This is a genomic window from Limnospira indica PCC 8005, assembly GCF_000973065.1.
In the GTDB taxonomy this organism is placed as follows: domain Bacteria; phylum Cyanobacteriota; class Cyanobacteriia; order Cyanobacteriales; family Microcoleaceae; genus Limnospira; species Limnospira fusiformis.
The window spans coordinates 3,485,403-3,716,088 of the sequence record NZ_FO818640.1; the positions used below are offsets into that span (position 1 = coordinate 3,485,403).

The window sequence follows — 230,686 nt, forward strand, 5'->3', positions numbered from 1 at the left end:
CGCGAGGAAGTACCGCACTCTGTGGCGATCGCTATTGATAAAGTAGAGGAAGATGTTAAGATTACCCGCATTTTAGCCACCATTCATGTCGAACGTCTTTCCCAAAAAGGCATTTTAATTGGGAAGGGCGGACAAATGCTCAAAACTATTGGTAGCGCCGCCCGCCAACAAATTCAAAAGTTAGTAGATGGAAAGGTTTATCTCGAGTTGTTTGTGCGCGTTAAACCTAAGTGGCGACAGTCGCGAAATCAGTTGGCTGAGTTGGGTTATCGGGTCGAAGAATAGGGGGGGAATATGAGCGATATCGGCACTATATTTGGTTTTTTGGGCGGCACTGTTGTGGCTATTCAAGGAGGATATAAAGTCCTGCAATATCCGAAGCCAGATCGCGTATTTAAAAGACTGTCAGACGCGAAATGGTTTTTAACTCTCCGCTGGTGTGAACAGTTTACTACTCCGGCTGGGGTTCTGAATTTAGAGGGTCAGCTTTCTTTTTGTAATGCCGCAGTTATGGCTATGGGAGAGGATAAATTTTTACCCCCAGAACACCGACAGCCTATATTTGATTGCTGTTTATCTTTACCTCTCGGAGAAACCACTATTTATGCTAATCCGGCAATTCCCGAAATTGAGATCATGGCTATAGAAATTGATCAGCGTTTTGGACGAGTCGCCTTAGTCCGTTATTACTAATTTTACCAGACCTTCAATATAGCGATCGCGTTCCATGGGCATAATTTCTTCACCGTGCATAATTTCCTGGATGAGTAAGTAGTGTAATAATGCTCCCATAATTACCCTAGCAGTTACTTCCGCATCAGCTAACCTGAGTTGTGGGTAAGATTCTAAACTCTTAGTCAGCCTATTAATTCCGACTTTGACAACGTTACGAATAAAGGCTTGGGCTAGTTCTGGAAACCTTCCTGATTCCCCAATAATTAAGCGCAAAAAACACAGCAATTCTGGGTCATTTAAGATTTGATTAAAAATTGCAGTTGCCCATGTTTTTAAAAATATAGCCGGGTCTTCTGGTTCCTCAATTACAAAGTCCAAAATTCGTTTTTCCCCTAAATATTCAGTTAAGGCACTAAACAAACTTTCCTTATCCCCAAAGTGATTATATAGGGTGGCTTTTGATACTCCAGCCGTTTTAGCTACCCGATCCATGCTGGTAGCTGCAAAGCCGTGGGCCAGAAATTCCTCGATCGCCCCCTGAAGAATTTGTTCTGCTTTGGGGGCCATCCCTGTCTCTGGGTGAGATTGTCTCTTGGCCATCTAATTCTCTCCTCGTGCCGTGGCAGTCCTTGTGAATTTTTGTGATCTACTTGTCATTATACCAAACCGTTTAGTATACTTGAAAAATAAACTAAACAGTCTAGTTTAATTATGGGGAGAGATATGTTATGTTACAGTCCCACAGCACCAGAGATTTCACCTCAACTGGTTTCCTAGGCCATAGGATCACCACCTGGGCGATGGTTGCCACTGTAGGGTTAGGAAGTGTTGCTGGCTATATGTTTTGGCAGTCTACCCAGGAAAGCCAGGAAATGCCCTTAGCGGTAGCTAGTCTACCCGTATCAATCAAGGTAACTGCTTTGGGGCGATTGGAACCTGAAGGAGAGGTGGTCTCAATTTCTGCTTCCGGTGGGATGGAAAATAACCTAATTCAGCAGTTGCTGGTCCAGGAGGGGGACTGGGTGCAGGAGGGAGATGTGATAGCAATTTTAGATAGTCGCGATCGCCTTCTAGCGGCCCTAGAAAAGGCCCAGGAACAGGTAGGTTTAGCAACAGCCAAACTCGAGCAAATTAAGGCGGGGGCGAAAATTGGGGAACTCGAAGCGGCTAGGGCTACTATCGCCCGCCTAGAGACCGAAAGGCTAACGAATATGCAGGCGGGACAGGCGATGATTGCCCGTTTAGAGACCGAACGCAGCACCGATATTGTAGCGACAGAAGCCAAAATCGCCCGTTTACAGGCTCAAAAGCAGGGGGAATGGCAGGCTGCCCAGGCAACAATTAACCGCATTGAGGCTGAATATAACAATGCTGTAAATGATGAACGTCGCTATCAGGAATTGCATCAACAGGGGGCAATTTCTGAGGAGTTATGGAATTTAAAACGGTTGCACAGGATAACGACAGAAGAACAGTTACAGGAGGCACGGTTTAATTTAATTCGCATTGAAAATACTTATAACCAGCAAATTCAAGAAACCCAGGCTCAATTAACCCAAATTCGGTTAGCTAAACAACAGCAGATTGAGGAAGCTAAGGCTAATTTAGATGGTATGGACCGGGGGGGAACACAACAAATTCGGGAAGCCATGGCTACCCTTAATCGTATTGCAGAAGTGCGACCTGTGGATATAGCGGTAGCAGAAGCGGAGGTAAGATCAGCCCAAGCTGCCCTAAGACAAGCCCAGGCAGATTTGGCTTTAGCTGAAATTATTGCCCCCAGAAATGGGCAAGTTTTAAAAATTCATGCTCACCCTGGAGAAAAAATTGATAATTTGGGAATTTTGGAACTGGGAGAAACTCGGCAAATGGTGGCGATCGCTGAAGTTTATGAAAGTGACATTCACCAGGTTAAAATTGGACAATCTGCCCGGATTACTAGCGCGGCTTTAGAGGGGGAATTATCGGGAATTGTGGATCGGGTAGGTTTACAAATTCAACGGCAAGATGTGATTAATGCTGACCCTTCTGCCAATATTGATAGCCGGGTTGTGGAAGTGCGGGTGCGTTTAGATGAAACTTCCAGTCAGAGAGTGGCTGGGTTAACTAATTTACAAGTAGTAGTGGTCATTGAACAATGATTAAATTGATAAAGCCTTTACAACAATTAGCTAGACGGACTCCTTTAGGATGGTTACAGTTAACCCATGATAAAGGTAGGATGTTAGTCGCGATCGCCGGTATTGCTTTTGCTGATATTTTGATGTTTATGCAGTTAGGATTTCAGACAGCATTATATAATAGTAATACTCGTCTCCATCGAGCCTTAGAAGCTGATTTAGTGTTAGTTAGTCCCCAGGCTTTGAACTTAACCCGTATGTCTACTTTTACCCGTCGCCGACTTTATCAGGCAATGAATGTGCCGGGGGTGGAGTCGGTGGAACCTGTTTATGTCGCTCTCAAAACTTGGAAAAATCCCCAAACCCAGAAAGAAACCGCGATTTTGCTGCTGGGATTTAATCCAGATAAACCTGCTTTTGATTTTATCAAAAATCATCCCAATTTACCAGATATTAAGTTACCAGATCGGGTTTTATTTGACCGGGAAGCTAGGGGAGATTATCAACAAGCGATCACATCTATAGACCGGGGAGAAAGGGTGACAACGGAAATCGAACGGCGCACTATTACTATTTCTGGTTTATTTGAACTGGGGGCATCTTTTGCCGCTGATGGTAGTTTAATGACCAGTGATCAAAACTTTTTGCGCCTGATGCCCAAACAAGAATCAAAGAGTATTAATATCGGCTTGATTAAAATAGAAGCAGGGGCGGATATTTTGCAAACTCAAGCCCTGTTAAAAGCCTATCTACCCTCTGATGATGTTCGGGTTTTAACTAAGGCTGAATTTATCCAATTTGAAAAGAATTATTGGACGGCTAATACTCCTGTGGGTTTTGTGTTTAATTTGGGAGTAGCAATGGGTTTTGTCGTGGGAACTATTATTGTTTATCAGGTATTGTCAACTGATGTCGCTTCTCATTTGGCTGAATACGCCACTTTTAAAGCTATGGGTTATCGGACTATTTATTTATTGTCAATTGTGTGGGAGGAGGCTTTGATTTTATCCCTATTAGGTTTTGTGCCAGGTTTGGGGATTTCTATTGGCTTATATGCCATAACTAGAAATGCTACCAATTTACCTGTTTATATTACTTTATTTAGGGCGGTTCAAGTATTGATTTTAACAATTATTATGTGTGCAATATCGGGGGGTATAGCTACCCGGAAACTTCAGGGGGCTGACCCGGCTGATATTTTTTAGATTGAGATCAGGGGTTGTCAATTAGGGGGTTAACACCAGGGAAGATGATTATGAATTCGGCGAATATTATCAATGCAGGTATTTCAGAACCGGGCAAAAATTCGGTGATTGTAATTACCAGTCTGAATCATGACTTTGGTCATGGAAATTTAAAAAAGCAGGTTTTGTTTGATATTAATTTGGATATTAAATCGGGAGAAATTGTGATTATGACTGGGCCTTCAGGGTCAGGAAAAACTACCCTTTTGACCTTGGTAGGGGCTTTGCGATCGCCTCAATTCGGCAGTTTAAAAATATTAAATCAAGAACTTTGTGGGGCTAAGGATAATCAGTTAGTAATGATTCGCCGAAAAATCGGCTATATTTTCCAAGCCCATAACCTTCACCGTAGTTTAACAGCTTTACAAAATGTGAGGATGGGTTTAGAAATGCACGGCACTTTTTCCCCAGAGGAAATGCACCACCATGCTGCTGAAATATTAACAGAAGTTGGACTAGGCGATCGCCTTAATTATTACCCAGAAGACCTATCTGGGGGACAAAAACAACGGGTAGCTATTGCTAGGGCTTTAGTTAGCCATCCCCCTCTTGTTTTAGCCGATGAACCCACCGCCGCCCTCGATAGTAAATCGGGACGGGAGGTAGTTAATCTCATGCAAAAACTAGCTAAAGAACAGGGTTGTACTATCTTATTAGTTACCCATGATAACCGAATTTTAGATATCGCCGATCGCATTGTTACCATGGAAGACGGAAAGCTAACCTCTAGTCTCCGTTAACTGTTATTCCCCGTCATAATTAGTTTCTAAAGCTAATAATTCTGACCGCCGCTGACTCAGTTGAAATTCCAAAGATTCAATTTCCGCTAATAACTGTTGACGGCGTTTTTCTACCGACTGGGTTTGACTATTAAAATAGGCTTCTATTGGCGGCCATAATTCAATCGCCCAGTCGCGGCTGGCGGTTTTCATTTCATGAATTACTTTCACCGTCCCGTCAGGTTCCAACACAAAGAGGGTATATAAGCGATCGCAATTTCCCCGTTTTCGCCTTCCTTTTTGACAATAAAGATATAATCCCGGAACCTGTAAAGCTGATTGGTCAATTTGACTGACAAAAGGTCCCTCAATCGAATAACCATCAGTCTGACTGCGGTCTATTCCTTCTACTAATTTACACCAATTACCTAATTTAGGATTAAGGCAACTTTCCCAAAATCCTGGGGCGGTTAAAAATGCCTCTCTTAAATTAACTAAAATTGACGAACCCATATAATTATATCACTCGCAAATATTGACATCTAACTATAATCAACCCTACCGGAATTGAGCCTATTTAACTGGGACACAAGTTTGATAAAATTCTTCTAATCCCTCAATACATTTTAAATCATTATACAGACGAAATCGACGGTTTTTGATTTTCTGTTTAATGGCGGTTCTGGTTTCATGGTCTAACCCTAATTTTACCGCAATTTCTATATATTCGCTTTCGGAATAGGCGATGGTTTCGGTAACTCCTAAGCGCCGTAAAATCCCCGCTGACTGGCGACTTCTCATGATTGTACCCTCATGAGTGACTAGGGGTAAATTAGCAGCGATCGCATCTAAGGTAGTCGCAAATCCGGTAAACTGAAACGTATCTAAACCCACATCAGCCAAACTCTGTAATTGCAGATATTCGGCATAATTTAAACGGGGCAAAAATAGACAGTAATCTTCCCCCGACAAACCCAATTTGTCAAAAGCAGCATACAGACGCTTTTGGAATTTGGCGGTAACTTCCTGATACCAATGGGAGATAAATACAAATTTAGATTGATGTACCCGTTGGGCAATTTTACCATAAATATCATCATATTGGGGTAAATATTTAAACAGAGACTGACAGGATAAATAGATGATATCATGGGCGGATATCTGCCAATCTGACCGAGATTTTTCTAAGGGGGGAAATGATGGCTGGTCTAGGTAAATCCCTAAATTAGGTAAACAAATTAAATGTTCGTTGTAGTAAGTTTCGGCGTGAGCAGGTTCCAGCAATTCAGCGGAGATAAAATAATCGATAGTTGGTAATCCTGTAGTGGCTGGATGTCCCCAGGTAGCACAATAAATAGGGGCGAGTTTTAGTCCGGCTATTTGTAGGGTTTGCGGACACATTCCCAACTCTAAAAATACCAGAATATCCAGGCGATCGCTATAAATTTGTTGGCTGACTTGTTCAATGTTATTATAGATATGATAAAATCCCTCCGAATATTGTTGATATAAATCCGTAATCTGATCCGCTTCCTGTCCGGTATAATAACAGTAGACCTGAAACTTTTGGCGATCGCTATTTTTCACCCATCCTAAAAATAGATTACCCACCGTGTGCCATTGTAAAAACGAACAGATATAACCAACTCGAATTTTATCAGATTTTGCCCTGCGTCTAGGGGGCGGTGCTTCTCGCCATTGGGGATAGTGGGCGACCATTACCCGATGTAAAAAATTCCCATATTGGCGCTGTAAGTTTTTTTCAGACAAACCACCTTTAAATAACTGTTCATCTCCCTGATATTGCAGATAAAAATTTGTCCCTTCTCCCACAGCCTGGAGGGTAGCATTATCAAAAATAGAGGTTTCCTCAATAATGGCGTTGAGGTCTTTAGCAAACCCTTGTCGAGAGGCGAAAATTTCCGCAGTAGTATTGTAAATAATCGGCAATAATCGCAATTTGGCAAACTTGAGATAAATCTGATCAGGAAAATTATTAACAGCCACAGTCGCCATAGTTATAGCTTCCGCAATTTCGCCGATTTCTGACAATGATAAAATCAAGTTAACATAAAGTTCCACAACTTGAGGGAATTCATCAATTAAACCGCGATAGATAGCCGCTGCATAATTATATTGATTTAGCCGTTGATAACAGTTAGCCAGGTTTACCTTAACTTCCAGATTAATAGATGATTCGTACTCTTGACAATTTGCCAAATACTGATTATAGTAATTAATAGCTGTTTGATAGTCACAACTATAAGAGGCTGACCATCCTAGATAATAATAGCCTTGGGGTTCATTTCCTAGGGCTAACCAAGCCAACCCTAGGGCTGAAAGAATTTCCGGGGTGCTGGTGTATTGAAGGGCTTTTTCATAGGTGTTTATAGCCTGTTGTGGTTGATTTTGCAACAACAATAAAGCACCATAGCCCAAGTAAGCATTAGTCAGACCTGGACAAATAGCGATCGCTTTTTGATATTCAGACTCCGCCGCCGCCAACCGTCCCGACTCCAGGAATTGCGACCCTAACTGACAATGAAAAGTCGCCAACTCAACATCAGGAGAAATTATTTGATCCGTCATGATTGGTCTCAGTGATGAAGCCCCCCTGGAGGGGGGGGACAGATAACCCACAGTAGAATTGCTAGATCTGCTGGTTAGGGGGATAGGCGGAGCCCCCCCCAGGAGACCGACGGAGACTGGAATTAGGACGGATAGGCTGAGAACCTCTAGGGGAAGGACTCGGACTGGTGTTAGGGCGGATAGGCTGAGAACCGACCGGAAAGGGACGATTAGCCTCAACCCTTCGATTGGTGGTCTTTTCCGGGGATTTAGCCACATTCTGATGCAGTTGGCGATCGCTATTTTCCAGGGCGGCGGTCATAGCTGGAATCAGGGCTGATTCAATCTTACCGAGGGCGAAAGCCGCTTTGGTGCGAACTTGCATATCTGCGTCCGTAAGTGCCTTAGTGAGGGCAGGAACTGCCGGAGAACCGATGCGCCGCAGGGCGATAGCCGCGCTAATCCTCACCTCCTCATCACTATCCTTGAGGGCAGCAATTAACTGAGGGACCGCCGGGGCTGCTTCTTTTCCCAGAGTTCCCAAGGCAAAAGTTGCCCCTTCCCTGACCGCCTTATCTTCATGGTTGAGGGCTTCGATAAAATCAGCGATCGCCGTTTTTTGGATCTGATCAGAAGCAGGCCCCAATTGCTGAAGCGCAACAGCCACATCCATTCTCACCGCCGGGTCTGGGTCTTTTAGGTGAGATAGCAAAGCGGCGATCGCGTGGGAGTCCTGTAAACCCATTACCCCCAAACCATAGGCCGCGCTGCGACGGATAGCCGGGTCTGGGTCTTCTAAGGCTTCCACCAAAACCGGAACCACAGTAGACCCCATTTGTTTTAACACTTTCACCGCCGCTAGTCGATGTTGTCGGTTATCGCTACCGAGTTCCTGAATTTTAGTAATTACCTCTGCTGTAGCTGTCGCCTGGGTGGCGGTTGTTCCCATTAATAACAGCATCGCCGAAAAACAAAACCGGACTATTTTGGGGGATGTAAAAACGCTGGGCTTGGCATGGTTATCCATATAAAACACCTGGTTTGAGGACTTTGGGGGTTGACTCTCATCAATTCACGAGACTTCCCAAGTTAGATGCCATTTTAACCCATTTTAGATGAAAATAAAATCGATATCCAACAGCAACCGTCGCGGCAGGTTGCCATCGTTAATCAGAACCCCCAGAAAATCTCCGTTTTCCAGCTCAAGAATAATGTCATTTAAGCCGTTACCATTGACATCATTTTGGCTGGGGCGCAAATCGGGGCGATCGCGTTCTAAACTCAATTCATCAATGCGAGTTCCCACCGGGACAGCAATTTTATCACCAAAAAACGGATTATTGACCACATTAAAACCGCGAATTTCATCAACATCTCGCAGTTGTGAACTCCTATGTATGGGGTCTAAGAAATAGGTATCATCACCCTCACCACCGATCAGGGTATTGCGACCCGCGCCTCCGTAGAGAAAATCATTACCCAAATCTCCAAATAAGAGATTATCGCCATCATTTCCCCGGATCGTGTCATTTCCCTGACCGCCATAAATGGTATCATTTCCCGGACCACCCTCTAATAAATCATCCCCTAAATTTCCAAATAAGAGATCATTACCGGGTCCACCATACAAGAAATCATCTCCTTGCCCCCCGAACAGTGTATCATTATTGCTTCCCCCACTAATGGTATCATTGCCTTGGTTGCCATTGACCAGTAAGGGATCCGTGATGTGACCTGCTTGGAGGCTATCATTTCCTGCTAGTAATAAAATCCCATCAGGAAACGGTAAAGACTGACCTGGAGTTGCAAAAATTATATCATCTCCAGGGGAACCCAATAAAGCATTAACTCCGAATATACCTAAGTTAGCGCTAGGGGTGAGAAAGCTGGTCATAATTGGGGACTCCTTTTCAAAACCATATCTGCTTAAACTTTACCAAGTTTATTGACAAAATCTTGATAGATTTGTTTCCCGTGAGGTGAGAGGGACTGAAGATTGATGTAACTGGTCAGGTTTAATGTAGTTTTTGCCTGATGTTTAAGGGCAAAAAATCATAGTCTGGGTGAGAGGAAACCTTGGCAAAAAAGTTAATATCTGTATCTGTCCCTTCCCGGATATTTTGATATGTTTTTTGATGCTGATGTAGCCGAAAATAAGATAAAGTTTCATCAATAAAACCCACCTGATATTCTGCCATAATTCGCCACCATAAATCTAAATCAACTAATTGGTTTAAATGGGGGTCAAATCCTCCTAAGCGATCGCATACTTCCCGACGGAGTAAAACCGTAGTGGGTTCGCCAATTTTATTAATGGGATGTTCAAATAATCGCGGGTCTGACAATAAATCTCTACCCCATTGCACAGGTTTTAATTGAGACCAACCCGCCGCCAAATCCTGGAAATCCTGATAAACCATGATTAGATATGGGTCACTTTCTGCCCCTTGGTTAAAAAACATTTCTCGCCGGGAAAATACTAAGGATATTTCCGGGTAAGTTTCAGCCAAGCCAACCATTTTTTCTAGGCATTCTGGAGCCAACAAATCATCTTGAAATAGGAACTTAATATATTTACCCTGAGCCTGAGTAATACAATGATTACAATTCCCCGCAATTCCCCGCTGATTCTGATTAGTAATTACTCGAATTTCCAGAGATGAATTTTCCCGAAAAAAATTAGCGATAGCCACAGTTTCATCTGTCGAACCATCATCAGAAATAATCAACTCAATTCCGGGATAAGTTTGATATAAAACAGTAGAAATAGCCTCAGCCACAAACCTCTCCCCATTGTAGGTGGGAATACACACACTAACTAAGGGAGTGTCTATGGTGACTTCCCGGCTATCATACATGACCAAATCCTAACAATTAATTACCATATATTTCCCAACCAGGAGAACCATCAACCCCCTCTCATCTAGGCGAAGGAATAGCAGCAGCTATCATCCAACAGAGAGGCAGTTAAAGTTACAGCGTTTAATTATGGTTAAATATCCCCATAATAAGCCGTCACAAAATCGCGTCATCTCTGCTGAAAATAGCCAGTTTTTTTAAGTCAATATCATCTATAAACGAGCCCGAGTAGCATAAGGTCCTCGGCGGAGTGCTTTAGCCAACTCATCATTATTTTCCCGGAGTCCTTCATAAAAGAATAAAACCTCCCCTTTCACGCCGCGATGTCGGTTGTAGTCAATAGACTTTAAAAGTTCATCGGCACTAATTCGGTAGGACCCCACTTTAATCAAAACTCCTGGGGACAATTTAGGCAATTGCCAATCTCGGAATTGAACATCAACCAACTGATCAACCAACCCCTTATAACTCCAAAAATTGCGGCGGTAAAGTTGCGGGTGAATCATATCTACCAAATCGCGGTCAATCCAAGCAATATAATCCTGGAGGTATTCATTTAATCCCCAACTATAAACACTAGGAGACATAGAAACAATCAAATTGGGTTTAATAGCCTTAACCTCTCGTTTAATCCGCGCCAGAAAATCGGTGAGAATATTAGCGCGCCACTGTAGCCATTGAGAGTCCTTATGATGTAGGGGAGGTTGACGGCCAAACTCTTTGACATAACGCTGCACCGTTTGCTGATCATATCCCCCTTCCGAAGGTAAGGCGGGGAGTCTATCATCGCCTTGAATGCCATCAATATTATATTTACGGACGACCTCCAAAATCAGACTCATAATAAAGTCCTGAACTTCGCTATCAAAGGCATTCATCCACTCAAAGCCATTTTTCACCACCATACCCCCCTGCGAATTAATCGCCGACCAGTTAGGTTTTTGGTTAAGGATGCGGCCCCCATTCTGTTGATAGGAACTAGCAAACCCATACTCAAACCAGGGTATCACCTTGAGTCCGACGCGATGGGCTTCCTCAATCACTTCGGCGAGAGGGTCACGTCCGCGAACATAAAAATCAATCTCAACGCCAAATTTTTGGCTCATCACCTGAGATTTATAGAGAGTAACCCCTTTATTCCAAACCACTGGAAACACGACATTAAAGCCTGTGTCGGCTAAAAAGTCCATTGCTTCAGCAATAGTCGCCCTAGAGTAGAGAACCCTGCTATCGGTAGTAGTTAGCCAAATCCCACGAACTTCCATAGTCCCTCCGGTTGCCAGTAACTTGGTTTTCATATTGAGGATTTTCGGGGAATGAACCCGCCAATCCGTAGACTATTCCCCATTTCTCAAATTGATTTGAGGGCAGTCTTGCTCAGTATATCCCTCAGCTATTATCTTTAGTTAAGGGGGAATTTTAACAATGTATAGCAGCAAACAGGAAATAGGGAACAGGGAATAGGGGTTCAAAAGAGTCCACCTCCCAGGTTTCAGGACAGTGGATGTCCTAAATGTTCTGGCTGCTGCTGCATCAAAGTTAATAGCATAAATCGACTAATTCCCCAGATGGGTGCTCCTGTCTTAGGTTAAATCAGAGTTTGACCTGGGTATTGGGGTAAGGAATACACACTTTATGGGAGTTGCAAGGGATCCGTCCGCTGTAGGTTGGCGATGGGTTAAGGGTTTTCCCAATCATCAGCCAAATGTGTTGTTAGCTAAAATCATCAAATCCTGGATTATTGAGGCGATCGCCTATCCCCATAACCACCACGATGGGGATCAGTTTTGGCGAGTATATCTTCTCCTGTCATCTAAGACTTCCGAACCCTGGCACCTTGATTTAGTCCTAGTATCTTTAGCTTCCCAGGAACATTATGGGATGGTGGCTGGTGATACAAGCTGAATGGGGGCAATTAGCTAAAGCCTTCTGAGGCGGTCAGCAGGTAGCCTGTGGGTATCGACTCCGGGGCGAGTAGATCTTTTTGTTGTTAACCATCAGTTCACCCGCATATTCTATGAGCTTTTTCGGTTGGAGTTCATGGAAAATATCCCTTTTCAATTTCTATTCCAATAGAGTTAGTCAATTATTCCTTTTGTATGAGCAAGCCTAAAACGGTTACTGTTAATAAACTTTTAACTCGATATGCCCAAGGGGAGCGAAACTTTAGCGATATCTCCCTAGTGGCAGCAATTTTCAATGAAGTTACCCTAAATCGGATCAACTTGAGCGGGGCGAATTTGTCAGAAGCCCTGATGGTTCATACCCGCTTGATTGGTGCGAACCTGAGTAGATCTCAGTTGAGTTATGCGGATCTATCAATGGCGGTTTTGATTGATGCGAATTTGACCGGGGCTACTATGACGGAAACAGTTTTGCATCAAGCTGACCTGAGTGGGGCGAGTTTGAGCGGGGCGATTTTGTCTCAGGTTAATTTAACAGGGGTTAACCTCACGGGAGCAAGTTTGATTGGAACTTGTCTGCTGAATGGTTCTCAACTGACTGATGCTATTTTGGTTGGGGCGACCCTGACTCGATCTGTTCTCAGTGGGGCGCACATGACGGGAGCTAATTTAAACCGCTCTATTCTTAGTGAGATAGATTTGAGTGGGGCGAATTTAACGGGGGCTACTCTGATCCGGGTTCACTTAAATCAAGGAAATTTGAGTGGGGCGAATTTGACGGGGGCTGATTTGAGTGAGTCAGTTATACAAAATAGTAATTTCTGTATTGCCAATTTGACGGGGGCGAATTTGACGGGGGCGAATTTGACGGGGGCTAACCTCAATGGCGCGAATTTGACGGGGGCGAATTTGACGGGGGCGAATTTGACGGGGGCTAACCTCAATGGCTTAACGTTACAATCCGCTGATCTACGGTTGGCTAATCTCAGTAAAGCTGATTTACGGGGGGCGAATTTAACGGGGGCGAATTTGGCGGGGGCTAACTTGTTAGAAGCTGATCTGCGCTTGGCTAACCTGACTGATGCTAATCTTTGTGGTGCTGGACTGCTACTGACTTCACTACGGGGGGCGAATTTGGCGGGGGCTAACCTGAATCAGGCGAATCTGATTGGGGCGAGTTTGAGTGTGGCTAATTTGGATCATACTACTATGGAAGGAACTATTCTTCCTAATGGGGCTACCCACCAATAGCTCGATCGCCTTCTCCTAGAGGAGAGGTCCGGGGGCGGCTTCGGGGAACTGCCCAGGCGCGCCCCTAGGCGATCGCCGTATCTCAGAGTTAAGAGGGATTAAGAGGGAACGACAGGATTTTGTAATGGTGCGATCGCAATTTAACTGATGTGATAGACTGAAAAAGTTTGAGACCATTTAAGGGTGGAGGTAAAACCGCGCAGCATGAAACAATTGGGAACCCATCTGGTCATTGACGCTTGGCATTGTCCTGCATATCTTTTAAATGACCCTGAACGTATCCGCACTGCTATACTCGATGCAGTCACCGCAGGAGAAGCGACCCTGATTGACTTTTGTGTGCATCAATTTAGCCCCCACGGAGTGACGGCAACAGCTACCTTGGCTGAATCACACATTGCTATTCACACCTGGCCTGAGTATGGCTATTTTGCGGCTGATCTGTTTTTCTGTGGCCGTGGTAATCCTCGCAAAGCTGCTGAACATTTGGAAACTGCACTACAAGCGGGTGAGGTCAATAGACGTGAGTTTGAGCGCGGTTTTGAACCTTCAGTCAGTCTTGATACTTCCTCGGTTAGTGTTTCTGAAACCTCACCAGCCACTAATTTGACGGCTTTCCCAGAAACCAGTTTTGCTGGTCGTTAGACGATCGCCACCTAGAAAATTCCACGATCTTTAGTCATCTGCGATCGTGGAATTTTGGTCTGATTTGGCTCTGATTGTCCGGTTCATCAACGATTAGCGCCCTTGTTGCTGCAACAGGGGACGAACTACCCAATAGCCCATACCAAAGGCGGCTACTACAATTAGGGCGATGGAAACAATTAGCCAGACCCCACTTAATTCGGCCCTATCGGGTCTTGATGCGGGTCGCAGTCGTCCTTCTGGTTCCTCGGTAAATTGGGGCGGCGGGATGTCTGGCCCGTCGCTGGTTGGGGGAAAGACTAGATCTGGTTGGGGAGTCTCGGTTGTCGGCTGTTCATAAAAGTTCGGTGGCGGCGAGACGGGATTAACACTAAAGCTAGGATTGACAGGGGGAACTCCCATCGATGGGATCTGGTTTTTCCCTTGGACTGATTCAACGGCTAGATAGAATTGATTGGCCGCCTGAACTACATGATTAAGTTCTTGGCGCAAATTTTGATTTTCTTCGAGAAGTTGTTGATTTTGGGTTCTCAGGGAATTGATTAGGTTTTGAGACCCCTGTAATTCCGCTGTCACCTCTCGATATAGGGATATGGGGACTGAGGGTGAATAACTACTATTTCCGCCTTCGGGTGGGGTGGGGTTGGAGGCTGTAGAATTTTGTATAGGATTTGACATGGCTGTTATGGATAAACTTTGGGGTATGATCAACGGGATTAGTTAAATGGCGATCGCCTTGATGATATTGCTATTAGACCAACCACGGGTCATTTAGTCAAGGAAATGGGCGATCGCAATTGGTTGTTCATTGTTGATGCGAATATGAGTAACTCCCAGGTAAAATCCTCTGAGACTGAATCGGTTACTAATACAGAACTTAAATATGGTGAGAGACAGATTACTGAGGGACAGTTAATCACCTTCCCCAATCCCCGACCCGGACGCAGCTATCAAATTAACATAGTGTTACCGGAGTTTACCTGTAAGTGTCCGTTTTCTGGATATCCAGATTTTGCCACCATTGATTTAACCTATGTGCCTGATCAGTCGGTGGTAGAGTTAAAGTCCATCAAGCTCTATATTAACAGTTATCGCGATCGCTACATATCCCATGAGGAATCAGTTAACCAGATCCTTGATGACTTTGTAGCCGCCTGTGACCCCCTGTCAGTTCACATCAAAGGCGACTTTAACCCCAGAGGTAATGTTCACACCGTCGTTGAGGTGCATCATCATAAACAACATCCGGAAAGTTAATCAATTTTCCTTCTCATGAATCCCAGCAAATGCTATAATTATAGCTTGTGTCGAATTCCAGCCATTTCATGCCCAAACTCAAAACTCGTAAATCAGCCGCTAGGCGCTTTAAGGTAACGGGAAGCGGCAAACTCGCACGCCGCAAGGCTTTTAAGAGTCACCTGCTGCAACACAAAAGTGCAACTCGCAAGCGCCGTTTGTCAAAAACGGCTATTGTCGATGAGCGCGATGCTGAAAACGTGCGTCTGATGATGCCGTATTTGTAACGTTATAGTTCGATCAACTCAATTTTAAGGAAAAACAACAATGACACGAGTTAAACGTGGTAATGTTGCCCGTAAACGTCGCAAAAAAATTCTGAAACTTGCCAAAGGATTTCGCGGCTCTCAATCCAAAAATTTCCGAATTGCTAATCAGCGGGTTATGCAGGCGCTGCGTAACGCCTATCGGGATAGAAAGAAACGCAAGCGCGACTTCCGCCGCCTGTGGATTACCCGGATTAATGCCGCTGCTAGAGTTCACGGCATCAGTTATAGTCAACTGATGGGAAATTTGAAAAAAGCTGACATTGAAATCAATCGCAAGATGCTGGCGGAAATGGCAGTTCTTGACCCAGATACCTTTGAAAAAGTGGTCGCTAAAGCTGCTCAAGCTCAATCCTAGGGGATTTTCACTTGGTAAACTTTGAACGAAGGATGGAGATAATTCTATCCTTCTTCAAGGTAGGAGAAAATTGGTAATTTAAGATTAAAAATGGATAGTAATCTCGCAGTTGTTTATCTGGTATTACTGCTGGTTTTTTTGTCGGGTTCTGGCTTTTTTATTGTGCGTCAGATTTTCAGAACTCGCGAAGTTGAGAGTAAGATGTCGCAATTGCAACAGGAGCTTTCTCAGGGTAAAGGAACAGCTCAGGAATATTACCAATTAGGCTGTATTTATAATGATAAAAATTTGTATTCTCAGGCGATCGCTGTTTTCCAAAAAGCTCTCAAAGTAGTAGAGGAAGAGGAGTCGCCGGAGAACATAGCCATGATTTATAATGCCTTGGGTTATGCTCACTTTGCTAAGGAAGAATACGATATCGCGATTCGTAATTATAAGGAAGCATTAAAGCTAACTCCTGAATATGCGACGGCTTGCAATAATCTAGGTTATGCTTACGAACGCAAAAAGCTGACTTCTCAGGCTTTAGAAGCCTACGAAAAGTCTCTGAGTTTAGAACCTAATAATCAAATTGCTAAACGTCGCGCTGAGTCTTTACGGAAACGATTAGGTATTCCCACTTCGGAAACTGCTCAATAACATTCCCCGACCCTCCCCTGGGTGAAGAGGAGGGTTGATGAAAGCTAAGTCATTAGCTAACGGGTACACTTTTCTAAGGCGGCTTGTGTGGTGACGACATAGGCGGAGTCGCGACCATAGAGACTTTGGAGAATTTCCAGGGTTTCCTCAACTAAAATCAATGAGTTGATGGTATTTAACCAGGCGATGTCTCCTTCGGGTACGATCATGCCGTAGAACTCACAGGTTAGCGGTTGTTGGGGGATTATGGCATAGTCTTGAGGGTTAATATCTGCTTGGCGCAACACTTCCCCAATTAGCAATAAACCATCACTGGCGAAGGCGTTGATTTCCCGATTAAGAACATCGCGCACGGCATCGGCGCGGCCTGATGTGCCATGATATTGCACGATTTGAGCTAGGGAATAACGACTGCTGATAAATCGCTGGGTAAGGGTGTTAGGAAGTACACCAATAATGATGTTTTCCATGGCACCATCTGGGTTGATTAAGGTTTGATTATCTGCGGCAACTAATAGGTGATTTCCTGTGGCGATAAAGCGATCGGAATAGACTATCCCAGGTGGAGGGGTGCGGGTGACAGTGTTGGGGCCACATTCTAGGTGGACGGTTCCATCAGCGACGATAGACTCCCGATTTTCGAGGGTGGACTGTAGCAGTTGGACTTGGACGGGTTGATTAAGTTGTAGTTGTTGGGTGAGGCGACTAGCTAGAAGTTCCATGAGTTGGATACAGTACCCTTCCCATTCTCCGGTTTCTGGAGACAGATAACCCAAGGGAGCGGCATCTTGTCTAACTCCGGCTTTGAGAATACCTGTTCTTCTGATGTCTTCGAGGACGGTTCCGGCGATCGCATTTAGGGGAAATAGGCTACACAGAGTTAGGGTCAGCAAAACCCGGATGATATTTCTCATAAAATCAATGTAGTGGACATTTGTTAACAGAAGTTCACTCAGAAATATAGCTTACCCTGTGTTCAACCAGGAATTATTAGAGGGGAGAGTGGGGATTTTGAACTGTCATCAGGGGATGTTAGGGTCGATCATAGTTATGGCACAAACTGAATTAATCTCACCCTATAGATTTTATCAGCTCTGCCAGGAGTTTTGTCTAAAAACGGGTACCAATAAGTTATACTTTGGGGAACCGATCGCCTCTTATTTAGACCCGGATAGAGGCTTGGGGGTATCGGAAATTAGGGCGTTTCTGGATGGCTTGGCAATTTATGTCCGGCTGATTAACACCACTAATTTTACTGTTAATTTTTGGATAAATTGTCTTGATAAAGAATCGGAAAAATCGATAAATATCACTGCGAAAATTATCGGTTGTGGGATGGTGGGTAGAGTGGCAAAAATCACCATAAATGGGGCGGAACCGATAGCATTTAAAGCATTTTTTGACCCCGATTTTATATGGGTTCATGGTCCCTGGGGTGAAATTCCGGTGGGGATTCGTTTAAAATATTGTGGGGTAACAAAAGATATGGCTGAGTTTTTATTTGCGAGTAAAAATTGGGTGGTGAGTGAGTGGATTGATGATGAGAAATCGAGGTTATGTAATCGCGAAGGTTTAACATATCAAGAATTTGCGGAGAAAGAAGGGTTGACTAAACTCAACCCCTTAAACTTAAATAACTATAGCCTTGAGGGTATCCGACTTGATCCGGGTGGCATTCAAAAAGAGTATCGCGGTCGGCGTTTGGTCGATTTGTATCGAGGGACTTGGTTTTATTTACGCAAAATCCGCCGAGATGAATGGAGGGGAATTTATGCGATCGCCAATCAGTTGTTGATGGGGATAATACAACACAGTCGCAGAATCCCCAATTCCTAACTATTGTGCATCAGGAGATTGCATAATTCGGAGAATTTCCGCTTGAATGCGCTCTCGGAATCGGCTATCAGATTGTTGATGGCGGGTGATTTCATTAAAGCGACTAACAGTTAATCCTTTGCTTTCAATAATGCGTTTGGCTTGGTCACAGTAGCTAACCGCAATTTGGGGAGCATTTCCAGGTAGCATATTAATGCTAGTCGGCTCGTCACAGACAATGCGCGGCACTTGTCCGACAATTCTTTTAATTTCCTCAACCGCCTGATGCCGTCTGGATTCTAGCGCGATCGCTGCTTGAGCGTAGCTGGTAATCTCCTGATTAGTAAAGGTAGGATTTCCGGCTCTAGCGGTGGTGCTAAAACTCGCGGTTAGGGATGGAGCCGTTAAATTAGGAACCCACCCCGTCACCAGTCCGACACTAGATAAAATAGTGATGGCAGTGGACTGAATTAGTAGCCGATGTAAATGCCCTGGATGTAGTAGTTTCATAGTAGTTGTTTACTCCGTAAGGTAATAAATAACACAAATTCCCCTAAAATGCTTAGGGGAGTAATATAGAATTAGTTGCCGTTACTACGCTGTTGACGAAGTAACTCTGCCTGAATTTGCCGTTGCAGTTGTGGGTTATCTTGTTGTAATCGAGTAATCTCGTTAAATCGATTAATGGTTAGATTGTGCTGTTCAATAAAATCTTTAGCCAGATTGCAATAATTAACGGCGATCGCCCTTAAATCTCGATTCAAGCTATTAATACCACGGCGATCGCTACAGATCACCTCTGGAACCGTACCCCCTGCAATTCCCCTAATCTCATCATAGGCCTGTTTGCGCCTAGGTTCAATCAATAAAACGGCACGGGCATAATTGCGAATTTCATCATCAGTAATATTAGGGCTTTGCTGTGCGTGAGCGAAAGTCCCTGACCGACCTGTAGGGGATAACAAGTCCGGGACCACTCCGCTAAGGACTCCAAACACCGCGAAAATACCGACCAAAAGTGTTTGTAACCCTTTTCGGCTCATGGGATTATAGACAGAAGCCAGCCAAGAATTCATATATCCGCGTCTCCAAGTAGCAACAAGCATTAATCACCCCTCACTCAGGGGAAATTGTATTTAGACATAGCCAACACCTGCCCCATAATTCTAAGAATCCGAACAGGATCAGGCTATAACACAGCATAATTATTTTGAATTATTTTGTAGATCAGAAGTTCCTCAAATATGCAGAAACTAAATGGTGTCGTCGCAGCCGGCCATCAAGAAACCGCACTGGCTGGGTTAGCAATGTTCCCCCTGGGGGGTAATGCTTTTGATGCAGCCGTCGCGTCCATGCTGGCTGCTTGTGTGGCTGAACCGGGGTTAACTTCCCTAGGTGGGGGAGGTTTCCTGTTGGCTCACACCCACACCAATCAGAATATTTTATTTGATTTCTTTACACAAACACCAAGCATTAAACAATCAAAAAGTCAAGTAGATTTTTACCCGGTTGATGTCAATTTTGGTGGCAGTGTTCAGGAATTTCATATTGGTTTGGGTTCTATGGCGGTTCCGGGTGTGGCGGCTGGGGTGTTTAAGGTTCACCAGACCCTAGGAAAACTGCCTTTAAAGGTAGTGGCTGAACCCGCGATTAATTTGGCTAGAAATGGTTTAGAAATTAATACTTTCCAAGCCTATACTTTTAACCCGATTCTCTCGTCCATTTTATTGAGTTCCCCGGAAGGTCGGGAAATTTATGCTCCGCAAGGCTCGATTCTCCAAGCTGGTGAACGAATAGTTATGAAAAATCTAGCGAATACTCTGGAATATCTGGTGCAACAGGGATTTGAGGAGTTTTATCAGGGGGAAATTGCTCGGCAATTGGTGGCTGATTGTCAGCAGGGGGGTGGCTATTTAACTGAGGAGGATTTGAGACGGTATCGGGTGATTGAACGCCAACCGTTAAGAATTGGTTATCGGGGAAAACAGATTTTGACTAATCCGCCTCCGAGTTCCGGGGGAACGCTCATTGGCTTGGGGTTGGAACTGCTGTCGGGAATTGAAGTTGCTAATCTGGAGTTTGGTAGTTGTCGGCATCTCCGTATGTTAGCGGATGTAATGAGATTAACTAATACTGTTAGAAAACAGGGGTTTGACGATCGCCTTCATGAACAGAATATGGCTGCTGAGTTCCTGTCCCCAGAACATCTACAACCCTATCTACAAGAATTACAGGAGACCGTGAATAAGTGGGGGAGTACCACTCATATTAGTGTTGTGGATAGTGAGGGGAATGCGGCTAGTGTTACTACTTCTAACGGGGAGGGGTCGGGTTATATGATTCCGGGGACCGGGATTATGATTAATAATATGTTGGGTGAGGAAGATTTGAACCCCCACGGCTTCCACGAGTGGCGGGAAAATGTGCGACTATCCTCGATGATGGCTCCTACTTTGATTTTAGATGGCGATCGTTTAGAGATGGTGATCGGGTCTGGCGGGTCTAATCGTATTCGCACCGCCATTTTGCAAGTAATCTCCAATTATCTCGATTTTGGGATGTCCTTAGCCGCCGCCGTTAATCGTCCCCGTGTCCATTGGGAGAATTATCGTTTTGATATCGAACCCGGTTTTAATCAAACCGAGATTAATCATCTGCAACTTGCGGACCATAGCGAAATTGTCCAATGGGGGGAACGGAATATGTTTTTTGGTGGAGTTAATGGAGTCGCCACTAATGCTGATGGGACTATTTTAGGAACTGGGGATATCCGACGCAGTGGCGTGAGTTTAGGGATTTAGGGCAATTTATAAGCAAAAGTTATGGGTATCATCAGTTTTATCAGATTAAATATATAACTAAATAGTCATAAAACGCTTGACATATATGAGTTAAGTGTGAGATATTACAGACACGGTAGAAAAACAACTACCGGATATGTACCTCGAAAACTCAATAACGCAATCATATTTGATATGACCACTACCTTACAGCAACGGGAAAATCTCAATGTTTGGGAACAGTTTTGCACTTGGGTAACATCTACCAATAACCGCCTTTATGTAGGTTGGTTTGGTATTGTGATGATCCCTACCTTGCTAACTGCCACCATCTGTTTTGTGTTAGCTTTTGTAGCTGCACCTCCTGTGGATATTGACGGCATCCGCGAACCCGTTTCCGGTTCTCTGTTGTACGGCAATAACATCATCACCGCCGCTGTTGTACCCAGTTCTAATGCGATTGGGTTGCACTTTTATCCCATCTGGGAAGCGGCAAATATTGATGAATGGCTTTATAACGGCGGCCCCTACCAGTTGATTGTTTTCCACTTCCTAATCGGCATTTTTTGCTATATGGGTCGTGAGTGGGAACTGTCTTATCGGTTAGGAATGCGTCCTTGGATTGCTGTTGCTTATAGCGCTCCTGTAGCTGCTGCGACGGCGGTACTGTTAGTTTATTCTATCGGTCAAGGTTCTTTTTCTGATGGTTTACCGCTGGGGATTTCTGGCACATTTAACTTTATGTTAGTGCTGCAAGCAGAGCATAATGTTTTAATGCACCCCTTCCATATGCTGGGAGTAGCTGGTGTCTTTGGTGGCGCTCTTTTCTCAGCTATGCACGGTTCTCTGGTGACATCTTCTTTAGTACGTGAAACCACTGAAATTGAAAGCCAAAACCGGGGTTATCGCTTTGGACAAGAAGAAGAAACTTATAACATTGTAGCTGCTCACGGTTACTTTGGTCGTTTGATTTTCCAGTATGCTTCTTTTAACAACAGTCGCGCTTTACACTTTTTCTTAGGTGCATGGCCTGTTGTTGGCATCTGGTTTGCATCTTTAGCAGTAGCTTGTTTTGCTTTCAACCTGAATGGGTTTAATTTTAACCACTCGGTTTTAGATTCCCAGGGTAAAGTCCTGAATACTTGGGCTGATGTGATTAATCGCGCTAATTTAGGCATTGAAGCTATGCACGAACGTAACGTTCACAACTTCCCGTTAGATTTGGCTTCTACTGAGTCTAAACCGGTCAATTTAGTTGCTCCTAACATCGGCTAATTTGTAGCTAATTTGTATGTAAAAAAAAGCGTCTCCCGAATTGGGGGGCGCTTTTTTGTGTGCAAATTAACTGAAATGAAAATGACTAGAGTGTCATGCTTTCTAGTAATACCCACTGGCGATGGTTGATAATCATTTCGCTGACCAATTCAAACATTTGGCGACAGTGATTATCGGGTTGTAGGGGTAATTCTTCATTTTTTAAAACCACAGTCATTTTGATTTCTGTGTCTGTGGAGGTGGCTGTATCAAATACTACCTCTAAGGTGACTAATTGAGATATGGAAACTTGACCGATCGCCTCCCTAGCAATAAGTGAACTGGGGGTTTGATAAATCAGATCAAGGTTGCAAGATTCCATAATATCTATTAATATTTCTCTGGCATCTTGAATATTGATAGCAATCACAAAAAAAGCCGTATAACGAGCCATCGAAAAACTCCCGATAATTTCCAAGTTTAATTAATACCAATAAGCAGGTTACAGCCTGTTCAGAAATCATCTGATCACCTCTCAAAGTCCCTCTCCCTCTCTGGGATCCAGATTTAGGGTGAGGGCAATCGACTGGTGAACAAGCTGTAGTGCTATATTGACTAACTGTTTTTATGGTTCCCTGATAGAGATACTGGCATTTCTGGTACACAACCCTAGAGATGGGTCATTAAGCCGGGATTATTATAGCGCTTCGGGTGTGGCTTAGTAAAAACTCCCCACCAGATTTGCTCAAATTTTCGGATTTTGATTAACGAAACTGCCATAATATGCGATGACTGAATCAGATCTAGGGAGGTTCTAAATACAAAAATGGCGGGAAAACTAATTGTATTTGAAGGTATAGAAGGATGCGGTAAAACTACGCAAATACAGCAAATTCAGCCGTGGTTAGCCGATCGCTTGTCGTTAAACCATTCTTCCGGGGGGAAACTCCACCAACGGGGGGTTCAAGTGACGCGGGAACCGGGGGGAACCCAGTTAGGTCAGCATTTGCGGGATTTACTACTTCACCATGATATCAGGGAACCTCTGAGCGATCGCAGTGAGTTATTATTATATGCGGCGGACCGCGCACAACATATCGAAACTCTGATTAAACCGCTGTTAGACCAGGGGACGATTATTTTATGCGATCGCTTTACCGACTCTACCCTAGCTTATCAGGGATATGGTCGGGGACTAGATTTGCAGCAAATTCATCAAATTAACCAGATCGCGACTGGGGGTGTTGTACCGGACTTGACTCTGTGGTTAAATGTTCCTGTAGAAGCAGGACTGACCCGGATTAAGGCTAGAAAAAAAGTCGATCGCATTGAACAGGCTGATCTAGAATTTCACTATCGGGTTGCTGAGGGATTTGCGACTCTAGCCAAAATGTATCCCCAGCGGATTGTCCCTATTGATGGAAATGGCGATCGCGATCGTGTTACCCAACAAATCCAAAATATACTCAACCAAAAACTCCTAGAATGGGGGTTAATCTCAAATAATTATGGATGCGTTTAGCGATTTAATTGGACAACCTCAAGCGATCGAACTTCTGAGCCGAGTTATTGCCCAAAATCGGATCGCTCCCGCTTATTTATTCGTCGGGATACCCGGAGTAGGTCGTAGTTTAGCCGCTCAATATTTTATTGAATTATTATTGCAGAAAGGTCGCAAAAATCTGCTAAATTCATCCGAGGAAGACGCACACAAACAATCTATTAAACATCGAGTTAAGATGAGAAATCATCCCGATTTACTTTGGGTAGAACCCACCTATTTACACCAAGGAAAATTGCTGTCAGCAGCCGAAGCCGCCGCCTCTGGTCTCAAACGTCGCGCACCGCCACAAATTCGCCTTGATCAAGTCCGAGAAATTAGTCAGTTTGTCAGCCGTCCAGCTTTGGAGTCTCTGCGGTCTGTGGTGGTTTTAGAGGCGGCGGAAACTATGGCTGAGGGAGCGGCTAATGGTTTATTAAAAACCCTAGAGGAACCGGGTAAATCCGTGTTAATTTTAATTGCTCCCAGTGTGGATTCATTGTTATCTACCTTGGTTTCTCGCTGTGCCAAAATCCCCTTTTTTAGACTGTCAAATACTGATATAATTCAGATATTAACTCAAAAGGGTTATGGTGAAATTTGCCGTCATGCTGAGATCATGGCAATGGCGCAGGGTAGTCCCGGACAAGCGATCGCCTGTTGGGAACAATTACAAACTATTCCACCGGAACTATTAACCAAAGTCAAAAAACTCCCCCAAAGTTTACGAGAATCTCTCGAATTAGCCGCAGAAATTAGCCGTTCTCTTGACACTCAGGCTCAGTTATGGTTAGTGGATTATCTGCAACATTCCTATTGGGAACAATACCATAATCCGGGGGTTAACGGTAACAATAGTCTACCAGCAATTCCCGGATTACTTCACCAGTTAGAACAGGCGAGAAAACATCTGCTGGCTTACGTTCAACCTCGCTTAGTCTGGGAGTGTACCCTAATGGCGATCGCCAATATTTAACCATGATTTCACCCAGTCATCAGCAGCAGTTATCAATAATTACAAAATCCCTCCTAAAATACTTTTGAGGTCATCAAAAATACCGATCGCCGCATTTAAACCGGTGCTAGTAGTATCTGCTGCATCAACCATAGTATCTTTAGTCGTCACCACCGTATCACTGGTTTGGTCGATGATATTACTAATTTGTTCCATCATATCCTTTAAACGGTTAGCAGCATCCAACAACTCCTCAATTCTACCCTGTTGAGATTCCGTAATTTCCTCAATTGTATCTTCAGCCGTTTTTTCCGCCACTTCCTGTAAGTTTTGTACCTTGTCTGTTACCCCCTCAACAATTTCATTAACCTGTTGCGTAAATTCGCTCAACACATCTTTCAGTTCAGGAATAGTTGTCCCGATAAAAGTTTCAAAATCGCCACTCCGTTCCTCAATTTCTGACTGGTGAGTTTCGATATCACTTTTCACCTCTTCAGCTATAAACTCTTGAGTTTCCGATAAGTTTTGTTCCTGTTCTGTACTCAGTTCCCCCGCCTTTTGCGTCAGAGCATTAAACGATTCTCCTACCTGGTTAATCACCTCAACCAACTCTGGCGTAACCGCTTCAACTCGGTTATAAAAATCAGATAAAGCAGCTTGAGTCTCTTCTAATTCTTGATTAACTTCTTCCTGTGCTGCTTCAATTTTTGACCGTAATTCCCCAAGTTCATTACTAACCGCTTCCCGTTCCGCCGCCAACTCTTCCCTCCCGGTCGCTATTTTTTCTAACAGTTCCTCAGCGCGTTCTTGTAGGCTTGACCAGTCAGTTTCCACTTCTTCCGTTATCGTTTCTAACTGTTGGCGAGAATTATCAATGCGGTCCTCTTCCAAGTCAATTTTTTCTAAAAATTGAGTCATCTTTAAAACCACTTCATTGGCTGCTTGTTCTAAAGTCATTTCTAACTCCTAATTTCCGTAATATCAAATTCTGCTGATTCCCATAGATTTAGGGTGATTTAACCAAAAGAAACCCCAACTTTACTCGCCAAATTTCGCACCGAGTCTACTAAAAGTTCCATAGGTTGAATAAAGTCCTCTAACTGTTCGATTAGCGGACTAATTACTTGTCTATGACTAGCCGCATCATCTTTCGCACCCCTGAGTTTATCCATTATGTTGTCAAGGGTTTCTCTCACCTCAGACACCGCAGAATCAGTCAATTCTTTTAACTCCGTTTCGATTTTCTCCTGTAACTCATCCAGTAATTCATCAATTTTTGACTCAATAATGTCACTGGTAATTTCACCGATTTTAGTTTCAAATTCTCCCTGAATTTCCGTAAAACTATTACCCATTTCTTCCAGGCGATCGCTCACTTCCTCCTCAGCCTCATTCACCTGATCATTTAACTCTTCTACCTGTTCCTGAGCGCTATTTTTTGCCTCCTCAATTTTATCTCGCAAAACTTGAATAGCATCACTCAGGTTTTCTTGAGCATCCAGAAGTCGCTGTTGACCCTCCTGCAACTTTGCCTGTAATTCAGTCAGGCTATTTTGTGCTTCTTCTCCCGCATTATTAATCTCATCATTACCCGACTCCAACTCCTCTTTCAGAGCGATTAATTTTTCCTGAGCCGTCTGCATTTCCGAGCTTAATTGTTGTTGAGCATCACTGATAATTTCTTGCCAACTTTCCGCAATATTATTAGTTTCCTCAACCTCACTTTCTATTTCCGTTTGTTGTTCCCCAACCTCCTGCTGAAATTCATTCAAAGCATCAGCTATTTGCTCCATCAAAGCCTCAATTAAACCCTGTTTTTCTTCAACATTAGACTCGAGGACACGCACCGCATCTTTAATTTCTGTAGCTCCCCCAATTAAACTATTTAATTTATCCGGTGCTACCGAAGACATTTGAGCCAAAGAATTATAAACTTCTTCCATTGTCACTTTTCCTTAATATTTGAATAAGCACAAGCAGCATTCAACCGTCAAACTCAAGATAAAATGCCTCCCAAACTCAAAACTTGTTTGATAGTTCCGGTGGCGACCTTAGCTGCTACAATTTGCGGTAAAATCGGAGTTAGTGATGAAGTAACGGTCGCTCCCACTTTCATCATAACCATATTTTCTCCTACCTCTTGAATCATATCCGAGACCACATCATCAATAGCATCTTTAAAGGAATCCTCTAAATTGTCCTTGAGCGAGTCCTCAGCATAATCTTTGACATTCTCAAAAATTGCGCTTCCCCTTTCTTGAAGATTATCGGCTACTGCCGCCGCTTGACTACCAAGGGTGTTATATACATCCGTCAAAACCCCCTTAAAATTACTAAAATCATCAGTAATTTCTGATAATTTATCTTGAGCCAAAAATTGGCTAAAGTTTCCCAACAATGATTCTAACGAGTCCCTATGATTATCGGAAATTTCCGTAACTAAACCCTCAAAATTACCTTCTGTTTCTTCCTGATTGGTTGTCACTCGTTCCTCAAGATCCGATATCGCATCACCCAAGGTTTCAAACACCCCGATAGTGGTTTCCATGGCTTGATTTATCGCTTCTGTTAGTTGCTCGAAGCTGTCTTTGAGTTCCTCAAATGTGGATTTGGTTTCATCCATATCCCCATCCATTTCCGCGATATCATTATCTAACTCAGATTCAAATGTGCTGTAATTTTCTTCGATATTGGCTGAGGTTTCATCTAGGCTACCTTCAGCATCAGAAATACTTTGTAGTAGTTCTTCTAAGGCCGAAATCAACTCCTCTTGAGCCGAGGTAACATTAGACTCTTCAGTTTCTAGGGTTTCCACCAAATTAGAAAATGAGGTTTCGACAATTTCTGGGGTTTCTTCCAGGTCGTCACTCTCCCCTTCCAATTGTTCACAGAGTTGATCAAGTTGATCATAGGCTTGATCTAAGACATTTAACAAGTTGGTTAAATTCTCAGCCGATTCTTCTAATGATTGACCAAAATCTTCAGCGATCGCCATGGTCTTAACTCCCTAAAATTAACCTAATAAATCTCTAACTCTTGACAACACATCTAAAACCGGTCGCACCGCGTCCACCACATTATTAATATTATCGATAATATCCCCCAATTGTCCGTCTAACATTTCCTCGGATTTCTCTCCAGCTTCTCCTAAAGCACTGAGAGCCTCACTCAGAGATTCTGCACTTCCTAAAAGCTGACTTTTCGCCTCATCCACAAATTTATTAGTTATCGTATTGATAGCGTCTTCCGAAGCCGTGTCTAAGGCATTTTCCATCTCGGATTTTTGGTTATTGCTTTCCGATCGCAATGTCTCAAAATCCGAGGCAATTTGTTCAATTTTAGCCTCAATTTCACCTTGTAAAGCCTCGAATTGCTCAAAAAGGCTGTTTTTTTGACTATTAAAACCCTCCTGCAATTGTTCTATTTTATTGCGAAATTCCTCCACATTAGCTTTAGCAGTTTCACTTTGGGTCTGGGTTTCCGCCTCTGATGTTTCCACCTGTTGGGAAAGTTCCAATAACCCCGAATTAGTTGACTCAGCCTCCGACTCTAAATCTGATAATATCTCGGCTGCGTGGCTTTTTAACTCATCTAACTTAGCTTTAATCTCCGCTAAAGTAGATTCTACTTTTTCATCAACTTGGCTAATTTTTTCCTGGAGACTGCTGAGGTTTTCTTTCGCCGTTTCTAGTTCACTCTCTATGGCTTCGTCCGTGCTGTTGAGAGCAGCGAGCATCGTTTCAAATTGAGCCTTAGCGGTGTCGCCAGCGACGGTTAAGTTATTATCGATCGCTGTCAGAAACTGCTCAACCAGAGTGACACTGATCATAGCTCGATCTACTTCTTCAGATAAGGCTTGGGTTCTCGCCTCATTCTGTTCGATTAAATCTTCAATGGTTGCAATATCTGCCATACTAACGTCCTCCCAATTTAATGATGGGGATGGGTTGAGAAAATTGCCGTGCTTTTATTATATGCTAACTCACACTGAGATGCCCACAATTACGTTACAATTTTTTATATAAATCAGGGCGGGTTTGTTTCATTACCATATTTATCGAGTTTTGGTCGGAAAATTTAGGTTTTTTTTAGAATTGACGAGGGAGGCAAAATCGATCATAATATATTCAGATAACTTAACTTAATCAGGGAGCGGACACCCTATATTGTGCATAACCCCCCCAAACATAACCCCCCAAAAATTATTATAATAGTTGATTGGATTAGTCGATATGTCTGAATCTAACCTAAACAAATGTGCTGTCATTAAATTGTGTATTCCCGGTAATAAAAAACCAGATCATCCTGTGTTTCAGTATGATTTATCTGCGGCTAAAGAAGTTATTTTGGGTCGTGGTAAAGATGCTCATATTGTAGTTGATTCTCTTCAATATACAATGGTATCGCGGTATCACGCCAAAATTAAGCCAGTATTAGAAGGTTCTGTAGAACTGTGGGAAATTGAGGATCTTAATAGTGTCAATGGCACTTTTATTAATGGTGTGCGTATGGCGGTAAATCATCCCCTCCAAGCAGGCGATCGCATTAAACTTAGTGAGGATGGACCCGAATTTGTATTTGAATATCAAACCAAGCCTCAGCCGCCAACTTCTGATAATTCTCTCCCACCCATTGCGGAACCGATAATTGAGTCGGAACCCGAACCGATAATTGAGTCAGAACCCGAACCCATAATTGAGTCAGAACCCGAACCGATAATTGAGTCAGAACCCGAACCCATAATTGAGTCAGAACCCGAACCGATAATTGAGTCAGAACCCGAACCCATAATTGAGTCAGAACCCGAACCCATAATTGAGTCAGAACCCGAACCGATAATTGAGTCAGAACCCGAACCCATAATTGAGTCAGAACCCGAACCTGTAGCGGAGTCGGAACCCGAACCTGTAGCGGAGTCAGAACCCGAACCTGTAGCGGAGTCAGAACCCGAACCTGTAGCGGAGTCAGAACCCGAACCTGTAGCGGAGTCAGAAGGGGAAGACGAAAAGAGTCAGAGTAAGATTTTCGGGATACAAGCAGGGGAAATATCAGCACCGGGTCGAAGTTTGTGGACTCTGAACCCAGAAGCGGATATCCGAACTTTAGGGGGACATTCTAACTCTGTGCGATCGGTTGCTTTCAGTGGAGATGGTAAAATGTTAGCCAGTGCGAGTGCTGACAAAACCGTTAAACTTTGGAACCTGAGTAATGGAGAAGAGATCCGCACATTTGAGGGACACAGATCAGGAGTTAATGCGGTTGCTTTCAGTCCCGACGGTCAAATTATAGCTAGTGGTAGCCAAGATAAAACCATCAAACTTTGGGATATTAATACAGGAGAAGAAATCCAATCCTTAGCGGGTCATAAAATGGCAGTTAATGCTATTGCTTTTGCGCCGAATGGTGAAATTATCGCCAGTGGCGGTGGTGATAAAACCGTGAAATTATGGAGCCGCGAAACTGGTTTAGAAACGCTCAATATATCAGGACACAGATTAGCTATAACTGCCTTATCCATCAGTCCTAATAGTGAAATTATCGCCAGTGGTAGTGGAGATAAAACCATTAAACTATGGCAGGTAAAAACAGGGGAGGAAATTTTGACTATTGAGGGTGGTAAAACGGCGATTAATGCTCTGATGTTTAGTCCAGATGGCAAAATTTTAATTGCTGGAATTGATGATAAAACGGTGAAAGTTTGGCAATGGGAAACGCAGACAGAAATCCGCACTATTTCCGGTTATAGTTGGCAAGTAGGAGCGATCGCCATTAGTCCCGATGGACAAAATATAGCTAGTGGTAGTGAAGACAATCAGATCAAAATTTGGTGTATCTAAGATTTACAAAATGTTAAAAGATTAACCCAATCCAGGGAATATCTACTAAAATGGAGTAGAGAGTTTCCAGTATAATAGCAGGCGGCAGATTCATGGCTGAACTAACCTTAGAGTGGGCAGAAGAGGGAAGGTTGAATAGCGCCAGTATTCGAGCCAACCAACCCAGCAAACATCCGGGAGTTTTCCGTATAGGTAGAGATGGGAGTCGCTGTGATTTAGTGTGCGTGGATCAGACGGTATCCGGTCTACATATCGAAATTTTTTTTAGTCCAGAGAATCACCAATTTTATCTACGATCGCTACGGGAAAGTAACCCGCCAATTGTAGATGGTAAATTGCTACCTGTGGGTGAGGAACCCCTAAATAATGGCAGCCATATTCAGTTAGGAAATATAGATTTTAAAGTCACAGCGATCGCCGCTGGAACCCAGCCAGTGTCGGGAGGGTTAGAACTACCGCCACCACCACCGGAACCGCCACCACCGCCGCCAGTTTCTCCGGTTAAGAAAGCATTACCCTGGTTGGGTGGAGTGGTATTAATGATCGGCTTGGGATGGGGAGGATTTTGGGTGTATAAATGGCAGGCTGCTGCACCGATCAGAAATGCGATCGCGGAGGCGGAACAAGCACTAGACCAGGGAGCTAGTTATCATCAACAGGGTAATATGGTAGCATCCCAGGAGTCTTATGAGACTTGTAAAACGGCATTAACCATAGAACCGACAACTACCGGGATGACACCTGTATTAAAATCCGAGTTAACAAGACTGTTAAAAAGTTGTGAGGATGGTCATGCGGCGGTGTTAATGAAACAGGCGAATAGTTTAGCGGAAGCGGGTTCTTGGCGGGGTGCGATCGATATGGCTTTACAGGTTCCCGAAAATACTTCTTCCTACTCAGAAGCGCAAAATTTCTTTAAGCAAGCATCTCAACGGATGGAGGAATTAGCGCAGGAACAATATCGCCAAGGTAATTATCAGCAGGCGGTAAAAATTGCTGAAGCTATCCCCGAAACGAGTCCCAACGCCGCCAGAGTTAAGCAAGAACTTTCCCAATGGGAGCAGGAGTGGAATCGGAATGAGAATTACCTAGAAAATGCGAGACAGGCGTTGAACCGAGAGGCTTGGAGGGAGGCGATCGCAGAAACGGAAAGGGTAGCATTATTGGGGGAATCACCGCGACAAGATAGCGAATATTGGAAACAAAAAGTGCAACCAATTATCGATCGCGCTAATGATCAGAAACGGGAGGAAGAAAGACGCATTGCGGAACAACAGCGCCAAGAAAGGCTGAATGCGGAAGCAGCAGAAGCGAGGAGACTAGCGGAAGCCGCCAAGCGAGAAGCAGAAGCCGCCAAGCGAGAAGCAGAAGCCGCCAAGCAAGAAGCGCAACGACAAACCAATCAGCCACAGCCACAGCCAGAGCCACAGCCACAGCCACAGCCGCAGCCACAGCCACAGCCGCAGCCACAGCCACAGCCAGAACAAACCAATCAGCCACAGCCAGAACAAACCAATCAGCCACCCGCAACCACGGGAGATGTTCCACCACCTCCAGCAACACCATCAGCAATTCCTGAGCAGGTAGAAGGTCCTCTGCTGTGGTAATAGGCTAAATTAAAGTTAAGTTTTGGGGATTCGATTATGTCTTTAAAAACTGATAAAATCGCGACTAGAATACAGGAAATTCACAGATTTTTGGGGTTGAGAAGTGACCGAGACCCGGCTTATCTGGAAATTGCCCAAACCCTGGAACAGCTAGAGTCTGAGTTAAACAGCGGAAAACTGAGAGGTAAAATTGTTAGTAGTTCCCCGGAGATAGGCGAGAGTTTTGACAATCTATTAAGCGATCGCCCTAATTTGTTAGAATCCTATGAATGGGAAACTCAGGTAATCAGCCAAACCCAACCCCAGTTATCTCCAGAATTAATTATTGTTGATGGATTAAGCGGGTCAGAAATCCAGCGTTATCCTCTTTCGGAACATGAGATTATCCAAGTGGGTCGCCATCGTAGTTGTCGGGTAAAAATTCCCAATGAGTATCATTTAATTAGTAACAAACACGCGGAAATTAAACCCATTGTTAACGGTAATATTCGCGGCTGGGAAATTAACGATCTGAACAGTACCAATGGCAGTTTTATTAATAATACGCCGCTAGACAATCATCATTTATTAACTGCTGATGAGTCGATTTTTTTGGGTTCTGCAATACCAATTACAGGCTGTATTGCTTTACATCTACAAGCATCACAGCCAGTTAATTCATCAATCAGCAATGGAGCCAGCGCCAAGGCGTTAACTGATGCGGATATACTATATATAATCATTGATGAGGAACAGCATATAGAGAGTCATAAGTCGGCAATTCAGCAAGCAATTAAAAACCAAATAGAGCATATATTTGTAATTTTAGACTGTCAAAAATTTGAGGATATATATAACAGTTTAAATACCGAATATCCTGGCGTTGAGGTAATCGATTTGCCAGGAGATTTGGCAGCATATAATCCCGGAGATATTGAAGCAGAAGTGAAGCAGAAACTAGATAAACATTATGATTTTTTAGAAAAACTGGCAGCCAATCAGGGAGAAAAATTATTATTAAAACGCTTCAGCCAAAATATTCTTGAAAAACTAGAGGCGATCGAACAGGTTTTAGAACGAGAAATTGAGGCAGTTAAACAGAGCTGTCAACAAATGGAAGCACAGCTTAGTCTTTTACAGGCTAATGATTTAAAAGATGATATGAAAAAGGCTTTAAAAAAAGCTGGAGATGAGAAAGATAAGTTTTTCCGAATGCTTAAAAATGACCTAAATCAATCAAAAAATAATTTATTAGATGAGTTTCGGAAAAGTAGTTTATTCTATAAAATTCAGCAGTTTACTGATGATTTAAAATCCAGCGGAGTCCAGCGGGGCGCATATTTATATGTCCGACTACAAGCAGGAGATAATCCTAATGCTACGGGTCACTATCTGCACTTAAAAGCCATTCATGTTTGTCAAACAGAGTTGATCAAATGGTCTTCTGAAGAATGGCAAAGAATTGGTAATTTTTATGGCGGTGATGGTTTAAATGGGCTGCTAAAACGTATCTATGATATCCTGAACTTTGTGCCTAATTTATCATGGTCGGAATCCCTATTTCACCCCCCAGAAGATATAGATTTTAGAAGCATATTACAGGCTTCTGTGATTGAACCAACTTTTGAGAGTCGATATAAACAACCGAGTTTGTTCGGTTATTTATTTAAAAATCTGAAAGGTCAGGTAATATCTGGCGTGGGAACTATTATGCTGATGGGTAGTTTATTTATTCCAGCGGGTGGGGATGTCAAAGGTAGGATAGTGGCGATCTTGTTACCTATTTTTATGGTGACTACGCTGATATCTTATCATCAAGATAAAACCGCGAAAATTCAAGATAATACTGAAAAACTCAAGAAAGATATGAATAGCTATTATCAATCTTTCATTAAAAATATCAGCAATAATATTGTCCAAAATATGGGCTATGCTTTAGAACAGGAGGAAAGAAGAATTAGAGATGATTTAGAGGCGGTTAATGAGTGCTATAATGCTTATTTACTAAATAGCGAAAAACATCAGTTAGAGTTGCGGATGCAAAAAGACCAATATCAATCTAGCCAACGGAATTTGGAAAAAGATTTCGCGGAAGTGCAAAAATTCAAGAGACTTTAGTTATTAATCAGGGGATATTTTGACACCTAAGCGAGTTAAGTCTAACGCATAACCCCCAGTAACTAAATAAACGGAATCAGCATGAGTCCCCAGCAGTCGGACTAAACCCCCTAGCCGATCGCGAAAAAGGCGGCCCAAGGGATAAGGGGGAACCAACCCCCAACCGACTTCCTCAGCCACTAAAATCACGGGTCCAGTGACGGTTAATAAAACCTGTAATAACTCCGTAACCGCCTGTTCCCATTGTGATTCTTCCCAGTCCAATAAATTAGCCAACCAAGTCCCCAGAGAATCTACTAAAATACAATTATCCGCCGTTGCCACAGATGCTAAAGTAGTTGATAATGTGATGGGAACCTCTAAAGTTGTCCAATCGGAAGGGCGACGATCGCGATGTTTTTGAATGCGATCGCACCATTCGCGATCGTCATCATCAAAACCAGATGTGGCTATATAAATCACCGACTTGCGGTAATTTCTAGCGTAATTTTCCGCCCAATTTTCCGCCCACTCACTTTTACCCGATCGCACCGGACCAGTTACTAAAATTAATCTTCCTGTATCAGTCATCCCAATTTTTTGCTAATTGTCAACAGTTACCAAAACCACAGGTCAGCCACCCATGTCTAAATGGAAACTAACAACCGAATTTACATTCGATAGCGCCCACTATATCAAAGATTACAACGGCCCCTGTGGTCGCCTCCACGGACACACCTATAAAGTCCGAGTAGAAGCCACATCAAACCAACTGCACGGATCCGAATTTTGTCCCCACCCGGTGATGGTTGCCGATTTCCGCAGCCTGCGATGGGCCAAGAAAGATGTCAGCAAAGGCGGACTTGATCACGGTCTTCTCAATGAAATATTACCCCCCAACTACGAAACCACCGCCGAAATGATTGCCAAATTTATCTATGATGAAACCAAAAAGCGAGTCCCAGAGGGAGTACAGCTAAAAGTCATGGTTTCCGAAACAGCCAATTCCTGGGTTGAGTATGAAGACGAAACCTGATTTATAATAGGGACAGACCTTGGTTTGAGCAAATGAAAGTTCAATTTAATATTATCCGGCAAACTGCTTCAAGCGCGCCGCAAGTGCAAAGTTATCAGCTAGATGTTGATCCAGCTACTACTATTTTAGATAGTCTAAATCGGATCAAATGGGAACTTGACGGCACTTTAGCCTTTCGCAAAAACTGCCGAAATACCATCTGCGGTAGTTGTTCAATGAGGATTAATGGTCGCGCCGCCCTAGCTTGTAAAGAAAATGTGGCCAGTGAAGTCAAACGCCTACAAGACATTGCTGCTGCTAATTCAAGTTATACAGGCGGCGATGAGATTCCTGTATTAACCATTGCGCCCATGGGTAATATGCCTGTAATCAAAGACCTAGTGGTGGATATGACCCAATTCTGGGATAACCTGGAAGCGGTGGAACCTTATGTTAGTACACAGGCGCGTAAAATTCCTGAGCGGGAGTTTCTCCAGACTCCCGAAGAAAGGGAAAGTTTGAATCAAAATGGCAATTGTATCCTCTGTGGCGCTTGTTATTCTGAATGCAATGCCAAAGAGGTTAACCCGGCTTTTGTCGGTCCTCACGCCCTGGCTAAGGCTCAGAGAATGGTTGCTGATTCTCGTGACGCACGCACTGAGGAACGTTTAGAACAGTATAACCAGGATATTCAGGGAGTTTGGGGCTGTACCCGTTGCTACAACTGCAATACAGTTTGTCCGATGGAGGTGGCTCCTATGGACCAAATTGGTAAGATTAAGCATGAAATATTAGAACGTAAGCAGCCATCTGATAGTCGTCCTGTGCGCCACCGTAAGGTTATGGTTGAACTGGTGAAGCAAGGGGGATGGGTTGATGAGCGTAAATTTGGCTTAATGGTTGTGGGTAACTACTTACGAGATGTCCGGGGTATTCTCAGTATTGGTCCTTTGGGTGTTCGGATGCTTTTACGGGGTAAGTTTCCGTTTAGTTTTGAACCTTCTGAGGGAACTAAAACAGTGCGATCGCTCATTGAGTCTGTCCAAAGTTTGGAGAAGGAAAAGCCATAATTTCCCTGAACAATTAGCAGATTAAGTTAGCAGATTAAGCTACTAGGGTGGGTTGAGCAGTCTCGCATAACCCGCCCTTACTGTTTCTAGAAAATATTGAGTAATTAACTATGAGTGCATTAGTTTATCAAGGTGATTGCCTTAATATCATCAGCACTTGGGAGAAAGATAGCATTGATTTAATCTATCTTGACCCGCCATTTTTTTCGCAAAAAACCCATAAATTAACAACTAGAGATAGCCGCAAAGAGTTTTCTTTTCAAGATTTGTGGTCTTCTCATCAAGAATATGGGAATTTTATCTATCAACGTTTGCAAGAAATGTGGCGAATTTTGTCGCCATCTGGGTCTATTTTTGTTCATTGCGATCGCCATGCTTCACACCTGATTAGATTGTTGTTGGATGATGTTTTTAGTCCGCAAATGTTTCGCTCTGAAATTATTTGGCACTATAAACGCTGGTCTAATTCCCAGAAAGCCTTGCTACCAGCACATCAAACTATTTTTTACTATACCAAATCTGATGATTATACATTTAATTTTATTTATGGCGAATATTCGGAAACTACCAACGTAGATCAAATTCTCCAGCGCCGAAAACGAGATGAATATGGCAAGTCTATTTATGACAAAGATCTAGATGGTAATATTATCCCTAGTGGCGGTAAGAAAGGGGTTCCTCTTAGTGATGTTTGGGAAATACCCTATTTGAATCCTAAAGCTAAAGAAAGGGTCGGTTATCCTACCCAAAAACCGCTGCTTTTACTGGAACAAATTATTAAGATAGCTACCAATGAAGGTGATTTGATTTTAGATCCTTTCTGTGGTAGCGGTACCACTTTGGTGGCGGCTAGTTTACTCGGACGAAATTCTGTGGGAATTGATATATCTACTGATGCTGTCGAATTAACTAAAAAACGTTTGAGTGACCCGATTAAAACTAATTCTAATCTACTCACTAAAGGTCGCGATTCTTACAAAAATGTTGATGAAAGTGTGTTAGGACTACTATGGGGATTAGATTTTGCTGTGGTTCACAGAAATAAAGGAATTGATGCAATTCTTAGGTCTGATGTTAATGGTTGTCCTATTCCGGTTAGGGTTCAACGTAATCATGAGACTATAGTTGAGGCGGCTAACTATCTCTATAACGCCTCAAAAAATAAGAATGCTTTAGTTATGTTTTTGATTGCGATAAATGAAGGGGGCTATTTTTCGGATTTGGTCAGTTTACCCCCAGGTGTTAGGGTTATTAATGCGCCTGGATTATCCATCCTCAATTCATTAAGCCAATTAGATGATTGACCATCCATCTAGTTACCCAACCACCTCCCCGGTTAATTAACCCCAAAAATGGGTTAAATCTCTAGGGTTATTTGACTCAAAAATTAACTATTTTCTGTGGCTTTAGCTAGACGGTTAGCTAAATCGATGATATCCTCTCGACGCGCGATCGCCTTGACCCACTCGGAAGGTATTTGTTCAAAACCATAATAAATCCCTGCTAGACCTCCTGTAACCGCGCCAGTCGTATCGGTATCAGAACCTAAATTAACTGCTGTTAGGACAGCTTCAGCATAGGAAGAAGTCTTTAATAGACACCACAGAGATGCTTCTAAGGTATGAACTACATAACCATCAGAGGCGATCGCATTTTCCGGTAAACTTTCAATTTCACCAGTCCACACTCGTTTAAACTCTGGTAATTCCGACTTAAAGGGTGGTTTAGTATAAATAGCTTCAACCGCTTTAAGTCCTTCAATATAGGCGGTTTTGATATCCATACCCTGTAATAAACCCACAGCAATACTAATGTAAATACCACAAGCCATTTGCGATCGCGGATGACCATGGGTAAGGCGAGAACAGTCGTGAACCCGTTTAATTAATTCGGGAAATTCCAGGGACTTATAACCATAAGCTAAAGGTAAAATTCGCATTAACGAGCCATTCCCATTATCACGAATATCTGTTCCTCCTGCTGCTATAGGTTCCACCCCTTCACGCAATCTACTAATCGCCCTGTAAGTAGTCCCACCAATATCAAACGCATTACCATAAGGTGTCCAGTAACCCTCATAAATCCACTTACAAAAAGCCTTAGCTATCTCATGCAAATTATAGCCATTACAGAGACTTTCAGCCAAACAAAAAGTCAGAGAACTATCATCAGACCAAGTTCCTGCGGGTTGATGGTAAGTACCATAGCCGACCATAGTTGTTATCGGTTTTTCTTGACAATCACTGCGGCTATTAAATTCTACCGGAACTCCCAGAGCATCGCCTACACAGACTCCCATTAAACCAGACAAAAATGGAGAATATTGCATTATTTGACCTCAATTGACTTGCTAACTTTTTGCCTCAAATTTGCCAATTCTTCGGAAATTTCAAGGCTCGGGAAAATCGGATGATCAAACCTACGACATTCTGGGGGAAGACTGGCAACCGAGGCGGCGGTGCGTTCAGCAATGGCGGCTAAAGGCTCTGGCTGATTGACCAGTTTTCCGTCTTTCATGACCAATTGCAATAAGCCGATAGATGATGGATGAATACTCTCGCTTTCGTCCATTAAACAGAGGCGATCGCCTTTCATTTTACCCCCTTCCATGAGCCGATAAATTTGCTTACGTCCCGGATAAGTCACCTTACTACTAGACTCTTTCATCACCGGAATACCATCAATTTCTACCAGCTTATAAACTCCATTAACCGGAGTTCCACTCACCAGTTTAGTCCCAATTCCGTAGCCATTAATAGGAGCCTCAGCCCCTTTTAAACGAGCAATTTCTACCTCGTCAATATCCCCACTAGCAAAAATTTCCACCTCTGGTAATAGCGATCGCACTTGTTTAGATAATTCTACCATATCTCCAGAGTCTAATCTTACCCCCTGCACCTGAATTTTTCCAGCTTTGACCTGTTCAGCTAACCGTTGTGCTGCTTTCACCGTGTCATAGGTATCAATTAACAAAGGTGCGCCGGGGAAATAATGGTGAAAAGCCTCAAAAGCCGCATCTTCATTTTCATCAATAGCAGCGATCGCCATTACCAAAGCATGAGCCATTGTTCCCCTTGGTTTTCTACCTAATTTCAAAGCCGCCAACACATTAGAAGTACCATCAAAACCCGCCCCCAAAGCCGCCCGCGCCGCCCACAAAGATGCTTGGGGACTAAAAGCCCGCCGAGTTCCAAACTCCAATAATTTCGCATCAGGTCCCGCTGCATCGCGCATTCTGGCTGCTTTGGTAGCAATTAAAGTTTGATAATTTATGGTATTTAAAAGGTAAGTTTCTACAATTTGAGCTTGCCATAAAGGAGCCTCAATTCGCAAGATTGGTTCATTCGCAAATACCGCCGTACCTTCCGGGACAGCCCACACATTCCCGCTAAATTTGGCTTCGGCTAACACCGACCAAAAGCGATTATTAACATGGCTGAAAATTCCCAATGATTGCAGTTGTTCAATTTGAGATGAGTTAAACTTGAGGTTTGCCAAATAGTCTAATGCCTGGGTTAAACCCATAGCTATTAAGTAACCAAAGTGATCCGGTAACTTTCTGGTGAACAGTTCAAAACTGGCGGGTTTATTCTCAATTCCTTCCCCCACATAACAGGCTGTCATTGTTAATTGATACAGATCTGTTAGTAAGCTATACTCATCAGGACTTAAAGACATAGCACGGTCTTCTGATGCAAAGTCCATGGGTTAGATACCTTGATATATATACTGTCTTTTCTAATTATATAGCCATTGGCGATGTACATCTAAACTTCCCTCGCCCTATCTGACTATTTGAGACAGAGGTTGGGGTGAAGGCGACGGATATCATGTAGGCGCGGGTTCTGCCCCCCTCTCCGACGGGGTTGTTAATTACATATACAACCCATAAGATTAGTCAATTCCTTATCTGGGATCAAGGAAATTTACGGTACATATAATCAATGCCATAACTAGCCCATATAAGGTTAAACATTAATTAAGATATGGTTAATTTTGGCTAAATTCCTGGTCAGAGCATTAAACCATGATAGACTGATAAATGGAGACTAGCATCTACAGAAGGTTAACCGCAAAACATCGTACAATGAGTTAGGTTGAAAAAATTAGTCATGAACGTTTGTATTGAAGATTGCACCCCTCGGTCTGCATCGGTGTTTTCACGTAGCAATTTGCGCTTAGAGTCTACCCTACAAGAATTGTCTCTGTATGACTTTCAAGTAGATCTAGATCAAGTGGGAATGGTGTTGGCGAAAATGTTTGAAACTAACCCCACTATCCCCGGAGTTATTTTAAACCATGATAGCCAGTTTATTGGCATGATTTCCCGGCGGCGTTTTTTGGAGCATCTCAGTCGTCCTTATGGTCGGGAACTGTTTTTACCTAGGTCTATTCGAGCCCTCTATAAATTGTCTCAGGTGGAGTTATTAATACTTCCCGGAGATACTCTGATAGTTGATGCAGCACGGCTGGCTATTATGCGATCGCCTGAACAAATTTATGAGCCAATTATTGTGCAAATTTCCGAGACTGATTATCGGCTATTAGATACCCAACAACTATTGATTTTTCAGTCTTTTATTCATCAACTAGCCACCGAATTATTACAAGAACAAACCCAGTCCCAATTAATGCAAACTGAAAAGTTAGCAAGTCTAGGTCAAATGGTCGCGGGAGTGGCTCACGAAATCCGTAATCCTGTAGGCTGCATTGTCGGAAATACTCACTGTTTAACTCAGTATTATGAAGATATTATGCAGTTAATTAACGCCTACGAACAGGAATTAATTACTCCCCGACCAAGTATTGAAGAGTTAAAAGAAGATATTGATTGGGAATTCCTCAAAAATGATGGCTTGCAAATGCTCAAAAGTATTCAAGTTTCTTCTGAACAGTTGAAGCACCTAGTCAACAGTTTACGCACCTTTTCCCACATGGAGAATAAACAAAGGCGGGAGACAGATATTCATGAATGTTTAGACAGTACCCTAATTATTCTAAAAAACCGCCTAAAAGTTGGGATTGATGTCATTAAAAGCTATGGGAATTTACCCAAGTTTTTGGGTTATTCTGGGCTGCTTAGTCAAGTATTTATGAATCTGTTGGCTAATGCGATCGATGCTTTAGAAGAAACCGCCAATCATAGCCCTAATACTGCCAAAATCTGGATTTCCACCCATGTAGCGGATAGTTGTCCTTCCCAATTGCGATCGCTCATAATTCCCCCAAAAAATAACCCAGAATATCCCCAAAATACAGAATCATCAGAAGACCCATTAACACCGAATAGCCAATATATTGTGATTCGGATTACCGACAATGGCCCTGGTATCCCCAAAGAAATCCAAAACCGGATTTTCGATAACTTTTTCACTACCAAGTCCGCCGAAAAAGGTACAGGTTTAGGACTAGCAATTAGTCATCAAATTATTTACGAGAAACATGGTGGTTGTTTGCATCTCCTTTCCACCCCCGGTATCGGCACCGAATTTGAGATAGTCTTACCTTTGATTTAGGAGTATGATATAATCCGGTAAGTACCCCACCCACATACATCGGCAGCCCAGACTAGGCCAACTCCCAGAATAGCCTAATTAGCCAAACTTGCGGTTGATTTTCCCACAACCGGGAAAACTTAACTTAAAATAGCAGTGTGGGAAATTAATCAGCCGATAGATAGGAAGCCGTCAATATGCGAAGACGACAATTTTTAACTTTTGGCGCTCAATTGTGCGCCGCCACGATCGCCACATTAGGAAGCTACGGTTGGATCGCCAGAAGTGCCGCCACCACCCCTAACCCCAAAAGGTTAATCGTCCTATTTTTGCGGGGAGGAATTGACGGATTAAATGTAGTTGTCCCCTATGGCGACAGTGACTATTATCAGGCTAGACCAGCGATCGCCATTCCCCGACCCCAACAGGAGGGAGGCGCAATTAAGCTAGACCAACACTTTGGCTTACACCCCAGCCTAAACTCCCTGCTTCCGCTATGGAACCAAGGAAGTTTAGCTTTTGTTCACGCCTGCGGTTCTCCTGACCCCACCCGGTCTCACTTTGAGGCTCAACACTATATGGAAGTGGGTACACCAGGAAATAAAAGAACCCCCGACGGTTGGATGAACCGCCTACTGGGCTTGTTACCAGGACAAAACCCCGTAGATGCGGTGAGTGTCGGTCAGTCGATATCTGCCATTCTATCAGGTTCTCAGCCAGTTAGCAATATCTCCCTAGGTCGCAATGCCTCCCGCCAAATGCCCATAGATCGCGATCAGGTGCGAGCCACCTTTGACCGACTCTATGCCAATAATGACCCCCTCAGCGTGGCTTATCAGGAAGGTAGAAGCGCCCGCGATCAACTCATTAGGGAATTAGAGGCGGAAATGGTCGCCGCTAATAATGGCGCGCCTCTACCTGCTGGTTTAGCTGGGAATGCTCAACAATTAGCGACTTTGGTCGTGCGTGACCCACAGATTAGATTAGCATTTCTCGATGTTGGGGGATGGGATACCCATGTTAACCAGGGTTCAAGTCGGGGGTTAATGGCGAACCGTCTGGAAAGGTTAGGGGAGGGCTTGGTGGCGCTAGTGGATAGGCTGGGTTCCGTTTATAGCAATACCACTATTGTGGTGATGTCAGAATTTGGTCGCACAGTGCGAGAAAATGGCAATGGCGGCACTGATCACGGACGTGGTAATGTTTTATGGGTTTTGGGTGGTTCCGTGCGTGGTGGTCGCGTTTATGGGAGTTGGCCAGGTTTGTCTGACTCCGAGTTATACGAGGGACGGGATCTGGCTGTGACGACGGATTTTCGAGATGTGATTAGCCCGATTTTAACTTCTCAGTTTGGGTTAACTGCTTCTCAGTTAGGGCAGGTATTTCCAGGATACCGCCCCACTGGCAACTTTTCGGAGATTGTTTAATTGATGGAGGTTGTCCGGTTTGGGGTGTTCCCGGTCAGCCAACTTATTAACTATCCATCATCAATTGATTAATTGGGCATAATATCTCATGGGATTAACAGCAGAAAATCATGGTAAAATCAAACGAGTTGCCATTGTGGGTGGCACTCATGGCAATGAATGGACGGGAGTTTATTTGATTAAGAAATTTGAGCGATCGCCTGAATTATTGCGGCGTTCTAATTTTGAGACTTTCACACTATTAGCTAATCCCCGCGCCTGGGAAATTAATCGTCGCTATGTTGATCGTGATTTAAACCGCTGTTTTCGGCGGGAAGATTTAGAACATCCCAATTCTGATATTTATGAAATTCAGCGATCGCAATGGATAGCCAGCCAGTGGGGACCCCAAAGCCCATCTCCTGTTGATACCATCATTGATTTACACAGCAGCACCGCCCACATGGGATTAACCTTAATTTGGGTAAAAAATAATGCTTTTAATCGCCAAGTTACCGCCTATTTAAAAAGCATTTTTCCCGAAATAAATATCTACAGTTGGATCGAATCTGAATCGGAACCGGCAAACCCCTCCCTCAAATCTTTGTCTAATTACGGATTTTCCATCGAAGTCGGACCCATTGCGCCAGGGATGTTAGATGCGGCATTATTTCTGAAAGCGGAAAAGGTGATTTATGCGATTTTAGACTACATAGAAAAGTATAATCGGGGGGAGATTATCCACAGCGATCGCACTCTCACCATATACCAGTTTATCAAACAGATAGACTATCCCCGCACGGCGACGGGGGAACTCGCCGCCATGATTCACCCACAACTACAGGGGAGGGATTATCAACAGCTAAACCCGGGCGATCCGATGTTTTTACAGTTTGACGGAACCACCATTTATTACCAGGGAGAAACCCCCGTCTGGCCGATTTTTATCAATGAGGCAGCCTACTACGAAAAAGCGATCGCCATGATTTTCACCGAACCCCAAACCTTAATAATTAATAATTAATAATTAATAATTAATAATTGTCGGGGTGGGTTCCGCTGTCAATTTTCTGCCCATGAGAAACCCGGTTTCTTTGAGAAACCGGGTTTCTTGACCACGGCGATAATTAATAATTGTCGGGGTGGGTTCCGCTGTCAATTTTCTGCCCATGAGAAACCCGGTTTCTTTGAGAAACCGGGTTTCTTGACCACGGCGATAATTAATAATTGTCGGGGTGGGTTCCGCTGTCAATTTTCTGCCCATGAGAAACCCGGTTTCTTTGAGAAACCGGGTTTCTTGACCACGGCGATAATTAATAATTGTCGGGGTGGGTTCCGCTGTCAATTTTCTGCCCATGAGAAACCCGGTTTCTTTGAGAAACCGGGTTTCTTGACCACGGCGATAATTATTCATTGTCGGGGCGCGCCTCCCACCCTTTATCATGAGAAACCCGGTTTCTTTGAGAAACCGGGTTTCTTGACCACGGCGATAATTAATAATTGTCGGGGTGGGTTCCGCTGTCAATTTTCTGCCCATGAGAAACCCGGTTTCTTTGAGAAACCGGGTTTCTTGACCACGGCGATAATTAATAATTGTCGGGGTGGGTTCCGCTGTCAATTTTCTGCCCATGAGAAACCCGGTTTCTTTGAGAAACCGGGTTTCTTGACCACGGCGATAATTATTCATTGTCGGGGTGGGTTCCGCCGTCAATTTTCTGCCCATGAGAAACCCGGTTTATTTGAGAAACCGGGTTTCTTGACCACGGCGATAATTATTCATTGTCGGGGCGCGCCTCCCACCCTTTATCATGAGAAACCCGGTTTATTTGAGAAACCGGGTTTCTTGACCACGGCGATAATTATTCATTGTCGGGGTGGGTTCCGCCGTCAATTTTCTGCCCATGAGAAACCCGGTTTATTTGAGAAACCGGGTTTCTTGACCACGGCGATAATTATTCATTGTCGGGGCGCGCCTCCCACCCTTTACCATGAGAAACCCGGTTTCTTTGAGAAACCGGGTTTCTTGACCTCTGTGCCGTTCACCCGATAGGTGATCCCTCTGACTCACCCTACGAGGATGATAATTATTAATTATTAATTATTAATTATTAATTGTCGGGGTCGATTCGCATCAGGGGTTGTCCATATTCCACAGGTGCGCCATTAGCTACCAAAATTTCCATAACTTGACCAGAAACCTCAGCCTCAATTTCATTCATCAGCTTCATGGCTTCGATGATACAGACAGTTTGACCGTTAGTGACTCGATCGCCATTATCCACAAATGGCGGCTCATCAGGAGCCGGAGAACGGTAAAAAGTTCCCACCATGGGGGATGTTACCTCTACCCATTTAGCGTCAACCGGACTAGAGACCTTTCCTGTGGCGGCAGTAGTCTGGGTGCTGGTGGCGGTTGATTCTGATAAGCGATCGCCAGTAGAAACCGTCCCTGGAGGCGACACCAACTCCGCACTAGGAAACCCACCACTGAGGGCGACATCAACAGAAGATAGAGGGCGATCGATAGAACTGCCACCTTTGCGTACCATCAACTCAAAATCACTACTTTTGAGCGTCAGTTCGGAAATATTAGTTTTATCGATGTCAGCCAGCAGTTCTCGAAGCTGGTTGAGATCTAGTTGCACAGTTGGTATATCTCCCTAAAAATAACATTGTCGAAAATTATGGGCGATCGCCCATATCATGTTACCCAGAAATTTGGTTAACACTGGAAGCATTAATCGCGACCCTGATAACTATCGTTGCGGGTATCGATGCGAATACGCTCACCCACAGAAATAAACAGAGGAACCATCACAGTTGCGCCTGTTTGTAGGGTAGCTGGTTTCGTGCCACCCGTCGCGGTATCGCCTTTAACTCCTGGATCTGTTTCCGTCACTTCTAGGCTAACGGAGTTGGGAAGTTCCACCTCTAGCACTTGGTCATTCCAGTAGAGTACATTAACTTCCATACCTTCGATCAGGTATTTAACCCCATTACCAATCTGATCAGGAGTTAGGTGAGCTTCCTCGAAGGTGTCCATGTCCATGAACACATAATCATCACCATCTTTATAGGTATGTTGCATGGTCTTTTTCTCCAGGTTCGCCTGGGGAACTGTCTCCCCAGCCCGGAATGTCCGTTCCATGACGTTACCCGTCTGTGCGTTTTTTAGTTTGGTGCGGACAAAGGCGGAACCCTTTCCTGGCTTAACGTGGAGGAATTCTACCACCCGCCACACAGTTCCGTCTAATTCAATACTGACACCTGTGCGAAAGTCGTTACTCGAAATCATGGGAGCATCTTCACCTGGGCTGAACAATCGGCATTCATTTTACCCTAATCGGTGCTTTACGATGGGATTCGGTGAGAGTTCTTAACAATTCTGCTAAAATCGGGGAAATTTCCCGCAAGTCCTGAAAACTCCCCCTAGCTATGCCAGATTTTGTCCTTGATGTCAAAAACCTACAGGTTCAGTTTAAATCTGACCAGAGAATCACCCGCGCGGTCGATCAGATCTCCTTTCAGGTCAAACCCGGACAGACCCTAGGAATTGTTGGGGAGTCCGGGTCGGGAAAATCTGTCACATCTTTAGCAATTATGGGGTTGCTGTCCCCGGCTACATCTCAAGTGGGGGGAGAAATCTGGTTTCGGCCAGGAAACCCCCAGGCGGATGAAGCTGATCACAACAATGATAGCACAGAAGGAGCGATCGATTTACTACAACTGCCAGAATCTCAAAAGCAGCAATTTCGCGGCGGTGAAATCTCTATGATATTTCAGGAACCGATGAGTTCCCTCAACCCGGTTTATACGATTGGTTTTCAACTGATAGAAGCTATCCGACAGCATCAGGATATTACCCCCCGTGAAGGATTATGGAAAGCGACGAGTTTATTGCAGGAAGTCAAACTGTTACCTAGTGATGAGCAAATCCTCAAGCAACTACAGTTAGAAACTCCCCCGAATAATGATGATATTAATAACCCACCCTCACAGCGGGAGTGGCAAACTCGGATAAATGACCAAAAACGAGCATTTCTCGATCGCTATCCTCACGAACTCTCTGGGGGGCAACTGCAACGGGTAATGATTGCGATGGCTATTTCCTGCAATCCCACATTATTGATTGCTGATGAACCGACGACGGCTTTGGATGTGACAGTACAAGCGACTATTTTAGACCTGCTGCGAGAATTACGCGATCGCCGAGGAATGTCGATAATTTTCATTACCCACGATTTCGGAGTTATTGCCGAAATTGCCGATACAGTCGCGGTGATGTATCAGGGTAAAATCGTGGAATTAAACCCGATTAACCAACTGTTTAATAACCCCCAACATCCCTACACCAAGGGATTGCTGGCTTGTCGTCCCACATTGGAAACCCGACGGGGTGAAAAACTTGCCACGATTGCGGATTTTATGGAAGTTGTCACCACGGAAACAGGCACAGAACTTAGTGCCATTGAATCTCAAAAAAACATCCCCAATGAGACGCGGGAGACAGCCGAGAAGGTTCCCAGCAACCCGGATAATTCGCCGTTGTTATCGGTGCAAAATTTGCGAGTAGGATTTAAAATTCCTGGGGTGTTAGGAGGTACTCAAAGACTATTTATGGCAGTTGATGATGTGTCTTTTGATGTATTCCCCGGAGAAACATTAGGATTGGTGGGAGAGTCTGGCTGCGGGAAAAGTACCCTATCTAGGGCGATTTTACAACTGATTCTCCCCCATAGCGGTCGGGTGATTTTTGCTGGGGAAGATATTACAAATTATCAGCCTTCTGGTCCTTGGATTAATCGTTTAAAAGACTATCGCCAACGCCGGGAATTTCAGCAAAAAATGAAGTGGGTGCGGCGGGAGATGCAAATTGTGTTCCAAGACCCGTTTAGTTCCCTTGACCCCCGTTTAACCATTGGGGATGCGGTGATGGAACCCCTGTTAATTCACTCGGTCGGGAACTATAAACAAAGGCGCGATCGCACTGCTTATTTATTAGAAAGAGTCGGACTGAACCCGGATTTTATGAGACGCTATCCCCACGAGTTTTCGGGAGGACAAAGACAACGGATTTGTATTGCTAGGTCTCTGGCTTTAAACCCCAAATTTATCATCTGTGACGAGTCGGTGTCAGCTTTGGATGTTTCTGTACAAGCCCAGGTGTTAAACCTGCTGAGGGAGCTACAAAGGGAGTTTGAGCTAACATATATCTTTATCTCCCATGATTTGAGTGTGGTTAAATTTATGAGCGATCGCATTGTAGTCATGAACCAAGGCAAAATCGAGGAAATCGGAGACTCAGAGGAGATTTATCGCCATCCTCAACAGGAATATACCCGCCGACTAATCGCCTCTATTCCCACCGGAGATATCCAACGAGTTGCCAGTTAACTATCATCTTCGATAACTAACCCCAATAAATAGATTGAACCCGGAACTTTAGTCCTCAATGAAACTCATACTTTATAGTAAACCTGGCTGTCATTTGTGCGAAAACCTCCAGGAGAAACTGGAAGAAATTCAAGCAGATAGCAATAGTCCCTGTCAGTTTGACCTGGAAGTTAGGGACATCACCACCCGACCCGACTGGTATGCACTCTATCAATACGAAGTCCCAGTCCTGTATAAATGTGGCGATCGCAGCCTGACCGAAGAACCCATCCCCAGACCATCTCCCCGTATTTCCGCCTACCAGTTGGAACAAATCCTACAAAAATATTGGTAAAACATTAGATTAACAATAATCATCAAATTGGCAGGAGTTTGACCCGTGAAACTCAAAGATTTACTCAACCCCAACTTACTACCCCCAGAGTATCACCCCGCCTTAGACATGGAAATCACAGGCTTGGCGACTAACTCCCACGCCTGTAAGCCAGGGGATCTGTTTTTAGGAATGCCGGGAACAAGAGTTGATGGAGGGGATTTTTGGCCAAGTGCGATCGCCTCCGGTGCGGTAGCCGCCATAGTTTCCCAGTCCGCAGCCAGCAATACCCCACCAGAGACAGACTCTGATACCATTCCCTGTGTCATTCCCGCCGCCGACATGACCACAGCCTGCGCTGAGATAGCCACAGCATTTTATAACCATCCCGCCCAAACCCTCAAATTAGTGGGGGTGACCGGAACCAATGGCAAAACCACCACCACTCACCTGATCGAATTTCTCCTCAGCAACCTTGACCAACCTACAGCCTTACTGGGAACCCTTTACACCCGTTGGCCGGGGTTTCAAGAAGTCGCTGTTCATACTACCCCCTTTGCGGTGGAACTTCAACACCAATTAGCTGACGCAGTAGGTGCAGGCTGCCAATTTGGGGTCATGGAAGTTAGCTCCCATGCTTTACACCAGGGCCGGGTTTTGGGGTGTCCGTTTCGGGTGGCAGTATTTACTAATTTGACTCAGGACCACCTAGACTATCATCCCACCATGGATGATTACTTTGAGGCGAAAGCGTTGCTATTTAGTGATGATTATCTCCAGGGTAAGGCGATTATTAATGCTGATGATGACTATGGTAAAAAGTTGATGGCACGGTTGGGGAGCGATCGCTTTTGGAGTTATAGCGTCAGTGACCCCAGCGCCGATATATGGGCAGATAGCCTCGTTTATCAACCCACAGGTATTAAGGGAGTTCTCCATACCCCCATGGGATCGGCTTCATTTTCCCTACCCTTAGTCGGTCAATATAACCTCTCTAACCTATTGGCAGCCCTGGGGGCGGGTTTAGCCCTCGGTTTGGATTTGTCGGCTATGGTGGACTCTCTACCAGCCTTTGGCGGCGTTCCTGGTCGCATGGAAAGGGTCCAGCTTTCCCCAGAGCAGGATATTACCGTCATTGTTGATTATGCCCATACTCCTGATAGTTTGGAAAATCTACTGAAAGCCTCCCGTCCGTTTATTCCCGGTCGGATGATTTGCGTGTTTGGGTGTGGGGGCGATCGCGATCGCACTAAACGCCCGAAAATGGGTAAAATTGCGGCGGATTTATCCGATTTAGCCGTAGTCACATCCGATAATCCCCGCACCGAAGATCCTGACCGCATTTTGCAAGATATTCTCGCGGGAATTCCGGCTGATGTTAAACCTATAGTAATTGGCGATCGGGCTAAAGCTATTCGCACCGCTATCGACGAGGCTCAACCCGGCGATGGTGTCTTAATTGCTGGGAAAGGTCACGAAGATTATCAAATTATTGGCACGGAAAAAGTGCATTTTGATGACCGCGAACAAGCGCGAGATGCCTTAACAAATAAGTATTCTTAACTTGATTTCTGGTGCGTCAGTCTTCCCCCCTCATATATTCATGATGATTCAGGATTTCTGACACACCCTACAAATTTCTGGTGCGTCAGTCTTCCCCCCTCATATATTCATGATGATTCAGGATTTCTGACACACCCTACAAATTTCTGGTGCGTCAGTCTTCCCCCCTCATATATTCATGATGATTCAGGATTTCTGACACACCCTACAAATTTCTGGTGCGTCAGTCTTCCCCCCTCATATATTCATGATGATTCAGGATTTCTGACGCTACCCTTTTCTGGTGGGTCAATTGCCATTAAAAACCAAACTTTTCAATCTGTTGTATGGCATAGTTTTCCGGTTCACTGGGGTCGAAAGTATCAAATTTTAAGGATTCATAGCGGAGGGTGATGGTAGGGGGTTGCTGACCTAACTGTTTAGCCATTTGGCGTGCGAGTCCAGTTAGAAAAATATTGGCGGCGATCGCTTCATGATTAAGGCTTCCCATGGGAGCATATCCCCAGCGTTCAAATTGTGAAGTAATCCAGTAGGAAAAACTTTTCCACGGGTAAGGGTCAAAATCAATGCGATCGGGAATATTCAGAGATTCACCTAAGCGGTTAACAAACTGTCCGGTCATTACCTGTCGCAGCACATCTTCCGACGCATCCAGATATTGTAACTGTGCTAGTCGCCGCGCTACGTCTGTGCGGTTCTGACTTTGGCTGGCATAATAGGAACCCTCAATGATTGCTTTATTTATAGCACGGAAGGTGTTAGGATAACGGTCGATCCATTCCTGAGAAGTAGTGAAAGAACAGCAGGGATGACCCGGCCACAGGTCTCTAGTTAAAAGATGAATAAAACCCAGACCTTGATTAATTGCTATTTGGTTAAAAGGTTCAGGAGCCACCATAGCATCAATTTCGCCACTTCTTAACCTGTTCAGCATATTGGGCGGCGGTGTAACCACTAATTCTACATCCCGATCTGGGTGAACTTTGCTATTAGCCAGATAATACCTGAGTAGGAGATTGTGCATTGAGTGATTGAAAGGAATAGCAATCCTAAATCCTTTAAAATCTTCGGCGGTTTTGACTTTTTCTCGATGTTTGATGGCTACCGTAATCGCACTACCATTGATGTTTTCAATACTAGCAAGTCTGATGGGAAATCGACGAGATTCTAACCCTAAACTAATGGCGATCGGCATGGGGGAGAGCATATGATAAGCGTCAAGTTCTCCGGCGATCGCACTCTCTCGGATTTGCTCCCAGCTATTCATTTTCACCAGTTGTACATCTAAACCATATTTTTCATAGAGGTTTAAAGATTCACAAATCAGAATAGGCGTAGCACAGGCGATCGGCAAAAAACCAATTCTTAGCTGAGTTTTTTCCAGCATAACACCCGACGAATTACCTTGAGAGTTGGGGTCTGGAGATGCCGCACAATTGCTGAGAACTCCCAAAGCTGATGTCCCTGCTAGTCCTAACAAAAACTGTCGCCGTCTGATGGAGTTTTTAGACAACATTCGGGGATGATTTAATCCCTTAGTTACCGCGTCGCTGAGATTGACCGATAAATCCTGACTGTCCGAATTTACATCATGAAATCGACCACATTTATAGCACATTTGCGGGATTCTGTCAAGGTATTTGCTGAATTTATTAGGAGTTTTCATGATAGATTTACCCTAAATTTTACCGTAAATTAATCAGAGATTCATTGAGTCGTTGAGTATTGGTTCTTAACAAGGCAATACTCTCCGCATTTTCACGAGCAACCTGATTAAGACTATTCATGGCTTCGCTGACCTGCTGTAGAGCCAGTAATTGCTGTTCTGCGGTTCTCGCAATAGTTTGATTATTGAGATACACCTGATGAAATGCTTGGGATACACCCGCAAAAGAACTAGACATATTGTGAGCAGATTTCACACTTTCACTAACGCTTAATTTGCCTGATTCGGTGACTTTTACCGTGGTGTTAATAGCATTTTGAATATCCAAAACCAGGGTATTAATTTCTGCGGCTGACTGTTTACTGCGATCGGCTAATTTACGGATTTCCACCGCCACCACCCCAAAACCCAACCCCTGTTGTCCCGCGCGCACCGCTTCCACAGAAGCATTTAAGGCTAGTAAATTGGTTTGATAAGCTAGGTTACTCACTGACTGAGCAATATTATTAATCTGTAGGGATTTCTCACTTAATTCTAGGCTACGATTAGCGATCGCTTCTACTGTTTGTCGCAGTGTTTCCATTCTATCCAAAGTTTGTTGAACCGCCGCACTACCTTTTTCCGACAAAAGCAAAGCGCGATGAGCTTCATCAGTAGCAATTTTCGCCTGTTCTGTAGAGTTCTGGACTGCCGCATTTAACTCATCAATAGTCGTCGTAGTTTCATTAACTGAAGTCGCCTGAACTCCTAAGCTGCGTTCCTGTTCCTCCAAGGCGCTAGTAATTTCCTTAGAAGAGTTAGAAATTTGCGCCGTTTCGCGGTCAATAGTAGCCGAAATTCCCAAGCCAATAGTTAGGATAACTACCGCACCAATGGCTGTACTGCCAAATATTAAAATTGTCAGCCATCTTAATAGGTTAATTTGCCGATTTTGTTGGTCATTAAGTTGCTGTCGCTTGGTCGCCTCAAAACCTCTCACCAATTGTTCTAACTGTTCTGTAATGGCTTGATTTTCGGCTTGTTGTAAGACCTCAGTCACTTTTTCTGGTCTTCCTAATTGGACGTAGGAAATCAAACGGCGATCGAACTCATTAACCTGATCACCAATATTAATGATCCGATTTAATGTTTGGCGCTGTTCCGTTTCTTGAATTCTACTACGCAAATTTTCCGATTGTTCATAAAAGAGGGTATCCCATTCTTCGTACTCCTCCAACTCTCTCAAGTCTCTACCTAAAATATAGCCCCTAGCCGCCCGCTGCATTGCTACAATGCTAAATGCTAGATTATTAACCTCTTCAATTTCCCCATAAATTTTGTCCACATTTTTGATTTGTTGTTGGACAGGCTGAACACCGATAAAATAGACCAAGCCAGCAACTATTAAAAATAGGACTAAGGGAATCAGATAACCCCTAAAAATTCTTTGGCGCAGGCTACCTTGTTGGAAAGAAAATAGACTCCAAAGGCTTTTCAGCATGACTTAATTACCCCATTAATAAATAGATGAAATGCTTGGGGAGGGCTTCAGATGCCTTACTGTTAAGTTGATTAGTTATAGCTATTAACTAGGTTTAGTTGGTTTCAGTAGTAGTGATGCGACTAAAGCCGCCGTCCCTCCTATTAGTCCTAAAATTAACCAAACACCGAGGCGACGACCTTTTTGGAAGGCGATCGCCGCCGCTACCCCTCCAATCAAACAGTGGCCACTCAGCAACAAATAAAGATTGGGGTCAATGGGAAAATCTGACATAGAACTTGCCAATTACAAAGCCACCAGGGATATTTCGATTAAACTGGTCGCTATTATATAACACCTGTTGATATTTGGTGGATATGTCTTAATAAATCTAGGGTGATATAACCGCTATTCAAGGCTGTAGAGGCGATCGCTTCACAGGAAAGATCCGGTTCCCCCAAATGATTGATCACCAAGGCAGCACCCTCAAAATCTTCGTTTTTTGTATAATTATTTACAGTAATAATCGTGGTTAACCCCACTCCTCGCGCCGCCAGTAACCCCTGTCGGGAGTCTTCGATCGCCAGACAATCCGATGCAGTCAAACCCAATTTTTCTAATGCATAATTATAGATATCTGGGGCGGGTTTTTTGTGGGGGACAATATCTCCAGCCGCAATTACTTCAAACCAATGGGGGTTTAAGGTTTCTTCCAAAAGTGCGATCGCATTAGGAAAGGCGCTGGTAGTAGCGATCGCCAATCTGACCCCCTCCCCCAGAGCCTCCGTGATTAATCGCTTCACCCCAGGACGCAGGGGAATATCTCCCTTGGCTAATAACTCCCGATAGTGGCGAGTTTTAGCTTGGTGAAGTTTCGCTATCCACTCATCCAAATTATTGGGGGGTTGACCATTAGGATGGTAGCGTTTGATATAATAATCTATACGCTCCTTACCCCCCGAAACCGTCAACAATTCCCCATATAATTCAATAGACCAATCCCAATCTAAACCCGCTTCAGCAAATGTTTGATTAAAGGCTAATCTGTGACCATCCCTTTCCGTTTCAGCGAGGGTCCCATCCACATCAAAAATGATTGCTTTTAGATGACTCATCAGTGCTAAAGTTGCGGTTTGACAATTTTTTCAGGAATTTCTGGACAGCGATCGCTCACTTTCAGATCATAGCCCTGGTGTTTAAGTTCATCCACAAAATGAGTCGGATCAGCCTCCACTTCTCGACTGTTTTGGGTGTCCGCAGTCGGATTAGTCTGTTGTTGCTTTCGCAGATGTTTAAGTTTAGCTTTTCTGCCCATTTTTACTGAGTATCTATGTTAACTATGATTGGTCACTTTTCGATCCGGTAATTTTTTCGCGATCGCCTTCAAAAAACCTATCCAAATCAATCGCCTCATCCCCTTTATCTTCCCAAAGATTCAGCATTGATCCCAACTGTAGCCAAATCAATAAAGCCGTAGGAAAAACCACAATAGCCCCCCCCAAAGTAGCCAACCAGTAAATCGGAATAAACACCAGCAAACTGGAAGACACAGCCACAAACACACAAACCGACATAGCTACATAAGCCACCTTAGCGTTAGGAGTTTTATAGTTAATCCTATTTTTCCGGTCATCCTGTCGCCAAACTGCCACCTGATATTCTAGCATATCCTTAAAAATCAGACCCAAGATAATCGAGAATATCGTAGACGCAATCACCACAATATAAATAGGTTCAACCACCAAATTTTCCGAGTTCATAGTCTTATGCCAATTTCCCAAACAACAGCCAGACTGTAGTATAATATAAAACCCAACTTTTAGCAATTTAGCTTTTATTCAGGAGCGATCGCCGTTGAGGTTTCCGGTTGTGGTTGAGACACGAAAATATTACCCTGAGCATCAATTTCCAAAGGAGTATCAGGAAAATCACTTTTAGTTAAACGTCGCATTAACCCCACAGTCCGCAAAGAATTATCCAGAGACGGAATCCCTTGGCCATCAAGATGAACCGGAATAATTCTACCCTCGACAAAATTACCCATGACATCAAGTTGAGTTTCCAAAACTAGAGAATATCCCAATTCCGCGCGAGTTGATAAAGTGCGATATCCCAAAAAATTACCCAAAGAATAAGCAATTAACTTACCATTATATAATTCCAAAGCCCTCGGCACATGGGGGCCATGTCCTAACACCAAATCCGCCCCAGCATCAATCATTGTGCGTGCAAATAATACCTTATTACCGCGATTTTCCCCATAAAAATATTCGGTTCTATTCTGAATGCGTAAAGCCCTAGTACCTTCCGCCCCCGCGTGTACAGAAACCACCACAATATCAGCATTTTCCGCCGCTTCCTTAATCAAGGCTTGCGACGCTTCCAAATCATTCATATTATTATGATAATTAAAATAACTAAAGCCGATAAATGCCACATTTACACCCCTCACCTCATGATAGACAATCTGACCTTTTTTGCCGACCGCCTTCATTCCCGCTTTTTCAATATTAGCGATCGTATCTTTAAAGCCAGTTTCAAAAAAATCAAACGAGTGATTATTCGCCACACTCAAAATATCAAATCCTGCCTCCCTTAAAAGTGCCGCATATTCCGGCGGTGTCCGAAACGCAAACACCATACCACGACCCACATTTTTAGCGCTATTAGGATAGTTAGTTAGGGTACTTTCAAAATTACCAAAGACTATATCAGCATCTTGTAAAGCTGGTTTAACCCCCGCAAATAATACCTGCTTGTTGGGATGTAATTTATTGTAAGGATAATTGCTTCCCGGAATAATATCACCCACCGATTTAATCGTAATCCGCATATCAGGGTCAATGGGATTCCGTAGTGATGAAATAGTCAACTCAGATATATTTCGGATCTGTTCAATAGTTGCCTTAGTCAGCAATGGATCAACTTCCATAGTGGGATTTTCAGAATTAGATCCAAATGAGAAATTAGGTAATTGGGGGAGTTGTTCCAGCACCGCTTGAGAAGCCGTAGCCAAAGTCGGTGGGATAGTCGCCAAAGATGCCGAAACTCTATCCCATTTAGCACCGACAATTAACCCAGACAAAGGCAAAATCGCCAGAGTCATATAACCCACTAAAGACAAAGATTTGAGCCGTCCAACTTTAACTCTCTGGGTTTTAGTAGTTGCCGAACTTGCCGAATTAGGCGCAATTTCCGAAGTGGCCATCTGAGATACTACTGGGGAAGCCGTCGCCACTTTTTTGGTTTTCTTCTTGGTTTTAGGTGGCGCAGAAGTCTGAGTTTTTTTCTGATTCTTAGGTGAAGGCGATCGCTTAGTTTTTTGAGGAGGTTTAGGGTCAGAAACCGGAGCATTTTTAGGGCTAACCTGGTTAACCACCACAGGCGGCGACTTTAGTACCAGAGTCTCAATCCAAGCTGGGTGCTGATCATCGCCTAATTGTGCCGCGATCGTAACACACCAGATAGATGGAGGCTCAAGACGCATTAATCCCTTGTGAATGACACGGACAGATGCAGCTTGGTCGGGAATTGTGGGGGACTCTAGGCTAATATAGAGATGATTATATTCCAGAGTGAGATGTGCTTGCACCTGTTTAGGTTTCAAGGCTTGGTTGAGTAAAATAGCGATCGCTTTTGGATCTCCCTGATAGGCAGACCTAAGAATTTCTTGCTGACTCACTGACAGATCTCCTCTCCTGACACCACTTACTTGTCAAACTCCCAGGCTGAATGGGAACTTTTAGGATATCTTATATCTTAATTGACACTCCCTCGTTAAATCAAAGATTATAACCGGGGATTCTTAATTCACCGACTTTTAACTAGAGCCAACAAAGTTAATTGTTGAACCCCCGCCAGATCGTCTCCACAAGCATTTTGAATCACGGACCATCTATGCTGGAGACATGGGGTAGGGTTGAAGTTTATATAATTGTGGCGATCGTCACCCTAGCTTTCAACCATCTAATCTGGTTTGAGTATTTCACTGTCTTATGACTCGCGCTTTGGCCTTTTCCGTCCTGAGCAAGCCTGATCGACCGTGATCACAATGGCAGTAAAAACATGAAAGCGGTTGGGATATCAACGGCGCACCGGGAAGGCGACGTGAGACGGGTTAAGCCTGCGGTTGCTGTTTTACCGGAGAATCCCCCCTTTTCTAAACAGGGGAGTATGTCAAGATATGATGGCAACAAATTGATAGGGGAGGGGGACGAAATTATGATTAATTTGACTCGGGTTTTGGCAATGGGGCTGATAGCAGGGTTAGTTTTACCGGGACTAACCGCCTCCGCATCGGAAATCCTATCTATTCGGTTACCAAGGTTGGTGGCTCAGGAGAACCCACAGGACCAGGCCAACCAATTATTTCAAGAAGCTATTTTCCTGACCAAACAGGGAACACCATCCGCATTGCGGGAGGCGATCGCTAAATTTAAAGAGGTGATGCCCTTATTAGACCAAATCGGGGATTCTTTTGCGATCGCTGCCACTATGACCGCTATAGGTTCCGCTTACTCGGAATTAGGAGAAAATCAACCCGCCCTGGATTATTTAAATCAAGCCCTGTCAATGTGGGATATAATCGATTCGCCAGAGGAACAAAGGCTACCCCCTGGGTTTGGTAAAGCTAACACTTTGCAAAGTATTGGTCAGGTTCACCTAAGCATGGAGGAAACTACCACAGCCTTAGATTATTACCAGCAAGCCCTATCTATCTTTGACGAAATAGGGGAACCTTATCGGAAAGTTAATATACTTAATGAGATCGGTGAGGTTTATGTAAACCTAGGGGAAATCTCTGGTGGTTTGGAGTATTACCAGCGGGCTTTATCGATTTCTCAATCCGTGGGATATCTATCAGGGGAAGCGCAAACCCTCAATAATATTGGTCTAGCCCACTTAGCTTTAGGGGACAGACAACAGGCCCTAGATTATTTAAATCAGGCCTTTTCCCTGTGGCAGTCTATGGGCGATCGCCAAAGAGAAGCCGAGACCCAGGAAAACATCGATAAATCAACAGGCATTGAATAACCGAGTAATAAGATATATTGGCCAGCTTTGGTTAACCACTAGGTTCAAGATACAATAGTTGCCATCAATCAAAATATACTTAGTGATCAGTTAGCGCCAGTCCAGAAGACTGTTTGGAGGAAAACACTTTGGCAGTTCAATATAGCTACGATAGTAGTGAAAATTTGTATCCTCGTCGGGTTCTAGTCACTGGGGGGGCGGGGTTCATTGGTTCAAATTTTGTCCACCACTGGTGCAATGCTTACCCAGAAGATCGCATCGTCGTTTTAGATGCCCTCACCTACGCCGGAAACCGCCAGAACCTAGCCACCTTAGAAGACCGGGAACAGTTTAAGTTTGTCGAAGGTAATATCTGCGATCGCACTTTAATTGACAAATTACTAGAAGAAGAGGCGATCGACACCATTGCCCACTTTGCCGCCGAGTCCCATGTCGATCGCTCAATTCTCGGTCCCGATGCCTTCATTCAAACCAACGTTGTCGGAACCCTAACCCTATTAGAAGCCTTTAGACACTATTGGAACCAGCACCAACAGCCTGATCATTACCGTTTTCTGCACGTCTCCACAGACGAAGTATATGGCAGTCTCGGCCCCGAAGATCCTCCCTTTACCGAAACCACCCCCTACACCCCCAACAGTCCCTATTCTGCCTCAAAAGCTGGTAGCGATCATCTAGTGCGCGCCTACTATCACACCTACAACCTACCCACCATCATCACCAATTGTTCCAATAATTACGGCCCCTATCACTATCCAGAAAAACTCATCCCCCTGATGTGTATTAATATCCTGTTGGGTAAACCCCTCCCCATATATGGAGATGGGCAAAATGTGCGAGACTGGCTATATGTACTAGACCACTGTCGCGCCCTCGATGTAGTCATTCACCGAGGTAAACCCGGAGAAACCTATAATATTGGCGGGAATAACGAGGTAACCAATTTAGACCTGGTGAAGATGCTGTGTCGGTTCATGGACGAACTAGCCTCCCACCACCTACCCGTCAAACCCTCCATGGATCTGATCACCTTTGTTAAAGATAGACCCGGCCACGATCGCCGTTATGCGATAAATTCCAGCAAGCTAAAAACCCAGTTAGGATGGGCTCCCCTAGTCACCGTAGAAGAAGGGTTACGGCAGACCGTTGGCTGGTATCTTACCCATCGCCATTGGTGGGAACCATTACTATCCGAAGAATACCAAGCCTACTATCGACAGGTTTACGCCTAGTCCCACCATTGTTAACCCCCATCTATCTTCAACAAAAAACAGTTGATCAGTTTTCTGGAGTTGGCAGACTCCGGTAAAATAAAACCCGTTGACATTTAACTGTCTGTTTAACCTAAAGAAGAGGAGAACGATTTTGAAAAAGCTGCTGTCAGTTATTTTACTCTGTGTGGCTCTGTTGACCTTTGCACTGCCACGTCCCGCTTTGGCTGCAGATGCTGCCGCTGGCGCTTCTGTTTTTTCTGCTAACTGTGCAGCCTGCCACATGGGCGGACGCAATGTGATTGTTGCCAACAAAACCCTCAGCAAGTCTGATTTGGCTAAATATCTGAAAGGATTTGATGAGGATGCAGTGGCTTCCGTGGCTTACCAAGTCACTAATGGTAAAAACGCCATGCCTGCATTTAATGGCCGACTCTCTCCCAAGCAGATCGAAGACGTTGCTGCTTATGTTGTAGACCAAGCTGAAAAAGGCTGGTAAGTCCCTAGGTTAATCAGAAACCAACAGTTTAGACTACCTTTCCCCTAGGGGTGAGGCTTTCGGGCAAAGGGTCAGGTGTTCAACTCTTGACTTGTAGCCGGAAAGTTTCGCCCCTCTGTTTTCTATTCCCTAGCGATTTATCATAAAGTGTGTCAAGGTATGTGCAGAGCTTGAATCTTAACAATTGTTCGGTAACTGAATTTTAGTGCAATGTTTGTTCAATCCAAGTTAACCGCACGACAACAACAAATTCTCTGGGCAACTGTTCGCCACTATATCGCGACAGCAGAACCTGTTGGCTCAAAATCCTTAGCCCAAGAGTATAATCTCAATGTCAGTCCCGCTACTATCCGCAATGGTATGGGAGCCTTGGAAAAAGCCGGACTACTCTATCAACCTTATACTTCCGCCGGACGAGTACCTTCTGATTCTGGCTATCGGATTTATGTCGATCGCCTGATGACTCCCTCTGATACTCTCGCTAAGGAAGTCGCTAGACTCCTACGGGAACAGCTAAATTTTGATAGTTGTAGTTTGGAGGCTGTGCTACGAGGTGCAGCCCAAATTCTTTCTACCCTCAGTGGCTATATTTCCCTGATTACTATGCCCCAAACCAAGACCGAAAGGCTCCAACATTTGCAACTGGTTCCTATGGGGTCAGGAAAAATTATGGTAGTTGTGGTGACTCATACCTATCAAACCCAGTCCATTTTGATGGAAATTGCCCCGGGAGTTGAGGATATCGGCGACGATACCGAAATATTAGAACAGGAATTACAGATTCTCTCTAATTTTCTCAATCACCAACTTAGGGGACTAGCTTTGGCTGAATTGTCAACTTTAGACTGGACTGAGATAGATCAAGGCTTTCAGCAATATAGTAATTTTATCGAACAGTTGCTCAAGAGTTTAGGCGATCGCCACCAAACTCCAGAATATACTAGGATTCAGGTTAGCGGTGTTTCCGAAGTCCTACGACTGCCCGAATTTTCAGAACTTCAGCAAGTCCAAACTATTCTACATCTCCTCGAAGATGAACAGGAGCAACTCTGGCCCCTGATTTTTGTGACCCCAGAACCCTCCCAACAGGTAAACATCCGCATTGGTTCGGAAAATCCCCTCGAACCCATCCGCAGTTGTACCCTCATCTCGGCTCAATACCGCCAAAATTCCCAGCCTATTGGTAGTGTGGGTATATTGGGACCTACTCGCATGGTCTACGAAAATGCGATCGCTCTTGTGGAAGCGACCGCTAATTACCTGTCCGAAGCCCTTAGTTAAAACTCCTGTGCCGCTACATCCACCACTGATGCTTGAACATCAGTTGCTTCCCCAACTTCTGAGGTACTTTCATCAGCCTTGCGTTTCTTGATTTTTTCCAGAACCAAGGCCGAAACTTCTGTCACCAGCATCGTGGCAATAATACCATCATCTATCCATCCAATCACCGGAATAAAATCAGGCGCAATATCAATCGGCGATATCAGATAAATCAGAGTCCCACCAATTAGCAGCCAGCGATATTTCGCATGGCGCAAGGTTTGCCGATACCAGAGATAAAAGGACTGCACAATATTTTTCATGTCTGGGCCACACCATATCGAATCTGTTTATGATTCTAGCTTGACAAATTATCCCGCCCCATGAAAGTGTAGATTTGCCACCCCTAATGTAGGGGAGTTACCACCATTCAATTTCGGGAATTTTGGTGAATTCCGGTGAGCCGTTAGATTTGGGGGGATGAGCTAGGGAATGGGGCCACAGGCTATAGGTGTGGATTGTTTATTTTTATTACTTATGATTGCAAAAAGTTATTTTTTGTTAAATCTTCTTTACTAAAGACACGGATAGATTTTACAATGCCAGCACCTGTGGTGAGATTTTTTAAGTTCCAGCATCCCCCAAAATGGGGCTGTAATTAGGGAACATCAAACGCTAGAATTAAGATGAGGGACTAAGTTGCCCGGGCAATTTTAGCATGAGGCAGCGGGTTAGTTCCATTTGATAAACAAGGTATTTAACTATGGTGGTTAACTCTTCTGGTTCAAATAGGAGGAACACAAGTAGACGAACCCGTAGCAATACAAGAAAGGATACAGATAATCAGCCTCAAAATCAAGTGACTCCAGCCGATGAAGTTGAAACTCAAGCGGCTGACGCTGACAATGTACCTGAATCAGATACTCTCAAGGAGAAATTAGACGTGGCTAGTAAATCAAGTTCGACAGAAGGTAATTCAGCACCAACTCAAATTCAAGTATCGCCAGAACCCTCGGCGATCGTTAATCATCGTCCGGTGGGACAAAACCAATTTGAAATAGCGGGAATGTTAACCGCCAAACGCCCTATTGGGAAGGCTGTTCATGCAGCTTCAGTAACTTTTATTCAATCGGAAAATCCTACTGGTTCTATGGCTAACCGTCCGGTTTCAGCCACTGAACTACAAATTTCTTCGATGGTGATGAACCGTCCCATTGCTTCTAATGACATTGATGATCCTGATCTATTGATGGGATATTTAGACTAATCAATTGTTGGTTTTAAATGTCAACTAACAAACTGATTGATAATTAAGATCCCACCTAACAGTAGTCAGGTGGGTATCTTAATTTTAATGATTGACTATCTAGCCAATTAGCTATAATATAGCCAAACTGTGCCACCAATTGTCTAGGCGGCGATCGATGGTTAAATCCGTTGTCTAACCCCCACGAATAGTAGCACAGACTATCTGTAATAATCTAAATACCCCCATATAGATGATGAGGAGAAAAAACCGTGAAAATATTAGTAACTGGTGCGGCGGGATTTATTGGATTTCATCTGTGTCAACATTTATTGAAAAGGGGGGATACAGTCATTGGCATTGATAATCTCAATGATTATTATGCAGTATCTTTAAAAGAAGACCGGATAGCCCAACTGAAACCCTTAGAAAAATTTACCTTTTATAAACTAGATTTATGCGATAAATTCGGCATCAAAAACCTGTTTTCCGAACATCAATTTGAGGCGGTAGCCCACCTCGCCGCCCAAGCTGGAGTCCGTTACTCACTGCAAAATCCCTACGCTTATATTGATAGTAATTTGGTGGGGTTTATCAATGTTTTAGAAGGCTGTCGTCATCATCAAATCCCACACTTGGTTTTTGCTTCTTCTAGTTCGGTTTATGGTTCCAATAAAACTGTACCTTTTTCGGTAGGGGATTATGTAGATTATCCAGTTAGTCTGTATGCAGCCACTAAGAAAGCTAATGAATTAATGGCTCATAGCTACAGTCACCTGTATAATATTCCCACGACGGGATTACGATTTTTTACGGTTTATGGTCCTTGGTATCGTCCTGATATGGCGATGTTTATTTTTACGAAAGCCATCTTAGCCGACCAAGCGATTCCGGTATTTAACTATGGTAATATGCAGCGAGATTTTACCTATGTTGATGATGTGGTGGAAGGGGTAATTAGGGTAATTGATAAGATTCCACAACCGGGAAGCAATCAAGCGGAAATTCAGGGAGTTAAAACTACGGCACCCTATCAAATTTATAATATCGGTAATAATAAGCCGGTGAATTTACTGTATTTGATTGAAGTCCTGGAAAATGTCTTAGGCAAAAAAGCCCAGAAAAATCTGCTTCCCATGCAGCCGGGAGATGTGCCGATTACCTATGCTAATGTAGATTCATTGATAGCAGATGTAGGATTTAAACCAAGTACACCCATAGAGGTGGGAGTAGAAAAATTTGTGGCTTGGTATAAATCCTATTATGGTGTTTAACCGGATGGGAGACAGGACTCGCCGTCACAGATATGGGGACGATATTATGATCGCATCTACCAACCACCTCGCCCCCCAAGGCTCAATTATCGATGATTAAGGCAAGCGCCCTAGCAGGTCAGGAAAAATCTGCCGGAGTATTTTCGGGTACAATCTGGCGATCGCGTAAAGTTTGAACACGGGTAAACTGGGAGAGGAAATATTGAGTTACCAGAGTAGGTTGTTCCGCCTGCATCAAAGATCGAACCACAGCCACCCTAGTCGCCCCAGCCATCAAAACATCATCAAAATTGTTCATATTAATGCCGCCGATCGCAAACCAGGGAACCGAAGCATGACGAGTCGCATGGCGTACATATTCCAAACCCGCCGCCTGCTTATCAGGCTTAGTGGGAGTAGCATAAACCGGACCGACCCCAATATAATCGGCCCCCTCAGCGATCGCCAATTTCATCTCTTCGGGATTAGTAGTTGATTTACCGACAATTTTTTGAGGACCCAAAAGCTGTTTAGCCACAGCAATAGGTAAATCCTGCTGTCCCAAATGTACCCCATCAGCATTAACAGCGATCGCAATATCCACCCGGTCATTAACCAAAAACAGGGCATTATAACGGTGGCAAAGCTGACAAAGCTGGCGGGCATTTTTCCAACGCTGATGATCATCAGTATCCTTATCGCGATACTGAACCACCTTTAATCCCCCTTGTAAAGCCGCCTCTACCACTGACATCAACCTTTCCGAGGGAGAAGTCACCAAATACAAATTCGCCCTTTGTAGCGTCTGATGTCGTCCGTAGGCGAGTAAATTACTTTCCAGCGTATAGACCCGGTAGCGCATCTGCTTAACCGCCGCCCCCATATTGGGATGGTAAACCTTACCATATTCCTCCAGGACTCGCAAAGCCTCCTCTACCCGGCAAAAATTGACCTGTATCACCTGTTCGAGACTTTCTCGGTTTTCCTCCGAGGGATGACTCAACTGAGTACCCACATCCGTGGTAGTATCCCGGGACATCCGCAACTCATTACTGTGCCACTGTGCCAGTTGCTGTCGCAAATTCTTGCACTCCGCAGCCATTTCCGAATTATCCAAGCCAAACCTAAACCATTCCTCAATAGTTCGGATACCCTCCCGCGCCCGGTCTAAGTTGGCATCTAAAATCCGATAAAGTGCTGGTTGTCCCAGTTTAGTCTTATGATTCAAATCGCCCATCGAAATCTCCTCACCAACTCCATCAAGCCAAATAATCAAGCCCAATCATGATCAACCACGGCGCAGGTTAATATATCAGATTTTCTTTAGCCGTGGGCGGAACCACCATTACGAAAATTAATCATATAAAAAAACCAGGTGTTGCCATAATAGGGGATACTGGACCAAAATAGATTAATTTTCCCAATTAATATTACAGTTTGTCGGAGTTTTGCCGTGAGTTCTAAATCCCCCCGCAACTGTCAATATCCTAAAAAGCAAACCTCACCCGAGGCTTTTTCATTGACAGACACCCAGCCCAACAGTTCCCTGAACTCACCCTCGTCAGCCTATGATGGGAACTTAACTAGCAGCGATCTGAAGCTGCTATCCCGCCCTCTCTTCCCCCTAGGTTCACCTAAGCCTACAACAGCTTGGTTATCTCTAAAGCTGATTTTAATGATTATAGTCTCCAGTGTGGGATTAGTGGGAATCGCATCAGCCGCATTCGCTACCCCCTGTAGAGACGGGTGCAGAGAGCAACTATCGGAGACACCAGCCAACTATATACACCCGCCCCTACTACTGGCTCAAGCACCTTCCGCCGATCCCAATTCAGTCAATGTAATTTATGTGAGTTCATCTACGGGAAACGACTCTGGGGAAGGTACACAGGCTTCACCGCTGAGAAGCATAACCCAAGCCTTGAGAGTCGCCCCACCGAATACGGCTATTTTATTAGCACCAGGAACCTATAGCGTCGAGACGGGAGAGGCGTTCCCCTTAATACTTAAACCTAATATTACAATTCAGGGTAATACCGAGAATAAGGGTCGGGATGTGGTTATTTATGGCGGGGGAGTGTTTAGCAGTCGGGTTTTTGCTAACCAGAATGTAGCTATTGTGGGAGCGAATGCAGCCCGGTTAAGTGGGGTAACTGTGACTAATCCTCACCCGCGCGGTTATGGTTTATGGATTGAATCTAGCTCGATGGTTGTATCTAATAATACCTTTACGGGCAATATTCATGATGGTATTTCTGTGGTGGGAACCAGTGCGCCTTTAGTTCAACAAAACAGTTTTGCTAATAATGGAGCGAATGGCATTACTGTCTATGGTTCATCTAAGCCGGAAATCCGCGATAATGATTTTGAAAACACTGGTTTTGGTATTAATATCGCCCAACAGTCAGAGCCGTTTGTCGTGGGTAATCGAATTGCCTATAATCGTGATGGCATAGTGATTCAATCGAGCGCTCGTCCGGTACTACGCAATAACTATATCGAACAAAATGAGCGTGATGGTATTGTGGTTATTGCTCAATCTTTGCCGGATTTGGGAACGCCAACGGAACCGGGAGAGAATGTGATCCGCAATAATGGCCGCTATGATGTGAACAATGGTACTAAGGGTTTAACGATTCTTGCCTACGGTAATGAGTTGGCTATGACTAAAAATGCTGGCTCTGTAGAGTTGGCGGGTAGTTACCAGAGTGGGGCTGGGCCTTCTGCGATCGCTAATCGCATTATGGGAAGTTCTACTGAGGAGGGTGGTCAAAATCATTCTTCGTCAATTTCCCCCATTAATCAAGCGGCTTCGTTACCTATTTATCTACCTGAGTCTAATGTGACTCCACTTTCAAACACCGCACCGCCTCCCATTCCTGTGGATGACTCGGAGGCGATTGTAATTCCGGTACCGCCGCCAGAACGTCCTCAGCCTGTGATGTCTGCCCCTGTAGCAGCGGGTTCCCCACCTCCACCAGTGAGGCTCCAGACGGCGGCGGAAAACCCGTCTACCGGCTCGCTGTTGCTGTCTCTGGTGAGACGGGCTGTGACCAGTGCCTCTAATCCTGAAGAAAACTCCCAAACAGTTTATATCCCGGTACCACCACCCCAAAGACAATCTACGATTACATCCCCACCACCAGCACCCTCGTCTGATATTCTCCGGGTTCCTGGTGGTAATATTCCTATTGGTACTGGGGGAGGACAACTACCAAGCCAAGTAACGGCAGGTCTTGCGCCTGCAACTACGGCGGGTATATTGGGGTTGCGATATAGGGTGGTGGTGAATGATACTAGCAGTCAAATTCTGCAAAGAGTGCGATCGCTGGTTCCCCAAGCCTTTACGACGGTGATTAATGGGCGATCGCTTATCCAAGCTGGAGCCTTCCGCAGCCAACACGAGGCGAATAGGTTATTACAACAATTGCGCCAACGGGGTGTTACTGCGACTATCGAACCGTTTAATTAACACGGATCGCCGGAATTCCCCACCGTCTTTTACTGTGGGGATGGATCGGTGATCACACGGGAGTTTGGTGGCTCTGTCTCTTTAGGGTGGAGGTGCGCCCAACTAATTCAATGGTTCCCACCTCAAGAAGTAGGCGGGGGCTATTGAAAATTTCACTTTTCACTGGTGGCAATATTCTTCAACGGCGGAATCAACTGTAGGGATAAACCCTCGCGGGCGATCAAACTATTAGGAAAGGCATCAGCCACGTTTTCACCTATTTGATCCATGAAATCATCGTTGTGTAGTGGGTCATGGTGAAAAATCACCAATTTTTGAACTCCCGCAGCCTGAGCGACCTTCACCGCTTCCTGCCAGGTAGAATGTCCCCAACCTACCTTACTAGACTTAGGCGAGTAATACTCCTCATCGGTATAGGTGGCATCATAAATCAGTACATTAGCATTGCGGGCTAACTTGAGTACATTTTCATCAAGACGATCTGGAAAATGCTCCGTATCGGTTACATAGGCGGTGGTGTAGCCTTTCCAACTGACGCGATATCCCACGGCTTCCCCCGGATGATTGAGTAAAGCCGTTTCAATGACTAGATCATCTTCGAGGTAAATTGACTCGCCTATAGTGATATCAATAAAGTTAAGTTTAGCTCCCATTACCTGTAAAGGAACTGGGAAGTTAGGGTGAAGCATCTGGTCGTTGAGGCGCTGCTCAATTGTGGAACCATTAGGTGCGATCGCTCCATAAATGTTAAACGTATTGATGGGAACAAAGGCCGGAGCAAAAAAGGGGAAGCCTTGGATATGGTCCCAGTGAGAATGGGTAAAGAACATATGAGCGGTTACTGGCATTTCTGCTAATAATGCTTGTCCCAGGACCCGTAAGCCTGTCCCACCGTCAAAAATCAATCGTTGCGACCCCACCCGCATCTCAACACAGGGGGTGTTCCCACCATATCGAACTGTTGTCGTTCCCGGACAGGAAATACTTCCTCGAACGCCCCAAAAGTGAACCGTAAATTGGTGTTTTGTGCTGGACATGGGTTTTTTTGGAAGATTCAGCTAGGCGGTTTATGGCTTCTTTTGACTCAGCCTTGGTTGTGTAATCCGATTTTTGTGGCTAAGTTATCAAACCAAGCCAAGTACGCCAGGTCAGGAATTGCTAATGGTTTCCCACCCAACTGCCATCATCTTAGCAAAATTTGTAGCACCTTTTGCGATAGTTGCTCAGATTCCCCATAGTGCGATCGCCCCATATACCCAAAACCAGTTAAAATTCAACCTTGAGGTGATCCACAATTAACTGTGCATCAAAAGTGTAGAAGGTAATTTTAGATATATTCTTCGCCGTTACGGTTAATTCGGCGTTCGGTAATACAGACCCAATCGAATCACTAGGTTTATTAACCTTGATCTCATCTGTGGCCAGTAATCGGCCATTTTCATCAAAGGCTGACATCACCGTATGTCGAGAACTTGTCACCCTAGCCCAAACTTGGCGCACCGCGTGGGAAAATGTCACTTCTAGTGCGCCGCCCTTGGGTGCGCCCATGAGAACTGTTACCCCAGGTTCAATGCCAAATCGCGGATTAGAGGGTTGAAGGGCGATCGCATTATGAAATTTAATACCCCAATGCTGGAATTGCTCCTCTACTTTCTCAAATCCCTGTAATTTTTCCAATGCTAACCGAATGCGAGTCGAGGGCGACAACTGTGGCAATTTTTCATAGTCAGCAGACCCGGAAGATTTAGCCCTGTCCCTAGAACCCGGTGAGTCTGTACCCACGGGATGAACTACCAGTTCCGATGTTTTTTCTTTTCGCTTGCTAGAGTCTAATTTTCCGATGTGATTCTGCATTCGAGTCACTTCCTGAGCCACCATTGGGCTAAAATCCTCTACCATAGAAATGCTCATAACTAAATTCCTCGACAGCATTGAAATTGAGGGTTTTGTTACTGCTATAGCCGACAACCGGGAACTGTTCTATCTGTGTTGGTTAGATGCTAAATAAATACCCTTAGCCATGCTTTCAGGAACGACAAGCCCCAATCAGGAGATTTTGGAAAAAACATCATGGAATTGGGCCCATTGATTACCCGGTCACTGGACAGTTAAAGACAGTACACTGAGGGCTAAGAGCCGTGAGGGGTGTTACCCATCACTGAATTATAACAGTCAAAAGTCACTCTGGGATGAGGTAAAGTGCCAATTTACCCATTATCGCGATTTTATCCACTGTTATATAACCGGAATTTTCAGCAAACGGAATAGTCCAATTAAGGCAATTTAATGGGCATAATATATTCGCAAAAAACTAAAATTAAAGGAGTTTTAAAAATGTTTTATTCCCTTGGATTTGCGCCAGATTCGATAGTTACGTCTCTAGGTAGAATGGTGTATTATACGGCTACCACAAGCCCCTGGATAAGCTCGGAAGACAAGGAAGCCGAAAAAAAGCAGTCTTTATTGTTTTTGCATGGTTTTGGGGGCGGTTCTTCTGCTTATGAATGGTCTAAAGTCTATCCAGCCTTTGCAGCCGATTATAAAATTCTGGCGCCAGATCTGATAGGTTGGGGACGTTCGGAACACCCGGCGCGTGATTATACCCCAGAGGATTATATAACTACGATCGCCGAATTCATAGAAGCCACCTGCGAGGAACCGATTATGGCGATCGCCTCCTCAGTAACCGCCGCCCTAACCGTGCGAGTAGCGATCGAAAAACCGGAATTATTCAAAGGGCTAATTCTCACAACCCCCTCCGGCTTATCGGACTTTGGGCAAAATTATATTAACAGTTTATTTGCTCAAATTGTCAAAACCCCAATTTTAGACCAAATTCTGTACGCCACCGCCGTAGCCAACCCCATCGGAATTCGCAGTTTTTTAGAGCAGCGTCAATTTGCGCGTCCCTCTCGAATTTATAACGAAATCGTCGAAGCCTATCTCGAATCCGCCCTAGAGCCTAACGCCGAATATGCAGCTTTATCATTTGTGCGAGGGGATTTATGCTTTGATTTATCGTTATATATACCCCAATTAACCACTCCCACCGCCATGATTTGGGGTGAAAAAAGCCAATTTACCAGTCCAGAGATGGGAGAAAGATTAGCCAATCTGAATCCCGTGGCCGTGCGAATTTTCCAAAAACTCGAGGACGTAGGACTAACGCCGCAGTTAGAATTACCCGGCGTAACCATTGGCGTAATTAGGAGTTTGCTCAAAGCCCTAGAAGTCGCATAAGCTAAAAAATTAGGTAACAGTTGCCAGAACTTGCTATGTCCAATTCCGACTACATCAACAATTTAAAGTGGCAGCCAGAAGCCACAGCCAAACTCAAGAATATTCCCTACTTCGTCCGAGGTCAAGCCAGACAGAGGATTGAGCAACTAGCCAGGGAAGCCGACCAGGAAGAGGTGACAGTGGAATTGGTAGAACAAGCACGCCTTGAGTTTGGTCAGTAGTAAAACCGCTGGTAGTATTTGCTCAAAATGACCCCACTAGCCTTTAAACTAGGGGTTGGCTTTTGATTGTTTTTTGAGGTTTATTGGTCCAAAAGTGAGAAAAATCATTATTGCCGGAAACTGGAAAATGTATAAAACCCAAGCAGAAGCCCAGGAGTTTCTGAAAGGGTTTGTGATGGAATTGGAGGACACCCCAGAAGATCGGGAAGTGGTTTTGTGTGTCCCCTTCACTGATTTGGGTGTGATGTCCAAAAGTTTGCATGGTTCACGGGTACGCCTAGGGGCGCAAAATGTTCACTGGGAAGATTCCGGGGCTTATACTGGAGAAATCTCACCCCCGATGCTAGTGGAAATTGGTGTGCGGTTTGTGGTCATAGGTCACAGTGAACGTCGCCAATATTTTGGCGAAACCAACGAAACAGTTAACCTGCGCCTGAAAGCGGCTCAAAACCACGGTCTAACTCCGATTTTGTGCGTGGGAGAAACTAAGGAACAGCGGGATGCGGGAGAGACGGAATCTCATATTTTTTCCCAATTAGAACAGGGTCTGGTAGATGTAGATCAGAATAACCTGGTAATCGCATACGAACCGATTTGGGCGATTGGAACCGGGGACACCTGCGAATCTGAGGAGGCTAATCGGGTAATTGGTCTCATCCGTAGCAAATTGAGTAATCCTAACGTGACGATTCAATATGGCGGTTCTGTGAAGCCGGATAATATTGATGAAATTATGGCACAGTCGGAAATTGACGGTGCTTTGGTCGGGGGGGCTAGTTTGCAGCCGGATAGTTTTAGCCGCATTGTCAATTATCGTTGATAGGTTGGCGATGATTAAACCAATCACGATTCGGGGTCATTCCTTTGATTGGGGAAGCCGTACTTATTTGATGGGGATTTTGAATGTAACGCCGGATAGCTTTAGTGATGGCGGGGCGTTCGATTCCCTAGATGCTGCCCTGGTCCGGGCGGGTGATATGGTTCGGGCGGGGGCGGATATTATTGATGTGGGAGGGGTGTCTACCCGTCCTGGGGCTGAGGTGGTGTCTCTGGAAACGGAACTTGAACGGGTGCTTCCAGTGGTGGCGGGTTTGCGACAACTGGGGGATATGGTGATATCTGTGGATACGACCCGGGCGGCGGTTGCTGAGGCAGCAGTGGGCTGTGGGGCAGATATTATTAATGATATCTCTGGGGGGATATATGACCCGGATATGCTATCAGTGGTGGCTGATTTGGGGGTTCCAGTGGTGTTAATGCACCTACGGGGTACTCCCCAAACTATGCAAACTTTGACGGATTATGGGGATTTGATGGGGGAAATTAAAGGGTTTTTGGCGGAACGTCTGGCCGCGGGAATGGCGGCGGGAATTCCAGCAGAGTACATGATTGTTGACCCTGGGATTGGTTTTGCCAAAACATTAGAGCAAAATTTGCAGATTCTGCGAGAATTGCCCCTATTGAAGGATCTCGATTGTCCGCTATTGGTGGGACCCTCCCGTAAGAGTTTTATTGGTAAGATTCTTGACAAGCCTCATCCTCAAGGGCGTGTCTGGGGGACGGCGGCGGCTTGTGTGGCTGCGATCGCTAATTCTGCTGATATTCTCAGAATACATGATGTGCCACAACTGGTAGATGTGGCGCGGGTGGCAGATGCGATTTATCGTCGAGCCTAAAATGGGAAGGCGCGATCGCGCCATTTGATGGTTTCGGGTTTCCTGGGCGCGCCCCGTACTCGATGACCGAGGCAAACTTATCGAATTTTACGATCATGACCAGTGTGGCATCAATTTGGCAGTCTATTACTTTGCGGAATCTGAGGCTCTACCAGTGGCGGGGAGGAAGTCTACTCTATCGCATTAGTGGGAGTTTGCGATCGTGGCGACAGGGAAGCTGGTTCATGGAATGGGGAGAATTAATTGGAGCCCTGTTGGTGGCTGCGGTGTTTGGGTTAGCGCCTTTTGTTAATACCGCTTTGATTGGAGTTTTGCTGATCGCCTGTGGTGGCTTTTGGGTTCTGCTGACCCTTAGTGATGAACCCTCACAAGTGGCATTTACCCCTATTCACCTGTTGGTATTGTTGTATTGGGGAATTGCCACGATCGCTACATCCCTATCTCCCGTCAAACAGGCCGCCTTTAATGGTTGGGTGCGCTTGACTCTTTACTTAGTCCTATTTTTCCTGATGGCGCGGGTTTTCCGATCGCCTCGTTTGCGATCGCTTTTTATCGGCTTCTATCTGCATATTACCCTGATTGTCGGGGTTTATGGGATGCGGCAATGGTTTTTTGGTACTAAGGCTTTAGCTACTTGGGTGGACCCTACATCAGCCCAAGCTAATATCACCAGAATTTACAGTTACTTGGGTAATCCTAATTTACTCGCTGGCTATCTCATCCCAGCCGTCGGATTGAGTCTCGGGGCGATTTTGGTTTGGCGCGGCGTGATGCCGAAATTGTTGGCAATTACTATGGCTGTCGTCAATTCTGTGTGTTTGGTCTTAACCTTTAGCCGTGGGGGATGGCTGGGGTTTGTGGCGTTATTGTTTACTTTTGCCGTTTTGCTGCTGTACTGGATTAGCCAATATTTCCCACCTTTTTGGCAAAAATGGGCTGTTCCTATTGGTGTCGGTGGCTTGGCGGCGTTGCTGGTGTTAGCCATAGTCATTGTGCCACCAGTGCGCGATCGCGTCGCCACTATCTTTGCGGGACGTGGTGATAGTAGTAATAATTTCCGCATTAATGTTTGGGCGGCGGTCATAGAGATGATCCGCGATCGCCCTATATTGGGAATTGGACCTGGTAATAATGCTTTTAATCAGGTTTATCCGTTATATATGCGCCCCCGATACTCCGCTTTGAGTGCCTATTCTGTCATCTTAGAGGTTATCGTAGAAACTGGGTTTGTAGGGTTAACCGCCTTCTTGTGGTTGCTGACGGTGACTTTTAACCAAGGATGGCTACAACTTAAAAGGCTACGAGAGTGGGAAGATCCTAATGGTTTCTGGTTAATAGCTGCGATCGCCACTTTAGCCGGAATGTTAGCCCATGGTCTGTTTGATACAGTGTTGTATCGTCCCCAAGTTAATACTCTCTGGTGGTTAATGGTGGCACTGATTGCTAGTTACTATTTACCTAATAGCCAGGGTATTAATTCAGATAGCAGCAGCAACTGATGATTTAGCCGGCGCTGGTGGGGGTTGACTTATATTCAGCCATTGGCGATAGTTTTGTGAATGGGTAATACCCTGAGACAGGGCTACCCATTCATCTTCTGTCAGTGATGTTTCAAGGCGATCGGTCAATTCCAACCAAGCCCAGAGTACACAGTTATCTAAATCAGAAAACGATTTTTGATGCAGGTAATATCTACCCTGACGGCAAAGTTCAATCCGATATTCCTGAAAAACTCGATAAATTCTCAGTTGGTATTCCCACAAATGGAATGTTTCCATCAGTTCTAACATCGGTTAGTGATCCTGATACATTTACGCGACATTTATCCGGCTATTGCCGGACAATGCGACGATAGCACTATTACCCGTTAAGGTAACAGAGGCGGTATCCCGCAAAGCTTTTAGAAAGATTCCAAAAGCACCGTTCCAGTCCCGTGGTAGAGTGAACCCGCACTCCGGACATCGGAACACTTTTGAGCCACCTAGCTGGGAATGCACATGACCACAGTGAGTACAGGTTTTGCTGGTGTATTCTTCCGTCACATCTACAACTGTGGTTCCAGTTATTTCCCCTTGATGTCTCAGGGTTAGTTTGAATCGATAATGCGCCCATGTCAGCATGGTGCGGGCAGTCTTGGATTTGATTAGACGCTTCACCTTGGCAACCATGTTGGAAGTCTCGAAGGTCGGCAGAAAAATTATACTGTAGTTATGAGTCAAGTAGTGAGCAATTTGTTTGTGGGCCTCATCCACTAGATTGCGGATTTTGGTTCTCATTCGTTGAGCCGCTTGCCTCATCCGTCGCCTTCTTGAACGACAGGGTTCCTTGGCGATTCGGCTCATCAAATCATCCAAATGTTGACATAGCCTAGTAATGCCTCCAATATCCCCGGAGCCCAATTCCAGAAACCGAGAGCCATCAAACCCAGTTATGAAAGTTCGCACACCCGGGTCTAATGCAATCACGCCAGTAGCGTCAGTTGGGGTAACGGCAACTGGTTCAGGGAAAATCGCCAACCATCGACCTTTGGTAAACACCAACTGAGTCCCTTGCCCGCAAGTTTTAGGGATAGCTTCGGAAACCATGAAAGTTCATCCTTTCGTGAGTCTTGGATACCAACTCCCTGAAGAGAAATTAGCATCGTTAAACTTAATCGCTTGAGAACTATCCCGACAGCTCCTAAACCTTGCGCCAGGACTGGCTGAAAAGGCGAGATAGGCATCAAAGATAGCATTCTGCCGAATATGGCCGGGTGTTTCTTTGACCCATGCAGGCAAGTCGCTCTGCATCACTTCGTTGCGTAATTTCAGTTTGCTTAGTCGTTTACCACTCCTAGATAATGCAATTGCTTGGTTGTAGCAATACCGACAAGCGGCCAACCATTTGCGCCAGACTTGATTTAGCTCGGGGCTGGGGTAAATCCGGATCTTCTTTGACCTGAGTTTTGTATTTACGCACTCCGTATAATCGGGAACTGAAGCAGTGGAGGATGGCGAGGATGTCCTCAACCATTTCTCGTTCTGGACTGAGACTTGTCTCGTTGAGAACCATGAGTGAGCACCTGTTTTGCTCACAGAGCCATCGAAACAAGTCAAATCCCCATATTGCCAATCAGTCTTTGTGGGCAACGACAACCATGCCGACATCTCCTGACAAATGATGTCCCAGTAAGGCCAGCATTTTCTTTCCCTTGAAGTTGAGCCCGCCTCGGATTTCTGAGACGACTTCTGCTTCGGGGTAGAGGTTGGACAGTGCGGCCACCTGTCGGTTGAGGTCGAACTGCTGGGCGCGGCTACTAACTCTGGCATAGATAACGACTTTGCGTTTGTCACTGCCTGATTCGGCAGCAGTATATCACTCAACGTTGTATCGTCGTTGCCCAGCGGGGGTTCTGATGGTCTCGATTGAGCCATTGTCGTCCCATCTGCGGAGTGTTCTTTCATGGACTCCAAGGATTTGGGTGGCTTCCTTGGGTTTGACATATTTGGCAATAGGTTTATCCTCAACTCTTCTCGCTTCTTATACCGTATTGCCCTAAAATATTAACCTAATTTGAGATTAAATCATGCTCTCGACTGCCTCTAGTTATTGTTCCTCACGTAAAACTCCTGGGAGGGTTGGAAGCTCCGTGATTTATCACGGAGAGGAAAACCGACTCAAGTGGCTTTAGCCGCCAGCACCCCCTTGCGGGGTGGAGGGGTATGGTTGCCCCTCCATGGAGCTATGGTTGGCTCCGACTCCCTTGCGGGGTAATGTTTGCGCTTGCGCTAACGCGCACGCTGCGCGAACGCCAATGTTCAGAGTCGGTACTATCCAAATCGCACGTCCTTAACCCCTTAGAGATGTTTAACGATTCGGTTCATGAGCCTGGAACTAGCACGCATTCCAGGGTAGGAACTTTAACTCTTGCTCGCTCACGGAGCCAGTTAAGGCTATAGCTGGTCAGCTACCTGAAAGGGGGGCACGAAGCCCCCGTGCTTCAGCCGGGGGTGCTGACAGTGACACTTCTTTAGCTGGACTCTGATCTAATTCTAGCAATTTATAAAATAATTGTTACGCCTCAACCAGCCTCAATCCGCCTCCAATCAACCAATATAGGAATTTATCAACACCCGAAACCTCAGACAGGAAAACCACTAACACCCCCAGACCAGTCGTGATTACCGAAATTACCCACAATTAAATCGGTTAGCCCGTGAAAGATATAATTAAGCAAAATACAAAACCACTCAATCCCTCTAGGGGAATTGAGATTTAATTGGGATTCTCCAGAACTATGCTAGATGCCACCATTATCATTTTATTTATCATAGCAGGAGCCGGAACCGGCTTTTACGGGATAGAACTGCTTCCCAGCAGTGTCCTAGAACAGGTAACTAATATTGAGGGATTACGGTCTGTCACCGCCGCTTTTACTGGCCTAATTGGTATGGTAATCGGTTTAGTCGTACAAACCACTTATCACCGGGTCGAGGAACAAATCCGCCAAATGCCTCTTGAGGTATTACTCACCCGTTCTATTGGTATGGTAATCGGTTTACTGATTGCTAACCTCATGCTCGCTCCCCTCTTTTTGTTACCCATTCCTAAAGAGGTTGGCTTTATCAAACCCCTGGGGGCTGTGTTATGTAGTGTTCTATTTGGCTACACTGGGGTTAACCTGGCTGATACCCATGGACGGGCTTTTCTACAGCTAATCAACCCCAATAGTTTGGAAACTACACTACTGGCTGAGGGAACTCTCAAATCTGCTCATACCAAAGTTCTTGATACCAGTTGCATCATTGATGGTCGCATTGAACCTCTACTAGAAACTGGATTTCTGGAAGGTAAAATTCTCGTGCCTCAGTTTATTCTGCAAGAATTGCAATTGGTAGCTGATGCTGCTAATGATCAAAAACGGGCGCGGGGACGACGGGGACTTGATATCCTTAACCGTATCCGGGAAGAATACCCAGAACGAATTCAAATTCACTCGGCGGACTATGAGGATATTGCCACTGTAGACGCGAAATTAGTGCGGTTTGCTCAAGAAATTAATGGGTTTCTGCTGACTAATGATTACAATTTGTCTAAAGTGGCAACCGTCCAACAGGTTCCCGTGCTGAATATTAATGATCTCACCCAGGCGGTGCGTCCGTCCTATTTACCTGGGGATATTCTGGAATTGAAAATCCGCAAGGAGGGTAAAGAACCTTCCCAAGGAATTGGGTATCTTGAGGATGGCACGATGGTTGTGGTAGAATCGGGTAGCGAATACCTCGGCGACCAACTGCGGGTAGTTGTCACCAGTTCTCTGCAAACTTCGGCCGGCCGCATGATTTTCGCCCGTCCAGAACATTCTGTGATGGCTTAGTCTAACAGTAGGGTACTAAGACTTAGTACCCTATCTGTCAAATAACCCGATAATTTTTAAGCTCAGGCACTGGTTTTATAATTAAAGGCATTAGCTCTAATTTGCTCAATACCTGATTCTGTATTCAGACTATCTCCTGAGTTTTGGGAGTTATCTAATTTTAAATCTAATTTTGACATGGCTTTCCCTAATGCTTTGGCTAATAAAGGGGGAACAGCATTGCCAATTTGTCGCCACTGTTGGGTAACGGTTCCGTAAAAGATGAAATTGGGGGGGAAAGACTGAATGGCTGCGGCTTCCCTGGGGGTCAGATAACGGTTTTCTGTGGGGTGATAGTAAGTGGTGCGACTGGTGTTGATGGTGGGAGAATAACTATCTCGCGCTAGGCGTTTAAGTTTGGTTTCCCTAAATCGGGATTCTCGCAGCTTTTCCCAATCTATATCATACCATAATTCGGGGGGTAAATAAGCCTGTTGGTCTGGTTGATAACGAACGCCTTTACCTTCGGGAATATGCTGGATTCTTTGACGTTCTAAATGATTGGGAATTTGGGCGGTGCTGAGGTCGTGGTTGTACGTTTTTCCCTGGTATTCTAACCAATTTTCCCAAGCAAATCCTACGGTTTTAGCAGCAGGAAGAAAGTCTAAATCCGGTTCATTATCTTGAAATTGTGGGGATGGATATAAATTGGGTACGCCGAAACGATTACCTAAAAAAATGGTGCGCCTGCGTTTTTCGGGGACTCCGTAATGATGAGCAGATAGGACCCGGACATCAACAGTATATCCGATATTCTGTAGACAAGTTAAAATTGATGTGAGGGTGTTTTCGTTTTTTCGGGATAATAAACCCGTGACGTTTTCAATGATGATATAGTCGGGTTGAAGTTGTTCAACAAACCGTAGAAATTCTAAAAATAAAAAATTGCGTTTATCCAGATTATTGTTACTCCCAATGGTGGAAAAACCTTGACAGGGGGGACCTCCACAAATTAAGTTAATATGGCGATCGCCAATTAATTCCCTAATTTGCTCGGTAGAAATCTCCCGCAGGTCGCCACAAATTGTTTCCGCTTGAGGGTGATTATTTTGAAAGGTTTGGATCGCAGATTTATCGAAATCGACACCTAACAAACATTCAAAACCTGCCATTTCCAAGCCACAGGACATCCCTCCGGCTCCGGAAAATAGGTCGATAAAGGTTGTTTTAGCGGTTGAGGTGGTCATGGGTCTTAGCCAGGTGTTTGGTCAACATCGGTGTTAGATGATTATACCATCAGTGGGGAGAAATGTTTATAACCAATTACCGACTAAAATATAGGAACTCCAATAAAATGGATGGCGGAAAAAGGAATTATTTAAGAGTTTTAATTGCGCTTCCCTGAGTGCTTCGGACTTGTTGAATTGCTTTTGGTTTAAAAATCTGTAGAATTGACTCATTAACTCACTGCTGGCTTGGTCATTCACTGACCAGAGAGTGCCAACTGTACTACGCGCTCCGGCTTTAACTGCCATTCCGGCTAGTCCTAAAGTGGCACGATTATCACCAGAGGCGGTTTGACAGGCGCTGAGAATTAGTAATTCTATGGGAGTACGACCTGTGAGGGTTTTTTCAGTCAATAAACTATCCAATTCCAGAATATTAATACGACTATCCCAAGCTAAAATAAATGTCTCATCTAGCTGAGAACTAAATTGATCGTGGGTAGCAAAATGAACGATTGGGTAGTTAGTTAATTCTAGCTTTTGGCGGATTAATTGATTGGTGAAATCTTGATTAAGTAGGACTTTGCTGGCTGTTTCTGATTGAATAGTGGCGATTTCGTCGGCTACATAAATCAGAGGACTAAAGCCATATCTTTCCTCAGTTAATCCTCCGGCTAGAACTTTTAAATCTAGCTGTTTGATGGATTTATCGGATAGTAATTTTAATCCGGGAGTAATGGCAATACTATAGGTCTCTATGAGATATTTTTCGCCATCATAAAGGGTTGCCATGGGGATATTACGGAAGGAACCATCAGGGACAAAAACAAGGGTTTTAATTTGTTCGGGATTAATTTCCTCAGCGATGGGTCGAATTACCCAATTATAGAGTTTTTGTCCTGGTTCATAAAAATCGCGGCGGCTGCGAATAACTAATGCTTCAGAGAGTTGTTTAATGGTGGCTTCTACTTCGGTTTGGCTGACATTAATTTGATGATGAACTAGGGGTTGATTGGGTTTACTGACAATCACATGAAGATTATCTTTTAAGATGATGGGATAGATAACGGCGGCGCTGGGGTCTATTTCATCTATTTTTCTAGTGACAATATCTACACAATCAGCCCTAAAAAACTTATCTAATTCGGCAACTTTTAAAGACTCGATTACATTAATAGCTTGGGATAAGTTATTCTGACTGATAGAATTACCCGGCGGTGTGGTTTCTAATAGTAAGGATACTAATTCTCGATATACGGGTTCAATACTATTTTGAAAAGAAAACTGAAACTCTCGACCGACGGATGCGATATCTTGACTTAGGGAGCCAATGAGGTTGACGGCTTCCAAGTAGGAATATATGGCTTTTTCTGGTTTTCCTTGTGCCTGTTGAATGCGACCTAATTGCCATAACCATAAGTAGGAAATATCTGGGGCTTTAATTTGTTGACTCAAGATTAAGGCATTTTGGGTGATATTTTGGGCAATTTGCCATTGTTGGGTTTGTTCATAAACACTGGCTATATAACCTAACCCAAAGGCTTGTGCGCGTTGGTCTCCTAGGTCGATCGCCTCTTGAGTTGCTTGGGTATACAGTTCCAGAATATCCTGCCAAGATGATTGGGGATTTTGTGCTTGTTGAAAGGCTGACCAATGCTTTCCTAGGTTCAGACGATAATAGATAGTTGTCTGGTTTGATGGTAACTGATTTAGGTGATATTTGGTGCGGGGTAATAGTTGACTAAAGGCTGGCTATTGTTGATTTTCAGCAAATAAACTTAATTTAGCGAGTTCTATAACCGCCTGCTGTTGAGGAGAAGGAGATATATTTAGGGCTTGTTGATAATAGTCTAAGGCTGTGGTATAATTTTTACGGTTTTTGGCGACATTTCCCAAACCAATGAGGGCGGTAACTTGTTCGGAGTTTAGGTTTAAATTGGTGGCTATAGTTAAACCCTCTTGTAGGATTGATTGGGCTTCATTAAAACGGCTGAGGGTACTAAGTAGGTTGCCGAGTCGAATGAGGACGATCGCTTTTTCGGGGGAGGTTTCTTGCTGCTGGAGATTGTTGTTAATATCGGCTAACAGTAAAGAAGCGCGGCGATATAATCCCAGTTGCTGTAGGGCTGTGGCTTGATTAATTCTGGCTTTAAACACTCCCATTTCCTGCCGATCGCGATGATATAACTCTTCGGCGGTTTCCCAAGCACTAAAGGCGGCTTCTGGGTTTCCTGTCGCCAGATATAATTGACCTTGGGTATTCATGGCTTGGGCGAAAACAGATAAGCCAGAGAGTCCGGCATTCTCTAATAACGCGATACTGCGCGCGATCGCTTCGGTGGCTAGTTGCCATTTTCCCAGGTGTTGATAAGCCAGAGATAGGTTACTAAGAACCCGCGCTTGGGCTATGAAATATCCTTCGTTTCCGTAGGTTTGCGCGACGGACTCCCAAATAGCGATCGCCTCCTGAAAATCCCCCTGTCGATAGCGATCGCGTCCCCGTTGTTCCTCCTGTAACCCCTGGGAGGCTTGGCTAATTATGGGAGTCTGTTTAGTGGGTACAATTTCGGTTAAACCCGGTTTCCAGATCGTATCTGCTAACAGCAGGCTAATCAATAAACCCAAGAAAATCAGCAGGGTAAAAGTCAAACGCCTAGGATATTTCATAGAATTGGCACAACACGATTAGGGAATTACAGTAGGACGACATTGAGGGTTCAGCCAGGGAATAGAAGGCGAGGAAGAATGAGGACTACGCGCAATTAAACTAACTCGACCATCAGAATGCACCACTAACCCTTGAGCCTCAACTAGGCTAGAATTGCCTACTGTGGGAAAATCTTGGTAAATTGTAGCACTACGTTGTAGATTTGATGATTCTAAAGTTATATTACCCAAATCTTCTAGGGGAGTTTCTCCGGTGTGTATGGTGGTGGGGTTGGGTGGTAAACCGCCGCGTCCGGTGACAATAAATTGATTATTATCCGACCCCGGTAAACAACTAAGAATGACTAACCGAGACGCATCAATGGGTCTGGTGGGTAGTTCAAACAGTCCTTGACTGGGGTCAGCGTCGGGATTATTAATTGTCACTACCCCATCAACCCCAAAGGCGGAACTAACGGTAATATCACTCAAGGGAGTTAATTCTGGGCGAAACTCAATGCCAAAAATCCCCCTAGCTGTGATGGTAATATTACCCCCAGTTCCGAAAAAAGCATTGGCGGTTATATCGCTATTTTCCAGGGGGATAGCAAACAGATACTTGGTGATTATATCGATGTTTCCGCCATCACCTTGACCGCTATTTATACCTGCGGTGGCTGATATGCTACTTTGGCGGCGCAGGGTGATGGTATCGGCGATCGCCAAACTGATATTACCCCCATTATTAGATGCTGTTTCCGTGGTAATAGTCCCGCCATTGTCTAGTCGCACATTCGGCGCGCTGAGGTGAATATTTCCCCCTTCTCCTTCGCTGCGACTTTCGGCAAATAAGCCGCTACGGAAAAAGCCATCCGGTGAAGTTCCGGTAAATTCTACCCCTTGGGAAGCGATAATATTCAGGCTTCCTCCTAACCCTTGATTTTGACTAGATGCGGAAATGCGAGCGCCGTCTAAAATTTGTAATTGTCCAGTTCTTACTTGGATATTTCCGGCGGGTGCGGTTCCTTGACCAAACCGGTCTGGGGTTCCGGTAGAAGTAAATAAGCCGCTGGGATTTTCCCTAGTGGGGGAAGTTCCGACTAACTGGATAGACTCAGCCAAAAGGTCAATATTTCCGCCTAGTCCGTCACCGAGAGTAGTGGCAACTATTTGAGCGCCATTATTAACTTGTAGTTGTCGGGTTTGAATGCTAATATTCCCCGCTTGACCGCTACCTTGTGTAGCACTGAAAATAGTCGCCCCATCACCGGAAATAGTTAATTGATTAGTATTGATAGTGATATCACCAGCTTGACCTGTAGAATCCAGTTCGCCGGTCGTAGATGACCGGCAAAGAGTTCGAGCCCCCGCACCGGAAACCACGGGGTTGAAGCCGGTGTTGCTTGGGTTAGAGGCGATCGCGGCTGATGTCGGTAGAGGGAGTGGGGGCGATCGCCTAAAATTTAACTAGCCTATCTCTACATCGGAGAAGTCAAAATGGTACAGACCCCTCAAACATCGGAAACCGATACCCTATTGCTGGCATACCCCAAAACCCTGAAACTTCACGTCACCCAAGAACAATTTGCCGCCCTAGCCGCCAGTAATCGAGAATTACAACTGGAGAGAACCGCCACAGGAGAGTTAATTGTGAATCCACCAACGGGTTGGGAAACCGGAGAACGTAATTTTAGTATCATTGGGCAATTGTATTGTTGGTACGAAAATTATCAACAAGGGAAAGCATTCGACTGTAACACGGGGTTTATTTTACCCAATGGGGCAAATCGTTCTCCCGATGCCTGTTGGGTGAGTCAAGACCGTTGGGATGCACTAAGCCAGGAACAAAAGAAAACTTTTCCAGAGATTTGTCCGGATTTTGTCGTAGAGTTACGTTCTGATTCGGATACTCTAAAATCGCTGCCAGAAAAAATGCAAGAGTATCTAGAAAATGGCGCAAAATTGGGGTGGTTAATCGACCCGCAACGTCGAATAGTAGAAGTTTATCGAGCCGATTCGGACGTAGAAATGCTATCCAATCCAACTGAGTTATCCGGAGAGAACCTGTTACCTGGTTTTGTATTAGATTTGCGTCGAGTTTGGGGTAAGTCGTAGTAGGAGGGAGGGCATTGCCTACCCGTTTGACAATTCCAGTTGTCCTAGAAAAGTGTCAGGATGGGCGATCGCCACTTGGGTATTGTCCAACAAACGACCGGAACCCGCTAGTTTTTGTCCGAGCGCCATTTCCACAAAGCGATTTCGGCTCAAGGCTTCCTGAGCAACCGTGCCGGATATGGGACTCTGGGATTTTCGGCGGGTGGTGACTAATTTGGAATGCTGCGATCAACATCCTCAAGGAAGCCTTGTGTACGCTAGGGCAAGCGCGAAGGGTCGTAGACCCGTTCGTGAAACGTTGCGTAGCAAACGTGCGACTGAGATTCGACCATTACTCTGGCTTTTGCAATCCTGTCAAAGCCAGTTGGGTCTATGAATCAAGAATCCCCTCCCCTTTAGGCAGGGAGGGGAGTGTCAACTAAGTTCTCTACTGATACATTTACGCGACATTTTTTCGGTTCCGGATAATGCAACGATAGCACCATTACCTGTTTTCGTTTCATGATTGATACAGCGTCCTATTTAACAGGTCTTCCAAGGCTGTGACCGGCAAAGGTTTGGAGAAAAAATACCCTTGTCCGTATTCGCAATTTAGGTTTTTCAAAGTCTGGACATTACCTTCGGTTTCTATACCTTCCGCGACGATATCCATATTTAAGTTATGCCCTAACATAATAATAGTTTTGACAATCTCTGTATTTTGCTGGCTGTCATCCATCCGACGCACAAAGGATTGATCAACTTTGAGAGTATCTATGGGAAAGCGATGCAAATAACTGAGGGATGAATAACCAGTGCCGAAATCATCCATACTCAGTTTAATACCTAGGGCTTTTAATCTTTCTAATAGTGCGATCGCCTCATCGACATGACCGAAATTGGACTTACTGGGCAACCAGAAAAGGACAAGCAATTGACACGCCTAACAGGGTAGCCAAATTACTCAATACGCAAAAAGGCAAGTGTAACTGGTGCGGGCAATACTTTACCCCATCAGATTTAGTTGAGGTAGACCACATTATACCTCGAAGCCAAGGCGGAAAGGATGAATACAAGAATCTCCCTAATCGGTGCGTTAAATCCCGCCATTTCCGAACAAACTTATACTGCCTTACCAACAGGAGTTAGCTGGCTGCAATGTTTACTGAAACAACAGGCAATTGATCAAACTGACATCAGTTTAAACTTAGCTCATCACTTAGCCTTTAGTCAGTATATCCGCTATCTCCCCCAGTGGTTTGAGCAGTTTCCCAGAGAACAGATTCTCGTCCTTCCCAGCGAAGACTTATTTCAAAATTCCCCCGCCACTATGCAACAGATTTACAACTTTTTAGGTCTGGAACATCACCCCTTACCGGAATATCGCAATCTTAATCCTCGAAAATACAACGCCATTAGCCGACAGTTACATCAACAGCTTACAAAATATTTTCGACCGTATAACCAACAGCTTGAAGATTATCTCAGACAAAAATTTAACTGGTAGAGTGGGCATTTCCCACCGAATTGCCCACCCTACGGTTTATCTGCTCTAGTTTCTACTATTCGCCGATCAGAACAAAAGGCTCTTTCTGGGGAATTTTGATCGTAATTTCCAGAGTTCCCCCTAATGCACTGACCACCTCGTGAAGTGTATGTAAGTCCAGACATTCCCGACTTTCCAGTTTTGCTTTTCCGAGATCCGATTCAGTAAAATATTGCTCCAACTCGTCTTCAGACAATCCTAACTTCTCTTGCAGATACTTGAAAGTCAATTCTTCAAGATAAATTTGATCCGCTCTAGCTTTAATCCGTTCCTGTCGTTCTGGAGAAAGTTTGGCTAACTCTGATGATAAGGTTGTATAGTCTTTCATTGTTCTTCCTGCTTCAGTTGTTCAAGATAGTGTTCATAACGTCGCTCTGCTATAGGAATATTTTCCTTGTACCATCGCTTGTTACCCGTTTTGTTGCCACCAACCAGTAAAATAGCTTGTCGTTCGGTATCGAACGCAAATAAAATCCGCCAAGGTTCTCCTTTATATTGAATGCGAAGCTCTTTCATATTCTTAATTGAAGAGCCTTTAAGAGTATCAACTCTCGGTCTGCCCAAAGACGGGCCGAATTCCATCAACAGAATTAAAACCGAAAAGACTTCATCTTGAAGTTCTTGTTCCTGTTGATAAAACCAGAGCTTAAAATCGGGATCGAATATAACATTCCATTTCATAAACTATAACAAAGTCGTTGCCTTGAAAGCATCTAACCGATCCAAAATCTCTAACCCCCGCGCCACATCACCCGGCATTGCCAAGGCTTGAAAGCGTGTCTGAGCATCAAACTCAGCTAGTGCAAGCGCCGAGAGTTCTTCCATTAATTTATTCACAATGATGCCACGAGATTGAGCCAGTGCTTTCAGGCGAGAATGTTTTTCATCGGGTAAACGAATCGTTAAAGTTGCCATATTGTACTGACTCCCTAATCAATGCTTCAGGGGAAATAATAGAAAGCTGGGGAAAGATGAGTTCGCGCTGCTGAAACTCTTTAACATTCTGGGTGACAATTGCCTCGCCATTGCCGGCGATCGCTAACTCAATCAAATGATAGCATATATGCCATCATTCGAGGGGGTGGTATGGCGATCGCCAATTAATGGATATATTGGGTTGGGATGTGAAGATCACCAATTTGGATACCATATTTGGCAATCAAAACCAGACTCCAAAAGCTAGAGGGGGTGCAGATGCTTTAATGCGTTTACCTTCTGCGGCTAACGGAAATCTGGTTAATAACCGCTTCCGCTGGTGGATGAATTTCAATGGAGAAGGTGATTTAACTGCCAATAACCATCAGGGTGACAAGGTGAGTGTACCGGAACCTAATAGCGCGATCGGCTTCTTAGTTTTTGGGATATTGGGTTTTGGTCTGTTCCGCAAGCGTCATTCTTAAATTATGGTTAAGTTCATGATTGATACAGCGTCCTATTTAACAGGTCTTCCAAGGCTGTGACCGGCAAAGGTTTGGAGAAAAAATACCCTTGTCCGTATTCGCAATTTAGGTTTTTCAAAGTCTGGACATTACCTTCGGTTTCTATACCTTCGGCGACGATATCCATATTTAAGTTATGCCCTAACATAATAATAGTTTTGACAATCTCTGTATTTTGCTGGCTGTCATCCATCCGACGCACAAAGGATTGATCAACTTTGAGAGTATCTATGGGAAAGCGATGCAAATAACTGAGGGATGAATAACCAGTGCCGAAATCATCCATACTCAGTTTAATACCTAGGGCTTTTAATCTTTCTAATAGTGCGATCGCCTCATCGACATCATCCATAATTGCACTCTCGGTAATTTCTAATTTAATACAACTGCGGTCAACCCCAGTCTGAGTCAAAATCTGATCGACACATTCAATCAAGTTAACTTGGGAAAATTGACGGGTTGACAGATTTATGCTTAACATAAAAGGGGGATTTTGGCAATATTTTTGATTCCAGATTGCCAACTGACGACAGCCTTCTAATAAAATCCACTCCCCCAAGGGAATAATTAAACCACTCTCTTCAGAAACTGGGATAAATTCCCCAGGAGACACAAACCCCCGCTGGGGAGATATCCAACGCACTAAGGCTTCAAAACCAGCGATCTGATTAGTTTTTAAATTCATAATCGGCTGATAATACAGTTGAAATTCTTGATTTTTAATGGCTTCTCTCAGGTCGGCTTCTAGTTGTAACTGCTGCAAAGCATGAGATTTCATGGTGGAGATATACACCTGATAACGACTGTTTCCCAAAGCCTTGGCGCGATACATGGCTGTATGGGCATCTCTTAATAAATCATTGGCAATTAAATCTTGATTTTGGTTACTATACGCAATGCCAATACTGATGGTGGTATATACCTGTTGACCGTTGAGATAAAAGGGCGCGGCGAGAGCTTTTTGCAGTTTATTTGCCATGGCGATCGCCTGGTCAATATTCTGGATATTCGGCATCATTACCGCAAATTCATCCCCGCCAACTCGCGCCAAAATTGTCTGAGAATATAAACACTTTTTCATGCGTTGGGTAGTGGAAATTAGCAGTTGATCACCGATGGCATGACCAAAACCTTCATTGATGAGACGAAAGCGGTCTAAATCTAAAAACAACAGGGCGATTTGGGTATATTTAGACTGATTACTAAGGCGCTGAATTTTTTGATTGAGTAGGATCCGGGTAGGTAAATCGGTAAGAATATCATAGGATAAACCATAAATAACTTTATAAGCCAAGACAATTGCACCAGTAAATAATAAGCCTAAAGCTGGGGGAATTAGGGGAATCCATCCCTTTTGACAAAATACTATAAAACAGATAGTCCATAGAGCGATCGTGCTGATACTAATTAGTAATCCCAAAGACAAGGGGCGATGAAATTTGACTACCAAAATCCCCCCAAAAAATGACCAAAGCCACAACCATAAAACCTCCCCCCACATGGGCAAGAACCAAAATAAAGATTCTCCTTCTAAAATCACTTTCAGAATTTGGCTAATCATGTAACCATGAATCATTACTCCTGGCATTAAATGATGAGTAGTTTTAGCCGCACTAAAAGGGGTGGGATGCAGGTCTCTTGAACTGGTGGCTGTTGTGCCTATTAACACCACTTTATCCTTGACCAAATTCCCGTCAATTTCTCCCTGTAATAGCTCGGTAATGGTGATAGTTTTAGCTATTTCTTTGGTGTGATAATCCATCAATATTTGTCTACCCCCAACTTCCGATGCGGGTAGTTGATAGCCACCAGAATTAGATCTGATAGCCGGAAAAATAGTTTCGTCTATTTGCAGTAAGCCGGGTTGTGCATCAAGGATAATTGGGTGATTTTTGAGAGATTCTAAGTATTTTTGGCTAACTTTTACGCCAAAAGAATAAAATTCTTCCCCATCATAGCGAACATACATTAAGTTGCGGCGAATAGTATTATCTAAATCAGCAACTAAATCGTTAAAACCTACTTGATTAATTGATATATAAGGCGGTGGCTCAACTCTTCCAATTTGTTGAATCGCAATAATATTATCTGCTTGGAATTGTTCAAAAATTTGTAAATTTCCAGGGGGTTGCGGAACATCTCTATAAATATCAAAACCAATGACTCTAGGTTGGTATTCTTGCAGTTTGGCTAAGGCTTGGGCTAAAATTTCATCGGAAAACGGCCATTTTTGGTTGGCTTGAATATCTGCTTCTGTAATCTCTACAATTAATAGGCGAGGGTCAGGAATATTATCACTATTTAAGCGCATGATTCTATCAAAGGATTCTAATTCTAGGGGTTGTAAAATTCCCCAATACCTAATCCCCGATATTAACCCTATGGTTAATAAACTGGCTAATAGAATAGTAATTAGCTGTTTTAGTGATGGCAAATGCGCTTTTATCGGTCTATACTGATTTAAGCATTTGAAGATACGACGACAAAAGCCATTGAGTTTAGGCTGCCAATGGTGGAAATACATGGTAATCATGATGACTTACTTGTTTTTATTTATCCTCAAAATAGTTGATCATCCTGACGATTGAGTTAACTATGGCGCTTAATATATTTAACTGACCATGGTTAAGGATCAGTAATTTGACTGATGGCTGTCTGTTAATGACCTTGCTATAATCATAATGTTCGGAATCAGGAAATAATCGGGATATAACTATGAAACTTAAACTTTTTGCGGGTCCGATAGGGGTTATCCTCGGTACGGTGTCTCTGTTAGCGGTTTCTATGACACCACCTTTAATAGAATCTGTGCTAGGTGATGATGATCAGCCCCCAGGTCGCTTGGTGGGAGGAGGGACTAGGAGTGGCAACCCTAATTGTAGATTTGATCAAACTCCCTTGATGGCGATCGCCCCCTCTCGATCGATAGGGTTAACAGCTCAAGCCTCTCCTAGGTTATATTTTTACTTACCTGCTATGGAAACTGTCCAAACGGCAGAGTTTGTGCTGATTGATAACACCAATGACACAGTGATTTATGAAGAGACCCTGAAAATCGGAGGTAAAGCTGGAATTATGGGTGTGACTATACCATCACACAGCACTCAAAACATTAAAACCAACAATAATTACAAGTGGTACTTTTCGATCGTTTGTAATCCTGATGACCGTTCGGAGGATATCATAGTCGAAGGTGGCATCCGGTGGGCAGAAATAGACCCAGCATTGGCTAGTCAAATTAACCAAACCAGTCCACTGGAGAAGGTGGATCTATATTTGAAGGCTGGGCTGTGGTTTGATGCTATGTCAACTTTGGCTGAGTTGCGGTCTCATGGTAATCCTGATCCGGCAGTCTCAGAGGCTTGGAGTAAACTATTGGAATCGGCGGATCTGGGCGTTTTGGTTCAAGAACCTGTCATTACCGAATAATTTACTCCATATTTTCAGCAGCGATCGCTATTGACTCGGACTCTGATTCTGACGCTGGCGGAATATCTCATAAAGTGCCATACCAGTGGCTACTGAGACATTCAGACTAGGGATTGTTCCTTGTAGGGGAATAGAAAGCAGTACATCGCAGTTTTCGGCGATCGCATGACTCAATCCTTCCCCTTCACTACCAACCACCAGAACGATCGCTCCGGTTAAATTGGCATTATACAGGGGTTGAAATTCCCCGGCTACTGTCCCATAAATCCAAAATCCGGCTGATTTGAGTTCAGTTAGACTACGGTTAAGATTGATCACCCGCGCTACGGGGAAAGTCTCTAAGGCTCCGGCCGCTACTTTCATGACTGTAGCATTAATACCAACAGCCCGCCGCTGGGGTAGAATCAAGCCTTGGGCTCCGATCGCTTCAGCGGTGCGAACGATCGCGCCTAAGTTGTGGGGGTCAGTGATACCATCAACGGCCACTAGGACAGGCTGGCTATTGGCAGATTTAGCCTGGGTAATTAGGGTGGTTAAATCCCAATATTTATACGGTGTAACCTGTGCGACAATTCCCTGATGGTTAGCGCCTCTGGTAATTTGGTCTAGGCGCTGATAGCTGGCTCCGTCTACAATAGCACCTTTGGCTTTCGCCTCTTGTAATAGAGGTTGAAACCGGGTATCCGATCGCAATTGGGAAATTACCCAAACTCGGTTAAGCGATCGGCCGTTTTCTAAGGCTGCTAAGACTGTGTGGCGGCCATAAATTAGATCTTCCTCTGGCGGTTCTGTCTCTGCTGAAGCCACAGGGCGATCGCGACGACGGGGATGGATAGCTGGTTTATCTTCCCGAGGAGAATGCGGTGGCTTAGAAGAAGGCTTAACCTTTCCTCGGTTCGGGCCAGATTTGCGATGGGGAGATGAAGGAGGTCTCATTAAAAAACCCTCGAAGATTAGGCAATTTTTAATCAACAAATAGTAGGACCGACAGAGAAACCCCCTATCGGTCTACTGGAAATAGGCAGACTCCTAGCAGTCACTCAACTTTTTTTGACCGCCGCCACAGCATCCTCAACGGTTTGCTGTAGAGATAGAAACTTTTCTAAACGAACCAGTTTCACGGTTTGGGTGACGCGAGGATTAGAAACAATTTGTAAAGTTCCTCCGTTAGTCTGAGCCTTCTTGACGAGTTGTACCAAAGCGCCCAAACCGGAACTGTCTACGAAGTCTATCTGGGAAAGATCCAACACAATGTGTTTTGGTCCATTATCGATACACTTGGACATAATTTTCCGAAACGTACCTTCTGAGAAGGCATCGAGTAATCCGGTCAGACGAAATATTTGATAGTTATCTTTAACGTCGCGAGTCCCTCTGAGGCTAACGGTCAGGTGTAGTTGCTCAGGAATAGCCCCCTCCTAACTGGATAGCACATATACTGCCTTATTAGTATATTCCATTTTTGCCATAATTGTCTATGGTATCTGATTCGGTTGGATCAAATTTGAGATTAGCAAGAGACAGGGGGACGAGCGATCGGCTTGTCCCCCAATAACCTGGCTAGGTAATTACTTGCCTTTTTCCATTTCCTTAACGAACTGCTCAAACAGATAATCAGCGTCGTGGGGACCGGGACTGGCTTCTGGGTGATACTGCACTGAAAATAGCGGTAGGGTTTTGTGCTTGAGACCAGCAACAGTGCGATCGTTCAGGTTCAGATGGGTTATTTCTACATCCTCCGCTAGGCTATCAGGATCGAGAGCAAAGCCGTGATTTTGGCTGGTAATTTCCACCTGACGCTTTTCTAAACCAGCAGGTTGGTTTAATCCCCGATGTCCGAATTTTAGCTTAAAGGTTTTCGCGCCCAGGGATAAACCGAGGATTTGATGTCCCATACAGATCCCAAATACTGGTTTGTTACTTTTCAGTAACTCCTGGGTTGTGGAAATACCCTCGGAAACGGCGGCGGGGTCTCCTGGACCGTTAGAGAGGAAAATGCCATCGGGATTATATTTGAGGATCTCGGCGGCGGGAGTGCTGGCGGGAACTACGATCACCCGACAACCATAACTGGCTAGGCGACGTAGAATATTACGCTTTACTCCAAAGTCAATGGCAACTACTGTATAACGGGGTGGGGGTGTTGGGCTGTCTTTTGATTCCAAGCTGGGGCTAAATTCCCAAACTGTATCGGTGGACTCAGACCACTCGTAGCTCTCTGGTGTAGTTACTTCTTTAACTAGGTTCAACCCATCCATATTGGGAGCCTGTTGGACTAAGGATAATAATTCTGCGGGGTCGAGAATTTCGGTGGATATGCCACCATTCATGGCCCCGACAGTTCGCAGTTGGCGGGTTAAGGCACGGGTATCTATGCCATAAATGCCGGGAATATTATGTTCTTTGAGATAGTCCGGTAAGGATTGGGTAGAACGCCAGTTACTGGGACGGGTGCAAATATTACGGGCGATCGCGCCTCGGACTTGGGGTCTTTGGGATTCTTCGTCTTCTGGGTTAACTCCTGTGTTCCCTAATTCAGGATAGGTAAAGGTGACAATCTGACCACAATAACTGGGATCAGTCAAAACTTCCTGATAACCTGTCATTCCGGTGTTAAACACCACTTCACCTAAAACTGTACCTGGAGCGCCAAAGGACCAACCTCGATAGCTGGTGCCGTCAATCAGAACCAGTAAAGCTGGTTTAGCAGAGATAAGGGACATAAAAGCCAATTTGCATCTAAACTTAATACCTCCCTATTCTGCCAGATATCTGACAAACCGCTGATCGTTGAGTTTTGATTGCATGACAATTCAGCGGTGGACAGCTATCAATTAACTGGTTTCCCAAATATGCGGGTGGCGTTGAGAATGGCTAATAATGCTACTCCTACATCGGCGAATACTGCTGACCAGATGCTGGCTAGTCCGAAAATTCCTAAGATGATAAAAAAGCCTTTAATTCCCATGGCTAAACCGATGTTTTGCCAGACAATGCGGCGGGTTTTTCGTCCGATGGCGATCGCACGACTGACATAAGAGGGAGAATCGGTCATAATTACTACATCGGCAGTTTCAATGGCTGCGTCTGAACCCATACCTCCCATGGCTATACCTACGTCAGCCCTAGCAATGGCTGGCGCATCATTGATTCCATCTCCGACAAAGGCAACTTTACGATGATCTGGACTTAGTAGTTTTTCCAGTTGCTTGACTTTATCTTCGGGCATTAATTCGGCATAATATTCATCAATATTTAAGGTTTTGGCTAGGCGATCGGCTACGGTTTGATTATCTCCGGTTAGCATGACTATTTTCTGCACTCCTTGTTTTTTGAGGGCTTCAATAGCAGCCACAGAATCGGGTCGAACTTTATCGGAAATTAGGATATATCCGGCATAGCGATAGTCTACGGCTAGATGAATTACTGTGCCGCCTACATCACAGAGAGGATGGTCGATTTTTTCTAAGTGTAACAGGCGATCGCCTCCCGCAATTACTGTCCGATTTTGCAGTTTGCCTTTCACTCCACAGCCGGGGATTTCTTGATAATCTTCGATTAAGGTTTCGGTAGGTGAATCTCCATAGTATTCACGAATTGCTTGGGCGAGAGGATGGTTAGATAGGGATTCTATTTTGGCGGCAATCTCGATTAATTCTGCTTCGGTAAAGTGATGATGAGGGACGATTTTTGTCACCTCAAATACGCCAGCGGTCAGGGTTCCTGTTTTGTCAAATATCACGGTTTTAACGGCAGCTAAATCGTCTAAAAATGTCGATCCTTTCACTAAGATTCCCTGCTGGGCTGCTCCTCCGACTCCCCCAAAGTAGCCTAGAGGAATGCTAATTACTAAACCGCAGGGACAGGAAATTACTAGGAGAATTAATGCCCGCGAAAACCATTCTTGAAAACTGCCCAAATTGACTAGGGGAGGAATTAAGGCGATCGCTATGGCTAAACTTACCACAATTGGGGTATAATAACGGGCGAAGGTGGTGATAAATTTTTCGGTTTTGGCTTTCCGACTTTGGGCGCTTTCTACTAATTCTAAAATTTTGCTAATCGAAGATTCGTTAAATGGTTTGGTTACTTTAATGGTTAGTAGTCCGGTTTGATTGATGGTTCCCGCTAGGACTATTTCTCCGGGTTTAACGGCACGAGGTAAGGATTCTCCGGTGAGGGGTGAAGTGTCAATTTGGGAGGTTCCAGATATTATTTCTCCGTCTAAAGGGATTTTTTCTCCGGCTTTGACGACAATACTACTGCCGACATTTACTAACTGCGGAGACATGGTTTTGATTTCGCCATTTATTAGCAGGTTTGCAGTGTCTGGACGTACTGCTAATAATGATTTAATTGAACGCCGAGAACGCTGCACAGAAAACTCTTGGAAACCTTCCCCAATTCGATAAAATAGCATGACAGCCACGGCTTCGGGAACTTCATTAATAGCAATGGCGCACAGGGTGGCTAAACTCATTAAAAAGGTTTCATCAAATATCTGACCTCGCCAGATATTCTTTCCGGCGCTGACTAAGATTTCCCAGCCTGTGAGTAAATATAGAGGAATTAATACTACATATTCCCCCCAACCCCAAACCGCGAGTTTAAGCCAATTGTTGAAGATTAAGGCTAGGATATAAATGGCGGTGATTATTGCCAGGGGTATCACTTCGGAGACCAGATTATCAGAATGGCGATCGTCTCCATTGCATGAACAGCAGGAACTCTGTTGATTATCAGTCATTGTGTGGGAGCCAAATCTTTCTATACTATCATTTTTTGGGGTGATTTTTAGGGACTTATCTTAAATCATTATTAATATTATACCAGCCATGAAAGTCGATGCTCAACTCTAACTAGAGATTAGATTAAGAAAAATTAAATTTTTGAGAGTCGCTTCCGAAAGACGGCTAGGATTAAAGTAATTGTAGCATCATGGCCAGCGGGAGTTGGGATCAATGGTTTATTGGTTGATCAAATCTGAGGAAAAAACTTATAGTATTGACCAAATGCAGTCGGATACAACTTGTATTTGGGATGGTGTTCGTAACTACATGGCTAGGAATTTCTTGCGGAAAATGCAAGTTAATGATTTGTGTTTTTTTTATCATTCTAATACCAAAATTCCGGGGATTGTCGGCTTGGTGCGAGTCATTGAATCTGATATAGTTGATCCTACTCAATTTGATGAAAATAGCCCCTATTATGACCCGAAAGCTACGGCTAACCATCCTCGTTGGTATACGGTCAGAGTAGAGTTTATTGATAAATTTCCCCAGATGATTTCTCTTGGCGACCTCAAACAGCAATTTGATCCTGATGACTTGTTACTGGTGCGGCGGGGTAATCGTTTGTCTGTCATGCCGATTCGAGTGGATATTGGCGATCGCATTCTACAATTGAAAATTAGCCGATCTGTATCTTAGATAGGATATAATTAAGCTGTTTATTTTAGGTAAAATTAACCCATGACCGTCAACACACCCCCCTGATGGCTGCAATCCGAAACATCTAATATTGTAGCTGAAATTGCTCTGATAATTCGTCAGTCACTCCAGCTTGACGAGTTATGAGAATGTGGCTCGGATGAATTGTGCTCAAAATTGAACTCTCATGCTGTTAGATTATTGTCAGGGATGATTAGAAATTAGTGGCCAGCATGAACAAGCGATTTGACTGCGATCGGGTGATGATCCTCAAGTAGAAATTATAGATACCATTGATTTAGGATTTCCTGTGGGTTTGGAACCAGATATTAGTCAATTTGTCCATAAAATTACGGTTAGACTAAATCCCCAAGATGTGCTAATATTATTTACAGATGGGATTACTGAGGCGGAAAATAGCTATGGCCAACATTATGGCATTGACCGCTTGTGTGAAGTGGCACTATGTCATCATGAACAGACATCTGAAGACAGAAAAAATGCCATTTTTTCTGATGTTTTTGAGCATATTGGTCGTCAGCGAATATTTAATAATATTACCTTGATTATTTTAAAGCAAAAATAATCCCCTTAATCACCCCAATATTAACATCAAACTATGAGTATTTTAGTTTTTGGCAGCATCAATATGGATCTAGTGGTGCAAACTCCTCGACTCCCTCAACCTGGGGAAACTTTAACCGGATATAATTTTTTATCGGTAGCAGGTGGAAAGGGTGCAAATCAAGCCGTAGCAGCATCGCGGTTAGGGGCAAAAACTGAGATGGTAGGAAGAGTTGGCGGGGATGCTTTTGCTCAAGAACTTCTGGAGGGATTAAAAGCTAATCGCGTCGGTTGTGAAGGGGTTTTGCGCGATAATTGTACCCATTCTGGTTTAGCGACTATTGCAGTAGATAATAACGGCGAAAATCAGATTATTATTATTCCGGGTGCTAATGGTTGTGTGGGTCCTGAAGATGTGCAGAGACTGGAACCTTTATGGGGGGAAGCAACATCTTTATTATTGCAATTAGAAATTCCCCTAAAAGCAGTGGAAGCGGCTATTCATGCGGCTAAAAATGCGGGAGTGAGAGTAATTCTTGATCCGGCTCCAGCCCCTGATGTTTTCCCTCAACAATTATATCCGTTGGTGGATATTATTACCCCCAACGAAACGGAGGCGAGTCAACTGGTGGGCTTTCGGGTCAATAATGTAGAAACTGCCCAAAAAGCTGCGGATACTATGTTGGATTTTGGGGTAAAAACTGCTGTAATTAAGTTGGGGTCTAAGGGAGTATTTTGGGCGACTAAATCTGAATCTTTTTGGGTTCCGGCTTTTGCGGTTAATGCGGTGGATACTGTGGCGGCGGGAGATGCTTTTAATGGGGGAATGGCGGCGGCTTTAGACGAAGGGCGATCGCTAAAGGAGGCGATTCTCTGGGGGGCGGCAACGGGGGCTTTATCGACTACCCAGGTAGGGGCGCAGTCTTCTCTACCCGATCGCCAAGCCTTAGATGATGTATTGATGCCGCCTATGTCAACTTTCGCGATTAATTGATTCCCAATTAGAGAGGCGATCGCGAACAATTCCCCGCCATATTTGAATTAAAGGTTCAGCTTCTATGGAGCCTTGATCACGTCTTTCTGGGAAGAGTTGATAGAATTGAGTATCGGCTAAATTAAACAGTTCAGCCGTGCTAAGATTAAGGCGGTTGGCTGTACTAATCCAACTATTTAGATCGGCTTGGGTATAGGTTCCTAAACCTTGTCGAGATTCATAACTGAGGGTTTCTAACTCATTTAAGACTTCATGGGCGATTTGATCCCAACGTTTTCGCCAAACGAAATCAACAGGATCATTAGTTAATAGTCGCCCTTGTTGTTGGGGGTAGCGAAAATAAAACTCTTCATTGACTAAAGTCATAAAAAAGTTATAATTAACACCTAAATGGCGACGGCGATCGCGTAATATTTCTATCCTTTCAAGTTCGGACATTTTACCAAATTCATCTTTGGCTGTTTCCATAACAAAAAAGCGATCGGCCCAAACATTACCCACCCACCAGCCAAAACTACCCATTACCACCATTGACAACAGGACTAAACTCGCCATTTTCAACCTAGGAGAAAACTCGAATTTGGTTATTTGTTGAACAGTAGGAGGACTAAAATTAGCCACAGGGGGCTGGTTTTTTGGGGGCGGTAATATGTCAGGGGTGACTGACTCTGGTGGCGGTTGAGTGGGAATAGGTTGAGGAGATATTGAGATCTGGTTAAGATCCTGTAAAATTTGACGCGCGGAAATATAGCGATCGCTAGGTTGACGTGCTAACATTTTATGAAAAATCCGATATAACTCAGGATTTAAAGTTAGATATGGTTCCCATTTCCAAGTAGAATTATAACTATCAATAAGTTGTTGAGGTTCTTTACCAGTTAGCAACACTAACAAAGTCGCCGCTAAAGAATATAAATCGCTATGGGGATAAACAATACCCATCTGCATTTGTTCATCTGGCGCATAGCCGAACTTTCCTAATCGAGTGGCGGGGCTGGGGTGTAAACTCTGAGAAGACCACTCGGAATTGATGTGCGCTTTCATCAGTTTTACACCTCCAAAATCAATCAAAATTGGCAACCCATCAGAGTCTCTGCAGATGATATTATCGGGGGAAATATCACGGTGAATAACTCCTAATGAGTGGATATAATCCAACACTGGCAGCAATTTTAACAGAATTTCGGTGATTTCAGCTTGGCTAAAAAATTCACCTTTTTGCAGTCGCTCTTTGAGTAATTCTCGGCAAGTGAAACCCTGGACATAATCCTGAACTACAAACATATAAATTTGACCGCATATTTGTTCCTCAAATATTTCTTGAAATCTGGGAATTTGCGGATGTTTAAGTTGGTAGAGAGTTTGCGCCTCCCGTTGAAATAACTCTCGGGATTTTTTTAACTCATAATTACCTTTGAGTTGGGGTGCGAATTCTTTTAACACGCACAACTCATCAAAGCGGTGTTGGTCTTTAGCTAAATAGGTGCGTCCAAAGCCACCATGACCTAATTCACGAATGATCAGATAGTGGTGGCGGAGAATTTGACCTGACAGCAGCGCAGTATTAATCATTTTGGGAAGTTCAAGGGATTAACTCAGCATTCAATTTGACGGTCAGCCTTGACTAATGTTACCAGAAAATTGGGAAATGTTAACAATCATCAGCACCTATTTGACTAGAACAGCCACTTATGGGTAAAATTATCATACTGTCAACGAGTGTAATTAATTATGCGATCGCTTATTGTTAATCCCCACAATTTAAACCATCTACCATCACAAATAACTACTATTACCCCAACTCAACCAGTAGCCCGTTGTTTAAAAGTCCCTTATAAATCTTTAGACAAGCTGGCTATCAAAACTATAAATAATCATGAAATTACCATAGCGCCAGTGTTAACTATGGATCGAACTTGGCGGCGCATTGTGGCTGAGAATATCAACAGTAATGACCCTGATGGTATCGCGAAAATGTTAATACCCTCCCGCCAAAAACTCTTAAAATCTGGAGTAGACTTAAACTTATTAACTCATCATAATTCTCGGAGAATTAGGGATTTAGCCCAAGTGACTAATCGCTATAAACAAAAATTACAAAAGCAGGGCTATATTGACCAGGATCAATTATTTTGGGAAGCCATTAATTATCAAACCCAAGCACCAACTCCAGCACAAACTTTATTAATTTATGGTTATTTTCAACCTCAACTTGATCAGGTAAAATTTATTAACCTAGTAGCAGGGGAAGGTAGCATCTGGGTTTTACCGACAGGAACAGAGGAAATTTTTGCCAAAAATCGAGAGGCGATCGCCTATTTAGAGAGGGAAGGATGGCAGGTAAATTGTCAGGAAAATGATCATAACTTTAGCTTAGGAGAAAAACTGCAAAAATGCTTTTTGGGTAAAGGGGAACTTCCCCATAATGTTCAATGCCATATTTACCCAAATTTAGAGGCAGAAATTAGAGGGGTTCTTTCCCAGGTTAAACAGTTAATAATAAATGGAGTCTCAGCCAGTAAAATTGTCCTAGTAACCCAGGATGAAAAAACCTATGCGCCTTTATTATTAGATATTGCTTGGGAATATCAGTTACCACTGCGATTATTTTATAAAATTCCCTTGCGGAATATTCGCCTGGGGTCTTGGATCGCATTATTGATAGAAGTCATCGAAAATAATTTTCCCTTTGAGTCTACCGCTAAACTTTTGCATCATCCTTTAGCCCGATATTTAACATATCAACAATGGTTAGAAGCGCGACAAAAGCGACCAAATAACCTAGCTGAATGGGAAGAATTAGGGTTAAATTTATCATTATTAAAATTCCCCCAAAGCGATACCCGCCCCAATTTGGTAGACCGGATCAAACAAGTTTTAAAATTCTTTGATATCCGCAAAAATAGCAGCCAATGGTCTCGGGAGATAGTCGCCTTTAATCAACTAGAAACAGCTTGGCTGGAATTATCAAAACTTGATGGCGATCGCCTTAATCGACAAGAGTTTTTTCAAGATATTTTAGAGATAATCACCAAGCTAAAAGTCCCCATGCAACCAGGAAAAGGAGGGATAGAAGTTCACACCCCCTTATCTCTACAGGGTGCGAGTTATCCCCATGTTTTTTTAATCGGTTTTCAGGAAGGTATCCTACCCGCAGCCATTGAAAATGATCCAGTTTTAGACTTTTACGAATCCCGGCGACTATCTCAATTCAACATTACCCTAGAAACGGCTATAGATATCGCCCAACGGAATGAATTATGTTTTTATGAACTATTAAGAATACCCACAAAATCTTTGACTTTTTCTTGTGCCGAACAGCATCACAAAAAACCGCTGTTACCTAGTCCTTATTCTACCCGTTTAGGAATAGAAAAAACTCCCCCACCCCTGTTAAATTTAGCCAGTATTGAGGAAGCTAGACGCTATTATTTACAGCAGCCAGACCAGTTATCTGATGATGTTCTAGTTAATGATATCATCAAAAATTGGCAAGTTGAACAGCGTCGAGAAAGTGGCGAATCTCCTGATGAATATGATGGGGTTATTGGCATAGGAGTTGATTATCAAAATAGGATGTTTAGTGCATCGCAATTAACGGCATTAGGTCAATGTCCGTTTAAGTGGTTTTCCACCTATTTACTATGCTTAAAAGAACCATCGGAAGCGGAATCCGAAATCACTGGCAGTCTCCGAGGTCGGTTATATCATCGCTGCTTAGAAATTTTGTTAGCGGACATCAAAAATCAAACGGATTTAAGGCGGTTAGACAGAAAAGATATTAACCAAGCATTATCTCAAGCAGAAGCGGCGTTAAAAGCTGAAGAAAATGTGGATTTTGACAAGTTTATGGGTTGGGAAGCCCGCCGATTAGAAGGTTTAAATATGTTAGAATTAAATTTACAAGCTGAAGATTTTTTGCAGTCAAATGCCGAAATTATTAGTCGTGAAAATTACTTTGATGCTGAATGGTATGGGTTAAAGGTAATTGCTAGGGTCGATCGCATTGATCGCACCCCCACGGGTCTATTAGTGTTAGACTATAAAACTACCAGTAGCTTACCCTTGGGAATTAAAGATGATTCTGGAAAAGCCAAAATCAATATTCAAATGCCATTATATCAACAGGCGATCGCCCAAAACTTTAACGAAGTCCCAGAGGTAGATGTCAAGTTGTATTCTCTTAACAAACAGCGTTATTTAAAGGCGAAAGTCACCGACTCCGGCATTTTAGAAGCCTTTGCAGAGGAGGTTAAACAACGCCTACAACAGGGTAATTATCCAGTAGCGCCAGACCAGAAACAGCAAGTCTGCCAATATTGTGAATTTGACTCTGTTTGTCGTAAGGGTAACCGTCTAAGTCGCCAAAAATCATCAAAATAATTCCAGATTTTTCGTCAATTTGTAAGGATTAATTAACCATGAGTTTAACCAATGCACAACAAGCCGCTGCTACCAGTCCTCAAAGTATTATCGTCACAGCCGGGGCGGGGACTGGCAAAACTTATATGTTAGTAGAAAGGTATTTATATTATTTAGTAGAAAAGGGACTTTCTCCCTTAGAAATAGTGGCGGTTACATTTACTGAAAAAGCCGCCCAGGAATTGCGATCGCGTATTCGTTCACAGGTAAGGCAACAACTTCCTAACCGTCCCGATATCCTAGCCGAATTAGAAGCCGCCCCCATTAGTACAATTCACGCTTTAGCTAGTCGTATTTGTCGCGAACATCCCCAGGCGGCTAACGTTGCTGCTGACTTCCAAGTTTTAGAAGATTTAGAAGGCAAAATCTGGCTTTATGAAGGGTTAGAAACTGCTTTATCTAAATTGCCTATTCAGGTTTTTGAAACCATACCTTATTCTTTATTATCGCGAATTTTGGCAACCTTATTAGATGACCCCTTGATGGCAGAAAGGTCATTAAATCAACAAATAGACTGGTCAGAGTTAGCCCAAAAATTACGCGATCGCGCCTTAGAAGACCTCGTAAATCATCCCCAATGGCGGGAATTAAAAGACATTTTAACGTCAAATATTGGCAAACCAGAAGACAAACTCGAAGCCATCCGACAAGGGACAGTTAGCGCCATATTATCCCTAGAAAACGGTGATAATATCTCCGAAAATCTGCAAGTTTTATATAAAATAGATATCAGATATGGTAGCAAAAAAAACTGGGGGGAAAATATACAAACTGTTAAAGATGCCTTAAAAGCCTTACGAGAAGAATTAGTTAAACCTTCTCTCAACGAAAATTTAATCAATGCAGAAGTTGGGGAAGCCGACCACAAACTAGCCGAAATGTTAGCCGCCTTAAAAGAAGCCTACCGAGAAGTTAAAGACCATTTACAAAAGTTAAAATGGCAAGGGCGAGTTTTGACATTTGCAGATTTAGAAATTGGCGCATTGACCGCATTACAAAATAATCCCACGATTCAACTCTATTATCAACAACGCTGGCGCAGCTTTTTAGTTGATGAATTTCAAGACACCAACCCTATTCAAGGGGAAATTTTAGAACTTTTAACCCAGACAGGAGATTTAACTATAGTGGGTGATAAAAAACAGTCAATTTATGGGTTTAGGCGGGCAGATATTGGGGTTTTTAATAAATTTAGAAAACGCATTATTGATAATCAGGGAGATGAGATAATTCTTAATCAAAGTTTCCGGACTCATCAGAAATTAATCAATCAAATTAATCAGGTATTTTCTCCGTTATTAGGAGATTTAAGACAAGACTTGGAAGCTGTCCGCATTGACCCGCCATCCCCTAGGGAAACATTGCAAGTATTTGTGATACCTAAAACCGCCGAAACTGATATTAATCAAAGACGGATAGCAGAAGGAAACTTGATTGCTAAAACCTTAAAAGAAATGTTAGATAATCAAATTCCAGTATTTGATAAACAAACTCAACAATTAAGACCTATTCAACCAGGCGATATCGCTATTTTAACCCGCACTTGGGAACCCTTAGACAGTTATGGAGAAGCCCTAGCCGCCGCCCAAATACCCTTAGCGCCTTCAGGAGGTGGAAACCTATTAGAAACCCAAGAAGCTAAAGATGCTTGGTCACTGCTAAAATTCTTAGCCGACCCTGGAGATGATATCGCATTAGTAGCCCTGTTAAGAAGTCCCTTTTTTGCCATTAGCGATCGCCTTTTATTCACTATTAGTAGACAATCTCAATTGTCTCACAAATCTACATCAGAAAATATCAGTTGGTGGCAAATTTTAACCAGTGCATCACCCGCAGAATTAAAAAAAGCGATCGATACTTTAAAAACACTGCTCAAACAACGCCAGATTGAGCCACCATCTCGCCTCTTACAAATAGCAGATCAATTAACAGGATATACAGCCATAATTGCCAATTTACCAGCCTCTAATCGTCGCCTAGCCGACTTTAGTGGATTTCGAGAATTAGTGCAAATTTTAGAACAAGGAACCGATGATTTATTCGGAGTAGTTCGCCGTCTCAAGCGCCTAAAAGATAAAGCCGTAACCGTAGAACGTCCCCCCATTAATACCAGCAATGCAGTATCATTAATGACCATTTTTGCCGCCAAAGGATTAGAATGGCCGATGGTAGTTGTAGCCGACCTCAGCCGCCCAAGTCCCAACTCATCAGTACCCGTTTATTTTGACCCAGAATATGGTGTCGCTATCCGCTGCAAAGACGACGACAAAGACCTGAAAGATCCAGTTCTTTACAACTGGTTAAAATATCGAAGTCAACAGCGAGAAGAAGCCGAAGCCTTGCGAATACTTTATGTAGCATTAACTCGCAGTCGGGATTATATCTTATTAACCGCCCCCCAGGAAAAAGGTAATTATTTAGATAAATTATACTTAGGGTTACAAGCCGCCAATATTCCCATAACCACCCTAGAAATTAATAGTGATGATATCATCCCGCCAGTCCCCCCAAGTCCCCCACCTCCAGCCATTAACCCTCCCCTACTGACCAACGCGATGACTTCTGGTTTATTTGAACTTCCTGTAACCTCTTTAAGTGAATATAAACGTTGTCCAACCAGGTTTCAATTCATGTATATTCTCGGACATCCAGGCTTATCAGAAGAAGCCAATCAAGGCATGATAATTGGTCAGTTAGTTCACAACGCTTTAGAATATGATATCAGAGACATTGATCAACTCCGCAAATTCGCCAACAATGGCAGTAATGAACAATCACTCAGGGAGGCGATTTACCTCGCCCAAGAGTTTGATAATACTGAAGAATTTAAAAGATTCATAGACCCCAAAAATCAGCGAGAAGTTGAGTTAAAATTAGATATATTAGGGGTTACCTTTAATGGCGTAGCCGATTTAATTGGGGATAATTGGGTGCTAGACTATAAAACCGATAAAGTCATGCGCCCAGAACACCATAATCTACAACTATGGGCTTATGCTAAAGCCTTAAACTGTTCCGAGGCACATATTGCCTATTTACGCCATAAAAAATGCTACTCTTTTTCACCGGAAATATTAGCCAAAACTGCCCACGAGGCAGAAAGCATAGTTCGAGATATAGTAGAGGGATACTATCCCCCCAAACCATCACGAGAAAACTGCCAAACCTGTCGCTATGGTGAAATTTGCGAACATAGGTATGAGTCTATATAAATGATGGATGGTGCGTCAAGGTTGAAAGCGTTTCTATTTATCCTAAATTATCTCAATCTGACGCATCTTACTCGCTTAAAAAACGCCATATTATTTTCAACTCCCCTGCAACAAATTATTACAATCTGTTTCCGTCGATTGTCCTTTAAGCAACTCTTCAAATATTTGATTCAGTGACTTTTCTCTGCTCACCTGATTCAACTTTATCGGGTCATCTGCAAACCTAGTAATCACTTGTTCAGCCAAATTATACTCCTGGGAACTGGGTTGACAAAAACTTCTATCAAATTCCCTAAAACCTAACAAATACGAGAGAGATAAAAACACATTTTGCTTATATTGAATATTCAAAGAACTGGGGTTTTGTTGCCGTAAATACTCTAAAATTTTCCCAAAATGATTGCGATAATTTAAGATATGACCCGAATCTTGGAAATTAAAATACCATAGCAAAATTCGACCATAACCCCACATATATCCTTCATTAGTGAATCGCTCCGAATTATCCAATAAATTAAAATATCGTTGTTGTCGGGATTCATTTATAGCAGTTCTCGCCAAATAAAGGAAATATTCATAGTTAATGCTTGTTCTTGTATCGTCTATAATTTGCGATTCTTGGGATTGATTAAAATAAAAATCTGACCAAATAAACGCAGAAAATTTATAGAGCTTTCCTACCCATATTAAACAAATTTTAACACAATTTATTTTTTCCTTAAAATCAGTGGGGTAAATATTAAGAATATTAGTCATTTTGTGCCATCGAGAATCTCCGAGAATTTGTGTTAATTCTGTCAATTCTTCTGGATTAATATATTGAAGAACATCGAGATTATAACTATTTTTGGGCAAAATACTGGTAATTTGAGATAGTAATTGGGTTAATTCTTCGTATTTTCTGCGTGTCACTGGTCTGTTGTTTTGGAAAATTATGTCCAATTTAGTGATAACTTTTTGTAAATAGTCTTGTAAATTTTGCCAGCGATCGCTATTATATCTAAATAACTCTATTTGCGTTTGCGACTTTTCCGCACGGGTTTGACTCAACTTCAGATAGGGAATATAACCATAGTATCTGACCGTAACAATTCGATTAGTTAACTCCGCTTTGATGTTATACTTATTGTTAATATCTTCAACTTCCAGCAGGGGAGACGACCCCGGTTTGAGGGTGAATTTTATCCTCACCTCTACATCTTCCGTTACTTCATTTTCCACCACAGAAATGCTATAATCTTGGGGAACATCGTTTTTAGAAAAATCTGCGCCATTAACCCGAATTGGCAGAGTCGGATTTAAGTTATCTTGGGGGATTCTAAAAGTATCTTTATTATCAAGTTCCGGGATTTTGCCAATCAACTCGCGAGATTCCCCTTCATAGGAAATAATATCGCCTTCCGTCAGTTGAATCCACCTCTCTTGACCCTCAATAGCAATCTTAAACTCGATTTTATCTAGGTAAATTCCAAACAGAGGAAATCTTGACCCATGATTCTGCTTGTATTGCCAAATGCGGTCAAATTCTCGAAGCTGGCTAGAAACAAAAATCACTCCGGGAAGCAAAGATTGGACTTGAGATTCGATGAATGGATGATATTGAGAAACTAAAACAAATTGATATTGGGGATAAGTTTGGATGAGGTTTTGAATCTGAGTTAAATCGATTCGGTTTAAAATAATTTCTCTGATTGTCTGGCGAGATACCGTCACCTTTTTATAAAAAATGCGATCTTGATGCCAGATTTCACCAACAAAGATGATATTTTGTTGATTGATAATATGTTGCTGAAAAAATGCGACTTTTTGCAAGTAATTCGCCAGATGTTTAATGGTCTGTGATTGATTCGCTAACATCCGAAAATTATTTTGCAAAATTGCTGATGCCAAATCTTTACATATTGACTGATAAGTGTCGAGGGGATTCAAATTAAATTGATGTTTAATCGGAGTTTGATGCTTCAAAATGGGGATATTATTATTCATTTCAATCGTAATCATTTCCCGACTAACCCAGTTATCTAAATTCAAGAACAACAGAGGTCTAGTTATTCGGCTTTTTTGGCAAAGAGAATAATTATTCCAGTAATGATAAGCACTACTATATAAATAGGCTTCTTGGGAGGCTAAAAAATGACTGGTACTAAGAGTTAATAAGTCGATAGTATCGGGAATAATAAACAGTCGTGGAGTCTCCCCAGCGGATAACGGGGTTCCCATCCAAGTCGCTGCTGTTGTTTGAAGGGTCAACCTTGACGGATAATTTTCTGTAAAAATGGGTTGATTCAAATAGTGAGAATTGCCATAATCTTTAATCAAGTTTTTATAGCCTCTCGGTAAATCTCCAGGGGAGGGAGTTAAGCTGTCTATGGATTTGTTAAATTGGTTGGCATATTGACAGCAGTCAACGTAAGATTCCAAATTAAATAATCGCGTTGTCATGATCATTAATTTTCCTGATTGGTTAAAGAATTGAAAATTTGCTTAATCTCTTGTAATTCGGTCGTTTTATACATTAAATCGTGCAAATAAAAGCTACGTCTAGAAAAGTTAAAATTGACACCTCCGATATAGGCAACTTTATCGTGAAGTAGGGTTATTTTAGCATGGCAATAATCGATAATTCTGATGTTAAAATCAGCATCTTGGCTATTCATTTGGCTATCAATAACAACTTGCGTTTGTGATAACTTTAAAAGTTCTCTTAATTCGGGCGTAGGTCGAAAGCTGCGACTGATGATAACGATATTTCCCCGAAACTCGCGGAGTTCGTTGAGTAAATCTTGATAGTATTGGCGGGGATTTAAAAGCTGAGGATTAGAAATAATTTGGGATTGAGAGGGACGGGGAATGGAACGCAAGGTCAACACATTACCAGAAACGATGATATCATCTTGGGTGTGGTTATCCCAAAAGTGACCGAATGTTTGAATCAGTTGGGAATGTAAGGGGGTATTTCTCCAAATCATCCCTGATTCTAAATTTCGCTTTAAACTTCCGGCGGTCAAATTGCAGGAACCCAGATAAGCATATTGTTCAGAAATACAGGTTTTTAAGTGAAATTTTCCGCTTCTAATTTGTAGCTTATGGGTATTGGTTCCCAACAATTTCCGCAGACACCTTACCTTGTTTTGGTCGGACCTTTGGTAACTGATTGGTAATTGTTGTCTGGACTCCACTTGACTGTCAATTCTATCAATTACTTCGTCTCTTAAATCGGTGAGAATCCACACCCCTTGAGAGAGTTGTTCAGATTTTTGACAAATCATTTCAACGACATCTTCCGCCTCAATGATATAGCTAGATATTAGCAAAAATTCTGCGGATTTATTAATAATTTGGGTGATGTAATTATGATATTGTCTTTTAATAACAAACTTTTGGGCGGGTGAAAAACTGGGTTGGGGTTGAAGATGGTTGGGAAAATGACTGATTTTGATTTGTCGATCGCATCTATATTTTTCCACCAAATCGGCGATATCTTCGGGTGGTTTATCTTCCCGTTTTTGCAGGAATTGAATCGCTTGCTGTAGAGAGGAGGAAAGTTCCGCCAATTCAACCGTCAGCGATAATTGAGGCGAAAAAGTGACCCTAGCTGCGCCGGATATGGAGGTCAAAAAATAATCTATTTTGGCGGAATCTTCCAAGTTTTCCCAAGTCTCGATCGCCTCTTTCCAGATCTTCTCAGACAGTTGGGGAGATAAATTTGGATGGCGATCGCTATTTAAAATTAACGTATAAATTCCCTCCTGTTGGGACTCTTGATAAGGAAAAATGGGAATTTGGCGATCGTCCGGTTGTAGCGAAAATTGTGCTTCTTCCCCGTAACTGACAAATTTATACTCGTAAAATTGGGGAGGGGGAAGATTCCGGGAAACCTGGGGATTTAAAAGTTGCAACCCCGACAATTGATATAATTCATTGTCATTAGTCACTTGATGCAACTGTTTTAATAATTCAATTAATACAGAATTAGGCACAAAATCCAAACCAAAAGATTCTCGCAAAAGCCGAGGAGTCCGCCTCTGGGTTTGAGTAGCAACAGCTTCAACCTCCCGCAACAATTCAGCCATAGAGATGCTACTCCCCAACGGCGTGGGAGATTGACGATAAAATATTCCTTTAAATTGACATTCAACTTTCATGATAAAATTACCGTCCTTTCTGTGCTTTTTAATCGAGTAACTGCTAATTTTTGCAACGGCGAATTAGGTCGCCATCGCTCAAAGTCTCCCACCATAATCAAATAATCTTTGGCGCGAGTTAAGGCAATTTTTGTTTGTTCCCACTTCACATTTTGAGGTTCTCCACTACAGCAAAAAACCACAATTTTTCTCTCTTTCCCTCTCCAATTATCAATCGTGTCGATAAAATATTGCGGATATTCCTGAATTAACCGTTCTCGTTCTCCTTCCGACGTGGCAATGATGCCGATATCTTCTCGATTGTCAGGTAAATTTTTTAAGCAGTTTGAGATGTTTTGAATTTCGGTTGTTTGGGGAACATCTTGCCAAACTAAGCGATGATTTAAGGACGGTAAATTATAGTATATAGGTTCCGTGTAAGTTTGAATCCAGTCATTAGAAATTAGCGAATAGACAGGAACCGCAATTTCTGGATGCAAGCGAAACTGTTGAGTTAGTTTATAGGAATAAGCTGGTAGTAAATGGTGAGAGAGAAAGGAAAAGGCATCAACGCGGGTTAAGGTGTTGGCATTGCGTTGACTTATATAAGTATGGGTTTCGTCGCCAAACAAGACTAATTTTTGAGTTAAACCTGCCAATAAAATCAATTCATCCCAGCTTAAATATTGAGATTCTTCCACAATTACCAAGTCAAACTTACTTTCCCATAGGGATTGATTTGCTACATCAAAAAACTCTCTAGCCGTTGCCAAGATGGGAATTTGGGGACTATTTGCCAACTGTTTCGCTAATTGTTCGATTTCCGTTTCTGGGAGACTTCCGAACAGTTGACTGAGGCTGAGTTGTTGTTTGAGTAAGGGAGTCAGCCGTTGCAGTTGAATGGCGACGATATCCCGCCTAGCTGGGGTTAAATCGGGAAATTCCCGTTGGAGAAGCTGGGAAATTTCCGCGTGAGATTTATTTTCAATTCGCGGCAACCAGGTTTCCAGTTTGGCGGGAGTTCGCAGTTTTGCCAATTCCAAATCTGGCAGATAGTAGGCGGGTAAATAGTCCATCTTTGGCTGATATAAGTGATGATTTCGCAGTTGTTCAGCGATGGAGTTTTGATGACTTTCAGATTGATTCAGCCGCAATGGATAGCCGGGTAATTTTTCATAAGCATCGAGAACAGTGGGATAATAACTCAGGATTAAAATTCGCTTTTCGTGGTTTATAGCCGCATCAGCTAAACTGGCAGCAATGCGGGTTTTTCCGGTGGCGGGAGGGCCAGAAATTAAGGCGATCGCACTATTTGAAAGACCCATTTCTAAAGCGATTTCCTGATGACCAGTCAGCGAATATACCGGAGTAATACTGGGAAAATTTAGACCTGATTCTGGTCGCAAATAGACCCCACCAGCACCAACTGTTTCTACAATTAACTTTAGCGGTAATGTCGGTTGATTTCGTAGCTGCGATAACCGTTGCTGTATCGCCTGTATCATTGACCGCGATACCTGTTTAGAATTTAGTAATCTGTCTAAATGCGACCAAAACTGTTGTTCATTCATTATCCGTTAATTGATTAATTAAACCTTTAATAAAGCCAGACATCATATTAACCGTCTGCGTCAAACCGTCCTCCGCGAGAAAATTAGGAGTTTGCATCAGCCAAACTTTTCTGGGGTTCTCAAAATTCCATGAATTGGGTATCTCCGACAAAAATTTATGGGGAGAAATCTGCAAGTAAAAAATCAGTGCGGTTTTAATCTCTGGTTGCTGTTGTTGTTGGCTTTTCAGATAGTTAATACCTTCCAAAATCATCTCATTACTGGGACCATACCAAAACACCCAAATCGGGATTTTAATTGTCCGAGTGGTCAGACTCGCTGACCTCAAATCATGAATTTCTAGGTTTAACAGCCAATCTCCCAAGCTAATATTATCCGGTTTTTCCACCCTAAAATTATAAACTTTGTCTTTTAAGAAAACTTGAATTTTCAGATTTTCTTCATTTTTTTGGCTGAAATAACGTCCTTTTTCGGGAACCGTTTGCCGCCATAATTCGGCGGTGGGATCTACATAAAAATTTGCTAATTTGGTCAATGCCATCAACAAACAGATACCGATAACGTCAGCGAATAACTGATTCCGAAAACCCCAGATTTTTTGCTTTTCCTTTCTTTTGGCAAGATAATCCAGATAGGCGCGATAGAAGCTATTATAAATTGGATGTTGAAGCAAAACATAATTGGGTTTTAGCAGTTGAAATTGTCTCAACTTTCTGAGAATTTCCCGGACGTGGGTTTGATTTTTAAATACCTTAATTGATTTGCTAAAACTGCGGTTATCTGTGGCATATTCTGAACTTAAGCGCGTAGACTCTAAATATAATATTTTACCCACAAAATAAATCAGCAATTTATTTTCCGGTGTGTTATAATCTTGATAGCGTCTAATCGCCATTAACTGTTGACGGGAACCCCCTTTTTCCGCAGCATTTCTGCCAGGACGGCGCGTATAATCTCGCAAGCAATAAGCGTCCATTTCTTGAATGCGTCCGATGGGGGTTAATTCCGCTCTACGTCGCAGTTGTTGCCGCATTTTGGGAGTAATGGTTTGTAGCTTTTGGTTTAATTCATAGCGATTTTGCAACGTGATAATTAAAGGTTTTTGTGCATCTTGAATTTTAGCATCTTGGTTTGGTAAATCTAGGAGGCGAACTCTGGCTTGGTTTCCCAATTTTTCCGACACCAAGTTTTCCCACAAACCCGTCAAAACTGGTAAGCATCTGGAGACGGTATCATCAAAGCGATCGCCTAATTTTTCCTCCCAGATTTTCGATTGGCTTTCGTCCTCACAATTATCGCGATCGCACACCTCATCAGCCACCTTAATTATCACCGAAGTCGGCTCCAAAGTCAACTCGTATAGCAATCTATTATTCTGATGTTCCAGGTCAGAGATTTCCAAATAAGGAAAAGCAATTTCATACAATCCCCCACCGAGAGCGATCGCTTCTTTACCGGTCAAATTTTCGGCTTCATTTGCCAAAATAATGGGGCGATCGCGCACCTGTAAAACCTGATTATTAGCCACAGGATTAGCGCCATTCAGATACGCGAATAAACTCCGATAAATTTGCATTGTTCCCTACTCCTCTGGATAAATCAAACCTTTCCACTCAAATTGACCCGTCGAACTATTCCTAGACTTTTCAAAAGCCTTAGTCAAAGGTTCATCCCCCAATTGCTCAATCAATTGTTTCATCTCCTCCAATTCTTCGTGATAATCATCAATCATCAACCCCCGCAATTTCGGCAATAACTTCTGTCCAAATTGGTCAGCCAAAGCATAGCGAAACTCAGCCGAGTTAACCTCAGAAACTCCCGGATAATTAACCACATATTGAGTGATAGCTTGATAAACACGATGAGCAAAAGGATGTCCAATTTTCTCCATCACATTATTGGCTCTATCCAAATATTCTTTAACTTTGCGAACCACAGGAGAATTAACTTGTGGTCTTCTTCTCCAAGCCTTAAACTTTTCATAATCCAAATAACCTTGAGGTCTATTAACCCCAGGACTGTTGTTACCGTCTTCCCGTAGCTTCAAATTTTCTGGCTTACCAAAAGTTAAAACATTCGCTCTATCTAGCACCTTATCCGATAAAGTTTGGGTCGTTTCATCCTCATTCATCGTCCCCACAAACAAAAACTCTTCTGGAATTTTCAGGCGACGTTCTTCCTCCCTCAGCGGCAAACTTCCCAAATCAATCTCTAAATAAGTGTCCCCGGAACGACGGCTTTCTAACTTAGAAAGAAAATCACTGAAATAATATTCAACCCGAGCCAAATTCATCTCATCTAGCAACACGATAACTATGCGATTTTGCATCTGATTGTCATGATTGTATTGATACAGACCCCGCATCAAATCCGTCGGTTTAAATTTCTTTTCGATATAATTGTAGAACCCTTGCAAATCTTGCGGAGAATCCCAACGGGGTTGCACCGCCAAAGTCAAACACTGTGCGCCAATAAAATCAGCATACCTTTGGGGAAGTTCACTTTTTCCAGTCCCACTAATCCCCGCCAAAACCACTAAAGCCGAGATATCCTGCACTTTTAAAGAAGTGTGAAAAGCATTGACTACCCGCCGAGTAAATGTCAATCCTTGTAAGTTCAGGAATGCTGTAAAACTTTGTAAAAATTGCTTTTCTATATCTCCGCTATTGCCGATATTCCATGGTGGTGTCGGCAAATGATTCCACAACTTATCCTTGAGCGCCTTCATCGCCACTTCAGTGCTATTACTGAGATTTTCTAATTCTCCTTTCAAACCATCAATCTCTTCTTGATGTCTCTGTTTTTCCTCTTGTAATTGAGCGTTTTTAACTCGCAAGCCATTCATAGTTATATTAGCCGTATTTATGTTATGCTCTATATCTTGTAAATCCAGCATTTTTCTGCGAATTTCAGCATTCAGATTTCTGATTTGCCTTCTTAAATTTTCAATTTCTTGATAATCTTGTTGGTGTTGCTGAATCACCTGTAAAATTCGTTGCTTTTCACCTTCCAAACGCTGAATTTCTGGACGTAGCTGCTCGATTCTGGTTTGCAAGTGTTGCTGTTCAGCAGATAAAGCATCATAACTTGCTCTGATAACTTCCAACTCCCCTTGTCGAGTCTGAAGGGTTTGCAGTGCCTCTGTCCTAGCTTGAATTTGCTCTGTTAGTTCCTGCAATTGAGCCTTTTTAGCGTGATATTGCACTTCAATTTGGGCGAGGGAATTTCGTTGATTCGCTAACTCTTGTAACTGGGAATTTAGAGCAGCAATTTCACCTTCTAATCCGCTTTTATTTTGGCTCAATTCTCCGATTTGAGCTGCCATTTGTTCTAACGTCTCTAATTGGGGATTGCTGATTCTGAGTCTCTCTAGGCGAACTTTTAAATCCTGTTCTTGCTGTTCAATTTCCTGAACTCTGTTTTGCAGATTATTTAAATCATGCCTTTTATTAGTTAGCTGACCTTGTGCGCGACTCAATTGTTGGGTCAATTTATTGTGTCTATCTTGGATTTCTTGGACTTTTGCTAATAGCTGTTGATGTTCTTGTTTTAAATCCTGGATTTGCTGTTGAGTTTTGATGACTTCTTTGCTAGATTTTTTGATGCTTTCAATAGTAACTGTTGCACCCCCTAATCCCCCCAATGTACTTCCGAAGATGGTACTCCAAGCGTCTCGGGATGGGGAAATAAAGAATACAGCCGCACCTCCCAACAGACAAGAACCACCGACGATCGCCAAATTTTTGATCATCCCAGATACCCTGAACTCTTCTATCTCTACTATCCTATCGGCGCAGTATCGAGAAATTACGCAAATTCAGGCACAAGTTATGTAAATTTTTGTGAACATCCCCAATTACAGTCCAGGGTAGAAGTCCAGAAAATTTAGAATCTCCTCTGGGGAATTTCACCAACCCTTCAACCTGACACCCTCATTATAATAGTGTTCATCAACTCTCCCCCCAACTGCCTCAAGCTATAGAAGCAGTAATCATCAGCCACTGACTTCTATAATTGGCTATTATCGATTTTGTGATCGTTGATTTACCCCCCAATCTTCAGCTTCTTGGCTAGATTTTTCAGCTTGAGTTGAACTCGTTTGATTAGTGGTTTTTGGGTATCAATATCATGGCGAATAGCCTGGGGTTTATCCATTAACATACTCGACAATAAACCAAAAGATGAGCGGGATGCAAATAGTAACTCATCACAAGCAGCCAGCAAATCTAAATCTACCAGAGCCTCAATGCCATTTTGAATTAAGTCCTCGCATTCTTCGGGATTTTGATGCAGTCGTTTTCCCGAAGCAGAAAACCACTTATTAGTTGAGATAATAACCGGAAATTTCTGTTTAAATGAAGACAGCACCTCTTGAGAATCGGTGGCTACAAATATCTTATAGTTAGGGTGTTTTGACTTAACCGACCTGATGATTGATGCCAGAGATGATTCTACCTCTGATAAAGGCACTTTCATATCGGAGTAACGAATATGCACCCCAATCATATAATCGGCAAAATATTCTCGTTTAAATTCCTCAACCTGTAACCGAATGTCCTCTTTTAAGCTGAGGTTAGACTGCAAAACCAACTGGAGAATTTCCAGATTATTCATTGAGGCAAAACGACTAGCTGACCCAGTAAATAAAAGGCGCATAAAACCAATTTTATGGGTATAAGCGGACAACACTATAATAGTTTCGGTATAATCCAAACGAGACACATCAAAGGACAAGTCTTTATAGCAACTAAGACCCGACTCATTGATTACAGAACCCAAAGACCGATTAAGTTTATTTTGCCAATGGGTAGGATAAATCGAATCGGTGGCGGGTAACACTTCTACGGACTGTGCTACGGGACAGTCGAAATACCGGAAAAATAAGTTAGTTCCACTATTAGAATAACTCCCATCTCGCCAATCAACTACTAACTGACGACCACTCAACTGAGCATATAAAATCCCGGTAGCTACTGCAAAAACACGATTACCAATGCCTGATGTTCCCTTGACAACAATATAGTTAGTCATAGTTATAATGATTATTGGTAAAGTTATGATGATTAATTTAGCACGATTTTACTATTTTGGGAGTCGATCGCCACTTCTGACAGGGAAGCCTAGCACGGGGATTTATAGTATCTCAGAGTCAATTATGGGGGAGGTTGATGATCAGACAGAATTGGGTATTGATTAGCCAGTAAAGCCACCTGAGTGCGATCGCGTAAATTCAGACTGCTTAAAATACTAGAAACATGATTTTTCACAGTTCTCTCGCTAATAAATAACTCCTGGGCAATTTCTCGGTTGCTGTAACCCTTACCAATTAACCGCAAAACCTCCAATTCCCTAGGAGTTAAATCTTGTAAATTATCTGGTAAAGGTTCATCCCTAGAAGCCTTAGACCTAGCAGCCATCACCTTCTCAAATAAACCCGGTCCTAACTGTGTATATCCTTTATACACTGCCCGAATAGCTTGCGCTAGTTCATCGGAAGGTGTATCCTTTAATAGGTATCCTTTAGCGCCGGATTCCATAGCTTGGGTGACATATTCATCATCATCAAAAGTCGTTAATACCAAAACCTTAATTTCCGGCTGTTGTTCAGCAAGCGATCGCATCGCCGCCACCCCATCCATAATTGGCATTCGCACATCCATTAACACCACATCCGGCTTTAATTTTAAGGCTAATTCCACCGCCAATTTCCCATTCTCAGCCTCTCCCACTATTTCCAAGTCTGGTTTCGCCTCTAATAAACTCCGTAACCCTTCCCGAATAATCCCCTGATCATCAACCAACAGAACTCGAATCATGATGCTGATTTTTCCAGATTTTTACTTCAATTTTACACCCTTCACCGGGAGAACTGTTTAAGTCGAAATGACCCCCCACAGCCATCACCCTTTCCCCCATACCTTGCAAGCCAAATCCCGTTGTGTTTTGGGCAGGATTAAAACCACAGCCATCATCCTCAATGGTCAATGTAAATTCTCGGCTATTTTCCGATAAAAATAACTCTACTTTTGTGGCTTGGGCGTGCTTAGATATATTGGTAAAAGCCTCCTGAATGACCCTATATAAAACGATAGAAATATCAAGGGGTAATGTATCCGTGATTTGTAAATTAGATGCTACCGGGACTGATGTAGTCGCCTCAAACTCGGAAATTAGCTGTGATAGTGCCTGCAAAAAAGACTGTTTTAGAGGATGCGATCGCCAAGATTTCACCGATGCCCGCACCTCTTTTAAGGCTTCCTTCCCCAACTCCCTAGCCTGTTGAAGATGTCGGGCAGCCCGTTGTTTATCCTCAGCGATAAATAGAGCCGCATTTTCCAATTGAATACTTTGGGCAGTCAAATGATGACCTACAGAATCATGAATTTCTCGGGCGATGCGATTACGTTCTTGGCTAATTGCCCTATCCTCAATCAACATAGCATATTCCCTTAACTGTTGATTCGCTTCCGCCAATTTCTGGCGACTTTCTTGCTCTGATAATAGCGCTCCCACTAACAATAAAACAAACAGTAATACTAACCCAAATAAAACACTAGAATTAAAAGTCAGAGTCAATACTAGCCCCTGAATTGGATCAGCCCAATTACCAGCCAGGGGTCTCAGGCGCAGAAATACCCACAGCAGAAATAAGCCATAGGCAAAAATAGCGACCGCAATGCGATCGCGCCAGGAAAATAACAGACAGGCGCGAATAACCACGACTAGCAACAGGGCGGATAAAAAACTCACCCCCCGCCCCCCAAATACCACCGCCAACCAACTAAAGGTAAACCCACAGGCGATATATACCCACCGGATCGCAGGTGTGCGCGATCGCTCAGGTAATCTCAACCCCATGAGACCCAAACTCCCAATACTAACCAAAATCCCCAGGGGAAACCGACGACTGCGGTAGTGTCCCCAATTCCGGTTTCTCTGGCGCGCGCCATACCCCGATCGCCTCTGTTGATTATCCGTTATAGTTTCTGGTCTGTGGATGTGACGGTGAATCCTGTGTCCCTGTCCCTGTTGTCCGGGACTGTGGATGACAGGGGGGCTAAAGGCGGTTAACAGGGCGATCGCCAACAGCACCCACTCTAAATACAGCAGCAAAGGTACTGGAAAACTCCGACGACCCAAAATATTTTTCACGCGCAGCCAACCCCCCCGGATATCTCTTTTGGTACTTTAGGACTATCAGAAACCGTTACCTTTGACCTATCATGATTTGGGTATTCTGATCGAGGCGATCGCAGCTTGTATCTACCTACAATGAGATTAAAGCTCAAACCGAGTCGATAATCTCAAAGATATTCCCGGATTATAGATTATGAATATGCAACGCTTATTTTCTCTAATGGCTGCTACCGCCTTAATTGTCCCCATAACTACCACCGCCGCTTTTGCTGGTCCCCGTAAAGGTCAATGCTTTGATAGTCTGAACCTAACCCCCCAACAACAGGAGATGATGCAAGCAATTCGCGATCGCGCCGCCACTTCCTCAGAGCGTCAACGCCAGGAACTCCAAGCCAGTCGGGAACAAATGCGATCGCTACAACAAAGCAACGCCAGTCCAGAACAATTGCGCCAACAGCGTCAAAGAATCCAAGAGTTGAGTCGCGCCTTGAGTGACCAGCGGTTCGATACCATGTTAGAAATGCGGGAAGTTCTCACCCCAGAACAGCGATCGCAACTCCAAGAAAGAATGGGGGAACGTCAGGGTCGTGGTCCTGGTCCTGGTGGTGGTCCCGGTAATGGTCGTGGTCCCGGTGGTGGTCCCGGTAATGGTCGTGGTCCTGGTCGTGTTGTTCCTAGTAGTGTTCGTTAGAATAGCGATCAAGCCAATTAACTAACTCCTCAACAATAGGAACAGGAAACCGGGCGCGTGAAAGCTGTTTCCTGTTCCCTAAATTAACCCAACTCAAAAGTGATAAACCTGACCGTCAATCAACAACCTAGTGATTCCCTTCGCTTGCAAATGGGGGGCTGTTTTTTGTATTAACCTGCCATCAGGAACCTTAAAAACCCGCTGATTGCGTGCCGAAAACCGACTAGCCACCCGATGATTATCAAAAACAGGTAGAGTTTTTTCCTGAATTTCTTCCGACGGGATACGTCCTAACTCCGCAAAAGCCTTCAAAGGCTTAACAATCAGTTCCGAAGCCCGATCAATCACCAAATAGCAAATTTTAGGTAACTCAGCCTCCGTCAGGGGGAGAATTTGAACTAAGCTGTTAGCATCAGGGGTAAGGGGGCGATCGAACAAATCCTGATCATTGTCCCCATAACCCTCATCCTCATCCTCATCCTCATCCTCATCCTCATCCTCATCCTCATCCTCATCATCCTCAAAATCGCTAAATTCTTCCCCAGAAAACAACTCCGGTGTGATCAACTCCTCCATCTCATCATTTGGAGTTTTCAAATTGGGTTGTTCCCGCAACGGCGCACGGGTAGTTTCCCCAGAATTTGAATCTGGCGTGGCTTCTACAGTCTCAGGTTCTAACACAGATGAGCGTTTCCGCAGGCAGACCTCCGTCGTAGCATCAGAATCTAACTTAGAATCCTCAGATTCCAATGCTTGAGACTCCCCATCAGTAAATTCAGATCTGCTATCCTTGAGTTGGGGTTTTTTCTGATTTCGTAACCGTTGCTTCTGATGAGTTAGAACATCATAAACATCCCGTGGGACGGCACTTTGTAGAATACGCCTTACCGTAGAACTACTCACCCCGAACTTTTCCGCTAGGGTGATGGTCGTTTCCTCCGGTACATCTTGATAAAGCCTAACGATTTCCTGTTTTTGGGAGTCAGAAAGTTTTGAGGATGTCATCAGATTTGGTCTAAATTGGACATTGGAGTTAATTTCCACAGGCTTAGAAGGGATCCCTCTAAGTGCGATCGCCTCTTTGGCTAATTTTCTCTACAGATTTTCTTGAACGATTAGGAACATCAAAACTTGAAGTTCTCTGAAAAATCCAGCGACAAAACTAGACATATCAACTTTCATTCTAGCCTCTGCTGGTGCGTCTACGTCGGCTTTGGCGAGAACGAGTTGATATGTCATATTCTAGGACCGCACCGATCACAAACAAAATGCCAGTAAAGACAAAAAACACTTCTAGCAAGTTGCCACTTTCATACTCAATTTCGACCCGAGAATCAGACCATTTAAAGTAAGTATCCGCCACATACAGCGAGAAGATAGCAAAGGCTATCATACGCCAGGACTGAGAAAAGCGCCCTCCCCAAAAAGCCAGAATCAGGGCAGTTGCTAGAATCAGCAACACCACATCACCATAGATGTAAAACAAATTCAGCCAAAATCCCAGAGGTTCAAGTTTAGCATCAACTGCCAGCACCCAATCTGGGGCCGTACTTTCTTCTTCCTCCTCAGCCATGGCTTCATCAACCATAGCCACTCCATTAGGGGTAGTGACTATCTGTTCCTGACCCGGGGGTTCTTCAGTAGTCCCTAACAGCCCAAAAAATGACGGATCAGCTACCCAGGTTGCCAAAGTTATACCAGCGATCGCCACACCAGCCAGAGTCGCCCACTGCCAAACCTCCAGATTTAGGCGTTTAGAAGTCACCGCCGTAACCATTCCCCAGCCAAACAACAAATAGCTGAGGACATAGAACCCATCCCCTAGGGAAACCACCGGGTCAAGGTTCCATACCAGTTCCCATAAACCAAATAGTAAACCTCCCATAAAATAAAACAGTGATCCTAGACCAATTCCCAGCCAGACATTGCGTCCGCTGACCATTTGGGGGCTACGCCAATTTCTATAGCAAACCAGTGCAGCCATCAGAAAAGCACCCAATTCAAAGATATAAGTGCCAACGGAATACCATAAAGGTCGTTCTTCCCCTGGCGCACTTACACTAAACAGCAGGAAGAACAACAGAGCCAGAACCACCCAGGTGATGCCAAATATCAGCAGATTTTGCGGAGATACCAGAGATGATATAACCGATGATTTTTGTTGTGACGTGCTACTCATAGCGATACAATAACAAGAAATCTACAGTTGAAAACCATTACTAAACCAGATCGCAATAGATTTGCCCAAGAATACTCATTCAAAAACTAATCTCAATTCGAGCCTCCCATATTTAGATACCAAAACCAAAAAATCCTAACATTACTTAACTTATCTCCCAGAGATTTCCCAGAGTAGATTCACCCAGCCAACTGATAAATGAATCCCGGTCTTCTTGGGCCAAGTCCTGTAGAACTTCATCTAAGCCTTCTGCAAAGCTAGTATTTCCGAAGTAGCTCTTACCCAGACGGTAAACTTCTTCTAGCAATGTTTTCAGGTTATTTTCATTCCAGGAAGGAATTTGTAAACTTTCCAGGGGGTCTTTGGTCAAAAGAGTTTTGACCGCCTCTGAGTTATCATGGGCGGGAAATTTACCTTTTTGAAGAATCTTGAGCAGATCCTTTTCAAAGGCTACAGCTTGTCTTGACCCCAATAAATCCTCAACATCAAAGTAAACTGCTTGTAAGACCAATAGAGAAGCGCGAATGAGGCCTGATACCTTAGCATCAGTACCTCCACCCCCCTCACTACCGAGTTGTTCAAGGCGAACTTTACCCCAAACACTATAGCGTTCTGGTTCTTCGAGTAGTACGCAGGCTTTACCCTTGTTATCAGTCAAGTCTCGCCAATAAGCTCTGGCTTCGTTTTCTTGCTGAACAGTAAAAACCTTCATCAGACGGAACGTCTGCCCTTGATAATAGAGAATGGGAATCTGTTGATCCCGATTGGGGTGTTGGATCGTGGAGATCTCAACATCCTGTCGTTTCAGAATAAACATAACACTATGTACCTACTCTTGGCAGAGTTGCAGGTCGGCTCGTGTTTGTTATTGTAGTGCTTGTTGAACCCATGGCGCTATAATCTCCAATGTGGCAAACTTAATCATCCCAGATAATTTTTGCCAGTCAACTGTCAATCTCGATCGCTTTTATGTTATCATCTACACGTGTCCATTGATGATCAAGCCTTGGGACTTGAGTTTACTTGATTTAGGTTGATACTAGTTGATACTATAGGTGTCAACTTCAGGTAAAATGCAAGACTTGCCTGGGTGTGTAACTCAGCTGGATAGAGTAGCGGCCTTCTAAGCCGTTTGTCGTAGGTTCGAGTCCTACCACACCCGTTTACTGTAAACCCTTATCCTGACTACTATCGCGTGATATCGCTCAACCCGATAGTGGTATCGTTGCGCACAAAATACACTTCATTAAGTCTTAACACACAGGATAATTAGCGCATATCCCTTAGCAACAAATCTTAATTATTGACGGGTTAATCAATAAGCAGTTATGGTCGAAAGGGAAGTCGCCTTCCCCAACTCCAATTCAAAACCGTGCTTGCGAGTTTCCCAGCACACGGCTCCTGATGTATAGTATTAGTCAAGGTGGTTAGGACGCAGCTTGGAGAACGGAATCCATGGCATCATGGAGAGAATCAAACTGCTCAATACAATGGCGAATGCGGGCTTTCAACCACGACCAACATTTCTCTATCTTGTTGAGGTCTGGCGAATAAGGTGGTAGATAGAGCAAACGGCATTGAGCCGCCTCCACTAGCTCAGGAATCCGTCCCCCTTTATGAAACGTTGCATTGTCTAGCACTAGAGTCTGACCTGGCTTCAGTGTTGGAATTAAGATGAACTCCAACCACAACTCAAACACTGTCCGATTACAACAACCCTCAAAGCTAAAGGGGGCTAAGAGTTGTTGATGACACCATGCGGCTATATAGCTCACCCTGCCCTGCCTCTTCCCTGATTTGAGGGCATGGAAGCGTTTTCCTTCCTCGCAGTAACCATAAGGGTAATCCGAGTCCTGACTATTCATGCCGGCTTCATCGAGGTAGACCACTTCTTCCGGCTCCATATGTTCAATCTGAGCCATAAACTCCTCTCGCTGTTGCTTCCAACGTTCTTGGTAGCCGTAAGTTTTTTTTCTGGTGAAGCCAATTTTCTTCAAGGCTCTGGATATGGTGCGAGGAGAGATGTCGTCATCCCAAAGTTCAGCCATTTGAGCGGAGGTTTTGTGGCCATGCTCTTGGGCAAAAGCCTTGAATTTATGCCAGTCGGTAATTTTGTGGTTATTGCCAGGTGGGTGATTAGGTTTAGGGAGGAAGTCTCCGGTCTGTGCTTTTCTTTGCAGCCAGAGATTAATAGTGTTCCGGCTGACATGGAAAACTTGACTGGCTTCTGTTTTGGGCATACCGTCTAGTTCAATTGCATCAATAACTTTTTGTCTGAGGTCGTAACTATAGGGGGCTGGCATTTTTGGTCTTCTTAGTCATCTCGTCCTCTCCATTATACGTCCTAACTTTCCTGTCTGGTGCTATAAATGAGAAAATACATAGACACCCCCTACAGTTAGAAACCATAGGGGGCTATTAAGTTATTGGAGTAGCTGTTAGGCTGTTAGCTGTTAGGGCTTACGCCAACTTGGGGTTGCACCGATAAAACATAGCTATAGCAGCCTGTTGAATCTTCTCATTGGTAGTCTGGTCAGATTTTCCGATATAGATATGGTGGTTGATTTTACCGTCCCAGCCCTTCAGGTTCCAGTACGCGAAATTGTTGATAGATGTTTTTTTGCAAGCCGTAAACCTTTTGCCGTTTAACTCAACAGAGAATGACTTGTTTTTTCTCAGGTAGTCAAACCACTCGGGCGTATCTAGTTCTACACAAGTTCCACCGGGGCCCTGTAGAAAATTGCTGAAATTTCCAGTATGTAGGCTGATTACTGGCAATAACTTAGGCATTGAAGTCACCCCCCATAAAGATATCGCTACTGTAACCATTGCCACTAAAGTCGGGCATAAATGATGCTGGCTGAATAACTGTCTCTTGAGACGATACCCACTTTTCTTGTACCGCCATAAAATCAACAGCGGCGTTATGGGCGATTTCGGCTAATTTCACCCTGGTATCTTGGTTAGCGTAGGGGATATCTCGTGACATCATTTGGGCGTAAATATCACGTGCTAATTCCGCGATAACCATTAACCTTGCTTGTTCTTCGTTCATGGTTTTGTGTTTCCTTTTTTGACGAAATTATTTAACTTACTTGAGGATTTATGGCATGATTAAAACTCATTCTTATTGTCTTCTTCGTATTGCTTGATTTTCTCGTTCAACAATTGATTGATTGCTGTAATCAAGGAATTGTGCATAACCAGAAAAGTGCTTTCAAGCTCCAACAGACGACATTCATCAAATTGTGTAGGACAATCGGCAAGTTCTACAGCGTCCAATATAGAGACTAGCTTGCTGCTTAACCTATCACTATGATAGGTATTCGGGTTAAGTAGTTTACCCAAGTCAATTGTCATGGTTTTATCCTCTTAGTGTGTTGTTTGCCGTAGTTTACCGTCATCGCGGACGGGTATTTACTGGACTTTATCTATTAAGTGCTTTGTGTAATTCAGTTCCTTAATCAGCAATTGCTTTTTAAGTTCAGTAATGGTTAATTCTTTTTCGCAATCATCTAGTATTGACTTTAATGTTGCCAAACCATCTTCTTTGTTAATGTTGTAAACTCAACTGTCTACCATAGTCTTAAACTTCACAAACATCTGATGTTTGATATCTGCCATCATTGTGTTATTCTCCTAGGTCAATGAACTAATTGGAAGTCAAATGATTTGCTTCCACAGGTTTTTACCGTTAACATTAATCATGTTATAACCTCTGTTTTTCATTAAATTGGTTAATTCATTTACAGTAACCCGTGAATCTAAATAACCATCATTTTTGGCGGTTTCTATGGCTATCTTCAGAGTCTTAGGGTCAATGTCTGTAACTGGTTCGATTAATTCAGGAAAACCTGCTTTTGTTGCTTGCTTATTTTGCTTAGTTTTGCTCTCAAGACTTGGAGCGATAAAATGGTCTAAGAATTGTTCTGTTCCGCTAGATACTGCGAATATTTTGGTTTCTGCTAACTCCCAGTAATGGTTAAATAAAATACTTTGATTGAATTATCCATTGATGATTTATATATCATTGAATGTGTAGCGATTACATCAATGGATAATCTGTAGTTAGCTATATCTTGTTTCCTTTTTTGTAGTCCTCTTTTGGTTTGAGCATAATTAGTGCAATTATTCATATCTCTCCAAAACATTTCTAAGCGAGATGATATCTTACCAAGATTTATATCCTCAATATCCGAAAGTTCTGACAATTCAAATTGATTACCTGCATATTCTTCACTTGTCATTGATTGTCGTTTTTTAAACCACATAGGAAACATACGGCGTTTTAATTCATTAAGTTCCCAAAACGTCCATAAAGGATGTATTGAATTAATTACTTTTAAAGCGAAAGCATTAAAAATCATGTTTTGACCGGGTGTTTGACTACTAATTGTTATTCGGCTATTTTTCCTGTTGAAGACTTTAAACAGTGAGAGCATATTTTCATTTTCAATTAATAAATTGGGGGTGATATCTTCCCAGACCAATAAAAAATTACGTTCAAACTCACTCCGTAATGGGTCGTAATATCTCTCTTGTTGTATCTTGTTTCTCAATGAAGCAAATGTGCTGTTAGCTAACACTGTGTCGGCGTTATATAGTGAAGCCGCAATAGTAGCTATCTGGCTTTTACCCGTTCCACTAGACCCCCAAAGAAACAAGCACCCAGCGGTTGACATTAGCGTGACAGGTGAGCAAATAAAGCTAGTAATAATTGGGAATTGAACATCCGGATAGGGTAGGATAGCACAGCACAAGCTCTACATATTGACTCTATTTGTTCACCCAATGCACCATCAACGATTATTTCCTCTAATTCATCTGCCAATGAGTCGCGTATTAGCCTATAATCTAAATAGTCCTCAGACATGGTAGTGACCTCTTAATATGTTGGCTTGCTGTATGGTAGTCATCCCCCCCAATATTGGGGGGGATTTTTGTGGTAATTAGCTGAGTTTCATTAACTCAAGTAACGCGATTAGGGTATCAGCGTCCAATTTTTTAACCTTGCTGTATAGGCTATCAAAATCAGGCTCACAATCAAGAATTTTTGCTGTAGACTCAACCCGTTCTTCCCAGGTTTTATATTTGGCCTTACCGCCAAAACTACCATTTTTTTTACTAGTTTTTGATTCAACAAAATCAATAGCTTCTTGTACAGTGTACCCGGCAACAGTGGATTCAAAGGTATCTAATCCTGTGCTGTATTCGAGGATAAATCGTGCTAAATCATGCTTATTCTTGGCTGATTCAAAATCATTTGAATTCTCACTATTTACCTCAAGGAGTCGCTCGGCTACCCGTGTGGCTGATTGTCCTAGATTTACAGTTCCGGTAAACATCATTTTACCGTTTGTCAGCATAGCGTCACTTTCGACTAAATGCAGTAACGCTAATTCAACCGAAGTAGGCTTGTATTCCCGTTTTTTCCCTTGATATTCACTAGAGTACTCAGCAATACAAAAGCGTACTGCGATTAATTGCTCTTCAAATTTCCACGACCTATCATTGAAGTTCTGGAAATCACCACTTAATCCATAGCCAATAAGCCACAGGTGAGGCGATTGTACAACAAACATAGCGCTAGTGATTTCCAAATATGTTCCAGATTCTCCCGGCTTAACCGCGCTACAGAATGCGAATTTATCGTCATCTTTTTTACCGTAATATCCAATACTCGTGATTACTCTTCCTCAGTTAATTGTTGATTGTTGATTGTGTTAGGTGATTCGATTCTGGCTGCAATTTGGCGACAAGCAGCCCAAAACAGTGGATTGCCAGATAAATAGACTCGAAGTCTTGACTCCTTAACAAGTTCAACTAAGTGAGTTTGCTTGATAAGTCTAATAATTGCAGAGCCTTGATAATCACCACGTGGTCTGTAACTACCCATTACCTGATAGGTAATATTCTTTACTTCAGGTGTTTTGTGTTCCTCAATATGTGTCAGAATTTGATAAGCCACAATGATTGCAGTTTTATCAAATTCATGCGGATTGTAGTGAGTTTGCACAAGTTCACCATTGAGGCTAAATATGCCTTTATAGTGTAGATTTCTCACGGTTGATGTTCTCCTATTAACTTAAATTCTTGTGCTTTTAGGTGTCGTTGGAACTCATCGATATTCATTAAATAAATACCTTGCCAGCGATAAGACCTGTTCCGAGTGACAAACCAAATATCTTCAATCATTCCGGGATTAAGGTAATGAAGCAATTGCATCTTGAGCTTAAACTCAGGTGTTAGCGTTCCTTTTACTTCGATGTATTGGTTGAAAACTGGACTATAAAAGTCAGGTTTCCAAGTAATTGGTCGCCAAGGTTTCTTGCCATCAACCAAAGTTAATCGGGGGTGTATTGATAGGTTGTCATCATACTTTTTGAGTAGGTGATAAACCTTGCTCTCTAATGTTGACCCAAAGTAATACCCGTCGTAGTATTGTCCTTTGGCATGATACTTGTTAATCATCATTTATCTCCCCAAAATAAGTTTCATTATCTGGCTCTCTATCGCCGCCAGATTCAGTTTGATAAATGTTCCATTCCGCTCGATAATATTCGAGTGCCTCGTTGAGAATTTCCTCAATTTTATCTGGGTGTAATGGAATTAATTTTTTAATCATTTCTCCCAGACAATAAGCCAGAAATTCTTTATCAAACTTAACGGCTGTTAATTGCCATTGAAGTCGTCCTCTTCCTGCATAGTTAGGAACCTTTATAGCAAACGACGTTCCCACATACATCAACGGGTCAAGTTTAATATTCCTGAGATTTAACCGCACTTCTTTCCAGTGCTTTGATATCATGGTGATAGTCCTCGATGTTTGGTGTATTGGCTACCTTTTCACGGGTAGCCTTTTTTTTGCTAATTAGGCGTTAGTCTGAAGCCAATCTGAAAACGGGTCAGGGTCAGGCAATGATTCGGGCATATCAGGGTCAACATGATTATCGGAGAGATTAAAAAAGTGACCCTCCAAGGCAGCGATATCGTCAGCAATAGCACCAGAAACTTTACGTGGCACCCTGACACCACCACCAAGTTTAATCAGAGTTAGAATAGCTTTAATGCTATTCTTTAACGCGATAATCTCATCTCAGAGTAGGTTAATTCCAGATTAAAGTCCTTTTCGTCCGTTACAGATGCAAACACCAACTTTTCTTTTAATGTGTAGATAGGTGATGTTTTGGGATATGGCAGATAAGGAACTACCTGGTCAAGAAATCCGGCAAAGTTGCTGAACCTTTTTAAGATTGCCAGATATTCACTAGGTGAGAGTCCATGTGTATCCTTGGTTTTTACGCTGTCTTTGTCAAGCTGGTAAATAGCGGTATTTTGGTCTACTAATGTATTTTGGTTTTTACGCATCTGTCAGTGATTTTCAACTCATGGACAAAATCATTTTTCCAAAATACGATTGAGTTATTGAGTTGGAAATCACTGTTTTTGATATTTTTTGTTGTTGATGATGATTATTTTTAATCTAATTAATACTTATAAATACATAAGAAACATATAAGCCCAAAAAAATAAAAGAATTATTGACTTGATACCATAATTGTGAAATGTTTAAATTATCGCCACATACAACTCAAACAAAAGACCACTATTTTTTTATATAGTGGTCAATTCTCTTTGTCTACTTTTTGATGCTGATTTATTTTTTCACACTCTTATTGCCTTCGCTGCTAACAGGAGCATCAGCGAAAAGTTCACCCTGTACTTGGTTTGGTGCTTCACTTCTCTCAACAGTTAATTCACCCAGGTTAGCTAGGGCAAGCCCATCGCTGCTAGGAATTCTGAACATACTGTTATAGGTTCTTAATGATGCTGGCTTGATAGTAAAATAGTGAGCAAATACATATAACAAGCCACTAACAGAAACGATAGGAGGTGCTTTAATACTGATAAATCTCAGTATTTTTTCGCCTACCCGTGTTTGGGTGTATTTACGCCACTAGCCAGGATTAACCGGAGCCTCAACAAAGAAGCGGGTGTATTCAGACTTCTTGTATGCTCTTACTCGAGTTCCTCTTAGGATATTACGTCTGTTAGCATTAGGCGTGGAAGTATTGCTAACAGGTGGTCTCCAAATGGTTAATTCCCTAACATTGGCTGGCTCATTAGTTACTGAACTTCCACTTAAAATGTGGAGTAAAAGCATAGGCATAGGTACGCCTATTTTTGAAGTTGCATCCACTGGAACTTCAACTACTAAACTTCTGCCTAGGTGTGGACCCTTGGCTGTTGCTAAGTTTGCTATCCAATCATCTTTGTATTTGTTCCATGCGTCAGCTAAAGGCATGATATCAGTTTCCTTTTTTCTAAATTGTCTAAATCAGGGTAGGTAAAACGATGATATTAGCGCCTACCCGATATCCATTAATCAACAAATAGCTCTGTAGCTATTACATCAATACTGCCGTCAGTAGGGTCTAAAACATCGTCTGTTGGAATTGACAATGAAACAGTTACGAGACCTGTAGCCATATTTCGGGTATAAGCAGTGACTACGGTTGCACCATCAGGATTATTACTTGCAGTAGATTGCATTCGTTGGGTTGGCTCAATAATTTCAAGTAATTGGTTTTCCAGTGTCGCAGCGCCTAGCGTTTTCTTAGTAGCCATAATCTCACCTTGATTTTATTCAATACCTAGACTATAGCAGTGTATTTGCTGATTGTGGCTGCTATGGTTCTTTCAACAGAAGCTACATATATGTAGCAGCTTTTGAGTTAAACGCGACGGTACGCTACCAATACCAACATTACGCTAACTACCAGTTTAACCATGTCTAAGTATGTTGGTAATCTCTTTCATCGTGGATGATAGTTAGTGACTGATATGACTCAATGATTAGGTTGTAGTTGGGGGTTGATTTCCAGTTTTTCACTCTAACGATGTCCTCGTAGCTTTCCGTATGACATTATCAACCCAACTAGGTTTTCTCTGGAAATGTAGAGGAATTTTGACTTTGGTTTTTCTAGGGTCCTGATACATCGCCAAGACACTACCTTCACCTAAGTCGATTTTAGCTTGTTCAAATTTATCAATTAATTCCCAGTTAAGTATTTTCACTTCACTGATATACATTTTGCTCTCTTTAATTCTTTTCGCATTTTCCCTACCGCCAAAACCTTTTCTTTCCTCGAAGGTAATAGGATACACGATTTTAGCGTCAGTTAAATCAACTAATTGTTTACAGATATTTTCTGCCTCATTTTGACTAGATTCATTCATAAAAAACGCAAATCTTCTGCCATTACTCATAGTACAAGTAACCTTAATATTCCCTTTAGTAAATGCTGATTTACTGGGTTGAGTAAATATCCTTTGTCACCTATCCCATGTAATTTTATCCCTACTAACCGACGGTAACTCTATTTGAGTTTTTGGCAGTGTTGACCGCCTATCTTTAGTCCAGTATGGTGGTTTTTCGTAGTTGTACAAAACCAAAGTTAACTGTATTTTAAGATTAGCTGACGTACTGATTTCCCGAAAATCACCTGACCCCATAAATTGACCTATATCCCTATTCCCTAGTATTTCAGTTCAGTTTGAGCCAATGTACTCGCAACATTTTCCGGCAAATTTCTCAAAGATGACACAAGTCTGAATCTTTCTCCACCAGCTTATACTACAGCATTAACTAATTGTTGTTATCTATTTTCTTCTATTCTTTGCAGTGCCATATATTCATCTAAACCTTGAGCGACTAAGATGATAGCTTCTTTACAGTTCTCGCTAAACTAATCCCCGAATTCCTCGGAACTGTCTTGGTTCCAAATAGTGTTTATATTTCCATCATATTTTTCTGGTAATTTCTCCCTAGCTTCCCTTCTCTGTTTTCCCAAAGACCATTCTTCACCTTTTTCTTCACCCCATTTTTCAATCGTTCCTTTACCACCAGGAACCATTTAAACAATAGACCTTGCTAGTGTTGTTGGGCTTTTTGTTAAAAACATTTTAACAACCCATCTACCGTGTTTAAATAACGTCCATGCTATTGCTTTCATAGCCATGTTAAATGACTGTTTAACGCATGAACCGAATGCTGTAGATACTTCCATAAGCATTTCAGGCCCCTTGCTTAATGCTACGTGCATAGCAGCCGCTTTATTGATAAATGCAAGACCTGCTACTGGTAAAACACCACATACTAATTTCCCAGCCATATTACCTAAAAACCCAGCCGTGGTGGTTATAAATTGTCCGGCAATATTTGGGATGTTTCTATCAATATCACTATCGCTAATATTCCCATTAAAATTCCCAAAGCTGTCCCAATTAGAGGTAATAAATCTCGCTACTTTCTCAAAGCTAAAGTTAGATAAAAACTTAGTAATTCCTTCCCATAGCCAACCTCCAAAACTTTTGCCCCATTCAACAACTTTACCAGTAAATTTGGCTCATAATTTGCCAAACCAACCCATTTCCTGGGTAGATGTTCTTTGGGCTAAATTAACTTGTCTAACGCCATTTCTACCTATACTGCTACGGGTTTGACGACTAGACAAGCTACGAGTACTCCTTAGCATTCTTGCACTTCTGGCAACCATTACAAAGTCCCTCTTAGTGGGTTATCGCCATCAATCAATTCGGTTTCTATCTTGATATCAGGAAAGTCTTTTTTCAGTAATTCTTGTACTTTTTCGGTTTCCTCTTCTCTGATATCATCCTGTTTTTTCATTGAATCATATAACCGCGTTAAATCGGCTAATATGTCTTTTGCTGGGTCATTACTGTTCACCTGTAAAGTACCTTGAGCGCGTAAGCAAATATTTATTGAATTTGATTTAATGTTGTTTGTAATGTTTCTTTTGCATCCTTCTGGTTGGTAATCTTAATTTTGCTTTCATTGGGTTCCAGTAGCTCCTCAAAATTATCAGCCTCCGGGGTAAATGCTGTTTTAATTGTTTCATATTTTTCCTCGGTAGCGAATCCCAAATCATCAATTATTTCAGATACTTTCCTACCAGCTTTAAAAGCGGCAGCATGAGCCAAACCTGCTTCATGTAACGCCGTTAAAACAGCGTTTTTTGTAACCTGATGAGAGATAGCAATTTCCATTACCATACCAAATATTTCAGCAATTGATTCAGCTAAGTTAGGTAATTTGATTTCGGCTTTTTCTTCGGCTTTGGTCATGAGATTGACATCATCAATCTCTACTTTAACTTCAAATTCACCCCATCTTTCGTCATCTATGTCAAATCTGTACATTAGCCATTCTGGCAATGTGTTTATTCGTTTAAGAAACAAGATGTGTTACAAGGTTCTATAGACTTACAGATATTTGATGGGAACCTAGCCACAGAAAACGGGTTAAATCTAGGTATCATAAAACTCCCTTATTATGGGGGAATCCATACCGAAAATTTATTAATCGAATTGATTACCAATCAGACAGAAGGATTAGCTATAGATTCACATTCTGTATGACAAGCTAGATGTTTAAATCAATTACACAATAATGATTCAATTAATATTTTTGGTATGGCAGAATACCAACTTGATACCTTACCCAAAACACCATCATTAACTCAACCCGAAAATTTTGGGATTTCCGTAGGTAATACCCCTACACTTATCCGCGCAGCCAATACTTAGAGATATCGCTTACACCTACAGAACACGGGTAGCGTTGGGGTTTGGTTTAGTCATGGACACATCAGCAATTGCATACCAGGTCAATGTTTATGGCTACCGCCTAACACTGCATGGGATGACGAGTTAAAATCTACTGCTAGTATCTACGGGATAACAGAGGATAGTGTTTCGCAGATTGTCGGGTTAGAGCAGACAATCACTTACTAACCGGCTACAATGGAATTATTTAGGAGGTAGGTGATTATGAGTTTTTCGGTTTATAGTAGCGCTCTAAATTTAGACACTCTCAATATTACTGCTAAGATACCGGGTACTCCCGTTACAACCGCTATTAGTTTAACGGCTAATACAGTTGCCGAATTAGTGGCAGTAAATGCTAACACAAACGGGCGTAATGTATTTATCAAAAATCGGTATAATGTACCCGTTCATTTCATCTTAGAACCCACAAAAAATACCGTAGCTAATGCCGCATTTTCTGTGAAGCCGGGTGATACTGTTATGCTCACTATTGGCGCTAGTAAACTACAAGCTATTGCCGAATCAGTTGCTGATATTTCAGTGACCTTGGTTGAGCTGGTCACTGTAGATTAAATAGTTGGGGGATAATCCCCCTTTTTTCGGAATCTTTATTATGACTAATTTCAATATTTACTCTAGTAAATTTGGGCAATCAACCGATGACTTGCCAGAAGCTGAAGTTAATCTGTATTTAACTAATGAACGGATACAAGCAGTTATTGACTCAAATACTAATTTCGCGCCATCCGGTCACGGTCATATATGGGGCGACATCAGTAGTGCGCCTGCTACCGCAACCAGGTGGCCTACTTGGTCTGAAGTTACAAGTAAACCGACAACGTTTACTCCATCAGAGCATACACATTCAAACATTACATTAACCGCAGGAGATGGTTTATCAGGAGGAGGAACATTAGCAGCTAATAGAACAATTAATGTAGATTCAACTGTAGTAAGAACTACAGGCAATCACACTTTCACAGGAATTAAAACATTTAACATAATAAATAATCCAGTATATTTTTTAAATAATGAAAGTTGTTTTGATAAAAATATGCTTATTAATTTTCATGTTTGGAGGGGGTTTGACATACGCCGGATAGGGTCTACTGCTGGTTCGGCAAGTTTAGTACTAAATAGTAGAGTTGGAGGAAATAGCTGGGCGTTTTCTCATCAGGGAAATTATTCTATGCGACTTGAAGCAGAGGCTAATCCTAGAGTATTTATATATCATGGTATTAATTTTCTTGAAAGTAATGTTTGGCGAGGTGCTCCTAGCGATAGATATGCAATACACTTATATAACGGGCAGACATATTTTATGAAGCACTCAACTCTTTCATCATCTGGAGTACATACTAGATTTAGAGTAGGAGGCACAAACGTATCTTTGATTAACGATAGTGGAGATTATGTTAAAGGTTCTTCGGATATGAGATTTACAACAGTTGTTAATGAGAGTATTAATAGCTTAGATGGACTTCAAAAATTATATTTAATTAAATTTAAATATAATGAGTTAGCAGCCATGGATTTTCTACACAATAAACTAAAATCGGTTTAATCGCACAAGAAGTTCAAGAGCACTACCCCGATGCAGTTTAAGTGGTTCAAAATGACCACACAGATAGCCCTGAAGTTGACGACAAAAAAATAGATTATCTGACGATTCTTTATGAAAAATTAGTTCCTTTATTAGTGGCAGGGATTCAAGAATTATCTCAAAAATTAGACGCACTAGGTAAACCCACAGCATCTACAAATGGTAAGATCAGTAATTTACCGACAAGCCCTATCGGTTTAAGTGTAGGTGATTTATGGTGTGACACGGATAACGATAATGTAATCAAGCAGGTGAGATCATGTCTAACAAATATGATATATCTGAAACTAATTGGTTTTTAGCTTACAACCAATACTTACTCAAAGAGGATGATACAGCACACGGAAGTAAACGATTGCCAGATATATCAGGTAGCAAATTTGTGAGGATATTATTTGATGCAGACCAAGTTTCTATTTATGGGAAAATGGCAGGATGGTTAAAATTTTACACATACAATGATATGAAGCAGAATATGATGGTTAAACGTGAAACTATTTGGCTAAATGAATATCAAATAATTGAATCACCACCATATAGTAATTTTTACGCAATCTTTGAACCCTTGGAGAGGATTAAATGGTTTACCCTTTATTTTTGGAGATTAATGCAATGAGTATAATCATACTAGAGGTGATGTTATTGATAACTGTTATTGTTGATTTTGGCATTTATTGATAGGCAATAACATAGGGGTGAACTGATTATGTTGGTATCGGTTTCTGCTCGGTAATTGTCACCAGTTGAAAAGTTGTTTAGGGGTATCGGGTTGGTTCCGGTAGATGATAGTTCAGGTTTTGCGATCGCACATAGGTTTACCTATAGGTCTAGTCCATAGAAAGACAGCCTAATATCTTTGTACATTGATAAATTAATAAGTCCCTTTCTATGGCTACCTACGGCTATCATGTTGACTTTGAAACATACCTCCCCCCCCAACCAGAACAAGCACTCTTGGGGGTGCGACCGACGTGATAGCAGTCAATGGTGAGGAACGAACCGATAGGCTTGCCATTGACGGGTATCACAAGGGAGTTACCCTATCGGTGTTTGGTTGGGGGGAGGGTATGGATATTTGACAGATTGATTAAGTTGTGTTTATTGATTAACCCGTCAATAATTAAGATTTGTTGCTAAAGGATATGCACCAATCGTCCCGTATGCTAAGACTGAATGGAGTGCATATTGAGCGTGACGGTACGACTATTGGGTTAAGTAAATCCCGATTATCGCAGTTAGGATAGGGGTTTGAGTCATACTATTCTCACAGTATTAAGTCCGGTAGTGATTTGATCAGCCATCTTATTAGGAGGAAAAGTTAGTGGTTTATTAGGAGTAATTTTAGCTATTCCCATCACTGGGGTAATTAAGAGCATTATTGAAATCATCTTTAACCCTCAGTTACCACCCCAAGCCGGTTCCTTTTTTACTAATCTTCCCCAAGATATCGACAACTCTCCTAACTTACAGGTTTCCGAAATCACTAATGATGGGAATGGATAAAGATGCTGCTGGGATTGACCTGTAATGTCATTAACCCCCACCAGCGGTAATCTCTTATGCTAACATCAGATGTTATAGATAGATATGCAGGTGAGGTTAATAAGTTTATGAAATGGTGGCAAAGACTACAAAAAAATCCCTTGGCAAAATTGGGCGCGGGAATACTGATTCTGTTTTATATTATGGCGATCGCTGCTGATTTTGTCGCTCCCTATAATCCCTATAATTCCCAATTAGACGGATCCCTATTACCCCCCACCCCAATTCATTGGGTCAACCCTCAAGGAGAATTTATCGGACTCCATGTTTATCCCACAACTCAGGGACCCGTTGATATTGAAACAGGTCAAAGACAAACTATAGTAGACTGGGAACAGCCTTCTCCTCTGCGGTTATTCGTCAAAGGAGACCCCTATAAAATTTTAGGTTTAATTCCCTTTGACCTTCATCTTTTTGGCGTAGTGGGTCCAGCCTATATTAACCTCATAGGAACCGATGAACAAGCCCGCGATCAGTTGAGTCGCTTAGTTTTTGGTAGTCGTATCAGCCTCAGTATCGGTTTAGTCGGAATTGCTATTGCTTTCCCCTTGGGTATGTTGGTTGGGGGAATTTCCGGCTATTTTGGTGGCTGGATTGATACTATATCCATGCGATTAGTGGAAGTTTTAATGACTATTCCCGGACTTTATTTATTAGTAGCTTTAGCAGCAGTCCTTCCTCCCCAACTTTCCAGCGCCCAAAGGTTTTTACTAATTGTAATTATCATTTCATTTATTAGTTGGGCGGGACTAGCTAGAGTCATTCGGGGACAGGTTCTCTCTATTAAAGAACGCGAATTTATCCAAGCGGCTAGGGTAATGGGGGCTCAACCAATTTATACTATTATCCGTCATGTACTCCCCCAAACAGCTACCTATGTGATTATTTCGGCTACCCTGACCATCCCCAGTTTTATTATTTCTGAGTCCGTGCTTAGTTTAATTGGCTTGGGTATTCAACAGCCATATCCTTCCTGGGGGAATTTACTTTCTTCTGCTACTAATGCTTCCATTTTGGTGCTACAACCTTGGCTAATTTGGCCGCCAGCATTGTTGATTATTTTAACCGTTTTAGCATTTAATTTACTGGGAGATGGTCTCCGAGATGCCCTCGATCCTAGAAGCATACAACGGTAAGAGTGACCGCCGCTGAATTAGCCTAAAAATTGACTCAGATCAAATTCTGATTCCGGTTTTTTGAAGCGATCGCGTTCCGACATCAGCAATAATAACAGGCGATCGCCATAATCTACCGCCCCCCTAAATTCTTCTCGTAAAATTTCTAGTCCACCATTGGCAAATTCTTCAAAAATTTTCACTCTTTCTGCTTCCAATTCTGGGTCAAAAGGTGAGATTGTTTTGCTGTCCTTAGTATGGGCGATCGCTATCAGTTTAATTACCCAATCATAACCCCTCGAAATGAATATCTCTAGGGAAATAGGCGCGGGATCTCTCTGAGAAACAGCCTCAATCGGTACTCGCTTTTGGTGGCGGATACCTACAGAGGCGGCGAATACTATTACATCTGCATAGGTCTGAAACGGGCCGCTTTTGTTTTCGGATTCGGTTAAATCTCGCACTAGGTCTGCTTTATCTTTAGCGACTCTAACCCTGTTAATAGCCATTGTTTAATCGAATGTGAATTAATTTTAACTATAGTTTAAGCTAAAACTAGCACCAATCAACATCATTTCTTGACCCTGGCTACACACTACTGTATTTTCCCTTCTTGCTAACTCACCCTCCCCTCAGCATTATCGAAGCTATCACCACTGAAAACTCTTTTAATCTCATCAACATCAGATGATATTCAAGGTTTAGCAATATATCCATATTTCCCCCCGCGAACAATTCTCAAAGATTCTGGAGGCATTCCTTGACTTGCTTCCCCCCAGCTTCCTCAATCGTAGTGACCGTTTAACTGTACTACAGCCAACCCCTCAGAAAAAGGTTCAGCCCCATAAAATTGAGGTTGAATAATTGTTTTTCCCGTAGTATCTACATAACCATAACGCAGAGGTTGAATCAAATTACCAACCTTCCCTTCTCCAGTTCCCCAGGGGGCTAATCCCTCAGAAAATTGTAAATATCCTAACCCATTTGGTACAATTGACGTGAGATTTCCACTGGTATCAACCAGATAATATTGGTCGCCTTTAACAACTTTAGCAACTCCATAAATAAAATTTTCAGCCCGCCCAAATTCTGGCTGTATTACCCAATCACCATCCCGATTAATATACAGCCTTTATCTCAATCATTAAGCACAGTAACAACACTTGGTAAACCAGTTATTCAAACACTGTAAATTCACAAGGCTTACCGCCACTTCTACCAATCTCACTAATAATTCCATGGTCTCCGTCCTGAACTTGCACACTAAACTTTTGAGCTGTGACCACATCATCTCTATCGGGTTAAACTCAGGGGAATACACCGGCAGATATTCTACCCTGGCTCCTACTGACTCTATCATTTCTTTGACTTCTTCTCGATGATGAGAATTTCAGTTATGCATTACCACTACATCTCCTTTTTTTAATTTTGGCAATAAATCTAACTTGATGAATTGGAGAAAATCCTCTTTTTTCATTGACCCTTCTAATGTTTGAGTCGCCACCACTCCGGAGAGCTTAATTGCACCAATTATTGTCATTTTTTGACCTCGATAGGATTTCCGCAGTTCATAGACTTTTTTCCCTTTCGTCGCTCTGGCTAACGGTCTGCTCATCCCTACCCATAACCCACTTTCATCAATAAACACAAGCTTTTCAGGAGCCACATCTCTAATTCTTTACCAATAATCTACTCGCGCTTTCTGTACTTCTTCTGTTACTACTTTTTCGCTCCTGTATGTTTTTTTTTGAGACTTATATCGTGCTGCTTTAAAAATCTATCTATCATGGTCGTACTGACATTTATGCCCAGCTTGTCTCTGAGCTTCTCACTATATTGCCATAAGGTCAGGTCGGGGTGGGCTTCTACGATATCTATCACGGCTTCCTCATGCTTAGATCAAATGCTTTTCTTTTTAGTGCCACACTTACGAGGAGATAAGTCTCCCGTTAATCGATACTGTTTGACCAGTCGCCTTACCGTGTCTGGACTCACCAAAAAGCGTTTCGCTACTTTTCGGATAGAAGTGTCTCCTTTTTCATAGGCTTCTACTATCTTTTTCCGAAAATCTAAAGAGTAACGGCTCATGGTAGTTGGTTGTGATAACTTATACAATAGCCATACATTATACTGTACTTTGTGTTTTGTGTAAAGGCTGTATCCCCATTGATGATTTAATTTAACTGGGGCTAGACCCTCCGCAAATTCCCCAGCTTCTGAAAATTTAGGTTCAATAATCGAGTTACCTTCCCGGTCAATATATCCCCATTCAGATCCGATCCTAACTTTTGCCCGTCCTTGGGAAAAGCTACCCCCACCATCAAATTTAGCTATAATGTGCCAATCACCTGATTTATTAATATATCCCCATTTTGTCTGATCATAAAGTTTAGCTAATGCCAAACCTTCCGCAAAATAATAGACAGGATTCAAACTAAATTTGGCAGGAATTGCTAGTCTACCTTCCCGGTCAATATATCCACTTTTATCATCCATGTTGACACTAGCCATTCCCTCCGAAAATGCCCCCAAAGATATAATATCACTTGCCAAAGTGATCACGATATTTTCTTCTGTATTAATGAAGCAATTTTGACCATTAATGATGACATTAGCTAATCCTTCGGAAAATTTTGCCGCATAGTCAAATTGAGGGGTAATTGCGAATAAATTACTATAGGCGATATATTCCCAAGACACCACATTTCTAGGTCGCAAGGCTTGACATAAAAAAGCCGCGATTTCACCCCTAGTAGCATTTTGATTAGGCTTGAGTTGTCGAACTTATGGATAATTAACCACTAAATTTTCAATCGCCCCAGCGGCAATTCTTTCCCTAGCATAATTGGGGATTGCCGCCGCATCATCAAAATATTGTGTGAGAATTTCTTCCGGGTTTTCAGGGATTCTATGCTGTAGATGTGCCGCTAAAACAATTAAGGCTTGCACCCTAGGAATAGGTTGCTGTGGGCGAAATGTACCGTCAGGATAGCAGGCCAAAAAACCTCGGCGAGTCGCTTGTTCAATATTCGATTTTGCCCAATAGTTATCGGCAACATCTTTATAGGCGATCGCCTCCTGAATTATCGGTGCATCATCAAACATCCTACACATTAACGTAGCAAACTCAGCCCTAGTTACAGGTGCATTGGGGCGAAATGTACCATCTGGATACCCTAAAATAATGTTTATATTAACTAATAAGTTAATGGCTTGAATCCCCCAGTTATTTTCTATGTCTGATTGCATTTATATATCTCAAATTATGGTGTGATAATAGCTGACCAATTATCCGAAATTTATGCAGTCCATAATAACATTATTTTCTGTTTAAAACCACCTCGTTGCGCTCGTTTTTCATCAACTTTTAATTGTATCTGCTCATCGGATATGTTATAACTTTTCTTCAACGATTCAACCACCTCTAAAATATCTGCTAATTCCTCCAATAGACTAGCATCATCGCTTTCTTGAACTTCCTCGGCTTCTTCCCTTAACTTATTTCGTAAAGCTATGCGATATTCCGCCTCAGATAAAACCTTGATTTCCGGCTTACCTCCAGATTGTCGTATCATTTCAGGAATGCGATCGCGCACCAGTTTATAATATTCTTTACGCATTCAATTATCCCCTCACACCACCAAATTTTGCTGATTAGATTACCGAGAAATTCTCGCTTCCGACAAAGCTATTTCCTGATTCCGACGATACAAAGCCACCCGATTTTGAGCCGTAGCATAGCGAGGATAGCTAGGAGATACAGCCGCCATTAAATCAGCCGCCGCCCGCCATTTTTCCGCAATTTCTAACCATTCCCTATCAGTCATTGCATCCCTTCCTAAAGACACAGCATTTTCAGCTAATTGGACAGCCTGTTTAAACAACTCTTCATCCGATAATACATCATCAGAAATTGTCTGATTGGGAGTAGGTTTCACCGATGTATAATCCGAGTTAAACAATTGAGTAACCGCTAAACTCATCCATTGATAAAAAGCAAATACCCCCACAATTAATAACACAATTATGCTGATGAGCGCAATTAATATACCCCGTGACGATTGTTGCTTTTGCACCAATTCCTGAGATGGATAACTATCAATTAGTCCCCCACTAGTATGACCCGGTAATCCCGCCCATATATGTGGTTTTTTTATGGTGATATTTTCTGACCAAAGCAGTTCACTATCTGGACTATCCAGAATATCCTCTAACCACAGTAATTGATGTTGATTAAAGACACGACTATGGATGCTAACTCGGCGAATCTTCCGGGGAGCAATTGTCTCTAAAACGTCCTTAATCTCACGGACTAAATATGATTTATCCAGATATTCTGCTTGCTTTCCTTCACAAAGTAATTGCAGAATACCCCCCACAAAAACAGCCCTAATTATTACCTTACTTTCCGCCAGATAATAATTAAGTACCTCAACTATGGCGACCACACTACCTTGGTGAGCCTGTTTGATCAAATCATTAATTGCATCCATCATTTAGCAGCCGAAACTATAGCTATTGACTGACTTCCCGAAAAAATTGCCCTAATTGACGACTCATTGACTTCACCAGTCCTTCGGATTTTTGAAGTTGAGCGTCAACTGTTGCTTCTAATTCCTTAACCCGGGCTTCGGGAAGATTAAGCAATTCTAGCAATTTTTGATAGGCGCGTGCCTCTTCATCATTAATCATTGGCTCCTCTGTAACCCTAGCACTAGAGCTAATCACCTGATAACCCAAAGCCAAAACCAATTCCCGTTCCTCTGGAGTTTGCAGTTTGGGAATCAACTCGTCAAGGGGAATATTCTTCATCAGATAATCCTTTGACACTCCCATTGCCTAAAGGCGAGGGGATTCTTCATTCATAGACCCAACTTGCTTTGACAGGATTGCTCCAGCCATAGTATAGGTCGAATCTCCTGAAGCGTTCGGGTATAAGACCCATGTTCCGCTATGCCCTAGCGTACACAAGGCTGACTTTGCTGCGCAACGCTGCGCGAACAGGATGTTGAGCGCAGCATTCCTATCCCGATCCAAGTTTAACCCACATTGACAAACATGAGTTCGAGTGGATAGGGCTTTTTTGACCACTGCACCACAGTTAGAGCATTCTTGGGAAGTATAAGCCGGGTTAACGGCAACCGTCACCTTGCCAAACTTAACCCCAAAATACTCTAGCCACTTCCTGAATTGATACCAAAGAGCATCATTAATCGACTTGGCGAGACAGTGGTTTCTAACCAAATTCTTTACCCTCAAGTTTTCATAAGCGACCAAATCGTTAGATTGGATTACGCAACGCGCCAGTCTCTTGGCGTGTTCTATGCGCTTCGCGCAGGCTTCGCCAACACGTTGCCTACTTATCTTGAGGTGTACTCGTCCTAGTTGGTTAATCGCTTTCTTTCGGTTGGATGAGCCTTTCTTTTTGCGAGAAACACGCTTTTGTCTAAATTTCAAGCGGCTCTCACCCTTTCGATAAAATCTGGGGTTAGGTTCGCGCTTGACCATTAGAATCGGTATAAAATTCCTTTAATCCTACGTCCAAACCAATCGCTTTACCCGTGGGCTGACTATCTACTTTAACATCCGCTTTGAGCATAAATTGAACATAGTAGCCGTCCGCACGACGAATAAGCCTAACCCGTTTGATTTGTTCGAGCGGGTAGAAATGTAAATCCCATGTTCCTTTGAGTTGAAGCTGGCCTATGCCTTTTTTGTCGGTGAAGGTTATTTTCTTACGAGTTTCTGATAGCTTCCACCCAGAAGTCTTGTATTCAACTGAACGACTGTTCTTTTTGAACTTGGGAAAGCCTTTCTTTCCTGGAATGGCTTTCCGGCAGTTATCGTAGAACCTTGCGATCGCCGAATATGCTCTTTCAATGGAAGCTTGACAGGCACTGGAGTTTAAGTCGCGAGCAAAAGGAAATTCATCTCGAGCGTGTTTTGCGCTAGGCGATACAAATCCTTCTGCCCAATTCCTGAATTATCCATCCAGAAACGGACGGCTTTATTGCGGATGAACTGAGCAGTTCGGATGGCCTCATAAATGGCAATGCACGTGATTTGACTTCCCTTTGGCTTTAAACTCCACTACAATCATTTATAGTACCAGACAGGAAAGTTAGGACGTATAATGGAGAGGACGAGATGACTAAGAAGACCAAAAATGCCAGCCCCCTATAGTTACGACCTCAGACAAAAAGTTATTGATGCAATTGAACTAGACGGTATGCCCAAAACAGAAGCCAGTCAAGTTTTCCATGTCAGCCGGAACACCATTAATCTCTGGCTGCAAAGAAAAGCACAGACCGGAGACTTCCTCCCTAAACCTAATCACCCACCTGGCAATAACCACAAAATTACCGACTGGCATAAATTCAAAGCTTTTGCCCAAGAGCATGGCGATCAAACCTCCGCTCAAATGGCTGAACTTTGGGATGACGACATCTCTCCTCGCACCATATCCAGAGCCTTGAAGAAAATTGGCTTCACCAGAAAAAAAACTTACGGCTACCAAGAACGTGATGAGCAACAGCGAGAGGAGTTTATTGCTCAGATTGAACAGATGGAGCCGGAAGGGTTGGTTTACCTCGATGAAGCTGGCATCAATAGTCAAGACTCGGATTATCCTTATGGTTACTGTGAGCAAGGACAACGCTTCCATGTCCTCAAATCCGGGAAGAGGCAGGGCAGGGTGAGCATGATTGCGGCATGGTGTCATCAACAACTCTTAGCCCCCTTTAGCTTTGAGGGTTGTTGTAATCGGACAGTGTTTGAGTTGTGGTTGGAGTTCATCTTAATTCCAACACTGAAGCCAGGTCAGACTCTAGTGCTAGACAATGCAACGTTTCATAAAGGGGGACGGATTCCTGAGCTAGTGGAGGCGGCTCAATGCCGTTTACTCTATCTACCACCTTATTCGCCAGACCTCAACAAGATAGAGAAATGTTGGTCGTGGTTGAAAGCCCGCATTCGCCATTGTATTGAGCAGTTTGATTCTCTCCATGATGCCATGGATTCCGTTCTCAAAGCTGCGTCCTAACCACCTTGACTAATGCTATACATAATGTATTTACATTATGTAACTTCTAAAATATGAATGCCTACCCTATCATGTCCAGATATTACCCAGAACTAAGTTACCCCCAACAGATAGCTTTACCTACAACCTACGGCTAAGATTTTGGGGGTGAACTGATTATGTTGGTATCGGTTTCTGCTCGGTAATTGTCACCAGTTGAAAAGTTGTTTAGGGGTATCGGGTTGGTTCCGGTAGGAGATAGTTTAGATTAGGCGATCGCACTTTTCATATCAGCCAGATGATAGCCCATAGTTTCCCCTCACCGAGGATTATGAATCAGACCCATAGATAACCGGATAGGCGATCGCTCATAGGTTTACCTATAGGTCTAGTCCACGGAAAGGCGGTCTGATATCTTTGTATAGCACAAGACATGAAAGTTAGGACGTATAATGGAGAGGACGAGATGACTAAGAAGACCAAAAATGCCAGCCCCCTATAGTTACGACCTCAGACAAAAAGTTATTGATGCAATTGAACTAGACGGTATGCCCAAAACAGAAGCCAGTGAAGTTTTCCATGTCAGCCGGAACACCATTAATCTCTGGCTGCAAAGAAAAGCACAGACCGGAGACTTCCTCCCTAAACCTAATCACCCACCTGGCAATAACCACAAAATTACCGACTGGCATAAATTCAAGGCTTTTGCCCAAGAGCATGGCCACAAAACCTCCGCTCAAATGGCTGAACTTTGGGATGACGACATCTCTCCTCGCACCATATCCAGAGCCTTGAAGAAAATTGGCTTCACCAGAAAAAAAACTTACGGCTACCAAGAACGTTGGAAGCAACAGCGAGAGGAGTTTATGGCTCAGATTGAACATATGGAGCCGGAAGAAGTGGTCTACCTCGATGAAGCCGGCATGAATAGTCAGGACTCGGATTACCCTTATGGTTACTGCGAGGAAGGAAAACGCTTCCATGCCCTCAAATCAGGGAAGAGGCAGGGCAGGGTGAGCTATATAGCCGCATGGTGTCATCAACAACTCTTAGCCCCCTTTAGCTTTGAGGGTTGTTGTAATCGGACAGTGTTTGAGTTGTGGTTGGAGTTCATCTTAATTCCAACACTGAAGCCAGGTCAGACTCTAGTGCTAGACAATGCAACGTTTCATAAAGGGGGACGGATTCCTGAGCTAGTGGAGGCGGCTCAATGCCGTTTGCTCTATCTACCACCTTATTCGCCAGACCTCAACAAGATAGAGAAATGTTGGTCGTGGTTGAAAGCCCGCATTCGCCATTGTATTGAGCAGTTTGATTCTCTCCATGATGCCATGGATTCCGTTCTCAAAGCTGCGTCCTAACCACCTTGCCTAATACTATACATTGATAGGTGTATCTTTGTACATTGATAGCTTGGGGAATTATCTTCTGCTGTTGTCGTGGTTGATTTTGAAACATATCCTCCCCCCAACCGGAACAAACACTCTTGGGGGTGCGACCGACGTGATAGCAGTCAATGGTGAGGAACGAACCGATAGGCTTGCCATTGACGGGTATCACAAGGGAGTTACCCTATCGGTGTTTGGTTGGGGGGAGGTATGGATATTTGACAGATTGATTAAGTTGTGTTTATTGATTAACCCGTCAATAATTAAGATTTGTTGCTAAAGGATATGCACCAATCGTCCCGTATACTAAGACTGAATGGAGTGCATATTGAGTGTGACGATACGACTATCGGGTTAAGTGAATTCCCGCGATAGTAGTCAGGATAGGGGTTTAAGTAAAATGCGGATGGCGAGACTCGAACTCGCAAGGCAAAGCCACACGCCCCTCAAACGTGCGCGTATACCAATTCCGCCACATCCGCAGAAGACAACCGAGGACTAGGAATGATTTTTCCCATCGGTGTGCTAATTTACCATTGTAGCACCAAACTCCAAAATTGCCAAACTTTTTTTGCCAACAAATTTGGGTAGTATCTTCCACAAAGTCCCAAAATAACATATCCTAACTGATTATTGCCCGAACACCACCGAAAATGCGGTTTTCAAAGATCCTGATTGCCAATCGTGGGGAAATTGCCCTACGGATTCTCCGAAGTTGTGAAGAAATGGGGATTGCCACAGTGGCCGTCCACTCCACTGTAGATCGCCATGCCTTGCACGTCCAGTTAGCCGACGAAGCTGTTTGCATAGGCGAACCCAGTAGCAGCAAAAGTTATCTAAACATCCCCAACATCATCTCCGCAGCCCTAACCCGGAACGCCACCGCCATTCATCCTGGCTATGGTTTTTTAGCGGAAAATGCCAGATTTGCGGAAATTTGTGCTGACCACGACATCGCCTTTATCGGTCCAACCCCGGAGGCGATTAGGTCAATGGGAGATAAGTCCACAGCCAAAGAAACCATGCAGCGTTTCGGTGTTCCCACCATTCCCGGTAGTGAAGGCTTAGTCACCAATGACAAAGCTGCCCAAAAAATAGCCCAAAAAATTGGCTATCCAGTAATTATCAAAGCCACCGCCGGGGGAGGAGGTCGGGGAATGCGACTGGTCCGAAGCGCCGAGGAACTCCCGAAACTATTTTCCGCCGCCCAAGGAGAAGCAGAAGCAGCCTTTGGAAACCCAGGCTTATATATCGAGAAATTTATCGAGTGTCCCCGCCATATTGAATTTCAGATTTTAGCCGATGGATTTGGGAATGTGATTCACCTAGGGGAAAGGGACTGTTCAATTCAGCGACGACATCAAAAGCTACTGGAAGAAGCGCCCAGTCCGGCTTTAAATCCTGAACTCCGGCGAAAAATGGGAGAGGCGGCGGTGAAAGCAGCCGCATCAATTAACTATACCGGGGCGGGAACAGTAGAATTTTTACTCGATCGCCATGGGAAGTTCTACTTTATGGAAATGAATACCCGTATCCAGGTAGAACACCCGGTAACAGAAATGATAACGGGGCTAGATTTAATCGCCCAACAGATCCGCATCGCCCAAGGACAAAAATTGCATCTCACCCAAGATCAAATTCAGCTTAGGGGTCATGCGATCGAATGTCGGATTAATGCGGAAGATCCAGATCGCAACTTTAGACCACACCCCGGACGCATCAGCGGCTATCTTCCACCGGGGGGTAATGGGGTCAGGATTGATTCCCATGTGTACACCGATTATGAGATTCCCCCCTATTACGATTCTCTCATTGGTAAGCTAATTGTCTGGGGTCCTGACCGGGCAGCGGCTATAGTAAGGATGAAACGCGCTTTGCGTGAATTTGCTATTACCGGAGTTCCCACAACCATCAGTTTTCATCAGAAAATTATGGAAACCCCGGAGTTTCTCGAGGGTAAGGTTTACACCAATTTTGTGGAACAGTGGATGAACAAAAATTTGCCTTCTCGTTAAACAATCATTCTCAGAATTCCCTGTTGTCCCAGTAACAATTCCCGCAGGAGGCTAAAAATCCCTACCCAAATCACCGGGGTAATATCCACGCCTCCCAAAGGGGGAATCACTTTGCGGGTGATGGCTAAAAAGGGTTCCGTTGGCCAGAAAATCAGATTAAACGGAAACTGATTTAACTCGGCTTGGGGATACCAGGTCAAAACAATGCGGAAAATAAATAATAGGGTCATTCCCGCCAGGAACAAGCCCAGAGTCCAGTCTAAGATGGTAAAAGTTGTCATGGCCTTGAGTTGAAGTTTGTTAACCTTTTCCCATTTTAGGGGTTAGCCAGCCCCCTAAATTGGCAGTGGTTGCCAAGTTACAGCCTGTTCAGAAATCATCTGATCACCTCTCAAAGTCCCTCTCCCTCTATGGGATCCAGATTTAGGGTGAGGGCAATATATTAAGCGACTGGTGAACAAACTGTAACTAAAAGGGAGTTTGATGGGCTAATTGACATATTCATGGTTGATGGTATGATAGATGCACATGACATTACGACAATAGTGCGGGAGTCTGAAAGCCCCGTCGCTTTAGCGCGGGGATGAAAGACGACACGGCGACTTGAGTCGCCGTCCTGCCAAGACGGCTTATATTGTGTGCATGGATATAGCCATGATGTGCGATTCGTTCCCGCCAAAAGTAGAAGGAAAATTCCTGAAACGTAGGCGGGGCAAGGAACACAGCCCCCAAAGGGCATTGAACCTTGACAACTAGATATCGATGGTGGTGAAAGTCCATCCCGCGAGGTGTATCGCGTGAAAGCACGTCCCCCACAGTAGCGACTGGTCATCAATCTGTGAAGCGGGGATGAAAGGGAGTAAGCCTGGGTCTAAACGGGCGCCCTCTTGAGCAAGTGTCCATGGATAGAAAACGAAGTCACGTCCGAAAGCGTCGTTACTATAAACCTGCGAAAATTAGACTGACACGCAGGAGCCAAAATGGCTAAAGGATAAAGGGGAGGCTGATATCATACAGACCTCTCATACACCCAAATAAACCCGGCGTAAAGTGGCATCCTAAAGGCACAATCAATCGATATCTGGAACGAAGTAACCTCCGTTGTTGCTCTCAGGAATAAGGTCGAAATCCTGAGTAGGAAACCATCCGCAAACCAACGTGAGGAAGGATTGAGTCAGAAGCGAATGTCTGGGGTAATGCCCAGGATATGCTGACGGACTCACGATAACTTGGAAGATGGAGCCTTAGTAGCATGGAAATGCCCAAAACGATTGGAAACAATACGGTGGTGCTGGAATGGCAAGATGTTGATTGGAAATCAATCGAACGTCGAGTCTTCCGCCTGCAAAAACGGATTCATCAAGCCGAACGTCGTGGTGACATAAAAACAGTTCGCGGACTCCAAAAGTTACTGCTGAAGAGCTGGTCAGCCAGAATGTTAGCGGCTCGTCGGGTTACACAAGATAATCAAGGCAAAAAGACGGCAGGAGTGGATGGGGTTAAATCCCTATCCCCAAAAGCACGTATGCGCCTTGTAGGTCAATTGAAGCTCAACTCAAAAGCCAAACCCGCACGTCGGGTATGGATTCCCAAACCGGGAAGAGACGAAAAGAGACCATTAGGAATACCCACAATATACGACCGCGCATTACAAGCCTTAGTCAAAATGGCACTCGAACCCCAATGGGAAGCCAAATTTGAACCTAACTCATACGGGTTCAGACCAGGTAGGTCTTGTCAGGACGCAATCGGGGCAATATTCAATGCCATTAGGTGCAAACCTAAATGGGTATTAGACGCCGACATTGCTAAATGCTTTGACAGGATTGACCATGGCAAACTATTGGACAAGCTCGAAACGATACCCGCCATCAGACGACAAATCCGGGCATGGTTAAAAGCTGGGGTAATAGATTCTGGACAGCTATTCCCGACCGATGAGGGGACACCACAGGGAGGCGTAATAAGTCCCCTACTGGCAAATATTGCCCTCCACGGCATGGAAGAGAGCATCAAGGAATTAGTGGAACAACTACCTGGAAAAGGTAGTCGTACCAATCGAAGACGAGCAGTATCCTTAATCAGATACGCAGATGACTTCGTTATCATTCACGAAAACCTTGGGGTAATCGAGAAATGTCGTGACCACATCCAGGAATGGTTGAAAGGGATGGGATTAGAACTCAAAGAGGAAAAAACTCATATCACTCACACTCAAGAGTGTGATAACCCGGGATTCGATTTTCTCGGTTTTAACATCCGACAACATAAAGTTGGCAAATACAAAACCGGGAAGAATACCCATAATGAGCCTCTAGGATTCAAAACCATCATCAAACCCAGCAAGAAGGCTGTCAAGTCCCATTACCAGAAATTGAAACAGATAGTAGATTCTCACATCGTCGCACCACAAGAGGGGCTAATTAGGCACCTTAATCCGGTCATCAGGGGATGGAGTAACTACTACTCAACTGCGGTGTCAAAACAAATATTCTCCCAATTGGACGAACTCCTCTATTGGAAATTAGCCAGATGGGGAAAAAGAAGACACTCAAATAAGACTGGGAAATGGGTAGCTCGGAAATATTGGCGGAAGATTGGAAGTAGAAATTGGGCTTTCGCGACTCGCACGGAGTCAAACCCGATGCAGTTACGAAGCCATGCAGAAACACCAATTATCCACCACACCAAGGTCAAAGGCGAAGCCAGTCCATACGACGGTAATCTTAAATACTGGAGTACAAGAATGGGCAAACAACCAGGAATTCCTACAAGGGTGTCAAAGCTCTTGAAGAAACAAAAAGGGAAGTGCGCCCACTGCGGACTAACATTCCGGGAAGAAGACGTGATGGAAATCGACCACATCATCCCTAAGTCGAAAGGCGGAAAGGATACATACAAGAACCTCCAACTTCTTCACCGTCACTGTCACGACGTTAAGACGGCCTTAGATGGTAGTCACGGTTCTCATGACAAGAGCCAAGTTATCGAGGAGCCGGATGAGGTTAAAGTCTCAAGTCCGGTTTTGGAGACGAGTCGGGTGGGCGACTACCCGGCTTAGTTTAACTGTACTAGAGTTCAAAGCCTACGGAAAACCCCAGCAATTCAGCGCCATAGACGAGGCGGTGAGAACAGTTCAGTTCATCCGAAACCAAGCCATCCGTTATTGGATGGACAACCAGGGAACTGGACAGAACGACCTGCAAAAGCTATGTGCTCAACTTGCTAAGGAATTCCCTTTTGCTGCTGAACTCAACAGCATGGCTCGGCAAGCATCCGCAGAAAGAGCCTGGAGTGCAATCTCTCGATTCTACGAAAACTGCAAGAAGGGTATCCCCGGAAAGAAAGGGTTTCCCTCTTTTAAGAAAAATAACCGCTCGGTAGAGTACAAAACCTCTGGGTGGAAGTTAGACTCGAATCGCAAGGCAATCACCTTCACCGACAAGAAGGGCATTGGTAGACTAAAGCTCAAAGGCACTCGTGATCTGCATTTCTATCCAATAGAGCAGATTAAGCGAGTTCGCCTCGTCAAAAGAGCCGATGGCTACTATGTTCAGTTCTGTATTCGTGTAGAACGGACTGAATTTGTTGAACCCTCTGGTCGAGCCATCGGCTTGGATGTTGGACTCAAAGAGTTCTACACCGATAGCAACGGTGAAACAGTTGGAAACCCCCGGCATCTCAGGAAAAGTGAATCACGACTAAAGCAGTCGCAGCGCACTGTTTCCAGAAGGAAGAAAGGGGGTCAGAATCGAGCCAAGGCCAAGGTGGTTCTAGGCAAGCGCCATCTCAAGATAAGTAGGCAGCGTAAAGATTTGGCTGTGAAGTTGGCAAGATGCGTAATCCAGTCTAACGACTTGGTAGCCTATGAAGATTTGAGAATCAGGAATATGGTGCGAAATCACAGCCTTGCTAAATCGATTAGCGACGCTTCCTGGTATCAGTTTCGGGTGTGGTTGGAATATTTGGGCAAGGTGTTCGGCAAGAGCACTATTGCTGTTCCACCCCACAGGACAAGCCAGGAATGCTCTCGCTGCGGTGTCATTGTGCAGAAGACTTTATCCACTCGAACTCATGTTTGTCGATGTGGATGTGTGATGGACAGGGACTATAATGCAGCGAGAAACATCCTTAGTCGGGGATTGAGTACGGTAGGGCATACCGGAACTTTGGCGCTAGACGCAAGCAACGCTTCAGGAGAATCGACCTCTACTTTGGCTGGAGCAATCCTGTCTGAGCAAGTTGGCTCGTTGAGTGAAGAATCCCCGTCGCTTTAGCGCGGGGAGTGTCAAATGACATGGCAAATAGTGATAACCATGTTGATGACCTGTGGAACGCGGGGCAAAGCCGATCGCCAAACCGTAAGATCCAATAGTAGAGAAAAAACTGCTATAGGCGGTTTGGTAGGTAGGAAGCCCGGGCTGTAATCTTCGATTCAGCGTCGGGTAGTTTACAATAATAAAAATATAATCTGCACTTGCACTCTAAGGATCTGATTAAGATGACACCTTCATTGATGAATTTCTTCTATAGCTTGCTGGCTGGTCTCCTGATCGTTGTCGTCCCCGCAACTGTTGGGTTAATCTTTATTAGCCAGAAGGATAAAATCATCCGTCGTTCTTAGAAACTTGACAGGAGCCGATTTTTAGCTAAATTGGGGTTTATGGGGGGCTAGGGGCGATCGCTATTCCCCCTCCACCCCCAACCGTCGAGAAGCCCGGTTTCTAGGAGAGCATGATTTAATCTCAAATTAGGTTAACATTTTACGGCAATACGGTACAATACCAAGTATGGGTGCGAGACGTTTAGGAGTGAAATAGGGATGCAATGCCCGAAATAGCCTCCTAGTGGGACTTCCACCCCTTGGTGGAATATAAGGGATTCACATCCCTGACCATCCCATAACTGTTTATATGTCCCGACGCTTGGAGAAATCTGAGCAAGGCAGGGGACTCAAGGTCATAAACAAACTGAGAAATCAGGGAGTAGAGAGTAAAGGCGATAGCCACCCCCAGTTTCAGGATACACAACCTTGGGATTGAAGCGGGGAACGGAAGGCGTGAAGTAGAACCTACTACCAAATGCGACCACTGCCAACCATCCATGACTAGGGAAACCGAATGTCTGGCTTGAACCATCGTCATTATTGAGTAGCGTAATAGGTTGCCACGCTGCGCTCAAAAGAGCAAGGGGAAAAGTAGGGTTTTCCATACAACACCTACACAGACCTTTTTAAGTACCCCGGTGGAAAGGACAAGTCTAAAGATGGAATGCCCATATAAACGGAACGTTTAAACCCCTTTTTTTAGGCTCTCGGCAGGTACATCTTGTTGAGTAGTGAAAGTGTAATCGTATGCCTTTAAGGGGAAGGGATGTGACTGAAAGCCAATGCCTAATTGTAATGGTTAGGATATGCCCACTAGTCACGGTGTAGATATAGTTACTGCAATCAACAGGAGTTTAACGGCGAAAGCGAGTTTAAACACTACGATGTTGTATTTAGCTCCAAAAGTTGAAGTACAAAAGCAGGGGTTGGTAACCCTGTTCCCGTTGCCAAGGGGTATCTACATCAGGAGCCGTGTGATGCGAAAGTATCAAGCACGGTTTTGAATGGGAGTAGGGGAAGGCGACTTCCCTCTCGACCCCTACCTGCGAGACCTTCGGGTATGAAATAGAGCTGAAATGGGCGAAATAACTACCCGGTGAGGACTTCAACCCCTTGGTTGATTGGGTCGCATCCCTAACCATCCCATAACACAGCCTGATTTTTTGGCCCACCTTCGAGACTTCCAATATGGTTGCCAAGGTGAAGCGTCTAATCAGGTCTAAGACTGCCCGCGCCATGCTGACATGGGCGCATTATCGATTCAAACTAACCCTGAGACATCAAGGGGAAATAACTGAACAGTTGTAGATGTGACCGAAGAATACACCAGCAAAACCTGTACTCACTGTGGTCATGTCCATTCCCAGCTAGGTGGCTCAAAAGTGTTCCGATGTCCTGAGTGCGGGTTCACTCTACCACGGGACTGGAACGGTGCTTTGGGAATCTTTCTAAAAGCTTTGCGGGATACCGCCTCTGTTACCTTAACGGGTAATAGTGCTATCGTCGCATTGTCCGGGAACAACCGGAAAAATGTCGCGTAAATGTATCAGTTTCCCTTCCCCAGTGGAGGGTTACTTAGAAACTGGGTTTCTTTTGTCCCCACCCCTGACCCCTCTCCCCAAGAAAGAGAGGGGTTTTAAGTGTCTACCTGTCATTATTCCCTAATCTGAGGAAAGTTAAAGTTGCAATTAAGGATGTTGTCCTGTTTCATGCAGGACTTAATCTGGTATGATGAGACGGGGATAAATTCACCATCTAAGACAAAATCATCGGCATTGATTACCACCCCCAAAATTTCCTGAGTTTCCCGCAGACGGATGACTGTATCGTTGGCAAATCCATCATTGTTAAAATCAATGAGTAATTGATAATCTAAGTCCTCTTCTGTTAAGCCACCAGTCAAACCAATTTTATCCCCATGAAACCAATCAAAATCAGTGATAACCGGTGCTTCATTGATATTATGAGTGGCATTTTCGACGCTAATAATAAAGACATTTTGGGGATTTGCTCTAATGTAATCTGCCCAGGCTGGCTTAGAAGCCATTAAACTCAAGGGAGGTAAAACAGTTAGCAGGGCTAGGCTGACTAATTGTGAGATAAGCATCACTCGAATTTGACTCTACAATTAGAATCTACGAGGGTGATTATGTGATTTCTGAATCCTAGGTGATACTATCCCAACTTAGACAGGATTAATAAGATTGGCGGTCTCCTAGAAGTGAAGCCCTAGAATCCTTATTCAGCTAGAGTTACAGGAGATAAAAGACTGATTTTTTTATAGGGATGTAAGAGTAGACGGTTAATAAACTGGTTGATGACATTTGGGTTTTCTCTCATCCGAGCGCATAATGGTCGATGAGAACCTTTGTCGAATTTTGGCGGCTGGGGTTTCACTGGTGATTTGGTGCTACCTAGTGGGCTATGGAAAAGCCATGATAAAGGAAATCCCATGTTTATTGATATGTCCTGAATCAAGAACTGATAGGATGAAACAGATAGACGGTTGCTGAACATCTTGGCTATAGCAGCCTGGAAGTTATGCGATTTTTGGGGTTAGCAAACTTTGACACATTTATCCAGCCTATAATTCAGGGGAGAAATACCATCATGAATACAACCCGCTTATCTCGTAATTCTATCAACCCCTGGGGGGCGATCGCTGCTTTATCCTTGGGTTTGGGGTTTATCAGTCTTCCTTTTGTCCCTCCGGTGGTCGCCCAGGAACAAATGGCGAGAACATTAACGGTCAGTGGTGAAGGTATCGTGACTATTCCCACGACGTTAACTCAGGTACAGCTTGGGGTGGAAGTTCAAGGGAGAACAGCCCAAGAGGTTCAGCAAGAAGCGGCTAGACGTACATCAGCGGTGGTAGAATTACTGCGATCGCGCAATGTTGAAAAGTTGGAAACGGCGGGAATTCGCCTCAACCCCAACTATAACCATCGCAATAACCAACGAGAGTTAATCGGCTATAGCGCGACCAATAGCGTGACGTTTCGCCTCAAAACGGAGGAGGTTGGGAACTTACTTGATCAGGCGGTAAATGCTGGCGCTACTCGCATTGATGGTATTAGTTTTGTGGCTGCTGATGCTGATCTGACTGCCGCCCACAAACAAGCCCTACAGTTGGCGACTCAACAAGCCCAGCAACAGGCTGATACTGTGTTAGATACCTTGAACTTGAACCGCCGGGAAATTGTCAATATTCAGATCAATCATATCAGCAGCCCTGTTCCTAGACCGATGATGCGATCGGACGCTTTAGCCAGCGCCCCAGAGGCTTCAACCCCTGTTATTGGAGGGGAACAAGAGGTTAGGGCTTCGGTGACATTACAAATTCGATATTAAATTAATTCTCATACTATTAGGGGTGAATTTGTTTTAAAATCATTCGCAGGCGATCGTAATCATCTTTGAGCAGGACACTAATAGACCGTCCGGCTTCAATTAACCAACTGCGATCGCAATTTCGCTTATGATATATTTCCCGGATAGTTGCTGCCACTAAAGAGTCTACCGGGGCATTCATCACTTGTAGTAAGCTGGCTAAAAAATCCAGGCTTTCGCTAAAATAAACTATGTCCTCCGACTCACACCGATACACAGCTTGATGAATTTGGGGAGGTCGGGGGGGGATATATTGGTAAATCTGTCCCCGTTGTGGTGTGGAACCATTTAGCCCCCCGGAGGTTTTCTCAAAGCCGACAATAGCAGCCTTAAATTCTGTTTTCAACATGGCGAAAATTTGGGGCTGCTGTTCCCGCAATTCTTCCAGGGATAAGCCTAAAGCCCTGGCTCTATGTACGGAGTCAATGGGGCTGGTGGTGGCGTGGTAAACTACGCCATAGACGCGATTATTGGACTCCTCATCAATTGCTGTTACCCAACTACCAAAGGGGGGCATTACTGGAAAACTGAGGTCTTCTGGTTCTAAACACTGGGCTAAAAACTCGGAGGTTGATGTTTCGATCACCTCGGCAAAGTGGTTATGGTGACGGTTGTTGATCTCAAACTGAGGAAAGGGAAGACGCATATTTAATAATTAATAATTAATAATTAATAATTAATAGTTGGTTAGAAACCCGGATACAATTAATAATTAATAATTAATAATTGGTTGGAAACCGGGTTTCTTGAACTTTGGGGGAGAGAGGGCGGGTTTGGTAATAATGTGACTAACTGCGGAGGCGCGCCCCTACGTTGCGATCGCACCCGTAAACACTGCTGGCTTATGGATTATTAACCGCAGCCAAGGACTAAATGGGGTTCTGCTATTTGATTTTCTTTGGTGGCTAAATTTATACAGGGGACTACTTGTGCGAGGTTTGGCTTTACGCGATCGCCTCGATAAATCTCAAGTTTCGCTTCGGTAACTGCTTCAAAAAGTAAGCGTTCTCCGGGAAAGAGAATGTGTTCAAAGTACCATCCGGGGATATTAGAAATTCGGATAATTTCTAATTTAGTGGTGGCATTTTGATAGTAGCACAAAATGATGTCGGAATAGGTTGGGGGTATGGCATCAAAAATTGGGGACATTGGATAAACCTGGTGTAATTCAGAGACGAATAGGCGAGCTACGATTAGGCTAGGTGGTAAGTGTTAAGATATTGTGAATTTTCCCATAATTGATAAAATTGATCAAGGCAGTTTTAGATGTGAGGCAGTGGTTAAGGGGTCTAGCGGATGGGTACTAGAATGTAAAGGTAGTTCTGATCGTGCCAATTACGAGGTCTTGATGTCGATCGCTTTGATTAGGATTAGTAATCCAAATGATACCTGGAGTAATGGAAAGATAATCATTTAACTGATAACGATAAAACCCCTCAAAATGCCAGGATGAGTCATTGGGAAGGGTACGCCCCAACCTTCCTGAAGCATCAAGATTAGCCAGATATGGTTCCCGACCAATGATCACACCGCCTAAACTGCCTTCATGGAATAAATCAGGTAATGCCACAGTGATAGCATAGTTCCAAATTTGCCCATCAGCGACACCTATAGCCCTAGCGGCGGTATATCCTCCCCAACCTCCGAGGATAACTTGAGGGTGAACACGCCAAGATAATTGTAAGCCATAAGAATGACTAGAAACGCCTGTGGCGACCCCTAGGGGGTTAAGTCCGTTGGTTAATCCCAGCAGGGAATTAGCTATGCCAGTACCAGTGTAGCCGTTAAAGGCATTGCGGTTAACTTCTCCGGTGGTGCGATTAAAAACGGGGCCATTGTTCTGACCATTATCAAAGCCAAAGTTTCCGGGGGTAAAGTAACTATGGTTATAAGTTAGGGCAAATTGTAGGTTATCTGTGGGGGTAACAGTCAATTGTGCCAAAATGGAAAAATCGCCGTTAAATAAGCCTTGTGATGGTTGTGAATTGGTGGCGGTGGGGGTGAGATATCCGACAGATAGGGATGTGGGACCGAAGATGCTGGTTAAACTGTGATCGCGAAATTCATAATTGATACCAATTCCAGCGCCTCCCCCGAGTCGGTAGATGGGGTTACGTTGACCAAAGGCGCTTAAACTGCCTTTTCCGCCGTCGTAGTCATCAATATAGGGGTTGAGGGTAGGAACAAAATCATCCCAGGTAACTCCTTTGGCGGCGAGGATGAAATAAAGACGATCGCTGACGGGAAATTGATAGAATAGGCGTTCTAGCTGAACTTGATTTTCTGTATCACCGACAATGTTAAAGGTTTGGGTTCCCTCCCCGATAACTCCTCGGTTAAAGCTGGAGGCGTTACCACTTTGTAGGCGGGTCAATAACAAATCTCGTCCGGTAAAACTGGTGTTAAAGTCGAGACGAATGCGATTTTGGAATACGGTTTGATCGGTTCCGGTGTCTTCTCCAAAAGCATCAGTTAGGGCGAAAATTGCCTCCCCTCGCAGTTGAGTAGTGAGGGAAAACTGATTATTCTCGATTTGGTCGAGACGGGTATCTATGCGGCGAATGTCCTGTCGTAATAGGCTTAATTCGGCGGCAAATTCTTCCTGGAGACGTTTAACGGCGAGTAATTCTCCTTGGGTCATACGATCGCTAGTTTCGGCGGCGATGATTTCTGAAATGCGATCGAGACAAGTATTGACTCCGGCGGCAAATTCATAGCGACTTAAGGCCCTATTTCCGCGAAAGGTTCCGTCGGGATAACCTGCTATACAGCCAAATCTTTCTACTAGAGATTGTAAGGCTTGAAAAGCCCAGTCTGTGGGTTGAACGTCGCTAAGTTGGGAAACGGAGGTAACTTGAGATTGTTGGGGCTTTTTTTTGCCTTCCTGGCTGTAACGTTGGAGTTGTTCCCAGGTGTCTGAGGTGGGGAGGTCTGGGTTGGCGATCGCTGTTGATGGTAATATTGTCGCCATGATCTGGAGAACCATCATAGAAAACCACAGGTGTTTAAAACTGTTGCCGTTCATGATTAAGTCAGATTAAGTTTTCGGGCAGGTTAAATTAGGGCAGATATTTTTGAACGACGACCCAACCGCTGAGGGAGACGATCGCAAAACTAAAGAATAGAATAACATTGATGGTAATGTGAAGCGATCGCGCCCAAGATTTTTCTGGGTTAATTTGGTGGGCACTCCAGGCGGAAAGCAAGACTAAAGCCACGACGGTCAAACCAGCCGGAAGATGTACAGAGTGTCCTAGGTTCCCATAGTGACCAATAGTTCCGATGATGCCCACAGCTAACAATAATAGAACTAAAACCACCATAATCATGCCGATCGCATAATGAAGGGGTCGCAACCACAGAGGACGGGAAGCGTTTTGCTGGCTACAGGTGAACATCCAACCCCCTGTCATTGCTAAGATCAGATAAGCGGTGATGGAAAGACCCATAGACCAGGCGGCGATTTTCCATAACCACAAAAAGGAAGGCAGATCCATAGTTATTGTTTCCCTAAAATTCACAAAGACGGCGATCGCTTTTTTCTAACTTCTTGTTGGTGCGTAAATAATCCCCTATCCAACCACAGGCATATTCTAGGGTATTGAGACCTAAAATCTTGTCAATTTGCCATAATGTGATGGTGCCATTACCCCCCCCATTAGCCAGAATTTGGTCATCGGGGCTAAATTCTACGGTTCTGACCATGCCACAGTTTCCCCCCAAATGAACTAAGCTATCACCATAGCGACTCCAGACTCTGACGGTTTGATCGTCACTAGCAGAAGCCAGATATTGTCCATTATTGCTAAAGGTTACTTGAATGACTGTACCCTGATGACCGGATAGGGTCTGGTAAAGGTTATAGGTTTGTGTGGTGGGGTTCCACAGCCATAATTTGACGGTGCGATCGCGACTTCCAGAGGCGATCAGATCACCATCAGGGCTAAACAACACAGACCAGACCCCATCTTGATGGCTATTTAGCCGAGAATGGGATCTACCATCTAAACTCCAGAGTTTGAGGCTATTATCATGGGAACTAGACACCATCATCTCACCATCGGAACGAATATCAACCCCCCAAACCGCCCCGATATGTCCGGTGAAAACCTGGGAAATATTGCCATATTCGTCCCACATTTTTAGGGTATTATCCCAACTCGCTGTCACCAGTTTTTGGCTATCTGGGGTAAATTGCAGCCCCCAAACACTGGCTTGATGGTCGGTGAGGGTACGGTGGACTGAATTTGATGCCAAGTTCCATAGTTTCACAGTACCATCATGGGAACTCGAGGCTAACCATTTACCATTGGGACTAAAGGCGAGTTGGTTGACTCTGGTGATATGACCTGTCAAGGTGGCTAGGGGGTTTCCCATGAAGTCCCATAACTTGATGGTTTGGTCACTAGAAGCAGAAGCCATGACCCCAGAGGTGGCATTAAACACAATATCCCAAATTTCTCCCTCATGAGCCTGAAAGTTTGTCATCAGGGGATGATCGATTTTCCACAGTCGTAAAGTCCGATCCCAAGACCCAGAAACTAGGGTTTGGCTATCGGGACTAAAGGAGACAGCATCAACTTCGCCTTCGTGACCGCGAAATACTTCCCGGGGATAGTAAAGTTGATCTATGGGGCTTTTTTTCCACAATCGCACGGTTTGGTCACGACTCCCAGAGGCGATCAATTTGCCGTCGGGACTAAAGGCAATATCCCAAACTTCATCATCATGGCTTTCGATGCTTTGCCGGATTTCTCCCTGGGTATTGGTGATTTTTATGGTGCGATCGCGACTAGCTGAAACTAGGTGATCAGAGTCGGGACTAAAGGCGATCGCCATCACTTCCCCTTGATGATTTGGCAGGGTTTTTAAGAGGGAACCATCGGAGTTAAAAAGTTCGATAATTCCCGATTCTCCACCAAGGGCGATCATTTCACCATTAGGACTATAGGCGATCGCCCGCCGTGGGATTCCATCATTGCTAAGGGTGGTGAGTAATTCTCCGTTGATTTTCCACAGTTTGGCACTACCATCAAGACTAACTGAGGCGATCAATTCACCATCAAAACTAAAGACGACGGACATCACGGGTTGTTGATGTGCATTCCAGGAATATTCGAGGGTGGGGGGAGTTTGCTTAACATTCCAAACTTGCACATTTCCATCCCGGACACCAACCGCTATTAGGTGATTATCCGGGCTGAAATTAATGGCGATCGTTTCATCTTCAAAGCTGCTTATATTAGCCAAAAGTTCACCATCTGGCTGCCACAGTTTCACCGTTTTATCCTGACCCACAGAAGCAATTAATCTGCCATCAGGACTGAAACTAATATTATAAATGGAACCCCTATGTCCTGAAAAGCGGTTAAACTCTTGAATACTATAAGCCGTTTGTGATAGCACAGACTCAACTTTTGCCTGGATTTCTGCATTAGACCACCACAGCTTATTCAGAGATTTTTTGGCTTTAATTGCTTGTAAAAGTGCCTCTAAAGGACGGTTGAGGGCGAGGAAGGCTTCCGAGGATTGCGTGAGGGCTTGAATTTCGCTAAGTTTCGCTTGTCGATATTGCCAAAATGTCGCCAAACCTAGAATTAATGTAATCGCAAAACCTGCACTAACTGCCCCTAACAGTAATCTTTGCAGTCGGGATGTTTTCTGCTGGGATACCAGTTGCAATTCGATGGTTTTGGCGCGCTCGGCTTCTAGGGCTTTTTTGATTTCTAAAGCATCTAATTCTGTGGAAGCTGACAAAAATTGGTAGTCGTCATCACTGAGGCTTTTATGATGAGACCAATGTTGGGCTTCCTGTAAAGCCTGACCTCTTAATAAACGAGAAACATCGGTTTTTCCTGATTTTATCCAGGCTTCAAATGCTTGAGAATACGGCCTTAACACCATTAATTGCTCTCGCACCCATTCACGATTAAAGATAGCTTGATATATGCGGTTTTTGACTCGGATATTGCCCTGTTCTTCTAGGACTAATCCTGATAACAATAGTTCTATTTGTTCTCGACTATCATCAGCCTTGATATGATGATTATCTAATACCTGTTGATAGATACTCAGTAAGCGTCCGACAAATCGCTGATTATAGAGGATACGATTACGAATAGTTCGCAGATGTTCCGGTTCGTCTTGAGATTCCCAACGGTCGATAATGTACCGATAGACAATAGACTCGACCCAAAATCCCTCTAATCCTTTTAAGATGTCCTGGGCTTCGTTTTGGGGGACTATATTCATCATTAATTTACATATTTTTTGCGTGAGAAATGGTTGTCCGTCTGTCCATTTTATAATTTCTCTAATTAGGGTTTTTCCACAACCAAATTTAGCCTCTAAACCTTGGGCTAAGGGTTCGGCTTCTTCTGGGGTAAATCCTGACAGTTTTATGGCTGTACCAATATTAAAAGGGGTGCGAGTGCGATCGCGAATTAAATCCCCCGGAGTTGCTACTCCTAACAAGGCAAATGTCAGGCGATTATATTCGGGGTTAGTCGCCCTTTGATTATAGCAAAAGCGAATAAACGCAAAGAAATCATCGGTGGGAAAATTCAGGCTTAATAAATTGTCGATTTCATCAATAAAAATCACTATTTTTTGACAGGAAATATTCGCTAAAACTCCCTGGTCAATAAACTGTTCTAGGCGCTGAACTAACGATAAATCATCATGGTCTTTCCACCATTGTTTATAATCAAATTGATTTCTTAATTTTAAACTCAGCCACAGGTTGACAATAACTCCCTTATACCATTGTTGAGGGTTGATAATTTCCCCTCCTACTTGAGTCATATCTAGGCTGATACAGATAATTTTATCTTGTTGTAAGCGGTGCATAGTCCGCACCATTAAAGATGATTTACCCATCTGGCGCGCATTGAAAATATAACAAAATTCCCCCCCTTTTAAAGCCTGATAAAGTTGATAATCTGAATCTCGCTCTACATAACTAATATGATGTGTGGGTAAACTTCCACCAACTTGATAAATAGATGTATTCATACTACAAAGCCAGGAAGAACCTGGAAAGTCTGGTGATCGGGAATGGTGACTAAAGGGTGATAGTTAGATCCTTAGCAGTTATGCGATCGCGTCCTTGATTTTTGGATTGATATAGTGCTTCATCAGCCGCTTGCATTAAGTAAAAGTGGTTGATGTGGGTTTGGGGAATTATACTAGCTACTCCCATACTCAGGGTAATAATTTTATCCGCACATAAGGAATTTTTATGCACTATATTCAAGAGTTTAATATTTTGGCCAATGGTTTTGGCTAAATTTACAGCCAGCGTTGAGGTGGTTTCTGGTAAAATAATCGCTAATTCTTCCCCCCCATAACGCGCTACTATATCCGTGGAACGATGAAGACTAGATTGGAGAACTTTCGCGACTTTTTGCAAGCACTTATCCCCCGCAATATGTCCATAAGTATCATTATACAGCTTAAAGCAGTCAATATCACACAAAATTATCGAAATAACTTCCCCTGTATAACTATGTTTTTGCCATTGTTTTTCTAAATAGGAAAACAGAAAACGACGATTGGAGACTTGGGTTAAATCATCTATATTGGCGAGTTTCTCAAGTTCCTGATTCATGGCTTCTAATTGATGCAGGCGAGAATATTCATTAAATATTCCCTGTTCATACAAGTATTTAAAATACTGGCGATAGAGTTGACAACTGGCGATCGCTTGATTTCCTTCTAGCCTGACTAACCCCAAACTCTCCAATTTATAAGCTGCAATGGGTTCGACTATTATCCCGTCATTAGACATCACAATCAACTGTAAAATTTGTAATAGTTCTGCTTGGTCTTTAAGAATCGCTAATTGTTCGCACAAATGTTGATGATAAATCCCCCCTTGAGTATAGGCTTCGCTGATAATTTTTTGGAGGCGATCGCTTATGCTTTTTTTATCATTATCTGGGGTGACTACCAGATGATATAAAGCTAACCTAACTAAGTAGGGATGACCTCCCACCATATCCATTAATGACGTGACTAAATTGCCATCAGTATCCTCTATCCCATGACGTTTAGCTAAATCTTTCACCTGTTCTTGTGTGAAAAATGGCAGTCGGATCGGGAGTCCTACATTAAAGGGAGATTGATTTAATTTTAGGGGAATATAAACCTCCGTTGAATGTACCATAACTAATCGCAATTTTTGCATTTCTTCCGATTGCTTGGCTTCCTCATGCCAGGAGCGCAACATCGGCAAAAACTCCCCCGCCACTTGGGGATACTCAAACAGATAGTTAACTTCATTAATGGTTATAATCAGAGGTGAGTCGATTAAATTTAGCAAGTATTTTAGATAAATTGTACAGCTAACTTTACTGCCGATATCTTCATCCCAATAGTCATCTAACCTAGATGGTAAATTTAGGAAATGACCGACATTAGCACAAAACCACCGCAAAAAACGTTTCAGATCTGATAAAATTGAGGCTTCAGTTTGTCTTAAATCTAAGTTGACTATATAATAATTATTCTGTTTACCATAAGACAAGATTCTTTGCAACAGAGAACTTTTACCCATTTTCCTAGGCGCACGAATACGGATCACACTTCCCGGTTTCTGTATTTCTCGGTAGGCTAGTTCTTCAATAGACGGGTGATCAATATAAAAGGGTGAATTCAGGGGTACAGGATCATTAGGGTACTCAAATTCCATATCTAAAATAGGTAAGGCTTTGCCGTTCATAGTAATTATCATAATATATACTAAGGTGTTGATCATGTATAAACAGTTTGACCCCCAAAATCTGGGTGACATCAGAAACCATATATTGGTATAAATACTGGTACAATGGTAATTATCCATAACTCTGGGGTGAATTGGGGTTCGCAGATCTTTCCTGTCAACTATTACTCAAGAGAAGCTGAGAATGTTATGAACTACGGATCCTTTAATATTCTCCTGGTAACAAATGATCCTGTTTACGAAGGCCAACTCCGACAGTTGCTAAAATTTATGCGATCGCTTTCTGTTAAATTAGAGCGATACTCCCCCGCCTTGGAGTCCTTAGAGTATAATTTCCCTGAATATCATCTTTATATTATCGATTATACTACATATTCCCTCCCAGATTGGATTCATCGGGTACTACCTATCCCAGTTATTGCCTTAGTTGACAACTCAGAGGCGGGTCTAGCTGCTTTGAATATGGGTGCTACAGATTATCTGCCCAAAAATCGACTTATTCTTGAGGAAATAGAGCGATCGCTAAGATTAAGTTTAGCTTTAGGTAAAGCCCATAATCCCCCAATTGACTGCTCCGCAGAAAATTGTAATATTACCCATTTATATCACAACCCAAAATTCATAAAAACCATAATTAATAGTTTTCCAAAATTGATATATATTTATGATGTCAAAAGCTTGAAAAATATTTATGTAAATCAACAATTAATTAAGATACTTGGTTTGACACCAGAAGATTTACACAATTTGGGCGATCGCTTTTATTGGGAGCAGATCCACCCCGATGATTTACCTATATTAGAAACCATATTAGAGCAAGTTTCAGCCTTATCAGAGGGTGAAGTTTTAGATATTGAATACCGCCTACGCCATAAAAATGGCTCCTATCGCTGGCTGCGATCGCAAGAAGTGCCATTTACCAAAGATGCCAATGGTCTGGCTGTACAAGTCTTAGGAACCGCCCAAGATATTACTTCCCACAAACTCATAGAATCCCAACTGCAAGAAAGCGAAGCTCGTTTACAAATAATTTTTAATAGTATTTCTGACAGTATTTTAATGGTAGATTGCCAAGGGATAATTCATGCGGTTAATCCCGCCGGATTAAATTTATTTGGGCGCACTTCAGAAGAGTTAATTAACCACCATTTGGGATTACCAATAACCGTGGGAAATGTAGCAGAATTAGGAATTATTAACCCCAAACGGGGACTGGTCATGGTAGAAATGACTGTGGCTGAAACTGAGTGGTTACAACGACCGTTTTATGTAGTTTGTTTTCGGGATATTACAGAGCGATGTAAAACCCAAGAAGCTCTACAGGAAAGTGAAGAGAGATTTAGCCAAGTAGTTAATCATATTCAAGATGTTTTCTGGCTGACCAGTCCTAGGGGAGACAAGTTGTTTTATATCAGTCCAGCCTACGAAAAAATTTGGGGTCGTAGTTGTCAGAGTGTTTATGATGATCCTGGCTCCTGGTTAGAAGCAGTACATCCTGATGATTTACAGTCGGTAATCGTCAATTTTTCCGACCAAGAATATGCTCAATCTAGCTTTATAGAATATCGCATATTTAGACCTAATGGTGATGTTTTGTGGATTTGCGATCGGGCTTTCCCTATTAAGAATGAGCGCGGTGATGTGGTTAGAGTTGCTCGCATTGCTGAAGATATTACTAACCGGAAAAAAACCGAAGAACACCTACGCCAACAGGCGGAAAGAGAGCATCTTCTTTATCAACTAACCCTCCATATTAGTCAATCTCTCAATCTTGATGATATTCTGCAAAATACAGTTAATGAGTTGCGTCACTTACTTAACTTAGATCGGGTGTTGATTCTCCGCTGTCATGACCAAAACTTAGCCACTGTTACCCATGAATCAATTGTGCCAGGAATTGAGACAATTCGGGGCTGTAAATATCAGGATTATTTGTATAATCATGGTCAACAAGATAGCCAAAAAGAACCATTAATTATCTATGATGATGATGCTAATCTTAGAGCCTTTTCTCCGCAGCATTATTCCTTTAATCTGCAAGCAAAATCTCGGATTTCTGTACCAATTTATCAGGGAGATAATTTATGGGGTCTGTTAATTGTCCATCATGTAGCACGTCTGCGAAACTGGGCAAATTGGGAAATTCAGCTTCTTAAACAATTGGCAACCCAATTGGCGATCGCTATTTACCAAGCCGAACTTTATCATCAGTTACAAGTAGAATTAAATGACCGAACTCAAGCCGAGGAAGCCTTGCGAGAAAGCCTAGTCAGGGAAATGGCAATTACCCAACTCATTCAACAGATTAGTCAAACCTTAGAACTAGATCGGATTTTTGACAATACTACCAAAGATGTACAACAAATTTTACAATGTGATAGCGTCGTGATTCATCAATTCAATAACCCTGACAATTACTACCACCATTTATTATTACCAGATTTGCGAATTATATCCGCGAAAAAGAACCAAGAAACTCCCCATATTAAACTGGTAGTAAAGCATCTTAGATCCGGTCAAGTGGTCATGGCTGATAGTCACCAAGATAGCAGCATTTCAGCCAGTCAGATTAAACTCTTAAAAACTCTCAATATTCACGCATATTTAGGAGTTCCTGTCTATGTAGGCGACACCCTATGGGGTATGTTAGCCACTTACCAAAAACAACCCCGTAAATGGCTCCACCATGAAGTAAAATTACTCACCCAAATTGCTCGACAGTTAGGAGTTGCTATCTACCAAGCCGAACTATTTACCCAACTTCAACAAGCCAAAGAAGCCGCCGACACCGCCAACCGCGCCAAAAGCGAATTTTTAGCTAATATGAGTCATGAACTGCGTACTCCTCTCAATGCTATTCTGGGTTTTACCCAACTTTTGGGGCAAAATTCTGGTCTGACTTCCCAACAACAAGACTATCTACAAATTATCCAACAATCAGGAAAATATCTATTATCCCTAATTAATGAAGTCCTGGATTTATCCAAAATAGAAGCGGGAACAGTAACCTTAAATCCCACCAATTTTAACCTGAGAACTTTGCTAGAACGGATTAATACCATGCTCCAAATTAAGGCAAGTTCTAAGAATTTAGTTCTGGATATACAGTTAGATCAAGATATTCCGGATTATGTCAAAACTGATGAATCAAAACTTCGGCAAGTTTTGGTCAATTTACTAGATAATGCTATCAAGTTTACCGATGCTGGTTATGTCACCCTGCGCGGATCATTTGTTAGCTCTGTTAGCCAACTTTATTTTGAGGTAGAAGATACCGGACCTGGTATTACTCCCGACGAACAAGAACGCTTATTTCAACCATTTGTACAAACCGATGTGGGTCGCAGACATCAACAAGGTACTGGTCTGGGTTTAGCAATTTCTCAGCAATATGTTAATTTAATGGGGGGCAAAATTACCATTGTTAGTGTGGTAGATGGTGGGGCAAAATTTATGTTTAATCTCCCCGTTGAAGTGATTAACTCCGAAAATATTGACCTCGAATATCTCCCAGAAGAAGAATTAACTATCGATGATATTAGCTGCATTAATCTCGCTCCTAATCAACCAAATTATCGGATTTTATTGGTAGAAGATAATTTTAACCATCGCCAACTATTAGTTAATATTTTAACTCCCTTGGGTTTTCAAATACAAGAAGCAGAAAATGGTCAACAGGCTTTGGATTTATGGCAACTGTGGCATCCACACCTAATTTTAATGGATATGAGAATGCCAGTGATGGACGGTTATCAAGCTACCCAACAGATTAGACAAACTCCACAGGGTCAGTCTACCATCATTATTGCCATTACCGCTCATGCTTTTGAGTCAGAGCGATCGTCAATTCTGGCGACAGGCTGTAATGACTTAATTCATAAACCTTTTAATATTAAAACCCTTCTTGATTGCATTAGTGTCAATCTTGGGGTAAACTATATTTATGCAAAATCTATCTCTAACTCTCGTTCCTCAACTCAGTTAGGGCCTCCTCGCTTAACTACAAAGGATATTGCTATTTTAGACCATCAATGGATTCAACAGTTCTATCGAGCAGCTATGGCAGCTAGGGAGTCTCAACTTAGGGATTTAATTGCTGAAATTCCTCCAGATAATACGGTAATTATTCAAGCTTTAACTTGGTATGTTAATCATCTTTACTTTGACCAAATTATTGATTTAATGGAGCCATATACCCATGAATAATGTAGCAGTTAATCAAAATAAAGGAGATATTTTAATTGTCGATGATAAACCCGAAAATTTACAGTTTTTATTTACCATGTTAACTGAAAATGGTTATGATGTTCGGCGGGTTATTAACGGTAAACAAGCCATAAATGTAGCTTTATTTGACCCCCCAGATTTGATTTTACTGGATATCATGATGCCTAATTTAAACGGCTATGAGGTTTGTAAAATCCTTAAAGAACAACCCGAAACTCAGGATATTCCTATCATTTTTTTAAGTGCGCTTAAAGATGTATCAGAAAAGGTGAAAGGCTTTAATGTGGGAGGGGTTGATTATATTTCTAAGCCTTTTGAATTACTGGAAATTTTGGCTAGGGTTGAAAATCAACTTACTATTGTGCGCCAAAAGCGACAACTAGCCGAACAAAATGCACGCCTAGAACAACTAAATCAACAACTACTCAGATCTAATCAGGAACTTGAACAATTTGCTTCTGTGGTATCCCATGACCTACAGCAACCTCTGACTAGCTTAAAGGCTTTTGCTCAATTACTCCAGATTGAATGTCATGATGAATTGAGAGAAAAACCTAGAGAATATGTTAATCATATTATTAATGCGTCAATTCGGATGCAAACGATGATTCAAGATTTATTGATTTATTGTGGTTGTGATACACATTCTCCTAATTTAGAATTAATTGATTGCAACCAATTATTAGCCCAGATACTGATAGATTTAAGATTGGAAATCGATAAAAACAATGCGACTATTCAATATGATAATTTTCCCAAAATAAAAGCTAATCATATTCATCTAACAGAAGTATTCCAAAATCTCATTAGTAATGCCATTAAATATCGTTCTGATGATTTAGCACCATCAATCAATATCTCCTGTCAAGAAACTGACACTAACTGGATATTTTGTTGTGCTGATAATGGTATTGGTATTGAATCGAAAGATTTTGAGAATATCTTTAAAATCTTTACCCGTCTACATACATTCAAAAAGTATCCCGGTACAGGTATCGGTTTATCCATTTGTAAAAAAATCATTGAAAGCTATGGGGGCAAAATTTGGCTAGAGTCCAACCCCGGAGTCGGCACACAGTTTTACTTTACTTTCCCCAAATTTAAATAAATAGTTGCATTTTGTTAAGACCATTGGGTGATTGCAACTACCCTATTGACAGCCCCACACAGCCTATGCCAGTATTGAAATGTTAAATGACTTCGGTTTAATAGCCACCACAAACAATCTCAAATGTTTATTAAGAAATTGGCTTTTTCTAACATTTTTTGCTAATAAAAATTGCCTAATACTTGATAGCGCTACAAGGAATGTGCCGCAAGTGGGCCGAATCTCTGACAGCTTTTTCGATCAATATCTGTATCTAGCCGTCCTCTCTGTCTTACTTACTTATCTATTTTTCAAATTCTGGGATGTGACACTGTAATAATGCTATCGATTTTGGGAATACTATATATATTATGGATTGTCAAATTTATCAAAAGCCAAAGGTGTTTGTTTGAAACCCATTTCTTTTGTGTTGAGTAAACTGCCAACAATTTGACCAAAAATCTGGGTTGATAGACATCGCCATTTAAGTTTTTCCGCGATACTCAAAATCTGGATTTTGGCTAATTATTAGATTTTGAGTAGGGTGACTTATGAATCAGTTAATGGAAGACCGAAGTAAAATCCTATGGATTGCCGGAAATGTGGGAAATGATAATCATAGTTTACCACAAAGTATCTTGCAAAATAATGGATATGAAGTTCATCTGGTTATAGGATTAAAACCAGCTTATAATGCCATTCAATCATGGCCATTAAATTTAATTCTGTTAGACAGTAAATTACATGATGGAGATAGCTATGAGTTATGTAATTGGCTAAAATCGAAAGCAAAATTTCAAAAAATACCAGTTATTATCATGGAAAGCAGGGGTGATTTGTTGAATAAGCATACGGTTTTTGATGTGGGTGCGGCGGATTATCTCACCCAACCTTTCCATGAACAAGAAATGCTGAAACGCATAGGATATCAAATTACTCTACAGCGTCAGAAACACCAAATCAAAGAACAGGATTTAGGTTTAAATTTTGAAAGTCATAAATCGGAAATAGCGAAGTTAGCTTTAGAAAAACAAAGGGCTTTACTAAGGATGGTAATTGATGCTAATCCCAATCTGATTTTTATTAAAGATTGGGATGGAAGGTTTACTTTGGCTAATCGTGCCACGGCGAATTTATATGAAACTACTGTAGATAATATGATGGGCAAAACCCATTCAGACTTGAATCATAAGCAGTATAACAATGATTATATTTTGGCAAGCGATCGCGAAATTATGACTTCTGGTAAACCGCGACTAATTGCCGCGGAACCCGTCAGGTTAAATAATGGAGAAGTTCGTTGGTTTCAGACCAACAAAATACCGTTAATTGGTAATGATGGTCAAACCCCATATTTATTGGTAGTTTCCACAGATATCACGGAACGTCAGGAAGCAGAACAAGAACTATGGAGTCATGCGGAACGGGAAAGAATGTTAAGGGCAATTGTCCAAAGCCTTCATGAATGTATAGATTTAGAACAAGTTTTAGAATGTACTGTTAATCAAATTCGGGAATTTCTTGTGAGCGATCGCGCTTTAATTTATCGCCTAGAAAATGATGGCAATTATCGGGTAGTTATGGAGTCAGTATCCCCCCCTTGGCAACCTTTGTTAGGAACGACAATTAACTACTCTGGTTTATCGGAAGTTATCACGGAGATGGCTGCTGCTAATTATCTAAAAATTTGGTCTATATCTAATGTTGATAAAGCCAATATTCCCATCAATTTACGGAATAAATTAGATGGGTTACAAGTGAAGTCTAAGCTCATTTTACCGATTATTCATCGCCACCCAGATTTGCGGTCACAGCCAACTGAATCCCCCAATTGTTTATGGGGTTTACTGGTCATTCATCAGTGCGATAATACCCGAGGTTGGCAACCGGAGGAAATCGAAGCGTTGCGGTCTATTGCTACTCCCATTGCTGTAGCTATTCAACAGGGAGAATTACACGCGAAATTGCAAACAGTTAATCAAGAATTGGAACGCCTAGCCAGCCTAGACGGATTAACCGGAGTGGCGAATCGGCGACAGTTCGATCTGCACTTAAAAAGGGAATGGCAAAGGTTATTAAGGGAAACTGCACCCATATCTGTGATTATGTGTGATGTAGACTTTTTTAAAGCCTATAATGACACCTACGGCCACCAGATGGGGGATGAATGCCTTAAACAAATTGCGAAAATCTTAGAAAATTGTGCCCAACGTTCTACGGATCTTGCTAGTCGCTATGGCGGGGAAGAATTTGTGATAGTATTACCTAATACTGGGATTAAGGGAGCATTACAGGTAGCTGATAAAATTCAACATCAGATCAGAGCCCTAGAAATTGAACATCAGAAATCGGAGGTTTCCGGCTATGTGACTCTCTCGTTGGGGGTTGCTTGTCAAGTCCCCAATCACGATCGCAGTCCAGAATCATTAATTAAACTAGCTGATGCTGCGCTTTATGAAGCGAAAAGTAAAGGCCGTAATTGCATAATTGCTAATGCTGAGACCATTTAAGAAAAAGCAAGCCACTATAAAGCTGAAAGGCTGGGTCCCAGGGAGTCTCGGACTGTCGTTCTAAATCGATATAAGATTTAATCCTACTGAGAAGTTGTGTATAATCCAAGACGGTTTCAGCAAAAGCGGTAAATTCTGACGAGACTGGTATATTGTCCAGGTTTTGATTAAACCTATCTAATAAACTATTCCACTGAAGACGTGAAGTTTGTTTATTTTCGGCTGTTGACAACTGAATACCCTGATGAAAATCTAATGTGACATCACAAAACCTGATAATGGAATGACGACCTGGTAAATGCAGATCATGGATTTTGGCATAGTCCTGGGTAACTTCCTTGTGGCGAAAGCGATCGCCTCTACTGCGGCGAGGATCATAATCCATAGTTTCGGCAAATAAAGGTAATAAACCTTCGACACGGTGGCTAACTTCGGACCAATTCAAATTTAACATTCCCAGGCGATCGCTTTCATCCAAACAAACCACCCCCAATTGTGGATACAGAGATTGCACATAACAGACCCGAAAAACGTGCAATTTTTCCAGGTCAGTTAAAGACACCCAAAACACGGGAATATTAGCCGATCGCATTTCTTGACCATACACCCCCAACTCTCCCATTTCTCCAGTCTTATAAAGTCGCCATCCTTTACTTTGTAACTGCATCCGAGCGCTATAGGCATCAGTTTTGAGAATCCGTGCCAAAGTTTTGGCAGCCTCTGGCTTATCTTCTGGCGCAATAGGTTCTAATATCAAAACTCCCGGTTCACAATTGCGGGGATTAGTCTTAGCATCTGCGATCGCATTTTGGCGGCGTTGTTGTTCAATAGCTTCTAACCGCTTGACCCCCTGACGCGCCTGGTCAATAACTTTAGGATTGGTGGTAGTTTTCAGTAATTTTCGATAAACCTTTTCAGCGGACGCTAATTTATCGGTCGCCTCATACCAGCGTCCGATATAAAACTGTACCCAGGGATTTTGGGGCGATTCCTTTTGTAATTTTTTAAGTAATTTCGCCGCCTCTCGATAGTCTTGACTCTCCAAGGCGGCGACGACTTGATCAATTTCTTTCATATCAGGACAAAAACCCCTACCCCCGGTCAGGTCGGGAATAGGGGAATGAATCAATTGTCAACGGTCAACGGTGAACTGTCAACTATTAACTCCCATCCAAGTTTGCCAAGTGTGCGCGACAGCCATAGTCATCTCATGGGTAGCAGGGAGACTATCAACCACCATACCCGCACAGAGTAGCATCAGATACAGAATAGAATACTTGAATAGCGATCGCGCCACATCACGGTTATGGGGAGTTTGGAGTAATTCCCAGGCTTTCTGGAGAAAAACTGCCCCCAACCCCAAAGCGATCGCCCCATAAACCCAGCCACTGGTATGGAGGGGATAAACCAATAACAGACTGGTAGGAATCAAAACCAGACTATAAATCCAAATTTGTTGTGCTGTGAGTTCATCTCCCTCAATAACTGGAAGCATAGGGACACCGACATCCTGGTATTCATCGCGGATCATAATAGCCAGAGCCCAAAAATGGGGAGGAGTCCATAAAAAGATAATCACAAACAGCAACCAGGCGGCCCAACTCAAATCTCCGGTAACTGCTGCCCATCCTACCAGGGGAGGGATAGCCCCGGCTGCGCCGCCAATGACAATATTTTGGGTACTGTGGCGCTTCAGCCAGTGGGTGTAAATTGCCACATAGAAGACAATACCGGACATAGCCAATAAAGCAGCCAGGAGGTTAGCAAAAACAGTTAGGAGGGTAAAAGAAGCAATCGCTAAAGCGATCGCAAAAATCATGGCATCGCGAGGCTTAACCCGTCCCGAAGGAATAGGCCGCCAGCGGGTACGTTCCATAATATAGTCAATATCACTGTCGTAAAGACAGTTAATGGTATTAGCAGCCCCAGAAGCTAAGGTTCCCCCCACCATAGTCACCAACAGCAGCAGAGGATCAACTTCCCCTTCTGCAGCCAACCACATTCCCGCCGCCGTTGTAATCAGCAATAACAAAATAATTCGAGGTTTAGTAAGTTGATAGTAGCTTTTCAGCACTTGTAGCGGGTTATTGTGGTGTCGAGATGAGTTAGTCTGAATAATCTCTTGCATGGATCAATTGGTTATGAGTAGTTAATCAGAACACCGAGCCCATATTTCCGGGATAATGGCCCTAGTCCTTGGTCAATTAAATCGAGTTATATCCCCAAAAATCGGCGATTTTCCTGGGGAGACACTTGGCGATCGCGGCATCCCAAAACAGTGAGAGCGACTAAAATGCCTAATAGTATAGCTCCCATGCCCTGATGGGCGATCGTGAGAGGTTCAACCTGTAAATGTAGCTTAAAGGTTGCCACACCTAACAAAATTTGTGCAATCACACAAAGACCCGCCCCTAATGCCAATCGTCGTATCATCGGATTAAGGGCAGAAGTACGCCTAGCTAAAGTCACCACAAAAAGAGTCATCAAAGTAGGCGGGACTACTCCCAGGATATGACCATTCATCACCCCGCACAGTTGAGAAGCACCAAAACACTGATGCAAAGCCCACTGAGAAGCGACCAAGCCACCTAAGAGGCTTTGGAGATATACCAGGACAGCAGCAGCCAGACTCACCCAGGGCAAATATCCAGCATTACCAGTTCCCTGATAAGGCATCAGAGTAAAAGCGATCGCCATTAGGGTCGAGAAAAATAATAACGCAGTTCCCAGATGAGCCGTAACGATATCAAACCGCAATAGTTCAGTCACAGTCAAACCACCGAGAACCCCCTGAAACACCACCAGAAACAGGGCGAAAGTAGAAGCCCAAGGCATCCAACCCGGAAGATGTTGTCGATGCCACCAGGATAAACCCACCAAGTAGGTTGTACCCAAACCAATTAGGCCGGCATCTAGTCGGTGAAACCATTCTAAGAAAACTTGCAAATTCATCTGAGCCGTAGGAACCAGTTGACCATAACACAAAGGCCAATCCGGGCAAGCCAATCCGGCATTCATCACCCTAGTAGCACTACCAACAGCCATCAGTAGCCAAGTAGCGATACATAGCTTCCACACCAGGCGGCGAATTTTTTCTTGAGGAAGTTGTTGGGTTGAGATTTGGTCAGTCTGATAGACAGTATTGGTCATGAGTCTCACACCTAGTCAATGGCATAATTTTGACTTATCTGCCACAACTGTGCAACTTTCACTCTCCGCCGCCCTGGGTCATCTGTGCAGTTTGGTCAATTGCTGTAAGATAGGATGGCGATAGAACTTTTACAGCAGGGGGTTTTCGTGAACATTCCTAGCTCAATCTGGACTTTGTTAGTCGGGATTGCCATTACTCTGATTAGCCTCTGGTATGGTCAGAACCATGACTTATTACCTGTAGCAGCTTCTCCCGAAGCCGCAGAGGTCGATCAACTTTTTGATTTGATGATCACCATTGCCTTTGGTTTGGTGCTATTAGTTGAGGGGGCTTTAGTCGTCTCCTTAATTCGGTTCCGTCGCCGTCCCGGAGACCATACCGACGGCCCCCCCATTCATGGCAATATTCCCCTAGAAATTGTGTGGACGGCAATTCCAGCAGTTATCGTTTTGGGGATCGGAATTTATAGTTTCGACATATATAACCAAATGGGGGGACTAGACCCTATGGCATCGGGTTCCCATTCCATGGCGGATCACGCTAAGATGTCGGGAGCAGCGATCGCCGCTTCTTTATCTGATGCAGAAGATATCACCCCAGGAGGTCAGCAAATCTCCCTAGGGATTGGTGCATCTCCCTCACGAATAGGCTCACCTGCCGATATAACTATTGATGTTAATGGTCTTCAATATGCCTGGATCTTTAACTATCAAAATCAAGGGGTAATTTCCGGCGAACTTCATGTAGCCGCTGGTCAGGAAGTGCAATTAAACATCAGCGCCCAAGATGTGATTCACGCCTTATGGGTTCCTGAACTCCGCCTTAAACAAGACGCTATCCCCGGACGCACAACCGAACTGAGGTTTACAGCCAACCAAGTCGGAACCTATAATGTAGTTTGTGCCGAACTCTGTGGCGGTTATCACGGAGCCATGCGGACAGCAATGGTAGTTCATACCCCCGAAGAATTTGAAGCCTGGGTAGCAGAAAATAGCTTTGCTAACAACCCAGACCAACAACCCACCGTAGCCACTAATCCCAGGGATATGTCCGAGGGTGAATTTCTCGCCCCTTATGTGGCACAAATGGGGATTGAGCAGCATAATGCGATCGCACAGTTGCGACATCACCATGGGGTTGTCGGACTTTAGCGCCCAAATCTCATCATTTCCTGAACACATAGCCCCAACTCAGGTTAACCCTTTCACTGTTTGATATATGGCTCAAGCACAAATAAACATCACAGGCGACTCAGCCATGAGTAACCAAGAGGGAGAACGTCGCCCTCTGGACTTTTTCGGCTTCAGCACCGACCATAAAGTGATCGGGATTCAATATCTGGTCACCTCCTTTATCTTTTATCTAATTGGCGGGTTTATGGCTGGTATAGTCCGCACCGAACTAGCCACCCCCGACCCGGATCTGGTCGATCCAGAAATGTATAACAGTCTATTCACCGTCCACGGAACGATCATGATCTTCCTGTGGATCGTCCCGGCGGGGGCAGGATTTGCCAATTATCTAATTCCGCTGATGATTGGAGCCAGGGATATGGCTTTTCCGAAACTTAACGCCGTCGCCTTCTGGCTAATTCCCCCCGGCGGACTGCTATTATTAGCCAGTTTCCTCATCGAAGCGCCCCAAGCGGGTTGGACCTCCTATCCTCCCCTCAGTTTAGTGACAGGTAAAGTCGGCGAAGAAATTTGGATTCTCAGTATTTTGCTATTGGGAACCTCATCAATTTTAGGAGCCGTCAACTTCTCCGTCACCATCTTTAAAATGCGTATACCCACCATGGGGCTAAATGATATGCCCCTTATGTGTTGGGCAATGATAGCAGCTTCCGCCCTGATTTTACTCTCCACCCCCGTCCTCGCCGCCGCCTTGATTTTGCTCTCCTTTGACCTATTGGCGGGAACCAATTTCTTTAACCCCACCGGAGGCGGCGACCCAGTAGTTTACCAGCACTTATTTTGGTTTTACTCACACCCGGCGGTTTACATCATGATTCTGCCCTTTTTTGGGCTGATCTCCGATATTCTCCCCGTTCATGCGCGTAAGCCGATTTTTGGTTATCAGGCGATCGCCTATTCTAGTCTCGCCATTAGTTTCCTCGGCTTAATTGTCTGGGCGCACCATATGTTCACCAGCGGGACTCCCGGTTGGCTGCGGATGTTCTTTATGATCACCACCATGATCATCGCCGTTCCCACCGGAATTAAAGTCTTTGGTTGGCTGGCCACCATTTGGGGAGGCAAACTCCGCCTCAATAGCGCCATGTTGTTCGCCATGGGTTTTATTGCTACCTTTGTCATTGGTGGCGTAACAGGAATCATGGTCGCTTCCGTACCCTTTGATATCCACGTCCACGACACCTACTTTATCGTGGCCCACTTTCACTATGTCTTATTTGGCGGCGCAGTATTTGGTATTTTTGCCGGAATTTACCACTGGTTCCCCAAAATGACCGGGCGCATGATGAATGAAAATTGGGGTATTGTTCACTTTGTGCTGACCTTAATTGGCGCTAACATGACCTTTATGCCCATGCACATTTTGGGACTGCAAGGAATGCCCCGTCGGGTTGCCATGTATGACCCCCGATTTACAGAACTCAATGTGGTTTGTACCATTGGTACTTACATTCTGGCGGTTTCTACTTTTCCCTTTATCATCAATGCCGTTTGGAGTTGGCTAAAAGGTCCCAAAGCACCCGGAAACCCCTGGGATGCTTTAACCCTGGAATGGATGACCTCTTCTCCTCCCCCCATTGAGAATTTCCACACCACCCCAGTATTGAGAACTGGACCCTACGACTATGGTATGAAGAAAACCTTGTCAATTCGTGCGCGTCTCAAAGAAATGGCTAGTGGTGTACCCCCCCGCAATAAAGAAATCGGGGTTCCCGTTTCCGAGGCGCAGTCTTCATCATTACTAGGAGATATCCAGGATTCTGATTCTGACAATCATCCCTAGAAATTCCTAATTTAAGCGGTCGGACTTCCTCTCAAGTTCGGCCGTGATTAGCAGTTTGTATTACACAACTTGGATTAGAATTTCATGCAATTTACATCAGTTGACAAGTCCCAAACTACTACCAACTTAGCTACAGAGGCGATCGCTTCTTCAGGGCAGCACCATGAGGAACACCCAGATCATCGTATTCTAGGGGTCGTCGTTTTCCTAGTCGCAGAAAGCATGATCTTTCTAGGGATGTTTTCTGCTTATTTAATTTATCGCGCCATGTCCGCACAGTGGCCCCCAGAAGGCATTGAACGGGAACTACTGTTACCCGGAATTAATACCCTGATTCTGATTTCTAGTAGCTTTGTCATGAATCGCGGCAACAAAGCCATTAAAAACGATGACCAAGCCGGTTTACGGGTCTGGTTCGCCGCCACTGCTATCATGGGCGCTATCTTTTTGGCTGGTCAGGTTTATGAATACAGTAACTTAGAGTTTGGGTTAACAACTAACCTTTACGCCAGTTGCTTTTATGTGTTAACTGCCTTTCACGGTTTGCACGTAACTTTCGGCGTTCTCCTCATTAGTGGCGTGTTGGTACGTTCCGCCAAAGATGGACACTACACCAAAGAGTCCCACTTTGGCCCCGAAGCCGCAGAACTATATTGGCACTTTGTTGATGTCATCTGGATTATTCTGTTTATCCTGCTTTATTTGCTGTGAACCCTTATCACACTTAATGTATTTTGTCAACCCCCATTACAGGGGTTTTTTTAATTATTGGCTCTCGCCTGAGCGATTTTCGTCGTTTGAGTTAAGATAGGACTGACGCTGGAGATTTAGATAATGGTCAATTTAGGATTGAACTGGAGCAGCCTACTAGGGATTGTCCTAGCCGTGGCTGGTGCCGCGCTATATTTTCTCCGTTCGTGGAAGCCGAAGTTAGCTCGTGATCATGATATTTTCTTCGCTGCAGTTGGTTTACTCTGTGGCGGGATTCTTCTGTTTCAGGGATGGAGACTTGACCCGATTCTGGCTTTTGGTCAGTTTATGTTAACTGGGACTGCTATTTTCTTTGCAGTCGAAAGTATTAAACTACGGGGAGTCGCGACAACTAAGGCTAAGGAACGAGCATCTTTTGTCGATGACGATCGCTATGTAAGTGATGTTTATCGGGTAGATGCAGAACTAGATGAAATCGAACCCGTCGAAGAGTACGCCCCCATGGCTCGTCAAATTCGCGGAAGCCGAGATTCTCGCCCCTCCAAATCCGATATGTATGATACAGAATCGGAGCGTCGTCGCCCAAGTAGTCGTCGCAGTAGTAGCGCCGTCAATAGTTCCGTAGAACGTAGCAAATCGCGCCCCAGAACTGCGCCCGACCGTAGCAGCAGACCCAGATCAGACGGCTGGGAATCTGACCTAGAAACCGATAGTCGCCCGAGTCGGACTCGCAGCAGTAGACCTGCATCAGTAGACCGCAGCGGCGCTGAGAGTGTGGGATACTCCTACTCAGATACAGATGAACCATCACCCCCCAGAAGTCGGTCTTCTCGGTCTTCCAGAGCCGCCAATCGACCAGACCGGAGGGATGTGGCGACCACCGACTATGTAGAGTATCGTCCAGTAGACTACTCAGATGATGATTACAACCGCTCTGGGGAATACTAGGATTTTCCAATACTCTAAAAGCCGACTGTGGGGAAAAATATTTCCCTGGCGGCGGAGTCAGGGGACTGGTAGGGCGAAATTCGTCCTGGCGGTTTTATTGCTGTTTCAGGCGCTCATGGTGGGCTGTAGTTCAGTAGCCATCAATTCTTCTATGGTTGATGGTGCTATCAATAGCATAGCCACCGATGAGCAACCCGCATTAAGTGGAAACGGTCGGTTTTTGGCATTTGTGTCTAACCGAGAAGGTCAAAATCAATTGTTCCTGTATGACCTGCGGCGACGTAGCTATAAAACCTTGCTAGAATTGAGGCGATCGCTAACAGTAATGGAAAGCCCCAGTCTAAGTTATACCGGGCGTTATATAGTTTATAGCGCCAATGACTCAGGCCGTGCTGATATATACTTATACGATCGCCTTACCTACCGATTAGAAATGCTCACCCGTGGATATCGAGGTGCTGTCAGACATCCTCACATCAGCCCTAATGGTCGTTATATCAGCTTTGAGGGATCTAGGCGAGGTCAGTGGGATATTGAAATTATCGATCGCGGTCCGAATATTGAACTCGACACAGAAACCTCTTTGTCTGAATCATGATCAACCCATATTACCAACGTCTATTTATAATCGGATTATTAGTAATTTGTTTGGGAATGGTTAGCGGTTGTGGTGGCTATCCCCGACTGTTAAATTTACCCCCCGACCCTAGCGGAAACAGCATCAACTCTCCCAGTTCTGAGATGAACCCCCAGATATCTTCTGATTATCTAGTTTTCGCATCCGATCGCCAAGGTCGTCAAGACATCTATCTTTATGATCGCCAACAAGCCGAATTTATCGATCTACCCGGCTTAAATTCCATAGATGCGATCGCCTCAGAACCCGCCATTTCCAGCGACGGGAATTATATTGTTTTCAATTCTACCCGTGGCGGACAATCAGATATTTATTTATATAACCGAAACACCCGCCAACTCAGAAACCTGACCGACAGCCTCAACGCTCAAGTACGCCATCCCACCATTAACGCTGATGCCAGTGTAATTGCTTTCGAGTCTAGTCTCAATGGGCAGTGGGATATTGTCGTGTATAACCGATACGGTCAAGCCCTAAATATACCCTAAACTCCCGGTAGAGTTTCCGGGTTTTGGGTAGAGTATGTCAAACTAGAAGGTAGTGGTAATTTTCCCCCAAGTAGCGATCGCTCTAAATTTTGTTCCCCCAGAAAAATCCAATCAATAGCATAACCCCCACCCTAGTTGACAGCCAAATACCTGATCAGGGAAACAGTCATGATGAACCAGCATATATTCTTAAATATTATAACATCTGGATTTTTAACTCTTAGCACCAGCCTAGGTCTGAATATAGCCCCAGCTAGTGCCATTTCCCCCATCACCGAACCAGAGTCCTCTCCTATTCTCATCGCTTCCGATATCGAGGAACAAACGAATATCCGGGTTTATGAAACAGCCAGTCCTGCTGTAGTTTCCATCAACACAGATAAAGCTAATGGTAGCGGTGCAATTATCAGCGCAGATGGTATGGTGCTTACCAACGCCCATGTTGTCTCCCAAGGCGGTCAGGTAGAGGTAACACTTGCCGATGGTCGTAAAATGGTTGCCGATGTAGTTGCTTATGGCGAGAATGGGCTAGATTTGGCTTTGCTGAGGATTCGCAATGCTAGAAATTTGCCGACCATTCCCATTGCTAGACCCGGTTCCGTCAGAGTAGGACAAAGGGCCTTTGCCATTGGTAATCCCTTCGGTCAATTCCAAAATACCTTTACCGTCGGCATTGTCAGCCGCATTGACCAGGAACGGAATTTAATTCAGACTGATGCTGCTATCAACCCAGGTAACTCTGGCGGACCCCTGCTGAATAGTCAAGGGGAATTAATTGGCGTGAATACCGCCATTTTTACTAGAGGTCGTGGAGGTGGCAATATTGGCATTGGTTTTGCCATTTCCGTAGACAATGTACCCCCATTTTTGCAAGCCGCCAAAGAAGGACGCGCCCCCCGCACCGCCCAGCAACAGCGTCCGATTATGTTTAACAATCAGGATGCCAAACACTTATCATTAGACGGTCAGGAGGTTAGGGGAGTTCTAGCAGAAGGTGCTAATGTTCTACCCGTTGATAACAGTTTTTACAATCTTTATACTTTTGATGGGCAGCGAGGTCAGCGGGTAATCATCGACATGATGAGTGATGATTTCGACTCCTATTTGATTCTACTCGATATTGATGGCAATGAATTGGCTCAGGATGATGATGGGGGCGATAATACCAATGCCCGCATTGAGGTGACATTACCTGCCACTGGCACTTATACCCTGCTGGCTAACTCCTACCAGGCTGGAGAAACCGGAAACTATCGATTAAGGTTGCGGGTTGCAGGCGATCGCCGTTCCGAGTTACCCTCTTCTTCTGATGATGTCATTTTGCGTCAATCGGGAATGTTAGACCCTAACAGCGCTTCTGTACTTCCTTCTGATGGTAGTCTTTACCGTGAGTATAGTTTTGATGGAGAGGCCGGTCAATCGGTGAGAATTGATCTAACCAGTTCTGATTTTGATACTTATTTGGCGCTGTTTGGTCCTAATGGTCGCCTGGTTGGTGAAAATGATGATATCAGTGATGCCGATACTAATTCCCGCCTGACCGTGACTCTCCCTGCTACTGGTCCTTATCGAGTCGTGGTTAACGCTTTTGATAGTACGGGTCGTGGTCAGTACCTCCTGACAGTTCGTGAAGTTTCTATATAAGGTTTGATGCTGAGGAAACTGTTTCTGTTGGTGGTTGGTCAATCTAATTTGTTGTTTGAGGTCTTTTATGCCTATTAAATTTTTCGCGGCTACAGCCACCAGTCTATTCGCACTTCTGCCCATTTCGATTCTACTGCCTTTTTCTTCTGCGATCGCCTCAGAGTCTTCTTTGGCTCCCTCAGAGTCTTCTTTGGCTCAAGGTATGGAACCTGATGCCGTTGATATCCCCCTCCCGGAGTCGGAGTCTTTACCCCAGCAAGATACAGAACCTGTCGTGGGAGAAATTATTTTGTTGGAAGAGGGGGAACTGAGAGATGGCGATCCAGTTTTGCCCACTGATGGTAGTTTATTCCATCAACATACTTTCTTTGGGGAGGCTGGGAAAAGGGTTAAGATTCTCCTGGAAAGTTCTGATTTTGACACCTATTTAGCATTGTTTAATCCCCAAGATGAACTGCTGGAAGAAAATGATGATATTGATGAAACTAACACCAATTCACGCATCATTATTACCTTACCGGAAACGGGAACCTATCGGGTGATTGTCAACTCCTATGATGCTACTGGACGTGGTCGTTATCAGTTGCGGGTCAGTGAAGTTGAATAAAATCCCATTAATCGCCGGTTGAATAGCACTTAAACCCTAGGGGGGTATTTCCTCCCCTGGTGGCAGAGTTTTTTGGTAGCCTCAAAAAACCGCCATATTTCCTCGGTAATCAGTTGATAAATTCGTCCTGACGCATGACAAAACCTGGGAACATTTGCGCGATGATATTTCCCAGTTCATATTCAACTTTTCGCTTTCCCCCCACGGAGACGATCGCCAAATAAGCTACTTGGGAACGGTTCACCCGCATTCCCACCCGCCATTTTTCTGAGGTGGCGCTGATTGGGAGTTTGACCGTATCCGGTAAAACCTTTTTAAAAATTGGTCCCTTGGATTGGGGAATCACCCCTAATATCACCTCTGGGGTGTCGTGGAATGCTTCCAGAGGGGGGATATTCGCCAAGCATACCGAGGCGAGGTCGTCTAAATTTGTGCCTCCTTCAATGATGGGAATAAATGTTTTTTCTACTTCCATAGAAGCCGTGATTATATCCACCACAATACCGATAGTGTGGATGTAGGTTTCGCTGGGTTGGACTAAACCATTGGCGATTAAACAAGCACCGTAGGAAATGGCAAAGGCACTCTGAATCAGGTTAAAATCATTATCAACTCGGGGGTCTGTCTCCGTTATTTTTAGGGCATCTAGGATGGTTTTTTGCACTAGGTAAAACTGACAAAATCCCCCCACTAAAAAAATGCGATCGCATTCTTGCTGATGTTCAGCCATCCACTGATTTACCCGTTCTAATACTCGGCAAATTCCCTCCGCGATCGGCTGGAAGGCTTGGTAAACTTGCCCGTTGGTGATGGTATAGCCACTAGAAAAGCTATAGAGCATGGCTTCTGCGAAGTCTGAAGGGCTTTTGCAGTAGTTTTTGAGTTTTCTGGTGTATCGGTCATGCCCCTCGATTTTGACCGTTTCAAAGGTCTGTAGGAGGTGCATAAATTCCTGGCTGTGGAGGTCGGGTTCTGTGCCGTTTTTTTGTTGGTAGGCTTGGATAACACAACGGCGATCGAAGGCTACCCCCGCTGAGTCTAAACCGCGATCGCCTTCTCCGTCGAAGTACAAAACCTCAACCTTTTTGTCTCCATAAACGCGGCACAAACTGACATCAAAAGTTCCCCCACCCATATCGCAAACCAGCAAATTACCTTGGAAAGGTTCCTGATTTTCCCGTTGGTGTCGGCGTTGGGTTTCCCAGGCGTAATAGGCGGCGGCTGCCACCGGTTCACTCACCAGTTGAATCAGTTTTTTTTCTAGTCCCAAATTCTGGGCAATTAAAGTTTGCAGGTTTTCCCGTCCCCGGTTGTAGATATCTCGCTGCCAAATTTCCGGCACCGACACCACCAAACCCTCGATTTCCCCCTGTTGGCGGCGGAAGCTGTAGGTATAGCACAAGACAGAACACTTAGGACGTATAATGGAGAGGACGAGATGACTAAGAAGACCAAAAATGCCAGCCCCCTATAGTTACGACCTCAGACAAAAAGTTATTGATGCCATTGAACTAGACGGTATGCCCAAAACAGAAGCCAGTCAAGTTTTCCATGTCAGCAGGAACACCATTAATCTCTGGCTGCAAAGAAAAGCACAGACCGGAGACTTCCTCCCTAAACCTCATCACCGACCTGGCAATAACCACAAAATTACCGACTGGGAAAAATTCAAGGCTTTTGCCCAAGAGCATGGCGACAAAACAGCAGCTCAAATGGCTGAACTTTGGGATGACGACATCTCTCCTCGCACCATATCCAGAGCCTTGAAGAAAATTGGCTTCACCAGAAAAAAAAACTTACGGCTACCAAGAACGTGATGAGCAACAGCGAGAGGAGTTTATGGCTCAGATTGAACAGATGGAGCCGGAAGAAGTGGTCTACCTCGATGAAGCCGGCATGAATAGTCAGGACTCGGATTACCCTTATGGTTACTGCGAGGAAGGAAAACGCTTCCATGCACTCAAATCAGGGAAGAGGCAGGGCAGGGTAAGTATGATAGCCGCATGGTGTCATCAACAACTCTTAGCTCCCTTTAGCTTTGAGGGTTGTTGTAATCGGACAGTGTTTGAGTTGTGGTTGGAGTTCATCTTAATTCCAACATTGAAGCCAGGTCAGACTCTAGTATTGGACAATGCAACGTTTCATAAAGGGGGACGGATTGCTGAACTGGTGGAGGCAGCTCAATGCCGTTTACTCTATCTACCACCTTATTCGCCAGACCTCAACAAGATAGAGAAATGTTGGTCGTGGCTGAAAGCCCGTATTCGCCACTGCATTGAGCAGTTTGATTCTCTCCATGATGCCATGGATTCCGTTCTCAAAGCTGCGTCCTAACCACCTTGACTAATGCTATATTTTCTGGGGAGAGGAGGAGTTGTCGCAGGTAGTCGGTGGTAACGGTGATGGGGGTATGTTGGGATGAGTAATTATTGGCAAAGTTTTCCGTTAGCGGCAAGTCCATTTTAAAGTTACCGTAACTTTCTAGTTGCGGGTCGTTGGCTGCTGCTTGTCTAGCGGCTTTTCCGATGTCGATATAGCCGTCGTCTTCGTAGGCGATGAAGGAGGGAATTGATTGTTGTCCGCCATATTTAAAGGCGACGGGTTCGCCGTTTTCCAGGTAGGATATAGTGGAGTTGGTGGTGCCGAAGTCGAGACCGATTTTATATGATGCCATCGCGGGTTTTTGACTGTGGATGCAGGGCTATTCATATTATAGATGCGATCGGCTTCAGAAACCCAGTTACTACCGACATCTTTCCGTATTTACCCATAACCCTGATAGAAACGGGGTTTCTTCACTCAGTGGGAAAAATACATCTCCCCGACAGATGAAACTTCCTGGGAATATCCCGGATATAGAAAGTTATCAGGTTGCAGAAGTCGCCCAAAAGTTGGTCAAAGCCACCCCATAAGGAAAAAGCCGATGTTTCTGTGAAAAAGTTGCCGAAAACAAGAACTTGACAACTGCCTGAAGTGGTTATATGCTACAAGTTACAAGTCTGTGCGCGAGAGAAGCTGAACCGCCCATAACCCTCACCTTACGCCAACCGAAGGGTAGATGGCCCCGGGGAGCCGCCGCCGAAAACGTGATTAATGATAGATACGACCCATTCACTCGCCATCCCACCTCGTCACAATACCGCTTCCATATTGTATCACCTGGATAGCTTCCATCAGGCTTACCTCCACAATTGATGTAAATTTGCTTCTGGACACTAAACCCGAAGCGTCCGTTGCTGTGTTTGACCCAAAGACCATCGATGATTCGCAAATCCTCGCAGGGAAAGTTTTTGATATCATCGTCGTCTAAATATCTCCCGGTTTGTCCCGCCACCGCTAACATCATCTTAGCCGTTTCTTCGTCGGCAGCTTTCCACTGGCCTGATTTCAATAATCTGTTGAGTTGGCTATAATCAAAACCAGAAGAAGACAGGATGCGAGTATCTGGCACTGGTTTTGAAATCTGCTTAGGTTGAGATGCGATCGCTTTTCTCTGGGATTTGAGGTGAGATGTGATCGCTTCTATCTGCGATTCTAGCCGTGATTGGGATTGAGATGCGATCGCTTCTATCTGTAACGATTGGGATTGAAGTTGAGATGCGATCGCTTCTATCTGCGATTCTAGGCGTGATCGAGTAGTGGTAAAACCGTCAATTGGCTGAGTCATTTTATCTCCGTAAGACTACAGGTGAGAGACCATCAACTGTGCCTATTCTACCTGAGACTGAGACAATTGCCAAACCCGCTTGGCGGCGGCAATGCGTTTTTTCTCCTTCTCCAAAAACCCGGAGGGTATCCCACCAATCACAGGGGGATAGGGTGTCAGGTCATAACCACACACGGAACAGGTTTCCACCTCATTTGGTGTATATTCCGTTTCACAAACGGGACATTTCGCCATGATTCTCAACCCCGATAAGACGTAGAAACCGTGGAATGGTGACACTCATCACAAGTATAGCTATAGTGGGTGGCACTATTCAATCTATTATAACTCGCGAATGCCACTCGCTGTCAATACTTCATCGACGGTTAATTCCAACTCTGGGAAAGTGGGGGAAAAAATGCGATCGCTCTACTCCTGACATGGTAATGATGAACGGTGTTGACATTTCATTAACATTGTAATGGTCAACGGTGTTGACATTTCATTAACGCACCCTACTCCTTCGTAGGGTGGGTTAGGGTAGCGTAACCCACCGCCAATTGAGAGTAGGAGTGGTGTTGACATTTCATTAACATTGTAATGGTCAATGGTGCGTTACATTTCATTAACGCACCCTACTCCTTCGTAGGGTGGGTTGAGTGCGTAACCCACCGCCAATGGAGAGTAGGAGTGGTGTTGACATTTCATTAACATTTGAATGGTCAACGGTGCGTTACATTTCATTAACGCACCCTACTTCTTCGTAGGGTGGGTTGAGTGCGTAACCCACCGCCAGCCAATTGAGAGCATGAACGGTGTTGACAGTTATGGTCGAAAGGGAAGTCACCTTCCCTAACTCCAATTCAAAACCGTGCTTGATATTTTCACATCACACGGCTCCTGATGTGGATACCCTATTGTCAGTAGGAACAAGGTTACGACCCCTCGCTTTATGACTTCAACTTTAGGAGCTTTATGCCACACGTAGTCTTTAAACTCGTTTTCGCCACTATACTCCTATTTATTGCAGTCTCTATATCCACACCGTGACTAGTGGGCATATCCCAACCATTACAGTTAGGCATTGGCTTTCAGTCACATCCTTTCCCCTTATGGGCATTCGCTTACACTTTTCACTACTTTACGAGATGTACTCGCAGAGAGCCCAATAGGGGTTTAAACGTTCCGTATATATGGGTATTCCATCTTTAGATTTGTCCTTTCCACCGGGGTAAAATTAAAGGTCTGTGTAGGTAGTGTGAAGAAACTCCTACTTTTCCCCTTGCTCTTTTGAGCGCAGCGTGTCAACCTATTTCGCTACTTAATGTTGACGATGGTTCAGGCCAGACATTCGGTTTCCCTAATCATGGATGGTTGGCAGTGGTCGGATTTTGGGAATAGGTTTTCCCTCACGCCTTCCGTTCCCCGCTTAAATCCCAGATTTGTGATTTCTGAAACTTGGGGTGGCTATCGCCGTTACTCTTTCCCATAATCGCTCCAAGTAAGTTATAATACTCCTCCTAGGTAATACTTGGACGGTGTATTGCGATTTCTTAAAATGGGATTGACCATGAGTTCCCTACCTTGCTTAGAATCACACCTTCCTAAGCGTTGGGACATATATACAGTTAAGGGGTAAACTGGTTGACAGTTTATCTCCCTCTAGGAGGTTATTTCAGGCATTGCAGCCTTATTTCACTCCTAAACGTCTCGCACTTTCATTAACATTGTAATGGTCAACGGTGCGTTACATTTCATTAACGCACCCTACTTCTTCGTAGGGTGGGTTGAGTGCGTAACCCACCGCCAGCCAATTGAGAGCATGAACGGTGTTGACATTTCATTAACATTTGAATGGTCAACGGTGCGTTACATTTCATTAACGCACCCTACTCCTTCGTAGGGTGGGTTGAGTGCGTAACCCACCGCCAATGGAGAGTAGGAGTGGTGTTGACATTTCATTAACATTTGAATGGTCAACGGTGCGTTACATTTCATTAACGCACCCTACTTCTTCGTAGGGTGGGTTGAGTGCGTAACCCACCGCCAATGGAGAGTAGGAGTGGTGTTGACATTTCATTAACATTTGAATGGTCAACGGTGCGTTACATTTCATTAACGCACCCTACTTCTTCGTAGGGTGGGTTGAGTGCGTAACCCACCGCCAATGGAGAGTAGGAGTGGTGTTGACATTTCATTAACATTTGAATGGTCAACGGTGCGTTACATTTCATTAACGCACCCTACTTCTTCGTAGGGTGGGTTGAGTGCGTAACCCACCGCCAGCCAGCCAATTGAGAGCATGAACGGTGTTGACATTTCATTAACATTGTAATGGTCAACGGTGCGTTACATTTCATTAACGCACCCTACTTTTTCGTAGGGTGGGTTGAGTGCGTAACCCACCGCCAATGGAGAGTAGGAGTGGTGTTGACATTTCATTAACATTGTAATGGTCAACGGTGCGTTACATTTCATTAACGCACCCTACTCTTTTGTAGGGTGGGTTAGGGTAGCGTAACCCACCGCCAGCCAATTGAGAGCATGAACGGTGTTGACATTTCATTAACATTTGAATGGTCAACGGTGCGTTACATTTCATTAACGCACCCTACTCCTTCGTAGGGTGGGTTGAGTGCGTAACCCACCGCCAATTGAGAGTAGGAGTGGTGTTGACATTTCATTAACATTGTAATGGTCAACGGTGCGTTACATTTGATTAAAGCACCACTAGGGACTGCCTGAAGTGGTTATATGCTACAGTTTACAAGTCTGTGCGCGACAGAAGAGTGCAACCCCACTTTCCAAAAAAACCCCCCAATACTCATCCATCGCCATTCCGGGAAGATGGCCCAGGGGAGCTGCCGCCGAAAACGTGCAATCAGACCATGATATATACGACCCATTCACTCGCCATCCCACCTCCCCGCAATAGCGCTCCCATATTGTATCACCTGGATAGCTTCCATCAGGCAATCCTCCACAATTGATGTAAATTTGCTTCTGGACACTAAACCCGAAGCGTCCGTTGCTGTGTTTGACCCAAAGACCATCGATGATTCGCAAATCCTCGCAGGGAAAGTTTTTGATATCATCGTTGTATAAATATCCCCTGGTTTTTCCCGCCACCCTCCACATCATCTTAGTCGTTTCTTGGTCGGCTGCTTTCCACTCACCTGATTTCAATAATCTGTCGAGTTCGGTATAGTCAAAACCAGAAGAAGACACGATGGGAGTAATGTCTGCCACGGCTTCAGTTATCGACTCGAGTTGAGATGCGATCGCTTCTATCTGTGACGATTGGGATTGGAGTTGAGATGCGATCGCTTTTCTCTGGGATTCTAGTTGAGATGCGATCGCTTTTCTCTGGGATTCTAGTTGAGATGCGATCGCTTCTATCTGTGATTCTAGCAGTGATTGAGTAGTGGTAAAACCGTCAATTTTCCGGGTGGTCTCATCTAACTGAGATTGCAGGTGAGAGACCATCAACTGTGCGGACTCTACCTGAGACTGAGACAATTGCCAAACCCGCTTGGCTGCCGCAATGCGTTTTTTCTCCTTCTCCAAAAACCCGGACGGTATCCCATCAATCACAGGGGGATAGGGTGTCAGGTCATAACCACACACCGAACAGGTTTCCACCTCATTTGGTGTATATTCCGTTTCACAAACGGGACATTTCTCCATCATTCCCAACCCGATACATCACGACAACCGGGTGCAGGGAAACCCGGCTTTATGCTATGATAACCCACCGAGAGGAACTAGAAACCGGGTAGAAACGGACATCTTTCGGATTTACCCATAACCCTGATAGAAACCGGGTTTCTTCACCTGAAGTGCTTATATGCTACAGTCTGCAAGTCTCTGCGCGAGAGAAGAGTGCTAACCTACGCCTTACCAGTCCCACACCAAAACCCAACCACCAACCAACCCCAACAAAACGGGCGGGAAGATGGCCCAGGGGAGCAGCCGCCGAAAACGTGCAATCAGACCATGATATATACGACCCATTCACTCGCCATCCCACCTCCCCGCAATAGCGCTCCCATATTGTATCACCTGGATAGCGTCCATCAGGCAATCCTCCACAATTGATGTAAATTTGCTTCTGGACACTAAACCCGAAGCGTCCCCTGCTGTGTTTGACCCAAAGACCATCGATGATTCGCAAATCCTCGCCGGGAAAGTTTTTGATATCATCGTCGTCTAAATATCTCCTAGAGGTTTTTCCCGCCACCCTACACATCATCTTAGTCGTTTCTTCGTCGGCTGCTTCCCACTGGCCTGATTTCAATAATCTGTCGAGTTGGCTATAATCAAAACCAGAGGATGAAGACACGATGGGAGTAATGTCTGCCACGGCTTCAGTTATCGACTCGTCGAGTTGAGATGCGATCGCTTGACTCTGGGATGGGAGTTGAGATGCGATCGCTTGACTCTGGGATGGGAGTTGAGATGCGATCGCTTGACTCTGGGATGGGAGTTGAGATGCGATCGCTTGACTCTGGGATGGGAGTTGAGATGCGATCGCTTGACTCTGGGATGGGAGTTGAGATGTGATCGCTTGACTCTGGGATTCTAGGCGTGATAGCAATTGGGATTGAGATGCGATCGCTTGAGTCTGGGATGGGAGTTGAAATGCGATCGCTTCTACCTGGGATTCTAGGCGTGATAGCAATTGGGATTGAGATGCGATCGCTTGAGTCTGGGATGGGAGTTGAAATGCGATCGCTTCTACCTGGGATTCTAGGCGTGATAGCAATTGGGATTGAGATGCGATCGCTTGACTCTGGGATGGAAGTTGAGATGCGATCGCTTGACTCTGGGATGGAAGTTGAGATTGGGATTGGGTAAAACCGTAAATGTTCCGGGTCGTCTCATATAAATAAGACTGCAGGTGAGAGACCATCAACTGTGCGGACTTTACCTGAGACTGAGACGATTTCCAAACCCGCTTGGCGACGGCAATGCGTTTTTTCTCCTTCTCCCACAACTCGGACGGTATCTCGTCAATAGGGGGATAGGGGGTCAGGTCATAACCACACACGGAACAGGTTTCGACCTCATTTTCTGTATATTCGGTTTCACAAACAGGACATTTCGTCATCATTCCCAACCCTGATAAATCACGACAACCGGGTGTAGGGAAACCCGGCTTTATGCTATGATAACCCACCGAGAGGAACTGAGAAACTCGGTTACGACGGACATATTTCGGTATTTACCTATAACCCTGATAGAAACCGGGTTTCTTCACTCAGTGGGAAAAAGACATCTCCCGGACAGATGAAACTTCCTGGGAATATTCCGGAAACGCGAAAGTACAGAGGTTACAGAAGTGGCCTAAAAGTTTGTCAAAGCCAATGGCTACCGCTTTGAGTGGAGTGCCAGGCATAGAATAGGGGGAGGTGCCGATGTTTCTGTGAAAAAGTTGCCGAAAACAAGAACTTGACAACTGCCTGAAGTGCTTAGAAGTGCTTATATGTTAAAGGTTAACAAGTCTGTGCGCGAGAGAAGAGATGTAAAAGTACTATAGTGCCCGGTATAACTTGGGAGATGACCGCGGGGAGCAGTCGTGGAAAACGTGCAATCAGACCAGACCACGTAATCCCCATTATATCGCCATGCCACCTCGTCACAAAACTGACACCACGCTGTATCACCTGGATAGTGTCCTACAGGCAATCCTCCACAATTGATGTAAATTTGCTTCTGGACACTAAACCCAAAGCGTCCCCTGCTGTGTTTGACCCAAAGACCATCGATGATTCGCAAATCCTCGCCGGGAAAGTTTTTGATATCATCGTCGTCTAAATATCTCCTAGAGGTTTTTCCCGCCACCGCTAACATCATCTTAGCCGTTTCTTCGTCGGCAGCTTTCCAGTTGCCTGATTTCAATAATCTGTCGAGTTCGGTATACAAAAAACCAGAAGAAGACACGATGGTAGTATCTGCCACGGCTTCAGTTATCGACTGGAGTTGAGATGCGATCGCTTCTATCTGCGATTCTAGCCGTGATTGGGATTGAGATGCGATCGCTTCTATCTGCGATTCTAGCCGTGATTGGGATTGAGATGCGATCGCTTCTATCTGTGATTCTAGCCGTGATTGGGATTGAGATGCGATCGCTTCTATCTGCGATTCTAGCCGTGATTGGGATTGAGATGCGATCGCTTCTATCTGTGACGATTGGCATTGGAGTTGAGATGCGATCGCTTTGACCTGAGATTCTAGCCATGATAGCGATTGGGATTGAGATGCGATCGCTTCTATCTGCGATTCTAGCCGTGATTGGGATTGAGATGCGATCGCTTTGACCTGAGATTCTAGCCATGATAGCGATTGGGATTGAGATGCGATCGCTTCTACCTGCGATTCTAGGCGTGATAGCGATTGGGATTGAGATGCGATCGCTTCTATCTGCGATTCTAGGCGTGATAGCGATTGGGATTGAGATGCGATCGCTTTGACCTGCGATTCTAGGCGTGATAGCGATTGGGATTGAGATGCGATCGCTTTGACCTGCGATTCTAGGCGTGATAGCGATTGGGATTGAGATGCGATCGCTTTGACCTGTGATTCTAGGCGTGATAGCGATTGGGATTGAGATGCGATCGCTTTGACCTGTGACGATTGGCATTGGAGTTGAGATGTGATCGCTTCTATCTGCGATTCTAGGCGTGATAGCGATTGGGATTGAGATGCGATCGCTTTGACCTGAGATTCTAGCCGTGATAGCGATTGGGATTGAGATGCGATCGCTTTGACCTGAGATTCTAGCCGTGATAGCGATTGAGATGCGATCGCTTCTATCTGTGATTCTAGCCGTGATTGAGTAGTGGTAAAACCGTCAATTTTCCGGGTGGTCTCATCTAACTGAGATTGCAGGTGAGAGACCATCAACTGTGCGGACTCTACCTGAGACTGAGACAATTGCCAAACCCGCTTGGCTGCCGCAATGCGTTTTTTCTCCTTCTCCAAAAACCCCGACGGTATCCCACCAATCACAGGGGGATAGGGTGTCAGGTCATAACCACACACGGAACAGGTTTCCACCTCATTTGGTGTATATTCCGTTTCACAAACAGGACATTTCGCCATAATTCTCAACCCCGATAAGACGTAGAAACCGGGTGCAGAGAAACCCGGCTTTATGCTACTATAACCCACCGAGAGGAACTAGAAACCCAGTTTCTACCACCAGTGGGGAAGTAAGACTTCGTAGGGTTGGTTAGCGTAGCGTAACCCACCGCCAGTGGAGAGTAGGAGTGGTGTTGACATTTCATTAACATTTGAATGGTCAACGGTGCGTTACATTTCATTAAAGCACCACTAGGGACTGCCTGAAGTGTTTATATGCTACAGTAGACAAGTCTGTGCGCGAGAGAACAAATGCACTCCTACAGACTTCAATGAATGGCCTACCTGATACCACTCGTATAACCAAGGCCAAAAAGGAAGATGGCCACAGGGAGCAATCGCCGCAAACGTGCAATCTGACTTCAAAATCCAAGACCTTCCAACTCGCCATCCCACCTGGTCAGCATACCGCTCTAATATATCATCACCTTTTGGATAGCTTCCATCAGGCTTACCTCCACAATTGATGTAAATTTGCTTCTGGACACTAAACCCGAAGCGTCCCCTGCTGTGTTTAACCCAAAGACCATCGATGATTCGCAAATCCTCGCAGGGAAAGTTTTTGATATCATCATAGTTTAAATATCCATCGTGGGTTTTTCCCGCCACCCTACACATCATCTTAGCCGTTTTTTCGTCGGCAGCTTTCCACTGGCCTGATTTCAATAATCTGTTGAGTTGGCTATAATCAAAACCAGAATAAGACACGATGGGAGTATCTGCCACGGCTTCAGTTATCGACTCGAGTTGAGATGCGATCGCTTCATTCTGGGATTGGAGTTGAGATGCGATCGCTTCTATCTGTGACGATTGGGATTGGAGTTGAGATGCGATCGCTTCTATCTGCGATTCTAGCCGTGATTGGGATTGAGATGCGATCGCTTCATTCTGGGATTGGAGTTGAGATGCGATCGCTTCTATCTGTGACGATTGGGATTGGAGTTGAGATGCGATCGCTTCTATCTGCGATTCTAGCCGTGATTGGGATTGAGATGCGATCGCTTCATTCTGGGATTGGGATTGAGATGCGATCGCTTCTATCTGAGATTCTAGCCGTGATTGAGTAGTGGTAAAACCGTCAATTTTTCGGGTGGTCTCATCTAACTGAGATTGCAGGTGAGAGACCATCAACTGTGCGGACTCTACCTGAGACTGAGACAATTGCCAAACCCGCTTGGCGGCGGCAATGCGTTTTTTCTCCTTCTCCAAAAACCCGGACGGTATCCCACCAATCACAGGGGGATAGGGTGTCAGGTCATAACCACACACGGAACAGGTTTCCACCTCATTTGGTGTATATTCGGTTTCACAAACGGGACATTTCGCCATGATTCTCAACCCCGATAAGACGTAGAAACCGTGGAATGGTGACACTCATCACAAGTATAGCTATAGTGGGTGGCATTATTCGATCTATTATAACTCGCGAATGCCACTCGCTGTCAATACTTCATCGACCGTTAATTCCAACTCTGGGAAAGTGGGTGAAAAAATGCGATCGCTCCGGGAAAGACTGGATTGGTGCTATAATAATTGACAGCAACTCAAACTGAAAATTAACTGGCTTGACTGTTCATCAAGCTATTAGGGTATTATGCCTCGAAGAGATACAACTCATAATATTATCAAACAAGCTATAATCAAAGATGGTTGGGAAATTACAGATGATCCTTATGTTATTTCCTACGGTGAGCGATTTTTATTTGTAGATCTGGGTGTGAGGCGATCGCATTTTCCGACCCAGCCAAAAGGATCTATTATTGGTGCCAGACGCGATCGCACCCGTATTGCCATTGAAATCAAAGAATTTAGAGGACTATCGGCGATCGCCGATTTAGAACAAGCGATCGGACAGTATAGTTTATATAGGCTATTACTGAATGAAGTAGATCCGGAACGGCATATTTATCTGGGTGTTACGGATCTCATATATGAGACAATCTTCAGTGAAACAATTGGTAAACTGGTGATTAAGAAACTGCCTTTAAATCTCTTAGTAGTTGATGTGACAAAAGCGGAGGTTAAACAATGGATACCATAACTCACGATCGCGAAATTGTCAAACAAGTTATCTGTGAATATGCACAACTGCGTCCATCTCATGGCGAGATTCGATTGGATACGGTATTTGATGATCAACAAGAACATTATGCACTGATGCAAGTGGGTTGGGATCGAGGTAGACGAGTCCGAGGAAATCTCATCTATATTGTTTTGCGTGAAGGAAAAGTTGTGATTGAATATGATGGGATGGAAGCGGGAATTACTCAAGATTTGATTGAAAAAGGCATTCCTGAAAACCGCATTATTTTGGGGTTCTTGGAAGAATCTAATGCGGGGCGGGTATGATATGATTTTCTATATTATAACTCACGAATGCCACTCGCTGTCAATACTTCATCGACGGTTAATTCCAACTCTGGGAAAGTGGGGGAAAAAATGCGATCGCTCCGGGAAAATGACCGGAGTTGATACTCGCCTTCAACCAACCGATAAACCAAAATCTGCGGCTGCTTGGGATTGCCTAAAAATGCACGAGATGCGATCGCTAAATAATCCACAATCCAATATTCTGCAATTCCCAACCGCTGATACTCCTCCCGCTTGTCAATATAATCATCCTCCCAGTTGGTGGAAACTACCTCCACGGCTAATTCAATGGGTTCGGTCAAGGCTCCATAAGTCCGCACGTTGCGATTCCAAACCTCAGCTTTCACTACCGCCACATCAGGATTTCGCCCCCTTTCTTCCCCCTCCTGGGTCACGGTTTTGACGATGATATCTTTATCGATAATATAGTCTAAATTCAGCCGTTCACTTTCCCGGTCAAAACGACGAACCAAAAACCGAGCGATATTTTTATGGGCGCGGGTTGGTTCCACTTTCACCAATTCTCCATTAACTAATTCATACCTCCCTGAACCGTCGGGATACTGTTCTAAAAAATCAGCAAATGTCAATTTTGGGGATGATGTTATTATCATATAATATTCCTCCTTCGTAGCCAGCCAATTGAGAGCATAAACGGTGTTGACATTTCATTAACATTGTAATGGTCAACGGTGCGTTACATTTCATTAACGCACCCTACTCCTTCGTAGGTCAATGGTGTTGACATTTCATTAACGCTACTCCCAACTGGAGATATCCTCACAGGTAAATGTGATCATATCCTCCCCGTTTAAGTCGTCCCGGACGATGCGATTTTTTAAGTTGTTGACCATCCGTTCATAAAAATTGCGGACATCGCGACCATTGCCAAAATTTGCATCCCTATTTTGATAGGCAAAATCCATAATTGACCTGACCCGCGTGGATACATCATCGGGACAAATTAGCCGGCTTTTCCGACACATTCCCAGAAAAATACTGTGCATTTCGGCACCGTTATAATCGGGAAAATAGATTTTTTTGGCAATGCGAGATTTTAAGCCGGAGTTGCTGTCGAGAAACTCTGCCATTTCCCGCGAATATCCCGCTAAAATTACCACCAGGCGATCGCGATAATTTTCCATCATGGGAACCAAAGTATCGATCGCCTCCTGTCCAAAATCTCGGCTATCTCCCCCACGAGACAAGGAGTAGGCTTCATCAATAAATAATACCCCATCCACGGCGGATTCAATCACCTGGGCGGTTTTTTCGGCGGTATGTCCGACATATTGTCCGACTAATTTGGTGCGGTCTGCTTCCACAAATTGACCCTTTTTTAACAGTCCCAAGGCTCGATAAATTTTGCCAATTAAACGAGCGACGGTGGTTTTTCCGGTGCCGGGATTTCCAGTAAATAATAAATGACGGGTTTCGATTTCATTACTGGCTAACATCCCTAAACTGGCTAATTTTTGATTGGCGGCTTGGGTGTTAATTAATTGTTTGATATCCTGTTTAACGGAGTCTAACCCGGTCAAGTTTTCTAATTCGGCGAGGAGTTTTTCTAGGTTCTCTGCGTCGGCGGTTCCCCGTTGGGAGAGTTCCCGATAGGGTGGCGGTAAATCCTCCACTTTTAAGGGTTCGGTCAGGGGATTTAAACCCTGTTTCATTACGCGATCGCTGTGACAATCATCTATTTGATTAAATAACTTTTCCACCTCTCTGGCGTTGCCAAAATTGCGGTCTCGGTTATCATAAATCTGGGTGAACAAGTTCTCCAGACGCGGTTCTAAATCGGGAGCGATCGCACTTTTAACCCGTTGTACCTGTTGACGGAAAATGGTTAATAATTCGGAGGGTTGATAATCATCGAAAATAATTTCTGTGGCAAAACGACTTTGTAAACCTGGGTTAGATGTGATAAAATTATCCATAAGTTCCGGGTATCCGGCTACAATTACCGCCAGCCTTCCCCGTTCATCTTCCATGCGTTTTAACAGGGTATCAATCGCCTCCCTTCCCCAGTCATTTTCGCCCCCTTCAGTGAGGGTATAAGCCTCATCAATAAACAATACCCCATTTAAAGCCCGATCCACTGTTTCATTAGTTAAAATTGCTGTTTGTCCCACATATCCCGCCACCAAATCTCGCCCGCCAATTTCTACTACATGACCCCGCCGCAATAACCCTAAATCTCGATAAATTTCCCCCATTAATCTCGCCACGGTGGTTTTCCCGGTTCCGGGGTTTCCTTTGAATACTAAATGCAGTCTAGGGGGGTCGGTATTGATGCCTTGTTGTTGCCGTTGTTGAGCTTTGGATAATGACAGGATTTTTTGGTTGATGGCGGTTTTAACATTCTGTAAACCTACCAAGTTATGTAAGCGTTTTAAGGCGGGTATATCGCTGACATCCCCCGATAACCACTGGTTTTGTTTGGCGACTTTTAAGGATAATTCCGCCACAGAATTTAAGCGATGATACCATGTCTTTAGGGGTTGATTTTCGGCAGCCATAGCCGAGATTAAACGGCGGCGATCGCTCCAATTTATCGGTTTTTGGTGAACCAGTCTAAAATAATCCCACAGACTTTCTAACTCCGGTTCGGTGGGGGTAGACACCCGCACTAAATTAAATTGGCGATCGCTCATGTTTTGCAGCCAATTTCCCAAATAAGTAAAGCCTGTCTGGTTGCAAAAATCTTGAAACTGTTGTAAACTATGATGGTGGGAAATAAACACACATAAATTGCGGTTGGTTGGGGGGAGTCTTCCCCAAGTGACCATCCGCCCAAACAGTTCTCGCGGGTTTTCAAACATCCGCAAATCCTCCACGTCAGAAAAGATAATCGCACTTTGATAGCGGGTATCTTTCATGAAGTGTTCAAAATAGCCGATACATGGAATATCAGACATCACAGGACGGCGATTTGCTGAGGGTTGGGGTTCCGGTTCGGGAGGGGTTTCTCGTCTCAATAAGCCACGGCGTTTCCCCAAAGGACCGCCGCTTTTTGGTCGCATTTCGGACGGGGAAGGTGGCGGCGAGGTTGTCGGCTGTTCCCTGGCGTTTTGGAGTGATTGAGAATCGAGAAAATACAGCTTATTCACTCCCGAATAGAACACGATACGATTAAATCCTTGGGTTAGTAAATAGCGATGCAAAACCTGTTCGATATCTGACAATAATAAATCGTCAGTACAAAAGCCATCTCCGCTATTGGTTCCGTACAAAACCAGAAAGCGATCGCCTGTTTGGAGATTCAATTGCTCGGTAATTCGTTCAACCATAATTTGATACTATTATTATGACATCTATTCTAACCCCTCCCCACCCTTGAGAGAAGGGGTCAGAAATGGAGAGTTAAGAAACAGAAGGTTTCGGCTGGGGTGACTGAACAGATGGCTTTTTGACTCGCGTTTTGACTGCATCAATATCCTGATATTGACTGTTCGCCTGTTCTTTACATTCTATATCACCCACACCTTGAACCCCAGCTTCATTCAAGATATTAAAAATCGCTTCTGCATTTTGGCGGGTAGCTTGTTCGTCGATTAAAGTTGCACTAAAACTATTAATTGAAACCGAATTAGCCCCAAATTCTGACTCAGGACTAATCACGGTGACGACCTCATCCCCAGCCACATTTTTCACCTTAACTACAAAGGCGTTGCGTTGGTCTTCTCCCTCGTAGGTATCATCAATCAGGCTATAACCGATATTTGCCAGAGTTTCGATAATGCGATCAGCAATTTCTACCCGCAATTGAGAGTTTAAAATCGAGCATCTCGCCTGTTCGAGAATTTCCCCTAAAATAGGCTGCAATTGATTAATATTTTCGCCGATATTTTTAATCTGTTCCGTGGTGAGGGTGGCTTCCCGTTCCACCAGTTGCGATTCTAACTGATTGAGTTGGTTTTCATACTCGCTTAATCGCCCATTTGTCCAGTAGTCAACCTCACATTTGAAGGTTTCCGCATCACTTCCCTGTCCGACTTCTACTTCACATTCCCGGTGAGTTTGTACCTCGGTAATTAAACTGCGTAAATCAGTTAAACTCGCCTGATAATAAAATAGCCATTCCTGCTGTTTTTGTTCCAGTTCCAGCCGCAGGTCTCCTAGTTTGAGATAGGTTTGCTGACAGGTGGCGATCGCTGCTTCAAAAACCCCCGCTTGAATATTGCTATTTGCCAGGTCTAAATCCCGACGTAAATCGGCTAATTTACCCGGTGCAAAACGTTGGTGTTGATAATCGCGATCAATCTGTTTCCAAACCTGGTCAACATCGGCAAAATAATCAACTGCTAACTGTTGTTTCCGCTGACTTTCTGCCTCCAAATTATCAACTACTTGATTAATCTGTTGCTGAAGGATTTGTTGTCCTTGTTGTCTGGCTTGTCGCTCCTCAGCTATCAGGTGACTAAATTTTTGGTCCTGTTGTTCAAATAAATTCAGATACTCCTGGCGTTGATTATTTAACAATCCTAAATATTCCCGTCGCTGCTGAGTAAAGCCCTCCCGCATAGAAGACTCTAGCCGTCCGACTTCCTGTTGTAATTGCTGTTGTTGACGATACTCCGACTCTCGGATACTCTGCTGAAATTCCCGCCGCTGATTTTGTAGTCGTAGGTTGGTCTGGGTTTCCAAGTCTTTAATTCCGGTTCGCAGTCCGCTAATTTCTTGTTGCTGGCGTTGGGTTCGCTGTTCCAGGGGGGCGAGACGTTGCTGAAACTCCCGCTGGGCTTGCTGTTGAACGGCGTTTAACCTTTCCGGGAGATCCTGTTGTAGCGATCGCAGCCTGGACTCCTGTTCCCGCAGTCGCCGCAACTCCTGATCCTCAACCTGAATATACCGTCGTTTTTCACCACTCATTGATGGCTCCTATTTTGTTAGTAATGGTTGATTTTAATTCCTATTGTGTAGTATAATGGTTTTCGGGGAAATAGAATACCGTAAAATTACTGAACTTTATGGTCGTCCGCCAACGGGGTTGTTTGAGTCTCACCCCAGCCAGATTTAAGTCTCCCTCCCCTTTGGGGTAATGGTTGGCAAAATTGATCAGTTTCTGGACTCGCCTACCGCCCAAGTTATGAGAATGCTTGACTATGGAAGAACAAATCGCAGCCTTAATTAAAATTGCCCAGAGATTGCCGGATCAGGATGTGTTGGATTATGATCATATTGAACTACCTTTTAAACTGGTGCAAATCGCCCTAGAATTATGGGGAAATCTCTACCCCCCAGAAGTGTTGGAAAACCTGGCTAATTCGGACCCGGATACTATGGACGCTTGGGCGATCGCTCTCTCCCAAACTCTCAGCCAACAACTCTCTCTGCTGGATACCTGGAAGCCCCATTTTTCCACCCTAAATATCCCCCCCAAGCTGACGGAAAAGCTGGAAAATAACTCCCACAAATTAGCGGAAATATCTGGAGAAACTTCGGAACTGTTGGCGGCAGCTAATCAGCTTTTTAGTCAGGAAAATAAGTTAAAAGAGGCGGCGGCAGAATTGGCACGATTAAACAGCCTCGCGACTCAATTAAAGCATATAGAAACCGAACTACAAAATACCGACCTAGACCAACTACGCCAAGACATCGAAAAGCGATCGCAAACCCTCCAACCCCAATATCAAGAACTGGAAACCCTCCAACAGCAACAGGACCAACTGGCGGCACAGCAAACCCGCCTAGCAGCGGAAATTCAAAGACTGCGAGGATGCCAAAATCAACGGGAAATCGAGACGGCGGAAATCGCCACGGAATTGATAACACTTACCCAAACCGAACGCGATAAACTCAAGCCTATTTTATCAGATACCCTGGCAGAATTGCAACAAGAAAAAGCGGAACTTGACCGCCTACAAAGTGAACTGAAAAAAGCGATCGCCGACTGTAGCCAATACCAAAAACAAGCCGTCACTATTCGGGACGACCTCAGCCACCATTACGATCGCGATCGTCAACTTTGCCAATATCTCCCGGTCAACCACAGAGAAATTGACCCGATTTTAGCACAAATAAAAACCCAACTGGAAGACCTCGATCGCCAATTGGCGACCCTCCAAAAACACCACGCCGAAAAACACCAAAAACTCACCCTTAACTTTTCCTCATGACTCTCTTAAACATTGCTGAAATTTGCCCCCACACCCGCACCCTCGGCCCCGGAAACCGCTTTGTCATCTGGGTACAAGGTTGCAGCTTTAACTGTCCCGGCTGCATTTCCCCGGAGTGGATACCCCAAACTCAAGCGACATTAATTGACCCGGAAAAACTGGGAAATCTGATTTTATCTCAGCCAAATTTAGACGGTATCACTGTTTCTGGCGGCGAACCTATGCTACAGGCGATCGCTTTAACAAAACTGTTTCAACACCTGCGAAACCATCGGGATATTTCGATTATATGTTATACAGGATTTACCCTGGACGAAATTCGCACCAAAGCCGATATCATCCCCCTACTAGAATTAATTGATGTTATCATTGACGGACAATATATCGCCTCCCTCAATGATAACCAAGGCTGGCGTGGTTCATCTAACCAAAATATTCACTTTCTCACCCCCCGCCACCTCCCACAATCGGCATTATTTACCACTAAAAAACGGGACGTTGAACTCCATATCCGCAATGATTCTGCGTTAATGGTTGGGGTTCCCCCACACGGGTTTAGGGAGGATTTTAAACAGGCTGTAAAACTCTAGGATTTCCTAAACAAAAAAAATTTTTTGGCGGCCCGCCCTGGGGCTGAGGGTTGACAAGCACCGGAAACTAATGCTAAGATATTAATGTATGGTTTCATAATGGAAATCTGTCTTAAAATAAAAAAATGTCTAGATTCCCATTATATAAAATTGTAACCGAAGTCAAGCAAAAAAGCAATCCCCCTCTCAAAAAAATTTTTACATTTCTTAACTTTTTGTTACAAAAGTTAACATACAGATTGAGGTAGTTTAGCGGCGGGTAATTTGGGGGTAAGTCAAGTTACAGAGTTTCTGATCGGAGGGTAGCACATTTTGATTAGTTTGTAGATAATTATGTAACCAGGTGCAACTGCGACTAATCAAACTATCAAGACTGAGGTTATCCATACTCCATAAGATTAATTTACCATTGTCTTTGGCGATCGCTAAAGTTTGACCATCAGGACTAAAAGCAATGCGGTTAACAAAGACATTATGATTAATGGTAGTAATGGGTTCAATTACGCTGTCAATGCCATGACAACCATCAGCAGGCCAGAGTTTATCGCGATCGCGTTTAACCGCCCATAATCGGATTTTTTTATCATCACTGGCGGTAGCTAAAATTTGACCATCAGGACTAAAGCTGAGACTGCGAACCGTAGCCAAAGCAGTCATGGGACAAGAATCAGGTCTAGGAGTACCATTACGAGACCATAGTTTAACATTTTTACCAGATGCGATCGCCAGTGTTCCCAATTCAGGAGAAAAAGCGATACTATTAACACTTTCATTATAGGGGATACTGGGATAGGAAATCCAACTATCTCCTTGTTTACGCCATAATACCACCCCATAGAGTTCATCGGTTGCCCTGATAGCCATTTCATTACCGATAGCTACCGCCAAGATAGTACCATCAGCGTTAAACTTGATATCGCTGACAATACCATCATTAGGAAAAGCGGGAATTCTCAGAGTTTGAATTAATTGACCATCGTCATCCCAGATCATCACGTTTTTATCAGAACTAGCGGAAGCCAAGATATTTTGATTAGGATTAAATGCGATCGCGTTGACTGGTTCAGTGTGACCGGTGAGAGTGGCGATCGCTTCACCATCGGTAGTCCATAATTTGATAGTATTATCCGCGCCTCCCGTGGCGACCAGAGGCTGATCTTTTTGAGGACTGACAGTAACCCAATTGAGATCCCTAGGCTGTCCTAAACCTTCTAGTTCCCAGGATAAAGCGGTCTGATCATCTTGGTTAAGATCCCACATTTTGACTAAGCTATCATTACCCGCTGTAGCTATTCCCAGGCTGTCGGGAGTAAAGCTGAGGCTCCAAATAGCTGCATCACTGGCTGGAATTACCCTTTTCGCCTCTGGTGTATAGCTGCGACTCCAGAGTTTAACGCTAGTATCTGCACTAGCGGAAACAATCGTCTTACTATCAGGGGTAAATGCTACAGACCAGACATCATTTTGATGACCTACTAAAGTATTTAATAAACTCCCATCTGGGAACCCCCAAATTTTCACCGTATCATCACGACTTCCACTAGCAATTACTTCCCCGTCTGGACTAAATAAGACTGTCAAAACTTCCTCATTATGTCCTTTTAGGGTGCGGATTTCCCGTTGTTGTTCCAAATCCCAAATTTTGAGAGTGCGATCGCTACTACCGGAAACCAGAATGTTATCATTTTTGGGGTTAAAACTGACATCATGAATATTGCAGTAATCAAAAGAGTCCGAAGCAATACCTTCACAGTGTCCGGTCAAAGTGGCTAAGAGGTCTCCTTCGCGGTTCCAGAGTCGGACAGTTTTATCTTTACCCGCACTAGCTAATTTTTCTCCATCGGAATTAAACTCTACATCTAACACTCTATCGGTGTGACCTTCTAAGACACGAATCATCGTCCCATCAGGTCGCCACAGGCGAATAGTATTGTCATTACTAGAGGTAGCGATTAAATCTCCTTGGGGACTAAATTTAACACGGGTAACTAAGGCTTCATGACCTACTAAGTTATGCAGATATTGGAATTTTTCTTGTTGTTCATCCCAGACCCAAATTGTGACTTGATTATCGGCGGTAGTAGTCCCCAGAAATTTACTATCTTCACTAAAGCTAATACTGGTGACACTATTTTGATGGGGTAAGTCCTGTAACCATAAACCATCAATACGCCAGACCTTAGCCGTATGATCATTACTGGCTGTAGCAATTAAATTCCCATCAGGACTAACCGCCACCCCCAGAACACTGCTAGTATGTCCCTGTAGGCGGTTTTTTTCTTGAATATTAGATATAACTTCCCGTAAACCAGATGTTACCTCAAGTTTTTGTTGCTCGGTGGGGTTGGTGTCTTCAATGTCTTTACTGAGTCTTAAAGTTGTTAGTAAAATCTCGATTTGATTGTTTTGGTCAGATAGTCTCAAGGCGCGTTCTACGGATTTCAACGCAGCGAGGCGATCGGCAGAATTGCGCTGCCATTTTTGCACTTCCCAAACGCCAATAGCCAAAACGAAAAGACAGACCCCCGCGCCAATCATGCTCCAGTTTCTGCGTTGTCGCTTTAATTTTTCCTCCGCTTCATGTTGTTTGGCTTGAGCTTCTTGTAGTCGTTGATTTAACTCTCTTTCCCGTCGCATCTGCTCATTTTCTTCTTGGAGTTGTTCAAACTCCGCATCGCGATCTAAGCGATGTTGTTGACGAATAAAACCCGCGAGATAATCATGGACAAGTTGATAAAATTCGCTATCATATTCTACTACTCGGAACACTAAGCCTGATTGTTCAAAGATATCTAAAATCAAGTCGAGTTCAACGGTAACTGATGATAATTTAAGTCGGTCTTTTAATTCTTCGGAAAGTTCCGCACGGGTTCTTAGGGGTCGGGTGTCATTTTCATCTGTTAATAGGTATAGCATTAGTCTGGCGATCGTCTCATTTTCCGCGCCACAGTCTTTTATGGTCACTTCCAAAAAACGTTCGACCAGCTTTTGCATGGGTCCGCGTTTTTGATATTCTGCTAATGTGGTGATATTTTCGGTTTGCAGTTGCGCTCCCACTACTTGCATTTCAATGGGTCGCACTTCTTCTAATTCGGTGGATAAATCATTGACTAATGCTTTAATTAGAGCATCTTCTAAATAAAACCGGGAACTATCGGTCAGACTCTTAATCACATTATATGCTTCTTCCCGGCTAAAGTTGCCCACATAAAATAGGATATCTTTACTTAAAATATCGTTGCCAATTTCCTCGAAGTTAGTCAGACGAGAAGCCTCTAATAAATGATGCAGATAATCTTCTCGCAGGGATAAGATAACTTTGACAAAGGGAATTTTTAAAACTTGCTGTAATAATTTAAAAAATATCTGGCGATCGCTTTTATTTAAAACAAAAAATAACTCCTCAAATTGGTCAAATATTAGCACAGTTAACCGATGATTAACTGAATGGTGTGTCAAGGTTTCTAAAATGTGGTTAATCAGAAATTTTTGCTCCCCTTCGTCAGCTTTAGTTAATTCAGGATAACCGCTATTAACAGCCTTTGCAGCCAGGTAGGTTGGGTGAAACCCAACAGCAGCCAGGTAGGTTGGGTGAAACCCAACATCGGTTTCTGGTTCTATTTCTGATTCTTGAAGACCAGATAGTTGCCGATCTAGTTCTCTGATATAAGCCTTATAGTTGCGAATAACCACAGGTACTACTTGACGCGCTTCGATAGGCTTAACTTGCAGAGAAGGAACTAAACCTGCTCGTAATAAGGAACTTTTACCAACTCCTGATTGCCCATAAATAACCGTGAGTTTATGCTGAGGACTCGCCATGCGAGCCAGGAGATTTTCGATATCTTTTTCCCGTCCAGAAGTCTGGATTTCATCCGCACAATAGCCATAATCAGCATCTGTTAAACTAAGATTAATGGCTCGTTCGCGAATCTGCAAGCGACCAGCGCCAATAAATGCCGTATAGCCAAAAGTGCTAGATTTGCGGCGATATTCTCCCTTAATCTCAAAAGATTCTCGGTAATTTCCCAGGTCAAAATATAGCCTCTTTAAAGTCTCTAAAATAGCCAGATATAACCGGGGATTATATTGGGCGATCGTCGCTTTTTTCGCCCATTCTAATTTTTGAATTGCCACAGTCGGCTGACTCAATTTTTCTAAAGATTCAGCTAATAGCCACAGAAAACGACCCTGATGCTGATTACAAATTGAAGAGTTGATCGCCTCCGAAACATTAGCCCGCATCAATACATCTAAAGCCACCTCAGCCAATTCTTTACTATAATTCCACTGAGAACGATGCAGAGAAACTTCTGCTAAAAATCCATAATCCTGAGCCAATAAAATCTGATTGAATTCACCAGGAGATTGATGGAGTTTCCGAGAGGCGATCGCCAATTCCCATAACTCATCCCACTGTTCTAATTGACTGAGAACCTCCCCTAATTTATTAATAAACTTAGCCACTAAATCCTGGCGTTGAGCAATTTCAAACCTTTGAATAGATTGCTGTAGATGTTGTTGGGCTCGTTCCCATTCTTTTTTTCCTGTACCACAACGATTTTGGTCAGCTTGATAAATCTCGCATAATCCTATATGAAATAATATCAATCCTTGCCATTCTAAATGAGTTAAATCATGGTGAAAATTAGGAGGTTTATGGGAACTATTCCGCCACAATTTCAGACTTTCGTGATACTTTTTGATGGCTGAATTGATGTCATTTTTGGCATAACAATAACGAGCAAATAAAAATTGTAAACTCCCTTCCAATTCGGTGGGTAACTTAGTTAATCTTTGTTTTAAGTCTTGATAAGCCAACTCTATTTCTGACCGAGAACCCGTCCCCAAAATCTTGGTATTGGGGACAAATTGCAGCGACCCAAATTTCTGAACTTCCCCAAAGACCCTTTGGGTTTTAGCCTCCAAAAATTCCAATAACTCTTGAGTTCCTAAGACAAATTCATAAGTAGTCGCCCAACTGGTAAAATCCTGAGCGCGGCGGTTCATTCTTTGCCAGGTTTTGTCATCAACCCATAACACTAGGGGAAATTCCAAGTTCCGAAAAGACTCCCTCGCAAAATTGGTCGCGTCTAAGACTTCATCAAGACTGTTCACAGACTCCAAGCCGTAGACCATAAGCGCCGCTGGTTCTTCCCCCTGACCTAATTCCCCTTGAATAGCACCATACAAGTTCTGTATTGATGGCTGAAGATATAGCTCGCGAATGGGTAAAGGAAATTTCTGCCGCAGTTGTTGTACCATTGACGATCGCAAATTGGTATAGTTACAACGCACCAACAACAGAGTAAACTGTCCCTCAGATAATCTCAGGGTTCTGCTTAATGTATTAAGTTGGGTCTCATTCAGAGTGATCGTATCTTTAATCGGATGCACACTCATTTGTCTGTTACCTATAAACTTAGGATGATTATCGACAATGTTGGAAATTCATTTACAATTGGCTTATGCACGCTTTATCAATTCCCACCTGGCTCATTCATATTTCTAGCGTGATTGAATGGATAGTTGCCATTTTGCTAATCTGGAGTTACGGCGTAATTACCGAAAATCGAGCCTGGTGGGGTTTATCTTATGCTATGTTACCAGCCTTGATCAGTGCTATGTGTGCTTGTACCTGGCATTATTTTGATAACTCCCCGAACCTAGAATGGCTGGTCACCCTACAAGCTGCTATGACCGTTACAGGTAATTTTACCTTGTGTATTGCCGCCTGGTGGCTTTGGCGAACTTCCAAATCACTTGAAACTTAAAAACTACTAACCATGTTCTCTAAAGATACTCTATTTGTTCTGTCTTTGTTTCCTTATCTCGGTTTCCTCTGGTTCCTGACCCGTTCAGGAATAACCCCACTACTAGCCCTGATCGGATTTTACGGAACTTTGGTATTTGTGGCGGTAACCATTCCCGCCGCTATTTATGCTCAGGTCGCCTACAGCGAATCTTTAGCTAATATTGATTGGCTACATGGGGGGGCTGAGTTGTTTTTGACTCTATCCAATATCCTGATTGTATTAGGATTTGGACAGGCGATCGCTAACAAAATTTCAGATCAAGACTCCCAAGCTAGTTAACAGTTCCCACCGGGGAGTCCCCTCCGGTCTGTTCCCTCACTTCCCAAAACTCTCTCAGTATCCATCCCAGTCTTGTGAACCATTACCATTTATGAGGATAACTAAAAAACGGGTTTGGCTATATACCCTACTGTTTTTGTTGATTCCTACCATCGCTTGGGCTCAGGATGAAAGCCGCAGCCAAACAGTCTTTGAGGCTATTAATGATGGTTTCGCCTGGTTTGTCAACAATGTTATATTTGGTGTCCTATTCTGGGATGCAGGGACCGGGTATCTATTTAAATATCTCTTTGGGATTGACATGGGAATTCCCCTAATTGTTTTATGGCTAATTGTTGGGGGAATTTTCTTTACCTTCCGCATGGGATTTATCAATATCCGCGCCTTCCGACACGCTGTAGACGTGGTGCGGGGAAAATATGATGATCCTAATGATTCCGGGGAAGTCTCCCATTTTCAAGCCTTAGCAACTGCTCTGTCCGCTACTGTCGGCTTAGGAAATATTGCCGGCGTAGCTATTGCTGTTAGTGTCGGAGGACCCGGCGCGGTCTTCTGGATGACTGTCGGTGGCTTTTTTGGAATGAGTAGTAAGTTTGTTGAATGTACCCTCGGTCAAAAATATCGCGTCGTTAACCCAGATGGCACTATTTCTGGTGGCCCGATGCGCTATCTATCAGAAGGTTTAAAAAGGATTAATTATCCGATTTTCGGACGGGTTTTGGCGATCGCTTTTTCCTTTTTCTGTATTTTCGCCGCCTTGGGTGGTGCAAATATGTTCCAAGCTAACCAGTCCTTTGGCGCGGTTTCCCGGGTGTTTCCCTTTGTACCTAATTGGTTATATGGAGCAGTTTTAGCAACATTAGTCGGCTTAGTCATTATTGGCGGAGTCCGCCGCATTGGTCAAGTCGCTGGTACAATTGTCCCTTTTATGTGTATTTTATATGTCACTGCCTCTCTGTTTATTTTAATGACTAATTTTACCGCTATCCCTGGTGCTTTTTGGGTGATTATTTCCCAAGCATTTCAGCCAGAAGCTATTGAGGGCGGGATTTTGGGCGTAATTATTCAAGGGTTTAGACGGTCGGCTTTTTCTAATGAAGCGGGGTTAGGTTCAGCCGCGATCGCTCATTCTGCCGCTCGCACTGATGAACCTATCCGAGAAGGTATTGTCTCCCTCTTAGAGCCTTTTATTGATACTATTGTAGTTTGTAATATGACCGCTTTAGTGATTGTAATTACTGGGGCATATAATAATCCCGAATATGAGCAATTACGCGCTACCGGAGCCGGGGCAGAATTGACCGCCGCCGCTTTTGGCAGTTCCATTACTTGGTTCCCCATAATTTTGGCGATCGCTGTTTTTTTCTTTGCTTTTTCTACTATGATATCCTGGAGTTATTATGGGGAACGCTGCTGGGATTATCTCACCGGAGGGCAGGGTTTAATTATCTATAAAATCCTCTTCCTAATGGCTACTTTTATGGGAGCCATAGTCGCCCCTGGTCCCGTCATTGATTTTAGTGATGGAATGTTATTAGGAATGGCATTCCCTAACCTGTTGGGGGTTTATTTCCTCTGTCCCCAAGTCGCCAGAGACTTAAAAGATTATATGGCACGATATAATTAATAATTAATAATTGTAGGGGCGGGTTCCGCCGTCAATTATCCATCCCCAGGACGATATTAATAAACCCGCCCCACCGCCGATAATTAATAATTGTAGGTGCGGGTTCCGCCGTCAATTATCCATCCCCAGGACGATATTAATAAACCCGCCCCACCGCCGATAATTAATAATTGTAGGTGCGGGTTCCGCCGTCAATTATCCATCCCCAGGACGATATTAATAAACCCGCCCCACCGCCGATAATTAATAATTGTAGGTGCGAGACGTTCAGGCATGAAATAGGGTTGAGATACCCGAAATAACCGCCTGGTGGGGACTCCAACCCCTTGGTTGGATATAAGTGGTTAGGCACTGACCATCCCACAACTGTTTATATGTCCCGACGTTTGGATTCGACACCCAAACAAGGCAGGGAACTCCAGGTCACAAACGAACTGCTTGAATGGGAAGTTATGACCCCATGATAGCAGGGAGTAGAGAGTGCGAAATGTTTAGGAGACCAAATAAGGCTGTGATGGCTGAAATCACCTCCTAGTGGGGAAGCCAGCCCCGAGTCTGGATAAGAGGTCGGAGCCTCGAACCATTCCCCATAACTGTTTATACGTCCCAACGTTTGGGTTGAACCCCCAAACAAGGCAGGGAACTCAAGGTCATAAAACAAACTGTTTTGACTGGGAAATTATGACCCCATGATAACAATGAGTAGAGAGTGCGAAATGTTTAGGAGACCAAATAAGGCTGTGATGCCTGAAATCACCTCCTAGTGGGGAAGCCAGCCCCGAGTCTGGATAAGAGGTCGGAGCCTCAGAACCATTCCCCATAACTGTTTTATATAGCACAAGACAGAAAAAGTTAGGACGTATAATGGCAAGGATATCTACAGAAGACCCAAAATGCCAGCCCCCTACAGTTACGACCTTAGACAAAAAGTTATTAATGCAATTGAACTAGACGGTATACCCAAAACCGAAGCCAGTCAAGTTTTCCATGTCAGCAGGAACACCATCAATCTCTGGCTGCAAAGAAAAGAACACACCGGCGACTTCCTCCCTAAACCTAATCGCCCACCTGGTCATAGCCACCAAATTACCGACTGGCACAAATTCCAGGCTTTTGCCCAAGAGCATGGCGATCAAACCTCCGCTCAGATGGCTGAACTTTGGGATGACGACATCTCTCCTCGCACCATATCCAGAGCCTTGAAGAAAATTGGCTTCACCAGAAAAAAAACTTACGGCTACCAAGAACGTTGGAAGCAACAGCGAGAGGCGTTTATTGCTCAGATTCAACATATGGAGCCGGAAGAGTTGGTTTACCTCGATGAAGCTGGCATCAATAGTCAAGACTCGGATTATCCTTATGGTTACTGTGAGGAAGGACAACGCTTCCATGCCCTCAAATCCGGGAAGAGGCAGGGCAGGGTGAGCTATATGGCCGCATGGTGTCATCAACAACTCTTAGCCCCCTTTAGCTTTGAGGGTTGTTGTAATCGGACAGTGTTTGAGTTGTGGTTGGAGTTCATCTTAATTCCAACATTGAAGCCTGGTCAAACTCTAGTACTGGACAATGCAACGTTTCATCAAGGGGGGCGGATTGCTGAACTGGCGGAGGCGGCTCAATGCCGTTTACTCTATCTTCCGCCTTATTCGCCAGACCTCAACAAGATAGAGAAATGTTGGTCGTGGTTGAAAGCCCGCATTCGCCATTGTATTGAGCAGTTTGATTCTCTCCATGATGCCATGGATTCTGTTCTCAAGGCTGCGTCCTAACCGTATTGACTAGTGCTATAAGTAGGTTGGGTGGAGGTAACGGAACCCAACAACACCATCTCTCGGTTATGTTGGGTTTCACCCTCGTTTCACCCAACACCACCATTGTTGGGTTTCACCCAACCTACAAAGAGCGATCGCTTATTTAAGTAGGTTGGGTGGAGGTACGGAACCCAACACCACCATCTCTCCGTTATATTGGGTTTCACCCTCGTTTCACCCAACACCACCATTGTTGGGTTTCACCCAACCTACAAAGAGCGATCGCTTATTTAAGTAGGTTGGGTGGAGGTACGGAACCCAACACCACCATCTCTCCGTTATATTGGGTTTCACCCAACACCACCACTGTTGGGTGAAACCCGAGCAACAAAGAGCGATCGCTTATTTAAGTAGGTTGGGTGGAGGTACGGAACCCAACACCACCATCTCTCCGTTATGCTGGGTTTCACCCTCGTTTCAGCTACCTACAAATGTTGGGTGAAACCCGAGCAACAAAGAGCGATCGCTTATTTAAGTAGGTTGGGTGGAGGTACGGAACCCAACACCACCATCTCTCCGTTATGCTGGGTTTCACCCTCGTTTCACCCAACACCACCATTGTTGGGTGAAACCCGAGCAACAAAGAGCGATCGCTTATTTAAGTAGGTTGGGTGGAGGTACGGAACCCAACACCACCATCTCTCAATGATGTTGGGTTTCACCCGAGCTACCTCTGTTGGGTGAAACCCGAGCAACAAAGAGCGATCGCTTATTTAAGTAGGTTGGGTGGAGGTACGGAACCCAACACCACCATCTCTCCGTTATGCTGGGTTTCACCCTCGTTTCACCCAACCTACAAATGTTGGGTGAAACCCGAGCAACAAATGTTGGGTTTCACCCAACCTACAAAGAGCGATCGCCTTCCAGTTGCTGTAAGCGAGCCTCCAATTCCCGCAGCCGCGTTTCCGCTAACTCCGCCCGCTGACGCTGTTGTTCCGCTTCCTGACGCTGTTGTTCAGCCTCCAAGCGCTGCTGTTGGGCTTCCTGACGCTGTTGTTCAGCCTCCTGACGCTGCTGTTCCGCGATTTTGGCTAACTCTGTGGGGGTGAGAAATCGCTGACCATCAGGACGATAGATGGTGAACTGCTCCTCAATCAGTTCAAAGCGAATCCCTAACCGGGGACTCGTCCAGTTTTCCGCCTGCTCAATCAGTTCCAGGGAACCGGTTTGATTGCGTATCCACCCATGAAAATCAAAACGGTCTGGGTCGAAGATATAATATTCTTCCACCCCATAGCGATCGTAAAACTGCTGTTTCTTCACCATCTCCTTGAGACGATTTCCTGGGGAGAGAATTTCAAACACCACTTGGGGAGGGATATTCCCTTCTTCCCATTGTTTATAGGAACCGCGATCGCCTTTTGGTCGCCCGAACACCACCATTGCATCAGGTGCTTGTCGCAGTTTATTATTGCCTTCCATGGGATACCAGAGCAAATCTCCCGCTATAAAGACATTCGGATCATCATCAAACAGAATCTCCAAATTCTCTTTAATGACTACAATCCAGCGAAACTGGCGGGTATTTTCAGCCATGGGATTTCCATCAGAATCAGGGTAGATGACCTTTGTGGGTTGTGTGGGTTGAGGGGTAGTTACCATAAAATTAGACCTCTCAATTATTGAACTGGAATACACCATTGAGTCGGTGTCTATAGTTGGCTCACATTTTAGCTGATTTTTTCGTCAATAGTTAAGTAGGTTGGGTGGAGGTACGGAACCCAACACCACCATTGTTGGGTGAAACCCGAGCAACAAATGTTGGGTGAAACCCGAGCAACTCCACTAAAACCCTACCCTCCACAACCGCACCACCCCATCCCAACTCCCAGAAGCCAGAGTTTGACCATCTGGACTGAAGCTGACGCTATTCACCAACAATGTATGTCCCTTGAGTTGGCGCAGTTCCCGTCCGTTAGGCACATCCCACAGTCGCACTGTCTTATCATAACTCCCAGAAGCCAGGGTTTGACCATCAGGACTGAAGCTGACGCTTAACAAACTGTTTGTATGTCCGGTGAGTTGGCGCAGTTCCCGTCCGGTAGCCACATCCCACAGTCGCACTGTGTTATCCGAACTCCCAGAAGCCAGGGTTTGACCATCAGGACTGAAGCTGACGCTTAACAAACTGTTTGTATGTCCGGTGAGTTGGCGCAGTTCCCGTCCGGTAGCCACATCCCACAGTCGCACTGTGTTATCCGAACTCCCAGAAGCCAGGGTTTGACCATCTGGACTGAAGCTGACGCTATTCACATAGTCTGTATGTCCGGTGAGTTGGCGCAGTTCCCGTCCCGTAGCCACATCCCACAGTCGCACTGTGTTATCCGAACTCCCAGAAGCCAGGGTTTGACCATCTGGACTGAAGCTGACGCTATTCACATAGTCTGTATGTCCGGTGAGTTGGCGCAGTTCCCGTCCCGTAGCCACATCCCACAGTCGCACTGTGTTATCCGAACTCCCAGAAGCCAGGGTTTGACCATCTGGACTGAAGCTGACGCTATTCACACTGTTTGTATGTCCGGTGAGTTGGCGCAGTTCCCGTCCGGTAGGCACATCCCACAGTCGCACTGTCTTATCATAACTCCCAGAAGCCAGGGTTTGACCATCAGGACTGAAGCTGACGCTTAACACACTGTTTGTATGTCCGCTGAGTTGGCGCAGTTCCCGTCCGGTAGGCACATCCCACAGTCGCACTGTCTTATCATAACTCCCAGAAGCCAGGGTTTGACCATCAGGACTGAAGCTGACGCTTAACACACTGTTTGTATGTCCGGTGAGTTGGCGCAGTTCCCGTCCGGTAGGCACATCCCACAGTCGCACTGTCTTATCCCAACTCCCAGAAGCCAGGGTTTGACCATCAGGACTGAAGCTGACGCTTAACACACTGTTTGTATGTCCGGTGAGTTGGCGCAAAAACTGCCCAGCGCTTAAATCCCATAGACAAATATCTTTGTTGCTATATAGTGCCAATAACCGCCCATCTGCACTGACCGCCCCACCCGAAGCCGGACAATCAATTTCCCAGAGGGCTTCCCCAGTGGCGAGATTAAATAAAGTTGCCCCACCCCTTGCAATGACCACCGTTAACTCTTGGTTGAGGGCAATTACTTCTTCTACTCCTCCCCGTCCCAGTCGCTTGATCATTCCTTGTTGTTGTAATGCGGGGAGGGTGAAATCGCCGCGCAGGTTTGCTGCCTCCTGTATTTGAGGAGGACTTTCAACAATCTGCCCCCCTTGTGCGATCGCCGATTGAGGTCTCTCCAAAAATGTGGCAATAGGAATCCCCAAATTCTGCCCAGTTTTGTCGCCTCTATCATCGCGATCGCCTCTACCATGAACCCCAATCACTCGTCCTCGGTCATTGAATACCGGCCCGCCGCTCATACCTGGTTGAGTGATATTGTTGTAAATGAAGCTATAACCCTCATTCGGCTGAGAGACTTTCCCGATAATTTTCCCATCCGAGATAATCACCGTGCGTCGAGGCACCGCCTGAGTAGCCACCGGAGCGCCTGCCACATAGACCGTTTGCCCTACCGCCACCCGGTCAGAGTTTCCCCACCTCGCCAGCTTGTAGTCATTCTCGCTGGTAAAAGTCAACACGGCCAAATCCACATCAGCCAGGGGGACAGTCACTTCCCGATTAGCCCGATGGCGGATACCGTTAGGAGTGATAATCAAACAAGTATCCTGAGCATTCCTGACGACATGATGAGCGGTCAGCACATAATAAGTATTGCCCTGACGGCGATAAATCATTCCCGAACCCGCCGCACAGCCATCGACCATCACCGTGACTTCCTGGGCTTTTTTCGCCACATTCTCGGACGACAGCCGACCACAGCCCCTCACACCCAGAGCCACCGCCAGCACTGCCACCACCAACAAACCGGATTTCTGCGATAATTTGGGCATGATAATCGAGATTGGGTTAAGCACTCCCCCTTTGTGAACCACCCTAAAACCCACTGCTATGGGGTAAATGCCGATCTACCCAACTTTTCAGGGTAAAATACTGGGGATAACCGGACTCATCTATGGGCGACACATCCTGCCCCTGGCTAAAGTCGATTATCCTTGCTATTGTAGTTCTGGGGGTGGGGGCATTTTTCTGGCTGAGAGTAAACAGCACATTATTCTCCCTGCAGGTCTGCTGCCGGGAATTGACTACGCAAATCACGGTTAGCTGCTTCACTCTGCCATGGGTTAAGTCTAATCCCAATAACTGCCCCCCATTATTGGTCACCGCCAGGGTTAGTCGCTCAGAAACTTGGTGACAGCGATCTTGGGGAGTCCAGTTATCCCCAAATTCTTCACTATTCCAAGTAATCATCGGCGTTTTAGAAACGGCATTCCCTCTCTCGGCTACCGTTGACCAACCGCTGCTTCCGTCAACGCATTTGAATGTGGTTTGTTCATCGATCGCCGGATTGGTTGTAGGATCAGCAGCAGTAGTGGAAGACCCAGGATTAAAAATAGCCCCGACACCAAACCCAGCCAAAACGGCAAGGACTAGCATTAGCACGAAGTATTGAAGTTTGATCATATCCTGACTCCTGTAAGTTGAGTAGAATATTGACTAAGAGGCAATTAAACCTTCTACCCTCTACCTGCTTTCATTATACCAAAATTCAATTAAAATCCCATTCCCCCAAAAACATTATCCCCCAAATTATGCAAGTCGGACAACTGCTTGGCGGACGCTACCAGATCGAATCTTCGTTGGGTAAAGGTGGCTTTGGCGAAACTTACTTGGCGCGGGATATTCATCTCCCTGATTATCCTCACCGGATTGTTAAACAACTCAAACCCTCATCGACTCAGCCCCGGGTGTTGAAAGTAGCCCAGGATTGGTTCGACAGAGAAGCCAAAACCCTCTATAAACTGGGGGAACACTCCCAAATCCCCCAACTTTTTGCCCTTTTTCAGGAAAATCAAGAGTTTTATCTGGTCCAAGAATATATTGAGGGTCATGATTTGACGGATGAAATCTGCCCCCAAAATGGCATTCCACTCAAGGAACCCCAGGTAACTCAACTGTTGCGAGAAATTTTAGAAGTCCTGAAAGTTGTTCACCAACAAGGTATAATTCACCGCGATCTTAAACCCTCCAATATCCGGCGCAGCACTAGGGATGGAAAAATAGTGCTGATCGACTTTGGGACGGTCAAAGACATTGGTGGAGAAACTACGGTCGCCCAAGGAAATTTTACCCTACCTATTGGTACTCGCGGATATACACCCCACGAACAATGGAAAGGCCGTCCTAATTTTGCCAGCGATATTTATGCAGTGGGAATGGTGGCAATTCAAGGGTTAACAGGATTGCCTCCCGATAAGTTACGGATAAACCCTAACACGCTAGAAGTAATTTGGGCTGATCAAGTTTCTGTCAGCCCCCAATTGGCTGAGGTTTTAAATAAAATGGTGGCTTTTGATTGTCGCAAGCGTTACCAAAATGCCACAGAGGCTTTAGCGGCTTTATCAGGTAAAAAACAATCGAACGCTATCTCTGGTGCTATCAGCAGCCTAAATTCTCTGTCTGTGTGGGTGATTTATGTCTCGGTGTTGGTGACGGTCATCAGTGGTCTACTGCTGGGGATGGTTGTCCACGATTTTCTGAACCCTTCTCGACCGAATCTCCCACCATCGGACATCCCACATGGAACATGGTAAATTGTGTTACCATTGATAAGGGCGATCGCCTTCCGGTTTCACCCCAGCAACTGCTGTTGGGTTTCACCCAACCTACTGTTTCGGACATCCCACATGGAGTAGGGGTCGAGAATGGAGTCGCCTCCATCCCCTCCCATTCAGAACCGTGCGTGAAAGTTTCCCCTCACACGGCTCCTAGTTTGACTGCTCCATTGTTAAGGACACAGCGTTGGCGTTGTCTAGTGCCGTTTTATCATCGTGACAGTGGTGGTGCAGTAATTGAAGATTCTTGTATTCATCCTTTCCACCTAGGCTTCGAGGTACAATGTGGTCTACTTCAATTAGGTCTGATGGGGTAATGTATTGCCCGCACCAGGCGCACTTGCCTTTTTGCTTTTTGAGTAGTTTTGCTACCCTGTTTGGCGTGTCGATTGCTTGTCCTTTCCTGGTTGCCCAGTAAGTCCAATTTCCGTCGTATGGTGTTGCGTCAGGGCGTATTATGGTATGTCTGACCAATGGAGTCCAGTTATGTTGCCATAATGTGAGTCCATCCTTAGTCTTGAATAACCAGGATTCATGTCTTTCTTTCCCATTGCTAAGTTTAACCGTTCCTTTATGGAAGTAGTTTCCTAGCTTTTCGTAACTTGCCTTTCCGCATCTTGAAATTGTCCATGCCCGTAACATTAACCAGACTATGCTATCCCAGTTTATTAAAGGTTTCTGTTGAAACTACTGCTGAATAGTAGTTTGACCATCCCCTTATGATTGGGTTTAGTTTACCAATCAGGGCAGATTGAGGTGCTGTTTTATGTTGTTCAATTACACCTTTTATCACTTCTGTATGGGCTTTACAGCCTTTATCTCAATCATTAAGCACAGTAATAACACTTGGTAAACCAGTTATTTAAACACTGTAAATCCACAAGACTTACCGCCACTTCTACCAATCTCACTAATAATTCCATGGTCTCCGTCCTGAACTTGCACACTAAACTTTTGAGCTGTGACCACATCATCTCTATCGGGTTAAACTCAGGGGAATACACCGGCAGATATTCTACCCTGGTCTCCTACTCGTACTCTATCTACTTTCTTTGTACTTCTTCTCGTATGATGAGAATTTCTAGTTATCCACTTACCACTACTATCTTCCTTTTTTTAATTTTGGCAATAATAATCTAACTTGATTAATTGGAGAAAATCCTCTTTTTTCATGGACCCTTCTAATGTTTGAGTCGCTACCACTCCGGAGAGACTTAATTGCACAAATTATTGTCATTTTTTGACCTCGATAGGATTTCCGCAGTTCATAGACTTTTTTCCCTTTCGTCGCTCTGGCTAACGGTCTGCTCATCCCTACCCATAACCCACTTTCATCAATAAACACAAGCTTTTCAGGAGCCACATCTCTAATTCTTTACCAATAATCTACTCGCGCTTTCTGTACTTCTTCAGTTACTACTTTTTCGCTCCTGTATGTTTTTTTTGAGACTTATATCGTGCTGCTTTAAAAATCTATCTATCATGGTCGTACTGACATTTATGCCCAGCTTGTCTCTGAGCTTCTCACTATATTGCCATAAGGTCAGGTCGGGGTGGGCTTCTACAATATCTATCACGGCTTCCTCATGCTGAGATCAAATGCTTTTCTTTTTAGTGCCACACTTACGAGGAGATAAGTCTCCCGTTAATCGATACTGTTTGACCAGTCGCCTTACCGTGTCTGGACTCACCAAAAAGCGTTTCGCTACTTTTCGGATAGAAGTGTCTCCTTTTTCATAGGCTTCTACTATCTTTTTCCGAAAATCTAAAGAGTAACGGCTCATGGTAGTTGGTTGTGATAACTTATACAATAGCCATACATTATACCGTACTGTGTGTTTTGTGTAAAGGCTGTAACTGCTTTATTACTGGGTTTTATATAGGTTTTGTGACCGATTAATCGGCTGTTTCCTCCACCTGTTTTTCCAGATTTATACTTTCCTACTGGATATTGCCTGATATTAAAACCTAGAAAGTCGAACCCTGGTTCTTCTGTTTTGCCATTATACTCGATAGGATTGAGTGTGTGGCAGATTCGGGTCTTTTCAGGTTTTATTTCTAGTCCTACAGGTTTTAACCGTTCAGAAATAGCAGTTTTGCACTGTTCAATGATTCCTAAGTCTTTGGATATGACCACAAAATCATCGGCGTATCTTATTAGGTTGACCTGGGTGGTTGTCCCTTTATTTGGATACATTTCCTTAACTAACCTTTCCATTCCATCCAGTGCGATGTTGGCTAGGAGTGGACTTATTACCCCTCCTTGAGGTGTCCCTGAGTCTGTATCCTCGAATACACCGTTATCTAGCACGCCAGCTTTAAGCAACTGTTTCAGGTCTTTCTTTAGGCTGCTTGGACAATGAATTTTGGACAGTAGGTAATCATGGTTTATTCGGTCGAAACACTTTGCTATATCAGCATCCAACACATAATAACTACTATGTTTGATACATAGATAGATTCGTGCTATTGCGTCATGGGCTGACCGTCCAGGTCTAAACCCATAGCTTGTTCCTTCAAATCTTGATTCCCATTCGGGCTCAAGTGCCGACTTCACCAAGGCTTGCCTGGCTCTATCTTGGATTGTGGGTATTCCTAGAGGGCGTTTTTCATCCCTACCAGGTTTTGGAATCCACACCCGTCGCAGTGGTTTTGCTTTGAGGTTTTCCCTTAATATTTCTCAACAAGTTCAAAACCTTTGTTCTTGATTGAGATTGCCTCTCATTCCATCCGACTCCAGCCATTTTCTTTGCCTTGAATTATCTTTGGGAGGGCGGGTTTATTAAGCTGACTGTTGGGAAGCATGGCTGACCGTGGAACCCGCCCCTACAGTCGCACTGCTAAGAGTCGAGCATAATATGACTTCACCAATAGACGTTGCAACTTTCTAGCCTTTGCATCCTGTCCCGATTTAGCTGCTTGAAATATCCTCTTTTGGAGCTTGAAAACTTTCCTCTGAACTTTTGCCCAGGGAATTTGTTTCCATCCGAACGCACGTCTTGATTAACTTCGATTTCTCAAAGCCTTTCTTTAAACTCGCTTTCGTCATAGTAACTCCTACTAGACTCTATTCTTTACAATCAAACCGTGACCTGTTAGCATATCCCTACCATTACAGTTGGGCGTTGGCTTCTGGTCACATCTCACATCCTCTAAGACTTGCGGTTACACTTATTCCTACTGATATCTCGACCAGATAATCAGAGTCTAGGAGGACTTAAAACGTTCCATTTATATGGGCATTCCATCTTTAGACTTGTCCTCTCCACCGGGGTACTTTTAAAGGTCTGTGTAGGTAGAACTACTAGCCTCCTACTTTTCCCCTTGCTCTTTTGAACGCAGCGTATCAACCTGTTTCGCTACTCAATTTTTACGATGGTTCAAGCCGGACATTCAGTCTCCTTAATCATGGATGGTTGGCAGTGGTCGCCTCTGGTAGTAGGTTCTACTTCACGCCTTCCGTTCCCCGCTTCAGTCCCAGGGTTGTGAATCCTAAAACTGGGGGTGGCTATCGCCGTTACTCTCAACGCAATTGTTAAGGAATCATTAAGATTTCTAATTTAGCGTTTTGACCTTGAGTTCCCTGCCTTGTTTTGTATATTTCTATACCTAACGTTGGGACATATAAACAGTTATGGGATGGTCAGGGTACGAGTCCCTTATATTTCACCAAGGGGTGAAAGTCCCACTAGGAGGTTATTTCAGGCATTGCAGCCTTATTTGACTCCTAAACGTCTCGCACAACATGGTAAATTGTGTTACGATTGATAAGGGCGATCGCGTTCCGGTTTCACCTCAGCAACTGCTGTTGGGTTTTACCAAACCTACTGTTTCGGACATCCTACATCGAACATGGTAAATTGTGTTACGATTGATAAGGGCGATCGCGTTCCGGTTTCACCTCAGCAACTGCTGTTGGGTTTCACCCAACCTACTGTTTCGGACATCCCACATCAAAGATGGTAAATTGTGTTACGATTGATAAGGGCGATCGTCTCACGGTCGGGTTTCGCGCTTTGGGTTTCACCCAACCTACTGTTTTACTGGTAGTAGCGATCTACAACTAACCCGTAACCCTTGACGGGTTTAGTTTTCACCAGGATGAACTCTCTTTTTTTTTCTGGGGCTTGACACTACACATCTGCTAGGCTATAGTGAGGTCAGAATACTACTTAAGTACTCAATCCTTTTCAGGAGATAGAGATGTCACTACTTGTTTCAAAATCAGGGATGGCGCGACTAAATTACTACATGGATGTTAAGAACAACCTCTATAACAGAGCTTTTCAGGATTGACTGCTATAAGTTTCTTTAATAGTAAGTATTAGGTTTTCTAAGGCGACTTTTCACGGTTTTCAGTTATCTCGAGTTATAGACTTGGCATTTTCAAAGGATGTCAGGTTTTGCGGTAGATAATGTTTGTAGCCTATTAGTTAATCAAACCTAAAAACTTACTTTGGATGTGGCTAAGAGTTCCATTTTCGGCATCCGTTTCTGTACGCAGGTTCTGCAACTTTACTGCCACATTTTAGAGAAATTAATGGTCACACTTTGACCCCAAGTTAGGGAAAGGGTAGAAAACCGTTCCGTTGGCGTGTAATTCGTTCTTTTATTGCCTCTCTAGTGTTAGGGCTTGATATTGCCATGCCTTGACTTCAAGAAAAGCCATTTTCAGTTCTTTGTCCACTAAGATAACTCGCAATGTATCTGGAAAATCAACGGTGATAACAATCAATTCTGCACCACTTCCTAACTATTTTAGGCTTTTTGGCTTTAATTTTTTATACCCTGAGTTTACTTCCGACAATTCTCAGAGTAGTATTTCCCCAAACGAAACAAACGAGTATCCCTAAATTTCTGCTCAAGCATCGTCGCACGATTGGGATTTTGGCTTTTATTGTGGCGTTTGGGCATGGATATATTCTGGTCAAAAAAAGAGATATTGACTTTTCGGACCTAAAGACTTTCTGGGTTTATATCCAAGGGGTTGTTACTTTCATCATTTTTACCCTCCTGGCAATTACTTCCAATGATTGGAGCGTGAAAAGACTTAAGAAAAATTGGAAGCGCTTGCATGAGCTAACTTACTTGGCTATGTTCATGTTGACTTGGCACGTTTTCGATAAAATGGCTGGCCAGTGGACCTATCTAACTCCATTTGGGGCCATCATGATTACGGGTATTACCCTGTTATTTTTGGTTCGTCGTTGGAAAGAATGGCAGGTGCAACAGCAGAAGAAAGCAAAATCTGCCACGGCTGATTGAGTGAACTAGAACCCCAAATCTTCAAGGGATTTCTGGTACGAACACGCTTAATGGTAATAATTGAGTCAGGGAACTTACAGATGATTTTAAAACTGACAGGTTGGAAATATGCGGCGGGATTGGGATTGACAACTCTTACCGCAATTGTGGGACTCACTGTGTTAAAAACTGGCACGCAACTGCTGGTTTCCAGTCCGGATATGTCTTCTCTCTCGTATCCTAGCCTCACCTTGAACGGACATTCGGCATGGGTTTACGCAGCGGCAATCGCACCCGATGGCAAAGTTTTAGCCAGTGGCAGTTATGACGGTACGATTAAGATTTGGGATTTAGAAAGCGGGAGTCTGCGCCAGACTATTGCAGCCCATGCCAGTGCCGTGGCATCTTTAGCCATCGCACCGGATGGCAAGCATCTCATCAGCGGCAGTGTGGATAACCGGGTAAGGCTGTGGGACTTGGATACGGGCAAGCTGATTCGCACATTTAATGGTCACACAGATGACGTTAAGGTAGTGGCGATCGCACCGGACGGCAAAACAATTGCCAGTGGCAGTGCCGATAAAACCATTAGACTCTGGAATCTGCAAGGCGAAACCCTTGCCACCTTGCAGGATGTGGACTGGGTAAGAGCGCTGGCCTTCACTCCCGACAGCCAATATCTGCTCAGTGGTTGTGAGGATGGGACAATCGGCATCTGGCAGCTTCAGGATGGCAAAAAGTCTCTGACCATCCAAGCTCATTCGGGGGTAGTCCGAGCGATTGCCGTCAGCCCCGATGGTCAACTCTTCGCCAGTGGCAGCGACGATCGCACCATTACACTATGGAATGCTAGTAACCGGAGCATCTTGAATACTCTGACGGGACATTCTCATAGGGTGCAATCCCTGGCATGGAGTCCTGATGGCAGTACCTTAGTTAGTGGGAGTCATGACCGCACGGTGAGGCTGTGGAATGTCGCTGAGGGTAAGGTGTTCGATGCCTTACAAGCTCATGCTAAATCTGTGCAAGCGGTGGTTTTTAGTCCCGATGGTCGCCAGTTTGTCAGTGCCAGTAGTGACGAAACCATCAAATTGTGGCTGATAGCTCCCAAGTCCCCCACTGAACCGAAACCGGCAATCGCCTCAGAATCGCCAAACATTTTTACAGAGATTACCCAGAGTACGGAATTAGAGCAGCTCAATCAAATCTTGTATGAGCGCATCGATGGCGATTGGCAATCGGTAGAATTTGCTGAAAGTTTAGCTTATCAGGTCACGGTCAATCGAGAGGGTGCGATTACCAGCTACCAACCCCTGCATCAAAAGGCTGCCGATTTCGTGACCAAGACCCCTTTGCCGAATTTACGCACGGAACAAAATCAAGCAGATTTTGCCTATTTCCATCTGGTCTTGCATCCTTCAGGGGCGATTGAAGTTAGTCCCTGGCGCGGATGGGACAAGTGAACCTGTTAGGTTGCTTCTCTTGCTCGTAGGAACAAGATGCTGCCGATTATCCTCATCGCAGGCAATCGGCAGTCTGGCAGCTAATGAAGATAGCTGAATCTCAACGCATAGACTTCAGTCCCAAGGCAGCAGTATAAATTTCAGTAGCGCTTTAAGGGAGTCGGTATGCGGTGGAGTAGTCAGGAATTTAATCACCTGTTACATTTACGTCTTGCCTGGGTAAATAGTCGCTTTGATGACTTGTTTCCAGAGGGCAGTTGTTTTGAGCCTTCTACCTCCTCCCCCAACTTCTAGATGCGCCCCATAGCGCCGTTTGTCACTGGGATTGTCCGGTGACCCGAACTCTGCGCGATTAATTAAATCTCCTCCAGGAGGGGGGAAGGATTTAACATCTAAGGTCGATAAGAGACTCAGAAACCCATATTGCATCATAATTCGACTGGCCGGAATATCATCCGATACTCTTTCAGCCAAGCTAACTTTAGCGTGAATGCCACCGATGATGCCATATCCATTCGGTAATAGTCCTCTCGTTTCACCCTACTTTTCAATGGCTATATCAATTTTACTAGAGCCAACTAAATCGGAAATTCCCATGCGCTCTAATGTCTCTTTTTTGTCTTTTTTGGAAAATAAAGGCGTTAATTTGATGCCGTGATTGCGTAAAATGGGATTGTATTTTTGGGATAATGCTAGATCGAAAGCTTCACCGGAAGTTCTCACCCAACTTTGTTGGGGATTTGTCCCTTGCTTAGTGCGGAGGTAAATTCGGTACAGGACATGATGCCACAGGTCCGAGGGATTTTCATGGGGACAAAGGCTCCATGCCAATAAAAACGTATCGGCGATCGCATCTCGGGACTTGACCTTGGGCGCGTTTATTTTAGGAATAAAATAGGCTTCAATGGTATCATAATCTTGTTGGTGGTGCGAGACGTTTAGGAGTCAAATAAGGCTGCAATGCCTGAAATAACCTCCTAGTGGGACTTTCACCCCTTGGTGAAATATAAGGGACTCGTACCCTGACCATCCCATAACTGTTTATATGTCCCAACGTTTGGTATAGAAATATACAAAACAAGGCAGGGAACTCAAGGTCAAAACGCCCAACTGGAAATATTAATGATTCCTTAACAATTGCGTTGAGAGTAACGGCGATAGCCACCCCCAGTTTTGGGAATCATAACCCCAGGATTGAAGCGGGGAACGGAAGGCGTGAAGTAGAACCTACTACCAAATACGACCACTGCCAACCATCCATGATTAGGGAAACCGAATGTCCGGCTTGAACCATCGTAATGATTTAGCAGCGAAACAGGTTGATACGCTGCGTTCAAAAGAGCAAGGGGAAAAGTAGGGTAATCATGACATCACCTACACAGACTTTTAAAAGTACCCCGGTGGAGAGGACAAATCTAAAGATGGAATGCCCGTATAAACGGAACGTTTAAACCCCTTTTAGGCTCTCAAGTGGCAGGATGTACCTGCGGAGTAGTGAAAGTGTAAGCGTATACCTTTAAGGGGAAAGGATGTGACTGAAAGCCAATGCCTAACTGTAATGGTTAGGATATGCCCACTAGTCACGGTGTGGATATAGAGACTGCGACAATTAGGAGTGTTTACGACGAAAGCGAGTTTAAACACTACGATGTTGTATTTAGCTCCAAAAGTTGAAATCACAAAAGCAGGGAGTCGTTACCCTTTTCCCGATGTCAAAAGGGGTATCCACATCAGGAGCCGTGTGCTGGGAAACTCGCAAGCACGGTTTTGAATTGGAGTTGGGGAAGGTGACTTATCTTTCGACCATAACCGAGACGTTCAGGCATGAAATAGGGTTGCAATACCCGAAATAACCGCCTGGTGAGGATTTCAACCCCTTGGTTGAATATAAGGAGCGCACTCCTGACCATCCTCATAACTGTTTATATGTCCCGACGTTTTGTATAGAAATACACAGAACAAGGCAGGGAACTCAAGGTCAAAACGCAAAAACTGAAATCTTAATGATTCCTTAACAATTGCGTTGAGAGTAACGGCGATAGCTACCCCCAGTTTTGGGATACACAACCCCAGGATTGAAGCGGGGAACGGAAGGCTCCGAGGTATAACCCAATACCAGAAGCGAGACCACTGCCAACCATCCATGATTAGGGAAACCGAATGTCTGGCTTGAACCATCGTAATTATGAAGCAGCGAAACAGGTTGACACGCTGCACCCAAAAGGGTAAGGGGAATAGTAGGGTTTTCTACAAGACACCTACACAGACCTTTAAAAGTACCCCGGTGGATAGGACAAATCTAAAGATGGAATGCCCATATAAACGGAACGTTTTAAGTCCTCTTAGACTCTGAATATCTGGTCGAGATATCAGTAGGGATAAGTGTAACCGCAAGTCTTAGAGGATGTGAGATGTGACCAGAAGCCAACGCCCGACTGTAATGGTAGGGATATGCTGACAGGTTGCGGTTTGATTGTCAAGAATAGAGTCTAATAGGAGCATATATGGCGCAAGCGAGTTTAAAGAAAGGCTTTGGTAAACCCAAACCAATCAAGACTACGAAAAACGCATGGAAAGCAATTCCATGGGCGAAAGTCCAGCGAAAAGTTTTCAAACTCCAAAAGAGGATATTTCAAGCAGCTAAATCGGGACAGGACGCAAAGGCACGAAGGTTGCAACGTCTATTGGTGAAATCATATTATGCCCGACTCTTAGCAGTGCGACTGTAGGGGCGGGTTCCACGGTCAGCCATGCTTCCCAACAGTCAGCTTAATAAACCCGCCCTCCAAGATAATCAAGGCAAGAAAACAGCCGGCGTTGACGGAATGAGAGCAATCTCCCCAAGACAAAGGTTTGAACTCGTCGAGAACATCAAGGGAAACCTCAAAGCAAAAGCACTTAGGAGAGTATGGATACCAAAACCTGGAAGGGATGAAAAACGCTCACTAGGTATTCCTACAATCCAAGATAGAGCAAGGCAAGCCTTGGTTAAATCGGCTCTCGAACCCGAATGGGAATCAAGATTTGAAGACACTAGCTACGGGTTCCGTCCTGGACGGTCCGCACAAGATGCAATTGGTAGAATATACTCTGCCATAAAAATAGGACAATACTCTAAGTACAGGACAAAAGTTGTAGAGCCTGGTGAAACCGCCCTGAAAACAAAGGCAGATTAGAGAAAGTGCGGCGTAGAAAATCGAAGCCAGTGCGGAAAAGACTCTGGGAGCGTCGTCCGTGAGCCTTCAAAGGAATGGGTGAACCTTGGTGAATCCACAAACCCACCTTCATAGCCCAAGTAAAAGCCAGGCTAAGCAAAGCCAATAAACGGCTCAAGCGCTCAGGGTCCTTAAAGTGAGTCGATTCGAGACAGAAGCCCCGAGTCTTCAAGGCTCCGAAGAGGTTTTCAATACCCCAACGCCGAGCATAGTCGGGGAGGGCCGTTTCGGGGCAAGCGTTAGTGATGAGAATCAACAACTCCCCCGAATCAGCCAGACGAGAGCCAATGACGTAAACCTGCCGTCCCCAAACCCAACGGCGACCCGAAAGCTGGCGAAATTCTCCGGGTCGCAGAGAATCAAACATTCGTTCGCCGCTACGCCGAGTTCCTCCTAACTTAGGACTAATCAGCTCGCTGTGGCGGATGCGTAGGCGGAAAGGAACCTCGGGGTCGATGAGAAGATACGAGAGCCAATCTCGCCCCACAAATTCCCGGTCAGCGGTCAGACAAGCCACCTCCACGTCAGGAAATAGTGCCTCGAAGCGGTCGAATAAGTCCATGCGTTCGCCACTGTTGCTATTGCCCTTTTTGTCAAGCATCGTCCACAGCAGGGGAAAGGCAATCCCCTCGTGGACGACTGCCAACATCAAGATGTTGAAATGGGTTTGACCGAAAGACCAACAGGTGCGGTCGAGACTAAGAGTCCAAGGTTGGGGAATGTCAATGAGGCTAACGACGAAACGGGCAATCTCTGCCCGGTCAAATTTGAATTGCCGAAAAAAACGTTGTAATCGCTTGTATAGCATTGGTCAAGGTGGTTAGGACGCAGCTTTGAGAACGGAATCCATGGCATCATGGAGAGAATCAAACTGCTCACGTGCAGTGGCGAATACGGGCTTTCAGCCACGATCAACATTTCTCTATCTTGTTGAGGTCTGGCGAATAAGGCGGAAGATAGAGTAAACGGCATTGAGCTGCCTCCACCAGTTCAGCAATCCGTCCCCCTTTATGAAACGTTGCATTGTCCAATACTAGAGTCTGACCTGGCTTCAATGTTGGAATTAAGATGAACTCCAACCACAACTCAAACACTGTCCGATGACAACAACCCTCAAAGCTAAAGGGAGCTAAGAGTTGTTGATGACACCATGCGGCTATCATACTTACCCTGCCCTGCCTCTTCCCTGATTTGAGTGCATGGAAGCGTTTTCCTTCCTCGCAGTAACCATAAGGGTAATCCGAGTCCTGACTATTCATGCCGGCTTCATCGAGGTAGACCACTTCTTCCGGCTCCATCTGTTCAATCTGAGCCATAAACTCCTCTCGCTGTTGCTCATCACGTTCTTGGTAGCCGTAAGTTTTTTTTCTGGTGAAGCCAATTTTCTTCAAGGCTCTGGATATGGTGCGAGGAGAGATGTCGTCATCCCAAAGTTCAGCCATTTGAGCTGCTGTTTTGTCGCCATGCTCTTGGGCAAAAGCCTTGAATTTTTGCCAGTCGGTAATTTTGTGGTTATTGCCAGGTCGGTGATGAGGTTTAGGGAGGAAGTCTCCGGTCTGTGCTTTTCTTTGCAGCCAGAGATTAATGGTGTTCCGGCTGACATGGAAAACTTGACTGGCTTCTGTTTTGGGCATACCGTCTAGTTCAATGGCATCAATAACTTTTTGTCTGAGGTCGTAACTATAGGGGGCTGGCATTTTTGGTCTTCTTAGTCATCTCGTCCTCTCCATTATACGTCCTAAGTGTTCTGTCTTGTGCTATAATCGGACAGTGTTTTAGTTGTGGTTGGAGTTCATCTTAATTCCAACATTGAAGCCAGGTCAGACTCTAGTATTGGACAATGCAACGTTTCATAAAGGGGGGCGGATTGCTGAACTGGTGGAGGCAGCTCAATGCCATTTACTCTATCTACCACCTTATTCGCCAGACCTCAACAAGATAGAGAAATGTTGGTCGTGGCTGAAAGCCCGTATTCGCCACTGCATTGAGCAGTTTGATTCTCTCCATGATGCCATGGATTCCGTTCTCAAAGCTGCGTCCTAACCACCTTGACTAATGCTATAACTGGATTTGATATGATTCGATCCAACCAAAATTTCCAAATCATCCGGCGATCGCCCTCAATCAAAAAAGGAGAGGAAATTATTTCCCCTCCTTTTAATGATCTAATGATCGACTATTTCTGCTCTTTCAACAAGCCGAGGATAGTATCCAGTTTTTCCTCAAGTTTTTGGTTTTTATCCTCCAATTTGGCAATCTTATCCAACAGTGCTTGATTTTCTGAAACTTCAGCCGCCACCCGCAATTTACGCACATCCCGACCAAAGCCCATCAAGGCCGGACGTTCTACATAGGTGACCCGGTGCAGCACCCGCCAGGCTTTGTTGGGTTTACCCGCCTGGGTCTGGCGCAGTGCCCGCGCTTCTTCGTCGTTGCTGCGTAGCCATTCGGGATCGACTACATAGTTGAAGAAGTCTTGGAAGTGATCGGTGCTGCCTTCCAGGTAGAAGCTCATAAACCGATAGCGATCGACTTTTTCCCCAGGCAGAATGGGGCGATCGTTGTAGTCGGTGATGCCTTTATATTCCAAACCACTCAGGTCTACACTCAACTCAAATCCCTTGCTTCGGGCTTCAGTTTTGGTCATCGTTTGGGTCAGGTTTACAGTCGCTTGGGCGGTGAGTTCTGCCGTAGCCATTGCACCAAAC

At 43.9% G+C, this 230,686-nt stretch carries 201 protein-coding genes, 2 tRNA genes and 18 pseudogenes (2 of these 221 only partly in view); 95 read left to right on the forward strand and 126 right to left on the reverse strand.

Going from position 1 to position 230,686, the window contains the following annotated elements:
* Together era and XZ46_RS15165 are read left to right on the forward strand one after the other, a co-directional pair.
* On the forward strand, positions 1-285 hold the final stretch of the coding sequence (gene era / locus XZ46_RS15160; RefSeq protein ID WP_008048657.1) for a GTPase Era. It extends 648 nt beyond the left edge of the window; the window shows 285 of its 933 coding nt (coding positions 649-933); its start codon lies beyond the left edge, outside the window; the stop codon is at positions 283-285.
* A 9-nt stretch (positions 286-294) separates the two neighbouring features.
* Positions 295-693, forward strand: coding sequence for a hypothetical protein (locus tag XZ46_RS15165; RefSeq protein ID WP_008048659.1), 399 nt, complete (start codon positions 295-297; stop codon positions 691-693).
* Here the strand turns inward: XZ46_RS15165 and XZ46_RS15170 are convergent.
* The gene (locus XZ46_RS15170) at positions 676-1,275 is read right to left on the reverse strand and encodes a TetR/AcrR family transcriptional regulator (RefSeq protein ID WP_008048661.1); all 600 of its coding nucleotides are present in this window, start codon (positions 1,273-1,275) and stop codon (positions 676-678) included. The two genes, XZ46_RS15165 and XZ46_RS15170, sit on opposite strands and share 18 nt — an antisense overlap.
* A 128-nt stretch (positions 1,276-1,403) precedes the next feature.
* Here XZ46_RS15170 and XZ46_RS15175 point away from each other — a divergent pair, with 128 nt between their 5' ends.
* Genes XZ46_RS15175 through XZ46_RS15185 form a run of 3 tightly spaced genes read left to right on the forward strand, consistent with a single transcriptional unit; the run spans position 1,404 to position 4,779 of the window.
* Positions 1,404-2,816 (forward strand): HlyD family efflux transporter periplasmic adaptor subunit, encoded by a 1,413-nt coding sequence (locus XZ46_RS15175; RefSeq protein ID WP_008048663.1) that lies wholly within the window; start codon positions 1,404-1,406, stop codon positions 2,814-2,816.
* Positions 2,813-4,000 carry an ABC transporter permease DevC gene (gene devC / locus XZ46_RS15180; protein ID WP_008048665.1) on the forward strand — a complete coding sequence of 396 codons (1,188 nt, stop codon included), beginning with the start codon at positions 2,813-2,815 and terminating at the stop codon, positions 3,998-4,000. Before XZ46_RS15175 ends, devC begins: the two co-directional genes overlap by 4 nt.
* Before the next feature lie 44 nt (positions 4,001-4,044).
* On the forward strand, positions 4,045-4,779 hold the full coding sequence (locus tag XZ46_RS15185) for a DevA family ABC transporter ATP-binding protein (protein ID WP_008048666.1): 735 nt from the start codon (positions 4,045-4,047) through the stop codon (positions 4,777-4,779).
* A 3-nt stretch (positions 4,780-4,782) separates the two neighbouring features.
* Here the strand turns inward: XZ46_RS15185 and XZ46_RS15190 are convergent, their stop codons facing one another.
* From XZ46_RS15190 to XZ46_RS15215, 6 genes are all read right to left on the reverse strand, one after another.
* Entirely contained in the window at positions 4,783-5,271 is a 489-nt protein-coding gene (locus XZ46_RS15190) for a hypothetical protein (protein WP_006625021.1), read from the reverse strand.
* A 60-nt stretch (positions 5,272-5,331) separates the two neighbouring features.
* Positions 5,332-7,347, reverse strand: coding sequence for a tetratricopeptide repeat protein (locus tag XZ46_RS15195; protein ID WP_008048670.1), 2,016 nt, complete (start codon positions 7,345-7,347; stop codon positions 5,332-5,334).
* A gap of 61 nt (positions 7,348-7,408) precedes the next feature.
* Positions 7,409-8,353, reverse strand: a complete 945-nt coding sequence (locus tag XZ46_RS15200) for a HEAT repeat domain-containing protein (RefSeq protein WP_006625019.1) — start codon at positions 8,351-8,353, stop codon at positions 7,409-7,411.
* 84 nt (positions 8,354-8,437) lie between these two features.
* A complete protein-coding gene (locus XZ46_RS15205; RefSeq protein WP_006625018.1) occupies positions 8,438-9,220 on the reverse strand; it encodes a calcium-binding protein in 783 nt (260 codons plus the stop codon).
* 121 nt (positions 9,221-9,341) lie between these two features.
* Positions 9,342-10,184, reverse strand: coding sequence for a glycosyltransferase family 2 protein (locus XZ46_RS15210; protein ID WP_008048672.1), 843 nt, complete (start codon positions 10,182-10,184; stop codon positions 9,342-9,344).
* 213 nt (positions 10,185-10,397) lie between these two features.
* Positions 10,398-11,483, reverse strand: a complete 1,086-nt coding sequence (locus tag XZ46_RS15215; protein ID WP_008048673.1) for a glycoside hydrolase family 10-like protein — start codon at positions 11,481-11,483, stop codon at positions 10,398-10,400.
* 337 nt (positions 11,484-11,820) lie between these two features.
* Between XZ46_RS15215 and XZ46_RS15220 the strand changes: the two genes are divergently transcribed.
* The 3 genes from XZ46_RS15220 to speD all read left to right on the forward strand — a co-directional run bounded on the left by XZ46_RS15220 (position 11,821) and on the right by speD (position 13,985).
* Complete coding sequence (locus XZ46_RS15220) at positions 11,821-12,090, forward strand: hypothetical protein (RefSeq protein WP_006625014.1); 270 nt, start codon at positions 11,821-11,823, stop codon at positions 12,088-12,090.
* A 194-nt stretch (positions 12,091-12,284) separates the two neighbouring features.
* Complete coding sequence (locus tag XZ46_RS15225; protein ID WP_008048674.1) at positions 12,285-13,340, forward strand: pentapeptide repeat-containing protein; 1,056 nt, start codon at positions 12,285-12,287, stop codon at positions 13,338-13,340.
* A 204-nt stretch (positions 13,341-13,544) separates the two neighbouring features.
* Positions 13,545-13,985 carry an adenosylmethionine decarboxylase gene (gene speD, locus XZ46_RS15230; RefSeq protein WP_008048675.1) on the forward strand — a complete coding sequence of 147 codons (441 nt, stop codon included), beginning with the start codon at positions 13,545-13,547 and terminating at the stop codon, positions 13,983-13,985.
* A gap of 93 nt (positions 13,986-14,078) precedes the next feature.
* On the opposite strand, the gene XZ46_RS15235 is transcribed toward speD, so the two are convergent.
* Positions 14,079-14,663, reverse strand: a complete 585-nt coding sequence (locus XZ46_RS15235; RefSeq protein WP_008048676.1) for a hypothetical protein — start codon at positions 14,661-14,663, stop codon at positions 14,079-14,081.
* Positions 14,664-14,807: 144 nt separating this feature from the next.
* On the opposite strand from XZ46_RS15235, the gene queF reads away from it, so the two are divergent.
* The 4 genes from queF (at position 14,808) to XZ46_RS15255 (ending at position 16,544) form a co-directional block, all read left to right on the forward strand.
* Positions 14,808-15,242: a preQ(1) synthase gene (queF, locus tag XZ46_RS15240; protein WP_035760159.1), complete on the forward strand. Its 435-nt coding sequence runs from the start codon at positions 14,808-14,810 to the stop codon at positions 15,240-15,242.
* A gap of 68 nt (positions 15,243-15,310) precedes the next feature.
* Positions 15,311-15,508: a 50S ribosomal protein L35 gene (rpmI, locus tag XZ46_RS15245; RefSeq protein ID WP_006617369.1), complete on the forward strand. Its 198-nt coding sequence runs from the start codon at positions 15,311-15,313 to the stop codon at positions 15,506-15,508.
* A 40-nt stretch (positions 15,509-15,548) separates the two neighbouring features.
* Complete coding sequence (gene rplT, locus XZ46_RS15250) at positions 15,549-15,905, forward strand: 50S ribosomal protein L20 (protein WP_006617370.1); 357 nt, start codon at positions 15,549-15,551, stop codon at positions 15,903-15,905.
* A 90-nt stretch (positions 15,906-15,995) separates the two neighbouring features.
* Positions 15,996-16,544: a tetratricopeptide repeat protein gene (locus XZ46_RS15255; RefSeq protein ID WP_008048682.1), complete on the forward strand. Its 549-nt coding sequence runs from the start codon at positions 15,996-15,998 to the stop codon at positions 16,542-16,544.
* A gap of 56 nt (positions 16,545-16,600) precedes the next feature.
* Here XZ46_RS15255 and XZ46_RS15260 read toward each other — a convergent pair whose 3' ends face one another.
* The gene (locus XZ46_RS15260; protein ID WP_008048683.1) at positions 16,601-17,458 is read right to left on the reverse strand and encodes a transporter substrate-binding domain-containing protein; all 858 of its coding nucleotides are present in this window, start codon (positions 17,456-17,458) and stop codon (positions 16,601-16,603) included.
* A gap of 136 nt (positions 17,459-17,594) precedes the next feature.
* On the opposite strand from XZ46_RS15260, the gene XZ46_RS15265 reads away from it, so the two are divergent.
* Complete coding sequence (locus XZ46_RS15265; protein ID WP_228116352.1) at positions 17,595-18,380, forward strand: hypothetical protein; 786 nt, start codon at positions 17,595-17,597, stop codon at positions 18,378-18,380.
* Here XZ46_RS15265 and XZ46_RS15270 read toward each other — a convergent pair whose 3' ends face one another.
* Complete coding sequence (locus XZ46_RS15270) at positions 18,381-18,869, reverse strand: DUF4168 domain-containing protein (RefSeq protein ID WP_008048685.1); 489 nt, start codon at positions 18,867-18,869, stop codon at positions 18,381-18,383. It lies immediately after the preceding gene.
* 71 nt (positions 18,870-18,940) lie between these two features.
* Positions 18,941-19,435, reverse strand: a complete 495-nt coding sequence (locus XZ46_RS15275) for a DUF4168 domain-containing protein (RefSeq protein ID WP_035759445.1) — start codon at positions 19,433-19,435, stop codon at positions 18,941-18,943.
* A 168-nt stretch (positions 19,436-19,603) separates the two neighbouring features.
* On the opposite strand from XZ46_RS15275, the gene ggt reads away from it, so the two are divergent.
* Positions 19,604-21,160 (forward strand): gamma-glutamyltransferase, encoded by a 1,557-nt coding sequence (ggt, locus tag XZ46_RS15280; RefSeq protein ID WP_008048686.1) that lies wholly within the window; start codon positions 19,604-19,606, stop codon positions 21,158-21,160.
* Positions 21,161-21,334: 174 nt separating this feature from the next.
* Positions 21,335-22,414 (forward strand): photosystem II q(b) protein, encoded by a 1,080-nt coding sequence (gene psbA / locus XZ46_RS15285; protein ID WP_008048687.1) that lies wholly within the window; start codon positions 21,335-21,337, stop codon positions 22,412-22,414.
* Between the two features lie 85 nt (positions 22,415-22,499).
* On the opposite strand, the gene XZ46_RS15290 is transcribed toward psbA, so the two are convergent.
* Positions 22,500-22,847, reverse strand: coding sequence for a hypothetical protein (locus tag XZ46_RS15290; RefSeq protein WP_048895116.1), 348 nt, complete (start codon positions 22,845-22,847; stop codon positions 22,500-22,502).
* A gap of 372 nt (positions 22,848-23,219) precedes the next feature.
* On the opposite strand from XZ46_RS15290, the gene tmk reads away from it, so the two are divergent.
* Together tmk and XZ46_RS15300 are read left to right on the forward strand one after the other, a co-directional pair.
* A complete protein-coding gene (gene tmk / locus XZ46_RS15295; RefSeq protein WP_006624998.1) occupies positions 23,220-23,915 on the forward strand; it encodes a dTMP kinase in 696 nt (231 codons plus the stop codon).
* Positions 23,902-24,909 carry a DNA polymerase III subunit delta' gene (locus tag XZ46_RS15300; RefSeq protein WP_008048691.1) on the forward strand — a complete coding sequence of 336 codons (1,008 nt, stop codon included), beginning with the start codon at positions 23,902-23,904 and terminating at the stop codon, positions 24,907-24,909. The genes tmk and XZ46_RS15300 overlap by 14 nt, the downstream gene beginning before the upstream one ends.
* A 39-nt stretch (positions 24,910-24,948) precedes the next feature.
* On the opposite strand, the gene XZ46_RS15305 is transcribed toward XZ46_RS15300, so the two are convergent.
* Genes XZ46_RS15305 through XZ46_RS15320 form a run of 4 tightly spaced genes read right to left on the reverse strand, consistent with a single transcriptional unit; the run spans position 24,949 to position 28,801 of the window.
* On the reverse strand, positions 24,949-25,845 hold the full coding sequence (locus tag XZ46_RS15305) for a coiled-coil domain-containing protein (protein WP_006624996.1): 897 nt from the start codon (positions 25,843-25,845) through the stop codon (positions 24,949-24,951).
* Positions 25,846-25,904: 59 nt separating this feature from the next.
* A complete protein-coding gene (locus tag XZ46_RS15310; RefSeq protein ID WP_006670646.1) occupies positions 25,905-26,831 on the reverse strand; it encodes a coiled-coil domain-containing protein in 927 nt (308 codons plus the stop codon).
* A gap of 53 nt (positions 26,832-26,884) precedes the next feature.
* On the reverse strand, positions 26,885-27,883 hold the full coding sequence (locus tag XZ46_RS15315) for a hypothetical protein (RefSeq protein ID WP_006624994.1): 999 nt from the start codon (positions 27,881-27,883) through the stop codon (positions 26,885-26,887).
* An 18-nt stretch (positions 27,884-27,901) separates the two neighbouring features.
* Complete coding sequence (locus XZ46_RS15320; protein WP_008048700.1) at positions 27,902-28,801, reverse strand: hypothetical protein; 900 nt, start codon at positions 28,799-28,801, stop codon at positions 27,902-27,904.
* Positions 28,802-29,120: 319 nt separating this feature from the next.
* On the opposite strand from XZ46_RS15320, the gene XZ46_RS15325 reads away from it, so the two are divergent.
* From XZ46_RS15325 to XZ46_RS15335, 3 genes are all read left to right on the forward strand, one after another.
* On the forward strand, positions 29,121-30,725 hold the full coding sequence (locus XZ46_RS15325) for a WD40 domain-containing protein (RefSeq protein ID WP_048895117.1): 1,605 nt from the start codon (positions 29,121-29,123) through the stop codon (positions 30,723-30,725).
* A gap of 92 nt (positions 30,726-30,817) precedes the next feature.
* Positions 30,818-32,332, forward strand: coding sequence for an FHA domain-containing protein (locus tag XZ46_RS15330; protein ID WP_006624991.1), 1,515 nt, complete (start codon positions 30,818-30,820; stop codon positions 32,330-32,332).
* Between the two features lie 36 nt (positions 32,333-32,368).
* Positions 32,369-34,429, forward strand: a complete 2,061-nt coding sequence (locus XZ46_RS15335; protein ID WP_006624990.1) for an FHA domain-containing protein — start codon at positions 32,369-32,371, stop codon at positions 34,427-34,429.
* 3 nt (positions 34,430-34,432) lie between these two features.
* On the opposite strand, the gene cobU is transcribed toward XZ46_RS15335, so the two are convergent.
* The gene (gene cobU, locus XZ46_RS15340) at positions 34,433-34,999 is read right to left on the reverse strand and encodes a bifunctional adenosylcobinamide kinase/adenosylcobinamide-phosphate guanylyltransferase (RefSeq protein ID WP_006624989.1); all 567 of its coding nucleotides are present in this window, start codon (positions 34,997-34,999) and stop codon (positions 34,433-34,435) included.
* A 52-nt stretch (positions 35,000-35,051) separates the two neighbouring features.
* On the opposite strand from cobU, the gene XZ46_RS15345 reads away from it, so the two are divergent.
* The 3 genes from XZ46_RS15345 to XZ46_RS15355 all read left to right on the forward strand — a co-directional run bounded on the left by XZ46_RS15345 (position 35,052) and on the right by XZ46_RS15355 (position 37,797).
* On the forward strand, positions 35,052-35,444 hold the full coding sequence (locus XZ46_RS15345; RefSeq protein WP_006670643.1) for a 6-pyruvoyl trahydropterin synthase family protein: 393 nt from the start codon (positions 35,052-35,054) through the stop codon (positions 35,442-35,444).
* A gap of 32 nt (positions 35,445-35,476) precedes the next feature.
* Positions 35,477-36,493: a succinate dehydrogenase/fumarate reductase iron-sulfur subunit gene (locus tag XZ46_RS15350; protein ID WP_008048708.1), complete on the forward strand. Its 1,017-nt coding sequence runs from the start codon at positions 35,477-35,479 to the stop codon at positions 36,491-36,493.
* Positions 36,494-36,603: 110 nt separating this feature from the next.
* Complete coding sequence (locus tag XZ46_RS15355; protein WP_006624986.1) at positions 36,604-37,797, forward strand: DNA-methyltransferase; 1,194 nt, start codon at positions 36,604-36,606, stop codon at positions 37,795-37,797.
* 83 nt (positions 37,798-37,880) lie between these two features.
* Here the strand turns inward: XZ46_RS15355 and XZ46_RS15360 are convergent, their stop codons facing one another.
* Together XZ46_RS15360 and XZ46_RS15365 are read right to left on the reverse strand one after the other, a co-directional pair.
* Positions 37,881-38,822 (reverse strand): ADP-ribosylglycohydrolase family protein, encoded by a 942-nt coding sequence (locus XZ46_RS15360; RefSeq protein ID WP_008048712.1) that lies wholly within the window; start codon positions 38,820-38,822, stop codon positions 37,881-37,883.
* Complete coding sequence (locus XZ46_RS15365) at positions 38,822-40,198, reverse strand: nicotinate phosphoribosyltransferase (protein WP_008048714.1); 1,377 nt, start codon at positions 40,196-40,198, stop codon at positions 38,822-38,824. The genes XZ46_RS15360 and XZ46_RS15365 overlap by 1 nt, the downstream gene beginning before the upstream one ends.
* Before the next feature lie 407 nt (positions 40,199-40,605).
* On the opposite strand from XZ46_RS15365, the gene XZ46_RS15370 reads away from it, so the two are divergent.
* The 3 genes from XZ46_RS15370 (at position 40,606) to XZ46_RS15380 (ending at position 44,418) form a co-directional block, all read left to right on the forward strand.
* Positions 40,606-42,009: a sensor histidine kinase gene (locus XZ46_RS15370; protein WP_006624983.1), complete on the forward strand. Its 1,404-nt coding sequence runs from the start codon at positions 40,606-40,608 to the stop codon at positions 42,007-42,009.
* Between the two features lie 176 nt (positions 42,010-42,185).
* Complete coding sequence (locus XZ46_RS15375; protein ID WP_006670640.1) at positions 42,186-43,415, forward strand: DUF1501 domain-containing protein; 1,230 nt, start codon at positions 42,186-42,188, stop codon at positions 43,413-43,415.
* A gap of 88 nt (positions 43,416-43,503) precedes the next feature.
* Positions 43,504-44,418, forward strand: a complete 915-nt coding sequence (locus XZ46_RS15380) for an aspartoacylase (protein WP_006624981.1) — start codon at positions 43,504-43,506, stop codon at positions 44,416-44,418.
* Between the two features lie 3 nt (positions 44,419-44,421).
* On the opposite strand, the gene XZ46_RS36760 is transcribed toward XZ46_RS15380, so the two are convergent.
* Complete coding sequence (locus XZ46_RS36760; protein ID WP_228116353.1) at positions 44,422-45,081, reverse strand: hypothetical protein; 660 nt, start codon at positions 45,079-45,081, stop codon at positions 44,422-44,424.
* On the opposite strand from XZ46_RS36760, the gene XZ46_RS34310 reads away from it, so the two are divergent.
* Entirely contained in the window at positions 45,058-45,444 is a 387-nt protein-coding gene (locus tag XZ46_RS34310; protein ID WP_048895119.1) for a hypothetical protein, read from the forward strand. The genes XZ46_RS36760 and XZ46_RS34310 overlap by 24 nt on opposite strands.
* Positions 45,445-45,502: 58 nt before the next feature.
* Here XZ46_RS34310 and accB read toward each other — a convergent pair whose 3' ends face one another.
* Entirely contained in the window at positions 45,503-46,039 is a 537-nt protein-coding gene (gene accB / locus XZ46_RS15395) for an acetyl-CoA carboxylase biotin carboxyl carrier protein (RefSeq protein WP_006624978.1), read from the reverse strand.
* A 92-nt stretch (positions 46,040-46,131) separates the two neighbouring features.
* Positions 46,132-46,689: an elongation factor P gene (gene efp, locus XZ46_RS15400; protein ID WP_006619604.1), complete on the reverse strand. Its 558-nt coding sequence runs from the start codon at positions 46,687-46,689 to the stop codon at positions 46,132-46,134.
* A 140-nt stretch (positions 46,690-46,829) separates the two neighbouring features.
* Between efp and XZ46_RS15405 the strand changes: the two genes are divergently transcribed.
* Genes XZ46_RS15405 through XZ46_RS15415 form a run of 3 tightly spaced genes read left to right on the forward strand, consistent with a single transcriptional unit; the run spans position 46,830 to position 50,664 of the window.
* On the forward strand, positions 46,830-48,788 hold the full coding sequence (locus XZ46_RS15405) for an ABC transporter ATP-binding protein (RefSeq protein ID WP_008048734.1): 1,959 nt from the start codon (positions 46,830-46,832) through the stop codon (positions 48,786-48,788).
* Positions 48,789-48,846: 58 nt separating this feature from the next.
* Positions 48,847-49,122 (forward strand): glutaredoxin family protein, encoded by a 276-nt coding sequence (locus XZ46_RS15410; RefSeq protein WP_006624975.1) that lies wholly within the window; start codon positions 48,847-48,849, stop codon positions 49,120-49,122.
* Between the two features lie 45 nt (positions 49,123-49,167).
* The gene (locus XZ46_RS15415; protein WP_006624974.1) at positions 49,168-50,664 is read left to right on the forward strand and encodes a UDP-N-acetylmuramoyl-L-alanyl-D-glutamate--2,6-diaminopimelate ligase; all 1,497 of its coding nucleotides are present in this window, start codon (positions 49,168-49,170) and stop codon (positions 50,662-50,664) included.
* A gap of 298 nt (positions 50,665-50,962) precedes the next feature.
* On the opposite strand, the gene XZ46_RS15420 is transcribed toward XZ46_RS15415, so the two are convergent.
* The 7 genes from XZ46_RS15420 to XZ46_RS15450 all read right to left on the reverse strand — a co-directional run bounded on the left by XZ46_RS15420 (position 50,963) and on the right by XZ46_RS15450 (position 57,471).
* A complete protein-coding gene (locus tag XZ46_RS15420) occupies positions 50,963-52,330 on the reverse strand; it encodes an ABC transporter substrate-binding protein (protein WP_008048743.1) in 1,368 nt (455 codons plus the stop codon).
* A gap of 19 nt (positions 52,331-52,349) precedes the next feature.
* On the reverse strand, positions 52,350-53,810 hold the full coding sequence (locus tag XZ46_RS15425) for a methyl-accepting chemotaxis protein (RefSeq protein ID WP_008048748.1): 1,461 nt from the start codon (positions 53,808-53,810) through the stop codon (positions 52,350-52,352).
* An 84-nt stretch (positions 53,811-53,894) separates the two neighbouring features.
* On the reverse strand, positions 53,895-54,083 hold the full coding sequence (locus XZ46_RS15430; protein ID WP_006619610.1) for a hypothetical protein: 189 nt from the start codon (positions 54,081-54,083) through the stop codon (positions 53,895-53,897).
* Between the two features lie 53 nt (positions 54,084-54,136).
* On the reverse strand, positions 54,137-54,904 hold the full coding sequence (locus tag XZ46_RS15435) for an HAD family hydrolase (protein WP_008048750.1): 768 nt from the start codon (positions 54,902-54,904) through the stop codon (positions 54,137-54,139).
* Positions 54,905-54,909: 5 nt separating this feature from the next.
* Complete coding sequence (locus XZ46_RS15440; protein ID WP_008048752.1) at positions 54,910-55,104, reverse strand: hypothetical protein; 195 nt, start codon at positions 55,102-55,104, stop codon at positions 54,910-54,912.
* Between the two features lie 22 nt (positions 55,105-55,126).
* On the reverse strand, positions 55,127-55,549 hold the full coding sequence (locus XZ46_RS15445) for a hypothetical protein (protein WP_006668271.1): 423 nt from the start codon (positions 55,547-55,549) through the stop codon (positions 55,127-55,129).
* A gap of 74 nt (positions 55,550-55,623) precedes the next feature.
* On the reverse strand, positions 55,624-57,471 hold the full coding sequence (locus XZ46_RS15450) for a CapA family protein (RefSeq protein WP_008048754.1): 1,848 nt from the start codon (positions 57,469-57,471) through the stop codon (positions 55,624-55,626).
* A 539-nt stretch (positions 57,472-58,010) separates the two neighbouring features.
* Between XZ46_RS15450 and XZ46_RS15455 the strand changes: the two genes are divergently transcribed.
* The 4 genes from XZ46_RS15455 to hrcA all read left to right on the forward strand — a co-directional run bounded on the left by XZ46_RS15455 (position 58,011) and on the right by hrcA (position 61,814).
* On the forward strand, positions 58,011-58,823 hold the full coding sequence (locus XZ46_RS15455) for a tetratricopeptide repeat protein (protein WP_187757690.1): 813 nt from the start codon (positions 58,011-58,013) through the stop codon (positions 58,821-58,823).
* Positions 58,824-58,951: 128 nt separating this feature from the next.
* The gene (rfbB, locus tag XZ46_RS15460; RefSeq protein ID WP_006624965.1) at positions 58,952-60,055 is read left to right on the forward strand and encodes a dTDP-glucose 4,6-dehydratase; all 1,104 of its coding nucleotides are present in this window, start codon (positions 58,952-58,954) and stop codon (positions 60,053-60,055) included.
* A gap of 133 nt (positions 60,056-60,188) precedes the next feature.
* The gene (gene petJ, locus XZ46_RS15465; RefSeq protein WP_006624964.1) at positions 60,189-60,533 is read left to right on the forward strand and encodes a cytochrome c6 PetJ; all 345 of its coding nucleotides are present in this window, start codon (positions 60,189-60,191) and stop codon (positions 60,531-60,533) included.
* A gap of 210 nt (positions 60,534-60,743) precedes the next feature.
* Positions 60,744-61,814 carry a heat-inducible transcriptional repressor HrcA gene (gene hrcA, locus XZ46_RS15470; RefSeq protein WP_008048758.1) on the forward strand — a complete coding sequence of 357 codons (1,071 nt, stop codon included), beginning with the start codon at positions 60,744-60,746 and terminating at the stop codon, positions 61,812-61,814.
* Here hrcA and XZ46_RS15475 read toward each other — a convergent pair.
* Positions 61,811-62,116, reverse strand: coding sequence for a YkvA family protein (locus XZ46_RS15475; RefSeq protein WP_006624962.1), 306 nt, complete (start codon positions 62,114-62,116; stop codon positions 61,811-61,813). The genes hrcA and XZ46_RS15475 overlap by 4 nt on opposite strands.
* A 440-nt stretch (positions 62,117-62,556) precedes the next feature.
* Here XZ46_RS15475 and XZ46_RS15480 point away from each other — a divergent pair, with 440 nt between their 5' ends.
* Together XZ46_RS15480 and XZ46_RS15485 are read left to right on the forward strand one after the other, a co-directional pair.
* A complete protein-coding gene (locus XZ46_RS15480) occupies positions 62,557-63,060 on the forward strand; it encodes a hypothetical protein (RefSeq protein ID WP_008048761.1) in 504 nt (167 codons plus the stop codon).
* A 251-nt stretch (positions 63,061-63,311) separates the two neighbouring features.
* A complete protein-coding gene (locus XZ46_RS15485) occupies positions 63,312-64,313 on the forward strand; it encodes an NAD-dependent epimerase (RefSeq protein ID WP_008048763.1) in 1,002 nt (333 codons plus the stop codon).
* 118 nt (positions 64,314-64,431) lie between these two features.
* Here XZ46_RS15485 and XZ46_RS15490 read toward each other — a convergent pair whose 3' ends face one another.
* The gene (locus tag XZ46_RS15490) at positions 64,432-65,529 is read right to left on the reverse strand and encodes a thiamine phosphate synthase (RefSeq protein ID WP_008048765.1); all 1,098 of its coding nucleotides are present in this window, start codon (positions 65,527-65,529) and stop codon (positions 64,432-64,434) included.
* 216 nt (positions 65,530-65,745) lie between these two features.
* Here XZ46_RS15490 and XZ46_RS15495 point away from each other — a divergent pair, with 216 nt between their 5' ends.
* Positions 65,746-67,764, forward strand: a complete 2,019-nt coding sequence (locus XZ46_RS15495; RefSeq protein ID WP_048895120.1) for a DUF1565 domain-containing protein — start codon at positions 65,746-65,748, stop codon at positions 67,762-67,764.
* Between the two features lie 152 nt (positions 67,765-67,916).
* Here the strand turns inward: XZ46_RS15495 and XZ46_RS15500 are convergent, their stop codons facing one another.
* Positions 67,917-68,801 carry an MBL fold metallo-hydrolase gene (locus XZ46_RS15500; protein ID WP_048895121.1) on the reverse strand — a complete coding sequence of 295 codons (885 nt, stop codon included), beginning with the start codon at positions 68,799-68,801 and terminating at the stop codon, positions 67,917-67,919.
* Positions 68,802-69,030: 229 nt separating this feature from the next.
* A complete protein-coding gene (locus tag XZ46_RS15505; protein ID WP_006668265.1) occupies positions 69,031-69,675 on the reverse strand; it encodes a hypothetical protein in 645 nt (214 codons plus the stop codon).
* Between the two features lie 423 nt (positions 69,676-70,098).
* On the opposite strand from XZ46_RS15505, the gene XZ46_RS15510 reads away from it, so the two are divergent.
* The 5 genes from XZ46_RS15510 to XZ46_RS15530 all read left to right on the forward strand — a co-directional run bounded on the left by XZ46_RS15510 (position 70,099) and on the right by XZ46_RS15530 (position 74,400).
* A complete protein-coding gene (locus XZ46_RS15510) occupies positions 70,099-71,004 on the forward strand; it encodes an alpha/beta fold hydrolase (protein ID WP_008048774.1) in 906 nt (301 codons plus the stop codon).
* Between the two features lie 35 nt (positions 71,005-71,039).
* Complete coding sequence (locus tag XZ46_RS15515; protein ID WP_006668263.1) at positions 71,040-71,225, forward strand: PCP reductase family protein; 186 nt, start codon at positions 71,040-71,042, stop codon at positions 71,223-71,225.
* Positions 71,226-71,319: 94 nt separating this feature from the next.
* The gene (tpiA, locus tag XZ46_RS15520) at positions 71,320-72,045 is read left to right on the forward strand and encodes a triose-phosphate isomerase (protein ID WP_008048775.1); all 726 of its coding nucleotides are present in this window, start codon (positions 71,320-71,322) and stop codon (positions 72,043-72,045) included.
* A 10-nt stretch (positions 72,046-72,055) separates the two neighbouring features.
* Positions 72,056-72,901 (forward strand): dihydropteroate synthase, encoded by an 846-nt coding sequence (folP, locus tag XZ46_RS15525; protein WP_008048776.1) that lies wholly within the window; start codon positions 72,056-72,058, stop codon positions 72,899-72,901.
* Positions 72,902-72,996: 95 nt separating this feature from the next.
* Positions 72,997-74,400: an IctB family putative bicarbonate transporter gene (locus XZ46_RS15530; protein WP_008048777.1), complete on the forward strand. Its 1,404-nt coding sequence runs from the start codon at positions 72,997-72,999 to the stop codon at positions 74,398-74,400.
* Here XZ46_RS15530 and XZ46_RS15535 read toward each other — a convergent pair.
* The 4 genes and pseudogenes from XZ46_RS15535 to XZ46_RS32685 form a co-directional block, all read right to left on the reverse strand.
* Entirely contained in the window at positions 74,380-74,679 is a 300-nt protein-coding gene (locus tag XZ46_RS15535) for a hypothetical protein (RefSeq protein WP_228116354.1), read from the reverse strand. The two genes, XZ46_RS15530 and XZ46_RS15535, sit on opposite strands and share 21 nt — an antisense overlap.
* Before the next feature lie 33 nt (positions 74,680-74,712).
* A complete protein-coding gene (locus XZ46_RS32680; protein WP_006668260.1) occupies positions 74,713-75,486 on the reverse strand; it encodes an RNA-guided endonuclease TnpB family protein in 774 nt (257 codons plus the stop codon).
* 6 nt (positions 75,487-75,492) lie between these two features.
* Positions 75,493-75,690, reverse strand: a complete 198-nt coding sequence (locus tag XZ46_RS38320; RefSeq protein ID WP_039932373.1) for a hypothetical protein — start codon at positions 75,688-75,690, stop codon at positions 75,493-75,495.
* Positions 75,691-75,817: 127 nt separating this feature from the next.
* Positions 75,818-76,393 (reverse strand): annotated as a pseudogene (locus tag XZ46_RS32685) (IS607 family transposase); the annotation flags it as partial.
* Between the two features lie 73 nt (positions 76,394-76,466).
* On the opposite strand from XZ46_RS32685, the pseudogene XZ46_RS36775 reads away from it, so the two are divergent.
* Both XZ46_RS36775 and XZ46_RS15550 read left to right on the forward strand, forming a co-directional pair.
* Positions 76,467-76,654: pseudogene (locus XZ46_RS36775) on the forward strand (hypothetical protein).
* A 523-nt stretch (positions 76,655-77,177) separates the two neighbouring features.
* Positions 77,178-78,257, forward strand: a complete 1,080-nt coding sequence (locus XZ46_RS15550) for a PIN/TRAM domain-containing protein (RefSeq protein WP_006624941.1) — start codon at positions 77,178-77,180, stop codon at positions 78,255-78,257.
* Positions 78,258-78,319: 62 nt separating this feature from the next.
* Here the strand turns inward: XZ46_RS15550 and XZ46_RS15555 are convergent, their stop codons facing one another.
* From XZ46_RS15555 to XZ46_RS15570, 4 genes are all read right to left on the reverse strand, one after another.
* The gene (locus XZ46_RS15555) at positions 78,320-79,483 is read right to left on the reverse strand and encodes a DNA cytosine methyltransferase (RefSeq protein ID WP_008048797.1); all 1,164 of its coding nucleotides are present in this window, start codon (positions 79,481-79,483) and stop codon (positions 78,320-78,322) included.
* Positions 79,484-79,549: 66 nt separating this feature from the next.
* Positions 79,550-80,917, reverse strand: coding sequence for a CHAT domain-containing protein (locus XZ46_RS34315; RefSeq protein WP_008048799.1), 1,368 nt, complete (start codon positions 80,915-80,917; stop codon positions 79,550-79,552).
* 297 nt (positions 80,918-81,214) lie between these two features.
* Positions 81,215-82,129 carry a tetratricopeptide repeat protein gene (locus XZ46_RS34320; RefSeq protein ID WP_006668256.1) on the reverse strand — a complete coding sequence of 305 codons (915 nt, stop codon included), beginning with the start codon at positions 82,127-82,129 and terminating at the stop codon, positions 81,215-81,217.
* 18 nt (positions 82,130-82,147) lie between these two features.
* Positions 82,148-83,491 carry an S-layer family protein gene (locus tag XZ46_RS15570; RefSeq protein WP_008048801.1) on the reverse strand — a complete coding sequence of 448 codons (1,344 nt, stop codon included), beginning with the start codon at positions 83,489-83,491 and terminating at the stop codon, positions 82,148-82,150.
* 114 nt (positions 83,492-83,605) lie between these two features.
* Here XZ46_RS15570 and XZ46_RS15575 point away from each other — a divergent pair, with 114 nt between their 5' ends.
* Positions 83,606-84,223, forward strand: coding sequence for a Uma2 family endonuclease (locus XZ46_RS15575; protein WP_006624935.1), 618 nt, complete (start codon positions 83,606-83,608; stop codon positions 84,221-84,223).
* Positions 84,224-84,241: 18 nt separating this feature from the next.
* Here XZ46_RS15575 and XZ46_RS37575 read toward each other — a convergent pair whose 3' ends face one another.
* Together XZ46_RS37575 and XZ46_RS15580 are read right to left on the reverse strand one after the other, a co-directional pair.
* Complete coding sequence (locus XZ46_RS37575) at positions 84,242-84,376, reverse strand: hypothetical protein (protein ID WP_006624934.1); 135 nt, start codon at positions 84,374-84,376, stop codon at positions 84,242-84,244.
* A gap of 346 nt (positions 84,377-84,722) precedes the next feature.
* Positions 84,723-85,118, reverse strand: a complete 396-nt coding sequence (locus XZ46_RS15580) for an EAL domain-containing protein (protein ID WP_006624933.1) — start codon at positions 85,116-85,118, stop codon at positions 84,723-84,725.
* On the opposite strand from XZ46_RS15580, the pseudogene XZ46_RS29705 reads away from it, so the two are divergent.
* Positions 85,091-85,351, forward strand: a pseudogene (locus XZ46_RS29705) (HNH endonuclease); the annotation flags it as partial. The gene XZ46_RS15580 and the pseudogene XZ46_RS29705 overlap by 28 nt on opposite strands.
* The gene (locus XZ46_RS15585; protein WP_006624932.1) at positions 85,269-85,709 is read left to right on the forward strand and encodes a sulfotransferase domain-containing protein; all 441 of its coding nucleotides are present in this window, start codon (positions 85,269-85,271) and stop codon (positions 85,707-85,709) included. The pseudogene XZ46_RS29705 and the gene XZ46_RS15585, both read left to right, overlap by 83 nt.
* Before the next feature lie 55 nt (positions 85,710-85,764).
* Here XZ46_RS15585 and XZ46_RS15590 read toward each other — a convergent pair whose 3' ends face one another.
* The 3 genes from XZ46_RS15590 to XZ46_RS15600 are packed head-to-tail and all read right to left on the reverse strand — an operon-like array spanning position 85,765 to position 86,663.
* A complete protein-coding gene (locus XZ46_RS15590; RefSeq protein ID WP_006624931.1) occupies positions 85,765-86,076 on the reverse strand; it encodes a helix-turn-helix domain-containing protein in 312 nt (103 codons plus the stop codon).
* The gene (locus XZ46_RS15595) at positions 86,073-86,429 is read right to left on the reverse strand and encodes a type II toxin-antitoxin system RelE/ParE family toxin (protein WP_008048808.1); all 357 of its coding nucleotides are present in this window, start codon (positions 86,427-86,429) and stop codon (positions 86,073-86,075) included. Before XZ46_RS15595 ends, XZ46_RS15590 begins: the two co-directional genes overlap by 4 nt.
* Before the next feature lie 3 nt (positions 86,430-86,432).
* Positions 86,433-86,663 carry a hypothetical protein gene (locus XZ46_RS15600; protein ID WP_008048809.1) on the reverse strand — a complete coding sequence of 77 codons (231 nt, stop codon included), beginning with the start codon at positions 86,661-86,663 and terminating at the stop codon, positions 86,433-86,435.
* A gap of 209 nt (positions 86,664-86,872) precedes the next feature.
* Between XZ46_RS15600 and XZ46_RS15605 the strand changes: the two genes are divergently transcribed.
* The gene (locus XZ46_RS15605; RefSeq protein ID WP_228116355.1) at positions 86,873-87,148 is read left to right on the forward strand and encodes a PEP-CTERM sorting domain-containing protein; all 276 of its coding nucleotides are present in this window, start codon (positions 86,873-86,875) and stop codon (positions 87,146-87,148) included.
* A gap of 13 nt (positions 87,149-87,161) precedes the next feature.
* Here XZ46_RS15605 and XZ46_RS15610 read toward each other — a convergent pair whose 3' ends face one another.
* Positions 87,162-89,720: an EAL domain-containing protein gene (locus XZ46_RS15610; protein ID WP_008048812.1), complete on the reverse strand. Its 2,559-nt coding sequence runs from the start codon at positions 89,718-89,720 to the stop codon at positions 87,162-87,164.
* Between the two features lie 182 nt (positions 89,721-89,902).
* Between XZ46_RS15610 and XZ46_RS15615 the strand changes: the two genes are divergently transcribed.
* A complete protein-coding gene (locus XZ46_RS15615; protein ID WP_006624925.1) occupies positions 89,903-90,616 on the forward strand; it encodes a DUF928 domain-containing protein in 714 nt (237 codons plus the stop codon).
* Between the two features lie 27 nt (positions 90,617-90,643).
* Here the strand turns inward: XZ46_RS15615 and rlmB are convergent, their stop codons facing one another.
* From rlmB to XZ46_RS15635, 4 genes are all read right to left on the reverse strand, one after another.
* Positions 90,644-91,552, reverse strand: a complete 909-nt coding sequence (rlmB, locus tag XZ46_RS15620) for a 23S rRNA (guanosine(2251)-2'-O)-methyltransferase RlmB (protein ID WP_008048815.1) — start codon at positions 91,550-91,552, stop codon at positions 90,644-90,646.
* A 104-nt stretch (positions 91,553-91,656) separates the two neighbouring features.
* Positions 91,657-92,007 carry an STAS domain-containing protein gene (locus XZ46_RS15625; protein ID WP_174447161.1) on the reverse strand — a complete coding sequence of 117 codons (351 nt, stop codon included), beginning with the start codon at positions 92,005-92,007 and terminating at the stop codon, positions 91,657-91,659.
* Between the two features lie 177 nt (positions 92,008-92,184).
* Positions 92,185-93,339 carry a glutamine-hydrolyzing carbamoyl-phosphate synthase small subunit gene (gene carA / locus XZ46_RS15630; RefSeq protein WP_008048822.1) on the reverse strand — a complete coding sequence of 385 codons (1,155 nt, stop codon included), beginning with the start codon at positions 93,337-93,339 and terminating at the stop codon, positions 92,185-92,187.
* A 107-nt stretch (positions 93,340-93,446) separates the two neighbouring features.
* On the reverse strand, positions 93,447-95,363 hold the full coding sequence (locus XZ46_RS15635; RefSeq protein WP_008048824.1) for a heavy metal translocating P-type ATPase: 1,917 nt from the start codon (positions 95,361-95,363) through the stop codon (positions 93,447-93,449).
* 214 nt (positions 95,364-95,577) lie between these two features.
* On the opposite strand from XZ46_RS15635, the gene XZ46_RS15640 reads away from it, so the two are divergent.
* From XZ46_RS15640 to rbsK, 3 genes are all read left to right on the forward strand, one after another.
* Positions 95,578-96,045, forward strand: a complete 468-nt coding sequence (locus XZ46_RS15640; protein WP_006624920.1) for an EVE domain-containing protein — start codon at positions 95,578-95,580, stop codon at positions 96,043-96,045.
* A 283-nt stretch (positions 96,046-96,328) separates the two neighbouring features.
* Complete coding sequence (locus XZ46_RS15645; protein ID WP_369076472.1) at positions 96,329-96,631, forward strand: PP2C family protein-serine/threonine phosphatase; 303 nt, start codon at positions 96,329-96,331, stop codon at positions 96,629-96,631.
* A 33-nt stretch (positions 96,632-96,664) separates the two neighbouring features.
* A complete protein-coding gene (rbsK, locus tag XZ46_RS15650; protein ID WP_008048830.1) occupies positions 96,665-97,603 on the forward strand; it encodes a ribokinase in 939 nt (312 codons plus the stop codon).
* Here rbsK and XZ46_RS15655 read toward each other — a convergent pair.
* Positions 97,583-99,175, reverse strand: a complete 1,593-nt coding sequence (locus XZ46_RS15655; RefSeq protein ID WP_006624917.1) for a serine/threonine-protein kinase — start codon at positions 99,173-99,175, stop codon at positions 97,583-97,585. The genes rbsK and XZ46_RS15655 overlap by 21 nt on opposite strands.
* A gap of 159 nt (positions 99,176-99,334) precedes the next feature.
* On the opposite strand from XZ46_RS15655, the gene XZ46_RS15660 reads away from it, so the two are divergent.
* Positions 99,335-101,986, forward strand: coding sequence for a PD-(D/E)XK nuclease family protein (locus XZ46_RS15660; RefSeq protein WP_008048832.1), 2,652 nt, complete (start codon positions 99,335-99,337; stop codon positions 101,984-101,986).
* A gap of 38 nt (positions 101,987-102,024) precedes the next feature.
* Positions 102,025-105,237 carry a UvrD-helicase domain-containing protein gene (locus tag XZ46_RS15665; protein WP_008048833.1) on the forward strand — a complete coding sequence of 1,071 codons (3,213 nt, stop codon included), beginning with the start codon at positions 102,025-102,027 and terminating at the stop codon, positions 105,235-105,237.
* Positions 105,238-105,333: 96 nt separating this feature from the next.
* On the opposite strand, the gene XZ46_RS15670 is transcribed toward XZ46_RS15665, so the two are convergent.
* The 8 genes from XZ46_RS15670 to XZ46_RS15705 form a co-directional block, all read right to left on the reverse strand.
* Positions 105,334-107,679: a hypothetical protein gene (locus tag XZ46_RS15670; RefSeq protein WP_008048834.1), complete on the reverse strand. Its 2,346-nt coding sequence runs from the start codon at positions 107,677-107,679 to the stop codon at positions 105,334-105,336.
* A 5-nt stretch (positions 107,680-107,684) separates the two neighbouring features.
* Positions 107,685-109,382, reverse strand: coding sequence for a phospholipase D-like domain-containing protein (locus XZ46_RS15675; RefSeq protein ID WP_008048835.1), 1,698 nt, complete (start codon positions 109,380-109,382; stop codon positions 107,685-107,687).
* Positions 109,379-110,932 (reverse strand): AAA domain-containing protein, encoded by a 1,554-nt coding sequence (locus XZ46_RS15680; RefSeq protein ID WP_006624912.1) that lies wholly within the window; start codon positions 110,930-110,932, stop codon positions 109,379-109,381. Before XZ46_RS15680 ends, XZ46_RS15675 begins: the two co-directional genes overlap by 4 nt.
* The gene (locus XZ46_RS15685; RefSeq protein ID WP_006624911.1) at positions 110,925-112,508 is read right to left on the reverse strand and encodes a DUF2357 domain-containing protein; all 1,584 of its coding nucleotides are present in this window, start codon (positions 112,506-112,508) and stop codon (positions 110,925-110,927) included. The genes XZ46_RS15680 and XZ46_RS15685 overlap by 8 nt, the downstream gene beginning before the upstream one ends.
* Before the next feature lie 6 nt (positions 112,509-112,514).
* Positions 112,515-114,683 (reverse strand): DUF8727 domain-containing protein, encoded by a 2,169-nt coding sequence (locus XZ46_RS15690; RefSeq protein WP_008048847.1) that lies wholly within the window; start codon positions 114,681-114,683, stop codon positions 112,515-112,517.
* A 293-nt stretch (positions 114,684-114,976) separates the two neighbouring features.
* Entirely contained in the window at positions 114,977-115,963 is a 987-nt protein-coding gene (locus XZ46_RS15695) for a nodulation protein NodZ (protein ID WP_008048851.1), read from the reverse strand.
* A 122-nt stretch (positions 115,964-116,085) separates the two neighbouring features.
* Positions 116,086-116,748, reverse strand: a complete 663-nt coding sequence (locus XZ46_RS15700) for a response regulator (protein WP_006624908.1) — start codon at positions 116,746-116,748, stop codon at positions 116,086-116,088.
* Positions 116,726-118,084 carry a sensor histidine kinase gene (locus tag XZ46_RS15705; protein ID WP_008048862.1) on the reverse strand — a complete coding sequence of 453 codons (1,359 nt, stop codon included), beginning with the start codon at positions 118,082-118,084 and terminating at the stop codon, positions 116,726-116,728. Before XZ46_RS15705 ends, XZ46_RS15700 begins: the two co-directional genes overlap by 23 nt.
* Positions 118,085-118,262: 178 nt before the next feature.
* Between XZ46_RS15705 and XZ46_RS15710 the strand changes: the two genes are divergently transcribed.
* Entirely contained in the window at positions 118,263-118,760 is a 498-nt protein-coding gene (locus XZ46_RS15710) for a Spy/CpxP family protein refolding chaperone (RefSeq protein WP_006624906.1), read from the forward strand.
* 93 nt (positions 118,761-118,853) lie between these two features.
* Here XZ46_RS15710 and XZ46_RS15715 read toward each other — a convergent pair whose 3' ends face one another.
* The 3 genes from XZ46_RS15715 to XZ46_RS15725 all read right to left on the reverse strand — a co-directional run bounded on the left by XZ46_RS15715 (position 118,854) and on the right by XZ46_RS15725 (position 121,756).
* On the reverse strand, positions 118,854-119,765 hold the full coding sequence (locus tag XZ46_RS15715; RefSeq protein WP_006668241.1) for a helix-turn-helix domain-containing protein: 912 nt from the start codon (positions 119,763-119,765) through the stop codon (positions 118,854-118,856).
* Between the two features lie 178 nt (positions 119,766-119,943).
* A complete protein-coding gene (locus XZ46_RS15720; protein WP_006624903.1) occupies positions 119,944-120,939 on the reverse strand; it encodes a hypothetical protein in 996 nt (331 codons plus the stop codon).
* 145 nt (positions 120,940-121,084) lie between these two features.
* On the reverse strand, positions 121,085-121,756 hold the full coding sequence (locus XZ46_RS15725) for an Npun_F0813 family protein (RefSeq protein WP_006624902.1): 672 nt from the start codon (positions 121,754-121,756) through the stop codon (positions 121,085-121,087).
* 271 nt (positions 121,757-122,027) lie between these two features.
* Here XZ46_RS15725 and XZ46_RS15730 point away from each other — a divergent pair.
* Positions 122,028-122,101: transfer RNA gene (locus tag XZ46_RS15730), tRNA-Arg, on the forward strand.
* Positions 122,102-122,366: 265 nt separating this feature from the next.
* On the opposite strand, the gene XZ46_RS15735 is transcribed toward XZ46_RS15730, so the two are convergent.
* From XZ46_RS15735 to XZ46_RS15815, 19 genes and pseudogenes are all read right to left on the reverse strand, one after another.
* Positions 122,367-123,242: an IS630 family transposase gene (locus tag XZ46_RS15735; protein ID WP_048895124.1), complete on the reverse strand. Its 876-nt coding sequence runs from the start codon at positions 123,240-123,242 to the stop codon at positions 122,367-122,369.
* A 157-nt stretch (positions 123,243-123,399) separates the two neighbouring features.
* A complete protein-coding gene (locus tag XZ46_RS15740) occupies positions 123,400-123,729 on the reverse strand; it encodes a hypothetical protein (RefSeq protein WP_006668239.1) in 330 nt (109 codons plus the stop codon).
* A complete protein-coding gene (locus XZ46_RS15745; protein ID WP_006622134.1) occupies positions 123,722-123,994 on the reverse strand; it encodes a hypothetical protein in 273 nt (90 codons plus the stop codon). Before XZ46_RS15745 ends, XZ46_RS15740 begins: the two co-directional genes overlap by 8 nt.
* Positions 123,995-124,053: 59 nt before the next feature.
* Positions 124,054-124,299 (reverse strand): hypothetical protein, encoded by a 246-nt coding sequence (locus XZ46_RS15750; protein WP_006622133.1) that lies wholly within the window; start codon positions 124,297-124,299, stop codon positions 124,054-124,056.
* A gap of 57 nt (positions 124,300-124,356) precedes the next feature.
* Positions 124,357-124,566 (reverse strand): annotated as a pseudogene (locus XZ46_RS38325) (hypothetical protein).
* Between the two features lie 36 nt (positions 124,567-124,602).
* Positions 124,603-125,812 (reverse strand): annotated as a pseudogene (locus XZ46_RS37865) (hypothetical protein).
* Between the two features lie 76 nt (positions 125,813-125,888).
* Positions 125,889-126,521: a hypothetical protein gene (locus XZ46_RS15760; protein ID WP_228116357.1), complete on the reverse strand. Its 633-nt coding sequence runs from the start codon at positions 126,519-126,521 to the stop codon at positions 125,889-125,891.
* 104 nt (positions 126,522-126,625) lie between these two features.
* A complete protein-coding gene (locus XZ46_RS15765; RefSeq protein WP_008052488.1) occupies positions 126,626-127,003 on the reverse strand; it encodes a hypothetical protein in 378 nt (125 codons plus the stop codon).
* Positions 127,000-127,413 carry a DUF1064 domain-containing protein gene (locus XZ46_RS15770; RefSeq protein WP_048895126.1) on the reverse strand — a complete coding sequence of 138 codons (414 nt, stop codon included), beginning with the start codon at positions 127,411-127,413 and terminating at the stop codon, positions 127,000-127,002. Before XZ46_RS15770 ends, XZ46_RS15765 begins: the two co-directional genes overlap by 4 nt.
* Positions 127,403-127,747 (reverse strand): hypothetical protein, encoded by a 345-nt coding sequence (locus XZ46_RS15775; RefSeq protein ID WP_006668235.1) that lies wholly within the window; start codon positions 127,745-127,747, stop codon positions 127,403-127,405. The genes XZ46_RS15770 and XZ46_RS15775 overlap by 11 nt, the downstream gene beginning before the upstream one ends.
* Positions 127,748-127,810: 63 nt before the next feature.
* Entirely contained in the window at positions 127,811-127,963 is a 153-nt protein-coding gene (locus tag XZ46_RS36785) for a hypothetical protein (RefSeq protein WP_008055716.1), read from the reverse strand.
* A gap of 53 nt (positions 127,964-128,016) precedes the next feature.
* Entirely contained in the window at positions 128,017-128,307 is a 291-nt protein-coding gene (locus XZ46_RS36790; protein ID WP_228116358.1) for a hypothetical protein, read from the reverse strand.
* Positions 128,308-128,896: 589 nt separating this feature from the next.
* On the reverse strand, positions 128,897-129,244 hold the full coding sequence (locus XZ46_RS36795) for a hypothetical protein (RefSeq protein ID WP_006668232.1): 348 nt from the start codon (positions 129,242-129,244) through the stop codon (positions 128,897-128,899).
* A 77-nt stretch (positions 129,245-129,321) separates the two neighbouring features.
* Complete coding sequence (locus tag XZ46_RS15790) at positions 129,322-129,567, reverse strand: hypothetical protein (protein WP_006622122.1); 246 nt, start codon at positions 129,565-129,567, stop codon at positions 129,322-129,324.
* Between the two features lie 261 nt (positions 129,568-129,828).
* Positions 129,829-130,179: a hypothetical protein gene (locus XZ46_RS15795; protein ID WP_228116336.1), complete on the reverse strand. Its 351-nt coding sequence runs from the start codon at positions 130,177-130,179 to the stop codon at positions 129,829-129,831.
* A gap of 509 nt (positions 130,180-130,688) precedes the next feature.
* The gene (locus XZ46_RS15800; protein ID WP_008052553.1) at positions 130,689-130,856 is read right to left on the reverse strand and encodes a hypothetical protein; all 168 of its coding nucleotides are present in this window, start codon (positions 130,854-130,856) and stop codon (positions 130,689-130,691) included.
* A complete protein-coding gene (locus tag XZ46_RS15805) occupies positions 130,857-131,114 on the reverse strand; it encodes a hypothetical protein (RefSeq protein WP_008052552.1) in 258 nt (85 codons plus the stop codon). It lies immediately after the preceding gene.
* 234 nt (positions 131,115-131,348) lie between these two features.
* On the reverse strand, positions 131,349-131,477 hold the full coding sequence (locus XZ46_RS37580) for a hypothetical protein (RefSeq protein WP_257720166.1): 129 nt from the start codon (positions 131,475-131,477) through the stop codon (positions 131,349-131,351).
* A 20-nt stretch (positions 131,478-131,497) separates the two neighbouring features.
* Positions 131,498-132,195: pseudogene (locus XZ46_RS15815) on the reverse strand (hypothetical protein); the annotation flags it as partial.
* Between the two features lie 597 nt (positions 132,196-132,792).
* Here XZ46_RS15815 and XZ46_RS15825 point away from each other — a divergent pair.
* From XZ46_RS15825 to XZ46_RS15840, 5 genes are all read left to right on the forward strand, one after another.
* Positions 132,793-133,143 carry a hypothetical protein gene (locus XZ46_RS15825; RefSeq protein WP_006625354.1) on the forward strand — a complete coding sequence of 117 codons (351 nt, stop codon included), beginning with the start codon at positions 132,793-132,795 and terminating at the stop codon, positions 133,141-133,143.
* 40 nt (positions 133,144-133,183) lie between these two features.
* Positions 133,184-134,134, forward strand: coding sequence for a hypothetical protein (locus XZ46_RS15830; protein ID WP_048895089.1), 951 nt, complete (start codon positions 133,184-133,186; stop codon positions 134,132-134,134).
* A 41-nt stretch (positions 134,135-134,175) separates the two neighbouring features.
* Positions 134,176-134,475 (forward strand): hypothetical protein, encoded by a 300-nt coding sequence (locus XZ46_RS29735; protein ID WP_006625356.1) that lies wholly within the window; start codon positions 134,176-134,178, stop codon positions 134,473-134,475.
* Positions 134,433-134,789, forward strand: coding sequence for a hypothetical protein (locus XZ46_RS15835; RefSeq protein WP_006625357.1), 357 nt, complete (start codon positions 134,433-134,435; stop codon positions 134,787-134,789). Before XZ46_RS29735 ends, XZ46_RS15835 begins: the two co-directional genes overlap by 43 nt.
* Positions 134,790-135,732: 943 nt before the next feature.
* A complete protein-coding gene (locus tag XZ46_RS15840; RefSeq protein WP_008052013.1) occupies positions 135,733-136,851 on the forward strand; it encodes an ABC transporter permease in 1,119 nt (372 codons plus the stop codon).
* A 17-nt stretch (positions 136,852-136,868) separates the two neighbouring features.
* Here XZ46_RS15840 and XZ46_RS15845 read toward each other — a convergent pair whose 3' ends face one another.
* The 10 genes and pseudogenes from XZ46_RS15845 to XZ46_RS35765 all read right to left on the reverse strand — a co-directional run bounded on the left by XZ46_RS15845 (position 136,869) and on the right by XZ46_RS35765 (position 142,930).
* The gene (locus XZ46_RS15845) at positions 136,869-137,339 is read right to left on the reverse strand and encodes a DNA phosphorothioation-associated protein 4 (protein ID WP_006616424.1); all 471 of its coding nucleotides are present in this window, start codon (positions 137,337-137,339) and stop codon (positions 136,869-136,871) included.
* 275 nt (positions 137,340-137,614) lie between these two features.
* Positions 137,615-137,743 (reverse strand): WG repeat-containing protein, encoded by a 129-nt coding sequence (locus XZ46_RS29745; RefSeq protein ID WP_006624898.1) that lies wholly within the window; start codon positions 137,741-137,743, stop codon positions 137,615-137,617.
* A gap of 126 nt (positions 137,744-137,869) precedes the next feature.
* Positions 137,870-137,959 (reverse strand): annotated as a pseudogene (locus XZ46_RS38585) (WG repeat-containing protein); the annotation flags it as partial.
* A gap of 15 nt (positions 137,960-137,974) precedes the next feature.
* A pseudogene (locus XZ46_RS32695) lies at positions 137,975-138,918 on the reverse strand (IS630 family transposase).
* A gap of 93 nt (positions 138,919-139,011) precedes the next feature.
* Positions 139,012-139,533: pseudogene (locus XZ46_RS38065) on the reverse strand (WG repeat-containing protein); the annotation flags it as partial.
* 81 nt (positions 139,534-139,614) lie between these two features.
* A complete protein-coding gene (locus tag XZ46_RS15870; protein ID WP_006624896.1) occupies positions 139,615-140,079 on the reverse strand; it encodes an S-layer homology domain-containing protein in 465 nt (154 codons plus the stop codon).
* 50 nt (positions 140,080-140,129) lie between these two features.
* Complete coding sequence (locus XZ46_RS15875) at positions 140,130-140,450, reverse strand: nucleoside triphosphate pyrophosphohydrolase (protein ID WP_006624895.1); 321 nt, start codon at positions 140,448-140,450, stop codon at positions 140,130-140,132.
* Positions 140,451-140,489: 39 nt separating this feature from the next.
* A complete protein-coding gene (locus tag XZ46_RS15880; protein WP_006668221.1) occupies positions 140,490-141,326 on the reverse strand; it encodes a hypothetical protein in 837 nt (278 codons plus the stop codon).
* 19 nt (positions 141,327-141,345) lie between these two features.
* Positions 141,346-141,642 (reverse strand): hypothetical protein, encoded by a 297-nt coding sequence (locus XZ46_RS15885; protein ID WP_006668220.1) that lies wholly within the window; start codon positions 141,640-141,642, stop codon positions 141,346-141,348.
* 27 nt (positions 141,643-141,669) lie between these two features.
* Positions 141,670-142,930, reverse strand: a pseudogene (locus XZ46_RS35765) (RNA-guided endonuclease InsQ/TnpB family protein).
* A 66-nt stretch (positions 142,931-142,996) separates the two neighbouring features.
* Here XZ46_RS35765 and XZ46_RS15900 point away from each other — a divergent pair.
* Both XZ46_RS15900 and XZ46_RS15905 read left to right on the forward strand, forming a co-directional pair.
* A complete protein-coding gene (locus XZ46_RS15900) occupies positions 142,997-143,872 on the forward strand; it encodes an IS630 family transposase (RefSeq protein ID WP_048895127.1) in 876 nt (291 codons plus the stop codon).
* A 464-nt stretch (positions 143,873-144,336) separates the two neighbouring features.
* Positions 144,337-145,212: an IS630 family transposase gene (locus tag XZ46_RS15905; protein WP_006624889.1), complete on the forward strand. Its 876-nt coding sequence runs from the start codon at positions 144,337-144,339 to the stop codon at positions 145,210-145,212.
* Between the two features lie 428 nt (positions 145,213-145,640).
* Here the strand turns inward: XZ46_RS15905 and XZ46_RS15910 are convergent.
* A tRNA-Leu gene (locus XZ46_RS15910) sits at positions 145,641-145,721 on the reverse strand.
* 171 nt (positions 145,722-145,892) lie between these two features.
* Here XZ46_RS15910 and accC point away from each other — a divergent pair.
* On the forward strand, positions 145,893-147,254 hold the full coding sequence (gene accC, locus XZ46_RS15915) for an acetyl-CoA carboxylase biotin carboxylase subunit (RefSeq protein ID WP_006668217.1): 1,362 nt from the start codon (positions 145,893-145,895) through the stop codon (positions 147,252-147,254).
* Here accC and XZ46_RS15920 read toward each other — a convergent pair.
* On the reverse strand, positions 147,251-147,535 hold the full coding sequence (locus XZ46_RS15920; protein ID WP_006624885.1) for a YggT family protein: 285 nt from the start codon (positions 147,533-147,535) through the stop codon (positions 147,251-147,253). The genes accC and XZ46_RS15920 overlap by 4 nt on opposite strands.
* 977 nt (positions 147,536-148,512) lie before the next feature.
* Between XZ46_RS15920 and ltrA the strand changes: the two genes are divergently transcribed.
* The 4 genes and pseudogenes from ltrA to XZ46_RS29780 form a co-directional block, all read left to right on the forward strand.
* Positions 148,513-150,315 (forward strand): group II intron reverse transcriptase/maturase, encoded by a 1,803-nt coding sequence (gene ltrA / locus XZ46_RS15925; protein WP_039932186.1) that lies wholly within the window; start codon positions 148,513-148,515, stop codon positions 150,313-150,315.
* A gap of 52 nt (positions 150,316-150,367) precedes the next feature.
* Positions 150,368-151,531, forward strand: a complete 1,164-nt coding sequence (locus tag XZ46_RS15930) for an RNA-guided endonuclease InsQ/TnpB family protein (protein ID WP_046319790.1) — start codon at positions 150,368-150,370, stop codon at positions 151,529-151,531.
* Positions 151,532-151,755: 224 nt separating this feature from the next.
* Positions 151,756-151,878, forward strand: a complete 123-nt coding sequence (psbX, locus tag XZ46_RS29770; protein ID WP_071829353.1) for a photosystem II reaction center X protein — start codon at positions 151,756-151,758, stop codon at positions 151,876-151,878.
* Between the two features lie 1,131 nt (positions 151,879-153,009).
* Positions 153,010-153,401, forward strand: a pseudogene (locus tag XZ46_RS29780) (zinc ribbon domain-containing protein); the annotation flags it as partial.
* A gap of 113 nt (positions 153,402-153,514) precedes the next feature.
* On the opposite strand, the gene XZ46_RS15935 reads toward XZ46_RS29780, so the two are convergent.
* Positions 153,515-153,967 (reverse strand): hypothetical protein, encoded by a 453-nt coding sequence (locus tag XZ46_RS15935; RefSeq protein WP_008052246.1) that lies wholly within the window; start codon positions 153,965-153,967, stop codon positions 153,515-153,517.
* Positions 153,968-154,401: 434 nt separating this feature from the next.
* Here XZ46_RS15935 and XZ46_RS15940 point away from each other — a divergent pair, with 434 nt between their 5' ends.
* A complete protein-coding gene (locus XZ46_RS15940; RefSeq protein WP_006624878.1) occupies positions 154,402-155,211 on the forward strand; it encodes an SIMPL domain-containing protein in 810 nt (269 codons plus the stop codon).
* Positions 155,212-155,227: 16 nt separating this feature from the next.
* Here the strand turns inward: XZ46_RS15940 and XZ46_RS15945 are convergent, their stop codons facing one another.
* From XZ46_RS15945 to XZ46_RS15970, 6 genes are all read right to left on the reverse strand, one after another.
* Positions 155,228-155,896, reverse strand: a complete 669-nt coding sequence (locus tag XZ46_RS15945; protein WP_006624877.1) for an HAS-barrel domain-containing protein — start codon at positions 155,894-155,896, stop codon at positions 155,228-155,230.
* Between the two features lie 206 nt (positions 155,897-156,102).
* On the reverse strand, positions 156,103-156,399 hold the full coding sequence (locus XZ46_RS15950) for a DUF1830 domain-containing protein (RefSeq protein WP_008052249.1): 297 nt from the start codon (positions 156,397-156,399) through the stop codon (positions 156,103-156,105).
* A gap of 154 nt (positions 156,400-156,553) precedes the next feature.
* On the reverse strand, positions 156,554-158,275 hold the full coding sequence (locus XZ46_RS15955; RefSeq protein WP_008052250.1) for an iron uptake porin: 1,722 nt from the start codon (positions 158,273-158,275) through the stop codon (positions 156,554-156,556).
* A gap of 34 nt (positions 158,276-158,309) precedes the next feature.
* Positions 158,310-158,747: a DUF4079 domain-containing protein gene (locus XZ46_RS15960; protein ID WP_006624874.1), complete on the reverse strand. Its 438-nt coding sequence runs from the start codon at positions 158,745-158,747 to the stop codon at positions 158,310-158,312.
* Between the two features lie 13 nt (positions 158,748-158,760).
* Positions 158,761-162,264 (reverse strand): WD40 domain-containing protein, encoded by a 3,504-nt coding sequence (locus XZ46_RS15965; RefSeq protein ID WP_008052251.1) that lies wholly within the window; start codon positions 162,262-162,264, stop codon positions 158,761-158,763.
* 49 nt (positions 162,265-162,313) lie between these two features.
* Entirely contained in the window at positions 162,314-164,008 is a 1,695-nt protein-coding gene (locus XZ46_RS15970) for an AAA-like domain-containing protein (protein WP_006668213.1), read from the reverse strand.
* 153 nt (positions 164,009-164,161) lie between these two features.
* Here XZ46_RS15970 and XZ46_RS15975 point away from each other — a divergent pair, with 153 nt between their 5' ends.
* The 3 genes from XZ46_RS15975 to XZ46_RS15985 all read left to right on the forward strand — a co-directional run bounded on the left by XZ46_RS15975 (position 164,162) and on the right by XZ46_RS15985 (position 171,796).
* Positions 164,162-168,178: a GAF domain-containing protein gene (locus tag XZ46_RS15975; RefSeq protein WP_008052252.1), complete on the forward strand. Its 4,017-nt coding sequence runs from the start codon at positions 164,162-164,164 to the stop codon at positions 168,176-168,178.
* Complete coding sequence (locus XZ46_RS15980) at positions 168,171-169,307, forward strand: sensor histidine kinase (RefSeq protein WP_006624870.1); 1,137 nt, start codon at positions 168,171-168,173, stop codon at positions 169,305-169,307. The genes XZ46_RS15975 and XZ46_RS15980 overlap by 8 nt, the downstream gene beginning before the upstream one ends.
* Before the next feature lie 530 nt (positions 169,308-169,837).
* The gene (locus XZ46_RS15985) at positions 169,838-171,796 is read left to right on the forward strand and encodes a diguanylate cyclase domain-containing protein (RefSeq protein ID WP_008052254.1); all 1,959 of its coding nucleotides are present in this window, start codon (positions 169,838-169,840) and stop codon (positions 171,794-171,796) included.
* On the opposite strand, the gene XZ46_RS15990 is transcribed toward XZ46_RS15985, so the two are convergent.
* The 3 genes from XZ46_RS15990 to XZ46_RS16000 form a co-directional block, all read right to left on the reverse strand.
* Positions 171,777-172,871 carry a tetratricopeptide repeat protein gene (locus tag XZ46_RS15990; RefSeq protein ID WP_006668208.1) on the reverse strand — a complete coding sequence of 365 codons (1,095 nt, stop codon included), beginning with the start codon at positions 172,869-172,871 and terminating at the stop codon, positions 171,777-171,779. The genes XZ46_RS15985 and XZ46_RS15990 overlap by 20 nt on opposite strands.
* Before the next feature lie 78 nt (positions 172,872-172,949).
* Entirely contained in the window at positions 172,950-173,924 is a 975-nt protein-coding gene (locus XZ46_RS15995; protein ID WP_006624865.1) for a heme o synthase, read from the reverse strand.
* A gap of 86 nt (positions 173,925-174,010) precedes the next feature.
* Entirely contained in the window at positions 174,011-174,946 is a 936-nt protein-coding gene (locus tag XZ46_RS16000; RefSeq protein ID WP_006624864.1) for a COX15/CtaA family protein, read from the reverse strand.
* Between the two features lie 114 nt (positions 174,947-175,060).
* Here XZ46_RS16000 and XZ46_RS16005 point away from each other — a divergent pair, with 114 nt between their 5' ends.
* The 8 genes from XZ46_RS16005 (at position 175,061) to XZ46_RS16040 (ending at position 182,958) form a co-directional block, all read left to right on the forward strand.
* Positions 175,061-176,098, forward strand: a complete 1,038-nt coding sequence (locus XZ46_RS16005) for a cytochrome c oxidase subunit II (RefSeq protein ID WP_008052255.1) — start codon at positions 175,061-175,063, stop codon at positions 176,096-176,098.
* Positions 176,099-176,165: 67 nt separating this feature from the next.
* Positions 176,166-177,923, forward strand: coding sequence for a cytochrome c oxidase subunit I (gene ctaD / locus XZ46_RS16010; RefSeq protein ID WP_008052256.1), 1,758 nt, complete (start codon positions 176,166-176,168; stop codon positions 177,921-177,923).
* 84 nt (positions 177,924-178,007) lie between these two features.
* The gene (locus XZ46_RS16015) at positions 178,008-178,634 is read left to right on the forward strand and encodes a cytochrome c oxidase subunit 3 (protein ID WP_008052257.1); all 627 of its coding nucleotides are present in this window, start codon (positions 178,008-178,010) and stop codon (positions 178,632-178,634) included.
* Between the two features lie 123 nt (positions 178,635-178,757).
* Positions 178,758-179,582, forward strand: a complete 825-nt coding sequence (locus XZ46_RS16020) for a Ycf66 family protein (protein ID WP_008052258.1) — start codon at positions 178,758-178,760, stop codon at positions 179,580-179,582.
* Positions 179,551-180,180 carry a TolB family protein gene (locus tag XZ46_RS16025; RefSeq protein ID WP_006668204.1) on the forward strand — a complete coding sequence of 210 codons (630 nt, stop codon included), beginning with the start codon at positions 179,551-179,553 and terminating at the stop codon, positions 180,178-180,180. The genes XZ46_RS16020 and XZ46_RS16025 overlap by 32 nt, the downstream gene beginning before the upstream one ends.
* Entirely contained in the window at positions 180,177-180,707 is a 531-nt protein-coding gene (locus XZ46_RS16030; protein WP_008052260.1) for a TolB family protein, read from the forward strand. Before XZ46_RS16025 ends, XZ46_RS16030 begins: the two co-directional genes overlap by 4 nt.
* A 168-nt stretch (positions 180,708-180,875) precedes the next feature.
* Positions 180,876-182,351, forward strand: a complete 1,476-nt coding sequence (locus XZ46_RS16035; protein WP_434475085.1) for a trypsin-like peptidase domain-containing protein — start codon at positions 180,876-180,878, stop codon at positions 182,349-182,351.
* Positions 182,352-182,418: 67 nt separating this feature from the next.
* Positions 182,419-182,958 carry a PPC domain-containing protein gene (locus XZ46_RS16040; RefSeq protein WP_048895128.1) on the forward strand — a complete coding sequence of 180 codons (540 nt, stop codon included), beginning with the start codon at positions 182,419-182,421 and terminating at the stop codon, positions 182,956-182,958.
* A gap of 109 nt (positions 182,959-183,067) precedes the next feature.
* Here the strand turns inward: XZ46_RS16040 and XZ46_RS16045 are convergent, their stop codons facing one another.
* Complete coding sequence (locus XZ46_RS16045; protein WP_008052264.1) at positions 183,068-184,360, reverse strand: Hsp70 family protein; 1,293 nt, start codon at positions 184,358-184,360, stop codon at positions 183,068-183,070.
* A 55-nt stretch (positions 184,361-184,415) separates the two neighbouring features.
* Here XZ46_RS16045 and XZ46_RS32715 point away from each other — a divergent pair.
* Positions 184,416-185,292, forward strand: a protein-coding gene (locus tag XZ46_RS32715; RefSeq protein WP_048895136.1) for an IS630-like element ISAtsp1 family transposase whose coding sequence is annotated in 2 segments (ribosomal slippage) — positions 184,416-184,745 and positions 184,747-185,292 — 876 coding nt in all. Because the reading frame shifts where the segments join, the coding sequence is not laid out codon by codon here.
* Here XZ46_RS32715 and XZ46_RS16060 read toward each other — a convergent pair.
* Positions 185,276-185,632: an Hsp70 family protein gene (locus XZ46_RS16060; RefSeq protein WP_048895129.1), complete on the reverse strand. Its 357-nt coding sequence runs from the start codon at positions 185,630-185,632 to the stop codon at positions 185,276-185,278. The genes XZ46_RS32715 and XZ46_RS16060 overlap by 17 nt on opposite strands.
* 19 nt (positions 185,633-185,651) lie before the next feature.
* On the opposite strand from XZ46_RS16060, the gene XZ46_RS29785 reads away from it, so the two are divergent.
* Positions 185,652-185,870 (forward strand): hypothetical protein, encoded by a 219-nt coding sequence (locus XZ46_RS29785; RefSeq protein WP_071829354.1) that lies wholly within the window; start codon positions 185,652-185,654, stop codon positions 185,868-185,870.
* A gap of 72 nt (positions 185,871-185,942) precedes the next feature.
* On the opposite strand, the pseudogene XZ46_RS16065 reads toward XZ46_RS29785, so the two are convergent.
* From XZ46_RS16065 to XZ46_RS16085, 5 genes and pseudogenes are all read right to left on the reverse strand, one after another.
* Positions 185,943-186,859 (reverse strand): annotated as a pseudogene (locus tag XZ46_RS16065) (GUN4 domain-containing protein).
* A 2,502-nt stretch (positions 186,860-189,361) separates the two neighbouring features.
* Complete coding sequence (locus tag XZ46_RS16070; protein ID WP_008052953.1) at positions 189,362-190,291, reverse strand: GUN4 domain-containing protein; 930 nt, start codon at positions 190,289-190,291, stop codon at positions 189,362-189,364.
* 163 nt (positions 190,292-190,454) lie between these two features.
* Entirely contained in the window at positions 190,455-191,717 is a 1,263-nt protein-coding gene (locus tag XZ46_RS16075) for a GUN4 domain-containing protein (RefSeq protein ID WP_048895131.1), read from the reverse strand.
* 368 nt (positions 191,718-192,085) lie between these two features.
* A complete protein-coding gene (locus tag XZ46_RS16080) occupies positions 192,086-193,708 on the reverse strand; it encodes a GUN4 domain-containing protein (RefSeq protein ID WP_008052956.1) in 1,623 nt (540 codons plus the stop codon).
* A gap of 258 nt (positions 193,709-193,966) precedes the next feature.
* Entirely contained in the window at positions 193,967-195,076 is a 1,110-nt protein-coding gene (locus XZ46_RS16085; RefSeq protein ID WP_008053749.1) for a GUN4 domain-containing protein, read from the reverse strand.
* A gap of 265 nt (positions 195,077-195,341) precedes the next feature.
* On the opposite strand from XZ46_RS16085, the gene XZ46_RS16090 reads away from it, so the two are divergent.
* Positions 195,342-195,788, forward strand: coding sequence for a XisH family protein (locus tag XZ46_RS16090; RefSeq protein WP_008053751.1), 447 nt, complete (start codon positions 195,342-195,344; stop codon positions 195,786-195,788).
* Complete coding sequence (locus XZ46_RS16095; RefSeq protein WP_008053753.1) at positions 195,776-196,096, forward strand: XisI protein; 321 nt, start codon at positions 195,776-195,778, stop codon at positions 196,094-196,096. Before XZ46_RS16090 ends, XZ46_RS16095 begins: the two co-directional genes overlap by 13 nt.
* 14 nt (positions 196,097-196,110) lie before the next feature.
* On the opposite strand, the gene XZ46_RS16100 is transcribed toward XZ46_RS16095, so the two are convergent.
* The 3 genes from XZ46_RS16100 to XZ46_RS16110 all read right to left on the reverse strand — a co-directional run bounded on the left by XZ46_RS16100 (position 196,111) and on the right by XZ46_RS16110 (position 200,989).
* A complete protein-coding gene (locus tag XZ46_RS16100) occupies positions 196,111-196,731 on the reverse strand; it encodes a Uma2 family endonuclease (protein WP_008053754.1) in 621 nt (206 codons plus the stop codon).
* Positions 196,732-196,875: 144 nt separating this feature from the next.
* The gene (locus tag XZ46_RS16105; RefSeq protein ID WP_048895132.1) at positions 196,876-199,407 is read right to left on the reverse strand and encodes an AAA family ATPase; all 2,532 of its coding nucleotides are present in this window, start codon (positions 199,405-199,407) and stop codon (positions 196,876-196,878) included.
* A gap of 73 nt (positions 199,408-199,480) precedes the next feature.
* The gene (locus XZ46_RS16110) at positions 199,481-200,989 is read right to left on the reverse strand and encodes a hypothetical protein (protein ID WP_008053656.1); all 1,509 of its coding nucleotides are present in this window, start codon (positions 200,987-200,989) and stop codon (positions 199,481-199,483) included.
* Between the two features lie 233 nt (positions 200,990-201,222).
* On the opposite strand from XZ46_RS16110, the gene XZ46_RS16115 reads away from it, so the two are divergent.
* Positions 201,223-202,236 carry a coiled-coil domain-containing protein gene (locus tag XZ46_RS16115; protein ID WP_008053657.1) on the forward strand — a complete coding sequence of 338 codons (1,014 nt, stop codon included), beginning with the start codon at positions 201,223-201,225 and terminating at the stop codon, positions 202,234-202,236.
* Positions 202,233-202,826: a 4Fe-4S single cluster domain-containing protein gene (locus tag XZ46_RS16120; protein WP_008053658.1), complete on the forward strand. Its 594-nt coding sequence runs from the start codon at positions 202,233-202,235 to the stop codon at positions 202,824-202,826. The genes XZ46_RS16115 and XZ46_RS16120 overlap by 4 nt, the downstream gene beginning before the upstream one ends.
* A gap of 249 nt (positions 202,827-203,075) precedes the next feature.
* On the opposite strand, the gene XZ46_RS16125 is transcribed toward XZ46_RS16120, so the two are convergent.
* On the reverse strand, positions 203,076-208,229 hold the full coding sequence (locus XZ46_RS16125) for an nSTAND1 domain-containing NTPase (protein ID WP_008053660.1): 5,154 nt from the start codon (positions 208,227-208,229) through the stop codon (positions 203,076-203,078).
* Between the two features lie 65 nt (positions 208,230-208,294).
* On the opposite strand from XZ46_RS16125, the gene XZ46_RS16130 reads away from it, so the two are divergent.
* From XZ46_RS16130 to XZ46_RS16145, 4 genes are all read left to right on the forward strand, one after another.
* Positions 208,295-208,600, forward strand: a complete 306-nt coding sequence (locus XZ46_RS16130; RefSeq protein ID WP_006668179.1) for a DUF2499 domain-containing protein — start codon at positions 208,295-208,297, stop codon at positions 208,598-208,600.
* Between the two features lie 12 nt (positions 208,601-208,612).
* Entirely contained in the window at positions 208,613-208,921 is a 309-nt protein-coding gene (locus tag XZ46_RS16135; RefSeq protein ID WP_008053663.1) for a DUF3593 domain-containing protein, read from the forward strand.
* Between the two features lie 91 nt (positions 208,922-209,012).
* A complete protein-coding gene (locus tag XZ46_RS16140; protein ID WP_006624836.1) occupies positions 209,013-210,548 on the forward strand; it encodes an alanine/glycine:cation symporter family protein in 1,536 nt (511 codons plus the stop codon).
* Positions 210,549-211,441: 893 nt separating this feature from the next.
* A complete protein-coding gene (locus XZ46_RS16145) occupies positions 211,442-212,317 on the forward strand; it encodes an IS630 family transposase (protein WP_006668177.1) in 876 nt (291 codons plus the stop codon).
* Between the two features lie 885 nt (positions 212,318-213,202).
* Here the strand turns inward: XZ46_RS16145 and XZ46_RS16150 are convergent.
* The 3 genes from XZ46_RS16150 to XZ46_RS16160 all read right to left on the reverse strand — a co-directional run bounded on the left by XZ46_RS16150 (position 213,203) and on the right by XZ46_RS16160 (position 216,905).
* Positions 213,203-213,961 (reverse strand): Uma2 family endonuclease, encoded by a 759-nt coding sequence (locus XZ46_RS16150; protein ID WP_008054433.1) that lies wholly within the window; start codon positions 213,959-213,961, stop codon positions 213,203-213,205.
* 183 nt (positions 213,962-214,144) lie between these two features.
* Positions 214,145-216,274 (reverse strand): WD40 domain-containing protein, encoded by a 2,130-nt coding sequence (locus tag XZ46_RS16155; protein ID WP_008054434.1) that lies wholly within the window; start codon positions 216,272-216,274, stop codon positions 214,145-214,147.
* A 43-nt stretch (positions 216,275-216,317) separates the two neighbouring features.
* A complete protein-coding gene (locus tag XZ46_RS16160) occupies positions 216,318-216,905 on the reverse strand; it encodes a COP23 domain-containing protein (RefSeq protein ID WP_048895133.1) in 588 nt (195 codons plus the stop codon).
* Positions 216,906-216,934: 29 nt separating this feature from the next.
* On the opposite strand from XZ46_RS16160, the gene XZ46_RS16165 reads away from it, so the two are divergent.
* The gene (locus XZ46_RS16165) at positions 216,935-218,035 is read left to right on the forward strand and encodes a serine/threonine-protein kinase (RefSeq protein ID WP_228116360.1); all 1,101 of its coding nucleotides are present in this window, start codon (positions 216,935-216,937) and stop codon (positions 218,033-218,035) included.
* 174 nt (positions 218,036-218,209) lie between these two features.
* On the opposite strand, the pseudogene XZ46_RS16170 reads toward XZ46_RS16165, so the two are convergent.
* From XZ46_RS16170 to XZ46_RS37590, 4 genes and pseudogenes are all read right to left on the reverse strand, one after another.
* Positions 218,210-218,873, reverse strand: a pseudogene (locus XZ46_RS16170) (group II intron maturase-specific domain-containing protein); the annotation flags it as partial.
* Positions 218,874-218,883: 10 nt separating this feature from the next.
* Positions 218,884-219,840, reverse strand: a pseudogene (locus tag XZ46_RS32725) (IS630 family transposase).
* Positions 219,841-219,896: 56 nt separating this feature from the next.
* Positions 219,897-221,105: pseudogene (locus tag XZ46_RS16185) on the reverse strand (reverse transcriptase domain-containing protein); the annotation flags it as partial.
* A gap of 1,560 nt (positions 221,106-222,665) precedes the next feature.
* Positions 222,666-222,791, reverse strand: a complete 126-nt coding sequence (locus tag XZ46_RS37590) for a hypothetical protein (protein WP_008055230.1) — start codon at positions 222,789-222,791, stop codon at positions 222,666-222,668.
* Positions 222,792-222,823: 32 nt separating this feature from the next.
* On the opposite strand from XZ46_RS37590, the gene XZ46_RS16190 reads away from it, so the two are divergent.
* Positions 222,824-223,321, forward strand: a complete 498-nt coding sequence (locus XZ46_RS16190; RefSeq protein ID WP_006668172.1) for a ferric reductase-like transmembrane domain-containing protein — start codon at positions 222,824-222,826, stop codon at positions 223,319-223,321.
* Positions 223,322-223,401: 80 nt separating this feature from the next.
* Positions 223,402-224,763: a WD40 repeat domain-containing protein gene (locus tag XZ46_RS16195; RefSeq protein ID WP_008055231.1), complete on the forward strand. Its 1,362-nt coding sequence runs from the start codon at positions 223,402-223,404 to the stop codon at positions 224,761-224,763.
* Positions 224,764-225,303: 540 nt separating this feature from the next.
* Here XZ46_RS16195 and XZ46_RS16205 read toward each other — a convergent pair.
* Positions 225,304-225,594, reverse strand: coding sequence for a PDDEXK family nuclease (locus XZ46_RS16205; protein WP_006624823.1), 291 nt, complete (start codon positions 225,592-225,594; stop codon positions 225,304-225,306).
* A 1,673-nt stretch (positions 225,595-227,267) separates the two neighbouring features.
* On the opposite strand from XZ46_RS16205, the gene XZ46_RS36805 reads away from it, so the two are divergent.
* Positions 227,268-227,492 carry a reverse transcriptase N-terminal domain-containing protein gene (locus XZ46_RS36805; protein ID WP_008055233.1) on the forward strand — a complete coding sequence of 75 codons (225 nt, stop codon included), beginning with the start codon at positions 227,268-227,270 and terminating at the stop codon, positions 227,490-227,492.
* Positions 227,493-227,877: 385 nt separating this feature from the next.
* On the opposite strand, the pseudogene XZ46_RS16225 reads toward XZ46_RS36805, so the two are convergent.
* Both XZ46_RS16225 and XZ46_RS16230 read right to left on the reverse strand, forming a co-directional pair.
* Positions 227,878-228,780, reverse strand: a pseudogene (locus XZ46_RS16225) (IS4-like element ISAtsp3 family transposase); the annotation flags it as partial.
* Positions 228,781-228,798: 18 nt separating this feature from the next.
* A pseudogene (locus XZ46_RS16230) lies at positions 228,799-229,675 on the reverse strand (IS630-like element ISAtsp1 family transposase).
* Positions 229,676-229,733: 58 nt separating this feature from the next.
* Between XZ46_RS16230 and XZ46_RS29835 the strand changes: the two are divergent.
* Positions 229,734-230,021, forward strand: a pseudogene (locus XZ46_RS29835) (transposase); the annotation flags it as partial.
* Positions 230,022-230,154: 133 nt separating this feature from the next.
* Here XZ46_RS29835 and XZ46_RS16235 read toward each other — a convergent pair.
* A protein-coding gene (locus XZ46_RS16235; protein WP_008056146.1) for a LamG domain-containing protein crosses the window boundary here: on the reverse strand, positions 230,155-230,686 show its 3' portion. 6,509 nt of this gene lie beyond the right edge of the window; only the last 532 of its 7,041 coding nucleotides appear in the window; the start codon falls outside the window, past its right edge; the stop codon is at positions 230,155-230,157.

Coding starts and splice junctions, on each gene's coding strand:
- XZ46_RS15635 (WP_008048824.1), bottom strand. CDS start 95,363: ATGACTGATAATCAACAGAGTTCCTGCTGTTCATGCAATGGAGACGAT.
- XZ46_RS15510 (WP_008048774.1), top strand. CDS start 70,099: ATGTTTTATTCCCTTGGATTTGCGCCAGATTCGATAGTTACGTCTCTA.
- XZ46_RS15335 (WP_006624990.1), top strand. CDS start 32,369: ATGTCTTTAAAAACTGATAAAATCGCGACTAGAATACAGGAAATTCAC.
- XZ46_RS16080 (WP_008052956.1), bottom strand. CDS start 193,708: ATGGCGAAATGTCCTGTTTGTGAAACGGAATATACACCAAATGAGGTG.
- efp (WP_006619604.1), bottom strand. CDS start 46,689: ATGATTTCGAGTAACGACTTTCGCACAGGTGTCAGTATTGAATTAGAC.
- XZ46_RS15700 (WP_006624908.1), bottom strand. CDS start 116,748: ATGATTCGAGTTCTGTTGGTTGATGATCAGGGGATTATTCGGGAAGGG.
- XZ46_RS15600 (WP_008048809.1), bottom strand. CDS start 86,663: ATGGCAACTTTAACGATTCGTTTACCCGATGAAAAACATTCTCGCCTG.
- XZ46_RS15475 (WP_006624962.1), bottom strand. CDS start 62,116: ATGAAAAATATTGTGCAGTCCTTTTATCTCTGGTATCGGCAAACCTTG.
- XZ46_RS15905 (WP_006624889.1), top strand. CDS start 144,337: ATGCCAGCCCCCTATAGTTACGACCTCAGACAAAAAGTTATTGATGCA.
- XZ46_RS15710 (WP_006624906.1), top strand. CDS start 118,263: ATGAATATGCAACGCTTATTTTCTCTAATGGCTGCTACCGCCTTAATT.
- XZ46_RS15680 (WP_006624912.1), bottom strand. CDS start 110,932: ATGAATGAACAACAGTTTTGGTCGCATTTAGACAGATTACTAAATTCT.
- XZ46_RS15270 (WP_008048685.1), bottom strand. CDS start 18,869: ATGAAACTACTACATCCAGGGCATTTACATCGGCTACTAATTCAGTCC.
- XZ46_RS15425 (WP_008048748.1), bottom strand. CDS start 53,810: ATGCTGAAAAGCCTTTGGAGTCTATTTTCTTTCCAACAAGGTAGCCTG.
- XZ46_RS15290 (WP_048895116.1), bottom strand. CDS start 22,847: ATGGCTCGTTATACGGCTTTTTTTGTGATTGCTATCAATATTCAAGAT.
- XZ46_RS15960 (WP_006624874.1), bottom strand. CDS start 158,747: ATGGATCTGCCTTCCTTTTTGTGGTTATGGAAAATCGCCGCCTGGTCT.
- XZ46_RS15735 (WP_048895124.1), bottom strand. CDS start 123,242: ATGCCAGCCCCCTATAGTTACGACCTCAGACAAAAAGTTATTGATGCA.
- XZ46_RS15840 (WP_008052013.1), top strand. CDS start 135,733: ATGCTAACATCAGATGTTATAGATAGATATGCAGGTGAGGTTAATAAG.
- XZ46_RS16000 (WP_006624864.1), bottom strand. CDS start 174,946: ATGACCAATACTGTCTATCAGACTGACCAAATCTCAACCCAACAACTT.
- XZ46_RS15975 (WP_008052252.1), top strand. CDS start 164,162: ATGAACTACGGATCCTTTAATATTCTCCTGGTAACAAATGATCCTGTT.
- XZ46_RS37580 (WP_257720166.1), bottom strand. CDS start 131,477: ATGCTAAGGAGTACTCGTAGCTTGTCTAGTCGTCAAACCCGTAGCAGT.
- XZ46_RS15775 (WP_006668235.1), bottom strand. CDS start 127,747: ATGATATCAAAGCACTGGAAAGAAGTGCGGTTAAATCTCAGGAATATT.
- ltrA (WP_039932186.1), top strand. CDS start 148,513: ATGCCCAAAACGATTGGAAACAATACGGTGGTGCTGGAATGGCAAGAT.
- XZ46_RS15610 (WP_008048812.1), bottom strand. CDS start 89,720: ATGATTACCATGTATTTCCACCATTGGCAGCCTAAACTCAATGGCTTT.
- XZ46_RS16070 (WP_008052953.1), bottom strand. CDS start 190,291: ATGGAGAAATGTCCCGTTTGTGAAACGGAATATACACCAAATGAGGTG.
- XZ46_RS15985 (WP_008052254.1), top strand. CDS start 169,838: ATGAATCAGTTAATGGAAGACCGAAGTAAAATCCTATGGATTGCCGGA.
- XZ46_RS15880 (WP_006668221.1), bottom strand. CDS start 141,326: ATGATGGATGCAATTAATGATTTGATCAAACAGGCTCACCAAGGTAGT.
- XZ46_RS15215 (WP_008048673.1), bottom strand. CDS start 11,483: ATGAAAACCAAGTTACTGGCAACCGGAGGGACTATGGAAGTTCGTGGG.
- XZ46_RS15380 (WP_006624981.1), top strand. CDS start 43,504: ATGGGATTAACAGCAGAAAATCATGGTAAAATCAAACGAGTTGCCATT.
- XZ46_RS15505 (WP_006668265.1), bottom strand. CDS start 69,675: ATGAGCATTTCTATGGTAGAGGATTTTAGCCCAATGGTGGCTCAGGAA.
- XZ46_RS36760 (WP_228116353.1), bottom strand. CDS start 45,081: ATGAATAATTATCGCCGTGGTCAAGAAACCCGGTTTCTCAAAGAAACC.
- XZ46_RS16090 (WP_008053751.1), top strand. CDS start 195,342: ATGCCTCGAAGAGATACAACTCATAATATTATCAAACAAGCTATAATC.
- rbsK (WP_008048830.1), top strand. CDS start 96,665: ATGAGTATTTTAGTTTTTGGCAGCATCAATATGGATCTAGTGGTGCAA.
- XZ46_RS15715 (WP_006668241.1), bottom strand. CDS start 119,765: ATGACATCCTCAAAACTTTCTGACTCCCAAAAACAGGAAATCGTTAGG.
- rplT (WP_006617370.1), top strand. CDS start 15,549: ATGACACGAGTTAAACGTGGTAATGTTGCCCGTAAACGTCGCAAAAAA.
- XZ46_RS15990 (WP_006668208.1), bottom strand. CDS start 172,871: ATGAAAGAAATTGATCAAGTCGTCGCCGCCTTGGAGAGTCAAGACTAT.
- XZ46_RS15480 (WP_008048761.1), top strand. CDS start 62,557: ATGGTGGTTAACTCTTCTGGTTCAAATAGGAGGAACACAAGTAGACGA.
- psbX (WP_071829353.1), top strand. CDS start 151,756: ATGACACCTTCATTGATGAATTTCTTCTATAGCTTGCTGGCTGGTCTC.
- XZ46_RS16155 (WP_008054434.1), bottom strand. CDS start 216,274: ATGCCCAAATTATCGCAGAAATCCGGTTTGTTGGTGGTGGCAGTGCTG.
- XZ46_RS15235 (WP_008048676.1), bottom strand. CDS start 14,663: ATGTCAAATCCTATACAAAATTCTACAGCCTCCAACCCCACCCCACCC.
- XZ46_RS15940 (WP_006624878.1), top strand. CDS start 154,402: ATGCGATTTTTGGGGTTAGCAAACTTTGACACATTTATCCAGCCTATA.
- XZ46_RS15190 (WP_006625021.1), bottom strand. CDS start 5,271: ATGGGTTCGTCAATTTTAGTTAATTTAAGAGAGGCATTTTTAACCGCC.
- XZ46_RS15500 (WP_048895121.1), bottom strand. CDS start 68,801: ATGTCCAGCACAAAACACCAATTTACGGTTCACTTTTGGGGCGTTCGA.
- queF (WP_035760159.1), top strand. CDS start 14,808: ATGAGTAACTCCCAGGTAAAATCCTCTGAGACTGAATCGGTTACTAAT.
- tmk (WP_006624998.1), top strand. CDS start 23,220: ATGGCGGGAAAACTAATTGTATTTGAAGGTATAGAAGGATGCGGTAAA.
- XZ46_RS15955 (WP_008052250.1), bottom strand. CDS start 158,275: ATGAACGGCAACAGTTTTAAACACCTGTGGTTTTCTATGATGGTTCTC.
- XZ46_RS36795 (WP_006668232.1), bottom strand. CDS start 129,244: ATGCCTTTAGCTGACGCATGGAACAAATACAAAGATGATTGGATAGCA.
- XZ46_RS16040 (WP_048895128.1), top strand. CDS start 182,419: ATGCCTATTAAATTTTTCGCGGCTACAGCCACCAGTCTATTCGCACTT.
- XZ46_RS16035 (WP_434475085.1), top strand. CDS start 180,876: ATGATGAACCAGCATATATTCTTAAATATTATAACATCTGGATTTTTA.
- XZ46_RS15655 (WP_006624917.1), bottom strand. CDS start 99,175: ATGATTAATACTGCGCTGCTGTCAGGTCAAATTCTCCGCCACCACTAT.
- XZ46_RS15675 (WP_008048835.1), bottom strand. CDS start 109,382: ATGAAAGTTGAATGTCAATTTAAAGGAATATTTTATCGTCAATCTCCC.
- XZ46_RS15685 (WP_006624911.1), bottom strand. CDS start 112,508: ATGCAAATTTATCGGAGTTTATTCGCGTATCTGAATGGCGCTAATCCT.
- XZ46_RS15760 (WP_228116357.1), bottom strand. CDS start 126,521: ATGTTTGTTGTACAATCGCCTCACCTGTGGCTTATTGGCTATGGATTA.
- XZ46_RS15195 (WP_008048670.1), bottom strand. CDS start 7,347: ATGACGGATCAAATAATTTCTCCTGATGTTGAGTTGGCGACTTTTCAT.
- XZ46_RS15185 (WP_008048666.1), top strand. CDS start 4,045: ATGATTATGAATTCGGCGAATATTATCAATGCAGGTATTTCAGAACCG.
- rpmI (WP_006617369.1), top strand. CDS start 15,311: ATGCCCAAACTCAAAACTCGTAAATCAGCCGCTAGGCGCTTTAAGGTA.
- XZ46_RS16085 (WP_008053749.1), bottom strand. CDS start 195,076: ATGGCGAAATGTCCCGTTTGTGAAACCGAATATACACCAAATGAGGTG.
- XZ46_RS15445 (WP_006668271.1), bottom strand. CDS start 55,549: ATGAACTCGGAAAATTTGGTGGTTGAACCTATTTATATTGTGGTGATT.
- XZ46_RS15300 (WP_008048691.1), top strand. CDS start 23,902: ATGGATGCGTTTAGCGATTTAATTGGACAACCTCAAGCGATCGAACTT.
- XZ46_RS16135 (WP_008053663.1), top strand. CDS start 208,613: ATGTTCTCTAAAGATACTCTATTTGTTCTGTCTTTGTTTCCTTATCTC.
- XZ46_RS16120 (WP_008053658.1), top strand. CDS start 202,233: ATGACTCTCTTAAACATTGCTGAAATTTGCCCCCACACCCGCACCCTC.
- XZ46_RS15210 (WP_008048672.1), bottom strand. CDS start 10,184: ATGTATGATAGCCGGGAAGTCACCATAGACACTCCCTTAGTTAGTGTG.
- XZ46_RS15430 (WP_006619610.1), bottom strand. CDS start 54,083: ATGTCAGATTTTCCCATTGACCCCAATCTTTATTTGTTGCTGAGTGGC.
- XZ46_RS16140 (WP_006624836.1), top strand. CDS start 209,013: ATGAGGATAACTAAAAAACGGGTTTGGCTATATACCCTACTGTTTTTG.
- cobU (WP_006624989.1), bottom strand. CDS start 34,999: ATGACTGATACAGGAAGATTAATTTTAGTAACTGGTCCGGTGCGATCG.
- XZ46_RS15965 (WP_008052251.1), bottom strand. CDS start 162,264: ATGAATACATCTATTTATCAAGTTGGTGGAAGTTTACCCACACATCAT.
- XZ46_RS15945 (WP_006624877.1), bottom strand. CDS start 155,896: ATGCGTCTTCCCTTTCCTCAGTTTGAGATCAACAACCGTCACCATAAC.
- XZ46_RS16105 (WP_048895132.1), bottom strand. CDS start 199,407: ATGGTTGAACGAATTACCGAGCAATTGAATCTCCAAACAGGCGATCGC.
- XZ46_RS15325 (WP_048895117.1), top strand. CDS start 29,121: ATGTCTGAATCTAACCTAAACAAATGTGCTGTCATTAAATTGTGTATT.
- XZ46_RS16095 (WP_008053753.1), top strand. CDS start 195,776: ATGGATACCATAACTCACGATCGCGAAATTGTCAAACAAGTTATCTGT.
- XZ46_RS15585 (WP_006624932.1), top strand. CDS start 85,269: ATGAATACAAGAATCTCCCTAATCGGTGCGTTAAATCCCGCCATTTCC.
- XZ46_RS15255 (WP_008048682.1), top strand. CDS start 15,996: ATGGATAGTAATCTCGCAGTTGTTTATCTGGTATTACTGCTGGTTTTT.
- XZ46_RS16015 (WP_008052257.1), top strand. CDS start 178,008: ATGCAATTTACATCAGTTGACAAGTCCCAAACTACTACCAACTTAGCT.
- rlmB (WP_008048815.1), bottom strand. CDS start 91,552: ATGAGACCTCCTTCATCTCCCCATCGCAAATCTGGCCCGAACCGAGGA.
- XZ46_RS15830 (WP_048895089.1), top strand. CDS start 133,184: ATGACTAATTTCAATATTTACTCTAGTAAATTTGGGCAATCAACCGAT.
- XZ46_RS15970 (WP_006668213.1), bottom strand. CDS start 164,008: ATGATCAACACCTTAGTATATATTATGATAATTACTATGAACGGCAAA.
- devC (WP_008048665.1), top strand. CDS start 2,813: ATGATTAAATTGATAAAGCCTTTACAACAATTAGCTAGACGGACTCCT.
- XZ46_RS36790 (WP_228116358.1), bottom strand. CDS start 128,307: ATGCGTAAAAACCAAAATACATTAGTAGACCAAAATACCGCTATTTAC.
- XZ46_RS16020 (WP_008052258.1), top strand. CDS start 178,758: ATGGTCAATTTAGGATTGAACTGGAGCAGCCTACTAGGGATTGTCCTA.
- XZ46_RS15305 (WP_006624996.1), bottom strand. CDS start 25,845: ATGACTTTAGAACAAGCAGCCAATGAAGTGGTTTTAAAGATGACTCAA.
- XZ46_RS29785 (WP_071829354.1), top strand. CDS start 185,652: ATGCAGGGCTATTCATATTATAGATGCGATCGGCTTCAGAAACCCAGT.
- XZ46_RS15980 (WP_006624870.1), top strand. CDS start 168,171: ATGAATAATGTAGCAGTTAATCAAAATAAAGGAGATATTTTAATTGTC.
- XZ46_RS15995 (WP_006624865.1), bottom strand. CDS start 173,924: ATGCAAGAGATTATTCAGACTAACTCATCTCGACACCACAATAACCCG.
- XZ46_RS15375 (WP_006670640.1), top strand. CDS start 42,186: ATGCGAAGACGACAATTTTTAACTTTTGGCGCTCAATTGTGCGCCGCC.
- XZ46_RS15365 (WP_008048714.1), bottom strand. CDS start 40,198: ATGGACTTTGCATCAGAAGACCGTGCTATGTCTTTAAGTCCTGATGAG.
- XZ46_RS15595 (WP_008048808.1), bottom strand. CDS start 86,429: ATGAAATGGAATGTTATATTCGATCCCGATTTTAAGCTCTGGTTTTAT.
- XZ46_RS16115 (WP_008053657.1), top strand. CDS start 201,223: ATGGAAGAACAAATCGCAGCCTTAATTAAAATTGCCCAGAGATTGCCG.
- XZ46_RS15640 (WP_006624920.1), top strand. CDS start 95,578: ATGGTTTATTGGTTGATCAAATCTGAGGAAAAAACTTATAGTATTGAC.
- XZ46_RS15575 (WP_006624935.1), top strand. CDS start 83,606: ATGGTACAGACCCCTCAAACATCGGAAACCGATACCCTATTGCTGGCA.
- XZ46_RS16195 (WP_008055231.1), top strand. CDS start 223,402: ATGATTTTAAAACTGACAGGTTGGAAATATGCGGCGGGATTGGGATTG.
- XZ46_RS38320 (WP_039932373.1), bottom strand. CDS start 75,690: ATGCAGAGCGACTTGCCTGCATGGGTCAAAGAAACACCCGGCCATATT.
- XZ46_RS15790 (WP_006622122.1), bottom strand. CDS start 129,567: ATGGCTACTAAGAAAACGCTAGGCGCTGCGACACTGGAAAACCAATTA.
- XZ46_RS16025 (WP_006668204.1), top strand. CDS start 179,551: ATGATGATTACAACCGCTCTGGGGAATACTAGGATTTTCCAATACTCT.
- XZ46_RS15170 (WP_008048661.1), bottom strand. CDS start 1,275: ATGGCCAAGAGACAATCTCACCCAGAGACAGGGATGGCCCCCAAAGCA.
- XZ46_RS15690 (WP_008048847.1), bottom strand. CDS start 114,683: ATGATCAAAAATTTGGCGATCGTCGGTGGTTCTTGTCTGTTGGGAGGT.
- ctaD (WP_008052256.1), top strand. CDS start 176,166: ATGGCTCAAGCACAAATAAACATCACAGGCGACTCAGCCATGAGTAAC.
- XZ46_RS16060 (WP_048895129.1), bottom strand. CDS start 185,632: ATGGCATCATATAAAATCGGTCTCGACTTCGGCACCACCAACTCCACT.
- hrcA (WP_008048758.1), top strand. CDS start 60,744: ATGTTTGTTCAATCCAAGTTAACCGCACGACAACAACAAATTCTCTGG.
- XZ46_RS15310 (WP_006670646.1), bottom strand. CDS start 26,831: ATGGAAGAAGTTTATAATTCTTTGGCTCAAATGTCTTCGGTAGCACCG.
- XZ46_RS15275 (WP_035759445.1), bottom strand. CDS start 19,435: ATGAATTCTTGGCTGGCTTCTGTCTATAATCCCATGAGCCGAAAAGGG.
- XZ46_RS15900 (WP_048895127.1), top strand. CDS start 142,997: ATGCCAGCCCCCTATAGTTACGACCTCAGACAAAAAGTTATTGATGCA.
- XZ46_RS15315 (WP_006624994.1), bottom strand. CDS start 27,883: ATGGCGATCGCTGAAGATTTTGGTCAATCATTAGAAGAATCGGCTGAG.
- XZ46_RS16145 (WP_006668177.1), top strand. CDS start 211,442: ATGCCAGCCCCCTACAGTTACGACCTTAGACAAAAAGTTATTAATGCA.
- XZ46_RS36805 (WP_008055233.1), top strand. CDS start 227,268: ATGGCGCAAGCGAGTTTAAAGAAAGGCTTTGGTAAACCCAAACCAATC.
- XZ46_RS15825 (WP_006625354.1), top strand. CDS start 132,793: ATGAGTTTTTCGGTTTATAGTAGCGCTCTAAATTTAGACACTCTCAAT.
- ggt (WP_008048686.1), top strand. CDS start 19,604: ATGCAGAAACTAAATGGTGTCGTCGCAGCCGGCCATCAAGAAACCGCA.
- XZ46_RS15835 (WP_006625357.1), top strand. CDS start 134,433: ATGTCTAACAAATATGATATATCTGAAACTAATTGGTTTTTAGCTTAC.
- folP (WP_008048776.1), top strand. CDS start 72,056: ATGATTAAACCAATCACGATTCGGGGTCATTCCTTTGATTGGGGAAGC.
- XZ46_RS15530 (WP_008048777.1), top strand. CDS start 72,997: ATGACCAGTGTGGCATCAATTTGGCAGTCTATTACTTTGCGGAATCTG.
- XZ46_RS15535 (WP_228116354.1), bottom strand. CDS start 74,679: ATGGAAACATTCCATTTGTGGGAATACCAACTGAGAATTTATCGAGTT.
- XZ46_RS16030 (WP_008052260.1), top strand. CDS start 180,177: ATGATCAACCCATATTACCAACGTCTATTTATAATCGGATTATTAGTA.
- XZ46_RS15720 (WP_006624903.1), bottom strand. CDS start 120,939: ATGAGTAGCACGTCACAACAAAAATCATCGGTTATATCATCTCTGGTA.
- XZ46_RS15740 (WP_006668239.1), bottom strand. CDS start 123,729: ATGCCTAAGTTATTGCCAGTAATCAGCCTACATACTGGAAATTTCAGC.
- XZ46_RS15725 (WP_006624902.1), bottom strand. CDS start 121,756: ATGTTTATTCTGAAACGACAGGATGTTGAGATCTCCACGATCCAACAC.
- XZ46_RS15205 (WP_006625018.1), bottom strand. CDS start 9,220: ATGACCAGCTTTCTCACCCCTAGCGCTAACTTAGGTATATTCGGAGTT.
- XZ46_RS15795 (WP_228116336.1), bottom strand. CDS start 130,179: ATGAATGAATCTAGTCAAAATGAGGCAGAAAATATCTGTAAACAATTA.
- XZ46_RS15665 (WP_008048833.1), top strand. CDS start 102,025: ATGAGTTTAACCAATGCACAACAAGCCGCTGCTACCAGTCCTCAAAGT.
- XZ46_RS15320 (WP_008048700.1), bottom strand. CDS start 28,801: ATGGCAGATATTGCAACCATTGAAGATTTAATCGAACAGAATGAGGCG.
- XZ46_RS15345 (WP_006670643.1), top strand. CDS start 35,052: ATGTCTAAATGGAAACTAACAACCGAATTTACATTCGATAGCGCCCAC.
- XZ46_RS15875 (WP_006624895.1), bottom strand. CDS start 140,450: ATGCGTAAAGAATATTATAAACTGGTGCGCGATCGCATTCCTGAAATG.
- XZ46_RS16005 (WP_008052255.1), top strand. CDS start 175,061: ATGGCGATAGAACTTTTACAGCAGGGGGTTTTCGTGAACATTCCTAGC.
- XZ46_RS15440 (WP_008048752.1), bottom strand. CDS start 55,104: ATGGGCAGAAAAGCTAAACTTAAACATCTGCGAAAGCAACAACAGACT.
- carA (WP_008048822.1), bottom strand. CDS start 93,339: ATGTCCCTTATCTCTGCTAAACCAGCTTTACTGGTTCTGATTGACGGC.
- XZ46_RS34320 (WP_006668256.1), bottom strand. CDS start 82,129: ATGAAATATCCTAGGCGTTTGACTTTTACCCTGCTGATTTTCTTGGGT.
- XZ46_RS16160 (WP_048895133.1), bottom strand. CDS start 216,905: ATGATCAAACTTCAATACTTCGTGCTAATGCTAGTCCTTGCCGTTTTG.
- XZ46_RS15515 (WP_006668263.1), top strand. CDS start 71,040: ATGTCCAATTCCGACTACATCAACAATTTAAAGTGGCAGCCAGAAGCC.
- XZ46_RS15455 (WP_187757690.1), top strand. CDS start 58,011: ATGATTAATTTGACTCGGGTTTTGGCAATGGGGCTGATAGCAGGGTTA.
- XZ46_RS15220 (WP_006625014.1), top strand. CDS start 11,821: ATGGGAGTTGCAAGGGATCCGTCCGCTGTAGGTTGGCGATGGGTTAAG.
- XZ46_RS15550 (WP_006624941.1), top strand. CDS start 77,178: ATGCTAGATGCCACCATTATCATTTTATTTATCATAGCAGGAGCCGGA.
- XZ46_RS15845 (WP_006616424.1), bottom strand. CDS start 137,339: ATGGCTATTAACAGGGTTAGAGTCGCTAAAGATAAAGCAGACCTAGTG.
- XZ46_RS15770 (WP_048895126.1), bottom strand. CDS start 127,413: ATGATGATTAACAAGTATCATGCCAAAGGACAATACTACGACGGGTAT.
- XZ46_RS15555 (WP_008048797.1), bottom strand. CDS start 79,483: ATGACCACCTCAACCGCTAAAACAACCTTTATCGACCTATTTTCCGGA.
- XZ46_RS16110 (WP_008053656.1), bottom strand. CDS start 200,989: ATGAGTGGTGAAAAACGACGGTATATTCAGGTTGAGGATCAGGAGTTG.
- XZ46_RS15950 (WP_008052249.1), bottom strand. CDS start 156,399: ATGTCCCCAATTTTTGATGCCATACCCCCAACCTATTCCGACATCATT.
- XZ46_RS16075 (WP_048895131.1), bottom strand. CDS start 191,717: ATGATGACGAAATGTCCTGTTTGTGAAACCGAATATACAGAAAATGAG.
- XZ46_RS15750 (WP_006622133.1), bottom strand. CDS start 124,299: ATGACAATTGACTTGGGTAAACTACTTAACCCGAATACCTATCATAGT.
- XZ46_RS15360 (WP_008048712.1), bottom strand. CDS start 38,822: ATGCAATATTCTCCATTTTTGTCTGGTTTAATGGGAGTCTGTGTAGGC.
- XZ46_RS15175 (WP_008048663.1), top strand. CDS start 1,404: ATGTTACAGTCCCACAGCACCAGAGATTTCACCTCAACTGGTTTCCTA.
- XZ46_RS15935 (WP_008052246.1), bottom strand. CDS start 153,967: ATGCTTATCTCACAATTAGTCAGCCTAGCCCTGCTAACTGTTTTACCT.
- XZ46_RS16125 (WP_008053660.1), bottom strand. CDS start 208,229: ATGAGTGTGCATCCGATTAAAGATACGATCACTCTGAATGAGACCCAA.
- XZ46_RS15265 (WP_228116352.1), top strand. CDS start 17,595: ATGGCACAAACTGAATTAATCTCACCCTATAGATTTTATCAGCTCTGC.
- XZ46_RS15355 (WP_006624986.1), top strand. CDS start 36,604: ATGAGTGCATTAGTTTATCAAGGTGATTGCCTTAATATCATCAGCACT.
- XZ46_RS15695 (WP_008048851.1), bottom strand. CDS start 115,963: ATGACTAACTATATTGTTGTCAAGGGAACATCAGGCATTGGTAATCGT.
- accC (WP_006668217.1), top strand. CDS start 145,893: ATGCGGTTTTCAAAGATCCTGATTGCCAATCGTGGGGAAATTGCCCTA.
- XZ46_RS15260 (WP_008048683.1), bottom strand. CDS start 17,458: ATGAGAAATATCATCCGGGTTTTGCTGACCCTAACTCTGTGTAGCCTA.
- XZ46_RS15870 (WP_006624896.1), bottom strand. CDS start 140,079: ATGCAATCAGACATAGAAAATAACTGGGGGATTCAAGCCATTAACTTA.
- XZ46_RS15615 (WP_006624925.1), top strand. CDS start 89,903: ATGAAACTTAAACTTTTTGCGGGTCCGATAGGGGTTATCCTCGGTACG.
- XZ46_RS15370 (WP_006624983.1), top strand. CDS start 40,606: ATGAACGTTTGTATTGAAGATTGCACCCCTCGGTCTGCATCGGTGTTT.
- XZ46_RS15590 (WP_006624931.1), bottom strand. CDS start 86,076: ATGAAAGACTATACAACCTTATCATCAGAGTTAGCCAAACTTTCTCCA.
- XZ46_RS15165 (WP_008048659.1), top strand. CDS start 295: ATGAGCGATATCGGCACTATATTTGGTTTTTTGGGCGGCACTGTTGTG.
- XZ46_RS15420 (WP_008048743.1), bottom strand. CDS start 52,330: ATGAAAACTCCTAATAAATTCAGCAAATACCTTGACAGAATCCCGCAA.
- XZ46_RS15920 (WP_006624885.1), bottom strand. CDS start 147,535: ATGACAACTTTTACCATCTTAGACTGGACTCTGGGCTTGTTCCTGGCG.
- XZ46_RS15330 (WP_006624991.1), top strand. CDS start 30,818: ATGGCTGAACTAACCTTAGAGTGGGCAGAAGAGGGAAGGTTGAATAGC.
- XZ46_RS32680 (WP_006668260.1), bottom strand. CDS start 75,486: ATGGTTTCCGAAGCTATCCCTAAAACTTGCGGGCAAGGGACTCAGTTG.
- XZ46_RS15885 (WP_006668220.1), bottom strand. CDS start 141,642: ATGAAGAATATTCCCCTTGACGAGTTGATTCCCAAACTGCAAACTCCA.
- XZ46_RS15660 (WP_008048832.1), top strand. CDS start 99,335: ATGCGATCGCTTATTGTTAATCCCCACAATTTAAACCATCTACCATCA.
- XZ46_RS15800 (WP_008052553.1), bottom strand. CDS start 130,856: ATGGTTCCTGGTGGTAAAGGAACGATTGAAAAATGGGGTGAAGAAAAA.
- XZ46_RS16100 (WP_008053754.1), bottom strand. CDS start 196,731: ATGATAATAACATCATCCCCAAAATTGACATTTGCTGATTTTTTAGAA.
- XZ46_RS15410 (WP_006624975.1), top strand. CDS start 48,847: ATGAAACTCATACTTTATAGTAAACCTGGCTGTCATTTGTGCGAAAAC.
- XZ46_RS16150 (WP_008054433.1), bottom strand. CDS start 213,961: ATGGTAACTACCCCTCAACCCACACAACCCACAAAGGTCATCTACCCT.
- XZ46_RS15490 (WP_008048765.1), bottom strand. CDS start 65,529: ATGGGCGATTTGAATCATAAGACTAAACTGGGACAACCAGCACTTTAT.
- XZ46_RS15225 (WP_008048674.1), top strand. CDS start 12,285: ATGAGCAAGCCTAAAACGGTTACTGTTAATAAACTTTTAACTCGATAT.
- XZ46_RS15745 (WP_006622134.1), bottom strand. CDS start 123,994: ATGAACGAAGAACAAGCAAGGTTAATGGTTATCGCGGAATTAGCACGT.
- XZ46_RS15350 (WP_008048708.1), top strand. CDS start 35,477: ATGAAAGTTCAATTTAATATTATCCGGCAAACTGCTTCAAGCGCGCCG.
- XZ46_RS15805 (WP_008052552.1), bottom strand. CDS start 131,114: ATGGCTGGGAAATTAGTATGTGGTGTTTTACCAGTAGCAGGTCTTGCA.
- XZ46_RS15435 (WP_008048750.1), bottom strand. CDS start 54,904: ATGAGTCATCTAAAAGCAATCATTTTTGATGTGGATGGGACCCTCGCT.
- XZ46_RS15405 (WP_008048734.1), top strand. CDS start 46,830: ATGCCAGATTTTGTCCTTGATGTCAAAAACCTACAGGTTCAGTTTAAA.
- XZ46_RS16130 (WP_006668179.1), top strand. CDS start 208,295: ATGCACGCTTTATCAATTCCCACCTGGCTCATTCATATTTCTAGCGTG.
- XZ46_RS15670 (WP_008048834.1), bottom strand. CDS start 107,679: ATGACAACGCGATTATTTAATTTGGAATCTTACGTTGACTGCTGTCAA.
- psbA (WP_008048687.1), top strand. CDS start 21,335: ATGACCACTACCTTACAGCAACGGGAAAATCTCAATGTTTGGGAACAG.
- XZ46_RS15200 (WP_006625019.1), bottom strand. CDS start 8,353: ATGGATAACCATGCCAAGCCCAGCGTTTTTACATCCCCCAAAATAGTC.
- speD (WP_008048675.1), top strand. CDS start 13,545: ATGAAACAATTGGGAACCCATCTGGTCATTGACGCTTGGCATTGTCCT.